Source organism: Bradyrhizobium sp. BR 1432 (assembly GCF_051547705.1).
Classification (GTDB): domain Bacteria; phylum Pseudomonadota; class Alphaproteobacteria; order Rhizobiales; family Xanthobacteraceae; genus Bradyrhizobium; species Bradyrhizobium zhanjiangense.
Map to the genome: position 1 here is coordinate 7,019,892 of NZ_JBPUGF010000003.1, position 225,812 is coordinate 7,245,703.

The 225,812-nt window shown below is 64.3% G+C and carries 191 protein-coding genes, 1 tRNA gene and 35 pseudogenes (2 of these 227 cut by a window edge); 90 read left to right on the forward strand and 137 right to left on the reverse strand.

The window, feature by feature from the left end; all coding sequences use genetic code 11:
• The 4 genes and pseudogenes from fabG to ACSKB8_RS34155 all read right to left on the reverse strand — a co-directional run.
• Positions 1–82: the 5' end (the start) of a 3-oxoacyl-[acyl-carrier-protein] reductase gene (gene fabG, locus ACSKB8_RS34140; RefSeq protein WP_438108856.1), read on the reverse strand. 656 nt of this gene lie to the left of the window's left edge; only the first 82 of its 738 coding nucleotides appear in the window; the start codon lies at positions 80–82; its stop codon lies beyond the left edge, outside the window.
• A gap of 11 nt (positions 83–93) precedes the next feature.
• On the reverse strand, positions 94–1,053 hold the full coding sequence (fabD, locus tag ACSKB8_RS34145; protein WP_091895063.1) for an ACP S-malonyltransferase: 960 nt from the start codon (positions 1,051–1,053) through the stop codon (positions 94–96).
• 173 nt (positions 1,054–1,226) lie between these two features.
• Positions 1,227–2,252, reverse strand: coding sequence for a fatty acid desaturase family protein (locus tag ACSKB8_RS34150; protein ID WP_438108858.1), 1,026 nt, complete (start codon positions 2,250–2,252; stop codon positions 1,227–1,229).
• Between the two features lie 3 nt (positions 2,253–2,255).
• Positions 2,256–2,964, reverse strand: a pseudogene (locus tag ACSKB8_RS34155) (TetR/AcrR family transcriptional regulator C-terminal domain-containing protein).
• Positions 2,965–3,299: 335 nt separating this feature from the next.
• Between ACSKB8_RS34155 and rpsF the strand changes: the two are divergent.
• The 4 genes from rpsF to rplI all read left to right on the forward strand — a co-directional run bounded on the left by rpsF (position 3,300) and on the right by rplI (position 5,778).
• The gene (gene rpsF, locus ACSKB8_RS34160) at positions 3,300–3,770 is read left to right on the forward strand and encodes a 30S ribosomal protein S6 (protein ID WP_438108860.1); all 471 of its coding nucleotides are present in this window, start codon (positions 3,300–3,302) and stop codon (positions 3,768–3,770) included.
• 5 nt (positions 3,771–3,775) lie between these two features.
• Positions 3,776–4,015, forward strand: coding sequence for a 30S ribosomal protein S18 (gene rpsR, locus ACSKB8_RS34165; RefSeq protein WP_007592020.1), 240 nt, complete (start codon positions 3,776–3,778; stop codon positions 4,013–4,015).
• A 135-nt stretch (positions 4,016–4,150) separates the two neighbouring features.
• Entirely contained in the window at positions 4,151–5,131 is a 981-nt protein-coding gene (locus ACSKB8_RS34170; RefSeq protein ID WP_438108864.1) for a hypothetical protein, read from the forward strand.
• A gap of 47 nt (positions 5,132–5,178) precedes the next feature.
• Positions 5,179–5,778 carry a 50S ribosomal protein L9 gene (gene rplI / locus ACSKB8_RS34175; protein WP_438108866.1) on the forward strand — a complete coding sequence of 200 codons (600 nt, stop codon included), beginning with the start codon at positions 5,179–5,181 and terminating at the stop codon, positions 5,776–5,778.
• Positions 5,779–5,902: 124 nt separating this feature from the next.
• Here the strand turns inward: rplI and ACSKB8_RS34180 are convergent, their stop codons facing one another.
• From ACSKB8_RS34180 to ACSKB8_RS34190, 3 genes are all read right to left on the reverse strand, one after another.
• Positions 5,903–6,370: a PaaI family thioesterase gene (locus tag ACSKB8_RS34180; RefSeq protein WP_438108868.1), complete on the reverse strand. Its 468-nt coding sequence runs from the start codon at positions 6,368–6,370 to the stop codon at positions 5,903–5,905.
• Positions 6,371–6,381: 11 nt separating this feature from the next.
• Positions 6,382–6,978: a TetR/AcrR family transcriptional regulator gene (locus ACSKB8_RS34185; protein WP_438108870.1), complete on the reverse strand. Its 597-nt coding sequence runs from the start codon at positions 6,976–6,978 to the stop codon at positions 6,382–6,384.
• A gap of 109 nt (positions 6,979–7,087) precedes the next feature.
• The gene (locus ACSKB8_RS34190) at positions 7,088–8,086 is read right to left on the reverse strand and encodes a hypothetical protein (protein ID WP_438108872.1); all 999 of its coding nucleotides are present in this window, start codon (positions 8,084–8,086) and stop codon (positions 7,088–7,090) included.
• Between the two features lie 280 nt (positions 8,087–8,366).
• Between ACSKB8_RS34190 and ACSKB8_RS34195 the strand changes: the two genes are divergently transcribed.
• Entirely contained in the window at positions 8,367–9,617 is a 1,251-nt protein-coding gene (locus ACSKB8_RS34195; protein WP_438108874.1) for a class I SAM-dependent methyltransferase, read from the forward strand.
• Between the two features lie 104 nt (positions 9,618–9,721).
• On the opposite strand, the gene ACSKB8_RS34200 is transcribed toward ACSKB8_RS34195, so the two are convergent.
• Positions 9,722–9,928 carry a transcriptional regulator gene (locus tag ACSKB8_RS34200; RefSeq protein WP_438108876.1) on the reverse strand — a complete coding sequence of 69 codons (207 nt, stop codon included), beginning with the start codon at positions 9,926–9,928 and terminating at the stop codon, positions 9,722–9,724.
• A gap of 539 nt (positions 9,929–10,467) precedes the next feature.
• On the opposite strand from ACSKB8_RS34200, the gene ACSKB8_RS34205 reads away from it, so the two are divergent.
• Positions 10,468–11,973, forward strand: coding sequence for a replicative DNA helicase (locus tag ACSKB8_RS34205; RefSeq protein ID WP_438108878.1), 1,506 nt, complete (start codon positions 10,468–10,470; stop codon positions 11,971–11,973).
• A 54-nt stretch (positions 11,974–12,027) separates the two neighbouring features.
• Positions 12,028–13,302, forward strand: coding sequence for an alanine racemase (gene alr / locus ACSKB8_RS34210; RefSeq protein WP_438110793.1), 1,275 nt, complete (start codon positions 12,028–12,030; stop codon positions 13,300–13,302).
• An 82-nt stretch (positions 13,303–13,384) separates the two neighbouring features.
• On the opposite strand, the gene ACSKB8_RS34215 is transcribed toward alr, so the two are convergent.
• The gene (locus tag ACSKB8_RS34215) at positions 13,385–13,603 is read right to left on the reverse strand and encodes a cysteine rich repeat-containing protein (RefSeq protein ID WP_091895024.1); all 219 of its coding nucleotides are present in this window, start codon (positions 13,601–13,603) and stop codon (positions 13,385–13,387) included.
• 39 nt (positions 13,604–13,642) lie between these two features.
• On the opposite strand from ACSKB8_RS34215, the gene ACSKB8_RS34220 reads away from it, so the two are divergent.
• The gene (locus ACSKB8_RS34220; RefSeq protein WP_438108880.1) at positions 13,643–14,413 is read left to right on the forward strand and encodes an exodeoxyribonuclease III; all 771 of its coding nucleotides are present in this window, start codon (positions 13,643–13,645) and stop codon (positions 14,411–14,413) included.
• Positions 14,414–14,536: 123 nt separating this feature from the next.
• Here the strand turns inward: ACSKB8_RS34220 and ACSKB8_RS34225 are convergent, their stop codons facing one another.
• Complete coding sequence (locus tag ACSKB8_RS34225; protein ID WP_438108882.1) at positions 14,537–14,905, reverse strand: GFA family protein; 369 nt, start codon at positions 14,903–14,905, stop codon at positions 14,537–14,539.
• Positions 14,906–15,432: 527 nt separating this feature from the next.
• On the opposite strand from ACSKB8_RS34225, the gene ACSKB8_RS34230 reads away from it, so the two are divergent.
• The 14 genes and pseudogenes from ACSKB8_RS34230 to ACSKB8_RS34295 all read left to right on the forward strand — a co-directional run bounded on the left by ACSKB8_RS34230 (position 15,433) and on the right by ACSKB8_RS34295 (position 28,549).
• Positions 15,433–16,173: a FadR/GntR family transcriptional regulator gene (locus tag ACSKB8_RS34230; RefSeq protein WP_370985446.1), complete on the forward strand. Its 741-nt coding sequence runs from the start codon at positions 15,433–15,435 to the stop codon at positions 16,171–16,173.
• 53 nt (positions 16,174–16,226) lie between these two features.
• A pseudogene (locus tag ACSKB8_RS34235) lies at positions 16,227–17,125 on the forward strand (NAD(P)-dependent oxidoreductase).
• 10 nt (positions 17,126–17,135) lie between these two features.
• The gene (locus ACSKB8_RS34240) at positions 17,136–17,819 is read left to right on the forward strand and encodes an amino acid ABC transporter permease (RefSeq protein ID WP_438108883.1); all 684 of its coding nucleotides are present in this window, start codon (positions 17,136–17,138) and stop codon (positions 17,817–17,819) included.
• Between the two features lie 7 nt (positions 17,820–17,826).
• Positions 17,827–18,495, forward strand: a complete 669-nt coding sequence (locus ACSKB8_RS34245) for an amino acid ABC transporter permease (protein WP_370985449.1) — start codon at positions 17,827–17,829, stop codon at positions 18,493–18,495.
• Position 18,496: 1 nt separating this feature from the next.
• The gene (locus ACSKB8_RS34250) at positions 18,497–19,255 is read left to right on the forward strand and encodes an amino acid ABC transporter ATP-binding protein (protein ID WP_438108884.1); all 759 of its coding nucleotides are present in this window, start codon (positions 18,497–18,499) and stop codon (positions 19,253–19,255) included.
• A gap of 19 nt (positions 19,256–19,274) precedes the next feature.
• A pseudogene (locus ACSKB8_RS34255) lies at positions 19,275–20,071 on the forward strand (transporter substrate-binding domain-containing protein).
• A 68-nt stretch (positions 20,072–20,139) separates the two neighbouring features.
• Positions 20,140–20,585, forward strand: a pseudogene (gene rpiB / locus ACSKB8_RS34260) (ribose 5-phosphate isomerase B).
• A 22-nt stretch (positions 20,586–20,607) separates the two neighbouring features.
• Positions 20,608–21,513: pseudogene (locus tag ACSKB8_RS34265) on the forward strand (ribokinase); the annotation flags it as partial.
• A gap of 57 nt (positions 21,514–21,570) precedes the next feature.
• Positions 21,571–22,298 (forward strand): annotated as a pseudogene (locus tag ACSKB8_RS34270) (sulfite exporter TauE/SafE family protein).
• Positions 22,299–22,317: 19 nt separating this feature from the next.
• Positions 22,318–23,761 (forward strand): annotated as a pseudogene (gene radA / locus ACSKB8_RS34275) (DNA repair protein RadA).
• Positions 23,762–23,928: 167 nt separating this feature from the next.
• Complete coding sequence (locus tag ACSKB8_RS34280) at positions 23,929–24,558, forward strand: CvpA family protein (RefSeq protein ID WP_091895012.1); 630 nt, start codon at positions 23,929–23,931, stop codon at positions 24,556–24,558.
• A 27-nt stretch (positions 24,559–24,585) separates the two neighbouring features.
• Positions 24,586–26,107: pseudogene (purF, locus tag ACSKB8_RS34285) on the forward strand (amidophosphoribosyltransferase).
• A 186-nt stretch (positions 26,108–26,293) separates the two neighbouring features.
• Entirely contained in the window at positions 26,294–27,034 is a 741-nt protein-coding gene (locus ACSKB8_RS34290) for an SDR family NAD(P)-dependent oxidoreductase (protein WP_438108886.1), read from the forward strand.
• A gap of 287 nt (positions 27,035–27,321) precedes the next feature.
• Positions 27,322–28,549: pseudogene (locus ACSKB8_RS34295) on the forward strand (ABC transporter substrate-binding protein).
• 96 nt (positions 28,550–28,645) lie between these two features.
• Here the strand turns inward: ACSKB8_RS34295 and ACSKB8_RS34300 are convergent.
• The 8 genes and pseudogenes from ACSKB8_RS34300 to ACSKB8_RS34335 form a co-directional block, all read right to left on the reverse strand.
• Positions 28,646–29,902, reverse strand: coding sequence for a TCR/Tet family MFS transporter (locus ACSKB8_RS34300; RefSeq protein WP_438108887.1), 1,257 nt, complete (start codon positions 29,900–29,902; stop codon positions 28,646–28,648).
• On the reverse strand, positions 29,899–31,281 hold the full coding sequence (gene der, locus ACSKB8_RS34305) for a ribosome biogenesis GTPase Der (protein WP_438108889.1): 1,383 nt from the start codon (positions 31,279–31,281) through the stop codon (positions 29,899–29,901). Before der ends, ACSKB8_RS34300 begins: the two co-directional genes overlap by 4 nt.
• A gap of 50 nt (positions 31,282–31,331) precedes the next feature.
• Positions 31,332–31,880: a hypothetical protein gene (locus tag ACSKB8_RS34310; protein ID WP_438108891.1), complete on the reverse strand. Its 549-nt coding sequence runs from the start codon at positions 31,878–31,880 to the stop codon at positions 31,332–31,334.
• Between the two features lie 31 nt (positions 31,881–31,911).
• Positions 31,912–32,566, reverse strand: a pseudogene (locus ACSKB8_RS34315) (tetratricopeptide repeat protein).
• A 164-nt stretch (positions 32,567–32,730) separates the two neighbouring features.
• Complete coding sequence (locus ACSKB8_RS34320) at positions 32,731–34,323, reverse strand: class I adenylate-forming enzyme family protein (protein WP_438108893.1); 1,593 nt, start codon at positions 34,321–34,323, stop codon at positions 32,731–32,733.
• Between the two features lie 72 nt (positions 34,324–34,395).
• Positions 34,396–34,980, reverse strand: a complete 585-nt coding sequence (locus ACSKB8_RS34325) for an NnrU family protein (RefSeq protein WP_438108895.1) — start codon at positions 34,978–34,980, stop codon at positions 34,396–34,398.
• A gap of 69 nt (positions 34,981–35,049) precedes the next feature.
• Positions 35,050–35,628 carry a hypothetical protein gene (locus tag ACSKB8_RS34330; RefSeq protein ID WP_438108897.1) on the reverse strand — a complete coding sequence of 193 codons (579 nt, stop codon included), beginning with the start codon at positions 35,626–35,628 and terminating at the stop codon, positions 35,050–35,052.
• Positions 35,629–35,950: 322 nt separating this feature from the next.
• Complete coding sequence (locus ACSKB8_RS34335; RefSeq protein ID WP_438108898.1) at positions 35,951–37,573, reverse strand: peptide chain release factor 3; 1,623 nt, start codon at positions 37,571–37,573, stop codon at positions 35,951–35,953.
• Between the two features lie 157 nt (positions 37,574–37,730).
• Between ACSKB8_RS34335 and sugE the strand changes: the two are divergent.
• Positions 37,731–38,046 (forward strand): annotated as a pseudogene (gene sugE / locus ACSKB8_RS34340) (quaternary ammonium compound efflux SMR transporter SugE).
• Here the strand turns inward: sugE and ACSKB8_RS34345 are convergent.
• The 7 genes and pseudogenes from ACSKB8_RS34345 to ACSKB8_RS34375 all read right to left on the reverse strand — a co-directional run bounded on the left by ACSKB8_RS34345 (position 38,039) and on the right by ACSKB8_RS34375 (position 44,586).
• Entirely contained in the window at positions 38,039–39,043 is a 1,005-nt protein-coding gene (locus ACSKB8_RS34345; RefSeq protein ID WP_370986882.1) for an inorganic phosphate transporter, read from the reverse strand. The pseudogene sugE and the gene ACSKB8_RS34345 overlap by 8 nt on opposite strands.
• 72 nt (positions 39,044–39,115) lie before the next feature.
• Positions 39,116–39,760 carry a DUF47 domain-containing protein gene (locus ACSKB8_RS34350; RefSeq protein ID WP_091894987.1) on the reverse strand — a complete coding sequence of 215 codons (645 nt, stop codon included), beginning with the start codon at positions 39,758–39,760 and terminating at the stop codon, positions 39,116–39,118.
• Positions 39,761–39,917: 157 nt separating this feature from the next.
• Entirely contained in the window at positions 39,918–40,886 is a 969-nt protein-coding gene (locus ACSKB8_RS34355) for a branched-chain amino acid ABC transporter permease (RefSeq protein WP_438108901.1), read from the reverse strand.
• 1 nt (position 40,887) lies between these two features.
• Positions 40,888–41,751 carry a branched-chain amino acid ABC transporter permease gene (locus ACSKB8_RS34360; RefSeq protein ID WP_370986880.1) on the reverse strand — a complete coding sequence of 288 codons (864 nt, stop codon included), beginning with the start codon at positions 41,749–41,751 and terminating at the stop codon, positions 40,888–40,890.
• A 64-nt stretch (positions 41,752–41,815) separates the two neighbouring features.
• Positions 41,816–43,040 (reverse strand): annotated as a pseudogene (locus ACSKB8_RS34365) (ABC transporter substrate-binding protein).
• Between the two features lie 50 nt (positions 43,041–43,090).
• Positions 43,091–43,838, reverse strand: a pseudogene (locus ACSKB8_RS34370) (ABC transporter ATP-binding protein).
• On the reverse strand, positions 43,831–44,586 hold the full coding sequence (locus ACSKB8_RS34375; RefSeq protein WP_008551999.1) for an ABC transporter ATP-binding protein: 756 nt from the start codon (positions 44,584–44,586) through the stop codon (positions 43,831–43,833). Before ACSKB8_RS34375 ends, ACSKB8_RS34370 begins: the two are co-directional and overlap by 8 nt.
• Positions 44,587–44,931: 345 nt before the next feature.
• On the opposite strand from ACSKB8_RS34375, the gene ACSKB8_RS34380 reads away from it, so the two are divergent.
• A complete protein-coding gene (locus tag ACSKB8_RS34380) occupies positions 44,932–45,579 on the forward strand; it encodes a hypothetical protein (protein WP_438108903.1) in 648 nt (215 codons plus the stop codon).
• On the opposite strand, the gene ACSKB8_RS34385 is transcribed toward ACSKB8_RS34380, so the two are convergent.
• Positions 45,576–45,950 carry an ArsC family reductase gene (locus ACSKB8_RS34385; RefSeq protein ID WP_438108905.1) on the reverse strand — a complete coding sequence of 125 codons (375 nt, stop codon included), beginning with the start codon at positions 45,948–45,950 and terminating at the stop codon, positions 45,576–45,578. The two genes, ACSKB8_RS34380 and ACSKB8_RS34385, sit on opposite strands and share 4 nt — an antisense overlap.
• Positions 45,951–46,052: 102 nt before the next feature.
• Here ACSKB8_RS34385 and ACSKB8_RS34390 point away from each other — a divergent pair, with 102 nt between their 5' ends.
• The 3 genes from ACSKB8_RS34390 to ACSKB8_RS34400 all read left to right on the forward strand — a co-directional run bounded on the left by ACSKB8_RS34390 (position 46,053) and on the right by ACSKB8_RS34400 (position 48,058).
• Positions 46,053–46,424, forward strand: coding sequence for a tRNA-binding protein (locus tag ACSKB8_RS34390; protein ID WP_438108906.1), 372 nt, complete (start codon positions 46,053–46,055; stop codon positions 46,422–46,424).
• 215 nt (positions 46,425–46,639) lie between these two features.
• A complete protein-coding gene (locus tag ACSKB8_RS34395) occupies positions 46,640–47,272 on the forward strand; it encodes a TetR/AcrR family transcriptional regulator (RefSeq protein ID WP_438108907.1) in 633 nt (210 codons plus the stop codon).
• Positions 47,273–47,275: 3 nt separating this feature from the next.
• Positions 47,276–48,058, forward strand: a complete 783-nt coding sequence (locus tag ACSKB8_RS34400; RefSeq protein WP_438108909.1) for a sulfite exporter TauE/SafE family protein — start codon at positions 47,276–47,278, stop codon at positions 48,056–48,058.
• 2 nt (positions 48,059–48,060) lie between these two features.
• On the opposite strand, the gene ACSKB8_RS34405 is transcribed toward ACSKB8_RS34400, so the two are convergent.
• The 4 genes from ACSKB8_RS34405 to ACSKB8_RS34420 all read right to left on the reverse strand — a co-directional run bounded on the left by ACSKB8_RS34405 (position 48,061) and on the right by ACSKB8_RS34420 (position 50,061).
• The gene (locus tag ACSKB8_RS34405; protein ID WP_438108911.1) at positions 48,061–48,765 is read right to left on the reverse strand and encodes a glutathione S-transferase family protein; all 705 of its coding nucleotides are present in this window, start codon (positions 48,763–48,765) and stop codon (positions 48,061–48,063) included.
• 100 nt (positions 48,766–48,865) lie between these two features.
• Entirely contained in the window at positions 48,866–49,012 is a 147-nt protein-coding gene (locus ACSKB8_RS34410; protein ID WP_176945957.1) for a hypothetical protein, read from the reverse strand.
• A 13-nt stretch (positions 49,013–49,025) separates the two neighbouring features.
• Positions 49,026–49,247 carry a hypothetical protein gene (locus ACSKB8_RS34415; RefSeq protein ID WP_438108913.1) on the reverse strand — a complete coding sequence of 74 codons (222 nt, stop codon included), beginning with the start codon at positions 49,245–49,247 and terminating at the stop codon, positions 49,026–49,028.
• 148 nt (positions 49,248–49,395) lie between these two features.
• The gene (locus ACSKB8_RS34420) at positions 49,396–50,061 is read right to left on the reverse strand and encodes a DUF429 domain-containing protein (protein WP_438108915.1); all 666 of its coding nucleotides are present in this window, start codon (positions 50,059–50,061) and stop codon (positions 49,396–49,398) included.
• A gap of 506 nt (positions 50,062–50,567) precedes the next feature.
• On the opposite strand from ACSKB8_RS34420, the gene ACSKB8_RS34425 reads away from it, so the two are divergent.
• Complete coding sequence (locus tag ACSKB8_RS34425; protein WP_438108916.1) at positions 50,568–51,908, forward strand: RtcB family protein; 1,341 nt, start codon at positions 50,568–50,570, stop codon at positions 51,906–51,908.
• Positions 51,909–51,987: 79 nt separating this feature from the next.
• Here the strand turns inward: ACSKB8_RS34425 and ACSKB8_RS34430 are convergent.
• From ACSKB8_RS34430 to ACSKB8_RS34455, 6 genes and pseudogenes are all read right to left on the reverse strand, one after another.
• Positions 51,988–52,508 (reverse strand): annotated as a pseudogene (locus tag ACSKB8_RS34430) (RNA polymerase sigma factor).
• Positions 52,505–52,714, reverse strand: coding sequence for a YgaP family membrane protein (locus ACSKB8_RS34435; protein WP_438108918.1), 210 nt, complete (start codon positions 52,712–52,714; stop codon positions 52,505–52,507). Before ACSKB8_RS34435 ends, ACSKB8_RS34430 begins: the two are co-directional and overlap by 4 nt.
• 95 nt (positions 52,715–52,809) lie before the next feature.
• Complete coding sequence (locus tag ACSKB8_RS34440; protein ID WP_438108920.1) at positions 52,810–53,994, reverse strand: serine hydrolase domain-containing protein; 1,185 nt, start codon at positions 53,992–53,994, stop codon at positions 52,810–52,812.
• Between the two features lie 70 nt (positions 53,995–54,064).
• Complete coding sequence (locus tag ACSKB8_RS34445; RefSeq protein WP_370986870.1) at positions 54,065–54,757, reverse strand: GNAT family N-acetyltransferase; 693 nt, start codon at positions 54,755–54,757, stop codon at positions 54,065–54,067.
• Between the two features lie 4 nt (positions 54,758–54,761).
• The gene (locus ACSKB8_RS34450; protein WP_370986869.1) at positions 54,762–55,109 is read right to left on the reverse strand and encodes a Lin0512 family protein; all 348 of its coding nucleotides are present in this window, start codon (positions 55,107–55,109) and stop codon (positions 54,762–54,764) included.
• 203 nt (positions 55,110–55,312) lie between these two features.
• On the reverse strand, positions 55,313–56,977 hold the full coding sequence (locus tag ACSKB8_RS34455) for an acetolactate synthase large subunit (protein ID WP_438108921.1): 1,665 nt from the start codon (positions 56,975–56,977) through the stop codon (positions 55,313–55,315).
• Between the two features lie 581 nt (positions 56,978–57,558).
• On the opposite strand from ACSKB8_RS34455, the gene ACSKB8_RS34460 reads away from it, so the two are divergent.
• The 6 genes from ACSKB8_RS34460 (at position 57,559) to ACSKB8_RS34485 (ending at position 63,378) form a co-directional block, all read left to right on the forward strand.
• The gene (locus ACSKB8_RS34460; protein ID WP_091894953.1) at positions 57,559–57,861 is read left to right on the forward strand and encodes a hypothetical protein; all 303 of its coding nucleotides are present in this window, start codon (positions 57,559–57,561) and stop codon (positions 57,859–57,861) included.
• 111 nt (positions 57,862–57,972) lie between these two features.
• Positions 57,973–59,715, forward strand: coding sequence for a type I secretion system permease/ATPase (locus ACSKB8_RS34465; RefSeq protein ID WP_438108923.1), 1,743 nt, complete (start codon positions 57,973–57,975; stop codon positions 59,713–59,715).
• On the forward strand, positions 59,712–61,037 hold the full coding sequence (locus tag ACSKB8_RS34470; RefSeq protein ID WP_438108925.1) for an HlyD family type I secretion periplasmic adaptor subunit: 1,326 nt from the start codon (positions 59,712–59,714) through the stop codon (positions 61,035–61,037). The genes ACSKB8_RS34465 and ACSKB8_RS34470 overlap by 4 nt, the downstream gene beginning before the upstream one ends.
• A 9-nt stretch (positions 61,038–61,046) precedes the next feature.
• Positions 61,047–61,991, forward strand: coding sequence for a hypothetical protein (locus ACSKB8_RS34475; protein WP_438108927.1), 945 nt, complete (start codon positions 61,047–61,049; stop codon positions 61,989–61,991).
• A gap of 70 nt (positions 61,992–62,061) precedes the next feature.
• Positions 62,062–62,934 (forward strand): bifunctional helix-turn-helix transcriptional regulator/GNAT family N-acetyltransferase, encoded by an 873-nt coding sequence (locus tag ACSKB8_RS34480; protein WP_091894945.1) that lies wholly within the window; start codon positions 62,062–62,064, stop codon positions 62,932–62,934.
• A 57-nt stretch (positions 62,935–62,991) separates the two neighbouring features.
• Positions 62,992–63,378 carry an ester cyclase gene (locus tag ACSKB8_RS34485; protein ID WP_438108929.1) on the forward strand — a complete coding sequence of 129 codons (387 nt, stop codon included), beginning with the start codon at positions 62,992–62,994 and terminating at the stop codon, positions 63,376–63,378.
• 21 nt (positions 63,379–63,399) lie between these two features.
• On the opposite strand, the gene ACSKB8_RS34490 is transcribed toward ACSKB8_RS34485, so the two are convergent.
• The gene (locus ACSKB8_RS34490; protein ID WP_438108931.1) at positions 63,400–64,620 is read right to left on the reverse strand and encodes an MFS transporter; all 1,221 of its coding nucleotides are present in this window, start codon (positions 64,618–64,620) and stop codon (positions 63,400–63,402) included.
• Positions 64,621–64,979: 359 nt separating this feature from the next.
• Between ACSKB8_RS34490 and ACSKB8_RS34495 the strand changes: the two genes are divergently transcribed.
• Positions 64,980–65,438, forward strand: coding sequence for a cupin domain-containing protein (locus tag ACSKB8_RS34495; RefSeq protein WP_438108933.1), 459 nt, complete (start codon positions 64,980–64,982; stop codon positions 65,436–65,438).
• A 76-nt stretch (positions 65,439–65,514) separates the two neighbouring features.
• Here ACSKB8_RS34495 and ACSKB8_RS34500 read toward each other — a convergent pair whose 3' ends face one another.
• The 4 genes from ACSKB8_RS34500 to ACSKB8_RS34515 form a co-directional block, all read right to left on the reverse strand.
• Complete coding sequence (locus ACSKB8_RS34500) at positions 65,515–66,549, reverse strand: D-alanine--D-alanine ligase family protein (protein WP_176945956.1); 1,035 nt, start codon at positions 66,547–66,549, stop codon at positions 65,515–65,517.
• Positions 66,546–67,574, reverse strand: coding sequence for a putative zinc-binding metallopeptidase (locus ACSKB8_RS34505; RefSeq protein ID WP_438108935.1), 1,029 nt, complete (start codon positions 67,572–67,574; stop codon positions 66,546–66,548). The genes ACSKB8_RS34500 and ACSKB8_RS34505 overlap by 4 nt, the downstream gene beginning before the upstream one ends.
• 191 nt (positions 67,575–67,765) lie before the next feature.
• Positions 67,766–68,167, reverse strand: coding sequence for an alpha/beta fold hydrolase (locus ACSKB8_RS34510; RefSeq protein ID WP_438108937.1), 402 nt, complete (start codon positions 68,165–68,167; stop codon positions 67,766–67,768).
• Positions 68,137–68,781 carry a hypothetical protein gene (locus ACSKB8_RS34515; protein ID WP_438108938.1) on the reverse strand — a complete coding sequence of 215 codons (645 nt, stop codon included), beginning with the start codon at positions 68,779–68,781 and terminating at the stop codon, positions 68,137–68,139. The genes ACSKB8_RS34510 and ACSKB8_RS34515 overlap by 31 nt, the downstream gene beginning before the upstream one ends.
• A gap of 134 nt (positions 68,782–68,915) precedes the next feature.
• Between ACSKB8_RS34515 and ACSKB8_RS34520 the strand changes: the two are divergent.
• Positions 68,916–69,037: pseudogene (locus ACSKB8_RS34520) on the forward strand (cupin domain-containing protein); the annotation flags it as partial.
• A 16-nt stretch (positions 69,038–69,053) separates the two neighbouring features.
• On the opposite strand, the gene ACSKB8_RS34525 reads toward ACSKB8_RS34520, so the two are convergent.
• Both ACSKB8_RS34525 and ACSKB8_RS34530 read right to left on the reverse strand, forming a co-directional pair.
• A complete protein-coding gene (locus ACSKB8_RS34525; RefSeq protein ID WP_438108940.1) occupies positions 69,054–69,632 on the reverse strand; it encodes a DUF308 domain-containing protein in 579 nt (192 codons plus the stop codon).
• A gap of 93 nt (positions 69,633–69,725) precedes the next feature.
• Entirely contained in the window at positions 69,726–70,310 is a 585-nt protein-coding gene (locus ACSKB8_RS34530) for a TetR/AcrR family transcriptional regulator (protein ID WP_438108942.1), read from the reverse strand.
• A gap of 76 nt (positions 70,311–70,386) precedes the next feature.
• Here ACSKB8_RS34530 and ACSKB8_RS34535 point away from each other — a divergent pair, with 76 nt between their 5' ends.
• On the forward strand, positions 70,387–70,884 hold the full coding sequence (locus ACSKB8_RS34535) for a peptide deformylase (protein ID WP_438108943.1): 498 nt from the start codon (positions 70,387–70,389) through the stop codon (positions 70,882–70,884).
• Positions 70,885–70,922: 38 nt separating this feature from the next.
• On the opposite strand, the gene ACSKB8_RS34540 is transcribed toward ACSKB8_RS34535, so the two are convergent.
• From ACSKB8_RS34540 to ACSKB8_RS34560, 5 genes and pseudogenes are all read right to left on the reverse strand, one after another.
• Entirely contained in the window at positions 70,923–71,285 is a 363-nt protein-coding gene (locus ACSKB8_RS34540) for an ArsR/SmtB family transcription factor (RefSeq protein ID WP_091894923.1), read from the reverse strand.
• Positions 71,285–71,947 (reverse strand): SRPBCC family protein, encoded by a 663-nt coding sequence (locus ACSKB8_RS34545; RefSeq protein WP_438108945.1) that lies wholly within the window; start codon positions 71,945–71,947, stop codon positions 71,285–71,287. The genes ACSKB8_RS34540 and ACSKB8_RS34545 overlap by 1 nt, the downstream gene beginning before the upstream one ends.
• Before the next feature lie 129 nt (positions 71,948–72,076).
• Positions 72,077–72,958 (reverse strand): AraC family transcriptional regulator, encoded by an 882-nt coding sequence (locus tag ACSKB8_RS34550; RefSeq protein ID WP_438108947.1) that lies wholly within the window; start codon positions 72,956–72,958, stop codon positions 72,077–72,079.
• A gap of 207 nt (positions 72,959–73,165) precedes the next feature.
• Positions 73,166–74,418 (reverse strand): annotated as a pseudogene (locus ACSKB8_RS34555) (serine hydrolase domain-containing protein).
• Between the two features lie 226 nt (positions 74,419–74,644).
• On the reverse strand, positions 74,645–75,283 hold the full coding sequence (locus tag ACSKB8_RS34560; protein ID WP_438108948.1) for a glutathione S-transferase family protein: 639 nt from the start codon (positions 75,281–75,283) through the stop codon (positions 74,645–74,647).
• Between ACSKB8_RS34560 and ACSKB8_RS34565 the strand changes: the two genes are divergently transcribed.
• Positions 75,282–75,788: a MarR family winged helix-turn-helix transcriptional regulator gene (locus tag ACSKB8_RS34565; protein WP_438108950.1), complete on the forward strand. Its 507-nt coding sequence runs from the start codon at positions 75,282–75,284 to the stop codon at positions 75,786–75,788. The two genes, ACSKB8_RS34560 and ACSKB8_RS34565, sit on opposite strands and share 2 nt — an antisense overlap.
• A gap of 74 nt (positions 75,789–75,862) precedes the next feature.
• On the forward strand, positions 75,863–76,261 hold the full coding sequence (locus ACSKB8_RS34570) for an MAPEG family protein (RefSeq protein WP_438108952.1): 399 nt from the start codon (positions 75,863–75,865) through the stop codon (positions 76,259–76,261).
• Positions 76,262–76,372: 111 nt separating this feature from the next.
• Here the strand turns inward: ACSKB8_RS34570 and ACSKB8_RS34575 are convergent, their stop codons facing one another.
• Positions 76,373–76,738, reverse strand: coding sequence for a VOC family protein (locus ACSKB8_RS34575; protein ID WP_438108953.1), 366 nt, complete (start codon positions 76,736–76,738; stop codon positions 76,373–76,375).
• A 305-nt stretch (positions 76,739–77,043) separates the two neighbouring features.
• Between ACSKB8_RS34575 and ACSKB8_RS34580 the strand changes: the two genes are divergently transcribed.
• Positions 77,044–77,724 carry a hypothetical protein gene (locus ACSKB8_RS34580; RefSeq protein WP_438108955.1) on the forward strand — a complete coding sequence of 227 codons (681 nt, stop codon included), beginning with the start codon at positions 77,044–77,046 and terminating at the stop codon, positions 77,722–77,724.
• Here ACSKB8_RS34580 and ACSKB8_RS34585 read toward each other — a convergent pair.
• Positions 77,723–77,995 (reverse strand): annotated as a pseudogene (locus ACSKB8_RS34585) (HNH endonuclease); the annotation flags it as partial. The gene ACSKB8_RS34580 and the pseudogene ACSKB8_RS34585 sit on opposite strands and share 2 nt — an antisense overlap.
• Before the next feature lie 206 nt (positions 77,996–78,201).
• Positions 78,202–79,800, reverse strand: a complete 1,599-nt coding sequence (guaA, locus tag ACSKB8_RS34590; RefSeq protein ID WP_438108957.1) for a glutamine-hydrolyzing GMP synthase — start codon at positions 79,798–79,800, stop codon at positions 78,202–78,204.
• A gap of 148 nt (positions 79,801–79,948) precedes the next feature.
• Between guaA and ACSKB8_RS34595 the strand changes: the two genes are divergently transcribed.
• Positions 79,949–80,320: a nuclear transport factor 2 family protein gene (locus ACSKB8_RS34595; protein WP_370986850.1), complete on the forward strand. Its 372-nt coding sequence runs from the start codon at positions 79,949–79,951 to the stop codon at positions 80,318–80,320.
• 54 nt (positions 80,321–80,374) lie between these two features.
• On the opposite strand, the gene ACSKB8_RS34600 is transcribed toward ACSKB8_RS34595, so the two are convergent.
• Positions 80,375–81,532, reverse strand: coding sequence for an IS4 family transposase (locus ACSKB8_RS34600; RefSeq protein WP_438103250.1), 1,158 nt, complete (start codon positions 81,530–81,532; stop codon positions 80,375–80,377).
• Positions 81,533–81,831: 299 nt separating this feature from the next.
• Here ACSKB8_RS34600 and ACSKB8_RS34605 point away from each other — a divergent pair, with 299 nt between their 5' ends.
• Together ACSKB8_RS34605 and ACSKB8_RS34610 are read left to right on the forward strand one after the other, a co-directional pair.
• A complete protein-coding gene (locus ACSKB8_RS34605; RefSeq protein WP_438108959.1) occupies positions 81,832–82,164 on the forward strand; it encodes a DHCW motif cupin fold protein in 333 nt (110 codons plus the stop codon).
• Positions 82,165–82,426: 262 nt separating this feature from the next.
• Positions 82,427–82,636 carry a cold-shock protein gene (locus tag ACSKB8_RS34610; RefSeq protein WP_008141931.1) on the forward strand — a complete coding sequence of 70 codons (210 nt, stop codon included), beginning with the start codon at positions 82,427–82,429 and terminating at the stop codon, positions 82,634–82,636.
• 233 nt (positions 82,637–82,869) lie between these two features.
• Here the strand turns inward: ACSKB8_RS34610 and ACSKB8_RS34615 are convergent, their stop codons facing one another.
• A complete protein-coding gene (locus ACSKB8_RS34615; RefSeq protein ID WP_438108962.1) occupies positions 82,870–84,168 on the reverse strand; it encodes an RsmB/NOP family class I SAM-dependent RNA methyltransferase in 1,299 nt (432 codons plus the stop codon).
• A gap of 35 nt (positions 84,169–84,203) precedes the next feature.
• Positions 84,204–84,626 carry an MAPEG family protein gene (locus tag ACSKB8_RS34620; protein ID WP_438108963.1) on the reverse strand — a complete coding sequence of 141 codons (423 nt, stop codon included), beginning with the start codon at positions 84,624–84,626 and terminating at the stop codon, positions 84,204–84,206.
• Positions 84,627–84,785: 159 nt separating this feature from the next.
• On the opposite strand from ACSKB8_RS34620, the gene ACSKB8_RS34625 reads away from it, so the two are divergent.
• Positions 84,786–85,421 (forward strand): acriflavin resistance protein, encoded by a 636-nt coding sequence (locus ACSKB8_RS34625; RefSeq protein WP_438108965.1) that lies wholly within the window; start codon positions 84,786–84,788, stop codon positions 85,419–85,421.
• A 69-nt stretch (positions 85,422–85,490) separates the two neighbouring features.
• The gene (locus tag ACSKB8_RS34630) at positions 85,491–86,333 is read left to right on the forward strand and encodes a metallophosphoesterase family protein (protein ID WP_438108967.1); all 843 of its coding nucleotides are present in this window, start codon (positions 85,491–85,493) and stop codon (positions 86,331–86,333) included.
• A 15-nt stretch (positions 86,334–86,348) separates the two neighbouring features.
• On the opposite strand, the gene ACSKB8_RS34635 is transcribed toward ACSKB8_RS34630, so the two are convergent.
• The 3 genes from ACSKB8_RS34635 to guaB all read right to left on the reverse strand — a co-directional run bounded on the left by ACSKB8_RS34635 (position 86,349) and on the right by guaB (position 89,580).
• Complete coding sequence (locus ACSKB8_RS34635) at positions 86,349–86,645, reverse strand: hypothetical protein (protein WP_438108969.1); 297 nt, start codon at positions 86,643–86,645, stop codon at positions 86,349–86,351.
• Between the two features lie 150 nt (positions 86,646–86,795).
• Positions 86,796–87,818, reverse strand: coding sequence for an NADP-dependent oxidoreductase (locus ACSKB8_RS34640; protein WP_438108970.1), 1,023 nt, complete (start codon positions 87,816–87,818; stop codon positions 86,796–86,798).
• Between the two features lie 268 nt (positions 87,819–88,086).
• A complete protein-coding gene (gene guaB, locus ACSKB8_RS34645; protein ID WP_128934348.1) occupies positions 88,087–89,580 on the reverse strand; it encodes an IMP dehydrogenase in 1,494 nt (497 codons plus the stop codon).
• A gap of 477 nt (positions 89,581–90,057) precedes the next feature.
• On the opposite strand from guaB, the gene ACSKB8_RS34650 reads away from it, so the two are divergent.
• The 3 genes from ACSKB8_RS34650 to ACSKB8_RS34660 all read left to right on the forward strand — a co-directional run bounded on the left by ACSKB8_RS34650 (position 90,058) and on the right by ACSKB8_RS34660 (position 94,618).
• Entirely contained in the window at positions 90,058–91,548 is a 1,491-nt protein-coding gene (locus tag ACSKB8_RS34650) for an MFS transporter (protein ID WP_438108971.1), read from the forward strand.
• A 391-nt stretch (positions 91,549–91,939) separates the two neighbouring features.
• Positions 91,940–92,347 carry a hypothetical protein gene (locus ACSKB8_RS34655; RefSeq protein WP_438108973.1) on the forward strand — a complete coding sequence of 136 codons (408 nt, stop codon included), beginning with the start codon at positions 91,940–91,942 and terminating at the stop codon, positions 92,345–92,347.
• A gap of 267 nt (positions 92,348–92,614) precedes the next feature.
• Entirely contained in the window at positions 92,615–94,618 is a 2,004-nt protein-coding gene (locus ACSKB8_RS34660; protein WP_438108975.1) for a peptidoglycan-binding protein, read from the forward strand.
• Here the strand turns inward: ACSKB8_RS34660 and ACSKB8_RS34665 are convergent.
• Together ACSKB8_RS34665 and ACSKB8_RS34670 are read right to left on the reverse strand one after the other, a co-directional pair.
• On the reverse strand, positions 94,539–95,225 hold the full coding sequence (locus ACSKB8_RS34665; RefSeq protein ID WP_438108977.1) for an RlmE family RNA methyltransferase: 687 nt from the start codon (positions 95,223–95,225) through the stop codon (positions 94,539–94,541). The genes ACSKB8_RS34660 and ACSKB8_RS34665 overlap by 80 nt on opposite strands.
• A 1-nt stretch (position 95,226) precedes the next feature.
• A complete protein-coding gene (locus ACSKB8_RS34670) occupies positions 95,227–96,297 on the reverse strand; it encodes a Ppx/GppA phosphatase family protein (RefSeq protein ID WP_438108979.1) in 1,071 nt (356 codons plus the stop codon).
• Between the two features lie 209 nt (positions 96,298–96,506).
• Between ACSKB8_RS34670 and ACSKB8_RS34675 the strand changes: the two genes are divergently transcribed.
• Entirely contained in the window at positions 96,507–98,879 is a 2,373-nt protein-coding gene (locus ACSKB8_RS34675; RefSeq protein ID WP_438108981.1) for a xanthine dehydrogenase family protein molybdopterin-binding subunit, read from the forward strand.
• A gap of 181 nt (positions 98,880–99,060) precedes the next feature.
• Here the strand turns inward: ACSKB8_RS34675 and ACSKB8_RS34680 are convergent, their stop codons facing one another.
• Entirely contained in the window at positions 99,061–99,861 is an 801-nt protein-coding gene (locus ACSKB8_RS34680; protein ID WP_438108982.1) for a hypothetical protein, read from the reverse strand.
• Positions 99,862–99,966: 105 nt separating this feature from the next.
• On the opposite strand from ACSKB8_RS34680, the gene ACSKB8_RS34685 reads away from it, so the two are divergent.
• The 3 genes and pseudogenes from ACSKB8_RS34685 to ACSKB8_RS34695 form a co-directional block, all read left to right on the forward strand.
• A complete protein-coding gene (locus ACSKB8_RS34685) occupies positions 99,967–100,458 on the forward strand; it encodes a YaiI/YqxD family protein (RefSeq protein ID WP_438108984.1) in 492 nt (163 codons plus the stop codon).
• Positions 100,459–100,460: 2 nt separating this feature from the next.
• A pseudogene (locus tag ACSKB8_RS34690) lies at positions 100,461–102,276 on the forward strand (ABC-F family ATP-binding cassette domain-containing protein).
• 3 nt (positions 102,277–102,279) lie between these two features.
• Positions 102,280–103,347, forward strand: a pseudogene (locus tag ACSKB8_RS34695) (D-TA family PLP-dependent enzyme); the annotation flags it as partial.
• Positions 103,348–103,447: 100 nt separating this feature from the next.
• Here the strand turns inward: ACSKB8_RS34695 and ACSKB8_RS34700 are convergent.
• From ACSKB8_RS34700 to ACSKB8_RS34735, 8 genes and pseudogenes are all read right to left on the reverse strand, one after another.
• Positions 103,448–104,686, reverse strand: a complete 1,239-nt coding sequence (locus ACSKB8_RS34700) for an NAD(P)/FAD-dependent oxidoreductase (protein ID WP_438110795.1) — start codon at positions 104,684–104,686, stop codon at positions 103,448–103,450.
• Positions 104,683–105,600: an SDR family NAD(P)-dependent oxidoreductase gene (locus ACSKB8_RS34705; protein ID WP_438108986.1), complete on the reverse strand. Its 918-nt coding sequence runs from the start codon at positions 105,598–105,600 to the stop codon at positions 104,683–104,685. The genes ACSKB8_RS34700 and ACSKB8_RS34705 overlap by 4 nt, the downstream gene beginning before the upstream one ends.
• Positions 105,601–105,828: 228 nt before the next feature.
• The gene (locus ACSKB8_RS34710) at positions 105,829–106,308 is read right to left on the reverse strand and encodes a MaoC family dehydratase (RefSeq protein ID WP_438108987.1); all 480 of its coding nucleotides are present in this window, start codon (positions 106,306–106,308) and stop codon (positions 105,829–105,831) included.
• Positions 106,309–108,027 (reverse strand): AMP-binding protein, encoded by a 1,719-nt coding sequence (locus tag ACSKB8_RS34715; RefSeq protein WP_438108989.1) that lies wholly within the window; start codon positions 108,025–108,027, stop codon positions 106,309–106,311. It lies immediately after the preceding gene.
• A gap of 132 nt (positions 108,028–108,159) precedes the next feature.
• Complete coding sequence (gene mmsB, locus ACSKB8_RS34720) at positions 108,160–109,047, reverse strand: 3-hydroxyisobutyrate dehydrogenase (RefSeq protein ID WP_438108990.1); 888 nt, start codon at positions 109,045–109,047, stop codon at positions 108,160–108,162.
• 258 nt (positions 109,048–109,305) lie between these two features.
• Positions 109,306–110,373, reverse strand: coding sequence for an enoyl-CoA hydratase/isomerase family protein (locus ACSKB8_RS34725; RefSeq protein ID WP_438108992.1), 1,068 nt, complete (start codon positions 110,371–110,373; stop codon positions 109,306–109,308).
• On the reverse strand, positions 110,370–111,515 hold the full coding sequence (locus ACSKB8_RS34730) for an isobutyryl-CoA dehydrogenase (protein WP_438108994.1): 1,146 nt from the start codon (positions 111,513–111,515) through the stop codon (positions 110,370–110,372). The genes ACSKB8_RS34725 and ACSKB8_RS34730 overlap by 4 nt, the downstream gene beginning before the upstream one ends.
• A 151-nt stretch (positions 111,516–111,666) precedes the next feature.
• Positions 111,667–113,161 (reverse strand): annotated as a pseudogene (locus ACSKB8_RS34735) (CoA-acylating methylmalonate-semialdehyde dehydrogenase).
• Between the two features lie 101 nt (positions 113,162–113,262).
• Here ACSKB8_RS34735 and ACSKB8_RS34740 point away from each other — a divergent pair.
• Positions 113,263–114,171, forward strand: coding sequence for a LysR family transcriptional regulator (locus tag ACSKB8_RS34740; protein ID WP_091895838.1), 909 nt, complete (start codon positions 113,263–113,265; stop codon positions 114,169–114,171).
• Positions 114,172–114,304: 133 nt separating this feature from the next.
• Here the strand turns inward: ACSKB8_RS34740 and ACSKB8_RS34745 are convergent, their stop codons facing one another.
• Both ACSKB8_RS34745 and ACSKB8_RS34750 read right to left on the reverse strand, forming a co-directional pair.
• The gene (locus ACSKB8_RS34745) at positions 114,305–114,922 is read right to left on the reverse strand and encodes a TetR/AcrR family transcriptional regulator (RefSeq protein WP_438108995.1); all 618 of its coding nucleotides are present in this window, start codon (positions 114,920–114,922) and stop codon (positions 114,305–114,307) included.
• 59 nt (positions 114,923–114,981) lie between these two features.
• Positions 114,982–115,521, reverse strand: a complete 540-nt coding sequence (locus ACSKB8_RS34750; RefSeq protein WP_438108997.1) for a PaaI family thioesterase — start codon at positions 115,519–115,521, stop codon at positions 114,982–114,984.
• Positions 115,522–115,670: 149 nt separating this feature from the next.
• On the opposite strand from ACSKB8_RS34750, the gene ACSKB8_RS34755 reads away from it, so the two are divergent.
• The 3 genes from ACSKB8_RS34755 (at position 115,671) to ACSKB8_RS34765 (ending at position 119,378) form a co-directional block, all read left to right on the forward strand.
• Positions 115,671–116,441: an enoyl-CoA hydratase gene (locus ACSKB8_RS34755; RefSeq protein WP_438108999.1), complete on the forward strand. Its 771-nt coding sequence runs from the start codon at positions 115,671–115,673 to the stop codon at positions 116,439–116,441.
• 341 nt (positions 116,442–116,782) lie between these two features.
• The gene (locus tag ACSKB8_RS34760) at positions 116,783–117,970 is read left to right on the forward strand and encodes an acetyl-CoA C-acyltransferase (protein ID WP_438109001.1); all 1,188 of its coding nucleotides are present in this window, start codon (positions 116,783–116,785) and stop codon (positions 117,968–117,970) included.
• Between the two features lie 112 nt (positions 117,971–118,082).
• Positions 118,083–119,378 carry an MFS transporter gene (locus ACSKB8_RS34765; RefSeq protein WP_438109002.1) on the forward strand — a complete coding sequence of 432 codons (1,296 nt, stop codon included), beginning with the start codon at positions 118,083–118,085 and terminating at the stop codon, positions 119,376–119,378.
• Here ACSKB8_RS34765 and ACSKB8_RS34770 read toward each other — a convergent pair.
• The 3 genes and pseudogenes from ACSKB8_RS34770 to ACSKB8_RS34780 form a co-directional block, all read right to left on the reverse strand.
• Positions 119,375–120,780, reverse strand: a pseudogene (locus tag ACSKB8_RS34770) (carbohydrate porin). The gene ACSKB8_RS34765 and the pseudogene ACSKB8_RS34770 sit on opposite strands and share 4 nt — an antisense overlap.
• Before the next feature lie 22 nt (positions 120,781–120,802).
• The gene (locus ACSKB8_RS34775; RefSeq protein ID WP_438109004.1) at positions 120,803–121,819 is read right to left on the reverse strand and encodes a transporter; all 1,017 of its coding nucleotides are present in this window, start codon (positions 121,817–121,819) and stop codon (positions 120,803–120,805) included.
• Between the two features lie 122 nt (positions 121,820–121,941).
• A pseudogene (locus ACSKB8_RS34780) lies at positions 121,942–122,725 on the reverse strand (acetoacetate decarboxylase).
• A 17-nt stretch (positions 122,726–122,742) separates the two neighbouring features.
• Between ACSKB8_RS34780 and ACSKB8_RS34785 the strand changes: the two are divergent.
• Positions 122,743–122,949: a hypothetical protein gene (locus ACSKB8_RS34785; RefSeq protein ID WP_438109006.1), complete on the forward strand. Its 207-nt coding sequence runs from the start codon at positions 122,743–122,745 to the stop codon at positions 122,947–122,949.
• Between the two features lie 58 nt (positions 122,950–123,007).
• The gene (locus tag ACSKB8_RS34790) at positions 123,008–124,183 is read left to right on the forward strand and encodes a patatin-like phospholipase family protein (RefSeq protein WP_438109007.1); all 1,176 of its coding nucleotides are present in this window, start codon (positions 123,008–123,010) and stop codon (positions 124,181–124,183) included.
• A 2,077-nt stretch (positions 124,184–126,260) separates the two neighbouring features.
• On the opposite strand, the gene ACSKB8_RS34795 is transcribed toward ACSKB8_RS34790, so the two are convergent.
• Complete coding sequence (locus tag ACSKB8_RS34795; RefSeq protein ID WP_438109009.1) at positions 126,261–126,755, reverse strand: hypothetical protein; 495 nt, start codon at positions 126,753–126,755, stop codon at positions 126,261–126,263.
• A 118-nt stretch (positions 126,756–126,873) separates the two neighbouring features.
• Complete coding sequence (locus tag ACSKB8_RS34800) at positions 126,874–127,644, reverse strand: IclR family transcriptional regulator (RefSeq protein ID WP_091895861.1); 771 nt, start codon at positions 127,642–127,644, stop codon at positions 126,874–126,876.
• A 236-nt stretch (positions 127,645–127,880) separates the two neighbouring features.
• Between ACSKB8_RS34800 and ACSKB8_RS34805 the strand changes: the two genes are divergently transcribed.
• The 6 genes and pseudogenes from ACSKB8_RS34805 (at position 127,881) to ACSKB8_RS34830 (ending at position 133,913) form a co-directional block, all read left to right on the forward strand.
• Positions 127,881–129,041, forward strand: coding sequence for an aminotransferase class V-fold PLP-dependent enzyme (locus tag ACSKB8_RS34805; protein WP_438109011.1), 1,161 nt, complete (start codon positions 127,881–127,883; stop codon positions 129,039–129,041).
• Positions 129,042–129,070: 29 nt separating this feature from the next.
• Complete coding sequence (locus ACSKB8_RS34810; protein ID WP_438109012.1) at positions 129,071–129,982, forward strand: amino acid ABC transporter substrate-binding protein; 912 nt, start codon at positions 129,071–129,073, stop codon at positions 129,980–129,982.
• 62 nt (positions 129,983–130,044) lie between these two features.
• A complete protein-coding gene (locus ACSKB8_RS34815; protein ID WP_438109014.1) occupies positions 130,045–130,839 on the forward strand; it encodes an amino acid ABC transporter permease in 795 nt (264 codons plus the stop codon).
• A pseudogene (locus ACSKB8_RS34820) lies at positions 130,836–131,527 on the forward strand (amino acid ABC transporter permease). Before ACSKB8_RS34815 ends, ACSKB8_RS34820 begins: the two are co-directional and overlap by 4 nt.
• A 26-nt stretch (positions 131,528–131,553) precedes the next feature.
• A pseudogene (locus ACSKB8_RS34825) lies at positions 131,554–132,322 on the forward strand (amino acid ABC transporter ATP-binding protein).
• Positions 132,323–132,436: 114 nt separating this feature from the next.
• A pseudogene (locus tag ACSKB8_RS34830) lies at positions 132,437–133,913 on the forward strand (FAD-binding oxidoreductase).
• Between the two features lie 7 nt (positions 133,914–133,920).
• Here the strand turns inward: ACSKB8_RS34830 and ACSKB8_RS34835 are convergent.
• The 7 genes from ACSKB8_RS34835 to ACSKB8_RS34865 all read right to left on the reverse strand — a co-directional run bounded on the left by ACSKB8_RS34835 (position 133,921) and on the right by ACSKB8_RS34865 (position 142,319).
• Complete coding sequence (locus ACSKB8_RS34835) at positions 133,921–134,574, reverse strand: TadE/TadG family type IV pilus assembly protein (protein WP_438109015.1); 654 nt, start codon at positions 134,572–134,574, stop codon at positions 133,921–133,923.
• On the reverse strand, positions 134,574–135,134 hold the full coding sequence (locus ACSKB8_RS34840) for a TadE/TadG family type IV pilus assembly protein (protein ID WP_438109017.1): 561 nt from the start codon (positions 135,132–135,134) through the stop codon (positions 134,574–134,576). The genes ACSKB8_RS34835 and ACSKB8_RS34840 overlap by 1 nt, the downstream gene beginning before the upstream one ends.
• 11 nt (positions 135,135–135,145) lie before the next feature.
• Entirely contained in the window at positions 135,146–136,570 is a 1,425-nt protein-coding gene (locus ACSKB8_RS34845; protein WP_438109019.1) for a TadE/TadG family type IV pilus assembly protein, read from the reverse strand.
• 436 nt (positions 136,571–137,006) lie between these two features.
• Positions 137,007–138,701: a GMC family oxidoreductase gene (locus ACSKB8_RS34850; protein WP_438109021.1), complete on the reverse strand. Its 1,695-nt coding sequence runs from the start codon at positions 138,699–138,701 to the stop codon at positions 137,007–137,009.
• A gap of 168 nt (positions 138,702–138,869) precedes the next feature.
• Complete coding sequence (locus ACSKB8_RS34855) at positions 138,870–139,403, reverse strand: hypothetical protein (RefSeq protein ID WP_438109023.1); 534 nt, start codon at positions 139,401–139,403, stop codon at positions 138,870–138,872.
• Positions 139,404–139,855: 452 nt separating this feature from the next.
• On the reverse strand, positions 139,856–141,415 hold the full coding sequence (locus tag ACSKB8_RS34860; protein WP_438109025.1) for an acyl-CoA carboxylase subunit beta: 1,560 nt from the start codon (positions 141,413–141,415) through the stop codon (positions 139,856–139,858).
• Complete coding sequence (locus tag ACSKB8_RS34865) at positions 141,345–142,319, reverse strand: IclR family transcriptional regulator (RefSeq protein ID WP_176946012.1); 975 nt, start codon at positions 142,317–142,319, stop codon at positions 141,345–141,347. Before ACSKB8_RS34865 ends, ACSKB8_RS34860 begins: the two co-directional genes overlap by 71 nt.
• 94 nt (positions 142,320–142,413) lie before the next feature.
• On the opposite strand from ACSKB8_RS34865, the gene ACSKB8_RS34870 reads away from it, so the two are divergent.
• The 4 genes and pseudogenes from ACSKB8_RS34870 to glsA all read left to right on the forward strand — a co-directional run bounded on the left by ACSKB8_RS34870 (position 142,414) and on the right by glsA (position 148,137).
• Complete coding sequence (locus ACSKB8_RS34870; protein ID WP_128934384.1) at positions 142,414–142,635, forward strand: biotin/lipoyl-containing protein; 222 nt, start codon at positions 142,414–142,416, stop codon at positions 142,633–142,635.
• Between the two features lie 144 nt (positions 142,636–142,779).
• Positions 142,780–143,945: pseudogene (locus ACSKB8_RS34875) on the forward strand (TAXI family TRAP transporter solute-binding subunit).
• Positions 143,946–144,192: 247 nt separating this feature from the next.
• Positions 144,193–146,268, forward strand: coding sequence for a TRAP transporter permease (locus ACSKB8_RS34880; protein ID WP_438109027.1), 2,076 nt, complete (start codon positions 144,193–144,195; stop codon positions 146,266–146,268).
• Between the two features lie 21 nt (positions 146,269–146,289).
• Entirely contained in the window at positions 146,290–148,137 is a 1,848-nt protein-coding gene (gene glsA / locus ACSKB8_RS34885) for a glutaminase A (protein ID WP_438109028.1), read from the forward strand.
• A gap of 342 nt (positions 148,138–148,479) precedes the next feature.
• Here the strand turns inward: glsA and ACSKB8_RS34890 are convergent, their stop codons facing one another.
• From ACSKB8_RS34890 to ACSKB8_RS34955, 14 genes are all read right to left on the reverse strand, one after another.
• Positions 148,480–148,782, reverse strand: coding sequence for a nucleoside triphosphate pyrophosphohydrolase family protein (locus ACSKB8_RS34890; protein ID WP_176945636.1), 303 nt, complete (start codon positions 148,780–148,782; stop codon positions 148,480–148,482).
• A gap of 27 nt (positions 148,783–148,809) precedes the next feature.
• Positions 148,810–149,337 carry a carboxymuconolactone decarboxylase family protein gene (locus tag ACSKB8_RS34895; protein WP_091888497.1) on the reverse strand — a complete coding sequence of 176 codons (528 nt, stop codon included), beginning with the start codon at positions 149,335–149,337 and terminating at the stop codon, positions 148,810–148,812.
• Between the two features lie 622 nt (positions 149,338–149,959).
• Complete coding sequence (locus ACSKB8_RS34900; protein WP_438109030.1) at positions 149,960–150,319, reverse strand: Zn-ribbon domain-containing OB-fold protein; 360 nt, start codon at positions 150,317–150,319, stop codon at positions 149,960–149,962.
• Positions 150,316–151,452, reverse strand: a complete 1,137-nt coding sequence (locus ACSKB8_RS34905) for a thiolase family protein (RefSeq protein WP_438109032.1) — start codon at positions 151,450–151,452, stop codon at positions 150,316–150,318. The genes ACSKB8_RS34900 and ACSKB8_RS34905 overlap by 4 nt, the downstream gene beginning before the upstream one ends.
• An 8-nt stretch (positions 151,453–151,460) precedes the next feature.
• Positions 151,461–152,660, reverse strand: a complete 1,200-nt coding sequence (locus ACSKB8_RS34910; RefSeq protein WP_438109034.1) for a CaiB/BaiF CoA transferase family protein — start codon at positions 152,658–152,660, stop codon at positions 151,461–151,463.
• A 124-nt stretch (positions 152,661–152,784) separates the two neighbouring features.
• On the reverse strand, positions 152,785–152,991 hold the full coding sequence (locus ACSKB8_RS34915) for a hypothetical protein (RefSeq protein ID WP_091888505.1): 207 nt from the start codon (positions 152,989–152,991) through the stop codon (positions 152,785–152,787).
• Between the two features lie 126 nt (positions 152,992–153,117).
• On the reverse strand, positions 153,118–154,287 hold the full coding sequence (locus tag ACSKB8_RS34920) for an acetyl-CoA acetyltransferase (RefSeq protein WP_091888507.1): 1,170 nt from the start codon (positions 154,285–154,287) through the stop codon (positions 153,118–153,120).
• Positions 154,288–154,346: 59 nt separating this feature from the next.
• Entirely contained in the window at positions 154,347–154,997 is a 651-nt protein-coding gene (gene eda, locus ACSKB8_RS34925; protein ID WP_438109036.1) for a bifunctional 4-hydroxy-2-oxoglutarate aldolase/2-dehydro-3-deoxy-phosphogluconate aldolase, read from the reverse strand.
• Positions 154,998–155,013: 16 nt separating this feature from the next.
• Entirely contained in the window at positions 155,014–156,000 is a 987-nt protein-coding gene (locus tag ACSKB8_RS34930; protein WP_438109037.1) for a sugar kinase, read from the reverse strand.
• A gap of 23 nt (positions 156,001–156,023) precedes the next feature.
• A complete protein-coding gene (gene denD, locus ACSKB8_RS34935) occupies positions 156,024–157,010 on the reverse strand; it encodes a D-erythronate dehydrogenase (protein ID WP_438109039.1) in 987 nt (328 codons plus the stop codon).
• Between the two features lie 65 nt (positions 157,011–157,075).
• The gene (locus ACSKB8_RS34940; protein WP_128934395.1) at positions 157,076–158,002 is read right to left on the reverse strand and encodes a carbohydrate ABC transporter permease; all 927 of its coding nucleotides are present in this window, start codon (positions 158,000–158,002) and stop codon (positions 157,076–157,078) included.
• Positions 157,995–158,912 carry a carbohydrate ABC transporter permease gene (locus tag ACSKB8_RS34945; RefSeq protein ID WP_206732736.1) on the reverse strand — a complete coding sequence of 306 codons (918 nt, stop codon included), beginning with the start codon at positions 158,910–158,912 and terminating at the stop codon, positions 157,995–157,997. Before ACSKB8_RS34945 ends, ACSKB8_RS34940 begins: the two co-directional genes overlap by 8 nt.
• Positions 158,913–159,012: 100 nt before the next feature.
• On the reverse strand, positions 159,013–160,332 hold the full coding sequence (locus ACSKB8_RS34950) for an ABC transporter substrate-binding protein (RefSeq protein WP_438109041.1): 1,320 nt from the start codon (positions 160,330–160,332) through the stop codon (positions 159,013–159,015).
• A 42-nt stretch (positions 160,333–160,374) separates the two neighbouring features.
• The gene (locus ACSKB8_RS34955) at positions 160,375–161,442 is read right to left on the reverse strand and encodes an ABC transporter ATP-binding protein (RefSeq protein WP_091888519.1); all 1,068 of its coding nucleotides are present in this window, start codon (positions 161,440–161,442) and stop codon (positions 160,375–160,377) included.
• Positions 161,443–161,643: 201 nt separating this feature from the next.
• On the opposite strand from ACSKB8_RS34955, the gene ACSKB8_RS34960 reads away from it, so the two are divergent.
• The 7 genes and pseudogenes from ACSKB8_RS34960 to ACSKB8_RS34990 all read left to right on the forward strand — a co-directional run bounded on the left by ACSKB8_RS34960 (position 161,644) and on the right by ACSKB8_RS34990 (position 168,043).
• Entirely contained in the window at positions 161,644–162,744 is a 1,101-nt protein-coding gene (locus ACSKB8_RS34960) for a LacI family DNA-binding transcriptional regulator (protein ID WP_438109043.1), read from the forward strand.
• A 122-nt stretch (positions 162,745–162,866) separates the two neighbouring features.
• Positions 162,867–164,693, forward strand: coding sequence for an IlvD/Edd family dehydratase (locus tag ACSKB8_RS34965; RefSeq protein ID WP_438109045.1), 1,827 nt, complete (start codon positions 162,867–162,869; stop codon positions 164,691–164,693).
• A 140-nt stretch (positions 164,694–164,833) separates the two neighbouring features.
• The gene (locus ACSKB8_RS34970; RefSeq protein ID WP_438109046.1) at positions 164,834–165,565 is read left to right on the forward strand and encodes an SDR family oxidoreductase; all 732 of its coding nucleotides are present in this window, start codon (positions 164,834–164,836) and stop codon (positions 165,563–165,565) included.
• A gap of 19 nt (positions 165,566–165,584) precedes the next feature.
• Positions 165,585–166,331, forward strand: coding sequence for an SDR family NAD(P)-dependent oxidoreductase (locus tag ACSKB8_RS34975; protein WP_438109048.1), 747 nt, complete (start codon positions 165,585–165,587; stop codon positions 166,329–166,331).
• Between the two features lie 7 nt (positions 166,332–166,338).
• Positions 166,339–166,728, forward strand: coding sequence for a GFA family protein (locus ACSKB8_RS34980; RefSeq protein ID WP_438109050.1), 390 nt, complete (start codon positions 166,339–166,341; stop codon positions 166,726–166,728).
• A 147-nt stretch (positions 166,729–166,875) separates the two neighbouring features.
• Positions 166,876–167,557, forward strand: a pseudogene (locus tag ACSKB8_RS34985) (site-2 protease family protein).
• 64 nt (positions 167,558–167,621) lie between these two features.
• Positions 167,622–168,043: pseudogene (locus tag ACSKB8_RS34990) on the forward strand (hypothetical protein).
• On the opposite strand, the gene ACSKB8_RS34995 reads toward ACSKB8_RS34990, so the two are convergent.
• The 6 genes and pseudogenes from ACSKB8_RS34995 to ACSKB8_RS35020 form a co-directional block, all read right to left on the reverse strand.
• Positions 168,031–168,846 (reverse strand): energy transducer TonB, encoded by an 816-nt coding sequence (locus ACSKB8_RS34995; RefSeq protein ID WP_438109052.1) that lies wholly within the window; start codon positions 168,844–168,846, stop codon positions 168,031–168,033. The pseudogene ACSKB8_RS34990 and the gene ACSKB8_RS34995 sit on opposite strands and share 13 nt — an antisense overlap.
• A 9-nt stretch (positions 168,847–168,855) precedes the next feature.
• Complete coding sequence (gene exbD / locus ACSKB8_RS35000; RefSeq protein ID WP_091888533.1) at positions 168,856–169,314, reverse strand: TonB system transport protein ExbD; 459 nt, start codon at positions 169,312–169,314, stop codon at positions 168,856–168,858.
• A 3-nt stretch (positions 169,315–169,317) separates the two neighbouring features.
• The gene (gene exbB / locus ACSKB8_RS35005) at positions 169,318–170,295 is read right to left on the reverse strand and encodes a tonB-system energizer ExbB (protein ID WP_438109054.1); all 978 of its coding nucleotides are present in this window, start codon (positions 170,293–170,295) and stop codon (positions 169,318–169,320) included.
• Positions 170,292–170,981 (reverse strand): Fe2+-dependent dioxygenase, encoded by a 690-nt coding sequence (locus tag ACSKB8_RS35010; RefSeq protein ID WP_091888537.1) that lies wholly within the window; start codon positions 170,979–170,981, stop codon positions 170,292–170,294. Before ACSKB8_RS35010 ends, exbB begins: the two co-directional genes overlap by 4 nt.
• A gap of 19 nt (positions 170,982–171,000) precedes the next feature.
• A pseudogene (locus ACSKB8_RS35015) lies at positions 171,001–173,549 on the reverse strand (TonB-dependent receptor).
• Positions 173,550–173,776: 227 nt separating this feature from the next.
• Positions 173,777–174,016 (reverse strand): hypothetical protein, encoded by a 240-nt coding sequence (locus ACSKB8_RS35020; RefSeq protein WP_025035676.1) that lies wholly within the window; start codon positions 174,014–174,016, stop codon positions 173,777–173,779.
• A 373-nt stretch (positions 174,017–174,389) separates the two neighbouring features.
• On the opposite strand from ACSKB8_RS35020, the gene ACSKB8_RS35025 reads away from it, so the two are divergent.
• The 3 genes from ACSKB8_RS35025 to ACSKB8_RS35035 all read left to right on the forward strand — a co-directional run bounded on the left by ACSKB8_RS35025 (position 174,390) and on the right by ACSKB8_RS35035 (position 179,337).
• The gene (locus ACSKB8_RS35025) at positions 174,390–175,562 is read left to right on the forward strand and encodes an efflux RND transporter periplasmic adaptor subunit (RefSeq protein WP_438109056.1); all 1,173 of its coding nucleotides are present in this window, start codon (positions 174,390–174,392) and stop codon (positions 175,560–175,562) included.
• A complete protein-coding gene (locus ACSKB8_RS35030) occupies positions 175,531–178,704 on the forward strand; it encodes a multidrug efflux RND transporter permease subunit (RefSeq protein WP_438110797.1) in 3,174 nt (1,057 codons plus the stop codon). The genes ACSKB8_RS35025 and ACSKB8_RS35030 overlap by 32 nt, the downstream gene beginning before the upstream one ends.
• 63 nt (positions 178,705–178,767) lie before the next feature.
• Entirely contained in the window at positions 178,768–179,337 is a 570-nt protein-coding gene (locus ACSKB8_RS35035; protein ID WP_438109058.1) for an invasion associated locus B family protein, read from the forward strand.
• A gap of 9 nt (positions 179,338–179,346) precedes the next feature.
• Here the strand turns inward: ACSKB8_RS35035 and ACSKB8_RS35040 are convergent, their stop codons facing one another.
• From ACSKB8_RS35040 to ACSKB8_RS35080, 9 genes and pseudogenes are all read right to left on the reverse strand, one after another.
• Complete coding sequence (locus ACSKB8_RS35040; protein ID WP_438109060.1) at positions 179,347–179,709, reverse strand: DUF1428 domain-containing protein; 363 nt, start codon at positions 179,707–179,709, stop codon at positions 179,347–179,349.
• Positions 179,710–179,879: 170 nt separating this feature from the next.
• Positions 179,880–179,953 (reverse strand) — tRNA-Gln (locus tag ACSKB8_RS35045).
• Positions 179,954–180,229: 276 nt separating this feature from the next.
• Positions 180,230–180,562, reverse strand: coding sequence for a tripartite tricarboxylate transporter substrate-binding protein (locus ACSKB8_RS35050; protein ID WP_438109061.1), 333 nt, complete (start codon positions 180,560–180,562; stop codon positions 180,230–180,232).
• 64 nt (positions 180,563–180,626) lie between these two features.
• Positions 180,627–181,202: pseudogene (locus tag ACSKB8_RS35055) on the reverse strand (Bug family tripartite tricarboxylate transporter substrate binding protein); the annotation flags it as partial.
• A gap of 142 nt (positions 181,203–181,344) precedes the next feature.
• Positions 181,345–182,475, reverse strand: a complete 1,131-nt coding sequence (locus ACSKB8_RS35060; RefSeq protein ID WP_438109063.1) for an iron-containing alcohol dehydrogenase — start codon at positions 182,473–182,475, stop codon at positions 181,345–181,347.
• Positions 182,476–182,488: 13 nt separating this feature from the next.
• Complete coding sequence (gene pdxA / locus ACSKB8_RS35065; RefSeq protein WP_438109065.1) at positions 182,489–183,526, reverse strand: 4-hydroxythreonine-4-phosphate dehydrogenase PdxA; 1,038 nt, start codon at positions 183,524–183,526, stop codon at positions 182,489–182,491.
• Positions 183,523–184,629, reverse strand: coding sequence for a four-carbon acid sugar kinase family protein (locus tag ACSKB8_RS35070; RefSeq protein ID WP_438109067.1), 1,107 nt, complete (start codon positions 184,627–184,629; stop codon positions 183,523–183,525). The genes pdxA and ACSKB8_RS35070 overlap by 4 nt, the downstream gene beginning before the upstream one ends.
• Entirely contained in the window at positions 184,626–186,071 is a 1,446-nt protein-coding gene (locus ACSKB8_RS35075) for an FAD-binding oxidoreductase (RefSeq protein WP_438109068.1), read from the reverse strand. The genes ACSKB8_RS35070 and ACSKB8_RS35075 overlap by 4 nt, the downstream gene beginning before the upstream one ends.
• A 27-nt stretch (positions 186,072–186,098) precedes the next feature.
• A complete protein-coding gene (locus tag ACSKB8_RS35080; RefSeq protein ID WP_438109069.1) occupies positions 186,099–187,019 on the reverse strand; it encodes a dihydrodipicolinate synthase family protein in 921 nt (306 codons plus the stop codon).
• A gap of 102 nt (positions 187,020–187,121) precedes the next feature.
• Here ACSKB8_RS35080 and ACSKB8_RS35085 point away from each other — a divergent pair, with 102 nt between their 5' ends.
• On the forward strand, positions 187,122–187,973 hold the full coding sequence (locus ACSKB8_RS35085; protein ID WP_244551149.1) for an IclR family transcriptional regulator: 852 nt from the start codon (positions 187,122–187,124) through the stop codon (positions 187,971–187,973).
• Between the two features lie 14 nt (positions 187,974–187,987).
• On the opposite strand, the gene rnz is transcribed toward ACSKB8_RS35085, so the two are convergent.
• Genes rnz through ACSKB8_RS35105 form a run of 4 tightly spaced genes read right to left on the reverse strand, consistent with a single transcriptional unit; the run spans position 187,988 to position 192,546 of the window.
• Positions 187,988–188,890, reverse strand: a complete 903-nt coding sequence (gene rnz, locus ACSKB8_RS35090) for a ribonuclease Z (protein WP_438109071.1) — start codon at positions 188,888–188,890, stop codon at positions 187,988–187,990.
• 29 nt (positions 188,891–188,919) lie between these two features.
• Positions 188,920–189,903, reverse strand: coding sequence for an antibiotic biosynthesis monooxygenase (locus tag ACSKB8_RS35095; protein ID WP_438109073.1), 984 nt, complete (start codon positions 189,901–189,903; stop codon positions 188,920–188,922).
• A gap of 15 nt (positions 189,904–189,918) precedes the next feature.
• A complete protein-coding gene (gene guaD / locus ACSKB8_RS35100) occupies positions 189,919–191,316 on the reverse strand; it encodes a guanine deaminase (RefSeq protein WP_438109074.1) in 1,398 nt (465 codons plus the stop codon).
• A 15-nt stretch (positions 191,317–191,331) separates the two neighbouring features.
• The gene (locus ACSKB8_RS35105; protein ID WP_438109075.1) at positions 191,332–192,546 is read right to left on the reverse strand and encodes a multidrug effflux MFS transporter; all 1,215 of its coding nucleotides are present in this window, start codon (positions 192,544–192,546) and stop codon (positions 191,332–191,334) included.
• Between the two features lie 521 nt (positions 192,547–193,067).
• Here ACSKB8_RS35105 and ACSKB8_RS35110 point away from each other — a divergent pair.
• Positions 193,068–194,577 (forward strand): annotated as a pseudogene (locus tag ACSKB8_RS35110) (amidase).
• Between the two features lie 9 nt (positions 194,578–194,586).
• Here ACSKB8_RS35110 and ACSKB8_RS35115 read toward each other — a convergent pair.
• Entirely contained in the window at positions 194,587–195,192 is a 606-nt protein-coding gene (locus ACSKB8_RS35115; protein ID WP_091888566.1) for a TetR/AcrR family transcriptional regulator, read from the reverse strand.
• A 201-nt stretch (positions 195,193–195,393) separates the two neighbouring features.
• On the opposite strand from ACSKB8_RS35115, the gene ACSKB8_RS35120 reads away from it, so the two are divergent.
• Positions 195,394–196,638, forward strand: coding sequence for an efflux RND transporter periplasmic adaptor subunit (locus ACSKB8_RS35120; RefSeq protein WP_438109077.1), 1,245 nt, complete (start codon positions 195,394–195,396; stop codon positions 196,636–196,638).
• A 177-nt stretch (positions 196,639–196,815) separates the two neighbouring features.
• Positions 196,816–200,004, forward strand: a complete 3,189-nt coding sequence (locus ACSKB8_RS35125; RefSeq protein ID WP_438109079.1) for an efflux RND transporter permease subunit — start codon at positions 196,816–196,818, stop codon at positions 200,002–200,004.
• 567 nt (positions 200,005–200,571) lie between these two features.
• Here ACSKB8_RS35125 and ACSKB8_RS35130 read toward each other — a convergent pair.
• From ACSKB8_RS35130 to ACSKB8_RS35145, 4 genes and pseudogenes are all read right to left on the reverse strand, one after another.
• Positions 200,572–200,994 carry a hypothetical protein gene (locus ACSKB8_RS35130; RefSeq protein WP_091888572.1) on the reverse strand — a complete coding sequence of 141 codons (423 nt, stop codon included), beginning with the start codon at positions 200,992–200,994 and terminating at the stop codon, positions 200,572–200,574.
• Positions 200,995–201,006: 12 nt separating this feature from the next.
• Entirely contained in the window at positions 201,007–201,228 is a 222-nt protein-coding gene (locus ACSKB8_RS35135) for a hypothetical protein (RefSeq protein ID WP_091888574.1), read from the reverse strand.
• A 110-nt stretch (positions 201,229–201,338) separates the two neighbouring features.
• Positions 201,339–202,156, reverse strand: a pseudogene (locus ACSKB8_RS35140) (lytic murein transglycosylase).
• Positions 202,157–202,194: 38 nt separating this feature from the next.
• Complete coding sequence (locus ACSKB8_RS35145; RefSeq protein WP_438109081.1) at positions 202,195–204,048, reverse strand: flavin-containing monooxygenase; 1,854 nt, start codon at positions 204,046–204,048, stop codon at positions 202,195–202,197.
• A 175-nt stretch (positions 204,049–204,223) separates the two neighbouring features.
• Here ACSKB8_RS35145 and ACSKB8_RS35150 point away from each other — a divergent pair, with 175 nt between their 5' ends.
• Both ACSKB8_RS35150 and ACSKB8_RS35155 read left to right on the forward strand, forming a co-directional pair.
• Complete coding sequence (locus tag ACSKB8_RS35150; RefSeq protein WP_438109082.1) at positions 204,224–205,849, forward strand: long-chain fatty acid--CoA ligase; 1,626 nt, start codon at positions 204,224–204,226, stop codon at positions 205,847–205,849.
• Positions 205,850–205,897: 48 nt separating this feature from the next.
• Complete coding sequence (locus ACSKB8_RS35155) at positions 205,898–207,109, forward strand: acyl-CoA dehydrogenase family protein (protein ID WP_438109084.1); 1,212 nt, start codon at positions 205,898–205,900, stop codon at positions 207,107–207,109.
• Between the two features lie 763 nt (positions 207,110–207,872).
• On the opposite strand, the pseudogene ACSKB8_RS35160 reads toward ACSKB8_RS35155, so the two are convergent.
• Together ACSKB8_RS35160 and ACSKB8_RS35165 are read right to left on the reverse strand one after the other, a co-directional pair.
• Positions 207,873–208,780 (reverse strand): annotated as a pseudogene (locus ACSKB8_RS35160) (amino acid ABC transporter substrate-binding protein).
• 178 nt (positions 208,781–208,958) lie between these two features.
• Positions 208,959–209,378, reverse strand: a complete 420-nt coding sequence (locus ACSKB8_RS35165; RefSeq protein ID WP_128946483.1) for a nuclear transport factor 2 family protein — start codon at positions 209,376–209,378, stop codon at positions 208,959–208,961.
• A gap of 146 nt (positions 209,379–209,524) precedes the next feature.
• On the opposite strand from ACSKB8_RS35165, the gene ACSKB8_RS35170 reads away from it, so the two are divergent.
• The gene (locus tag ACSKB8_RS35170) at positions 209,525–210,766 is read left to right on the forward strand and encodes an amidohydrolase family protein (RefSeq protein ID WP_438109086.1); all 1,242 of its coding nucleotides are present in this window, start codon (positions 209,525–209,527) and stop codon (positions 210,764–210,766) included.
• 226 nt (positions 210,767–210,992) lie between these two features.
• A complete protein-coding gene (locus ACSKB8_RS35175) occupies positions 210,993–211,313 on the forward strand; it encodes a hypothetical protein (RefSeq protein ID WP_438109088.1) in 321 nt (106 codons plus the stop codon).
• Here the strand turns inward: ACSKB8_RS35175 and ACSKB8_RS35180 are convergent.
• The 8 genes and pseudogenes from ACSKB8_RS35180 to ACSKB8_RS35215 form a co-directional block, all read right to left on the reverse strand.
• A pseudogene (locus ACSKB8_RS35180) lies at positions 211,314–212,233 on the reverse strand (DUF1932 domain-containing protein).
• Positions 212,233–213,102: a hypothetical protein gene (locus ACSKB8_RS35185; protein ID WP_438109089.1), complete on the reverse strand. Its 870-nt coding sequence runs from the start codon at positions 213,100–213,102 to the stop codon at positions 212,233–212,235. The pseudogene ACSKB8_RS35180 and the gene ACSKB8_RS35185 overlap by 1 nt, the downstream one beginning before the upstream one ends.
• Positions 213,103–213,123: 21 nt before the next feature.
• Positions 213,124–213,807, reverse strand: coding sequence for a 4-carboxy-4-hydroxy-2-oxoadipate aldolase/oxaloacetate decarboxylase (locus tag ACSKB8_RS35190; RefSeq protein ID WP_438109091.1), 684 nt, complete (start codon positions 213,805–213,807; stop codon positions 213,124–213,126).
• On the reverse strand, positions 213,804–214,517 hold the full coding sequence (locus ACSKB8_RS35195) for a PIG-L deacetylase family protein (RefSeq protein WP_438109092.1): 714 nt from the start codon (positions 214,515–214,517) through the stop codon (positions 213,804–213,806). Before ACSKB8_RS35195 ends, ACSKB8_RS35190 begins: the two co-directional genes overlap by 4 nt.
• A 64-nt stretch (positions 214,518–214,581) precedes the next feature.
• A pseudogene (dctA, locus tag ACSKB8_RS35200) lies at positions 214,582–215,885 on the reverse strand (C4-dicarboxylate transporter DctA).
• Positions 215,882–216,760: an amidohydrolase family protein gene (locus ACSKB8_RS35205; RefSeq protein ID WP_438109094.1), complete on the reverse strand. Its 879-nt coding sequence runs from the start codon at positions 216,758–216,760 to the stop codon at positions 215,882–215,884. Before ACSKB8_RS35205 ends, dctA begins: the two are co-directional and overlap by 4 nt.
• 4 nt (positions 216,761–216,764) lie before the next feature.
• The gene (locus tag ACSKB8_RS35210) at positions 216,765–217,724 is read right to left on the reverse strand and encodes an amidohydrolase family protein (RefSeq protein ID WP_438109095.1); all 960 of its coding nucleotides are present in this window, start codon (positions 217,722–217,724) and stop codon (positions 216,765–216,767) included.
• 71 nt (positions 217,725–217,795) lie between these two features.
• Positions 217,796–218,506, reverse strand: a complete 711-nt coding sequence (locus ACSKB8_RS35215) for a TetR/AcrR family transcriptional regulator (protein ID WP_438109096.1) — start codon at positions 218,504–218,506, stop codon at positions 217,796–217,798.
• A gap of 118 nt (positions 218,507–218,624) precedes the next feature.
• Between ACSKB8_RS35215 and ACSKB8_RS35220 the strand changes: the two genes are divergently transcribed.
• The 3 genes from ACSKB8_RS35220 (at position 218,625) to ACSKB8_RS35230 (ending at position 221,182) form a co-directional block, all read left to right on the forward strand.
• A complete protein-coding gene (locus ACSKB8_RS35220) occupies positions 218,625–219,605 on the forward strand; it encodes a tripartite tricarboxylate transporter substrate binding protein (protein WP_438109098.1) in 981 nt (326 codons plus the stop codon).
• 10 nt (positions 219,606–219,615) lie between these two features.
• The gene (locus ACSKB8_RS35225; protein ID WP_438109100.1) at positions 219,616–220,068 is read left to right on the forward strand and encodes a hypothetical protein; all 453 of its coding nucleotides are present in this window, start codon (positions 219,616–219,618) and stop codon (positions 220,066–220,068) included.
• Between the two features lie 190 nt (positions 220,069–220,258).
• The gene (locus ACSKB8_RS35230) at positions 220,259–221,182 is read left to right on the forward strand and encodes a PepSY domain-containing protein (RefSeq protein ID WP_438109102.1); all 924 of its coding nucleotides are present in this window, start codon (positions 220,259–220,261) and stop codon (positions 221,180–221,182) included.
• A gap of 6 nt (positions 221,183–221,188) precedes the next feature.
• Here ACSKB8_RS35230 and ACSKB8_RS35235 read toward each other — a convergent pair whose 3' ends face one another.
• Positions 221,189–222,331 carry a mechanosensitive ion channel family protein gene (locus tag ACSKB8_RS35235; protein WP_438109103.1) on the reverse strand — a complete coding sequence of 381 codons (1,143 nt, stop codon included), beginning with the start codon at positions 222,329–222,331 and terminating at the stop codon, positions 221,189–221,191.
• A gap of 127 nt (positions 222,332–222,458) precedes the next feature.
• Between ACSKB8_RS35235 and ACSKB8_RS35240 the strand changes: the two genes are divergently transcribed.
• Positions 222,459–223,721: a DUF763 domain-containing protein gene (locus ACSKB8_RS35240; protein WP_438109105.1), complete on the forward strand. Its 1,263-nt coding sequence runs from the start codon at positions 222,459–222,461 to the stop codon at positions 223,719–223,721.
• Positions 223,722–223,740: 19 nt separating this feature from the next.
• On the opposite strand, the gene ACSKB8_RS35245 is transcribed toward ACSKB8_RS35240, so the two are convergent.
• The 6 genes from ACSKB8_RS35245 to ACSKB8_RS35270 all read right to left on the reverse strand — a co-directional run.
• The gene (locus ACSKB8_RS35245; RefSeq protein ID WP_165405375.1) at positions 223,741–223,983 is read right to left on the reverse strand and encodes a hypothetical protein; all 243 of its coding nucleotides are present in this window, start codon (positions 223,981–223,983) and stop codon (positions 223,741–223,743) included.
• Between the two features lie 38 nt (positions 223,984–224,021).
• The gene (locus tag ACSKB8_RS35250) at positions 224,022–224,285 is read right to left on the reverse strand and encodes a hypothetical protein (protein ID WP_438109106.1); all 264 of its coding nucleotides are present in this window, start codon (positions 224,283–224,285) and stop codon (positions 224,022–224,024) included.
• Positions 224,286–224,300: 15 nt separating this feature from the next.
• Complete coding sequence (locus ACSKB8_RS35255) at positions 224,301–224,483, reverse strand: hypothetical protein (protein ID WP_245471220.1); 183 nt, start codon at positions 224,481–224,483, stop codon at positions 224,301–224,303.
• 48 nt (positions 224,484–224,531) lie between these two features.
• A complete protein-coding gene (locus ACSKB8_RS35260) occupies positions 224,532–224,732 on the reverse strand; it encodes a hypothetical protein (RefSeq protein ID WP_091888628.1) in 201 nt (66 codons plus the stop codon).
• 14 nt (positions 224,733–224,746) lie between these two features.
• Positions 224,747–224,932: a hypothetical protein gene (locus ACSKB8_RS35265; protein WP_438110799.1), complete on the reverse strand. Its 186-nt coding sequence runs from the start codon at positions 224,930–224,932 to the stop codon at positions 224,747–224,749.
• Positions 224,933–225,076: 144 nt separating this feature from the next.
• A protein-coding gene (locus tag ACSKB8_RS35270; protein WP_438109108.1) for a cytochrome P450 crosses the window boundary here: on the reverse strand, positions 225,077–225,812 show its 3' portion. The gene runs 533 nt beyond the window's last position; 736 of the gene's 1,269 nt are visible here — the last part of the coding sequence; its start codon lies beyond the right edge, outside the window — the gene reads right to left on this strand; it ends in the stop codon at positions 225,077–225,079.

The following is a 225,812-nucleotide window of genomic DNA, read 5'->3' on the forward strand; positions in this document are numbered from 1 at the left end:
CGTGCAGCGCCTGCGTGATCGCGCCGCCGATGCCGCCGGTCGCGCCGGTGACGAGCGCCTTCCTGCCAGTCAGATCGAACATCGATAACTCCCTCAACCCTGCTTCGCGGCGGCCAAGGCATCCTTGGCGGCGGCAATATCGTTGGGACCGCCGACAGCAACGCCGACGGCACCGTCCGCAATGCGCTTGACGAGACCGGTCAGCACCTTGCCGGCGCCGATCTCGAAGAAGCGGGTGACGCCCTGCCCTGCCATATAGGCAACCGACTCGCGCCAGCGCACCGTACCGGTGACCTGCTCGACCAAGCGGCGCCGGATCTCGTCGGGGTCGCTAATGGCGCTCGCCAGCACGTTCGACACCAGCGGCGCGGCCGGCGCCTTGATCGTGACTTTCGAGAGCGCCTCCGCCATGGCGTCGGCGGCCGGCTGCATCAGCTTGCAATGGAACGGCGCGGATACCGGCAGCAGCATCGCGCGCTTGGCGCCCTTGGATTTGGCGATCTCGACGGCGCGATCGACCGCTGCCTTGTCGCCGGAGACCACCACCTGCCCGCCGCCATTGTCGTTGGCGGCCTGGCAGACCTGACCCTGTGCCGCCTCATGGGCGACCTCCATGGCGGCCTCGTAGTCGAGGCCCAGCAGCGCGGCCATCGCACCGGCGCCGACCGGGACGGCTTTTTGCATTGCGAGACCGCGGGTGCGAAGCAGTCGTGCGGTATCGGAGATCGTCAGGCTGCCGGCCGCAGCCAGCGCCGAATATTCACCAAGCGAGTGGCCAGCGACGAAGGCCGCGTCCCGCCCGACGGAAAAACCGGCTTCGCTCTCCAGCACGCGCAGGGTGGCCACCGAGACCGCCATCAGCGCCGGCTGGGCGTTTTCGGTGAGCTGGAGGGTCTCGGCCGGACCATCCCATATGGTCGCCGTCAATTTCTCCCCGAGCGCGGCATCGACCTCGTCGAACACGGCGCGCGCCACCGGAAAAGCGTCGGCCAGGGCCTTGCCCATGCCAACGGCCTGGGACCCCTGCCCCGGAAATGTGAATGCTGCCGTCATCGGCGCTCCCTGCTTGTCGGGCTTGATCCTCACGAGAACCGGCAGCCGATTACGCGCGGCCTTGGGCCAAGGTTCCGGATCACGCTCCAAAGGGGGCCGTAGACACTGTCCGGGGTCGGACTGTCAAGCCAAGATGGGAACCCCGGCCGGCATTCAACCGGGGATGTGGCTTCCTAGAATCCGCCGGCCGTCTGGTTGGCGTCAACCTCTGCCCCCGCCCGCGCGCGGCGCGCGCTGTTGACCAATTGCCCTGGCCGATCGTCCCGGTTCGGCTTCGCGGTGGCGAGCCGCAGCACCGCGGCGTAGCCCGGCTGCACCTCCATGCGGCCGGCATGCCGGCTGGCGCTCAGCAGGCGATGCACCTTCGGCAAATTGTAGCAGGGCACGTAGAACAACAGGTGATGCTCGAGGTGATAGTTCACGTAGTACGGCGCGACGAACAGGCGCTCGAGAAAATTGGCATGGGTGGTGCGGGTGTTGCGCAAGGGGTCATTGCTGTCAGGGACGACGGCGTGCTCGGCGATATTGCGGATACGGGTGATGACCATCATCCAGGTCAGCAGCGGCACCAGCCATAGCAGCGGATAGGCCCACCACACGCCGGCCGCCGCGAGCGCAACGAACATTGCGGCATTGACGGCGCATTGCGGGCCGAGCTTGTCCCAGAAATGCGCCGCACGCTGCCGCCACGGCCAGTCCGTCGGCCCGAGCGCGTTGAGCAATTGTGCCTTGCGTTGCTGATAACCGGTCTGTCCGGTGATGTCGCGAATGAACTTGCGGCGATAGCTCAGCTTGGTGATTGGAAACGGCGCCGACAGCACCAGATCGGGATCGTCTTCCTGTTGGGTGCGCGCGTGATGCTGCAAGTGATAGCGCCGGTAGCTCCGCGTCTCTGCAAACAGCGGATAGGCACAGAACCATTGGCTCAGCGCCAGATTGGTTTTCTCGTCGGCGGACAGGCAGCCATGCGCGCCGTCATGCATGAGGATGGCGAGCCCAAGCTGGCGCGAGCCGATGATGGCGACGGCGAGAATGTATGTCAGCGGATTGGGCCACCACGCGACCAGAGCGATCGCGCCTACGATCAGCGCCCAGGCATGCACGATCAGTGCAACGCCTTTCCACGTCACGCGCTGGCGCACGTCGGCCAATTGTTCGTCAGTCAGGAAATCGCGGGCACGCATGCGAAGCGCGGTCATGGCCTAACTCTCCCCATCCGAAGTGGTCGATGCGTCGTGCTGCTCGACGAGACGCAGGCGCGCCGCCTCGCCCGTGGATTTCGCCTGCTCACCGAGCACGCGCAGCATCTCGGCGCAGAGCTGCTCGGGCGAACGGCCCATGGCGTAGCCTTCGAGGATGACGCCGATGGCGACGGCCCAGAACCGCCGCGAGCTTTCGTCGGGCGCGCGCAGGGAGCGCCAGCCATGCCGCGCGACCTGGCTCGCATAGGCCCGCGCGCCTTCGCTGTGCAGGCGCTCGATGGTGCGCTCGACCAGTGGCGCGAGATCCTGGCGCCGCCGCGTCAGTGTCAGGGCTTCGGCGAAGAAGGCGACCGAATCGCTCGCCGTGACCGTCTCGGCCAGCGCGTGCGTGTATTCCTGCGGCGTGCGCGTCTTCAGCGCCGCCTGCTCCGTCGCGCGCGCCAGATACAGCAGCTCGCGGCAGGCGCATTCGACGAACAGCGCCTCCTTGGTGCGGAAGTAATAGGTGATCTGGCTCGGGAACGCGTCCGCCGCGGCTGCGATGTCGGTGATCGCCGTGCCCGAAAGTCCCCGCTCCCGGAACAGCGGGCTCGCGGCATCCAGCGGCCAGCGACCGCATTTTGCGGCCGGCCGAGCGCGTGGCGCGCGCGGCATGCTTGGGGTCGCTGGCGCCCGGCTCGAACGGCGCATGGGCAGAATTGTCTGCCATTGGATCCTCCCGCTGCTTTCTTTGTATGCTATACAAACAAATAGATCAAGCCGGTAAGATTTGAGGGTGGTGACCACCGCCTACGGGCGGGCGAGGCCGAGACTTGGCTCCCAATCTTGCAAAGCCGGCCAAAATCCGTATAAGGCGCGCATCCGCAGACCCCGGCCGGGAGCTGAACGGACGGTCTCAGCAAATCATTCGTGATTTTGGTGTGGCAGGGCCAGTCGGCCCGTCGTCCCGTGTTTCCGCCTTCTGAGCTTGATCCCAGAGTCCTTTCCGAAGGTCTCTTAAGGGTTTGACGCCGGGCGATGCGCCAACATGAGGAAAGGACTTCCATGCCTCTTTACGAGCATGTTTTTCTCGCGCGTCAGGACGCGAGCCCGCAGCAGGTCGAAGAGCTGACTGCGCAGATGACCGGTATCGTCGAGGGTCTCGGCGGCAAGATCACCAAGACCGAGAATTGGGGCGTTCGCTCCCTCACCTACCGCATGAACAAGAACCGCAAGGCGCACTTCGTGCTGCTCAACATCGACGCGCCGTCCGCGGCGATCGCCGAGATCGAGCGCCAGGAGCGCATCAGCGAAGACGTGATCCGCTATCTCAGCGTCCGCGTCGAGGAGCTCGAGGAAGGCCCGTCCGCGATGATGCGCAAGGCCGATCGTGATCGCGAGCGTGACGACCGCGGCGGTGGCTTCCGCGGCGAGCGTGAAGGCGGCTTCCGTGGTGACCGCGAGGGCGGTTTCCGCGGTGACCGCGGCCCGCGCCGCCCGCGCGAAGAAGCTGAAACCACGACGGATGGGGAGTAAGATCAATGGCTGAAGCTGGTGCACGCCGTCCGTTTTTCCGTCGTCGCAAGAGCTGCCCGTTCACGGGCGCCAATGCTCCCAAGATCGACTACAAGGACTCCAAGCTCCTGATGCGTTACGTCTCCGAGCGCGGCAAGATCGTGCCGAGCCGCATCACCGCGGTGTCCGCGAAGAAGCAGCGTGAGCTCGCCCGCGCCATCAAGCGCGCGCGGTTCCTGGGCCTATTGCCCTACGTCATTCGCTGATACGACCAATTCGACCGGCGGCCATTGAGCCGCCGGTCGTAAACTGATCTGAACGCATAAGGCTTCCGGGTCGTCCGGTCGCCGATGGTTGGGGCAAACGATGCCTCTAACCGCTCGAAGGGAGCGGGACAGCTGATGATGGCCTTTGGACTGATAGCCCTGATCGCCGGCGCCGCGTCGGCCCTGATGTTCGCCTCGATCATTTCGGGCGCGCTGATCTCGCTCGTCCTATTCTATCTCGCACCGCTGCCGCTGATGGTCGCCGCGATCGGCTGGGGGCCGCTGTGCGCGAGCCTCGGCGGCATTGCCGCCGCAATCGGCCTCGGCGCCCTGTTCGGCCTGCCCTATTGCATCGCCTTCGCCGTCACCGTCGCATTGCCGGCCTGGTGGCTCGGCCACCTCGTCCTGCTCGGTCGGCAGGTCGGAAGCGTCGGGCCAGACGCCTCCGTCGCCGAGCCGCCGGCCGAACCCGAGATCGAGTGGTATCCGGTCGGCCGCATCCTGCTCTGGATCGCAGGTTTTGCCGCGCTGACCACGATCGCCGCCCTGCTCACGCTCGGCACCGACGCCGAGACCATCACCGGCACGCTGCGGCGCGGCCTGATGCGCCTTCTGCGCACCACCGACCCGCAAACCTCGGGCGAAGCCAGCCAGTTCGTCGACGCGCTGGTGCGCATCGCACCGGCCGCCGCCACCATCGTCGCGATGATGACGCTGACTCTCAACCTCTGGCTCAGCGCCAAGGTGACGGCGACGTCGGGCCGGCTGCGTCGTCCCTGGCCGGACATGAAGACGGCCGAGCTGCCGCCGATGACGCTCGTGGCGCTCTGCATCGCGCTCGCCTTCTGCTTCACCGGCGGGCTGCTCGCGATCGTCGCGCAGATCACCACGGCCGCGCTGATGATGGGCTATTCGCTGACCGGTTTCGCCGTGCTGCATACGCTGACGCTGACGCTGAAGAGCCGCACCTTCTGGCTCGGCTCGACCTACGCCGTCGTCGTCGTGTTCGGATGGCCCGTGATCGCGATGGTGATCCTCGGCCTTGCGGATGCCGTGTTCGGCTTCCGCGAGCGCTTCCTGCGCAGCCGGCAGCCGCCGCCACTGCCGACCCCTTAAGTCCAACCCGAAAACTGAAACTCAGACCACTTCAAAGGAGAACGAATATGGAAGTCATTTTGCTGGAACGCGTCAACAAGCTCGGCCAGATGGGCGAAGTCGTGAAGGTTCGCGACGGCTATGCCCGCAATTTCCTGCTCAAGCGCGGCAAGGCGCTGCGCGCCACCACCGACAACCGTGCCAAGTATGACGGCATGAAGGCCGAGCTCGAGGCTCGCAACCTCCAGGCCAAGGGCGAGGCGTCCAAGGTCGCCGAGAAGATCGAGGGCAAGAACATCATCGTGATCCGCCAGGCCTCCGAAGCCGGCCAGCTGTTCGGTTCGGTCACGGTGCGCGACCTCGTCGCCGCGTTCGAGACCGACGGCGTCCACCTCGACCGTCCGCAGGTGCAGCTCGACGCGCCGATCAAGACCATCGGCAAGCACACGGTCACCGTCGCCGTTCACCCCGAGGTCGAGGTCGAGATCACCGTGACGGTCGCGCGCAGCCAGGACGAAGCCGAGCGCATCAACCGCGGCGAGGACATCTCGACCCGCAACGAGGACCGCGACGCCGCCGCCGAGGCGATCGCCGCGGCCGGCGAGTTCTTCGATCCGGAAGCCCAGCACGAGGAGGTCGAGCCGGCGCCGGCTGCGGATGAGAAGTAAGCAGCACGTACAGCTCGTCATGCGCGGGCTTGACCCGCGCATCCATCAAGAGAGTTTGCTCAAGAAGATGGATTGCCGGGCCAGGCCCGGCAATGACAACAGAGAATGGATCAGCCCGGTCGCTTCAGGCGGCCGGGCTTTTCGTTTTGGCGGCGACGTCCTCGCTCAACATCGCGATCGAGGCGAGCGCGGTTGCCGTATGCTTCTCGATGCCATCGCTGACGCAGAACACGTCGGCCGCGACCACGGCAACCTGACGGCCCGGCTTGATCACTCTTGCCCGGCAGATCAGCTTCTCGCCGACCGCGGGCGATAACAAATTGAGCTTGTATTCCGCCGTTAGCGCCGGCTGGCCGCGCGAGGTGGCGGCAGCGATCGTCGTGGCGTTGTCGACCAGGAAGGCAGTCACGCCGCCATGGAAAAAGCCGTGCTGCTGAAGCAGTTCCGGCCGCCGCTCTACGGCGATGGTACAGGTGCCGCGCGACAATTCGGACAGCTCGGCGCCGACCAGATTCATAAAACCCTGCCGGCCGACATTGGCGTGGATGCGCTCGGCAACGGCTGCGAATTCGGGGTCCGCTTCGGCTCGCATGCTGTCTCTCCCTATTGTTTGTCGATGCGATCGAGTGGCCGTAGCGCACGGATGGCGCAGGCGATCAGCGTGTTGGCCTCAATGCGCGGATCGGCGCGCTCGCGTCCCGACAGAAAGGCGCGGCAGAAGATCTGGGCCGGGCCGATCAGCTGGCTGACGAACATCACCGGCGTCATCGGCAGCAGCTCGCCGCGCGCGACCAGCGGCGCGCGCCAGCGCTCGATGCCTTCGACAAGGCGCGCGTTCTGCGCGCGCTGGCCGTCGCGCACGTCCTCGCCCCATTCGCTGCGCGAGATCTCGAAGAGATAGCGCGCCTCGCGCCGGCTGGTGACGACCCAGTCGAGATGCGCCCGGATCAGGCGATCGATACCCTGCTCCGCATCGGGCACGGGATCGAGCGCGGCCAGCACCGCGGCGTGATAGTGTCGCAGCACTTCCAGGAACAACGCGCCGGCGAGCTCCTTCTTCGAGCCGAAGGCATGAAAGAAGCTGCCATTGGAGGCACGCGCCCGGGTACGGATCGCGGCCACCGTCGCAGCCTCGAAGCCGACGCGGTCGAACACGATTAGTCCCGCCTCCAACAGGTCATCACGCATGCTCGCCGTCATCGAGACCTCCTAGAGCGTTACTCTAGAGCAGCACTCTACAATCGGTCAAGACGGTGCGGAGGACGCGATGCGCGGCCTCCGCACCGTCGATTGGAAAATGTGGATTGGCTTAGCGCGAGATCGGCGGCGCCGGCAGGCCGGAGGACTCGGCTGGCGCTGCGGGCGGGGCTGCAGCGGTCGCGGGCGGCGCCGATTCCTGCGGTTTGACCGCGGGTGCCGGTTCGGAACTGGCGGCAGGCGCGGCTGGCTTGGGAGCGGCCTCTTCTGCCGGCTTCGGCGCGGCCGGCTCGGCCGGCTTCACGACGGCTGGTGCGGACGGCGTCACCTGCGGGACCGGATCGGGGCGCAGCGCTGGAGCTTCGCTGCCGCGCGGCTCGACCTTCGCGCTATCAGGCTTGGCCTCGGCGGGCTTCTCGGATGCCTTGCTGCTGTCGGGCTTGGCCTCGTCACGACCCGGCTCGACCTTGGCGCTGTCGGGCTTGGCCGTCTCAGGCTTTGACTCGACCTTCGGCTCGCTCTTCTTGTCTTCAGTGGCCGGCGCGGCGGCGTCGATCTTCGGTGCTTCCTCAGTCCCGGGCTTGCCTCGGCGCTTGGCCTTGCGTCCCTCCGGTGCTGCCTGGCCCTCGGACTTCGCGCCGTCCTCGGCCGGCCGCGCAGCACGCTTCTGGCGCGCGCCCTCGGCCGCCGGAGCGGCACCCTCGCCCTCCGGCTTGGCGGCCTCCTGCGACCGCTGGCGGCGGCCCTGATGTTCGGACTGGCCCGGAGCCGTATTGGCTTCCTTATCCTTGGCGCCGTCCTTCTTGTCCCTGCCGTCCTTGGCCTGGTAGCGGGTATCGGTGGCACCGTTGGAGACGAGGTAGGAGGCGAGGATGCCCGCCATGTCCGAGCTCGTGGTGTAGTGCTGGCGCAGGAAGCCCGGCAGCGAACCCGGCGCCACGGATTTCAGAAGCCCGCGGGGGCTCTTGTGGCAGGCATTGCAGGTCTGCGCGAAGAGCTGGGACGGAGACTTGCCGGCCTCGAGGTTCGTTGCCTGCGCAAGAACGGTATCGGTCGCGCCGAAGCCGATCAGAAGCAGTACCGTCGCGAGACTGAGCGCTCGGCTCGACATTTCCCATCATCTCCATTGAAATCCGAGAGGTGCAGCCGGCATCCCGCGCGGCGGCGGTCACCTTTTAGCCGATTGAGCCGCGAATGGAAGCGGGCCCGCGCGCAAGGATGTGATTAAGCGCTTTTCGAATATCGGCTTTGAACACAGCGCAATAGCGGAGCCGGACCCGCTCCCCTAGATTTAGATGCAAACGCATAGGAACCCGAGCGGGACCCTGAGCGTCAAATGTAAAGGCCGGGTTAGTCGCATCTCTTCGGGTCCGCTCGAGAGGAAGGTGTCGATGGACCGTTTGTTGCGTAGATTCCTGTCTCAATTCATCCGCCGCGGGTCGATGATGCTGACCAGCGCGAGCGGGGCGACGTTCACTGTCGGCGACGGCTCTGGCGAACCGGTCGCGGTGCGCTTCATGACCGCGGACGCGGAGCGCAAGATCCTCATCAATCCCGAGCTCGGGCTTGGCGAGGCCTATATGGACGGCGAGTTCGTGGTCGAACGCGGCACCATAGCTGATGCCCTCGCGATCCTGCTTGATCAACCCGACCTATTGCCGCAGTGGGCAAAACCGTGGTGGCACCTGCGCTATCTGACGCGCCACCTGAAGCAGTTCAATCCGCGCTCGCGCGCCCGCAGCAATGTGGCGCACCACTACGATCTCGACGCCCGGCTCTATTCACTCTTCCTCGATGCCGACAAGCAATATAGCTGCGCCTATTTCGAGACGCCGGAGACGACGCTCGACGATGCACAGCTCGCCAAAAAGCGGCACATCGCCGCGAAGCTGCTCGTCAGGAACGGCCAGCGCGTGCTCGACATCGGCTCGGGCTGGGGCGGGCTCGGGCTCTATCTCGCCGAGATCGCAGGCGCCGACGTCACCGGCATCACCCTGTCGACCGAGCAATTGCAGATCGCCAATGCGCGCGCCGCCGAAAAGGGCCTGGCGGGCTCGGCCAAATTCCTGCTGCAGGACTACCGCGACATCGACGGCCCATTCGACCGCATCGTCTCGGTCGGCATGTTCGAGCATGTCGGCGCCCGCTTCTACGACACCTACTTCCAGCGCTGCGCCGAGCTCCTGAGCGAGGACGGCGTCATGCTGCTGCACTCGATCGGCCGCTCGCAGGGGCCGGACTCGACCAATCCCTGGATCGCCAAATACATCTTCCCCGGCGGCTACATCCCCGCTCTGTCCGAGGTGCTGCCGGCGATCGAGCGGGCGGGCCTGCTGGTCTGCGATATCGAGATCCTGCGCCTGCATTACGCAGAGACGCTGAAAGCCTGGCGGGAGCGCTTCATGGCACGGCGCGAGGAGGCCGTGCAGCTCTACGACGAGCGCTTCGCGTTGATGTGGGAGTTCTACCTGGCGGCCTGCGAAATGACCTTCCGCAAGCAGGCGATGATGAACTTCCAGATCCAGCTCACCCGTCGCCAGGGCGTGGTGCCGATCACGCGCGACTACGTCACGCGCGAAGAAGCCCGGCTGCGGGCCCTCGAGGGCGGCGCCAAGCCCAGGCTGAAGCTGGCAGGTGAATAAGCCCTAAAGCGCGATGAGATTAGGATGAATCGTCATCGCGCTTTAGGTTATTGTTTGAGCATGATCTTTTCGGAAAACCGCTGCACACTTTTCCGGATCATGCTCTAGTGACGCAGGGTCGAAATCTGGGAGAGCCGGAAAGAGGCGTTTAACGCCAGTTGCGCCCGCAATTCGACGAGAAGTTCGGGTGCGACCGGCTGACGCCGCACGTCAGGCCGCTCGGCGTGCTCCATGGCCGCGATCAGTCCCGCGAGCCAGAGCCGGCTGCCTGCTTCGCTCCGCCATATCTGCTGCTGCCGTTCTGGCCGCATTGCTTGCCTCGTCTTCCCGCTGGCGCGTCGGGGACAACCCCCTGCCCGCCGGCCCGTTCCGGCTCTACCCCGAAAGAATCCGGGAAGATGTGATCTGTTTCACATAAGTCTGGTCGGACCTGACTTAGATCGTCGCCATGAGCAAAAAGACCCAAACCTCATTCGACGTGCAGGACGACCTCCGCACCGATTACGCCCTGATCGTCACCGGCGTCGGCGCGGCCCTGGTTGCGCTGGTCTACCTCCTGCTGGTCTGAAGCCGAGCGGAAAGCTCCCAGCGTGCGTCAATTCGCGCGTTCTTCGATGGGTCTATGTGCCAATCCATAAGGTTCACGAACTCGAGCATTTTTCCGTGGCGCGGTTGCGGCCGCTCCCGGTTCCGCGAAAATCCGTCAAGCACGCGGCGTGCTGCGGCTGCCAATCATCCACCATTTTCACTGAGCGGTTGATAGCGGTCAGCTTTTGCTTCCGCTTTGGGCCGAGGCGGCGCTTTATCGCGCCCCGCATCCGCCCAAGAAAATTGCTAAGCACGTCCGACCATGGCCCTGACTGATTCGAACGTTCTCAAACTCGCGCCCGACGCCGGGACTCCCGCCTATCGGAGCGCGCCGCATAATATCGAGGCGGAACAGAGCCTCCTGGGCGCGATCCTGGTCAACAACGACGCCTTCTACCGCGTCTCCGACTTTCTGGAGGCGAAGCATTTCTTCGAGCCGCTGCACCAGACGATCTTCGAGACCGCCGGCAGCCTGATCCGGATGGGCAAGATCGCGACGCCCGTCACGCTGAAGACGTTCCTCCCCGCCGATACCGACGTCGGCGGCATGACCATCGGGCAATATCTGGCGCGGCTCGCGGCCGAAGCGACCACCATCATCAATGCCCAGGACTACGGCCGCACCATCTATGACCTATCGTTGCGGCGCGACCTGATCGGCATCGGCGAGGACATGGTCAACGTCGCCTATGACGCACCGGTCGATTTCCAGCCGCGGGCGCAGATCGAGGACGCCGAGCGCCGCCTCTACGAACTCGCCGAGTCCGGCCGCTACGACGGCGGCTTCCAGAAATTCTCGCAGGCGCTGACAGTCGCCGTCGATCTTGCGGCGAAAGCATTCCAGCGCGACGGAAAGCTGTCGGGCATCTCGACGGGCCTGCGCGACCTCGACACCAAGATGGGCGGCTTGCAGCACTCCGACCTCATCATCGTGGCGGGACGTCCCGGCATGGGCAAGACCTCGCTTGCGACCAACATCGCCTACAACGTCGCACAAGCCTATGTTCCGGAACTCCAGGCCGACGGCACCATGAAGGCCGCCAACGGCGGCGTGATCGGCTTCTTCTCCTGCGAAATGTCGGCCGACCAGCTCGCCACGCGTATCGTGGCCGAGCGCACCGGCATCCCTTCCTCCCACATCCGCCGCGGCGGCATCTCGGAAGCCGATTTCGAAAAGATCCGGCAGGTCTCGATCGAGCTGCAATCGCTGCCGTTCTATGTCGACGCCACCGGTGGCCTGTCGATCGCGCAGCTGATGGCGCGCGCCCGGCGGCTCAAGCGCCAGAAGGGCCTCGACCTCCTGGTGATCGACTACATCCAACTGTTGTCCGGCTCGGGCAAGCGCGCCAGCGACAGCCGCGTGCAGGAAATCACGGAGATCACGACCAGCCTGAAGGCGCTGGCGAAGGAGCTCAACGTCCCCGTGATCGCGCTGTCGCAGCTGTCGCGTCAGGTGGAATTGCGTGACGACAAACGGCCGCAGCTCTCGGACCTGCGCGAATCCGGCTCGATCGAGCAGGACGCCGACGTCGTGCTGTTCGTGTTCCGCGAGGAATATTACCTCGCCATGAAGGAGCCTCGCCCCGGCACCGAGGAGCACGCCAAATGGCAGGCCGACATGGAACGCACGGTCGGCCGGGCCGAAGTCATCATCGGCAAGCAGCGCCACGGTCCGACCGGCACGGTCGAGCTGCACTTCGATGCCTCGGTCACCCGCTTCGGCGACCTCGCCCATGACGGCCAGTTGCCGGATCGCAGCGACTACTAGAGTGTTCCCCGGGTTGAACCACTCGGGTCTCTTGCGTAAAACGGCGTCATGACAATGGCGTCCGCTCCGAAAACGATCCCGCAACCCGGTCCTCTCTCCGCGGAGGCCAATCAGGCTGCCGCGCTCGCAGCCTATGGCGGCGTGCTCACCGTCGATCTCGACGCCATCATCGCCAACTGGCGCAAGCTCGAGAAGACGGCGGTGCCGGCCGAATGCGCGGCGGTGATCAAGGCCGACGCCTATGGCTGCGGCGCCCCCGAAGTCGCGCGTGCGCTGAGCAGGGCCGGCTGCAAGACCTTCTTCGTTGCCACCATCGAGGAAGCGCGCAAGGTGCGGGAGGCGGTGCCGGAGCCCACGATCTACGTGCTCGGCGGCTATTTCCAGAACACCGGCGAGCACTATGCGAAGATCAACTGCCGGCCGGTGATCGGCGATCTCAACGAGCTCGCCGAATGGGACGTGTTCTGCCGCCGCAGCGGCTGGACCGGAGGCGCCGCCGTTCACATCGACACCGGCATGAACCGGCTGGGCCTGACGCTTGCAGAAGCGCAGGCCATCATTCCCCGCATCAATGCCGGCGATCACGGCATTACGCTGGTGATGAGCCATCTGGTCTCGGGCGAGCAGCTCAACAGTCCGGTCAATGCAAGACAACTCGCAGCCTTCCGCAGCATCGCCAGCGAATTCTCAGGCGTGCCGGCCGCGCTCGCCAACTCGTCCGGCATCTTCCTCGGTGCCCCCTTCCAGTTCGACATGGTGCGACCGGGGGCTGCGCTCTACGGCGTCAACCCGACGCCGGAGGCCGACAATCCGATGCAGCAGGTGGTCGACCTCAAGGCGCGCATCGTGCAGATCCGCAGCATCGATCGCGGCGAGAGCGTCGGCTATGGCGGCACCTGGACCGCACGGCGGCCGACCAAGCTCGCGATCATCGCGGTCGGCTATGCCGACGGCTATTTCCGCGCCGCCAGCTCCAATGACGGCACCCGCGGCGCCGAGGTCATCGTGGCCGGAAAACGCTGCCCGGTCGCGGGCCGCATCTCGATGGACCTGATCGCGATCGACATCACCGACCTGCCGCCGAACGCGGCGCGGCGCGGCCACATGGTGACGCTGCTCGGAGAGGGCATCACCGTCGACGAGCTCGCGCATCATTTCGGCACGATCGGCTATGAGGTGCTGACCAGCCTCGGCCACCGCTACGCCCGCATCTACAAGGGCGGCAATGTCGTGGAGCCGCTGGCAAAGGCGGTTGCCGCGGCGGCCGAGCAACCGCCGTCACCGCCACCCATCGAGCAGCCGACAGCCCCGCCGCCGCTGCCGTCCTAGCGGATACACGCGTGCCCCGGATGCAGCGCAGCGCGCCTTCAGCTGTGCGCTTGCGCGCTACGGCTTGTCCGGGACACGAGACTTATTTCTTCTTCCTGCTATCCAGCGCCGCCTTGCAGGTCGCAGTGAGCTGGTCGCGCTTGCCGTTGAGGCATGCGACGATGCCGCCGCCCGGCGCGATGCCGGCGCAGAATTTGTCATAGTCCGCCTTGCACGCGCCGCGCGGATCGGACGATTGTGCCGATACGGCTCCGGAGAACGCGATGACGAGTGCGACGGCAACAAAGCTCAACTTGGACATTGTGTCTCCGGTATCGGAAGGCAGTAGCGTTAGCCCTACATGAAGATTGCGACATTCAACATCAACAACATCAATCGCCGCCTGCCCAATCTGTTGGCATGGCTGCGCGTGGCGAAGCCCGATGTCGTCGCGCTTCAGGAGTTGAAGGCAAGTGATGGCGAATTTCCGGCAGCGGCCATCGAAAAGGCCGGCTATGGCGCAGTCTGGCGTGGACAAAAGACCTGGAGCGGCGTCGCCCTCCTCGCTCGCAACGCCGAGCCGGTGCTCACCCGCGATCGCTTGCCGGGGAAGGCCGACGATCACGAAGCACGCTACATCGAGGCCGCCGTGCGCGGCATCATCGTCACCAGCATCTACCTGCCAAACGGCAATCCGCAGCCCGGGCCGAAATTCGACTACAAGCTCGACTGGTTCGCGCGGCTCAAGCGCCACGCCAAGAGCTTCATCAAGCAGGATCTGCCGGTGGTGCTCGCCGGCGACTACAACGTCGCCCCCACGGAGATCGACATCTATCCGACCCGATCATGGGACAAGGATGCACTGATCCAGCCGAAGAGCCGCGCGGCATTTGCCTCGCTGGTCGACCAAGGCTGGTGCGATGCGATCCGCGAACTGCATCCCGAACAGCGCGTCTACACGTTCTGGGACTACAAGCGAAACCGCTGGCCGCGCGATGCGGGCCTGCGGCTCGATCATCTCCTGCTCAGCCCTGCCCTCGCCCCGCGGCTGGTCAAAGCTGGCGTCGACAAGAAGATCCGCGGCGAGGATGGCGCCAGCGATCACGCGCCGGCGTGGGTGGAGTTGAAATAGGTCGACGATGCCGTAGCCGTAGGGTGGGCAAAGGCGCATAGCGCCGTGCCCACCATCTCTATCCTCACCGAGGTCGAAATGGTGGGCACGCTAACGCTTTGCCCACCCTACGAAACTGTGGGCTCACCACAAATTCCTGCCGTCGATCACGGTCACCGGCACGGCCTCCAGATCGAAATCGTCGAACAGGCGCGCATTCACAGCGACCTTGGGATTGTCGAAATCGGGTTTGCCGGTCGACCAGTCCGGCGACTCCGAATAGGTGCCGCAGCCGCAGCTCGCGCAGAAATGATGTTTGACGGTGCGGCTGCCCCAGAGATAGGTCGCAACGTTCTCCGCCGGCGACAGCCGGCGGAACTGCGCCGGCGTGTAATAGGCCCACAGCGCGCCGCGCTTGGCACATAGCGTGCAGGTGCAGCGCGTCACGCTCGAAGGCGCCTCCGTCACCTCGAACACCGTCTCACCGCAATGACAGCTTGCCTCGATCGGCATGATCCTCGCTCCGTTTTGTCAGGAGGTGGTCGTAGCCGGTCCCTGCTGCCAACATGCTGTCAGCAGCGGGACGCCTAAAACAAAAACCTGAAAAACAACCCCATGCACAGTAGCCGACCCCTGTGCGCTCAATGGCTTACGCAAAATCCGAAATCCCATTTGACTCGTCGGGCAAAACACTGGCAGAATGTCATCATCGAAGAATTCTCCCGACGCTGCCAACATGCGCTCGCGCGGTCCCTATCGCGTTTCAGCCGCCGTACTTCGCCAGCGAACCTCCTTGTCACCGCCAAATCAACGTATCGGTTCAACACCGCGTCGGCGCGGTACGCCAAAATCGGATGTAATTGTCGGGCCCGCGGAACAGAGCCCTGATCGCGGCCCACCAGCGGGGCATGAATGTTGGCTCCGAAGCCCGCCGCCTCAAAGCCGGTCGCCGATTTCCACCCTCGATTAGTTAAGGCCTCTTGACCTCCGCGCCTTGGTTATCATACTGGTCTGACCAAGATCAGACCAAGAGGACTGGGATGGAACTCAAGCGGGCCACCGAGGGCGAAAAGGGGTTCGAGAAGGTGTTCGCCTTCTTGCGCGAACGCCTGCTTGCGGGCTCGCTCAAGCCCGGCGACCGCCTGATCTCCGAGCGCGAGCTGGCGACCTTGCTCGGTGTCAGCCGGCCGATCGTCCGCGAGGCGCTGCGCGCCCTCACCGTGCTCGGCATCGTCGAGATCCGCGACCGCATCGGCACCGTGGTGACGCGGCCAGACGTCTCCGTGCTGAATGACTTCTTCACCTTCGCGCTCGCCCAACAGGCGGACATGCTCGACGATGTCATGCAGGCCCGCGTCGCGATCGAATGCCAGGCGATCAGGCTCGCCTGCGAACGTGCCAACATCGCCGATTTCGAACGCCTGCAGCGCGCGCTGGCAAAAATCGGAGAAACGATCGACGAAGCCGATGCCGGCGGCATGGCCGACTTCGAATTCCATCGCGCCATCGTCGTGGCCTCGCATTCGGAGACGCTGACGGTTTTGCACAGTTCGATGGCGGGCCTGTTGACGCATTCGCATCGCAGCCGCCGCGAGCTGGTGCAGGCCTTCCCGTCGATGAAGACCTATCTGATCGACGATCACCGGCGCATCTTCGAAGCGGTCATTGCACGTGACCCGGAGCGCGCGGATGCGACGCTGCGCAAGCATTTTGCCATCGGCGACGAATACCGGCGGCGCGCCGTCGTCGGCGACATCGACAAGACCAGCGCCTCGGGCTGATCACGGACGGCGAGCCAACCAAGAAGCAATCGATCAAGAAACGGACTGACAATATGGGACGGAACGACAAGGGCAATGTCGGCTTCATCGGCATCGGCACGATGGGACGGGAGATGGTGCGCAACCTCCTGGTGGCCGGCCACGCGGTCCGCGTCTTCGATTTGAACGAAGCCGCGCTGGCGGACAGCGTCAAGGAAGGCGCGACCCGCGCCAAGGGCCCTGCCGATGCCGCGCAAGGCGCCGATATCGTCATCACCATGCTGCCCGACACCCCCCATGTCGAGGCGACCATTTACGGCGAGCACGGCCTGCTGAAATCCCCTCCTCCCGGCAAGCTGATCGTCGACATGAGCACGATCTCGCCGGTTGCCGTCCGCCGCATCCATGCCGACCTGCAAAGGGCCGGTGTCAGCTTCATCGACGCGCCGGTCTCGGGTGGGCCCGTGGGTGCCAAGAACGCTGCGCTCTCGATCATGGCCGGCGGCGATCCGGCCGCCTTCGCTCAGGCCGAGCCGTTCTTCCGCGCGATGGGCACGACCATCACGCATGTCGGCGCGTCCGGCGCCGGCCAGACCGTCAAGCTCTGCAATCAGCTGATCTGCGGCATCAACATCCAGGCGATCTGCGAGGCGCTCGCGCTTGGGCGGGCCTCGGGGTCGACCTCGACCTGCTACGCCGGGTGCTGCTCGGAGGCTCTGCGGCGTCCTGGATGCTGGACAAGCTCGGTCCCTCCATGATCGCAGGCGACGACGGCGCCGGCTTTCGCATCGATCTGATGCTGAAGGACCTCCGCCTGGTGCAGGAGCACGCGCAGGCGCTGAGCGTGCCGCTGCCCGGCACCGCGCTCGTCACCAGCCAGTACGTCGATGCGCGCGCCCATGGCGAAGGCAGCAACGGCAACCAGGCGCTGTTCCGCGTCTATGACCGCATGACCAACCAGGTCACCGGCTGAACCGACGACGATGAGCCTCCGACTCGACTTTCCCGCAGTGCTGGAGCGTTGGCCGAGCTTCCTGGCCGGCGCCGCGCTCACGTTGGAGTTGGCATTCTTCGCGACCGTGCTCGGCGCCCTGCTCGGCACCCTCGCGGCGGTCGGACGCGGCACGCACAACGCGCTGATCGCGGGCGCCTGCAAGGTCTATGTCGAAACCATCCGGAATACGCCGCTGCTGGTGCAGATCTTCCTGGTCTATTTCGGCCTCGCCAGCCTTGGCCTGAAATACTCCGCCTTCACCGTGGCCGTGGCCGCGCTGACGATCAATGTCGGCGCCTATACCGCCGAGATCATGCGCGCCGGCTTCGAGGCGATCCCGCGCGGACAGATCGAGGCCGCCGAGGGGCTGGCGCTGTCGCGCCTGCAGATCTACTGGCACATCATCCTGCTGCCGGCGATCGAAAAGGTCTATCCGGCGCTGACCAGCCAGTTCGTGCTGCTGATGCTGGCCTCCTCGGTCTGTTCGCAGATCTCGGCCGAGGAGCTCACCGCGGTCGCGAATTACATCCAGTCGGACACGTATCGCGCGTTCGAGACCTACATCATCGTCGCCGTGCTCTACGTCATCCTCTCGCTGGTGATGCGCGCGGGCTTCTGGGGCCTCGGCCTCGTGCTGTTTCCGCGCCGGCGCCGGCTCGGCACGCCGTTGTGAGATGACCATGGGCGGACATCTCAACATCAATCATCTGATGTTCCTCGGCCAGGGCGCGCTGTGGACAATCGGGCTGTCCATGATCGCGCTGATCGGCGGCGGCATCGTCGGCTTCGTCATTGCGCTGGCGCGCATATCGCCGCTCAAATCGGTGCGGATCGCCAGCACCATCTACGTTCAGCTTGTCCAGGGCACGCCGCTGCTCGTCATCCTGTTCCTCGGCTATTTCGGCCTCGCCGCCATCGGCCTCAAGGTCTCGCCGCTCGCCGCCGCCGGCGCTTCTCTCACGCTCTACGTCGCCGCCTATCTCGGCGAGATCTGGCGCGGCTGCATCCAGTCCGTACCGAAGCCGCAATGGGAGGCCGCCGAGGGCCTGGCGCTGAGCCGGACCCAGCGCATGATGAAAGTGATCCTGCCGCAGGCGATCCGTATCGCGACGCCGCCGACCGTCGGCTTCATGGTGCAGATCATCAAGAATACCTCGCTCGCCTCCGTCGTCGGTTTCGTCGAGCTGATGCGCTCGGGCCAGATCGTCAACAACTCGCTGTTCGAGCCGTTCGCCATCTACGCCATCATCGCCGTCACCTACTTCGCCATGTGCTATCCCCTGTCGCTGTTCAGCCAGAGGCTGGAACGGCGGATGGGGCGTGGCAGGTCCAACCTCGCGACAGCCTGACATGCATCAGAACGCCCTCTCCTCCGAACCGATCGTGTCGCTCCGCGACGTGCAGAAGAGCTTTGGTCCGCTCCGGGTGCTCGATGGCGTCTCCTTTGCCGTCGCGCGCGGCGAGGTGCTGGCGCTGATCGGCCGCTCCGGCTCCGGCAAGAGCACGGCACTGCGCTGCATCGATCGCTTCGAGAAGGTCGACGGCGGCGAGATCGTCGTCTGCGGGCATCGCGTCGACCGGCCCGATATCGATCTACGCGCGCTGCGCCAGGACGTCGGCATCGTGTTCCAGAGCTACAATCTGTTTCCGCACCTCACGATCGAGCAGAACATCACGCTCGCGCCGTGCGCGGTGAAGGGCATGCCAAGTTCGCACGCCAAGGAGCTCGCGCGAAAAGTGCTCGCGCAGGTCGGGCTCGAGGAGAAGCTGCACGCCTATCCCGAGCAGCTCTCGGGCGGACAGCAGCAGCGCGCCGCGATCGCCCGCTCCCTCGCCATGCAGCCCAAGGTCATGCTGTTCGACGAGGTCACCTCCGCGCTCGATCCCGAACTCACCGCCGAAGTGCTGAAGGTGATCGAGCAGCTGGCGGCTGACGGCATGACCATGGTGATGGTCACCCACGAGATGGGCTTTGCCAAGGGCATCGCTGACCGGATCGTGTTCATGCATCGCGGCAAGGTCCACGAGACCGGCCCCGCCTCGATCCTGACATCGCCGACGACGCCCGAACTCACGCAATTCGTGGGCACTGGAAACCTGAAATCATAACAGGAGAGGAGAACTAGGGATGACCAACAAGACCTTGCTGGGCACGGCCGCCGCGCTGTGCTGCCTCGTCATGATATCCGCGACGCCGGCATCGGCCGATTTGCTGGACGACATCACGAAGGCGAAGAAAATCCGCATCTCGACGGACCTCGCCATCCCGCCCTCGGGGATGATCGGATTCCAGCATGAAGCCGACCGGCTCCGACGTCGAAGTGGCCCAGCTGCTCGCCAAGGATTGGGGGCTCGAGCTGGAGTTCATCCAGACCACCGGCGCGACCCGTATCCCCAACGTCCTGACCGGCAAGGCCGACATCATCATCTCGACCCTGTCGGTGACGCCGGACCGCGCCAAGGTGATCGACTTCACCAAGCGCTACGCGACGCTGCAATCCGATGTCGGCTGCCTGAAGTCATCGACCGTCAAGGACTGGCCCGACGTGAAGGACAAGTCGATTGGCGTCTCACGCGGCACCACCCAGGACACCACCCTGTCCAACATGAAGGACAAGGACCTCAAGATCGCCCGTTACGACGACGATGCCACCATGGTGACGGCGGCCGTCTCCGGCCAGGTCGACTGCGTCGCCTCGTCCGCGACGATCATCAACCAGATCGGGGTGAAGAATCCCTCGCGCGTGTTCGAATCCGAGGATTCCGCTGGCGACCTTCGATCTCGCCATCGGCCTGAAGAAGGGCGAGCAGCGCCTGATGGACAAGCTCAACGCCTGGATCACCGAGAACGTCAAGAACGGCAAGCTCAACGCGATCTACAAGAAGTTCCACGGGGTCGAGCTGCCGCCCGAGATGCGCAGCTGAACCAAAACGGAAACCGTGACAGCCGCACGCGGCTGTCACGGTCAATGCAAGATCAAGAAGGACATTACATGCGTCTCGTCATCGGATCCGACCACGCCGGCTGGCCGCTCAAGCAGACCGTCATCGATCACATCCGCAAGCTCGGCCACGACATCATCGACGTCGGCTCCCATGACGACAAGCCGGTGGACTTCCCCGACATCGCGCGCGCGGTGGCGCAGAAGGTGACGTCGGGCGAAGCCGCGCGCGGCATCATGGTGTGCGGCACTGGCGTCGGCGCCTCGATCGCGGCCAACAAGATGAAGGGCATCCGCGCCGCGGTCTGCCACGACGTCCATTCCGCCCATCAGGCGTCGAGCATGACGACGTCAACGTCATGTGCATCGGCGCGCAAATCGTCGGCGCCTGGCTCGCCGTGGATCTGGTCTCGTCCTATCTCTCCGCCGAATTCTCCACCGACGAGGATTTTCGCCGCCGCGTCGACAAGCTGCGCGTCATGGACGAGCAAGGCTGACGGGCTGTCCATGATCCTGGTGTTCGGATCGCTCAACATCGATCTCGTCGCGGAGGTGCCCGTCATTCCGGGTCCTGGCCGGACTGTGCTGGCGCCGTCCTACCGGACCCATTTCGGCGGCAAGGGAGCCAATCAGGCCGTCGCCGCCGCGCGGATCGCCGGACCGGGACGCGTGCGCATGGCGGGCCGCGTCGGCCGGGATGGGTTTGGCGACAGCGCGATCGAGAATCTCAGGGCCAATGGCGTCGACGCCGATCTCATCTCCAGGGCCCATGAACCGACCGGCTGTGCGTTCATCACGGTCGATCAGGCCGGCGAGAACGCGATCACGGTGGCAAGCGGCGCCAATATCACTGCGAGTGCCAGTGATATTCCTGCCGAACTGTTTAATTGCGACACGGTGCTGGTGCTTCAAATGGAGGTGCCCTTTGCACAAGCGCTGGAGGCTGCGCGCAAAACCAAATCGGCTCCCGGCACCGTGATCTGGAATCTCGCACCGGTCCCGGAGAAGATGACCGGTGAGATGGTGACAGAGCTTCTCGCTGTGACCGACTATCTGCTCGTCAACGAACACGAGGCAATGGATGCCGCAGCGGCCATCGGCCTTGCGGCGGCCAGCTACGAAACGGCTGCTATGCACCTCGCCAAGGCCGGCAACCTCACCTGCATCGTGACCGCAGGTGCGCAGGGCGCGCTGGCAATAACCACCGACGGCGCCCCGCTGCACGCCGCCACGCCGCGCATCACCCCGGTCGACACGACCGGCGCCGGCGACACCTTCGTCGGCACGTTCGCAGCGATGGTCAGCGAGGGCGTGCCGCTGCAACGCGCGCTCGAGGTGAGCTGCGAAGCGGCCGCGTTGAAGTGCCTCAAGGCCGGCGCACAGACCGGCATGCCGATGCGCAGCGCATTGGGTTCCCTCGCTTAGAACGGATCGCCCGCATCGCTGACCACGGCTAAACTCTCCCGATTCGCGGAGATCGTCTTGGCCTTTCTCTTCGTCCTCAGCGTCGGCCTCGTCGCCGGCACCATTTCCGGCATCGTCGGCACGGGCTCGTCGATCATGCTGATGCCGGTGCTGGTCTATGCCTATGGGCCGAAGGAAGCCGTGCCGATCATGGCGGTGGCCTCCGTGATGGCGAACTTTCGCGCATCCTGGCGTGGTGGCGCGAGGTCGACTGGCGGGCTTGCGCAGCCTATTCGGTGACGGGCATTCCGGCCGCAGCGCTCGGCGCGCGGACGCTGCTGGCGCTGCCCTCGCATGCCGTCGATCTCACCATCGGCATCTTCCTGATCGCGATGGTGCCGGTGCGGCATTGGCTAGCGCGGCACGACCTCAAGGCCAATCTCTCGGCACCTCGCCATCAGCGGCGCAATCATCGGCTATCTCACCGGCATCGTGGTTTCGACCGGCCCGCTCAGCGTGCCGCTGTTCCTGTTCTACGGGCTCAGCAAGGGCGCATTCCTCGCCACTGAAGCGGCCTCCTCGCTCGGGCTCTATTCGCGAAATCCGTGACGTTCGAGCGCTTCGGCGCGCTGACCGGCGAGGTCTTCGTCAAGGGCCTGATCGCGGGCGGCTCGCTGATGTCGGGCGCTTTCATCGCGAAGCGCTTCGTGCTGCACCTGAAGCCGGAGATGTTTCGCCTGCTGATGGACGCGATCATGGTCGCGGCCGGGCTCTCCATGCTATGGAACGCGACGCAATCTCCTTGAGCACGAACTCGCTATCCCCATGGCCAAATCCAGTCTTTCCTTCGTCTGCCAGAACTGCGGCGCGGCCTATAACCGCTGGCAGGGCAAGTGCGAGTCGTGCGGCGAGTGGAACACGCTGGCCGAGGAGGACACCAGCGGCAGCGTGCCGGTGTCGATCCGCTCCAAGCGCAAGGGGCGCACCTTGCGCTGGAGAGCCTCGCCGGGAAGAGCCCGGATGCGCCGCGCCTCTCGTCAGGGATGACCGAGTTCGACCGCGTCACCGGCGGCGGTTTTGTCCGCGGCTCGGTGCTGCTGGTCGGCGGCGATCCCGGCATCGGCAAATCGACGCTGCTGACGCAGGCGACCAGCCTGCTGGCGCGCGCCGGTCACCGCGTCGTCTACATCTCCGGCGAAGAGGCGGTCGCGCAGGTGCGCCTGCGCGCCGAGCGGCTCGGCCTGTCGGATGCGCCGGTGCAGCTCGCCGCCGAGACCTCGGTCGAGGACATCGTCTCGACGCTGTCGGAGGGCGCGGTGCCGCGGCTGATCGTGATCGACTCGATCCAGACCATGTGGACCGATACGGTGGAATCCGCACCCGGCACCGTGACCCAGGTCCGCGCCTCGGCACAGGCGCTGATCCGTTTCGCCAAGAAGACCGGCGCCGCCATCATCCTGGTCGGCCACGTCACCAAGGACGGCCAGATCGCCGGCCCCCGCGTGGTCGAGCACATGGTCGATGCCGTGATGTCGTTCGAGGGCGAAGGCTCGCAGCAATTCCGCATCCTGCGCGCCGTGAAGAACCGGTTCGGGCCGACCGACGAGATCGGCGTGTTCGAGATGACGGGCCTCGGCCTGCGCGAGGTCACCAACCCCTCCGAGCTGTTCCTGTCCGAGCGCGATCTCGGCACGCCCGGCACCGCCGTCTTCGCGGGGATCGAGGGCACAAGGCCTGTCCTGGTCGAATTGCAGGCGCTGGTGGCCCCGACCTCGCTCGGCACCCCGCGCCGGGCCGTGGTCGGCTGGGACCCGAGCCGGCTCTCGATGGTGCTGGCGGTGCTGGAAGCCCATTGCGGGGTCAAGCTGTCCGGGCACGACGTCTATCTGAACGTCGCGGGCGGCCTGCGCATCAACGAGCCGGCGGCGGATCTCGCCGCGGCCGCGGCGCTGGTATCATCCCTGGTTAATGCGCAGTTACCGACCGATGCCGTCTATTTCGGCGAGATCTCGCTCTCCGGCGTGGTCCGCCCGGTGGCGCAGACCCCGGCCCGGCTGAAGGAAGCGGCAAAACTCGGCTTCCAGCGCGCCGTGCTGCCGAATCGGCCCGCGGCGAGACCGGTGGAGACGCCGGACTGTCGCTGAACGCGGTCAACAGCCTGACGACACTGGTCGCCGAAATCGCCGCCCGCGGCTCGCGCCGGGGCGAATCGAACGGGCAGGCAGAGAAAAATGCCACACCAGCAAGATTCCGCCGCGGAGATGGTTAGCCGGAGGTGACGTCGGAGGCCCCCGCCGCTATACAGCCGTCACAAAAGCAGCACGGGATTGCGTGGTTGCGGCCTTGCCGGGAACGCCGTCTGCCCCTCTTCTAGGGCAGCGGCCGAACACCGATTCGCTGAGCACCTTTGAGAGTACGAGCGGACCAGACCAGCCGATGCCAGTTACACTCCTCGACCTGATCCTGCTCGGTGTGATGCTGATCTCGGGCCTGCTCGCGATGGTCCGCGGCTTCATGCGCGAAATCCTGTCGATCGCCGCCTGGGGCGCAGCCGCGATCGTGACGCTGTATTCCTTCTCGAAGCTGCTGCCGACCGCCAAGGCCTATTTCAACAACGACACGGTCGCGAGCGTGGTCGTGGTCGCCGGCGTGTTCGTGGGCACCCTGATCGTGGTCTCCGTGATCACGGTGCGGATCTCCGACATGATCCTGGATTCGCGCATCGGCGCGCTGGACCGCACCCTCGGCTTCCTGTTTGGCCTTGCTCGCGGGCTTTTGATCGTCGTGGTCGCCTTCCTGTTCTTCACCTGGCTGGTTCCGGACAAGCAGCGTCCAGACTGGGTCACCGGGGCGAAATCCCGCGTGGTGCTCCAGGGAACCGGGGATTGGCTGATGGCCCTCTTGCCCGACGACCCCGAGAACACCATCTTGAAGAGATTCAAGAAAAACAAACCAGATGATGATCAAGCTGAATCCGAGCAGCAGCCTTCGGGCAGTGGCGACGGATACAGTAAACCCGCTCGTGACAGCCTGAAAAAGCTGATCGAGAAACCTGCAGCGCGTTGATTGGCCCTAGAGAAAGGCGCGGACGAGATGCGACACCCTGACCAGGACGCCCAGCTTGATCTCGATCCAACGGCCGGTTTGGGCCCGGCCGCTCTGGAGGTCCAGGACGATCTGGAGGGGATACGCTCCGCGAGGAATGCGGCGTCTTCGGCATCTATGGCCATCCAGATGCCGCCGCCATCACCGCGCTCGGTCTCCACGCCCTTCAGCACCGCGGCCAGGAAGCCGCCGGCATCGTCTCCTACGACGGCAACCGCTTTCACTCAGAACGCCGCCTCGGCCTCGTCGGCGACACCTTCTCCCGCCACGAGGTGATCGACCGCCTGCCCGGCAACATGGCGGTCGGCCATGTCCGCTACTCCACCACTGGCGCCACCATCCTGCGCAACGTGCAGCCGCTGTTCGCCGAGCTGAATGCCGGCGGCCTCGCGGTCGCCCATAACGGCAACCTCACCAATGGCCTGACGTTGCGCCGCGAGCTGGTGAAGAGCGGTGCAATGATGCAGTCGACCACCGACACCGAGGTGATCCTGCACCTGGTCGCGCGCTCCAAGCGCAGCCGCTTCATCGAGCGCTATGTCGACGCGCTGCGTGAGATCGAGGGCGCCTATGCGCTGGTCTCGCTGACCAACAAGAAGCTGGTCGGCGCGCGCGATCCGCGCGGCATCCGTCCGCTCGTGCTCGGCGAGCTCGACGGCTGCCCGATCCTGACCTCGGAGACCTGCGCCCTCGACATCATCGGCGCGCGCTTCGTGCGCGACATCGAGCCGGGCGAAGTCATCGTGTTCGACGAGAACGGCCAGGACATCCACAAGCCGTTCCCGCCGATGGCGCCGCGCCCCTGCATCTTCGAATACATCTACTTCTCCCGTCCGGATTCCGTCGTCCACGGCCGCTCGGTCTACGAGGTGCGCAAGAATTTCGGCGCGCAGCTCGCGCGCGAGAGCCACGTGCCGGTCGACGTCGTGGTGCCGGTGCCGGACTCCGGCGTGCCCGCCGCGGTCGGCTACAGCCAGTTCTCCGGCGTGCCGTTCGAGCTCGGCATCATCCGCAACCACTATGTCGGCCGCACCTTCATCCAGCCGACGCAGGCGATCCGCGAATCCGGCGTGCGCATGAAGCACTCGGCCAACCGCGCCGCGATCGAAGGCAAGCGCATCATCCTGATCGACAACTCGCTGGTGCGCGGCACCACCTCGAAGAAGATCGTGCGCATGATGCGCGATGCGGGTGCAACCGAAGTGCACTTCCGCCTCGCCTCGCCCCGATCCTCTATCCCGACTATTACGGCATCGACCTGCCCGACCGCGGCGGCCTGCTCGCCGCGACGCATTCGCTGGAGGAGATGCGCGAGATCATCGGCGCCGACTCGCTCGCGTTCCTGTCGATCGACGGCATGTACCGCGCCATGGGCGAGCCCGGCCGCGATCCCGCCAATCCGAAATTCTCGGATCACTGCTTCACCGGGGCCTATCCGACCCACCTCACCGACCAGAGCCAGACCGAGCCGCAGCCGCGGCAATTGTCGCTGCTGGCGGAGGCGAGCTGATCCTGTCGTCCTGGCCTGGTGCGCAGTTGCGCATGGGAGCCAGGACCCATAACCACGGATCTGCGTTGTTCGAAGAGGATGGCCGTGGCCATCTTCATCCAATCATCGCCGTCACGGCGTATGGGTCCCGGCTCCCGTGCGCAATTGCGCGGCTAGGCCGCGACGACGCTGGATAGAGCTGCTTTAATGACAAAACCCCTGGCCAACCGCATCGCTCTCGTCACCGGCGCCTCGCGCGGCATCGGCTATGCCACGGCACGCGCGCTGGCCAAGGCCGGCGCGCATATCGTTGCGGTGGCGCGCACGCAGGGCGGGCTGGAAGAGCTCGACGACGAGATCCGGAAAGACGGCGGCAGCGCCACCCTGGTGCCGCTCAACCTCACCGATTCCGACGGCATCGCGCGGCTGGGCGCCGGCCTGCACGAGCGCTACGGCAAGCTCGACATTCTCATCGGCAATGCGGGCGTGCTCGGCCCGTCCTCGCCGATCGGCCATATCGAGCTGAAGGCCTTCAACGACGTGATGGCCTTGAACGTCTCCGCGAACTTCCAGCTGATCCGCTGCATGGAGCCACTGCTGAAGCAGTCCGATGCCGGCCGTGCCGTGTTCATCACTTCGGGTGCCGCCAACAAGGCCACCGCCTATGTCAGCCCCTACGCGGCGTCCAAGGCCGCGCTGGAAACGCTGGCCCGCGCCTGGGCGCAGGAGACCGCGAACACGAAGCTGCGCGTCAATCTGTTCAATCCCGGCCCGATCCGCACCCGGATGCGCGCCACCCTGATGCCGGGCGAGGATCCAGCGACGCTCGACACGCCCGAGCAGGTCGCCGAATTCATCGTGCCGATGTGCGCGCCCGAATGGACCGAGACCGGCAAGTTCTACGATTACAAGACGCGCAGCCTGATGAGCTTCCGCGCGCCGGCTTGATTGACTCGGACCGACAACGCAATCTTGACGTTCACGCAAAACGGCAAGTTCGTGGCCCGGATCGGCAAGATCGAAAGCGCATCCAGAAATTCAAGCTGACATCGGACGCGCTCAAATAGCGTCTCAACGCATTTTTCCCAAAAGTTAACCGATGGATGACGCTACGACGCATCGTCATCCGGCTTTAGGCGCATTGCCGCCGGCCGTGGGACAGGCTAGAGCCATCAGCCGGAAGCAAGGCTCCGCAAGAGAGCCGTCCGCATATTTGACAATGGAGGAAACCTTTTATGACCACGACATTCGCACGCCGCTCCGCGGCCCTTCTGGCCTGTGCCGCTTTCGGTTTTGCCACATCCGCCTACGCGCAGGACAAGACCGTCAAGATCGGCGTGCTCAACGACATGTCGAGCCTCTATGCCGACATCGGCGGCCCGAACTCGGTCGCCGCGGTGAAGATGGCAGTCGAGGATTCCGGATTGAAGGCCAAGGGCTGGACCATCGAGGTCCTCTCCGGTGACCACCAGAACAAGCCCGACATCGGCGTCAACATTGCCCGGCAATGGATCGACGCCGACAAGGTCGACGCCATCGCGGATACTCCGAGCTCAGGCGTGGCACTCGCAGTGAGCAACCTCGTCAGGGAAAAGAACTCGGTGCTGCTCAATTCGGGCGCTGCCACCGCCGATCTCACCGGCAAGGCCTGCACGCCCAACACCGTCTCCTTCACCTACGACACCTACATGCTCGCCAACGGCACCGGCAAGGCGCTGACCAAGGCGGGCGGCGACAGCTGGTTCTTCCTGACCGCGGACTATGCCTTCGGCCACGCGCTGGAGCGCGATACCAGCGCCGTGGTCACGGCCACCGGCGGCAAGGTGCTCGGTGGCGTCAAGCACCCGCTCAACACGGCCGACTTCTCCTCGTTCCTGCTCCAGGCGCAGTCCTCCAAGGCCAAGATCATCGGCCTTGCCAATGCCGGCGGTGACACCACGAACGCGATCAAGCAGGCCGCCGAGTTCGGCATCGTCTCCGGCGGCCAGAAGCTCGCGGCGCTGCTGCTGTTCATCAACGACGTGCACTCGCTCGGCCTGAAGACCGCGCAGGGCCTGACCTTCACCGAGTTCCTTCTATTGGGATCTCAACGACAAGACGCGCGAATGGTCGAAGCGCTTCCAGAAGGTCTCGCCGAAGGGATCGATGCCCTCGATGACGGTCGCGGGCCTCTATGCCGAGATCCTGCATTACCTGAAGGCGATGGACGCGCTCGGCGGCAATCCACATGACGGCGCCAAGGTCGTTGCCAAGATGAAGGAGCTGCCGACCGACGACCCGCTGTTCGGCAAGGGCCCACTGCGCGCCGATGGCCGCCGCCTCATCCCGGCCTATCTGTTCGAGGTGAAGAAGCCGGAAGAGTCGAAGGGACCGTGGGACTATCACAAGCTGGTCGCCACCATCGCACCGGAAGACGCGGCCAAGCCGCTCAAGGACAGCGATTGCCCGCTGGTGAAGAAGTAAGCGAGATCCCGTAGGGTGGGCAAAGGCGCCTAAGCGCCGTGCCCACCATCTCTCCGCGACATTGAGATGCGGTGGGCACGCTCCGCTTTGCCCACCCTACGAGACCATCTTCGCCGCCGCCAGCGACCGCATCGCGATCGCCACGCACACCACCATCAGCACCGCCGCAAGCAGGAACGGCGCGCCGGGCAGATGCAGCGGGGCGCTGGCGCCGATGAAATAGGAAAAGGTCAGCGTGAACAGGAACGGGCCGACGAGCTGCGACACGCTCTGCACGCTTGCGGTCGCGCCCTGCAACTGGCCCTGCTGATCGGGTGCGACCAGCCGCGTCATCAGCGATTGCGAGGCGGCACCGGAGATGCCCCATAGCGACAAAATGGGAATGCCGAGCCAGGATAGCGGACCGGTCGGCGCAGCGCCCAAGACCACGAAGCCGATCGCGCCACAGCACAAGCCCAGCAGCAGCGCGTTCCGCTCGCCGAGCGCGCGCACGATCGGGCCGATGGCGAGCCCTTGCACCACCATGGCGCAGATGCCGACCATGGCGAGGGTCAGGCCCACGGTCTTGGAATCCCAACCGTAGCGATAGGTCGCATAGAGCACGAAGGTCGATGGCAGCACGACATGCGCGACCTGCGCGATGAAATTGACCACCGACAAGGCGGCCAGCACCTCATTGGACCGCAGCAGGCGCAGCGCGCCGATCGGATTGGCACTTCTCCAGCGGAACGGCGCGCGCTTGTCGGGCGAAAGCGATTCCGGCAGGACGAAGAGCCCATAGAGCGCATTGGCCAAGCTTAGGGCGGCCGAGGCCCAGAACGGCAGGCGCGGATCGATGTCGCCGAGCAGGCCGCCCAGCGCCGGGCCCAGGATGAAGCCGGCACCGAAGGCCGCACCAATCCTGCCGAAGATTGCCGCACGCCGTTCCGGCGGCGTGACATCCGAGATATAGGCGAACGCGGTCGAGATGCTCGCCGAGGTGATGCCGGAGATCACGCGGCCGATGAACAGCCACACCAGCGACGGCGCCAGCGCCATCAGCACGTAGTCAGCCGCGAGCCCGAAATTCGACAGCAGCACCACCGGCCTGCGCCCGAAACGATCCGACAGCGCGCCGAGCAGCGGCGAGAACACGAACTGCATCAGCGCCCAGGCGGTGCCGAACAGGCCGAAGATGCGGGCCGCGTGCGCGGTGTCGTTATCGACGAAGCTCTCGATCAGCTTCGGCAGGATCGGCATGATCACGCCGAGCGCGAGCATGTCGAGCAGGATGGTGACGAAGATGAAGGCGACCGCGCCGCGCCGGACCGGCGCCGCGCCTTGCGCCATCGCCTCGCCGGCCCCGTCGCTCACGACGGCCGCTTGCGCTTGTGCGCGAAGGGATTGGCCTTTTCGCGCAAGGTGATGCGCACCGGCGTACCCGGCAGCTCGAAAGTCTCGCGCATGGAATTGGTCAGGTAGCGCAGATAGGACTGCGGCACCGCATCGGCACGCGAGCAGAACAGCACGAAGCTCGGCGGGCGCGCCTTGTTCTGGGTGATGTAGTTCAGCTTCAGCCTGCGGCCGGACACCGCGGGCGGCGGATTGGCCTGGATCGCCTGCTCGAACCAGCGATTGAGCGCCGACGTCGGCACGCGCCGGTTCCAGATCGCGTAGGCATCCTGGATCGCCTGCATCAGGCGGTCGATGCCCTCGCCCATCAGGCCGGAGACGGCGACGATTGGCACGCCCTTGAGCTGTGGCAGCCAATGGTCGGCATCGCGGCGCAGGCTCGAGATCGCGCCACCGCCCTTGGTCTCCATCAGGTCCCATTTATTGACGGCGAGCACGACAGCCCGGCCCTCACGCTCGATCAGATCGGCGATGCGCAGATCCTGCTCCTCGAAGCGGTTCTGCGTATCCATCATCAGCACGACGACTTCGGCAAAGCGCACCGCACGCAGCGCGTCGGCGACCGAGAGCTTTTCCAGCTTCTCCTCGATGCGGGAGCGCCGGCGCAGACCTGCGGTGTCGAACACCCGGAAATCGCGGCCCTTCCAATTGATCTCGACCGCGATGGAATCCCGCGTGGTGCCGGCTTCCGGGCTCGTCAGCAGGCGCTCCTCGCCGAGCAGGTGGTTGATCAACGTCGACTTGCCGGCATTGGGCCGACCGACGATGGCGACCCGGATCGGGCGCGTCGCCGCCTCTTCCTCCGAGAGCGGCGCGTCGTCCTCAGCCTCGTCCTCGTCGACGGGCTCCGGCATCAGCTGGCTGAGCGCATCGTAAAGCTCGCCCATGCCCTCGCCATGCTCGGCCGAGATCTGGATGGGATCGCCGAGGCCGAGCGCAAAGGCCTCCATCGCACCGGCATCGCCATGCTTGCCTTCGCTCTTGTTGGCGACCAGCAGCACCGGCTTGTTGGCCTTGCGGGCGAAATCGGCGAAGGCGCGATCGGTGGGCGTGAGGCCGATGCGGGCATCGATGACGAAGAACAGCGCGTCGGCCTGCGCAATCGCGGTCTCGGTCTGCTCCTGCATGCGCGCGGTCAGCGAGCCCTTGGCACCCTCGTCGAGGCCGGCGGTGTCGATGATGATGAACTGGAGGTCGCCGAGCTTGGCCTCACCCTCGCGGCGGTCGCGGGTGACACCCGGCAGGTCATCGACGAGCGCGAGCTTCTGTCCGACCAGGCGGTTGAACAGCGTCGATTTGCCGACATTGGGCCGGCCGATGATGGCGATCGTGAAGGACATCGGTCATTCGTGCGCTGCCGGGGCTGCGCCTGTCAATGCAATGAAGAATATCAGCGCGAGAAGCTGCCGCTCGGCAGCGGCGCCGGGAAAGCGCCTTGCGATTGCTGCTGCGTGGTCTGGGTCGGTTGCGCCTGCTGGACAGGCTGATCCGGCGGCGGCGCGGTGGTGCGCTTGCGGACAATCTTGTGCTTGGGCGGCGGAGCGGCCGTGGGTGGCGCAGCCTCCGGCTGGGCCTCGCCATCGACCTCGCCGGCTGCGGGCGCGGCCGCCGTGGCGGCTGGCTGTCGGGACTTCGTCGCCTTGGCCCCCTTCGCAGGCTTGGCCGGCTCGGGCGGTGGCTCTGCAGGCAGAGCCGCGACGGCAGGTGCGTTCGGGTCCGGCTGCTGCTGCGCGCCCTTGTACATCTCCTTCGGCACGCCCTGCTCGAGGCCCGGCACGCCCTCCGGGAACACCGGCTTGCGGTCACCCGGCAGCTTCTTCTTGGTGTCGAGGAAGTCGAGCATGTCGCTCGGATCGAATCCGCCGCTGGAGCAGCCGCCCAACAGGCCCGTGAAGGCGATCAGGACGGTGGCTGCGATCAAACGTGGCGTGCGGCGCATCTTGTGTCTCGTTTGCGTCAGAGGGCCGTCGTCAGCTTTTGGCGACGGGCGGCAGCAGAGCCTGCAGCGCCTCGGCGCGCGAGCGCAGGCTGGGCGGCGTTTCACCGTCTTCGGTAATCGCGTCGAGCCATTTGCGGGCCGCGGTCATGTCGTTGTTGCGCCATGCCGACAGCGCCAGCATCTCGCGGGCGCTGTGGCGGAACGTCGATTTCGGCGCGGCGGAGGCTTCCAGCCGCTGCTGCATGTCGGCATAGCTGGCGCTGTCGAGCAGCAAGCCGGCGGCCCGGATCTTGGCCAGATCCTGCCACTCGCCACCCACGCTGCGATCGGCGGCAATGTCGTCGTACATCTTCGCGGCGGCCTTGGGATCGCGGCTGGCGGCCTCGCCCGCAGCGCGCAACCGCGCCAGGGTGCGATAGCCGGACGGGGCCTTGGCGGCGAGCTCGGTGAAGGCCTTCTCGGCGTCCGCGTGCTTGTCCTGCTCGGACAGCTCGACGGCCTTCTCGAAGGCCGCGCCGGCCTCGGCGGCCTTCTTCGAACTCGAGATATTGGTAGCCGCGCCAGCCGCCGACGGCGGCCACGATCAGCACCATCAGGGCGATGAAGTAGATCGAATACTTGTCCCACAGCTTCTTGAGCTGTTCGCGACGTACTTCCTCGTCGACTTCGTCAAATAATTCAGACACTTAAGCTAATCCCATGCCCGTCCGGGTGCGCGCGCCAAAGCGTTCGCGTCAGGAATCCCGTCCCTCGTGGCGGCGAGGTACCCTAACGATATGGCGGTGGCAAGGCAAAGCGAGCCCGATCAAGGCGTTAACCACCCGGGAGAGCCCGGAGCCGCCTGCCCGGCTCAGCTTCCGAGCAGCTCCCGCAACTGCCGCTTCAGCACCTTGCCATTGGCGTTCCGCGGCAATGGCTCGGCGGTGATCGCCATGGTTTCGGGGACCTTGTAGTCGGACAGCCGCTCCGCGCACCAGGCCCGCAGGGCCTCGCTGGCGACCGGGCTGCGCGTCACCACCACGGCGTAGACGCGCTCGCCCAGGACCGGGCAGGCCTTGGCAATGATCGCGCTCTCGATCACGGCGGGATGGCCGGCCAGCACGGATTCGACCTCGGCCGAATAGATCTTCAGCCCGCCGCGATTGATCATGTCCTTCTGCCGGTCGAACACCCGGACAAATCCCTTGGCGTCGACCGAGCCGAGGTCGCCGGAGTGCCAGAAGCCGCCAGTGAAGCTCTCGGCCGTGGCCTTCGGGTTGTTCCAATAGCCCTTGATCACGGAAGCGCCTTGGATCCAGAGCTCGCCGATCTCGCCATGCGGCAGCTCGCGCCCATTCGTTCCCATCGCGACGATGCGCGCGCCCGGGCACGGCAGGCCGACGCTGTCGATATGGCTCTCCGTCAGCTCGCCCGGCATGATGGTCGAGGGCGACGTTGTCTCGGTCGCGCCATAGCAGTTCATCAGCTTCAGGCCGGGGATCTTCGCCTTGAGCTTCTCGATGGTCGCGACCGGCATCGGCGCGCCGCCAAAGCCGCCGATGCGCCAGCTCGACAGATCGTAGCCGTCGAAATCGGGCTGCAGCAGGCAGAGATTGTACATCGCCGGCACCATCACGGTGTAGGTGACGCGCTCGCGCGCGGCGAGCTTGAGATAATCGGCCGCCTTGAACTCCGGCATGATGATCAGCGCACCGGCGCAGCGGATCATGGTCGTGATGTTGGCGACGATGCCGGTGACATGGCCGAGCGGCACCGCGGCGATCGAGCGGTCTCTCTCCGTCAATTGCAGGCAGGACACGAACACCATCGAAGAATGGATGATGTTGCAATGGGCCAGCATTGCGCCCTTCGGCTTGCCCGTCGTGCCCGAGGTGTAGAGGATCATCGCGGTGTCCTCCTCATTGACCTCGACCGGCGCAGGCGCCGGCGTGTTGTCGGCGAGAGCGGAGAAGCGCGACCGGGCCGGATCGTCGTCGATGGCGATGCGGTGGATCACAGCGGGCACATCGCCCGGATCGGGCAGTCGCTCGGCGAGCGCGGCCTCATGGATCAGGATCTTGGCGCCGCAATCCGTGAGCACATAGGCGATCTCCGGCTTCTGCTGGCGCGTGCTGAGCAGCACTGTGACCAGCCCCTCATGTGCGGCGGCGAACAGCAGCAGCGGAAACTCGATGCGATTGCCAAGCAGGATGGCGATGCGGTCGCCGCGTTGCAGGCCGAGCTTGCGAAGACCGGTCGCAATCCGCGCGGCCTGCTCGATGGCTTCTCGCCAGCTGAGGCGGACGCCGCCGCAAATCAGCGCCTCACCATCGCCATTGCGCGCGCAGGCTTCCGCAATCATTGCCCATAGGCTCGACGGCCGATCGCAAAATGCCGGCACCACTCGATCGCCAAAGCGCGCCTCGAACCGCATCGGCGGGATCTGAGATTGCGACCAGTCCATCGAAGGGTCCTCGGCTTGTTGCTCTTGTTATCTTCCGCGCATGGACACCGGGTGTCGTCTTGTGCTGACCGGCTAGACGCCGATCACGGGAACACCGATCACGACGGGGTGGAACGCAAACGCCAGCGCCAGGTAGGCGACGACGCCGACAGCGATCGCAATCAGATCGTTGGTGACGCCGCCCACCGGGATCGGCGGGCCACCGCTGTCGGTGCGATGCTTCAGCGTAATGCGATCATACACCGCCCAACCCAGGAACGAGCCGAACAGGATGATGGAGCCGAGGTCGCCATTGGCGAGCAGATGCGCCGCCGCCCACAGCTTGATGCCGGCCAGCATCGGATGCTTCAGCGTCGCATAGATGCGGCCGCGCAGGTACGAGGCGACCACCAGGATGACGGCGGGCAGCATCAAGGCGAGCGTGATGTGCTTCAGCGCCTTCGGCGGATACCAGACGTCGATCCAGCCGGAACTGCGGTAATGGGCAAAGCCCCAGATGATCAGCACGAGCCCCGCGAGCGAAACCAGCGAATAGAGGATCTTGTAGGTCCCCTCACCTAGTCGTGCGATCGCCTCTGCGCGTGCCTTTCGTTTCGTCGTGAAAATATGGGCGGCAAAAAACAGCACCAGCCCCAGGATCATGACCACAAGACCCACGACATCCTCCCCTAAAGCAGCCCCCGCCTCTGAGGTACCATCGATTGGCCGCCGTTCGCAACTTATGCGCTACTTACCGATCTGCCGATTGTCGACGTACCGGATCGCGATTGGCCGTCCGGCCAACGCGCCGCCGAGTCCGCCAGTGAATTTCAGCGGCAGACATGCCTGCAGCGATGCGTTGATGGCATTGAGATAGGTCGTGCGGGTGCCGGCCGGCACGCCCGCGGTCGCGTATGTGAGGCGCGGCGGGCCGATCAGGCCACCGGCCTTGTTGAAGCTGAAGCGCACCGACATCTGCATGCCGGCGCGCGCATTGTCCGAGGGCGGCGACCAGCAGCTGCGCAGCTCGGCAAAGAGATCGCCGATCGTGTCGAGATCGTGATCAGGCTTCCGGTATTTGGCGCGGTCCGGCTCGGACGGCACGCTCTCGATCGTGAGCTGGAGGTTCTGGCCGTAGGGGTAATCGATCTCGGGAATGCAGGGGCCGGGCTCGAGCGGGCTGCAATAGGATGGCGTGCATGGCCGGCCGTCCAGCACGCTGCACGGCTCGTGCGAAAACGGGATCGGGTTGATCTGGCGGGGCCGCGCGTCGGCGGCGCCCACGGCCAAGAAGGTCAGCAACAGAACCAAGATTGCGCGCAGCATTGAGAAGCACCGCGATGAGCGACCGCAATCATGTTGGGAGATCTTGGAGCGGCTTCAAGCCTACCTTGTGTTCACATGCGCGCGTTCGAACGCGGTGTCGTCGCCCGGCTTGCCGTCTTCGCTAAAGCTACGCCGGCCCAACACCGAAAGCCCGGCGAAGCCTTGGCGGAGCCGGGACCGGGCGACCCAGTACTCCGAGACGGATGTGATTAAATCGAGAGGCCGCGGCGTACTGGATGCCCCGGTCAAGCCGGGGCATGACAGTGGAGGGTGTGGCTGCGTAGCGGAGGGTGTGGCTGCGGCAGCCGGGCGCGCGGCCATCCTACCCCTTCTTCTTGACGTCCTTGACGTTGGTGAACTCGATGCCCTCGGCGCGTTCCCTGGTGTAGCCGAGATAGAACTCGTTTCGCGCCAGATACACGGGATCGCCGTCGACATCGTCGGCGATGCTCGAGGTGTTGGCGGCGATGAAGGTGTCGAGCTTCTTGCGATCCTCCGAGGAGACCCAGCGCGCGAGCTGGAACTCGCTCACCTCGAACTCGACCGGCAGCGAATATTCGGCCTCGAGCCGGGCCTTCAGCACGTCGAGCTGGAGCGCGCCGACGACGCCGACCAGCGCGGGCGCGCCGTCGCGCGGACGGAACACCTGGACCACGCCCTCCTCCGACATCTGCTGGAGCGCTTCCTTCAGCTTCTTCGCTTTCATCGCGTCGGTGAGACGGACGCGGCGGACGATTTCCGGCGCAAAGCTCGGCACGCCGACGAAGTTGAAATCCTCGCCCTCGGTCAGCGTGTCGCCGATGCGCAGCGTGCCGTGATTGGGAATGCCGACCACGTCGCCGGCAAAGGCCTCATCTGCGACCGAACGATCCTGCGCGAAGAAGAATTGCGGACTCGACAGCGGCATGCTCTTGCCGGTGCGCACCAGCTTCGCCTTCATGCCGCGGCTGAGCTTGCCCGAACAGAGCCGCGCAAACGCAATGCGGTCGCGATGGTTGGGATCCATGTTGGCCTGGATCTTGAACACGAAGGCGCTCATGCGCGGATCGGTGGCCTCGACCTTGCGCTGGTCGCTGTCCTGCGCGCGCGGCTCGGGCGCGAACTTGCCGAGGCCTTCCAGCAAGTCGCCGACGCCGAAATTGCGCAGCGCGCTGCCGAAATACACCGGCGTCAAATGACCCTCGCGGAATGCTTCGAGCTCGAACGGTTTTGACGCTTCGGTGACGAGCTCGAGCTCGTCCTTCACCGCCGACGCGTCGAGGTTCGCATTGAGCTTGGCGAGTTCTTCGATCTCGATCTGCTGCGCTGCGCCGGTCTTGGCGCCGCCGCCTTCGAGCAGGCGCACGCCGCCATTGACAACGTCATAGGTTCCGAGGAAGTCGCGGCCGCGGCCGACCGGCCAGGTCATCGGCGTGGTGTCGAGCGCCAGCGTCTTCTCGATCTCGTCGAGCAGCTCGAAGACGTCGCGGCTCTCGCGGTCCATCTTGTTGATGAAGGTGATGATCGGGATATCCCGAAGACGACACACCTCGAACAGCTTCCGGGTGCGCGCCTCGATGCCCTTGGCGGCGTCGATCACCATCACGGCGGAATCGACCGCCGTCAGCGTGCGATAGGTGTCTTCCGAAAAGTCCTCGTGGCCCGGCGTGTCCAGCAGGTTGAAGACGAGGCCTTCGAACTCGAAGGTCATCACCGAGGTCACGACCGAGATGCCGCGCTCGCGCTCGATCTTCATCCAGTCCGAGCGCGTGTTGCGCCGCTCGCCCTTGGCCTTGACCTGGCCGGCGAGGTTAATGGCGCCGCCGAACAGCAGCAGCTTCTCGGTCAGCGTGGTCTTGCCGGCGTCGGGGTGGGAGATGATCGCAAAGGTCCGCCGCCGCGACACTTCAGCGGCAAGCGGAGAACGGGCCGGCAATTCGGCTGCGGTGGTGGCGATGTCGGACATGGCGGGAGCGTTTGGCAGGGAAAATGGGCCTGATCAAGCCTCATTTGGTGATTGCGGAGCCCTCCGGCCAGCCCCATATCGGCCTTTGGGAGGGACGGCTCTCCCTTTCATAGGTCATTGCCTGCGGGGACGGCCCTGCCTTGCACGGAGGGTCGTCATGGCCTGGAGCATCTTGTTCGTCGCCGGTCTTCTCGAGATCACCTGGGCGATCGGCCTGAAATATACCGAGGGCTTTAGCAAGTTTGTTCCGTCGGTCGTCACGCTCGCGGCCATGGCCGGCAGCATCATCCTGCTCGGGGTTGCTCTCAAATCACTGCCCGTCGGAACCGCCTACGCAGTCTGGACCGGAATCGGCGCGGTCGGGCACCGCGACGCTGGGCATCATCCTGTTCGGTGAGCCCGCGACAGCTTTCCGGCTCGCCAGCATCGCCTTGATCATCGCCGGAATTATCGGATTGAAGCTCGTTACTTGACGATCTGGACCGCCCACCAGCTCAGCGCGGCCACGATTGCCGCGGCCGGGATCGTGATCACCCAGGCATAGACGATCGAGCTCGCGACATTCCAGCGCACCGCCGAGACACGGCGCGCCGCGCCGACGCCGACGATCGCGCCGGTGATGGTGTGGGTGGTCGAGACGGGAACGCCGAGGAAGGTCGCCATGAACAGGGTCGCAGCGCCGCCGGTCTCGGCGCAAAAGCCCTGCATCGGGGTCAATTTGGTGATGCGCAGGCCCATGGTGCGGACGATGCGCCAACCACCCATCAGCGTGCCCAGCGCCATCGCGGCCTGGCAGGACAGCACCACCCAGAACGGTACGGAGAATTCGCTGCCGAGATGGCCCTGCGAATAGAGCAGCACCGCGATGATGCCCATGGTCTTCTGGGCATCATTGCCGCCATGGCCGAGCGAATAGAGCGAGGCGGAGGCGAATTGCAGGATGCGGAAGGCGCGGTCGACCGCGAACGGTGTCGAGCGCACTGAGGCCCAGGACACGATCGCCACCAGCATCATCGCGAGCAGGAAGCCGACCAGCGGCGACAGCACGATCGCCAGCACCGTCTTGGACAACCCGCTCCACACCGCCGCCGAAATGCCCGCCTTGGCCATGCCGCCACCGACGAGGCCGCCGATCAGCGCATGCGACGACGAGGACGGGATGCCGAGCGCCCAGGTCACGATGTTCCAGACGATGGCCCCGACCAGGGCCGCGAAGATCACCTGGGCGTCGACGATCGAGGGATCGATGATGCCGGTGCCGATGGTCTGGGCGACGTGCAGCCCGAACACCATGAAGGCGACGAAATTGAAGAATGCGGCCCAGAACACCGCGAATTGGGGCCGCAGCACGCGGGTCGAGACGATGGTCGCGATCGAATTGGCGGCGTCATGCAGGCCGTTCAGGAAATCGAACAGCAGCGCGACGGCGATCAAGCCGACCAGGACGGGAAAACCCAACGCAGCATCCACGGCGCGGCCCCTGCCTTAAAGCTTACGCATGATTTGAGCGGAAAACCGCTGCACACTTTTCCGCATCATGCGCTACACTTGCTCGATGACGATGCTGTTGATCTCGTTGGCGACGTCATCAAAGCGGTCGGCAACCTTTTCGAGATGGTCGTAGATCTCGACACCGACGATGAAGTCCATCGCGTTGCCGTTGCGATGCTTGAGGAACAGCTCCTTCAGCCCGATGTCGTGGAGATCGTCGACACGGCCCTCCAGCTTGCCCAGCTCTTCCGTGATCGCGCTCAGCATGGCGACGTTCGGGCCGATCGACTGCATCAGCGGCAGCGCGCGTCCCACCAGATTGGCGCATTCGATCAGAAGCCCGCCGATCTCGCGCATCGGCGGCTCGAAGGCGCGGACCTCGAACAGCATCACGGCCTTCGCCGTCTGCTGCATCTGGTCGATGGCGTCATCCATCGAGGTGATCAGGTTCTTGATGTCACCGCGGTCGAACGGGGTGATGAAGGTACGGCGCACTGCCGTCAGCACCTCGCGGGTGATGTTGTCGGCGTCGTTCTCGAACTGATTGACGCGCTGGCAATAGACCGGCGTCTCCTCGCCCCCGTTGAGCATGCCCTGGAGCGCGATCGAGCCCTGGATCACAGTCTGGGCATGACGGTCGAACAGGTCGAAGAACCGTTCTTCCTTGGGCAGGAAAGCACGAAACCATCGCATCATGGGGACAGGCTACCGGTTGGAAATGGCCCGGCCCGGGAGGGGCCGTCATGAAACTGTCATAGACCATTTTCGATCCACGCGCGTGTCATCTCGCGCCCGCGGAGCCGGGTCATCCACCGCTTTCAAGCGACTGGTAAATCGATTTAAAATCAGCTACTTAGAGCGATCGCCGGAAGTAATGCGCGATTTCACCGATGACGCCGCGGCGGAAGGTGAGCACGCAGATCACGAAGATCCCACCCTGGATCACCGTCACCCACTGGCCGAAGCCCGCCAGATATTGCTGCATGGCGATGATCACGAAGGCGCCGATCACGGGACCGAAAATGGTTCCGAGACCGCCGACCAGCGTCATCAGCACGACTTCGCCCGACATCGACCAGTGCACGTCGGTGAGCGAGGCGTTCTGCGCCACGAATACTTTCAGCGCCCCGGCAAAGCCGGCCAGCGTGCCCGACAGGATGAAGGCCAGGAACTTGTACTGGTCGGTGCGGTAGCCGAGCGAGATCGCCCGCTGCTCGTTCTCACGGATCGACTTCAGGACCTCGCCGAATGGCGAGTTGATGATGCGGAAGATCAAGAGGAAGCCGGCGAGGAAGCCGATCAGCACGACGTAATAAAGCACCGTCGGCTTGGACAGATCGAACACGCCGAACATGTGACCTTGCGGGATGCCCTGGATGCCGTCCTCGCCGTGGGTGAACGGCGCCTGGAGGTAGATGAAGTAGAGGAGCTGCGACAGCGCCAGGGTGATCATCGAGAAATAGATGCCCTGGCGGCGGATCGAGATGTAGCCCGTGATGATCGACAGCACGAACGCCGCGGCGATGCCGACGAGAATGCCGAGCTCGGGCGGCAGCGCCCACACCTTCAGCGCATGCGCACTACAATAGCCCGCGGTTCCCAGGAACATGGCGTGGCCGAACGACAGCAGCCCGCCATAGCCGACCAGCAGATTGAAGGCGCAGGCGAGCAGCGCAAAGCACAGCGCCTGCATCACGAAGAACGGATAGACTCCCGTGAACGGCACCGCCGCCAACAGCAGGGCCATCACCACGAACACGATCATCTCGTCGCGCATGGCGCGAGGGGTTGTCGGCAGCGTGTCGTCCGTCAGGGTCGTCATGTCAGGCTGCCCTTCCCGTCAATCCCGTTGGCTTCACCAAGAGCACCAGCACCATCAGCACGAACACGACGGTGTTGGAGGCCTCGGGGTAGAAATACTTGGTCAGGCCCTCGATCACGCCGAGCGCAAAGCCGGTGATGATGGAGCCCATGATCGATCCCATGCCGCCGATCACGACCACCGCGAACACGACGATGATGAGGTCCGCGCCCATCAGCGGTCGCACCTGGTTGATCGGCGCCGACAGCACGCCCGCGAGCGCGGCAAGGCCGACACCGAGACCGTAAGTCAGCGTGATCATGCGCGGTACGTTGATGCCGAAGGCGCGCACCAGCGTCGGGTTTTCAGTGGCGGCGCGCAGGTATGCCCCGAGCTGGGTCTTCTCGATCAGGAACCAGGTCGCAAGGCACACCGCCAGCGAGAACACGACGACCCAGCCGCGATAGACGGGTAAGAACATGAAGCCGAGATTCATGCCGCCCCTGAGCTGGTCCGGAATGGCATAAGGCAGACCGGAGGAGCCGAAGTAGTTCTGGAACACGCCCTGCACGATCAGCGCAATGCCGAAGGTCAGGAGCAGGCCGTAGAGATGATCGAGCCCGGTCAGCCATTGCAGCATGGTCCGCTCAAGGATCATGCCGAAGATGCCGACGATGATGGGCGCGAGCAGCAACGCCCACCAATAGTTGATGCCGCCGAGGCTCAACAGGAAATAGGCGACGAACGCGCCCATCATGTAGAGCGCACCATGGGCGAAATTGATGATGTTGAGCATGCCGAAGATCACGGCAAGCCCGAGACTGAGCAGCGCGTAGAACGAGCCGTTGATCAGTCCCACCAGTAGCTGAGCGTATAGAGCCTGCATCGATCGATCTCGTACCCAGTCCCGTTTTGTTGACGACGGTGCCCGCCAGCGGACGCTGTCGGTACTACTTCTTCACCAGCGGACAGGCGCTTTCCGAAAGCGGCCTGAAAGCCTGGTCTGCCGCCGTCGTGCCGATCAGCTTGTAGTAGTCCCACGGCCCCTTCGGATTCCTCGGGCTTCTTGACCTCGAACAGATAGGCGGGATGGAGCTTGCGGCCGTCCGCGCGGATCGTGCCCTTGCCGAACAGTGGATCGTCCGTCGGAATTTCCTTCATCTTGGCGACGACCTTGGCGCCATCGTGCGGATTGCCACCCAACGCTTCCAGCGTCTTGAAATAATGGATCAGGCCCGAATAGACGCCGGCCTGCACCATCGAAGGCATCGCCTTGTTCTTCATCTTTTCGGAGAAACGCTTGGAGAAGGCCCGGGTGCCGTCGTTCAAATCCCAATAGAAGGTTTCGGTGAAGTTCAGCCCCTGCGCCACTTTCAATCCGAGCGCATGGACGTCGGTGATGAACAGCAGAAGCCCGGCGAGCTTCTGGCCGCCTGCAACGATGCCGAATTCCGCCGCCTGCTTGATCGTGTTGGTGGTGTCGCCACCGGCGTTCGCCATACCGATGATCTTCGCTTTCGACGCCTGCGCCTGCAGGAGGAACGAGGAGAAGTCCGCGGTATTGAGCGGATGCTTGACGCTCCCGATCACCTTGCCGCCTGATTTGACCACCACCGCAGCGGTGTCGCGCTCGAGCGCGTGACCAAAGGCGTAGTCGGCGGTCAGAAAGTACCAGGTGTCGCCGCCGGCCTTCACCAGCGCCTGTCCCGTGCTGTTGGCCAGCATGTAGGTGTCGTAGACCCAGTGGATCGTGTTCGGCGAACATTGCGCGTTTGTCAGATCGGACGTCGCCGCACCCGTGTCGATCAGAATCGAATTCTTTTCCCTGACGACATTGTTCACCGCCAGCGCCACGCCGGAGTTCAGCACGTCCATGAAGACGTCGACCTTCTCGACATCGATCCACTGCCGCGCGATCGCGGTGCCAATGTCGGGCTTGTTCTGATGGTCGGCGGAGATGAGATCGACCTTCCAACCCTTGGCTGCAAGCCCGGAATCCTCGATCGCCATCTGCGCGGCCAGCGTCGAGCCGGGACCTCCAAGGTCGGCGTAGAGCCCGGAGTTGTCGGTGAGCACGCCGATCTTGATGGTCTTGTCCTGCGCTATCGCGCCGCTTGTCGCGGCAAGTGCCAGCGCGGTGCCGAGCAAAAATGAAGCGATCGACCGGGTGTTCATGCGGCTTCCCTCTCTAAGTATTCTCGTTGGTTCTAACTTCTTTGGCAGTTCTAGACGCCGAGATAGGTGTGGAGCTTGTCCATGTTGGCGGCAAGCTCGGCGTTGGAAAAACCGTCAATGATCTTGCCGTGCTCGACCACGTAATAGCGGTCGGCGACGGTCGATGCGAAACGGAAGTTCTGCTCGACCAGGAGGATGGTGAAGCCCTCCTTCTTGAGCCGTGCAATGGTGTGGCCGATCTGCTGGATGATGACGGGCGCAAGGCCCTCGGTCGGCTCGTCCAGCATCAGGAAGCTCGCGCCGGTGCGCAGGATGCGCGCGATCGCGAGCATCTTGCTGCTCGCCGCCCGACAGCTTGGTGCCCTGGCTGTTGAGCCGCTCCTTCAGGTTCGGGAACAGGTCGAAGATCTGATCGAGCGGCAGCCCGCCTTCGCGGACCACCGGCGGCAGCATCAGATTCTCCCGCACGTCGAGGCTGGAGAACATGCCCCGCTCCTCGGGGCAGAACGCGATGCCCATGCGCGCGATCTTGTCGGAGGTCGCGCGGATGATGTCCTGGTTGTTGAACTTCACCGAGCCCGAGCGCTTGCCGATGATGCCCATGATCGACTTCAACGTGGTCGTCTTGCCGGCGCCGTTGCGCCCGAGCAGGGTGACGACCTCGCCCGCACTCACGTCGAAGTTGATCCCGTGCAGGATGTGAGACTCGCCGTACCAGGCTTCGAGGTTGCGGACTTGAAGGATGTTTCCGCCGGTCGCAGCCTTTGCCGGAGCCTCGGCGATCGCAGTGTCAGGCATGACCGGCTCCCAGATAGGCTTCCTTGACGCGCTCGTCCTTGGTGAGCTCGGAGTAATGGCCTTGCGCGAGCACCTGCCCGCGCGTCAGCACGGTGATGATGTCGGAGAGATTGGCCACGACGCTCAAATTATGCTCGACCATCAGAATGGTATATTTCGCGGAGATGCGCTTGATCAGCGCCGCGATCTTGTCGATGTCCTCGTGACCCATGCCGGCCATCGGCTCGTCCAGCAGCATCATCTCGGGGTCGAGCGCGAGCGTGGTTGCGATCTCTAGTGCGCGCTTGCGCCCGTAGGGCATCTCGACCGCGGGCGTATTGGCAAACTCGCTGAGGCCGACATCGTTCAACAGCTCGCGCGCGCGATCGTTGAAGCGGTTGAGCACGGACTTGGAACGCCAGAAGTCGAACGAAGAGCCGTGCTGGCGCTGAAGTGCGACGCGGACGTTTTCCAGCGCCGTGAGATGCGGAAACACGGCCGAAATCTGGAAGGAGCGAACCAGGCCCATACGGGCCACATCCGCCGGCGCCATCGCAGTGATGTCCTGCCCCTTGTACAGGATCTTTCCGGCAGACGGTTTAAGGAACTTGGTCAAAAGATTGAAGCACGTCGTCTTGCCGGCGCCGTTCGGCCCGATCAACGCATGAATGCTCCCACGGCGAACCTTGAGCGCAACGTCGCGGACGGCGAAGAAGCCCGCGAACTCCTTGGTCAAGCCTTCCGTTTCGAGAATGAACTCATCGGCCAAACAGATTTCCCCCTGCCCGCGCGTGCCGCGCGTGGCTGTCCTTGTTGACTTCGGCTTTCCGGAGGCCTTGGAGCCCATTCGGAACGCCGCCTCCCGGCGCGGAATATGCCGGAGGTGACGGGGGTTAGGCAAGGCGGAAAGCTGAGCAGATCAGGCCTCCGGCTGGGATACAAATGCTCCCTTAGTCGGAGATGCTTTGATGTCGTGCCTGCCCGGCCTCCCGGTTCGCGAAGCACCGGTCATCAAGCCGTCGTTAACGGTCTTTCGTCTCCCGCGCCAGCCTTCATAGAAAATTTTCCCGCGGCGAGGATCATGTGCGGGTTTTGACATGCCGGGAATATTGTTTTGGATTTCGCAAGCACCGCGCCCTCCGTCGTCAAGTCGATCAGGCAGCGTGATCTCCTGAACACGTGGCTGCGACTTTATGCGCGCCAGCAGGTCGCACCGGCGATCTGGGAGTACCAGCCTGCGCGACTCGAGGAAGAGCTGTCCGATCTCATCTATTACACGGTGGACAATTCGACGCCGACGCCGCACCTGACCATCCAGAGCGAAGGCACGCGCATCTCGCGCGCTTATGGAAATACCGGCAAGGGCACCCTGCTGCACGACTATGTCGGACCGCGGCTCGCGCCCTTCGTGATGCCGATCTATCACGAATGCGTCGCGCGCGCGCTTCCGATCTATAGCGTTGCCGACATCGATGACATCTACGGTCGCATCGTCGCCTATGAACGGCTGCTGCTGCCGTTCCTGACCGAGGACAAGGTCAGCCACGTCATCGCGTCGGTGAAGACCTTCTGCGAAGACGGCGGCTTCGAGATCAAGAATCTGATGCGCGGAAATGACGCGCCGCCGCGTCCGAGGCTGCGGGCCGTAATTGACCGCGACCTCTTTCATCGTGCGCCCGGCCGCATCGCAGCGGCCGATGTGGTCGAGCTCGCCGATCAGCCCGGGCCAAGCATCACCGCCGAGATCATCGAGCTAAGCTAGCGCGCCTTTGCTCCAACGTTCTTGGCCGCGATTTCCTTGGTATAAATGTCGGGCTTGAAGCCGACCAGCAGCTTGCCGCCGATTTCCAGCACCGGCCGCTTGATCATTGATGGTTGCGCTAGCATCAACGCCAGCGCCTTCTTCTCACCGAGGCCTTCCTTGTCGGAATCGGAGAGCTTCTTGAAGGTCGTGCCGGCGCGATTGAGCAACGTCTCCCAGCCGACCTTGTCACTCCACTGCTTGAGCTTGTCCTTCTCGACTCCCGCCGTCTTGTAGTCGTGAAACTCGTAAGGCACGCCATGGCTGTCGAGCCAGGTGCGCGCCTTTTTCATGGTGTCGCAGTTCTTGATACCGTAGATGATGTTGGGCAAGTCGTTCCTCGCGCATGCGTCGTATCGTGACCGCCGCGTTGTACGAAACTCCGGTTCGCGCGACAATATTGCGAACGACGCCACTTCCCGAACGGATAGATCATGCACGTCACCCACGATCCCGCGGCCGCCGCCTCGCCGACCATCGACTTCAACAGCTTTCTTGCGGTCGATATCCGCGTCGGCACCATCGTCGACGCCAAGCCGTTCCCGGAGGCGCGCAAACCGGCCTGGCGGCTATGGATCGACTTCGGTCCTGTGATCGGCGTCCGCAAGAGCTCGGCGCAGATCACCGAAAATCATCCGATCGAGTCGCTGGTCGGGCTGCAGGTCGCGGCCGTCGTCAATTTCCCGCCGCGCCAGATCGGCCCGGTCGTATCCGAGGTGCTGACACTCGGTTTCCCCGATGCTGCCGGCAAGGTCGTACTGGTGCAGCCAAGCAAGCCCGTGCCGAACGGCGGACGGCTGTTCTAGCGGCACACGATCAAGGACCGGGCCGCCGCCTCTGTCGGCGTCCCGCAACGACTCAATCCGCTTTTTCACGGCGTCGGGAGGTCCGGACTTGACCGAAACATCTTTTGGCAATAAAAATGACTGACTAGTCATTTTTTATTTGGATCGGCTTGTCTTGGCTTTCATTGGCCGATTACTAAAACGATCGATCGGTCAGCTATTTAAGGGACCACCAAATGCCCAAGATCAGCGACAAGCAACGCGAAGGCCGGCGCCAGCAGATCCTCGAAGCTGCCCTCGCCTGCTTCGCTGAAGACGGTTTTCACCAGACCGGCATGGCCGACATCGTCAAGCGATCCGGACTGAGCCATGGCGCGGTCTATCTCTACTTCCAGAGCAAGGACGATCTGATCGAAGCGCTCGCCGATGACCGGCACCGCCGCGAAGCCGTGCTCAACTCGGTCGCGCAAGGATCGGGCGATCCGATCGAAGGACTTCACGCGCTGGTCCGCGTCTATGCGCAATGGCTCACCGATCCCACCGGCGAAGCGCGGCGTCGCGTCGGCATCCATGGCTGGGCCGAGGCGCTGCGCAACCGCCGCGTCCGTACCAGCGTCGTCGAGGGCATCGACATGCCTCGCGCGCTGATCGTCGCACTCATCGAGCGTGGCCAGCATGCCGGCCTCATCAAGCGCGACCTCAGTGCGGACGCGATCGCGCGCGTGCTGATCGCGATCTTCCAGGGTTTTGTGCTGCAAAAGTGCTGGGGCGAGGATGTTGACGTCGAGGCCTGCATGGCAGCCGTGACCGGCGTGATCGAGGGCTTTCGCGCGACCAAGTCTGATATGAAGCGACGAACCAGGACGTGAGCGATGTCCTGGATTAACGACCTCCTCGCTGGCGCCGGTGTCGGCCTCGTCGGCGGGCTGACATCGGGCTTCATGGGCGTGAGCCCGGGTGGCGGCCTCGTGATCTTCTCCGTCCTGCTGCTCGGCGCCGAGCAGCACGTCGCGCAGGGCACGTCGCTGATCGCGCAGGTGCCTCCGACGGGCCTTGCGGGCGTGCGCCGCTACTGGCAGAGCGGCAAGCGCAGCCGGTTGCCATGGATCGGCTGGATCGGCCTCGGATTCCTGATCGGTGGCGCCGGCGGCGGTTACGCCGCGGCCGCGGTCTCCGACTCGGTCCTGCAATGGACTTATGTCGTGTACCTCGTCGCGCTGATCGCTCTGCTGATCCTGCGCCGCGAGCGGAAGGACGCGAGCAACGAGGCCGGCGACCGCAATGATCTGCCCTGGCTACCCCTGCTTCTGATCGGCATGCTTGCCGGATTTTCGTCCGGCTTCATGGGCATCGGCGGAGGCCTCGCGATCACCGTCGGCCTCGCCGCGGGTCTTCGCGTCCCGCAGCATCAGGCGCAACTCGTCAGCCTCATCTTCTCGGTGATCCCGACCAACATTCCGGCCGCCTGGATCTACTGGAGCAAGGGCTTGATGGTCGGCTGGCCCGCCATCATCGGCATTTTGGCCGGACTCTGGATCGGCACCGATCTCGGCGCACGCGCGGCCAATGGCGTCAGCAAATCGCTGCTGCGCCGGATGATGATCGGCTTCGTCGCATTGATGGCGCTCTACATGAGTTACAAGGCGCTGTTCTAGCCTCACGGCCGCTTCGGAATATTCAGCCCTCGCTGCACCGCCGGACGCGCAAGGCCCCGTTCGAGCCAGGCACCGACCGACTTGAACTGGCTGAATGCGACGAGATCGCCGGCGCCGTAGAAGCCGATGAGATTGCGCACCCAGCCGAGCATGGAGATGTCGGCGATCGTGAAGTCGTCATCCATGAACCATTGCCGACCGGCGAGATGCGTCTCCATCACGCCGAGCAGGCGCTTGGACTCGTCCACGTAGCGTTCGAGCGGCCGCTTGTCCTCGAACTCCTTGCCGGCGAATTTGTGGAAGAAGCCGACCTGGCCGAACATCGGCCCGATGCCGCCCATCTGGAAATGCACCCACTGGATGGTCTGGTAGCGGCGTGCGGCGTCTTCCGGCAGAAGCTTGCCGGTCTTCTCAGCGAGGTATTGCAGGATCGCGCCGGACTCGAACAGCGGCAGCGGCCTGCCGCCGGGGCCGTTGGGATCGAGAATCGCCGGGATCTTGCCGTTCGGATTGAGCGAGAGGAATTCGGTCGTCTTCTGGTCGTCCTTGCCGAAATCGACAAGATGGACTTCGTAGGGCAATCCGATCTCCTTCAGCATGATCGAGACCTTGACGCCGTTCGGCGTCGGCAGCGAATAGAGCTGAAGCAGTTCGGGATGTTTCGCCGGCCAACGTTTGGTGATGGGAAAAGCAGATAGAGCGGACATCGGGACCTTTGATGCATGGACTGAGGCGTGCTCAATCTAGGCAGGACGCCGTGCGGCGCAAGTCACTATTCGTCCCTGCGAGGTCCCTGCGAGCCCTCGCTTATGGCGGCAGCGTTGCCATCGCCACGACCGGAGTCATTGCGTCGTGTTGCAGTCGGTACTCGATGAACCGTTGACCCGTGATCAACAGCAGAGCCGTAAAGGCAATCGCCAGCATCGCGGTCGCCAATTGGCAGACGTCGTACATGGTGTTTTGTCCCTCAACAGTCATTGGCCAACGACCGTTCAAGGACCATGTTCCTCGCCCGCTTGAAAATATTGCCGCTTTTTCCCACTCCCCGAGACAAGGCCATCGCACTGTTCCAACCGCCCGCGCAGGGACCATTGAGGCTTCCAAGCGTTATCGCCGGATGAGCATCGAGAAGCGCGCCCTGCTCGACCATGCTGAGCGGTGTCGCCGTGTCGCCGGCGAACTCGCGCATAACGCCGCCGCGCGGCGGTTGCAGTCAATGGCCGAGGAGTACGAGGAGAGAGCAGCAAGACTGGACGACGATGGCGTTGATGTGAAGCAGAGCCATGCCCGTCGCTGCCACGCGGGAGACGGAAGCGATCGCGAGGGCCACGGAGGCCTCAATAGTTGATCTCCATTCTCAGCCCCCGCGGATCGATCTCGTCGTCGCCGACACGTTGCGTGCTATCGCGCGCCGCGACCGCGCAGGCGCAGGCATCGATGAGATCATCGCGGCCGATACCGGTGCGGTAGCGAAGCGTCAACCATTTCGGCAGGCGCGTGAATCCGCGCTGCTCCAGGAGCGCGATGCGCTGTTCGCGGCCTTGCGCCGATGTCTTCTTCGCAAGATGGACTCGTCCTGCCAGATTCCAGAAAATCAATTCCGGATGGGCTTCGCCGATGCTGGCTTGACGCGCCGGCGTCATGATCGCGTCGACGTCCCTAATCTTGTCTCTGATGTTCCAGAGCTGCGCGGACACGCCCCTGCCCTCGCCCTCATGCGCCCAATAATGGCGATTGGCCGCCGCCATATCCGGAAACGTCCAGAGGTCGCGGCGCGCGCCGAGAAATACGGCAGGCCCGATCAATTCGCGTGCACGCAGATCGCAAGCGCGATAGCCGCTCGGATTCAACCCGATCGGCATGTCGATCATCGCACGCGCATGCGGCATCGCGAGCAGGCGCGTCAGGCCCGGTGAATAATCGAAGCCGTGATCGCCGCGCTCATCGATCCAGGCCGCGACCCAACCGAAGCGAAATCCATCGAGACCGAGATAGGTTGGCACGTCGTGCGTCCGTCATTTCCAATTTCTCACGCGCGCCGCTTGACGCCCGCAAGTTGCGGGCGTATGTCCCGCGCCCTCGCGATCACTTCCGTTCGCGAAAACAGTGAACCCAGTGATGAAGCACAGCTACGAAAGATTTGCGCGACTGTCGAATGGCCTGCGGCCAATCGATTGCGCATGCCCGGCTCATGGGAGCGATCTTGCCTGACCGCAAGATCGACACTCCACTTCTCACGGACCCTCCCGAGCCTGCCGCTCCGGAGGGTTTTTTGTTGCCCGCCGCGCGGCCCATTCAGACATCCCGGCAATGGCCGGAACCGGAGACCCGGATCCCGGGGCTCGCGCAAACGATGCGCGTGCCAAACCGCCTGGACTTCGCGTCAGCGGCTTCTCTGAGGCGCCCCGGTTGCGTGGATCGCTGCGTCGGAGACGGCGTTTAATTGATGCGCAACGACAACGACCCCGGACGCGGGACTGCGCCCCGGGGCCAAGCAGGACTCAAGGCCATGCGACGACCCGATCCCTACACGGAACGCGCCCGCGAGCTCTGCCTCGCCGCCGGCATCGATCCCGACTCGCGCGTCGGCGAAGGACGCGGCCAGCCGGCCTGGTGCTCGTACCGGGACGCCGCGCGCAAGGAGCAGCTCGCCCGCGAGGCCAACACCGCCGCGAGCGAGATCGCGAACCTGCGTCCGCAGGAGGCGCGCTTCCAGAACGCGCCGCTGAAGATCTTCGGCCCGCATGAGGAGGCGACCGTGGCGCAGATGCGCAACTGCATGGCGGTCGGCAATGTCGTATCCGGCGTGATCTGCGCCGATGGCCATCTCGGCTACGCCCAGCCGGTCGGCGGGGTCATCGCCTACGAGAAGCAGATCAGCATCTCCGGCGTCGGCTTCGACATCGGCTGCGGCAACATGGCCGCAAAGCTCGACACGCGCTTCGACGACATCGCCAACATCGTGCCCACGATCATCCGCGACGTCGCCAAGACAATCTCGTTCGGTGTCGGCCGCGCCAATGCCGAGCGGGCCGAGCACGCGCTGTTCGACGACGGCGATGCCTGGCGCGAGAGCGACATGGAGGCCTACCGTCAGAAGGCGATGAGCCAGCTCGGCACGGTCGGATCGGGCAATCACTATGTCGACCTCATGCGTGACGAGGAAGGCTTTGTCTGGATCGGCGTCCACTTCGGAAGCCGCGGCCTCGGACACACCTCCGCGACGCGCTACCTCAAGGCCGCCGGCGGCAAGGATGGCATGAACGTCCCGCCCGCCGTGGTCGACGAGGAGTCCGAGCTCGGCCGCCGCTACATCGCGGCGATGCATCTCGCCGGGCGTTACGCCTATGCGGGTCGCGAGTGGGTCGTCGAGCGAGTCCGCCAGATCATCGGCGGCAGCGTGATCGAGAGCGTGCACAACCACCACAATTACGCCTGGCGTGAGACCCACGAGGGCAAGGATCTGTGGGTGGTGCGCAAGGGCGCGACGCCGGCGTTTCCCGGCCAGAAGGGATTCGTCGGCGGCTCGATGGGCGACGATGCCGTCATCCTCGAAGGCGTCGACAGTCCGGAGGCCAAGGCTTCGCTGTACTCGACCGTGCACGGCGCCGGCCGCCTGTTCGGACGACGAGAGGCGAAGCGGCGCTTCTCGCGCGCGGAAATGGACCGATGGCTGAGCGAGCGCGGCGTCACCCTTGTTGGTGCCGACCTCGATGAGAGCCCGATGGCCTATCGCCGCCTGCCGGACGTGCTGGCGCAGCACGCCGGCACCGTGCGGGTGCTGCACACGCTGCGGCCGTTCGCCGTCGCCATGGCCGGCGAAGGCGAGTTCGATCCGTGGAAGGACTGACGCAAACAGCGAGTGGGAGGTAAGCTTCCCCACTCGCAACACTTTCGTGTCTTTGCCCGGTGACGCGTTGCGCCGTGTCTCATCTCGTCAGATATTCGCGCGTCAGGGCGCGGGCGCGATGCAGGCGGGCCTTGACGGTCTGCCTGGAAGCTCCGAGCGCGGCGGCGATCTCGTCGATGGTCATTTCCTTGACGTCGCGCATCAGGGCGACATCGCGATAGTGCGGCGGCAGGCCTCGAAGGCGGCGGCCACATCGAGCCGCAGATCGGCTTCCGGGCGAGCCAGCAGCGCCGCCTCCGCCTCGCCGTCGTCGATCGCCGGCGCAAGGCCTGCCTTGCGCGCGAGCCGCAGGCATTCGCGGCGGACCGCGCTGAACAGCCAGGCCGAAAACGCCAGCAGCGAGCGGATCGTCCCGACATGGCGGAACAGGATCCACATCGCTTCCTGCGTCGCATCCTCGGCATCGGCCGAGCTGCGGCAGGTCGCCCGCGCATAGCGGCGGATGTCGGGCTGTGCCGTCTCCAGCAGACACGCGATCGCCTGGGGGTCGCCGAGCCGCGCGGCCTCGAACAGATTTGGCGAGATCGCAGCCGCGCTCACGATGTCCCTCCCTTGCCGATGCCGGCCATCGCGCACATCGGGCAATAGCCGACGAGGCCGGTCACTGCTAAGCGCGCGCCGCCGAGCGCGACCAGCCACGCCGCGGAGCCGGCGAGATAGACCAACGCTGCGACCGCGACCCCGATACCCAAGACGACCCGCACCGCCTGATGCGGGCCGCCGATGTTCTTCCTGTGAAATCCCATCACATCCTCCGATATGGGCCGAGACTGATCGTCTCGACCATCTAGAGGGCGCGATCCCCAAAAAGGATTCGCAGCGTCGGAAGATTTTTTCGGGATCAGCCTCCGGCCGCCTGATAAGCTAGGCGCTTGAACTCGAAGAAGAAGGGATTCCAGAATCCCATGTAGCGCTGGGCCATCAGCACGCCGGCGGTGTTGGCCTCAGGGCAGATCCACCAATGGGTGCCAGCAAGCCCGCCCCACTGGAATTCGCCAATCGAATTCGGCGGATCGAACGACGTCGGTGCGAAGGTGACGGCACCGCCGAGGCCAAAGCCCTTGCCGGGGATCGGCCCGAGATTGGCGAAGCGGATGGTCTGGCCGGCGGGCAGTTGGTTCGTCATCATCTGCCGCAGCGTCTCCGGCTTCAGCAGCGCATCAGAACCGGGCAGCAGCGCGCGCACCAGCGCCAGCATGTCGGCCAAGGTCGAGACCAGACCGCCGCCGCCGGACAACCGCGGCAACGGCCGCCGATAGGCCTGAGGATAAGGCAGATGATCGGCCCGCGTGAGGCCGGGCTTCATCGGATCAAGCACATCAGCGCCGTTATAGAGTGCGACCAGCCTGCCCTGCTGCGCTTCCGGCACGTGGAAGCCGGTATCGATCATGCCGAGCGGATCGAAGATGCGCGCCTTGAGGAAGGCGTCGAGCGGCTGGCCGGAGACGACCTCGACGACACGGCCGAGCACGTCGGTCGCCACCGAATATTCCCAGCCGGTGCCGGGATGATAGGACAACGGCAGATCGGCAAGCCGGTCGATCATGTCGGCGAGCGGCGTCAGCGGATTGAGCACGCGCGCCTCGTTGTAGCCTTTGAACAGCACCGTGCCGGGATCGAAGATGCCGTAGCTGAGCCCGGACGTGTGGGTCAGCAGCTGGCGGATCGTGATCGCGCTCCTCGCCGGCTCGACATCGCTAAGGCTCGCAGCACCCGGCTTCAACACCTTGCGATGGCCGAGCTGCGGCAGAAATTTCTCGACGGCATCATCGAGCCCGACGCGGCCTTCCTCGACCAGCAGCATGATGGCGCAGGTGATGAAGATCTTGGTGTTGGAGAAGGCGCGGAAGATGTGGTCGGGCCGCAGCGCAGTGCTGCTCTCGCGGTCGGCGAACCCGACGCATTGCTGGTCGACGACATCGCGGCCCCGCAGCACCGCCCAGGATGCACCCGGGATGATCTCCTGATCGACGTAACGCTGCATCGCCGTCCGTGCGGCGGAAAAATCTGGTGTCCTGGCGTCCATGTGTTTTCCCCAATGATCGTCGGGTCGGATATAGCGGGAATTCGCGGGAAATGAAGATCCCCCGCGAGCGCTATCCTCCCTTCATGAACGCAGTGACATGCAGGCGACGCCGAATCCGCATGCCCTGCCGCTCGTACAGCGCAATCGCAGACGTATTCTTGGTAAACACGTGCAGGAACGGAAATTCGCCGCGGGCCTCGATCTGCCGCGCGACCGTCGCGAGCAGCGCCTGCGCATAGCCGCGCCCGCGATGATCAGGGTGGACGCAGACGGCCGTCATCTCCGTGAAATTGCCTGGCTTCATCCGCTCGCCGGCCATCGCGATCAGTTCGCCGCCGGCACGGATGCCGAAGAACGTGCCGAGTTCGTGCGTGCGCAGCGCGAATGGACCGGGCTTGGTCAGCTCGGTCAGCGCCATCATGGCAGGCACGTCGGCGGGCCCCAGCGTGACGATCTCGGCATCGCGGAGCGGACTGTCGGCCGGCGATCCGATCATCTGCTCGCCGCTCTCGGCGAGCACGACCTTGAAGCCGGCGGGGACATCGACGGGCTCCGGCGTGAACAATGCAGCGACCTGCGAGCCCGACATGAGATCACCGAGCGCGGCGAAGCTCGCCGCCGACATGTCGACCATGTCGGCAAAGGGCGTCATGTCCACGGGATAGCGCAGCGCGCGCGGGCCGCCTTCGGCCAGATGTTTCTGGCTGGTTGTCAGCGCGCTCCAAATCGGACGATCCAGCAGCGCCACATCGCTGTCGGACACCGGCCTAGTCCTTGTCGAAGCTGACGATCACCGCCGCATTGGCGATGAGAATGGGGTCGTTGGCCACTTCCGTGGCCGAGGGAATCTCCAGCCCGCCCTTGACTGCGTTGACGGTCACCGTGCCGTAAGGCAGCTCCTTGGCGACCGCTTCCTTGTCGACGGCTTCCGGATTCGGCACGCCGATCGTGACGTCGACGTACATGTCGTTCGCGGTCTTGCCGATCATCCGGAAAAATCCGAGGCTCGAATGCCTGATCGCGTCCGACACCGCCCGCTTCGCCGCCTTGGTGGCGTCCCTGCCGTGGACGTCGACGCCCATGCCCATCTCGGTGACACAACGAACGCGAGTCATTTCCTGATTCCTGTCATTGGTTTGGTGATTGAGAGTGTCGGCGATCGGAGATCGCGACACAAGTGAGATCCTCACGTTGGTAGGAGGTCTCAGCCGAAAGCTCCGTCATTGCGAGCGCAGCGAAGCAATCCAGACTGTGGCCGCGGAAAGATTCTGGATTGCTTCGCTGCGCTCGCAATGACGAGTGTGGTGAGAGCATCGACTCACGCCTTCGATTTCTCATGCGCCCGCAGCTCGTCGACAAGCACGCGCACGTTCTCCGAATAATCGATTGGGATCGAGACCAGGTGCACGCCGCCCTCCTTGAAGGCCGCCTCCAGCGTCGGGCCGAAGCTGTCGATGCTCGCGATACGATGCCCCTTGGCGCCGTAGGCCTTCGCATAGACGACAAAGTCCGGATTTCCAAAGGTCATGCCGTAATCGGCAAAATGATCGACCGCCTGCTTCCAGCGGATCATGCCATAGGCGTTGTCCTCGAGCACCAGCACGACGAGATTGAGCTTGAGGCGAACGGCGGTCTCCATCTCCTGGCTGTTCATCATGAAGCCGCCGTCGCCGGCGACCGCGAGCACGCGGCGGTCCGGATGGAGCATCGCGGCCATCATCGCCGACGGCAGGCCGGCACCCATCGTCGCCAGCGCGTTGTCGAGCAGCAGCGTGTTGGCGACACGGGTGCGGTAATTCCGCGCGAACCAGATCTTGTACATGCCGTTGTCGAGCGCGACGATGCCGTTCTCCGGGATCACTTGGCGGATCTCGTGCACGATCCGCTGCGGCGTCGGCGGCCAGCGCGCCTCGGTGGCGCGATCGCCGATGTGACTGAGGATCTCTTCGCGCAACGGCAAGAGCGCCGCCGCCTGCGGCAGCTTGCCTTCGAGCCGGTCGGCGAGCAGCTCCAGGCTCGGGCCGACGTCGCCGACGACCTCGGCGTCGGGAAAATAGACCAGCTCGACGCTCGCCGGCGTGTAGCTCACGTGAATCACCTTCGGCCCCGCCGGCCCCATGATGAAAGGCGGCTTCTCGACGGGGTCGTGGCCGATCGCGACGATCAGGTCGGCGGCATCGATCGCGTCATGGACGTAGTCGCGTTCGGACAGCGCGGCAGTCCCCATATAGAGATTGGTGCCGCCGGGCACGGTGCCCTTGCCCATCTGCGTGGTGAAGAAGGGAATGCCGGTCCGCCGCACGAAGCTTGCGATGCCATGCGTCGACCGCGGACGGCTGGTCGCAGCGCCCATCATCACCAGCGGACGCTTTGCGGTCAGGATCATCTCGGCGGCCCGATCGAGCGCGGCGCGATGGGCGACCGGAATTTCGATCGGGTGAACCGGAATGACCGGCGCGGCGGGCACTTCATCGCCGGCGATATCCTCGGGCAATTCGAGATGCACCGGCCCTGGCCGCTCTTCCATCGCGACGCGAAAGGCATCGCGCACCACGGTCGGGATGCTGGAGGCGCTGACGATCTGCCGCGACAATTTCGTCAGCGGCTTCATGGTCGCGACCACGTCGACGATCTGGAATCGCGCCTGCCGGCTGCTCATGATCGGCTTCTGCCCGGTGATCAGGATCATCGGCATCGCGCCGAGATGTGCATAGGCCGCGCCGGTCGACAGATTGAGTGCGCCAGGCCCAAGCGTCGACAGACATACGCCGGGCTTGCCGGTCAACCGCCCATGCGTGGCGGCCATGAAGGCGGCGGCCTGCTCGTGGCGGGTCAAGACCAGCTCGATCCTGGAGGTGCGGAGCGATTCGACGAGATCGAGATTCTCCTCCCCGGGGACACCGAAGATGCGGTCGACGCCCTCGTTCTCCAGCGCTGCGACAAACAGGTCCGATCCTTTGACTTTGCGATCCTGTCCGCTCATGTTGTCCCCGCTTGCTGTGCTGACTCCTGCATGTCACAGGAAGGGCCTATGGTAGCGGCTCGCGCTGCGGACACAACTCACAAAGCGGCGCGCGACCGCTTTAACATCGTCATGCGAGCGCAGCGAAGCACTCCAGACTTTTTCGGCGGATAGATTTCTGGATTGCTTCGCTGCACTCGCAATGACGGAGTTGTCGAGTGGCGGCATACCTCCCTCTCGTGTCCCGGACGCGCTGCAACGCTCTTGGCGTTGCAGCGCGTCCGGGACCCAGCAGGCCGCGCACTCGCTGATGCATGGGCCCCGGCTCTGCAGCGCATCACTTCGTGCTGCGCAGCGTCCGGGGCACGAGACCGTTACGGCGCGCAGCGCAGTCCGAGGTTTTCTGATTTCCCTTCGCTCCATCCGCGTTGCGAATCTCTTCTGCGAGCTCAGGCGCGCTGCCCTTCCCGGCTCGAAGTTCCTCGCCCAACAAATCAGCACCAAATGGCCGCATATGAGTCCGCAACCTTTGGCGGCGTGGAGGATTCATGGTCAGCGACTCTTCTGTCGCGATCTCAACTGCCAACCTCAAAGGAGTTCACATGGCTCTTCTCGGAAACCTGCTCGGCACGGTCGATGGCCTGCTTGGAACAGCAACGGGTGCGCTGTCAGGCGTCGCCGATGCAGGTGGAAGTGCAACGGCCGGCGCCAGCGGCTCGGTCGATCTGTCCCACACGCTCGATGTGGGAGCGCTGATCGAGACCAACCCCAGCATCGACGTGTCCGCGCCCGGGCTTGCGGGAACCGGCGGCATCGACGCATCGATCTCCGCGCCGACCGCGGTCGGCCTTAGTGCGGACGTCGGCCATCTCGATGTCGGTGGCCTCCTCCACGGTCTGGTCTGAGTAGCAATTCCCCAATGACCGATAGTGACGTGGGGCCTCGGCCCCACGTCACGCCATGCGTAGCCGCCAGCGCCCCGGCGCAGGCTCTTTTGACACCTTAAGGACATTCAGATGGCGGCAGCGCTCTTGACGGTCGCGGACGAGGCGGCGGAGCAGCCCTATCGTCGCGGCGACGACGTGCGCGAGGCGCTGAAGAAGCTCTGGCCACACTTTCTCTGGGCCGGACTGTTCTCGAGCGCGATCAACCTGCTCTACCTCTCTTCACCGCTCTATCTGATGCAGGTCTATAACCGCGTCCTGCTCAATGAAAACATCTCCACGCTCGTTCTGCTCACCCTCATCCTCGCCATCGCGCTTCTGACCATGGCAGGCCTCGACGCCGTCCGCGCCTGGATCCTGATCCGCTGCGGCATACGGCTCGACATGGAGCTGTCGACGCGCGTGTTCGAAGCGCTGGTGGTACGATCGGCCGAGCGCGGCGCCTCGCGTGGCGCCCAGCAGCTGCGCGATCTCGACCAGCTCCGCACCTTCGTGACGGGCTCCGGCATTTATTTTGCGTTCGACTTGCCCTGGATTCCGATCTATCTGCTGCTGCTGTTCTTCATCCATCCCCTGCTCGGCCTCGTCGCCACCATCGGCGCGCTGTTGCTGCTGGGGCTCGCAGGCGTGAACGAGGTCCTGACCCGCAATCCCATGAAGCAGGCCGAGGCGTCCGGCAACCAGTCCTACGTCTTCACCGAGAATGTGCTGCGCCACGCCGACGTGATCCGCGCCATGGGCATGCAGCCGGCGGTCGAACGCAACTGGCAGAGCCAGCGCTCCGCGATGCTGGTGCAGCAGGCGGTCGCCAGCGACAAGAATGCGGTGATGACCTCGTCGATCCGGTTCTTCCGCCTGCTGCTGCAATCCCTCATGCTCGGCGCCGGCGCCTGGCTCGCCATCGACCATGCCATCACGCCCGCGACCATTTTTGCGGCCAGCATCGTCATGGGCCGTGCGCTGGTCCCGGTCGAGCAAGCGGTCGGCACCTGGAAGCAGTTCATCGGCGCGCGCGACGCCTACACGCAGGTGCGCGACCTGCTCGCCACCATCGACCTCTCTACCCCGCAGACGATCGTGCCGAAGCAGCGCAACACGGTCGAGGTGCGCGAGCTGGTCTGCGAATTGCCGTCACGGCCCGAACCGGTGCTGAAAGGCCTGTCCTTCGAGCTCGCGGGCGGGAAGGCGCTCGGCATCGTCGGGCCGAGCGGCTCGGGAAAGAGCACGCTGGCGCGCCTCCTGGTCGGCGCGATGGCACCCGCTGCCGGACGGCTGCGCTTCGGCGGGCTCGACTACAATCACTGGGATCCCGTCGAATTCGGCCGTCATGTCGGCTATTTGCCGCAGGATGTCGGCCTGTTCGCCGGCACCGTACGCGAAAACATCGCGCGGTTCGGCGATGCCTCGACCGACGAGATCATCGAAGCTGCCGTTCGCGCCGGCATTCACGACATGGTGCTCGACCTGCCCCGGCAGTACGACACGCGGCTCGGCGTCGGCGGCGTCGGTCTCTCCGGCGGCCAGCGGCAGCGGCTCGGCCTCGCGCGCGCCCTGCTCGGCCGCCCGCCGCTGCTGGTGCTGGATGAGCCCAACGCCAATCTCGATGGGCCCGGCGAAGAGGCGCTGAAGGCCGCGCTGCTCAGCGCCAAGGCCGACGGCGCAGCCGTCATCGTCATCACTCACCGCACCACGATCCTCGACATCGTCGACGTCATGATGGTGCTGCGAAGCGGCATGCTCGACATGCTCGGCCCGCCCGGCGAGGTCTATCAGGCCTTGCAGCAGCAGGCCGCCGCACGGGCGGCCGCATCATGAGCACGCTCGGTGCAACCTATATCGCCGACCGCGAGCGCGCCCATTACGCGCGGCCGGGACGGCCCGCCCTGGTCGGCGCGATCGTGGTCGGCGCATTCGCTTCGGCCATGACGTTGTGGGGCACACTCGCCCCGATCTCGGGCGCGGCCATCGCCAGCGGCAATCTCCAGGTCGAGGGACGACGCCAGAGCGTGCAGCATCCCTATGGCGGCGTGATCCGCCAGCTTCTGGTCCGCGACGGCGCTCACGTCGAAAAGGGGCAGCTACTGCTCGTGCTCGACGACAGTGATCCCCGCGCCAAGCTCGACGTGCTGGTCGCCGACCGCGACGCCTCGCGCGCGGCGCAAGCGCGGCTGATGGCCGAGCGCGACGGCCAGGCCGCGCCGGAGTTCGGCGTCGATCCGAAGGATGCAAGGCCCGCGCTGCGCCAGGCGATGGCGAACGAGATTGCGATGATGGCCGCGCGAAAGCACCAGTTCGAAGCGGAGACCGCCGTGCTCCGGCGCAAGATCGCCGAGCTGAACGCGCAGATCGACGGCACTCAGGCGCAGCTCACCGGCGCCGAGAAGCAACGCGAATTGCTCTCTGACGAGATGACCGGTGCGCAGCATCTGTATGAACAGGGCTACACGCCGAAGACGCGAATCCTGGCCTTGCAGCGCGAGGACGCCAAGCTCCAGGCCGACATCGGCGCGCAGCGTGCCAGTATCGCCGGCATGCAGCAGCAGATCGCGCAGAACGAGGCCGAGATCGCCAAGGCCGAGCGTGCCCGGATGAGCGAGATCACCGATCAGCTGCGCTCGACCGAAAACAAGCTGGCCGAGCTCGCCCCGAAGATCGACGCCGCGACCGACGTCGTCACCCGTACGCAAATCCGCGCGCCTGCGACCGGATCCGTGGTCGGGCTCGACGTGTTCACCGAAGGCGGCGTGATCCAGCCCGGCGCAAAGCTCATGGACATCGTGCCGTCGGACAATCCGCTGATCGCGGATGCGCAACTCAAGCTGTCCGACATCAACGACGTCACGGTCGGCCGCCGCGCCGAAATCCGGTTGACCGGCGTCAACTATGTCGAGCGGCCCCGCCTCTACGGCACCGTGCGAACGGTCTCTGCCGACCGCGTCACCAACGACAAGGCCGGCGGCCCCGGCTATTACGCCGTCGAAGTCTCGCTGGAGCCGGAGGACGTCAAGAAGTCGCGCATCGAATTGCAATCGGGCATGCCGGCCGAGGTGATCGTGCCGACGCGGCCGCGCACGCTGTTCGAATATCTGTTCGGGCCGCTGCGCGACGAGCTGACCCGCGCCTTCCGCGAACGCTGACGAGGAACAATGGCAGCATCCGAGCAGAACAACCGCCGCGCCGAAAAGGCCGAGATTGCCCGCAACATCACGACGGAAGAGACGGTCGCATTCATGACCGCTCTGGTCGCCTTCCTGAAGGAGGCCGAGGCCGCCGGACATCATGGCAGCAGCGATGCTCAACCGAGACCGGTGGATCTGCCGTCCGCCCCCGCGCACCTTGGCGATCCGACGCCGGCTGAGACGACGCCGGGCGACCGCCAACCGATCTCTGGCGATCAGCATGACGCGAGCGCACCTCCGACGGACGAAACGTCAACAGCGCTTCATGCCGACGTCGCGGCTGCCGCCGTGTCGCATGCCGATGGGGGCGTCGATGTCGCCGCCACCCGGGTCGTCCCGGTCAGCGCGACGGCTCCCGCCGACAGTCACGCCGCGACTCCCATTGCTCCCGTCGCGTCCGATCATCCTGGAGGAATCAGCACCAGCTCCACTCACGCCGAAGTCGCGACCTCCGTCTCCATCGATCCGGCGTCGTCCCTGCACGAGCTCGGCAGCACAATCACGAACCTTGTCGACACCTCGCTGGCGGCGGTGTCGCACACGCTGGACAGTCTGAGCACGACAGTGACCCAGTTGACGTCGGCCGTAACCGGAACGATTGGCCAGCTCACCGACAGTGTCACTGGCCTCGTCGGCGGCTTGCTGCATTCCGTCGGTGGCGACACACATGACGCGTCCACCCCCGACCTGTTCAACGCGCTGGTCACGGATATCGTGAGCACGCCGCCGGCCTCGCATCATGACGGCGCCGCGACGCACCATGCCGATATCAGCGGACTCGATACCGCCGGCGCGGTGCCGATGGCGGCGCTGCCACCGCTGACGATGCATCTCGGCTTTCTCGGGCAGCAGAGCGACAGCCATGATCTTCATGACGGCGCGTTCTCGGCGCTCGGCGTGCATCATTTCTAGGGGCATTCCAAATCGACGCCGAAGGCAGTTTGCGTTGACAGCGGGGCATATCTGACTAAAGTCAGACATTATGCTCGACCCCGTCTCCCGCGTCCGCCGCTTCAACCGCGCCGTCACCTCTGCCGTCGGTGCGCTCGATACCTCGTTCCTGGGGCGTGGCCGGCCGCTCGGGGCGGCGCGGGTGCTCAACGCGATCGGGCACGGACGCTCGGACGTGGCGGAGATCCGCGACTATCTCGGCCTCGACTCCGGGCTGATGAGCCGGCTGCTCCGCAGCCTCGAGGACGAAGGGCTGATCGAGACCAACGCGCGTGAGGACGATGCGCGCCGGCGGATGGCAAAACTCACACGCGCGGGCCGGCGCGAGTTCGCGGCCTATGAGGCGCTGTCGAACGCGCAGGCCGACGGCATCCTGGCGCAACACTCGCAAGCCGAGGCGCTGCTGGCGGCGATGGACCTGATCGCCTCCGCGCTGACGCGCGAGCGAGTCACGCTGGACGAGATGGACCCGCAAAGCGCGGAGGCCCGCCATTGCCTCGGCGAGTACTATGCCGAGCTCGGGCGCCGCTTCAAGCAGGGGTTTGATGTCTCGCGCTCGCGCGATCCCGATGCCAAGGACATGCGCCGGCCGCGCGGCACCTTCATCGTTGCGATCTCGGACACGCTGCCGATCGGCTGCGTCGGATTGAAGGGCACCGATCACGGCTATGCCGAGATCAAGCGTCTGTGGGTGGCGCCCGCCGCGCGCGGATTGCGGCTCGGCCGCCGCCTGATGGATGCGACCGAGGATGCTGCGCGCGAGCTCGGCATCACGCTGCTGCGGCTCGATACCAACAGCGCGCTGCCCGAGGCCGGCCAGCTCTACCGCAGCACCGGCTGGCGTGAGATCCCGCGCTTCAATGACGATCCCTACCCCGATCTGTTTTTCGAAAAGCAGCTGTGACGACGCGAGGCGAATTCGCCTCCTGCTGCGTTGTGCTTGCAGCATGGGAGCTTCCCGATGAACAGCGCCGATCTCGCCGAGACCTATCGCAGCTACATCGCCTGCCTGAACCGGCAGGACTGGCCGGCCCTCGGCCGGTTCGTGCATGACGATGTCGTCCACAACGGCCGGCCGCTCGGGCTGTCCGGCTATCGCGCGATGCTGGAGCAGGATTTCCGCGAGATTCCGGATCTGCGCTTCAACATCGCGCTGCTCACCTCAGATCCGCCCACCATCGCCTGCCGGCTGACATTCAACTGCACGCCGGCCGGAAAATTCCTGGGCCTCGACGTGAACGGCAAGCGCGTATCCTTTTGCGAGCACGTCTTCTATGCGTTCCACGATGGACGGATCCGGCAGGTCTGGTCGCTGATCGACAAGGCGGCGATCGAGGCGCAGCTCTGACGCTGCGCCTCGATCTCGAACTTACGCCGGCACCGGTGCCGCCTCGCCTTGCGGCTTTGCGAAGGGGCGGAACGTCATTGCCATCAGGAAGGCGCCGAGGCCCATCGCCCAGGAGGCGATATAGAGCCAGGCATAGCTCGAGAACGCGTCGTAGATCAGGCCGCCGGCGAGCGGGCCGGTCGCCATGCCGAGGCTGCCGGCCATCGCGGAGCCGCCGATCACCGTGCCCATCATCTTGAGCGGAAAGTTCTCGCGAATGAGAACGGCGTAGAGCGGCATGGTGCCGGCATAGATGAAGCCGAAGACGGCGCCGACCGCGTAGAACGTGGCGAGCTGATGCGCGAAGACATAGGCGAGCGCGCCGAACGCCTGGAGCAGGAGGCCCGACACCAGCACGCGCTTGGCGCCGAAGCGGTCGCCGAGCACGCCGAAGGCGATGCGGCCGCCCAGGCCGGCAAAACCCTCGATGCTGTAGATCGTCACCGCCGCGACCAGCGGAATGCCGCAGCTCACCGCATAGCTGACGGTGTGGATGATGGGACCGGAATGAGTGGCGCAGCAGAAGAAGTTGGTGGCGAGCAGGATCAAGAATTGCGGCGAGCGCAGCGCCTCGCCCATTGACAACTCGCCCTGCGCCGCGCCCTCGCCCTTTGGTGCAGCGGCAGCATGCGCCAGAGCCGGCGGACGGCGCACCAGGAACGAGACCGGGATCATGATGGCGCCGACCACCAGCGCGACGATCTGCATGGAGGTGCGCCAATCGTGGCCGGAGACGAGCCAGGCCGCGAACGGTGCCATCGTCATCGGCGCCATGCCCATGCCGGCCGAGACCAGCGACACGGCGAGGCTGCGTTGGGTCTCGAACCAGCCGGTCACGGTCGCCATCATCGGCGCGAAGATCGCCGCGCAGGCCGCCCCGACCAGGAGGCCGAATACGAACTGGAACACGACCAGCGAGGTCGCATGGCTCGCGGCGAACAGGCTCAGTGCCAGCACCGTCGATCCCGTCAGCACCACCGGCCGCGGCCCGAATCTATCCGTCAGCGTGCCCCAGACCATGCTGGTGAAGGCCATGGCCAGAAAGCCGATCGTCATCGCGCTGGAGATGCCGGTCACCGACCAGCCGGTGTCCTTCGCGATCGGCTGCAGGAACACCGGCAACGAAAACATGCCGCCGATCGCGACGCAGCCAAGCAGGCCGCCGGCGGCGACGATCACCCAGCGGTAGGGGGATTGAGTCATTTTGGTCTCCCGTCAGATCTGTCTGGGTGGAAGACGAACGGGAACAGCGCCGGCCGACAGCGCAACGTCATTTTTGCCGCACGCTTTTGTGACCTGCCAATAAAATGTGCGAAAACAACCCCATGCACAGTAGCCGGCCCCTGCCGGATCAATGACTTACGGCCTTGCGACTGCGGTTTGACGCGTCGGGCAAAACACCGACACAATGGCATCATTCGATAGATCCTGATCTCGTCCACGATTTCTGATCGTGACCATCGGTCCGTCCCTCTCCAGACGCGCGCCGCGCGGCCGCGGCACGCGGCTGTGTCCGACCATGCGCCTTGCCATCTGCTCCGTGAATTGCAGGAAATCCATCGATGCCAAAGATCGATCTCGCCACAGTGCCGGCTCGCAAGGGCTCCGGCTATCCCGCGCCCTTCAGCGCCCCATGCGCCGACCGCATCCGGCAGCGGCTCGGCAATGCCGGAGGCCTGTCAGATTTCGGCGTCAACCTGATGCGCCTGCCGCCGGGCGGCTGGTCGAGCCAGCGGCACTGGCATTCGCACGAGGACGAGTTCGTCTACATCCTTGAAGGCGAAGTGACGCTGATCGAGGACGACGGCGAAACCGTGTTGTGCGCAGGCGACTGCGCGGCTTTCCCAAAGGCAAGCGGCAACGGCCATCACATGATCAACAGGTCGAACACGACGGCCGTCTATCTCGAAGTCGGCTCGCGCTCGCAAGCCGACCTCATCACCTGCTCCGACATCGACATGATGAGCCCGGCATCCGACGGCCGTTTCCTGCACAAGGACGGCACGCCGTATCCGGACTAGGTGGATTCATGAGCCCGCGCAGCCTGCCATCCGGGTCGGGAGATGCAACGACATGCTGCCCGTCTCGCGTTGCCTCTCAGCCTACGGATACGCCCGCCTTTGCCCGGCTAATTCCGAGAGCCAGAATGCGATGCAGCAGGTCCGGGTAGTCAAGTCCGTCGTGCCGAGCCGCTGTAGCGAACTCTTGGCTCTTTGCGATCTCGGGATTGGGGTTCGCCTCGATGAAATACGGCGTGCCATCGGCCGTGAGGCGAAAATCGATGCGCGCGTATCCATCGAGCCCAAGCGCTCGGTAGATGCGCTTTGCGGCTCGCTGAATGCGAGCGGTGACTTCGGGTGCGAGGTCCGTCGCCGGTCCGTCGACTATCCCGACACGCTCCTGATAATCGGTATCGTGCTTGGCTTTTTCGGTGGCGATATGCCGTGACCTGCGCCCGCCCATGCTGCCGAACTTTAGCTCCCAAATGGGCAGAACTCGCAGCCGATTATTGCCGAGCACGCCGACATAAAGCTCCCGCCCCTCGATAAACTGCTCGGCGATGGCGGCGGTTTCGCTCCGGTCGTGGATGAACGCGACCCGCTCTGCGAGCTTCTCGTCCGTATCGACGATGGATGCCTGCGAGATGCCGAAGGATCCATCCAGGTTCAGGCTCTTGACGATCAGCGGCAGCGCGAGATGCGCAGGTCGCTTGACCTTGCGGCGCATCGGGAAGACAGCGAAGGCCGGGACCGCGATCCGGCGATGATGCACCAGCGTCTTAGACAGGTCCTTGCCGCGCGCCAGGATCAGGCCACGCGGGTTGCAGCCCGTATACGGGACCTTCATCAGCTCGAGATAGCTCGCGATGTGCTGGTCATAGGCAACGTTATAGTGGAACTCCTCCAGCAACGTGAAGGCCACGTGCGGCTTGAAGCTCTCGATCTCGTCGCGCACCGGCCTGATTTCCTCCTGCGCGCCGAGGGGGCGAACCTCATGGCCGGCCGCGCGCAAGGTGCTCACCACGTCATATTCTGTTTTCCATTCGTTGATCTGTTGCGCGGTGTATCCGTCGGTCGAGTCCGGTGGCATGAAGTCCGGATGCATGAGCACCAGAATGCGAAGTCGTCTCATAGTGCGATCCATTTGCGGCGCGATGGGCCGAACAGCGCGTGCATGGTCTTGGCGGTCACGAGGACGGTGAAGTCGAGGACGAGCTTCTGCTCCGGTCCGACGGCACGCAGATCGAGCTCGCGGCACCGAGAGATCATGTCGTCAAGCACCGCATCAAGCGTGAGCTGGTTCTCGCCCGTCCACCGCGCGACCAATTGCCTGATTTGGGCACGGTGTCGCCTGATCAAGACCGAAGCCGGTTTTCCACGTTTATGCCGTGAGTCGGCGGAAAAGAGCCTGGAGAGGTCGCGGTCGTAGGTCTTCGGCGGCGTGAAGGCGTAGAACGCCTGCTTCTTCTTGTAATGGTCTTCGAGTGTTTCGCTGAGCTGGCGCAGCGGGTCGACACGCTCTCGCGTGGTGATCAGCGGTCGCTTTCCCGCAATCTCGCCCATCAGCTCGTCGACATATTCGAGTTTCTTCAGCGCTGGCCAACCGGCATATCGCGTCCGCCAGTTCGAGCGCGGCCGCAGCCACACTGCAAAAGTTTCGGCGAAGTCTTCGTCGGGATGGCTCTGCGCGTACCAGAGGCGCAGATGCTGGACATAGCGCCGGCTGGCCGGATTGGGCCGGTAGTAGCGCGGGTAGTGTTTCGATGACGGGCCGAACAGCTGCTGCCAGCGCCGGCGGCGCTGCAATTGGTAGCCGTGCTGCATGGCATGGCCCGCCTCGTGACGGAGGATGGCCATGCACTCGCGCCAAGTTCCACCCTCGACATCGAACATCATCTTCTTCTCGAGCTTCATCAAGCGGGGATGGGCGAGATAAAATGGGATGGCAATGCCGGGAACGCCTGCCGGACTAAACCATTCGCTCGAGATCCATGTATGTGGCCGCAGCCGGATGCCCCGCTCTTCGAGCTCTTCGTGGAGAGTGCGGACACAATCCTCGAGCCAAGTGCCTTCGACCGCAACCCTCAGGCTGCTGAGCCGTTGCTTGAGCAACTGATCATCCGACAGCCGTTCCCAATGATATTTCCGGCGTGGCATAGCGGATCTGGAAGTCCTAACAACCCGGTAGTTAGATGATGTCATAGGATGCTGCTGGCAACAACTCGAGCCTTCGCAACGTGCCGTTGTTCAGCAGCCCGCATCGGCTTCGGGTCATCGGCCGCCATTAACGTCCAGGCGGGACGACTTCCGGTTTGGGCTCGGAAGCCCAACGCTTGTGAGTACATGCCCTAGTTGGCGAGGCCCTGCTTCCCGATCCAATCGTTGACCAGCCTGGCGATGTCGTCGGAGTTGCGGTCCATCATCATCATGTGGGTATTGCCCTTGATCCCCATCTTGGGCAGCTCGAACGTATCGACCTTGCCGCCGGCCGCCGCGATCGCCTGCCCCCATTTCGTCGGATTGACCACGAGCTTCGACCACACCGGGACCTTGTCCAGGAAATCGCCCCACACGATCAGATGCGGCACGCCCTTGAGTTTTGCGGCATCGGCTTTGGCGGGATCAGGCGCGCCTGACGGTTCGACGGCGATCAGCGCCTTGACTTTGTCGGGCGCATTGAGCGCGGCAGTAAAGCCGAAATTGCCGCCCTGGCTGTGCACTACGATGATGCAGGGGCACACCTTCTGCACCAGCGCGTCATAGGCTTTTTGCGTGGCAGCGTCGTTCGTGGCCCAGCGTGGAATGCCCTGCTTGGCGAACTGGTCGAACGCCTCGATCGGGAACTGCTCGCCCTCGAACGCCTCGCGCTTGCCGCCGACCTCGTAGCTCGGTCCGATCCGGAACAGCTCCCACGCTTCTTCTTGGGCCGGAAGAACGGCTCGCTCTTGAAGATTTCAGGATAGCGCGCCCAGGAGGCGCGGCCACGCTCGACCGCATCCGAGACGTAGACGTCATAACCGGCATTGAGGAAGAACTGCTGCCAGCCCGGCTTGCCGTCGGGCTTGGTCTCCCAGGTCACACCGGAGAGGCCGCCGCCGTGCCAGAGCAGCAGCGGCAGCTTCGACTTCGGCTGCGCGAGCTTGACGAACTGGACATACATCTGCTCGACCTCGAACTCGCCGTTCGGATCGACCTTGATCGGCGGCGCGCCGGGCGAGAACACGATCTCCTTCGAGGCAAGCCCGTTCAGCGTCTCGGTGCGACCACCGATGTGGAAGCTGCCGACCTCCTTGACGAGATAGTCGGCCGCGGCCGGCGTTGCTGTTGCGATGGCTGTTGCCAGGGCGATCAGGGTCCTGCGCATGAGGCGCTTCCTCCGTTCTCGATGTTTCTTGTTGGCAGCATTGTTATGCGAAGCGCCGATGCAGGGCAAATTCGGCCGCGCCAACAAAAATTCGAGAATCCCCATGTGCAGTAGCCGCCCCTGCGTTCTCAGTGATTTATCTCGAAGTCGGCTCGCGTTCGCAAGAGGACGGCATCACCTGCTCCGACATCGACATGATGAGCCCAGCATCCGACGGTCGCTTCTGCACAAGGACGGCACGCCGTATCCGGCGTGACGTCAGCAGCGCAGCTTCACATGGCAGCGCTGCGGCGCCACGTGCTGACGGTGAGCCAGACCGCCGAGACCAGGAAGTAGAGCGCGCCGACCGCAGCATAGCCAGCGACGTTCGCGATCGACGGCACTGCAGGCATCGAGGCCTGGAAGATGAAGAAGCCGCCCGCCAGAGCCGACTGGCCACCGCTGAGCACCATGGTCCACTGCGCGCCGAAACGCTTCCAGCGCCGCACGGCCGTGCCGAGCTGAAGCAATCCGGACAGGATCGCCCAGGCCCCGAAGATTCCGAGCACCCAGTTCATGCTCACCTGCAAGGCCAGGATGACCGCGATGGTGGTCGCCAGGCTGACCAGCACGTTGAGGACCTGCGTGCGGTTTTGGGTCACCCCGCCGCTGCAGAGCGCGTCGAGATAATTGGCCGCGGCGTCCCATGCCGGATAGGCGACGAGCAACGTCGCGGTGATCACCGCAGACGACGGCGCGATCGCAAAGGCCGCGATGACCCAGGCGACGGAAAACGCCGCACGCAGGAAATAATAGTGCTTTAGCCATTGTGCATCGTCGGCCGCGTCCAAGACCATCTCACGATCACTCATTGTCTGCTCCTTACCTACTAGTTGGTAGATTTACATGCGAAGCCGAATCACCGCGCCGCCGCGATGCTTTGCAGCCTGTATCGACCTTGTCCGTCAGTGCCTGGTGGAAAGCCGGTCCAGCAGTGGCCGGGTGATGGTCCCGAACATCTTGGGATCGCCATAGGCGCGCGCCGACAGCATCGCGCCGTGAACGGTCGCCATGAATCCTTCCGCCTCGACCCGCGCGGTGCTGGAGAGCTGGAGCCGCCCCTGCCGTTTGCCGCGCTCCATCACCGCTGTCAGCCATGAGGCCAGCGCGCGGAAATGAGCCCGGACCTCGACTGCCACGTCCTCGGGCAGGATCGGAAGCTCGCTGGCCAGGAGCGCACACACGCAGAAGGGCGCCGTCGCGTCCTTGATGCACGTTTCCCAGTACGCAACGTAGCTTTTGAGCTGCTCACCGGGGTCTGGAATGTTGCGTTCGAGTGCAGCCAATCCAGCCTGAGCTTCCTCGCGATAGCGCGACACGAGGGTGCGGACCAGATCGACCTTGCTGGCGAAATGGTGGTGGATGCTCGGCTTGCGGATGCCGACCACTTCAGCCACATCGGCGTAGCTGAAGCCGTTGTAGCCGCCTGCAATGATCAGCGTACGTGCGCAGGCCAGAATGTCGTCGGCCGTGGATGAAGTATTGCTCATGTCAAGCTATCTACCTTCCAGTTGGTAGACAATCAAGAAGGGGCGCTTCAACGATCCGTGAGTGGTAGGAGCCTGCATGACCATCCGCCCGATCATCCGCTATCCCGACCGCCGGCTCGCGAGCCCTGCCCGCCCCGTCACCGTCTTCGACGACGGCTTGCGCGAACTCGCGCAGGACCTGCTCGACACGATGCGCGCTGCGCCCGGCATCGGCATCACCGCGCCACATATCGGCGTGCCCCTGCGGGTCGTGGTGCTCGAGCTCGACTCGAAAGACGGCCCGCAGACCTATGTCAATCCGGAGATCACATGGGCCTCGCCCGAGATGATCCTGCACCGGGAGGGCAGCGTCTCGATGCCTGGAGTCAACGACGAGGTGCAGCGCCACGCCCGCGTGCGGATCGACTATCAGGATGTTGACGGCAATATGCAGTCCGAGGAATCGGATGGCTTGCGCGCGGTGTGCCACCAGCACGAGATCGACCAGCTCGACGGCATGTTCTGGATCCAGCGGCTGTCGCGGCTGAAACGGGAGCGGCTGGTGAAGCGGTTCGAGAAGATATCGCGAGAGTGACCGTGATGTGATGGCGGCTTCCGCCCATCGCCACGTCCTCAAGCCCTCTTCCCGCTCCGCTTGGTCATTGGCGCGTTACGACGCTCGCGTTTGCCGCGCGCGATCTCGGTTGCCAGCGCGTCCAGCTTCGGCTCCCAGAAATTCCTGAACTGGCCGATCCAGGCATCCACCGCGCGAAGCCCGGCAACGTCGACCGAATAGAGGCGTCTTTGCGCCTCCGCCCGAACGCTTGCAAAGCCGCTCTCGCGCAGCACCTTGAGGTGCTGCGAGACCGCCGCCTGCGTGATTCCGAATTCGGCCCCGATCACGTCGACGACCTCGCCGGACGCCATTTCCTGAAGCGCCAGCAGCTCGAGGATGCGACGGCGCACGGGATCGGCAAGGACTTCGAAGACGTGCATCAGCTTCCCGTGCCGGGATGCGCGATGTCGGGCGGCATCTCGCCGCGATAGAACGCAATGGTGCGGTCCGAGCGCTGCTTTGCCGAGGCAGGATCCACCCCGCTTGCGACATGCGCTGCGCGCCAAAGCTCGCCGCTTGTCGTCATGAATTCCTTGCCCTCAGGCGAGCCCATCCATGCCTCGGCCGTCTCGTGATCGACCGATGCCCCGGTCGCAACATATCGCTCAAGTCCCGCAAGAGCGAGATCCCAACCGATACCCACCGCACCCGGACCGAACTGATTCCAATGATCCTCGATGATCGCGGTATGCTCGAGCGTCAAACGCGCCTGACTACGTTCTGCTGCCAGCTTGACATCGATCCAACTCACCGCGCCTGCAAATTCCCACGTCGCGGCGAAATGGGTCGGAGGCGTGCACGCCGTGATGGTGCCGCCCGCATTGCCCCTAAGCTGGTACCTTCCTCCGAGCTGGAGATCGCCCTCGACCGGCAGGAACCAGCGTGGAATGCGCTCGCTGCTGGTCACGGCGTCCCAGAGATCGTCGACGCTCGTGTCGTAAAGACGCGTGAGAGTCACCGCGCTCGCCGGTTTTCCGTCCTTCTCGAAATTGCGCACTGAACGCGTGACAAGCCCCAAGACCCTGGCGACGTCGATCTCCATTGCGTTCCTCCCTATTGCTTTGCGCGACAAGGAATATCGATCCGCACTAATATAAGTCAAGCCTTATATTATCGCGTAGATTGCGGCCTGCCCGCTTCTTGCGATCGGACAGGCCGCCGCCAGCAGATCCTATTTCAGCGGCAGGAAGAGTTCCGCGACCGTCTCATGCTCCGGCACCTCCGGGAAGAAGCTCAGCCGCTGGCAATAGATCGGGAAGTCGCGGGCTTCCTCGCCGCTGGCCGGGAGCCAGTCGCGATAGAGATAGAGCGCGGCGGGCTCCAGATTGTCGGTGTAGCCGACGACGCGCAGCACGGCGCAGCGTCCACCAGGGATCTCGCCGGCTTTGATCTCCTCGCCATTGGCCGCGATCGGCCGGTCGGTGCCGACGCAAAGGTCGATGCTGTAACCGGCGGGCGAGGCAGGCCGGCGCTCGGAGCGCCAGACATTGAAGGTCGGATTCGTCTTGGGGTGCACGCCCGCTGCCTTGCGCCAGGCGATGAAGCGCTGGATGGTGGCAGGAAGCGTCGCCGGGTCGCCCCGGTGCTCCATGATCGCCACCTTGGTGGTGGGCACATCGCGGATCGTCACGTCGTCAGCGGTAAAGGTCGTCTGCATGAGCTTGCTCCTGGCGTTGTCGAGAGGCCCGAAGGCCGCAAGCCACGGCTCCCAGTCGGGAGATTTCCGGAACGACGACGGCGATTGTCCGAACCGTTGCCGAAAGGCGCGGGCGAAGGCATCCGGAGCGTCGTAGCCGGCATCCATCGCGATGTCAGTGACATCAAGGGCGTCGATGTAGGCGAGCTGATGCGAAGCACGCTTCATGCGGGCCAGCTGGACATAGCGATGCACGGATAGCCCGAAGGTCGCCGCGAACTGCCGGTGGAAATGAAATTTCGAGAAGGCCGCAACACCGCTTAGGGTTTCCAGGTCCAGATCGTCGTCGAGATGCCGGTCGATATGGTCCAGCACGCGTCGCATCCGGTCCCGATAGTTTTGCAGCGCCGCCTTCATCGTCCCTCCTCCGTGGCGGCTCCATCTCGTCGCTGACGGCCGAGGCGTGCTCGACCGATCTTGCGGTTTGGCAAAGATCCGTAGCCCGGATGGAGCGCAGCGCAATCCGGGATTCTTGCCACAGAGGCAGCCGCGCGATGCGGCTGGCCAGTCCCGGATTACGCTTTCGCTCCATCCGGGCTACGAGGACCGGCGTCCCGACGCGCCCTACCCGCCCGCCATCAGCGCCTTTGCCAGCGCCATGTAGGCCGGCAGCGTCACGGGATCGTTGGCGGCGTTGCCCGCCATGGGATGCGAGGCGTAGCGCGCGATCACCATCTCGGCCCTGGGATCGATATAAATGCCCTGGCCATAGACGCCGCGCGCCATGTAGGCGCCGTGCGCGTTGTGCGTGACCCACCATTGGTTGCGATAGGAGGCGCCCGGCAGCGTGGTGTAGCCGGCCGGCTTGAATTTTTCGGGATCGCCGCCGCGCGCGATGTCCTCGACCACGGACGAGGGCACGATCTGGCGGCCGTTGAAGCGGCCGTGATTGCGCATGGTCTCGCCGAAGCGGGCGAGATCGCGCAAGCTGGTGGAGAGACCGCCACCGCCACTCTCGGTGCCGATGCGGTCGACGTGATAATGCGCGTCCTCCTCCGCACCCATCGGCTGCCAGATGCGCTCGGAGAGGAGATCGGACAGCGTCATGCCGCTGGTGCGCCTGATGATCCAGGCCAGCACGTCCGTGTTGACGGTCTTGTAGGCAAAGGCCTTGCCGTGCTCGCCCTGCTTCTTCTGTGCGACGAGGAAATCGAAGATCGTGGTAGGGCCTTCATAACCGGGCGGGATCGGCGCCATGCCGTTGGCGCGCCGCAGCCCCCACACATCCGAATTCTTGTCGGTATAGACCTCGGTGTAGGCGAGCCCCGTGGTCATATCCATGACCTCGTGCACGCGCGCGTCCCCAAACGCGCTCGCTTTCAGCTCCGGCACATAATCCGTGACCGGCGCCTGCGGATCGATCCTGCCCTCGCTGACCAGCATGCCCGCGAGCACGCCGGTGAACGATTTCGTCACCGACATCGCGATATGCGGCTTGTGCGGCTTCAATGCGCCAAAGTAGCGCTCATAGATCAGCCTGCCCCGATGCAGCACCGCGATGCCGTCGGTGTACGTCTCCTCCAGCATCTTCGCGAACGTCATGGGCCGCCCGTCCATCGTGGTCGAGGCCACCGCGCCGATGTCATGATCCTCGCGCGGCAGGGGTGATGCGGGCCCCGCCCCGCGCCAGACGTTCACAGTGGGGACGAGCTGGCGGATGTTGCTCCAGGCCCAGCGCAGCTCGGGAAACTGCGGAATGAGCCGTCCTGGAAGGTGATGGTGCGCTCGGGCGCCGGCGGGAAGCCGCGCATCCAGCCAAAGGATTCGGGGTCAGTTTCGGCAACGGGCGGTTGATTGGGGGCGGCAATGACTGACATGAGGACGGGCTCCGGAAGCAGCGAGCTGGTGTCGTAGCATGGGACCGGGTGGCGGAGATCCTATGTTTGTGCCGAGGTGCTGCGCGGTGATCAGGATGACGGCAACTTGCTGAAGAGATCCCGTTTTGCCGCGCACGATCTCCGTTGCCAGCGCATCCAGTTTCGGCTCCCGATGGCTTCCCACGCTTATGTAAGTCAAATCTTACATCAACAAGAGCCGCATCGCTCAGCTCAACATCGGCGCCAGGTTCGGCTCTGCCTTGGCCATCGCCCGCTGATACGCGGGTCGGGCACCGACACGCTGCAGATAGGCCTGGATGGCGGGATAGCCGGAGATGTCACGGGGACTGAAGCGGCGCATCGTGGTGAGTGGAAACAGCATGAGGATGTCCGCGCCCGTCAGCTCCTCACCGGCAAAATATGGAACGTTCTTCAGGCGAGCCTCGACCATGTCGTACGCAAGGTCGAGCCTCGCGCTCAGCGACCGAGCGAGGGGATCGTCTCCGCCGCCAAGCCTCGCCACGAGCCCATTCGTCATCGCAGCCGGCATCATCGAGCCGTTGGCAAAGTGCCACCAGAACAAAAAGTCCGCGTAGTTTGGCGCGCCCGGACGGAGCGAGAACCGCCCTGCTCCGTGAGTGTGGATCACATATTCGACGATCGCGCCGGATTCGGTCAGTCGCAGGTCGCCGTCATCCAGCACCGGCGCGGTGCCGAACGCGTGGAGGGCCTTGTACGCGCTCGGCGCGAGCCTGGTGGCGGGGTCGCGCTCGTAACGCACGAGCCGATACGGCAGCGCCAGTTCCTCCAGCAGCCAAACGACACGTTCGGACTGGGAGTTGCCGAGGTGATGCACGATCAGCATGATCAATCTTCCAAAACAGTCAGCAGGGGGATATAAGGCTCATGATATTAAATATCAGGGTCCTTATATGTCAAGCCGCAATGGCAAGCAGCCCGGGCTGGCCTTCCTTCTGAAGCGGGCGCAGCACAGTTTTCGCACGCGTGTGGACGACAGGCTCCGGCCTCTGAAGCTAACTGCCCCGCAATTCGCGGTCCTCGCTGCGGTTCATGCCGATGCCGGCATTTCCAATGCGGCACTCGCGCGACTGGCCTTCGTCACGCCCCAGAGCATGCAAGGCATCCTGGCCGGCCTCGAGCGCGCAAGGCTGCTTACGCGCAGCCCGGACCCCCGGCACGGCCGTATTCTACGAAGCACGCTTACTGAGAAGGGGCGGAAACTATTCCAAGAGGCCCGCCTGCGCGTGGACGAGGTCGAGCGCCTGATCTACGACAGCGTCGGAGCGGAGAATGTCGCGCTGTTCGGCGATATGCTCGCCAGGTGCGCAGATGGGCTCGCGCCCAGATAGACGGATGCCGTTCTGATTGCACCGGGCTTGGGAAGCATGGTCGAAGGAAAGCGCGCCTTTCAAGAGGGACACAGATGAGCTTCGAGTTATCGATGCTGACAGCCGCAGTCGTTTGGGGCTTCATCCAGCTTGTCGCCGCGGCGCAAGCCACAAACGCGCAGTACGGCCTTAGATGGGCTGCGAGCCCGCGCGACGCCGAAATGCCGCCTCTCAAGCCCATCCCCGGCCGCATCAACCGGAATTTCCGCAATTATATGGAGACGTTTCCATTCTTTGCCGCTGCGATCCTCACCGCTCACGCAGCAGGTGCTCACAACGAGCTAACCCATTGGGGGGCGATCGCCTATGTCGGCGGGCGCATCGCTTACACCGCGCTTTATATCTCCGGGATACCGCTCATCCGCTCGCTGTTCTGGAACATCGCCGCCTTTGGCATGCTCGCCGTTCTGGCGGCCCCCTTCGTGCCTCACTAAAGCGAGCCAACCGGCCTATCCATTGCCAGCCGGGCAGCTCACTTGGCTGCATTCGGTCGGCATTGCGAACTGCATGAACATGAACGTCGTTGTCGACGATCTGCACGCCACTCATTTCTTTTTGAACTCAAACAATTCAACCAGATTGCCCGACGGATCTTCCAGAAGTCTTGCACGACCAGCTCCCGCCTCGCTGACTCCTCCTCTGAATTTGGCGCCAGCATCGTTCAACCGACCGACGAGGACATCTATGTCTTTCGTGACGATCATGAATCGGTTCCATCCGCCGGGCTCCGGTTTACCGCCGGCAGTTCCCCCACTGCCAGCCCCCGGAGCGCTAAGGTAAAGGGTGAGATCATCGCGAATGAGCGCGGCGAACTTGCCAGGGTTGTGCATGTCAACCTTGAACTCGAGTTTATCGCGATAAAATGCGACCGAACTGTCAATGTCTGTCACAATGTACCGGATGGATGCCATGGTCCGTTCTCCTTTCACCATAGAAAGTGAACTGGCTAATGCGAATGTGGTTGCCTTGACATTGGCAATCGCGGCCAATAGTCGGCCAGCCGACTGATGAGAACACGACCTGGCCTTTTACGGCCTGCGGAACCGCGTCGCTCGATTTCTATCGGCTGCTGTCGCCGGCCTACCCGGCGGCGACGCGCGCATCAATCTGCGCTTGAAGCGCCGTTCGCATACGGCTGAGTGTGCCGTCACCGTTGAGCCGCTGAGCGGCATCGAGGAACTGAGCCGCCCGCTCCGGCGTCTGACTGATTTCCCCGATGATGTATGCATGGAAGATGAGGCGTCTGCGAAAGGGTGACGAGCTCGATTTTCACCACCGGGCGGACCTTTTCTTCAATGCTGGCGTCGGACGCGAGAACTTTTACAACCGGCGGAAAAAGCTGCGCCGCGGCTTGCGCGAAGACGGCATCCGCGAGCTGCGCCTTCGATCCGAAGTAATAGTGCAGGCGTGCACGAGATGTGTGGGAGCCGTTACGATGAGCACACTTAATCGTCAGGGTCACCGCCTGATTCAGGCTGGTGTTGCTCTCTTCCTTTTCACCTCCTTCGAGGGCTTTGCGATCCCGTTTTTCGCCGCACCGCTCCTCGGAAGGTCGGTCCATACGCTGAGCGCCCTGTTGGGCCTCATTCTGCTGACGTTGGGGCTGGTGTGGCCAAGGCTCGTTCTCGGGGCGGCGACATCGCGGATTGCGTTCTGGTTCCTCCTCTACTCAGGTCTCGCCATTGTGGCTGCGTTCCTAATGGCGGCCCTCTGGGGAGCCGGCAACGCCAGCATGCCACTCGCGGCCGCCGCGCGCGGGACTCCTTTGGAGGAGACGTTGATCATGATCGTGGCTTACTCGTCCGCACCCACAGGGATCATCTCTTTCGCCCTCATTCTTTGGGGCCTGCGCATCGTGCCGCCTCAGCAGGGACTATCCTCGGACTCTGCACGATGAAGGCGACCGGATTGGCGAAATCGAGATAACTTCCGGGCTCGATCAGAGCGAGATACATCCCCGAAGTACCGGGGTCTGGAATAACCCGCCGAACGCGAGCAATCGCAAAGTAGCCGCGCGTCTCGGCGACCTTGCTCGGTTCGTAATAGATGATCCAATCGCCGATTCAGGCTTCGACGCGACGCAAATACTGACTAGGAAACTGGTATCGCTCAGCCGGGCTGTCATCGTAGATCGAGTCCGATCGATGGATGAAGACACCAAATCCCATGATTCAGTTCAGCCCGTTGGAAGAGACATCCATCAACTTGTCCGCAATCGCGATGGGCTTCGCCGCGCCCTACCCATCCTACGCGCTGTAACCACCGCAAGTGCTCTCACACCATAGAGAGGGCTTCGCTCAAGATGGTCTGGCGCTTCAATCGGTCCATCATCTTGAACGTCGAGACCGCCAGTACGTTGGACAGGATACCGCCCCTACTCCCACTCAATCGTCCCAGGCGGCTTGCTGGTGACGTCGTACACCACCCTGTTCACGCCCTTCACCTCGTTGATGATGCGCGTGGCGGTCTCGCCCAAAAACTTCATGTCGAACTGATAGAAGTCCGCGGTCATGCCGTCGGTGGAGGTCACGGCGCGGAGGCCCACGACGTAGTCATAGGTGCGGCCGTCGCCCATGACGCCGACGGTCTTGACGGGGAGCAGCACGGCAAAGGCCTGCCAGATCTCATCGTAGAGGCCTGCTTTCCGGATCTGGTCGATGTAGACGGCGTCGGCCTTGCGCAGGATGTCGAGCTTGTCGCGGGTGATCTCGCCGGGGCAACGGATGGCGAGGCCCGGGCCCGGGAACGGGTGGCGGCCGACGAAGATTTCGGGAAGGCCGAGCTCGCGGCCGAGCTTGCGCACCTCGTCCTTGAACAGCTCGCGCAGGGGCTCGACGAGCTTCATGTTCATGCGCTCGGGCAGCCCGCCGACATTGTGGTGCGACTTGATCGTCACCGAGGGGCCGCCGGTGAAGGAGACGCTCTCGATCACGTCGGGATAGAGCGTGCCTTGCGCCAGGAAGTCGGCGCCGCCGATCTTCTTCGCTTCAGCTTCGAACACCTCGATGAAGAGGCGGCCGATGGTCTTGCGCTTCACTTCCGGATCGGTGACGCCTTCGAGCTCGCCCAGGAATTGCTTGGAGGCATCCACGTGCACGAGCGGGATGTTGTAGTGGTGGCGGAACAGGTCGACTACGGTCTTGGCTTCGTCGAGGCGCAGCAGGCCATGATCGACGAAGACGCAGGTGAGCTGGTCGCCGATCGCCTCGTGAATCAGCACGGCCGCGACGGCGGAATCGACGCCGCCGGAAAGGCCGCAGATCACCTTGCGACTGCCGACCTGCTGGCGGATTTTTTGGATCTCCTCCTCGCGGAAGGCGCGCATGGTCCAGTCGCCGGTGAGGCCGGCGATCTTGCGCACGAAATTGCGGATCAGCTTGGCGCCGTCGGGCGTGTGCACCACTTCGGGGTGGAACATCAGGCCGTAATATTTGCGCGTCTCGTCCTGGATGACCGCGAAGGGCGCGTTCGGCGAGGTGCCGGCGACGGAGAAGCCCGGCGGCATCTTGGTGATGCGGTCGCCATGGCTCATCCAAACCTGGTGCTTGCCGCCTGATGACCAGACGCCCTCGAACAGCTGGCTCTTGGCCTTGACCTCGACATCGGCGCGGCCGAATTCGCGGTGATGGCCGCCCTCGACCTCGCCGCCGAGCTGCGCCGCCATGGTCATCTGGCCGTAGCAGATGCCCATCACGGGCACGCCGGAATCGAAGATCGATTGCGGGGCGCGGGGCGAGCCGGCCTCATGCACCGATTCCGGCCCGCCGGAGAGGATCACCGCCTTCGGCTTCATCTCGTCGAAGGCAGCTTCTGCCTTGTTGAACGGGACGATCTCGCAATAGACGCCGTCCTCGCGCACGCGACGCGCGATGAGCTGCGTCACCTGGCTGCCGAAGTCGACGATGAGAATCTTGTCGTGCGCCGAGGCCACCGAGGGCGTCGACGCGGAGCGGTCGTTTTGTGCTGCTGTCATGGCCAGCAGATACGCGACCGCGCGCCGGCCCGCAACCGCGCGGCCGCGCGCCCCACATTCTTCTTTGGGCATGGACAAATGGATATAGGTAAGTAATATTGACCTATTGTGCCCTCCGCTCAAACAAGGGCCGATCAGGGAGAATGCCATGTCACAGCATCACCAGCCATCATCGCTTGCCGCGCTCGGCCGGACCTGGGTCGAAGCCTGGAACGCACGCGACCTCGAACGCGTGCTCAGGCTCTATGACGAGGACGCGGTGATGACCTCGGACCGCATCCCGGTGATGGGGTTCGACGCCAGCGGAACCGTGCGCGGCAAGGACGCGCTTCGCGCCTATTGGGGCAAGGCGCTCGGGCTGCTGCCGGAGCTGCATTTCTCGCTGATCGATGTGTTCGTCAGCCCCGATAGTGTCGTGGTGTTCTACGCGAACGAGCGTGGGAAGAAGATCTGCGAATATCTGCGGGTGAATGCGGCGGGGCTGATCGTGCAGGGGTCGGCGAACCATTTGGTGCAGTGACGCCCCACCCACCGCCGTCATTCCCCGCGAAAGCGCAGGGCTGTCCGGGGAATTCTATGCATAACAGAAGCTGATCTGGTCGGGGGAGCTTCTGTCGCGGGCAGCGGATGGGTTCACCTTGGGAGGTCGGTCGATGTCGGCGATTGGTTTTCGTGCGAACAGCGACGCGGCGACAAGACCTGCGAAGCGGATAGCCGGCATGATTAGACGACTTTCGCGTGCGGCGATCCGCAGCAGCAGATAGGCGATCATGGCGGCGAGGATTTGCAGACGGACCGCGTTCTCGGAGCGGCCGAGAAATTTGCGAAGCTTGAGGTGCTGCTTGATCCAGCGGAACAACAGCTCGATCTGCCAGCGTGTTTTGTAAAGCGCAGCGATTTCGATGGCCGAACGCTTCAGATCGTTGGTGATGAGGGTCAGTTTTGTACCGTCATCGCGTTTGAGGCGTATGCGGCGCATCGGAACAGCAAGTTTGGAGCTGCTGAGGAGCTTTACCTCAGCATCGTCGATGATTTTAAAGCCCTTCCCCTTTTGTTTCCGCAGCTTCCGCCAGCGTGTAGCTCTGAAGCGCAGATTCTTCTTCTGGCGGGTGACGAAGCAGGCGCCCGCGTCGTGAAGCCGTGTCCACCAGGCATAACTGCAATAGGCCTTGTCGAACACATAGGTGGCGCCGGCCTCGATCGGGAATTGCTGGGCTGGTGTGACGTCATTGACCGTCGACGGCGTGATCGCCAGACGGCGCGGATGATCCGAGCCGGGATCGTAAACCACGTGAAGCTTGAGACCACGGGTACGTCCGTTCCAACCGGCCCAGGTGCTGAGTTGATCCAGCGGCACCGGCGTCGCATCGATCAGCCGCAGCATCTCGGCACCCTCCCGCTTCAGCGCTCGGTCGGCATGCCCAGACAATCGCTCAAAGACTTCTGCGAAGATACTGACCGGCCGTCGGGCATTGGCATCCGCAAGCGTCGAGCGCGCCAATTTGCCGACACCAAGATGGTAGTGATGATGCGAATTGGCGTTCCAGATCGCCTCAAGGGCACGCAAGCTGTCGACGCCACTGAGCTGGGAGAATATCAATGCGACAAGATGATCCCAGCTGTCGAACGTCTTGTCGTAGGCATCGCCATCCAAACGATCCACAGTCGTCTGAAACTGCCGCCGATTGATCGGTTCAAGCAGCCTTCCAAAAATGCTATCGCTAAACCGCATGCCCGGCCCCTTTCTGAGTTTCGACAACCAGAAAGTACCTGCTTCAAGCCGGGAAAACCCGGGCATGCTCCGCGACACAGTGAATCATTCCCCGGACAGCCCTGCGCGAAAGCGGGGAATCCAGTACGCCGCGGCTCATCGGTTTAATCACGACCGCTGGTGGAATACTGGATTGCCCGCCTTCGCGGGCAATGACACCGCGGACGAGGAACGTTCGTGGCCCAGGCTCGCAATGACGGAGACTGGGGCGACAGCGTGCGCTAACAGAAGCCCGGCCGGCTCAGAGACAGGACCTCCCCATGAAACTCCCCGCTTCCCCCTTCACCGTCACCGACTGGAGCCAGGTTGAGCCGACGACGCATCCCGGCGAGACCGGCCAGGCGCAGTGGCGCACGCTCAACATCGGCGATCTCCGGGTGCGGATGGTGGAGTATTCGCCGGGCTATCTCGCCGATCATTGGTGCGATCGCGGTCACGTGCTCTACGTGCTGAAGGGCGAGCTCGACACCGAGCTGCACGACGGGCGCAAATTCAAGCTGACGGCCGGGATGAGCTACCAGGTCTCGGATTTCGGCGACGCCGCGCATCGGTCCTCGACGGCGGTGGGCGCGACACTCTTCATCGTCGACTGAGACGCGCGAGTGCGGTGAACTTGCACCGCAAAATAGCAAACCCGCGCGGTATCCCGAAGCGCGGGTGGTGCCTTGAAGAAGCCCCAAATCCTCGCTATATTGTGATCATCGATACTTGGCCGAACGACTGGGCCGCTTCGCTTCGTTGCTGACGGGCGCGCACGCTTCAGATGAATTCTCCAAACATCGACTCATCAGGACTATGGGCGCAATGCTGCGTACCGGTCTGCGTGCGTATCCTCTCTAACTAAAGGAAATTCCCATGGCTATGGGCACCGTGAAGTGGTTCAACACCCAAAAGGGTTATGGTTTCATCCAGCCGGATGACGGCCAGAAGGACGTGTTCGTGCACATCAGCGCCGTCGAGCGCGCTGGCCTCTCCTCCCTCAACGAGGGCCAGAAGGTCTCGTTCGACATCGTCGCCGATCGTCGCAGCGGCAAGTCCTCGGCTGACAATCTCCGCGTCGGCTAAACGCCAGCGCACCAGCGCTTCTGACCACGGACGTACCGGCAGAAGCGCTACGAATACAGGCCCCGCGACCGGATTCGGTTCGCGGGGCTTTCGTTTTGGGGTGGAACTGTGCCGCGTCAGCCGCGGTGCGGTAGGGTGGACAAAGCGAAGCGTGCCCACCGTTGGCAGCGACAATTGCGGGAAAATGGTGGGCACGGCGCGCGAAGGGCGCGCCTTTGCCCACCCTACGAGAGCTACGCCTTCCGCAGCACCGACACGAAGAAACCGTCCGTTCCGGTCCGCCGCGGTGTCATCAGCCAGCCTTCATCTGACTGCAGCGCGGCCTCGCCAAAAGCCTCCGCCTTGTCCCAGAGCACGCTCGCGGTCTGCCCCGGCGGCACCACCGCAAACTCGGGATGGCGGGCGACGAACGCCCTCACCTGCTCGCCGTTCTCCTCCGACAGCACCGAACAGGTGATGTAGGCGATGCGGCCGCCCGGCTTCACCAGCGGAACCGCGCGCTCCAGCACTTCGGCCTGGTCCCGCAGGCGGATCTCCAGCGCGCCCGGCCGCATGCGCCATTTGGCGTCGGGGTTGCGGCGCCAGGTACCGGTTCCCGTGCAGGGCGCGTCGATCACGACCAGATCAGCCGAGGCGCGGATGTCGGCGAGCGGATCGGCCTCGCCCTTGGGCGTGCGGACATCGGCATTGTGGACGCCGGCGCGCGACAGCCGCTCGTGGATCGGGGCGAGCTGGCGCTTGTCGCGGTCGGTGGCGATCAGCCGGCCCTTGCCCTGCATCAGGGCGGCGAGCGCCAGCGTCTTGCCGCCGGCGCCGGCGCAGAGGTCGATCACCTGCTCGCCGGGTTTTGTCGCGGTGAATTGGGCTGCAAGCTGCGATCCCTCATCCTGCACTTCAATGGCGCCCTTGATGAAATCCTCCTCGGCCTGGATGCCGGGGTTGCGCGCATCGGCCGAAAGCTCGATGCGCAAGCCCGTTGCGGACCAAGGCGTCGGTTTCGCATGAAGATGAGCAAGATTGCGCAGCACCTTGTCGCGATTGGATTTTAGCGTGTTGACGCGCAGGTCGAGCGGCGCCCGGCTCGCCATCGCGGCGGCTTCCGCTGCGCGGTCCTCGCCGAACACTTTTGCCAGATGCGGATCGAGCCATTCCGGGTAGTCGCCGGCAACGGCCGCCGGGGCGTCCTTCAGGGAGCGCTGGCTGAGTGCCGCCTGCTCGGCTTCGGTCAGCGGCGCCGGCGCGAAGCGGCTGCCATCGAACAAAGCGGCCATGGTGGCCGTGTCCATGTCGCGTTCGAGGCGGAGCATGCCAATCAGCCTGGCACGCACGGTGTCTGCATCCATGAGCCAGGCGCTCGAGGCGTAGCGGCGCAGCACGTCCCAGACGAGGCCGGCGATGGCGGCGCGGTCGCCCGAGCCGGCGAAGCGGTGCGCGGTGCCCCACTCCTTCAGCGCCTTGGCCGCGGGCACGCGGTCCCTCTCGATGGTGTCGATCAGTTCGATGGCTGCGGACAGCCGGGCAGCGGGGGTCATTTCAAATCTTTCAGATTAGGTCCGACAGCTAAACGTCAGATCACCAACAGCATTCTCAGCGCGAAGTAGATCCACATCACCAGCAGCACCAGCACGCCGGCGAGCCAGATCGTGGAGCGGCGGCCGAGATCGTTGGAGGAGACGAACACGGCGGCATGGGCAAAGCGCGCCACCACGAACAGCCAGGACATCAGCACGATGAAGAGATCGGCATGGCGCAACGGCAGCGCCAGCGCTATCAGGGCGTAGAACAGCACCGGCAGCTCGAACTGGTTGCGGTAGCAATTGGCGATCTGAGTGGCGTCCTTGGGCCAGTTCGGCTCGCCGAGTGCAATGTCGCGGATCTTGGTCTCGCCGGAGACCAACGAGCGGCGGCGCGCGAAGACCATGCCGATCAGGAGTGCGAAGGTGAGACCGACCTGCACGAAGACAGGCAGCAGGACCATTTGGACGGACATCGGAACTTTCCCGTAAGGCGGAACGCCGCGGACCGTCATTAGCCGCGACTTCTGACGCTGACAATCAGCGAGTTGAACCGGTGTTCCCGCTCTTGCGACCAACCGCTGATTGTTAAAGCAATTTCGCCCCTTTTTCGGGGCGCAAGGCGAGAGCCCGCCATGAACACCCTCTCAAGCCAGATCGCCAGCCTGATCGGCTCGTCGGCCGAATCCGCTGACGGCCAGCTCGGCATCCTGATGTCGGCGCTGGCAGGCATCGCCACGGCGCTCGCGGTGGCGCTGGCAATGACGGTGTACTTCCGCCTCGGCTACCGAAGCAGGCGCGATGTCGTCAGGCACGGCCTCGCCACGCTCGCCGCCATCGCCCTGCTCGCCTTTGCCGCCTACGACATGCGTCACGCCGCCCTCGCCTATCTCGGCCTCAACCCGTCCAAGCCGGCGGTCGAGTTCGAGATCCGCATGCCCAGGGAGATGCTGGCGGCGGTCACCGACAGCCAGATCGAGCTGCACACCGACCGCAACCAGACGCTGGCGCTGGTCGACGGCGTGCGCGACCTCTCCGACGGGCGCGCGCTGCTGCGTGGCGCGGTGGCGCTCAACCACCGTACCGCCGACCGCGTGCTGGTGGTGAGCCTGCCAGGAAAGGGCACGTTCGAATTCCGCCTCCGCCTGCACGCCGAGCCGCATCGCTCCGAGCAGTTCGGCCCCTGGCACCTCGCCGACCGCATCGCCTCGCCGCTGGCCGGCCCCGTCGCCCCGCAGGACAGCTACACGATCCGCTATCGTGTGCTTTAAACTTTGTTCGTTGCGATGCATGCCCGTGCCGTCATCGTTCCGACGCGCGACAACGGGTATGATGGTCGCATGTCCGAATTTCGCCTCACGCAGATTTCCGACACCCATCTCGGCCGGCGCTTTCCCGGCCTGATCGCCAACTTCCAGCGCGTCAGCGAGCACATCGACGCCAACCGGCCCGATCTCATCGTCAATACCGGCGATGTCTCGTTCGACGGCCCGACCGGCCGCGACGATGTCGTATTCGCGAAAAGCCTGCACGACGCCCTGCCCGTCGCCTGCCGCTACCTGCCCGGCAATCACGACATCGGCGACAATCCGACCATGATCGGACCGGCGCCGAAGCCGCCGGTCAGCGAGGCACACCGCCGGCAATTTTGCGACATCATCGGCGAAGATCACTGGTCATTCGAGGCCGCGGGCTGGCGCTTCATCGGCCTCAATTCCCTTGTCATGAATTCAGGGCTCGCCTTCGAGACCGAGCAGTTCGACTGGCTGGCACGGGAGCTCGCGCGCACCGCCGGGAAGCCGGTCGCGCTGTTCCTGCACAAGCCGGTGTTTCTCAACCTGCCCGACGATGCCGAGATGGCGGAGACCGCGATCCGCTACGTGCCGCAGCCGGCCCGGGCGCGATTGATCGAGATGTTTGCGCATGTCGATCTGCGCCTCATCGCCAGCGGCCATGTGCATCAGCGGCGCGACTTCACCTATCGCCACACCCGCCATGTCTGGGCGCCGTCCACCGGCTTCGTCATCAACGACGCGCGCCAGGACCGGATTGCGATCAAGGAAGTCGGGCTCGTCGAGTACCGTTTCCAGCCTGACAGCCTCGAGGTTCACCACGTCAGGGCCGCGGGCCAGATCGATGTCGATATCGAGGAGATCCTCGCCCAGATGGGCGGCGAGCACTAGCGCGAACTTGGCGGTTCAGGCGACGCTCTTGAGGTCCTGCTGGATCGCGGCCAGCAGGGATTGCAGCGCCGCACTGTTTACCGGCTTGGTCTCGGCGATCGCGGGCTGGACCATGGTTGGCTGCGCAGCCTTGACCGGACGCTTCGGGAATGGCGGCGGTGGCGGCGGCATCGCGGGACGAACGACATCGCTCTCCTCGTCAACATGCACGAACTTGCCATGGATGACGTCGTCGCGCCGGCCCATGACGAACATCGCCACCCAATAGCTGGCCGCCAGCACGATGACGCAGAAAACACTGATCTCTAACATCGCAACACCTAAAATATGCGCGATGATTCAATGCCTTCGCCTTGGGGTCAATGAACCGGCGGTCACACCTGCGGGTTTTACGAACAGGTGTGGCCGATCGGTGACTCTTTCTTAACCATTTCCGCCCCCTCGGTGGCTCGAAGCGGCGGTTCAGGCCTTATCCGGCCCCACCCGCACCAGCTGCTTGCCGAAATTGGCCCCCTTCAGCAGCCCCATGAAGGCGCCGGGCGCGCTCTCCAGACCCTCGGTGACAAACTCCTTGTATTTCACCTTTCCGTCGCGGACCCAGGCCGACATGTCGCGCAGGAAGTCGCCGTGGCGGGCGGCGAAGTCGGAGACGATGAAGCCGCGGAAGGTCAGCCGCTTGGTCAGGGTCGCACGCATCATGCTGGCGGCCCATTTCGGCGGCTTGGCCTCGGTGTCGTTGTAATGCGCGATCAGGCCGCAGACCGGCACGCGGGCGAATGGATTGAGCAGCGGGAACACCGCCTCGAACACCGCGCCGCCGACATTCTCGAAATAGACGTCGATGCCCTTCGGGCAGGCGTCCTTCAGCTTGGCCGCGAGATCGGGGTTGCGGTGATCGATGCAGGCATCGAAGCCGAGTTCCTTGACGACGTAGTCGCACTTGTCCTTGCCGCCGGCGATGCCGACCGCGCGGGCGCCCTTGATCTTGGCGATCTGGCCGACGGCGGAGCCGACTGCACCGGAGGCGCCGGCGACGACGACGGTCTCGCCCGCTTGCGGTTTGCCGATGTCGAGCAGGCCCGTGTACGCCGTCATGCCGGGCATGCCGAGCACGCCGATCGAAGTCGAGATCGGACCGAGCTTGGGATCGACCTTGATCAATCCCTTGCCGTTCGAGATGGCGTGGGTCTGCCAGCCGGAGCGGATGCGCACGATGTCGCCTACCGCGAAATCAGGATTGTTGGAGGCCGCGACCTCGCTGACCGCCTCGCCTTCCATCACGCCGCCGATCGGCACCGGTGCGGCATAGGACGGCCCCTCACTCATGCGCCCGCGCATATAGGGATCGAGCGACAGCCAGATCGTGCGCAGCAGGACCTCGCCTGCCGCAGGCGTCGGAACAGCGAATTCCTCCAGGCGAAAATCGGACGGCTTGGGCTCGCCGACGGGACGCGCGGCGAGAACGATGCGTTTGCCTTGGGACATGGCTTCCTCCACTTTTCTGTCATTGCGAGCGAAGCGAAGCAATCCAGTTGCGTCAACACAAAAGCTCTGGATTGCTTCGCTTGCAATGACGAGCTTGCGGCAGGTGCGAACCACAAACACGCTGTCATCGCCCGCCCTGTGCGCAGTTGCGCACTGGGGCGGGCGATCCAGTACTCCGAGACGGTTGTGACTGAGTGGAAGGGCCGCGGCGTACTGGATGCCCCGCCTTCGCGGGGCATGACGCCGTCATTTTGGTACGAGCGAGCGACTAACCCCCGCCCGGATAGTTCGGGCTCTCGCGCGTGATGGTGACGTCGTGGACGTGACTTTCGCGCAGGCCTGCTCCGGTGATGCGGACGAACTGGGCCTTCTGGTGCAGATCCTTCATGTCACGCGCACCGACATAGCCCATCGCGGCGCGCAAGCCGCCGGCGAGCTGGTGCATAACGTTGCCGACCGGGCCCTTGTACGGCACCTGGCCCTCGATGCCCTCAGGCACGAGCTTGAGCGCGTCCTTGATGTCCTGCTGGAAGTAGCGGTCGGCCGATCCGCGCGCCATCGCGCCGACCGAGCCCATGCCGCGATAGGCCTTGTAGGAGCGGCCCTGCCACAGGAACACTTCGCCCGGCGTCTCGTCGGTGCCGGCCAGCAGCGAGCCGACCATGGCGATGTCGGCGCCGGCTGCGAGCGCCTTGGCGAGATCGCCGGAGAACTTGATGCCGCCGTCGGCGATGACGGGAATGTCGGACTTCTTCGCAGCTTCCACCGCATCCATGATCGCGGTGAGCTGCGGCACGCCGACGCCGGCGACGATGCGGGTGGTGCAGATCGAGCCCGGGCCGATGCCGACCTTGATGCAATCCGCACCCGCGTCGATCAGTGCCTGCGCGCCTTCGGTGGTGGCAACGTTGCCGGCAACGACCTGCACGGAATTGGAGAGACGCTTGATGCGGTTTACGGCGTGCAGCACGTGGCGGGAATGGCCGTGCGCGGTGTCGACGACGACGAGGTCGACGCCGGCATCGATCAGCCGCTCGGTGCGCTCGAAGCCGGTGTCGCCGACGGTGGTGGCGGCAGCGACGCGCAGGCGGCCCTGCGCGTCCTTGCAGGCGAGCGGATGGGCGACCGCCTTCTCCATGTCCTTCACGGTGATGAGGCCGACGCAGCGATATTGCTCGTCGACCACGAGCAGCTTCTCGATGCGATGCTGGTGCAGCATCCGCCGCGCCTCGTCCTGGCTGACGTTCTCGCGCACCGTGACGAGATTTTCGTGCGTCATCAGCTCGGAGATTTTCTGCTGCCGGTTCGTCGCAAACCGCACGTCACGGTTGGTGAGAATGCCGACCAGCTTGCCGGGCGTGGACTTGCCGGCGCCGGTGACGACGGGAATGCCGGAGATGCCGTGATCGCTCATCAGCTTCAGCGCGTCATCGAGCGTCGCCTCGGGGCTGATCGTGAGCGGGTTCACCACCATGCCCGATTCGTAGCGCTTGACCTGCCGCACCTGGGCGGCCTGCCCTTCGGGATCGAAATTGCGGTGGATGACGCCGAGGCCGCCGGCCTGCGCCATGGCGATCGCCATGCGCGCCTCGGTGACAGTGTCCATGGCGGAGGCCATGATCGGGATGTTGAGCGGAATGGCGCGGGTGACGCGGGACCGGATGTCGACCTCGCCCGGCATGACCTCGGACAGGCCCGGCTTCAGCAGCACGTCGTCGAACGTGAAGGCTTCGCGAATGCCTTGAAGTTGCACCGTGGCCATCTGCCAACTCCTTCCTGCGGCCCTGCCGCAAATGCTTATGGATGAGCGCCGCCCTCGGCGTACCTTGCGGCAACGCCGGAGAATCGGAGCCCATCGGTGGGGTTGACGCGGGTCGATAGCACGGCTGCGTGACGAATCAAAGCAATTCGGACCGCCGGCCAGCCATGCACAGGCTTTTTAGGCAAATTCGGCTGGGACAGCCCCGCGGCGCCCCCACCCATCGTCATTCCGGGGCGCGACGAAGTCGCGAGCCCGGAAGCCATTCCCCAGCGATTCCTACGGCCCAATGGATTCTCAGGTGCGCAATTGCGCACCATAGCCCGCGCCAAGCGGCGCACCCCGGAATGACGAGGGAGAGGGTCACACCGTTGTTACGCGGGACTTAGGTGCTATGCGTTGATCCGCAATGGTCCCCGGCAGGAGGCGGTGATAAGCCGCAAGTCCGCCCCTCCTTCCGATTTTCATTACCAATCCGTCATGGTCGACAAGCAACGCGTCATTCCGCTGATCGTGGCCACCGCGCTCTTCATGGAGAACATGGACTCGACGGTGATCGCGACCTCGCTGCCGGCGATCGCGGCCGACATCGGCACCAGCCCCCTGACGCTGAAGCTCGCGATCACCTCCTACCTGCTGTCGCTGGCGGTGTTCATCCCGGCGAGCGGCTGGACCGCCGACCGCTTCGGCGCGCGCATGGTGTTCGCGATCGCGGTCGGCGTGTTCATGGTCGGCTCGGTCGGCTGCGCGCTTTCGACCTCGGTCACCGACTTCGTGTTCGCGCGCATCCTGCAAGGCATGGGCGGGGCGATGATGACCCCGGTCGGGCGTCTCGTGCTGCTGCGCTCGGTCGACAAGAGCGCGCTGGTCAATGCGATGGCCTGGGTGACGGTCCCTGCCCTGATCGGCCCCGTGATCGGGCCGCCGCTCGGCGGCTTCATTACGACGTACGCCTCCTGGCACTGGATCTTCCTGATCAACATCCCGATCGGGCTGCTCGGCATCTTCATGGCGCTGCGCTTCATCGACCCCATCAAGAGTGAGACGCAGGAGCCGTTCGATCTCTACGGCATGGTGCTGGCGGGCATCGGGCTTGCCGGCATCGCGTTCGGTCTCTCCGTCGCCGGGCTCAACCTGCTGCCCTGGAGCACGGTTGCGGCCCTGGTCGTGGGCGGCGCGATCTCGATGACACTGTATGTCCTGCACGCGCGGCGGACGGGATCGCCGGTGCTGGACTTTTCGCTTCTGAAGCTGCCGACGCTGCGCGCGGCCATCTTCGGCGGCTTTCTGTTCCGTCTCGGCATCGGCGCGCTGCCGTTCCTGCTGCCGCTGTTGATGCAGATCGGCTTCGGCCTGTCGCCATTCCACTCGGGCCTGGTCACTTTTGCCTCCTCGCTCGGCGCCATGGGCATGAAGACGCTGGCGGCGCGCCTCATCCGCACCTTCGGCTTCCGCAACCTGATGACGGTGAACGCGGTCGTCAGCGCGTTCTTCCTCGGCGTCTGCGCCCTGTTCACGGTGACGACACCGCTGCTCATCATCATGGTGATCCTGGTGGTGGGTGGCTTCTTCCGTTCGCTGGAGTTCACCGCGATCAACACGGTCGCCTATGCCGACGTCGAGACCGCGCAGATGAGCCGCGCCACCACGCTGGTCAGCGTCAACCAGCAGCTCGCGGTCTCAGCCGGCGTCGCCGTCGGCGCGGCGTGCGTCGAGACGACGATGTGGTTCAGCCATGTCAGCGAGCTCAACGCCACCGTATTCGCGCCGGCCTTCGTCGTGGTGGCGCTGACCTCGGCAGCATCGAGCTGGTTCTTCTGGCAGATGCCCGTTGATGCCGGCTACGAGATCTCCGGCCGCAAGGCGGTGGAGATCGCGAGCCGCAAGGGTGCGGGCAAAGGCGCAGCCAAGGCTGCCGTCAAGGTGGCGACGGAGGACACGCAGGACGTGCGGGATCAGCGGCTGGGGTAACGGAAAGCAGGATGCCGGCTCTCCCCCGGACAAGAGTCCAAAACAGCCCCTGCACAGCAGCCGATCATTTACATCTTTCCGAAATTAGCTTTGACCTGACCCTCGTGGACCACGCGAAAAGGATAGTCCGAAGCGAGGTCGCCGAGTGGCTTCTTGCTCCCGCGCGTACCCCTGTGGCGCGAGGTCGAACGAACGCCCGCGGAACGGCGGGCATGTGGATCTCTCCAGCCAACGCGATCGCTCAGAGGCGCCCCATCAGCACGCGCGCGTTCACCGAGATGAACGCTCGTTTATGTTCGTGACTCTTGTTCCTCGCCGGCGCGCGCTTGCAACTTTTGCCCTTCGGCAATGTTGGCACGATGTCGAAACACCAACGTAAGGAGGGACGCGCATGAAAAAGACCGCACTTGTCCTGGCAACCGTCGGCGCGCTCGGCGTGAGCGCGCTGGCGGCACCGACGCCGGCGGAGGCTCGCTGGCACGGTGGTTTTGGGCCGGCGCTGGCAGGCGGATTGCTCGCAGGTGCCCTGATCGGCGGCCTCGCCTCGTCCGCTTACGCCTACGGTCCGGGCTACGGCTACTACGGGTATCCGGGCTATTATGACGACTACTACGCACCGGCGTATTACGGCGGTTACTATCCGTGGGGCGGCTACACCAGGACTTACTACAGCACCAGTTACGCCCCTGCCTACTACGGCTACCGCTATCACCGTGTCGTGCGGCCGGCCTTCGCCTATTACGGCGGACCGTTCCCGCGGCGGCACTTCTATCACCATCGCTGGCACCCTTACTGGTGAAGCGACGCGGCAAGAGAAGGGCTGGCGCGAGGCGCTGAGCCTGCAAAGTGGATTTTTGGTCGATGTCTTTATCGCTTCGATCAAGAGAGTCCCGCGCGCAGTATCACCGAAACGGAACCGCGCGACTCTCCCGCCTGATAGGAACGATGGCATCGGCGCATCGTTCACAGGCATCGGAAAACTCGAATGAGGGCTCGTTTGTCTCGAGCCCCAAGCTTCGAAGGTTCCCCATCAACGGATGCTGCAAAGCAAATGGAGGAGGTTCAGGTGAACACGAGAAAGAACAGGTTCCTATTGACCACAGCTGTGCTGCTCGCCGGCGTCAGCCTGGCATCGGCTCAAGGCATGCGTGAAGGCGCCGGTGGCGGGATGAGCGGAGGCGCGGCCGCTGGTGCGGAATCCGGCCGATCGGGCGGCGGAATGTCGCATGGTGCAGGTGGTGCCTCTCACGGCGAAGGAATGACCCAGGGCCGCGCAGGTGGTCGGGCCGAGGGCCCCGCTGCGGCGCCGTCGCGTTCTGAGCGTAGCGAGGGAATGCCTGCTAGTGGCAAGGCCGATAGGGGCGAACGTAAGGCCGTCGATCAGGGCCGCGGCGCCCGCGACAACGCGCGTCAGTCCCAATCTGAAGGCGAGAAGCGTGGCAAGGACCAAACCGTTGGTCAGAGCCGAGGCGGCCCCGACCAAGCGCGTCAGTCCAGGTCCGAGCGCGACAAGAGCGGAATGAAGGACCAAACCACCGGTCAGAGCCGCAGCGACCGCGACGCTACGCGTCAGTCGCAAGGCGCAGAACAGGGTAGGAGCGCGACCACAGGCGCTAACACCAAGGACAATGTCCAAGGCAAGAAGGCGCAGGGTCAGAGCACGACGACGACTGGCGCGAACACCAAGGACAATGCCCAAGGCAAGAACGTGCAGGGTCAGAGCACGACGACGACTGGCGCCAAGGGCAACGCCCAGGGCCAGAGCGCGCCAACGACTGGCGCGAACACCAACAACGCGCAAGCCCCGAGTGCCCAGCAGGGCACGACGACCGGCGCCAACACTCAAGGACAGGTCAACACCCAGGCGCAGGCCCAGGGTGGGACTACCCAGAGCTTGTCCGGCCGCGTGCAAGTGAGCGCACAGCAGCAGACAACGCTGCAGCAATCGGTGTTGAGCTCACGCAATGTGGATCGCGTGCGGGTCAACTTCAATTCCATCAACTTCCGGATCAATACTGGCGTGGTGGTGCCGCGGAACATCTCCGTGGTCGCCATCTCGACATTCCCGGTGCTGATCGACATCTATCCGGCCTATCGGGACGACAGCTTCTTCGTCGTGGATGATGAGATCATCGTCGTCGACCGAAGCCACAGGATCGTCGACGCCATTCCCGCCGGCCCAAGGACGCACTTCGCCCGGCGCGGCAGCGTGAGCGGTGGCGGCGGCAACATCGCCGCGCTGGATCTCAGCCCCGACGATATCCGCATTGTTCAACGGGTGCTGATTGAACGCGGCCTGATGTCTGGCCAAGCAGACGGCATCCTCGGGCCCGCTACGCGCGAAGCGCTGATCACCTTCCAGAGACGGGAAGGTTTCCAGACCACCGGCTCGATCGATACCCGGACGGTCGCTGCGCTAGGCGTCTCCAACCAGATCCGCGCCACGCAGGGCCAATCGACGACCACTGGTCAGGGGCGACTGGCCAGTCGACGCAGCAGAACACGACCGGGCAAAGCACCGATCAGACCAACGCGCCGGCGCAGCAGAACCAGACCAATGCGCCGGCACAGCAGAACCAGACCACCGGACAGGCTGGGCAGAACCAACCATCCACAACCGGACAGGCCCAGCAGAACCAACCGGCGCCGTCGGGCCAGGCAGGCACACAACCGCCTGCTGGTCAGACCACCGGACAGGCGCCGGCCCAAAGCAACAGTCAGTCTACCAACCAGCCCAGCAACACGCCGTCTGGGCAAACCAACCAAAATAATGCCCCGCCGCCTTCGACGTCGGGTCAGCCGGCTCAGAATCAACCCAACCGGTAAGATGCCCCCAAAGCCCCGCCTCTGGCGGGGCTCTTTACGGCCTGCACGGCGCCCCGGGGCGATGCGGAGCATCGAACGCGGAATCCACTTTGCCGCAGGAATACGCGGAGAAATGGATTCCGGGCTCGCCTCTGCGAGGCGCCCCGGAATGACAGAGCTTGTGGTTATGCCTTCGCCTCGCCCCGAAACCCCGTCGCCAGCACGTAGCGTTCCGAGGAATCCTGCCGGCTCGCGGCGGGCTTGACATGGCGCACGGTGGCAAAATCGCGCTTGAGCTGGGCGAGCAGGTCGGCGTCGGCGCCGCTCTGGAACGTCTTGGCGAGGAACGTGCCGCCGGGCTTGAGCACGTCGCAGGCGAACGCGGCCGCGGTCTCGACAAGGCCAACGATGCGGAGTTGGTCGGTCTTGCGGTGGCCGGTGGTGTTGGCGGCCATGTCGGACATTACGACGTCGGCGCCGCCACCCAGCATCGCGGTGAGCTTCTCGGGCGCGTCATTGTCCATGAAATCGAGCTGCGCGAAATCGACGCCGGGAATTTCGGGCATCTCCAGCAGGTCGATCGCGACGACCTTGCCCTTGCCTTCGGTAGAGCCGACGCGCTTGGCCGCGATCTGGCTCCAGCCGCCGGGCGCGGCGCCAAGATCGACCACGGCCATGCCGGGCTTCAGAAGACGAAACTTGTCGTCCATCTCCAGGAGCTTGAACGCCGCGCGCGAGCGATAGCCCGCCGCCTTGGCCTTGGCGACATAGGGATCGTTGAGCTGCCGCTCCAGCCACAGCTTGGACGAGAGCTTGCGCTTGCCGCCGGTCTTGACCTGGACGTGCAAGCGGCCGGTGGTGTCTTTCGCCATCTCACCAGCTCCTGAGCGCGCCGTCCTCGCGCATCATCTCGACCAGCATGCCCTCGCGCAGGCCGCGATCGGCGACGCGCAGGCGCGGTAGCGGGAAGGCGTGCCTGATCGCATCGAGGATGGCGCAGCCGGCCAGCACGAGGTCGGCGCGCTCGACGCTGATGCAATTGTTGCCGGCGCGCTCCTCGTAGCTCATGCCGAGCAGCTTGTTCGTGGTCGCGGTGATGTCGGCATCGTTCATCCAGATGCTGTCGATGCGGCGGCGATCATAGCGCGCGAGGTTGAGATGGATGCCGGCAAGCGTCGTCACCGTGCCGGAGGTGCCGAGCAGATGCATGTCGGTGAGATCGCGGCCGTGCTCTGCCGCGAACGGCGCGACGTGATTGGCGACCTCGCGCTCCATCGCGGCATAGATTTCCGGCGTGACGTCGCGGCCGCCGAACTGCTCGGCAAGCGTGACCACGCCGAACGGGATCGACATCCAGGCCCGGATCCGCGGCTCCGGATTTGTGGGATCGCGCTCGATCCGCACCAGTTCGGTCGAGCCGCCGCCGATGTCGAACAGGATCGCGCCGCGCCCCCTGGGATCGACCAGCGGCGAACAGCCGAGTACGGCGAGCGCCGCCTCGGTCTCGCGGTCGATCACCTCGAGCTCGATGCCGGTCTCGGCCGCGACGCGGCTGCGGAAACCTTCCGCATTCGAGGCCGCGCGACAGGCTTCGGTCGCGATCAGCCGCAGCCGCCGCGCCTTGCGCAGATTGATCTTGTCACGGCAGATGCTGAGCGCGGCGACGGCGCGCTCGATCGCGGCATCGCTGATGCAGCCCGTCGCCGAGACGCCCTCGCCGAGCCGGATGATGCGCGAGAAGGAATCGACCACGCGAAAGCCGTCGTGGGTCGGACAGGCGATCAGGAGCCGGCAATTGTTGGTGCCGAGGTCCAGCGCCGCATAGACGCCGGTTCCCGACTGTGCGGGGACGACCGGTCCAGTGGCCAATGCCACCGCCGCCATCGCCCCCTCCAGCTCACCGTGCAGCCCGTGGCCATCGCGGAGCCGCGTGTGGTCATTCATACAAACTGTCTTTCCGCGGCCCGTTGGGCCGATCTGGAATTGCTTTTTCGCCTGAAACATTAGCAGCGCGGCAGGTCTGCGCAACATCGCATCACATGGGACCATGTCCATTCGTGCGTTGTCGTGAACGGGGGCGTGGGTTATCTGAGGGGGGTCCGGTCCCCCGCTGCCGCGAAAATGCGCAAATACCGGCTTTTCAGGTCTTTCCCATGCAAGAACACACCAAATCGTCCACGCTCGAAAACGCTATTGCACTGCAAAAATATGGCGTCGGGCAGCCCGTCCGCCGCAAGGAGGACGACACACTGGTGCGCGGCAAGGGCCGCTACACCGACGATTTCAACCTACCCGGCCAGGCCTATGCCGTGATCGTCCGTTCCACTCACGCCCATGGCATCATCCGCGGCATCGGCATTGACACCGCCAAGGCGATGCCAGGCGTGCTGGGGGTGTGGACCGGCACGGATCTCGATGCGGCCGGCTACGGCCCCTTCACCTGCGGCCTGCCGCTGAAGAGCCGCGACGGCTCGCCCCTGCTCCAGACCAACCGTCAGCCGCTGGCGACCGACAAGGTCCGCTTCGTCGGTGATCCCGTCGCTTTCGTGGTGGCAGAGACGCTGGCGCAGGCGCGCGATGCGGCCGAAGCCGTCGAGGTCGACGTCGAGCCACTGCCGGCAGTGACCGACCCTGAGGAAGCGGCCAAGCCCGGCGCGCCGCAGCTCTATGACCATATCCCTGATAACGTCGCGCTCGACTACCACTATGGCGACATGGAGAAGGTGAACGCGGCGTTTGCCAGCGCCGCCCATGTCACCAAGATCGACATCGAGAACACCCGCGTCGCCGTGGTCTCGATGGAGCCGCGCGTGGGCCTTGCCTCCTACGACAAGACGACCGAGCGCTACACGCTTCAGGTGCCGACGCAGGGCGTCGCCGGCAACCGCGCCAACCTCGCCAAGAACCTGAAAGTGCCGAACGAGAAGGTGCGCATCCTCACCGCCAATGTCGGCGGCTCCTTCGGCATGAAGAACATCAACTATCCCGAATACATGTGCATCCTGTACGGGGCGAAGGCGCTGGGTCGGCCGGTGAAATGGCTGGACGAGCGCTCCACCAGCTTCCTCTCCGACAGCCACGGCCGTGCGCAAAAAATCCACGCCGAGCTCGCGCTCGATGCCGAGGGGCATTTCCTCGCGGCGAAGCTGTCCGGCTACGGCAATCTCGGCGCTTACATCACCGGCGTTGCGCCGGGGCCGCTCTCGCTGAACACCGGCAAGAACTTTTCCAGCGTCTATCGCACGCCGCTGATGGCGGTCGACATCAAGACAGTGCTGACCAACACCACGCTGATGGGCGCCTATCGCGGCGCCGGCCGGCCCGAGGCGAACTATTACATGGAGCGGCTGATCGACCGCGCCGCCGACGAGATGGGCATCAACCGGCTGACCTTGCGCAAGCGCAACTTCATCAAGCCGAACCAGATGCCGTTCCCGGCCTCCTCCGGCGTGACCTATGACAGCGGCGACTTCCAGGCCGTGTTCAACAAGGCGCTCGAGATCTCCGACCACGAGAATTTCTCCAAGCGCAAGAAGGAGAGCAAGAAGGCCGGCAAGCTGCGCGGCATCGCGGTCGGCTCCTATCTCGAGGTCACCGCACCGCCGAGCCCGGAGCTCGGCAAGATCGTGTTCGATGCTGACGGCAGCGTGCAGCTCATCACCGGCACGCTCGACTACGGCCAGGGCCATGCCACCCCGTTCGCGCAGGTGCTGTGCGATCAGCTCGGCGTTCCCTTCGAGCGCGTCAAGCTCGTCCAGGGCGACAGCGACATCGTCCACACCGGCAGCGGCACCGGCGGTTCGCGCTCAATCACCGCGAGCGGCATGGCGATCGTGGGCGCCGCCAAGCTTGTGATCGAGAAGGGCAAGCGCGCAGCCGCGCACATGCTGGAAGCATCCGAAGCCGACATCGAGTTCGCTGACGGCAGCTTCACCATCGCCGGCACCGACCGCAGCATCGACATCATGGAGCTCGCCAGGAAGCTGCATGACAGCAAGACGCCGGAGGGCGTGCCCGACAGCCTCGACGTCGACCACACCAGCGAGCCGGTACCCTCGGCGTTCCCGAACGGCTGCCACGTCGCCGAGGTCGAGATCGATCCGGAGACCGGCGTGGTGCAGATCGTGCGCTACAGCGCGGTCAACGATTTCGGCACGGTGATCAATCCGATGCTGGTCGCGGGCCAGCTCCATGGCGGCGTCGTCCAGGGCATCGGCCAGGCGCTGATGGAGCACGTCCGCTACGACGAGAGCGGCCAGCCGATCACGGGCTCGCTGATGGACTATGCCCTGCCGCGCGCAGAGGACGTGCCAAACATGACGGTCGGCGATCACCCGATGCCGGCGACGACCAATCCGCTCGGCAGCAAGGGCTGCGGCGAAGCCGGCTGCGCCGGCAGCCTGTCGACGGTAGTGAATGCGGTGCTCGATGCGCTCTCCGACTACGGCATCAAGCACATCGACATGCCGCTGACCCCGGAGCGGGTATGGCGCGCGATCCAGGAGGCGAAGGCCAAGGCGGCGTAAGGGCCTCTTTCGCAGACGATCACTCGCCGCCGCCACACGCACAACTGTCATCGCCCGACTTGATCGGGCGATCCAGTACTCCGAGGCAGCAGTTGCTCACGGATGGGTCGCGGCGTACTGGATGCCCCGGTCAAGCCGGGGCATGACACCGCGTTTTGTGGTGACAGGCTTGCCTTCTCCATTACGCCGCCGCCTGCTCACGTGGCTGGTAGATCGCGGTGTGCTGGCAGTGCGCGAGTGGCGTCGTGCCGTTGGCAACGACGAGCGCGTCGAGCTCGACGAAGCGGTGGCCTTTCTTCTCGTAGTTCTCGGTGACTTTTGCCCGCGCGGTGATCTCGTCACCGATGCGTGCGGCTGACAAGAGCTGCATGCGGCTGCCGACGTGGATCCACGGGCCGAGGATGGTGTTGTCAACCAGCACGCGGTTCATCACCCGCTGGATCAGGCCGGGATGGCCCAGGCCCTCGCGCGCGAAGATCGGATCGGTCTCCCTGATATCCGCGAGATAATCGGTCGCATCCTGTCCCGCCCAGCGGCGCGGCGTCGTGCCGAACCACTTGCCGATCTCGAACGTCGTCGGGCTGACCGGCTTGCGCTCGGCAACCGCGGGGACCGCGACATAGTCGCTCAACGACACCGCAGGCGGGGCCGCCGGCAGCGAGGCCGTTCCGGTCGCGCACAGCTCAGTGCGGCTGAATACTTCGATCGTGAGCAGGCCATTGTGCTCGGTGGCGTCGACATCGGCGCTCTCGCCGTCATAGACCGGTTTGATGAACCGCGCCTCGACCAGCCCGCGCGACAAGAAATCGCGACCCCAGCGCGCCAACGGCACGTGCATCATGTAGGCGAACACATCGACGCCCGGCACCAGCCCGCCCTCGAAGCCGAAACGGCGCGCCACCGTGTCGTCATGCATCTTGTTCTCGGACTGTTTTGCGGTGTTGTAGGCCTCGACGCGATAGGTTTCGAGCCGGTTCGGCATGGGTCGCCTTCCCTGTGTTCTCATTGTTTCAGAGCGATCGTAGGCCCCAGGGAACACCGGTCAATCCCCTCGCCTTTGCGGCCCGAATGGGGTACCACGCGGCCAATGACTGACACCCCCACCCGCATCTATGTCGACGCCGACGCCTGTCCGGTGAAGGACGAAATCTACCGCGTCGCGCTCCGCCATGGCGTGCCCGTGAGCGTCGTCGCCGGCAATTTCATCCGCGTGCCGCAGGACCCGCTGATCGAGCGTATCGCGGCCGGCACCGGCATGGATGCAGCCGACGACTGGATCGCGGAGCGCGCCCGGCCCGGCGACGTCGTCGTGACATCAGACATTCCGCTGGCCAGCCGCTGCGTGAAAGCAGGTGCCGACGTGATCGCGCCGAACGGAAAACCGTTCACGGAAGAGTTGATCGGGATGACGCTGGCGGTGCGCAACCTGATGACGGATCTGCGTTCGGCCGGCGAAGTCACCGGCGGCCCGCGCTCGTTCGCGCCGCGCGACCGTTCCGCATTCCTCTCGGCCCTCGACCAGACCCTGCGCCGGATCCAGCGCCGCCGCACTGACGCGGCCGCAACGAGCCAGAGCTGACCATGGCGCCGCCGCTGATCCAACTGAAAGACATCAGGCTGACCTTTGGCGGTACGCCGCTGCTGAGCGGTGTCGAACTCAATGTCGCACCAAGCGAGCGCGTCTGTCTGATCGGCCGCAACGGCTCGGGCAAATCGACGCTGCTGAAGATCGCAGCGGGCCTCATCGAGCCCGATGGCGGCACGCGCTTCGTGCAGCCCGGCGCCACGGTCCGTTATCTGCCGCAGGAGCCGGATTTCGGCGAACTCAAGACCACGCTCGCCTATGTCGAGGCGGGGCTTGCGCCCGGCGACGACCAGCACCAGGCGCGTTATCTCTTGGAGCAGCTTGGCCTCACCGGCGAGGAGAATCCGCATAATCTCTCCGGCGGCGAGGCCCGCCGCGCGGCGCTCGCCCGCGTGCTGGCGCCCTCGCCCGACATCCTGCTGCTGGACGAGCCGACCAACCATCTCGATCTCTCCACCATCGAGTGGCTGGAACAGGAGCTCGACAGCCGGCGCAGTGCGCTGGTGCTAATCAGCCACGACCGCCGCTTCCTCACCAATCTGTCGCGCTCCACCGCCTGGCTCGATCGCGGCAAGATCAAGCAGATCGACCGCGGCTTTGCCTCGTTCGAGAGCTGGCGCGACGAGGTGCTGGCGGAGGAAGAGCGCGACCAGCACAAGCTCGACCGCAAGATCGTCGACGAGGAGCATTGGCTGCGCCACGGCGTCTCCGGCCGGCGCAAGCGCAACGTCAAGCGCCTCGCCAATCTGCATGCCCTGCGCGACCAGCGCCGCAATTATCGCGGCACCGCCGGCAGCGCCAATCTCGCAGCGGCGGAAGCGGAGCAATCCGGCAAGCTGGTGATCGAGGCCAAGGGCATCACCAAGGCTTATGGCGAGCGCAACATCGTCGAGAATTTTTCAACCCGCATCCAGCGCGGCGACCGGCTCGGCGTCATCGGGCCGAACGGCGCCGGCAAGACCACGCTGGTCAATCTGCTGACCGGCGGCGCGCAGCCTGATACCGGCACCGTGCGGCTTGGGCCAATCTGGAAATGGCCACGCTCGACCAGCACCGCGAGAGCCTCGATCCCAAATCGACGCTAGCCGAAGCGCTCACCGGCGGCCGCGGCGACCAAATCATGGTCGGCGGCAAGCCGAAGCATGTCGTTGGCTACATGAAGGACTTCCTGTTCGCGCAGGAGCAGCGCGGCACGCCGCTGGAGGTGCTCTCCGGCGGTGAGCGCGGCCGACTGATGCTGGCCCGCGCGCTGGCAAAACCCTCGAATCTCTTGGTGCTGGACGAACCGACCAACGATCTCGACCTCGATACGCTCGACGTGCTCGAGGAGATGCTCGGCGATTACGAGGGCACGGTGATCCTGATCAGCCATGACCGCGACTTCCTCGATCGCGTCGTCACCTCCGTGATCGCGCCTGAGGGCAACGGCAAATGGATCGAATATGCCGGCGGTTACAGCGACATGCTGGCGCAACGCGGCGCGGACCTGAAGCGCGACACGGCGAAGGCGCAGGCGCAGACACCGGCGGAGAAAAAGAGGAGCGCGCTGTTGCTCCCGCTCCTGCATCAAAACGGCGCCTGAGCTTCAACGAGAAGCACGCGCTGGAAACGCTGCCGAAGAAGATCGAGACGTTGCAGGCCGACATTGCAAAACTGCAGCACGTGCTCGACGATCACAACCTCTACGCCAGGGATCGCAAGACGTTTGACGACACCTCAGCCGCTATCGCCAAGGCGCATGAAGAGCTGTCTGCCGCCGAAGAGCGCTGGCTCGAACTGGAAATGCTCCGCGAAGAGATTGAACAGGCTTAAATTATGACCACTCCCCTCGCTGCTAAAATCGCCCGCGAATACGGCACCCCCTGCGCCGTCATCGACATGGACAGGGTCGAGCGCAACATCGCGCGCATCCAGAAGGCGTGCGACGACGCCGGAATCGCCAACCGTCCCCACATCAAGACGCACAAAAATCCGACCATCGCGAAAATGCAGGTCGCGGCGGGGGCGAAAGGCATCACCTGCCAGAAGCTCGGCGAGGCCGAGATCATGGCCAATGCCGGCATCGACGACATCCTGATCAGCTACAATCTGCTCGGCGACGAGAAGATGGCGCGGCTCGGCGCGCTCCAGGCGAAGGCGAACATGACGGTCGCCGCTGATAATTCGACCGTCGTTGCAGGGCTGCCCAAGGCCGCCGCCGCATCAGGCCGCCCACTCTCGGTCGTGGTCGAATGCGACACCGGCCGCAAGCGCGCCGGCGTCGAGACGCCCGCCGAAGCGGTTGCGCTGGCGCGCGAGATCGCGGCATCCAAGGGGCTGCAATTCGCCGGCTTCATGCTCTACCCGACCGAAACGGGCTGGGCTGACGCACAGAAGTTTTACGACGAGGCGCTGGCCGGCGTGCGCGCGCATGGGCTCGAAGCGAAAATCGTCTCGACCGGCGGCACGCCGAACCTGAAGAACCTCGGCAAGCTCAAGGGCGGCACCGAACACCGCTTCGGCACCTATATCTACAACGACCGCATGCAGGTCGCCGCCGGCGTCGCCAGCTGGGACGATTGCGCTCTGCACATCTATTCGACGGTGGTGAGCCGCGCCGCGCCCGAGCGCGGCATCCTCGATGCCGGCTCGAAGACGCTGACCTCGGACACCGGCGGGCTCGACGGCCACGGCCTGATCCTGGAGCATCCCGAGGCGAAGATCGCGCGCTTTGCCGAGGAGCACGGCTTCCTCGACCTCTCCCGCAGCAACACGCGCCCCAATGTCGGCGACGTCGTCCGCATCGTGCCGAACCATGTCTGCGTCGTCGTCAACATGATGGACGAGGTCGTGATGGTGCGCGGCGAGGAGATCATCGGCACGCTGCCGGTCGCGGCACGGGGAAGCTGCGGTAGGGTGCGCTGCTCCCACAGCCGTCATTGCGAGGAGCTCTTGCGACGAAGCAATCCAGACTACCTCCGCGGATGAATTCTGGATTGCTTCGCTACGCTCGCAATGACGATGGTGAGCTAGCGAGCCATTTCAGCACGCCCCTGCCCGCGGCCCCGCCGGTCGCAAACGAGGCCTGCAGCAGATAGCCGCCGGTCGGCGCTTCCCAGTCCAGCATCTCGCCGGCGGCGAACACGCCGGGCAGCTTGCGGATCATGTAATCCGCGTCGAGTTCGTCGAAAGAGATGCCGCCAGCACTGGAGATCGCACGCGCGATTGCCGCCACGCCGGTGAGCTTGATCGGCACGGCGTTGATGAGCTCGGCCAATCGTTGGGGCGGCATTGCCGACAGCGATTGGCCGGCGCCAGCTGCGGCCTCCTGCAACAACCCAACGGCGATGGGCGAGAGCTGCGCAGCCTTGCGCAGGAAGTTGGAGAACGACTGTTTGCCGCGCGAGGCGGACAGGCGCTCGACGAGTTCGGCCTCACCGACATCCGGGCGCAAGGCGACGTGCAGCACCGCCTCGCCATTCGCCGCGATCGCCTCACGCAATTCGGCCGACAGCGCATAGATCGCCCCGCCTTCGATGCCGGCCCGCGTGATGATTGCCTCGCCGCGCAGGCTGTGCGGACCGAAGTTTAGCGCAATCCCTTTGAGCGGCTGCCCTTCGAAGCGGGACCGAAAGACATCGGACCAGGCGACGATGAAGCCGCAATTGGCAGGCCGTAGCGGCGATATCGCGATGCCTTTGTCCGCCAGAATTGTCGTCCAGCCGCCATCGGAGCCAAGCCGCGGCCAGCTTGCGCCGCCGAGCGCCAGCACTGTCGCTTTGGCAGCGATGACAGCCGTTCCATGGCGCGTTTGAAACCGGAGCCGCCCCTCGCCATCCCAACCGGTCCAGCGATGACGAAAGGCGAACCGCACCCCGGCAGCATCAAGGCGCCGAAGCCAAGCGCGCAGCAAGGGCGAGGCCTTGAACGCCTTCGGGAACACCCGCCCGCTGCTGCCGACGAAAGTCGGCTCGCCCAGCGCCTCGCTCCAGGTGCGCAGCGCGTCGGGCGGAAAGGCGTCGATGGCACCCTTCAGCTTCGGCGCCGCGGCGCGATAGTGCGCCATGAACTGCGGCAGCGGCTCGCTGTGGGTGAGATTGAGCCCGCCGCGGCCGGCCATCAGAAACTTGCGGCCGGCGGACGGCATCGCGTCATAGACGGTGACCCGGGCGCCGCCCTGCGCCAGCACCTCCGCCGCCATCAGCCCGGCGGGACCGGCGCCGATGACGGCGACGGCTGTCAGAGCTTTACCCCCGCCCGCGCCGCGGCCTGCGCCACGTACTTCTGCGTCTGCTCGAACGCCCCCGTCAGCGCCTTGGCCTTCGACATGTCGCTGATCTCGGCAAAATGCGCGGCGACCGCGTCCGGCGTCCATTCGGGCTCCGGCAGGTCGATGCCTTCGCTCTCCAAGATCTTGATCACCGCGAAGGAGCCGGCGCCGGCGCCCATGATGGTGCGGGTCGGCGCATCCTCGCTCAGCATGTACTCGACCGCGGGCGTGATCGCGTTCGGCTTCATCAGTTGCAGCGCCTGCGGCGGCAGCAGCTCTTCGGTCATGCGGGTCGCCGCCGTCGGCGAGATGATGTTGACGCGAATGTCGTTCTTGCGGCCTTCCTCGGCCAGCACGTTCATCAGGCCGACCATGCCTGATTTCGCCGCGCCGTAATTGGCCTGGCCGAAATTGCCGTAGAGGCCGGAGGATGACGTCGTCAGCACGATGCGGCCGTAATTGCGGTCGCGCATGCCGGCCCAGGCCGCCTTGCAGCAATAGAAGGTGCCGACGAGATGCACGTCGAGCACCTTCTGGAAATCGGCCGCTTCCATCTTGCCAAACGACTTGTCGCGCAGGATGCCGGCATTGGCGCACAAGAGATCGACGCTGCCCCACTCCTTGGTGGCGCGCTCGACCATGGCGGTGACCTGCTCGAAGTTGGAGACGTCGGCGCCGTCGGCCATCGCGGTGCCGCCGGCTTTGCGGATCTCCTCGACCACGGCCTCGGCCGGCGACAGCGAGCCGCCGGTGCCGTCACGCGCGCCGCCGAAATCGTTGACCACGACCTTGGCGCCGCGGCTGGCCAATCCCAACGCATGCGCGCGACCCAGACCATTGCCCGCGCCGGTGACGATGGCGACGCGTCCGTCGAACCTGATTGCCATGAGTAAGGGTCTCTATTCTTCTTCCCTTCTCCCCTTGTGGGAGAAGGTGGCGCGAAGCGCCGGATGAGGGGTCTCTCTACAGATGCGCTCGCGGAGAGAGACCCCTCACCCGCCTCGCGTTCCGCGAGGCACCCTCTCCCACAAGGGGAGAGGGTGAAACCCCGCTCTGGGTTTCCTTTTTGAGCAGCGATGGATGGCCGGGTCAAGCCCGGCCATGACGGCTTGGGCTTACTCGAAGTAGATCAACCCGAGCCAGTCCGCAACCAGCGCGGGCTTGTCCTCGCCTTCGATCTCCACCGTGACGTTGGTGCGGGACTGCAATTCGTTCGGCTTGCGCAGCTTGGCTTCCGCCAGCACGAAACGGCCGCGGACGCGCCTGCCGGAGCGCACCGGCGAAATGAAGCGCAGCTTGTCGAAGCCGTAGTTCACGCCCATCGTGGTGCCCGCGATCACCGGCATCACCTCATAGGACATGATCGACATCAGCGACATCGTGAGAAAACCGTGCGCGATGGTGGTGCCGAACGCGGTTTCCTTCCTCGCCCTTTCAGGGTCGACATGGATGAACTGGTGATCCTCGATCACGTCGGCATAGGTGTCGATGCGGGGCTGATCGATCAGGTGCCACGACGACACGCCGATCTCCTTGCCGACCATGGACTGATAGGCGTCGAGCGTAATCGGCGGCTTCTTCCAGACTTCGTTCACTTAGGTCTCACTCCGTGTTTTCGCCAGCTCCGGAAAATCCTCCTCGCGGAATTCCCGGCCGCGCAGCGGATCGGTGCGGTCGTCGTCGCGCTCCAGCCTGCGTAGCTGCACGCGGCGGATTTTTCCAGAGATCGTCTTCGGCAGCTCGGTGACGATTTCGAGGCGGCGGATGCGCTTGAATGGTGCGAGACGCGTGTGCAGGTGCTTGAAGATCGACAGCGCGGTCTCGGGCGAGCGCTCTGCGCCCGACGCCAGCAGTACGAAGGCCTTGGGGACCGCGAGCCGGATCGGATCCGGGCTCGGCACCACGGCGGCCTCGGCGACGAGCTCATGCTCGAGCAGCACGCTCTCCAGCTCGAACGGGCTGATTCGGTAGTCGGACGATTTGAACACGTCGTCGGAGCGGCCGACGAAGGTGAGATAGCCATCCTCATCCGCGAACACGACGTCGCCGCTGCGATAGAGCTCGCCTTCCGCACCGGAGAGCTTGCCGTCATCACTCTGATAGCCCTGCATCAATCCGGCGGGACGGTTCACGCCCAGCACCAGCGTCACCTCGCCCTCCTTCGCCGGGTTGCCGTCGGCATCGCTGATCTGCACGCGATAGCCCGGCAGCGGCCGGCCCATCGAGCCGATCTTGATAGGCTGGCCCGGCGAATTGCCGGCGAGTGCAGTCGTTTCAGTCTGGCCGTAGCCGTCGCGGATGGTCAGCCCCCAGGCGGCCTGTACCTGGTCGATCACTTCAGGATTGAGCGGCTCGCCGGCGCCGCAGACCTCGCGAAGCGACACCTTGAACGATGCGAGATTCTCCTGGATGAACAGCCGCCACACCGTCGGCGGCGCGCATAGCGTGGTGACGCCACTGCGGCCGATGGTGGCGAGCAGGCCCTTGGCGTCGAAACGCGGCTGGTTGACCACGAACACGGTCGCACCCGCATTCCACGGCGCGAAAAAACAGCTCCAGGCATGCTTGGCCCAGCCGGGCGACGAGATGTTGAGATGGACGTCGCCGGGCTTCAGCCCGATCCAGTACATGGTGGAGAGATGGCCGACCGGATAGCTGCGCTGACTGTGCCGCACCAGTTTTGGTTTTGCGGTCGTGCCCGAGGTGAAATAGAGCAGCATCGGGTCGTCGGCCTTGGTCGGACCGTCAGGCGCAAAGCTCTCCGAAGCGGTCGCCGCCTCGTCATAGGCCAGCCAGCCATCGGACGTCGTGCCGACCACGATGCGGACGATACTCTCGGTACCGAGGCTGGCGAATTTCGCGACCTGGTCCTCGGCGGCCACCACCGCCTTCGCCTTGCCGCGATCGAGCCGATCGCGCAGTTCTTCTGCGGTGAGCAGCGTGGTCGCGGGAATCACGACGACGCCGAGCTTCATCGCCGCCAGCATCGTCTCCCACAGCGGAACCACATTGCCGAGCAGCAGCAGGAGATGATCGCCGCGCTTCAAGCCCTGCGCGCGGAGGAAGTTTGCGACCTGGTTCGAGCGCTTCGAGAGAGTCGCGAAAGAGAGCTTGGTCTGCCGGTCCTGCGCGGCATCGACGATCCAGAGCGCAGGCCTGTCCCTGCTCTCCGCATTCGTCGCGAGGTCGGCATCGAACCAGTCGAGCGCCCAGTTGAAGGGAACCGGATCGGGCCAGCGGAAGCCCTTGACCGCTGTCTCGTAATCCGTGCGGTGCTTTAGCAAAAACGCGCGCGCTTCCTGAAATGTCGTCATGATCCGGGCCCGTCGAATTGACCTTCGACTGTAGCCCGGATGGAGCGAAGCACAATCGGGGGACGGTCGCGCCAATTGAAAGAGCTGTCCCGGATTGCGCTTCGCTCCATCCGGGCTACGAGCAAAGCCTCGCTATTTTCCAGCGAGGCTGCGAACGTGCTTGATAATTCCGGAAAAATCCACCCCGCCCTGCCCGGCTGCGTCGAAAGACTGATAGATCTCCTGCGCATGCTTGCCGAGCGGCGTCGCCGCACCCGCGGCTTTCGCGGCGTCCTGCGCCAGCGTCAGGTCCTTCACCATCAGCGCCGAGGCAAAGCCCGGCTTGTAATCGTTGTTGGCCGGCGAGGTCGGCACCGGGCCCGGCACCGGGCAATAGGTCGTCAGCGACCAGCACTGGCCCGACGAGGTCGAGGCGACGTCGAACAGCGCCTGATGCGAGAGCCCGAGCTTCTCAGCCAATGCAAACGCCTCGCTCACCGCGATCATGGAGATGCCGAGGATCATGTTGTTGCAGATCTTTGCGGCCTGCCCCGCGCCGGCGCCGCCGCAATGCACGATCTTCTTGCCCATCTTCTCCAGCACGGGCTTCGCCGCCGCGAAGGCACTCTCCTCGCCGCCGCACATGAAGGTGAGCGTCGCGCCCTTGGCGCCACCCGTGCCGCCGGAGACCGGCGCATCGACCGAGAGCACGCCGTACTTGGCGGCCAACGTATGCGCCTGCCGCGCGCTCTCGACGTCGATGGTGGAGCTGTCGATGATCAGCGCCCCCTTGGCCATGGCAGGAACGACCTCGTTCCAGACGGAGAGCACGTGCTTGCCGGCCGGCAGCATGGTGACGACGACGTCCGCGCCCTTCACAGCACCCGCAGCGCTGTCGGCAATGCTGGCGCCGTCGGCCTTGGCTTGCGCGCGCGAGGCCTCGACGAGGTCGAAGGCGACGACCTTGTGGCTGGCCTTGACCAGGTTGGCGGCCATCGGGCCGCCCATATTGCCGAGACCGATGAATGCGATCGTGGCCATTGTCGTTTCCTCCGCTTGAGATGTCTCGCTGATTATAGATCGAAGAAATTAGGCACAATTGGCGGCATTGGGGTCACCTCTCCCCAACGGGGAGAGGTCGGATTGCGCCTGGCGATGCGCAGCATCGTCCAGAGCAATCCGGGTGAGGGGCCGCCGCACCCAGTGACACTGTAGCCCCTCACCCGGATCGCATCTCTTGATGTGATCCGACCTCTCCCTACGGGAGAGGTGATCCGAGTCCTTGGCTGCATCCACATACTAGTTGAACTTCAGCTCGTCGGCGCCGATTTCGGCGAAATATGGCGCCAGCATCTGCGGCGTCACGTCCTCGATGCGCGGCGGCGACCACGACGGATTGCGATCCTTGTCGATCACGGCCGCGCGCACGCCCTCGCGGAAATCGTCGCTGCGGAAGACCTCCAGCGCGGCGCGATATTCGCGCACCAGGCACTCTTCAAGGCTCGATGATTTGCGCGCGAGCCGCAGCAGGTTCAGCGTCACCACCATGCCGCGCGGCGATTTTTCGTTGAGCGTCTTCAGCGTCGTCAGAGCGAATTCGGAGCCGTCGCGCTTGAGCGCTGTGAAGATGTCTTCCATGCGGTCGAAGCCAAACAATGCGTCGATAGTCGGCTCTTTTGCGGCGACCGGGCCTGCGGTTTCACCGGTCGCAAAACCGTTGATGAGCTTGCTAACGTCGGCGGCGGTCGGGCCCGAGTGCAGCTTCGTCAGGGCTTCGCGCAGCTCCGGCAGCCTCACGGCCGGCACGACCCAGTCGGCGAACTTCGCATGGATCGCATCCGGCCCGTTCATGGTCTGGCCGGTTAGCCCGAAATAGGTGCCGATCTCGCCCGGCGAATGCGACAACAAATAGGTGCCGCCGACATCCGGGAAGAAGCCGAGCCCAACCTCGGGCATCGCCAGCTTGGTGCGATCGGTGACGACGCGGTGGCTGGCATGGGCTGACAAACCGACGCCACCACCCATCACGATGCCGTCCATGAACGCCACATACGGCTTCGGGAATTTCTTGATCCGGGCGTTGAGGATGTACTCCTCGCGCCACAGGATCTTGCCGAGGTCGCCATTGACTTTGGAGCTTTCCCAGAGCGTGCGAATGTCGCCGCCGGCGCACAAGCCACGCTCGCCGGCACCTTCCAGCAGGATCACGGCGATGCCCGGATCGGCCTCGAAGCGGTCGAGCGCCTTGTCGATGTCGCGAAACATCTCCAGCGTCACGGCGTTGAGCGCCTTCGGACGGTTGAGGCGGATCACGCCGGCTGCGCCCTCGACACGGGCGATCAGGTCGCCCTCTTCCACGCCGCTCATCGCGCGCCCTCGATCAGTTTGCGCGCCACGATGAGCCGCATGATTTCATTGGTGCCTTCGAGGATCTGGTGCACGCGCAAATCGCGCACGATCTTCTCGATGCCGTATTCGCTGAGGTAGCCGTAGCCGCCGTGAAGCTGCAGCGCATGGTTGGCGACCTCGAAGCCGACGTCAGTGCCAAACCGCTTGGCCATGGCACACAGCATGGTGGCGTCGGGGTCCTTGCGGTCGAGCGCCGCGGCGGCGCGCCACAAAAACGTGCGCGCGGCCTCGAGCTCGATCGCCATGTCGGCAAGACGGAATTGCAGCGCCTGGAATTCGTCGAGGCGCTTTCCAAACGCCTTGCGCTCCTTCATGTAGGCGCGCGCCTTGTCGAGCGCTATTTGCGCACCACCGAGCGAGCACGCGGTGATATTGAGGCGGCCGCCATCGAGGCCGGCCATCGCGATCTTGAAGCCGGCGCCCTCCTCGCTGAGGCGGTTGGCGACCGGCACGCGGGCGTTCTCGAACATCACGGCGCGGGTCGGCTGCGCGTTCCAGCCCATCTTGCGCTCATTGGCACCGAACGAGACGCCCGGCGTCTTGCCGTCGACGACGAGGGTCGAAATGCCGCCGGGACCATCGCCACCGGTCCTGACCATCGCGACCAGGAGGTCGGTGCCGCCGGCGCCCGAGATGAACTGCTTCTGGCCGTTGAGCACATAATGGTCGCCATCGCGCACCGCGCGGGTGCGCAGCGCTGCCGCGTCCGAGCCGGCGCCCGGCTCCGTCAGGCAGTAGCTCGCGATCAGCTCCATGGTACAGAGCTTTGGCAGCCATGTGTGGCGCTGGGTATCGCTGCCGAAGGCATCGATCATCCAGGACGCCATGTTGTGGATGGAGATGAAGGCCGAGGTGGTCGGGCAGCCCGTCGCCAGCGCCTCGAAGATCAGCGCCGCGTCGAACCGCGTCATGGCGGAGCCGCCGACATCGTCGCGGATGTAGATGCCGCCCATGCCAAGCGTGGCGGCCTCGCGCATCACGTCGACCGGAAAATGCTTCTCCTCGTCCCAGCGTAACGCGTGCGGCGCGATCTTTTCCGCTGCAAACGCCAAAGCCATGTCGCGAATTGCGACCTGATCCTCGTTCAGAGCGAACTGCATGCTGCCGCCTAACCTTTCACTCCACCGTCATTGCGAGCGCAGCGAAGCAATCCAGCATCCCTCCGCGGAGACAGTCCGGATTGCTTCGTCGCACCCGCGCAAAATTGCTTCGCAATATTGTCGCGGGCTCCTCGCAATGACGTTCAGAAAATCACTTCATCAGCGGGATCGAGAACTCCGCACCTTCCTTGACGCCGGACGGCCAGCGCGAGGTCACCGTCTTGGTCTTGGTGTAGAAGCGAACCGAATCCGGACCGTGCTGGTTGAGATCGCCGAAACCCGACTTCTTCCAGCCGCCGAAGGTGTAATAGGCGATCGGCACCGGGATCGGCACGTTAATGCCGACCATGCCGACGTTCACCTTGGCCGCGAAGTCGCGTGCGGCGTCGCCGTCGCGGGTGAAGATGGCCACGCCGTTGCCGTAATCATGATCTGACGGCAACGCCAGCGCTTCCTTGTAGTCGTGCGCACGCACGACGGAGAGCACCGGGCCAAAGATCTCTTCCTTGTAGATCCGCATGTCCTTGGTGACGTTGTCGAACAGCGAACCGCCGAGATAGAAGCCGTTCTCGTAGCCCTGCATCTTGAAGCCGCGGCCGTCGACGGCGAGCGTCGCGCCTTCTTTGATGCCGATGTCGATGTAGCTCTTGACCTTCTCGACCGCCTCGCGCGTGACCAGCGGACCGTAGTCGGCCGACGGGTCGATCGAGGTGCCGATCTTGAGGCTCTCGACGCGCGGGATCAGCTTTTCCATCAGACGGTCGGCGGCGGTCTTGCCGACGGGAACGGCGACGGAAATAGCCATGCAGCGCTCGCCGGCGGAGCCGTAGCCGGCGCCGATCAGCGCATCGACCGTCTGATCCATGTCGGCGTCGGGCATCACGATGGCGTGGTTCTTGGCGCCGCCGAAGCACTGGCAGCGCTTGCCGGTCTGCGCTGCGCGCTCGTAGATGTACTGCGCAATCGGCGTGGAGCCGACGAAGCCGATCGCCTTGATATCGGGATCGTCGAGGATGGCGTCGACCGCTTCCTTGTCGCCGTTGACGACGTTGAGGATGCCGGCCGGCAGGCCCGCCTCCATCATCAGCTCGGCGAGCTTCATCGGCACGCCGGGATCGCGCTCCGACGGTTTGAGGATGAAGGCATTGCCGCAGGCAATCGCGGGCAAACTTCCACATCGGAATCATCGCCGGGAAATTGAACGGCGTGATGCCGGCGACGACACCGAGCGGCTGGCGCATGGAATAGATGTCGATGCCGGGGCCGGCGCCCTCGGTGTATTCGCCCTTCATCAGGTGCGGAATACCGCAGGCGAACTCGGCGACCTCCAGGCCGCGCTGGATGTCGCCCTTGGCGTCAGGAACGGTCTTGCCATGCTCGCGCGCGAGCAGCTCGGCGAGCTTGTCGTAGTCGCGTTGCACCAGCTCCAGAAACTTCATCATGACGCGGGCGCGTCGCTGCGGATTCGTCGCGGCCCACTCCGGCTGTGCGGCGCGGGCGTTCTCGACGGCTGCACGGACCTCCGCTTTCGATGCCAGCGCCACCTTGGCCTGGACGTCACCGGTCATCGGCTCGAAAACGTCGGCGGTGCGGCCTGAGGTGCCCTTGACCTCCTTGCCACCGATGAAATGTCCGATTGAACGCATGGAATGATCTCCTTCAGGCTCAGCTGATCGCTTTGACAAATCCTATCGACCTGCATTTTATAGGATTCAAGTCTGAGATAATGCACCATAGATGTGCGAAAATGCTGGATCAAGGCGCTATCGACTGGGACGACTTTCGCTTCGTGCTGGCCATCGTGCGGGGCGGCTCGGTCTCGGCTGCGGCAAAACAGCTCGGGGTCGACCATGCCACGGTGATCCGCCGTGTCGATCGGCTGGAGAAGCACCTCTCGGCCAAGCTGTTTGACCGGCGCAAGACCGGCTACCTCCTCACCGAGGCCGGCCAGCGCGTTGCCGACAGCGCGGAAGCCATGGAATCCACCATCGTCGCCAACCAGGAGCAAGTCGGTGGCTCCGTGGCACGGCTGACCGGCACGGTGCGGATCGGCGCACCCGACGGTTTCGGCACCGCCTTCCTGGCACCGCGCCTCGCCCCCTTTGCCGACCGCTATCCCGATCTCGACCTGCAACTTGTGGCCACCGCGCGGCTGTTCAGCCTCTCCAAGCGCGAGGCCGACATCGCCATCAGCCTGACCATGCCCAAGGAAGGCCGCATCGTCGGCCGCAAGCTGCTCGACTACCGCCTCGGGCTCTATGCCGCGCCTGCCTATCTCGACCGCTTCCCAGAGATCGCCTCGCGGCAGGACCTGCCGCAGCACCGCTTCGTCGGTTACATCGAGGAATTGCTGTTCACGCCGGAGCTCGACTATCTGCCTCAGGTGTCGCCGAAGATTTCCGCACGTTTCCGCAGTGCCAATCTGATCGCGCAGCTCAATGCCACGCTCTCGGGGTTCGGCATCGCGGTGCTGCCGCACTTCATGGCGACCGACTATCCGCAGCTCGTTCCGGTGCTGCCGGAGGAGATCTCGATTACGCGCACGTTCTGGATGCTGATGCACGCCGACAGCAAGGACCTCGCGCGGATCAGGGCCGTGGCGGATTACATCAGCGAGATCGTGGAGCGCGAGCGGGCGTTGTTTGCGGGACGGTGAGTTGATGATTTCGTAGGGTGGGCAAAGTGACGAGACGCGCAAATGCGCGGCTCGTGGCGTGCCCACCGTATCAGCCGCGAGCGTGGAGTGATGGTGGGCACGGCGCAAATGCGCCTTGCCCACCCTACGGCACTTAGTTCTTTGTCTTCTTCACCGCCGACACCTTCGGCTCGCGCTTCGCGCCGTCGAGCGCGCTTTCCCGGCCCGCCTTCAGCACCTCGTCCGACAGCTCGCTTGAGCCCGCGATGCGCGCCAGCAGCATGGCGCCGGCCATCGTGGCGAGTGTCGCAATCGCCTGTTTTCGTGCGGCCTTGCGCGGCATGTTCGGGATATAGTCGGTCATCATCTCGATCATCTCGTCGAGCTTGCCGGCAAAGGCCTTGCGCGTCTTTGGGCTCTCGCGGGCGATCTCGGCGCCGAGCGAGGGGATCGAGCAGCCATGACCTGGATTGTCGCGATGCAGCGCGGAGAGATAGCTCTCGGCGATCAGCGCCAACCGCTTTTCAGGAGCGGCCTCGCCGGTGAGCTTGCGCCAATGGTCCATCGAGCGATCCATGGCGTAGGCGAAGGCCTCGATCACCAGCGCCTCGCGGGAATCGAAATGCGCGTAGAAGCCGCCATGGGTCAGGCCCGCCTCCTTCATGAGGTCGGCGACGCCGATGCCGTGGGCGCCCTTTTCGCGCAGCCGCACGGAGGCCTTCTTCACGATGCGGTCGTGGGTTTCCTGCTTGTGTTCCCGGGAATAGCGCATGCGCATCTCATTGAATGTCGGAGATCATCTCATAACACGCAAATGCCGCGAACGGCGCATTAATTCGCAGTTAGATTGTTGCCGATCATAGAAAAGGTTGCAGTTGCATGCACCGCCAGCGCGCCCTTCCCGTCGCGAACGAAGCCTTCGGTATAGCTGGTCTGGCGCCCCAGCTTGATCACCTTGCCTTCGGCCGAGATCAGCCCCGAACGGACCGAGAGTGGACGCAGGAAGGTCAGCTTCAAATCGAGGGTCACGGAGCCCTGCCCGGCCTCCAGTCGGGTCGAGATCGCGCACCCCATGGCCGTATCCAGCAACCCCGCGGCGGTCGCGCCGTGCAGGAGGCCGATGGTATTTTCGAGATCTTCACGCGGCTCCAGTTCCATGACGATCCGGCCCGGCTCGACCACGGCCATCGTGAAGCCGATCAGTTTTGCGAAGGGCGGCGGCGGCAAGCGGCCGTCGCGAATGCCCATCATGGCGTCCATGCCCGACAGGCCCATCACCACTTTCGCAACCGGTGCAGGCGCCTGCCAATCCACCACGCGCTCGCGCCGCTGGTCGGGCGAAAACAGGTCTAGTTGATCGGCTTGGGTCATGACGGCCTCGTTATATGACATATATCATGCTATGCTACGGACTTCCCGCTGGCAACTCCGGTCCGCCCGCTTGACAAGCCGGGCGTTTCGGCCCGGAAGTGACTTCGACCCGGCGCCTTGCGCCTGCCACGAACCGTTCGGGATGCATAATGGAAATGCTCAATCACCACTGCGGCGTGACGCGTGACGCGCGCGGCGTTGTTCACGTCGCGATCTGCAACGCCGGCCCACTCAACATTCTCGGCTCGCCCGTGACCGATGCCGTGCGCGAAGGCTTGCAGCGGCTTGCCACCGACCGCAACATCCGCGTCGTGGTGCTGCGCGGCCAGAGCGAGAAGAGCATGATCGGCGGCGCCGACATCAAGGAGATGGCGAAGCTCGACCAGAAGTCGGCCGAAGCCTTCATCGGCCGCCTGCGCGATCTCTGTGAGGCCGTGCGCGCCTTCCCGGCTCCGGTGATCGCGCGCATGCCCGGCTGGTGCCTCGGCGGCGGGCTCGAGGTCGCCGCCGCCTGCGACTTCCGCATCGCCGCGCATGATGCGCATTTCGGCATGCCGGAGGTGCGCGTCGGCATCCCCTCGGTGATCCATGCCGCGCTCCTGCCGCGCCTGATTGGCTGGGCCCGCGCGCGCTGGCTGGTGATGACGGCGGAGAACATCGACGCAGCCACCGCGCTGGCCTGGGGCCTGATCGACAAGGTCGCGCCGGAAGGCGGGCTGGATGCGGAGATCGAGCACCTGGTGAACGCGTTGCTCGAATGCGGCCCCGAGGCGCTGAGGTCGCAGAAGGCGCTGCTGCGGCAATGGGAGGAGTTGCCGCTGACGGAGTTGGTGAATTTGAGCGTGAAGGTGTTCGGCGAGTCGTTCCTGACGGACGAGCCGACGCGGCTAATGCAGGCGTTCGTGAACAGGAAGCGGTAGGTCTGCCGCCACTGTGCTGAAGAAGCTCTCGCCAAGCTAAAGGCGTCATGCCCCGGCTTGACCGGGCATCCAGTACGCCGCGGCGCCAGTTGCAAGAGCGAGTTCGCCAACACGGGTCTCTGGAATACTGGATTGCCGGCTTTCGCGGGCAATGACAGCAGAGTGTGGGGCGGTCACCGCCTACAACCGCAACTCCGTCACAACCACATCCCTGCCTCACCCAATCGAACGACCAAATCTCATCCGAACCACGACATTTTCTCATCCCCGGCGCGGGTTGCATTTTTTGCATTGCATCATATGATGATCATAATCTTACTTGTCAGCACAGGGAGTTTGTCATGGCCGATCCCGTCGTCATCGTCTCCGCCGTTCGCACCCCGCTCGGCCGCTTCATGGGCGAATTGTCGCCCTTCCCCGCGCACAAGCTCGGATCGCATGTGATCGGCGCGGCGCTGGAGCGCGCAAAACTTGCGCCCGAGAAGGTCGACGAGGTCTTCATGGGCTGCGTGCTGCCGGCCGGTCAGGGCCAGGCACCGGCACGCCAGGCCGCACGCGCGGCCGGACTGCCCGATGCCACTGGCGCCACCACCGTGAACAAGGTCTGCGGCTCCGGCATGAAAGCGACCATGCTGGCGCACGACATCATCCGCGCCGGCTCTGCCGACATCGTCGTTTCCGGCGGCATGGAGAGCATGAGCAACGCGCCGTATCTTTTGGCCAAGGCGCGCGGCGGCTACCGCGCCGGCCATGACCGCATCATCGACCACATGATGATGGACGGGCTGGAGGACGCCTACGAGACCGGCCGCTCCATGGGTGATTTCGGCGAGGCCACCGCGGAAGCCTACCAGTTCACCCGCAAGGACCAGGACGCCTACGCGATGGAGACACTCAGCCGCGCGCGCAAGGCCGTCGAGGGTGGCGCGTTCAAGGCCGAGATCGCACCGATTACGCTCACCGAGAAAGCGGGTCCCCGCGTCATCACCAATGACGAGCATCCGCTGAAGGTCGATCCCGCAAAAATCCCCGGCTTGAAGCCGGCGTTCCGCGCCAACGGCACCATCACGCCGGCTGCCTCCTCCGCCAATGCCGACGGCGCTGCCGCGCTGGTGCTGACCAAGCGCTCGCTCGCCGATCGGAGCGGCTTGCCGGTTCTGGCCGAGATCAAGGGCCACGCCACCCACAGCCAGGAGCCGCAATGGTTCACCACGGCGCCGATCCCGGCGATCCGCAAGCTGCTCGACAAGGTCGGCTGGAGCGCCAGCGATGTCGATCTGTTCGAGATCAATGAGGCTTTCGCCGTGGTGGCGATGGCGGCGCAGCGCGATCTCGGCATTCCCCGCGACAAGCTCAACATCAACGGCGGCGCCTGCGCGCTCGGCCATCCCATCGGCGCGACCGGCGCGCGGCTGATCGTGACGCTGCTGCACGCGCTAGAGACGCAGAACCTCAAGCGCGGCGTCGCGGCGCTCTGCATCGGCGGCGGCGAAGCCACGGCGATTGCGGTGGAGCGGCTGGCGCACTGACGCGAGGACGTCCGAAAACGAGGGAACTCTGTCATTTTCGACAGACGCGTCCCGTGCCATCCTGCAAGCTGACGCAGGTCTGTTGCGACCTGCCCATCAACGTTGAGGCCCAATGATCTCGAACTGGCTCGCGGCAGCACTTTCCCGCCGCAACATCCACTACGGCTGGGTGATGGTCGGCGTGACCTTCCTCGCCGCGCTGATCAGCGCCGGCACGGTCGGCGCGCCCGGCGTGTTCATCGTTCCCCTGCAAAAGGAGTTCGGCTGGAGCACGGCGGAGATTTCCTCCGCGCTGTCGATCCGCTTCATCCTGTTCGGGCTGATGGCGCCGTTCGCGGCCGCCCTGCTCAACCGCTATGGCCTGCGCAACGTCACGCTCGCCGCGCAGCTGATCGTCGTGTCGGCGCTCGTGCTCTCGCTCGGCATGACCGAGGTCTGGCAACTCGTGGCGCTGTGGGGCGTGGTGATCGGGATCGGCACCGGCATGACCGCGCTGGTGCTGGGCGCGACCATCGCCACGCGCTGGTTCGCCGCAAGACGCGGCCTCGTCGTCGGCATCATGACGGCGAGCGTCGCCACGGGCCAGCTCGTGTTCCTGCCGCTGCTCGCAAGCCTGACCGAGCGCTTCGGCTGGCGTCTCGCGCTCGGCTTCGTCTGCATCATGCTCGGCGTCTCGGCCCTGGCAGTCCTGCTCGCGATGCGCGACCGGCCGAGCGATGTCGGCCTGCGCCCGTTCGGCGATGAAGGCACCGCGCCCCTGCCCGCTCCGCCCGTGAGCCATGGCTCGATCACGGGCGTTGCGCTCGGCACGCTGCGCGATGCCTCGAAGTCGACTGCGTTCTGGATCCTGTTTGCGACCTTCTTCGTTTGCGGCGCCTCAACCAATGGTCTCGTCCAGGTGCACCTGATCCCGATGTGCCTCGATTTCGGCATCCCGCAAGTGCAGGCGGCGAGCCTGTTAGCTGCGATGGGCATCTTCGATTTCTTCGGCACCATCATGTCGGGCTGGCTGTCGGACCGCTACGACAATCGCTGGCTCTTGTTCTGGTACTACGGCCTGCGCGGGCTCTCGCTGATCTTCCTGCCCTTCAGCGATTTCTCGTTCTACGGCCTGTCGGTGTTCGCGATGTTCTACGGACTCGACTGGATCGCCACGGTGCCGCCGACCGTGCGGCTCACAGCTCAAAAATTCGGACCCGAGCGCGCCAATCTGGTGTTCGGCTGGATCTTTGCCGGCCATCAGCTCGGTGCCGGTACTGCCGCCTTCGGTGCCGGTTTTTCGCGGACGGTCTATCAGAGCTATTTGCCCGCCTTCTTCATCGCCGGCGCGCTGTGCGTGTTCGCTTCGCTGATCGTGCTGGCGCTGTCGCGGCAACCCAAGCCGAATCCGCAAGCGGCCATGGCCTAGTACCTGATCGTGGTGGTGACGCCGAACACCGCGGCGTCACCGATCCACGAGATGCCGGTCGGATCGTTCGGGTTCGGGACGCCGCCAGAGGGGCGGAACACGTACTGAAAGTAAGGCGCGATCAGCCAGCCCGGCTTGACGTGCGCCTCGTAGATCATCTCGATCAGGGTCTCGTTGCTGCGCACCGGACTTCTGGATGCCCGTGAAGGCCTGCGTGTCGAGATCGAGATTGCGGGCGGTGTTCGAAATCCGCATGTAGGCCATCGCCACGCCGAATTGGTCGAGGGGACGGCCAGGCGTGAAGCCGACGAAGCCGATGCCGCCGTCCATATACAGGTCGATCAGATTGCGGTCCGGCGGGCTGTAGGCGATACGGCCGAACGCCGTGATGCCAGGGAGCGAGGCTGAGGTGCTGTTGTCCCTCACCTCGGGCGGACGATAAAGCACCTGTTCGATCACCGCGAAGATTCCGTAGTTGCCGCGAAGTTTTGCGGCAATGCCGCTGCCGCTGGGATCGGCGATCGAGACGCCCTCGGCGGTAAAACGCTGGCTGTCGAACGAGCCATAATGCTTCCAGGCGCCCGGTGTGAAATTGCCCGCGAGCGGACGGCCACCGACATCGATGTCGTAGGTGAAGCGGACCTGCCCGATCACCCAGGGCGGATCGTTGACACGAAACGCGAGGCCATGGTGGTCGCGCAATTGCGGATCGGCATCGCCCGGCCCTGAGGGATCACCATTGAAGACCGCGCCGTAGGCCGTGATCTTGTCCGTCAGCGCCGCCTTGATACGAATGCCGGGCACCGCGATCGGTGGCGCCGGGCCGCCGGCCGGAAGGTTGGATGCCTTGATCGCCGGCCAGCCGAAGGTGCCGTTGATGAAGAGGTCGTCGGTCTGGCTGTCGAAGAACTCGACGTCCGCGGCCTGCTGGCCGGCCCTGATGTTCAGGCGATCATTGAAGAAGCTCTGCTCGAAATACGCATTGTAGAGCCGCTGGTCCGGCAGCGCCTCGATCTCGCTGATGGTGGCGAGATTCATCACGTAGTTGCGCGACAGCCCGCGGCCGTAGATCACCAAGGCATTGGCGTAGAAGCGGCCGCCAGTCCAGCCGACCAGCTTGTTCGAGATCGGCATCGACCGACAGATCGAGACGGCCGAAATGGATGGCGCCGCGCTTCACGCCGCCGGAGACGTTGGCGATATTGTCGGCGATATAGGTCGCGCCGAAGTTCAGGCCCTTGTTGGCGAGGCCGTCATGCCATTCGTTGAACCATTTTGGAAACAGCCACTCGGCCGCGCTCTCGTCCTTGGCGCCAGCCAATGCACTTGTGCTTGCTGCCGTGCACGCCAGCGCGATTGCGGCCGCGCCTCGCAATGCAGATGTATGGGGACGCCAACTCACGATCGATACTGGCTGGCACACGCTATTTGAATATGCCCGTGCGCCGCATAAACAGGTAGGCCGCGCCGACCGAGGAGGCCATCAGCACCGCCGCCCAGAGAAACCCGCTCTCGACGTCGGTGAGCGGCAGGCCCTTGGTGTTCATACCGAAGATGCCGGTGACCAGCGTCGGCGGCAGCAGCAGCGAGGTCACGATGGAGAGCGTGTGGAGGTGGCGGTTGCTTTCCTCCTCGTTCTTGAAGCGCAGCTCCTCTTCGAGCAGGCGGCTGCGCTCGCGCAGCTCGACGATGTCGTGATCGAGCCCGTCCAGCCGCTGCGCCAGCTTGCCGGCGTGGATCCGCAAGGCCGGCGACAGATGGTCGGTGTTCTTCTGGTCGAGGCGGTGGAACAGTACGCGAAGGCCCGTGAGCTGACGATGCAGCCGCACGCAGGTCCGGCGTAGCCGGCCGAGATTGCGGCGCATCTCCGGCTTGCTATCGTCGGCGAGGATCCGCTCCTCGATGTCGTCGATCTCCTGCCCGAGCTTGTCGGCCATCCTGTCAAGCGTGTCGGCGACCTCGTCGACGATCTTTTCCAGGAGATGGGCGACATTGTCGATGCGATAGCCGCCTTCGAGCACGCGGCGCGTTGCGTCCGCCGAGCACAGCGCCTGATGGCGTCCGCTGACCAGGAGATGCTCGGTCATGGCGAAGCGCAGGAACGCGGTCTCTTCCGTCGCGCTGTCGATCTCGCGCACAAGGTCGGAGAACACGCCGTAGACGCAGTGATCGATGACGTGAAGCTGCTGGAACGTGTCGTTCGACAGCAGCAGCTCGCGCGCAAGCGGCGGCAGCGTTGATGCCGCAATCCACGGCCGTACGCGCGCATCGGTCAGGTTGAAATGCAGCCAGAGCCGGCCGTCATGACTGAACTCGATCGGCTGGTCGATCGGCAGCGCCTCAGTGCTGCCGTCGCTGTGCAGACGGAAGGCCCACACGAGACCGGCAATGGCGGGTTCGGCATTCGTTATCGCGCTGACTAGCTTTGCCGGCTCAGCCATGGCCAATCCCAACCGTCAACAATGCCCCGTATCCGGAAGATGGCTGACGGCATCTTCCGGACCCCGCGCGGCTACTCAATTACGGCTTTGTTACAGTTTGATGATGCAGAGCGACGGCCGCCCTACTCCGCGGCCAGCCCCGTCGTGGCCAATGCCGCGGCTTCCCTGACGTAGTCGTGCACGACGCGGCCGAACGGCAGCGTCAGGTCGGCGATGTAATGGTGCGCGCCGAGACAGCGGCGAACCGGGAAGTCGGCGACCGGCGCATTGACGTGCGGCACCAGATGCAAACGGCCGGGCCCCATCCAGGAGCCCTTCGGCACGATGTCGGTGAGGTTGATGGCGACGAGCTGGCAGACTTCGAGGCGACCGTCGACGCCCGGAATCATCTTCAGATTGATTTGCGTCTTCGACAGCGTGGCGCGGGTGAGATTGCCGTTGCCGGCCATGCTCTCATGCTTGTAGCCCATCGTGCCCATGGCAACGAGCTGGCCGGCATATTCCAGCGTGCCCGTCAGCGTGTCCTTGACGATCTCGAGCTTGGGATGGGCGTACTTCTTCGGAAAGCCCCAGATCTCGCGGCCGGCGGCGATCGGCGGATCGTCGTCCAGGTACATCTGCGAGACGAAATTGACCTCTTCGCCGTTGAGGCGCGCGGGAATGACGAGGCCGGAACTCGGTGTAGCTACCGAAGCCGGAGGAGTCAGGCATCTTGATCCATTCGTAATGCACGATCGGCTGGTCGATCGGCTCCAGCGGCTCGGGCAGGCCGGCGCGGATCAGGTCCGGATCGGTCTCGTAGCTGATGACGAGGAATTCGCGGTTGACGAAGCGATAGGGCCCGGCGGGATAGCTCGGCCCGGCCGCTGGCATGGACGGAAGTCTCAGCACGTCTTCCCTGCGCATCGCTGGTCTCCTGTGTGATGCCTTATGTGATGCCCGCCCGGCCGCGTCAGGCTCGATGCAAATTGCTAGCCGCCGTCATTGACTGCGATGTGAAGGAATTCCGTCAGGCGCACGACCTCGGGCCATTCGCGTTTCGGTTGATCTGCAGCCGATGCATCGGCGCCGAAATTGTCATCACGCCGTCACTGCCGGACGTAATCGTCTGGCTTGTCATTGAAGCATGATCCTTTCGGAAAACCGCTGCACACTTTTCCGGCGCATGCTCGGCAGGAGGCATCGGCCATGGACGCCCGCACGTCGCAACCGACCTATCAGACCCATCAGCCGCCCGCGCGGGGCTGGCGTCCAGAGCGCTGCGACCGCGTCGCGCTGGTGCTGCAAGGCGGCGGCGCGCTCGGCGCCTACCAGGCCGGCGTCTACCAGGCGCTGCACGAGGTGGGGATCGAGCCCGACTGGGTCTGCGGCGTCTCGATCGGTGCGATCAACTCCGCCATCATCGCCGGCAACAAACCGGAGAAGCGGCTGGAGGCGCTGCGCATCTTCTGGGAGCGCATCACCAACCGCAAGATCTGGCACTACACGCCCGATGGCGACGTCTTCCGCCAGTGGCGCAATCTCTGTAGCGCGTGGATGACGTCGGCGATGGGCCAGCCGGGCTTCTTCACCCCGCACCGGGTCAATCCCTGGTTCAGCCCGATCGGCGCACGCACCGCCACCAGCTATTACGACACGATGCCGCTCAAGGAGAGCCTGCTCGAGCTCGTCGACTTCGATCTCATCAACGAGAAGAGGGTCCGCTTCGCGGTCGGCGCGGTCAACGTGCTCTCCGGCAATTTCATCTATTTCGACAACGCCCATGACGAGATCGAGCCGGAGCATGTCATGGCCTCAGGCGCCCTGCCCCCGGCGCTGCCGATGGTGCGGATCGGCACTGATCATTCCTGGGACGGCGGCATCGTCTCCAACACACCGCTCCAGCATCTGCTCGACCAGGAGGACGCGCTCAACTCGCTGGTGTTCCAGGTCGACCTCTTCAGCGCACGCGGCGTGCTGCCGCGTTCGATCCAGGACGTCATGGCCCGCCACAAGGACATCATGTATTCCTCGCGCACGCGCCACAACACCGACGTCTATCGCCGCACGCACAACCTCAAGATCCTGCTCTACAAGGCGCTGGCGAAGCTGCCGGACGAGCAGCTCTCCGAGGAGGAGCGCAAGCTCAAGGCGAGCCTGCGCAACATGCCGGAGATCGCGATTCTGCATCTGATCTACCAGCAGAAGGCCTATGAGGGAGACGCCAAGGACCACGAGTTCTCGGGCACCTCGATGCGCGAGCATTGGACAAGCGGTTACGAGGACACCAAGCGCACCCTGAAGCGTCGCGACTGGATCAGGATGCCGGACGAAGGCATGGGGCTCGTGGTGCACGACGTGCACCGGGAGACGGAGAGCGCGTGAGGCGCCTTCCGGCGAGCGCTCAAACAAAAAGTGCGAAAACAACCCCATGCACAGTAGCCCGTGCGTGGCGGATCAATGGCTTAGCCTGGTGCGTCCGCAGCGCCGTTTGACACGTCGGGCAAAACAGGGCTATAATGCGATTATTCCGAATTGACACAGACAGTGGACTTGTGACGAAAATTTCTCACATCGCGCGTGAGGCAAAAGGCTGCCGCAATACAATCGGTGTCGTCCCGGCCGGGGCCAACTACCCCAGGCGATCATTGTGGCGCGGGAGAGGGGTCAACAGTCTACGCCAAACGTCTCCCTGTGATTATGGGTCCTGGATTTGCGCTTCTAGGCGAGTACAAGAAGGACGAGGCGCACACCAATTCGGTTGAATCGGTTTGGGCGCTCCTCAAGCGGCAGATTGTGGGAACCCATCATTGGGTCAGGCGAAGCACCTGCAACAGTATGTGCAGGAAATGACTTGGCGCCTGAATCGGCGTAGCATGAGCTCTACGGAGCGCATGAACGCCCCGTTTGACGGCGTCGTCGGTCCGCAGCCTGACAAAGTGCCGATCGCCGATGAGTAGGAAGATAAGAAGCACTCCGCCGGAGCCGCCCCTTGGCCTCAATATGCCCTTTGATGGGGCGCTAAAGCGTTTCATCGGCGCTGATCCGAGCGAGGTGGAGGCGAGCGTTACGCGGTCCAAAAGAAAATGCCGCCGGGCAGAAAGCTGAAGGCTCCGTCCGACGGCGATGTCAGTCAAGCGAACGTGGTGTCTCTACGCGACCGACGGATGCGGAAACGGAATTGCGGTCGCTGACGTGCGGCGACGCGGCAAGCGTCGCCAATGCCCGCAAACCTGCTGAATCCGCCCATCGCGAATGCGATTATAGGTATCGATCCAAATAGAGCCGTTCATGCGTGTAGTTCCTTTCATTCGGTTGATGGGACGCAAACGCGCACGCGCGACAGCGCGCTCGGTCGTGAGGGACTGAGCGCGCTGTCGCGGCCTCGAACTGATTTTGAGGACTTGGGGAGGGCGTCGAACCTGGTTACGACGCAGCTCCTACATCCGGGCATGAAAAAACCCGGCGCGAAGGCCGGGTTCGGACGCAGTTAGCGAGTTTGCGTTTCGAGAGTGGCGCAACTCTCCTAATAGGGAGGAAATCGTCGGCTGAGTTATCATAAGCAGCGAAGCCCGGCGCTGGCCGGGCTTCGCATCTCGGTTGCATGGAGGGCAACCCAAGCTACCGTTAGCAAAGCCAGCTTTGCAGACTGGCCTAGAAGTCGAAGCTGAGTTGGTTCGGCCAAGAGCGCCAGTGCTCGCACACATGCTCTAAACGACCGAGCCGCTTCCGTGTGTACGAATTCACGTGCACACGCTTCGACCCCGAAGTGGGGTGCATTCCCATTTCGGTTCTCCACGACTTTGGCGGGCTGAAGCCCGCCTGCTCCGGACTGCGGTATTGCAGCCGCGCGGCGTGGAGCCCGACTGTCGTCGGTTCTGGAGAAGCCGCTGACGGTAGCTTGGGTGTTCTATCTGATTTGGCCGAAACCCGATTCTCAGGGCAACTACGGACAATTCTTCTAACGAGAGAATGAATCGGCTTTCGATCCATTCACTTTAGTGAGCAAGCGAACTTGCCGTCGAAGAGACCAGAGGTAGGAATCCCGCAATAGCGGAGCGCTGGAACGTAATCTCTTCGATCTAGGCACGGGACGTTTGACCGTGGCGTGCTCTACACCTGTTTTGAACTCGATACGCAGTACACCGTTCGTGGACAGACCGTTTTCTGCCCTATCCGCCAAGCCCTCAGCATCCAGTGCCTCTGAAGGGTGACTTCGCGGGCCTGTCCCGCGCATCGGTTTAGTCAACGCAAAAACTCCGGGTGGCCGGAGGGGTGGCTACAAGGGTGGCTGCGGTAATACGTGCAAAGCTTCGCATTACGCGTGGCCCCCGCGTGATCTGGCCGTGACGACTAGTGTGGCTGCCACGGTCGAATCGACCTTTCGTAAATCTGTGCCGCAACTTAGTCCTATGTCAGCTCGTATATAGGTCCCCATTGTTGCGGATGAGCGAAATCGAGGTCACTTCGCTTCCTTGTTCAATTCGATCGCGACCTCCGACATCCAGGAGCCCGGTGCTTCCATCAGAAAGGATTGATGATTGCTCCTGGTCTGGATCGTCACCAGCGCAGCCACCGTGTTTCCCTCAATTCGCGCCTCGATCAGGCCGTCCTTGTTCGTGCCATAGACCTTGCCGCCCTGTCGGTATTCGCTCTCGAACCAGTTGCCGGAAAGCTCCGTCCCGCTCTGCTCGATGTTCGCGGACAGGACCATCTTGTACGCATCGCTTGCGCAGCGCAGATCAAGTGTCAGCGACCGTCCCGGCTTGGTAACGTTGTACGCCACTTTGCAGCGAACCTTCTCACGCGGACCGTCCGACGGCTTCATGGTGCCGATGCCCGACCATGCGCCGGCCAAACTGTCGAACACCGGCTCTGCGCACAATGGGCTGATGCCGATCAGCACGAGGCAGGCCGCGCCAATGCCCATGCGCGCTGCCGGAAACTTCAATAGCATTCTGCCAATCCTGATCCGTAAAGTCTGAGCGCGTCCTATGCCTGAACAGCCGCGGGATGTTGACGAAGATGTTTAGAAATGTTGCAAAGATTGCCTGAACGTTGCCGGGATCGGCGCATCAATCAACTTGCAGAATGGTCTCCGACAGCAGAGCGGCAGCCTTTTGGAGCGGCGGTATGAACCGGTCCAGTTCGACGAAGCTCACGCGCGCCACCGGCACAGAGACACCCAAGCAAGCTATCAATTCTCGATCCGGTGACAGAATGGGGACGGCACACCCCACAACTCCCTTCACATACTCTTCGTTGGTTTTGGCCCAGCCTCGTTGCCGCGTGTCCTCCAGGACCTTCATCAGCCCGTGGACGTCGACGATTGTCGTTTCCGTGAATTTGGTCAGAGGTAGTGCGCGGCACAACTTCGCCCGGGTCCGCTCGGGCAGTCTGCTCATGTAGATTTTTCCGGTCGACGTGCAGTGTAACGGCGCCGCCTCTCCCGGATTGAACTGAAGGCCTTGCGGCTCCGAAACGCGAACGCTGTCGACATAGGCAACGAAGTTGTCGCGTACGACGCCGATCTCGCATTGTTCGCCGATTTCTCCCGCAACCGCCTGAAGCACCGCATGCCGCCGCGCAGTGCGGAAGGCCGCGCCGATAACAGTGGCGGACAGTGTGACGAGCTGGTTTCCCACAACGTAACGCTTGGTCCCCAACGCCTTCTGAAGAAGTCCGCGGTCCTCGAGATTTCCGATCAACCTGTGCGCCGTTGGAAGAGGCAGCGAGAGAGCCTTTGCGATCTCTGCCGCTGAGACCGCTTTGCGTTGGTCGGCAACGTGCCGAACGATCGCGAAGACACGATCCAATGGCCCGTCCTTCTCGCTGCGTTTCGTCATTTTCCCTCCGGCCAAATCGGCAGCAAAATCAAGACTTACGCCACATATTATCATTTTTCGGAATAAAATATATTGAAAATCGACAAAGTTGTTTGTCGAAATTCTGAAAGCTCATATTCTTGGCGTTGCCGGTGATTGACCAGAAATTGTGCAACGCAGTCTCACCGTTCCCAGAATCTCGCTCCGCCGCTTGGCCGAGAGCCAAGTCCCGACGGCGCGCCCAACAGGAGATGCGTATGTCTCGTCACTACGACGTGGACGCCGTGAGGAAGGAATTCCCCGCCGTCGAACGGATGGTCTATCTGGACTCCGGGTTTCAAACGCCGCTTGCGCGCCCGGTGAAGGCCGCGATCGAGCTCTTCCTTCGCGAGGGCTTCGAGACGGCCGGCCCGAAAAGCGTATGGCTCGACCGGGTGGAGCAGACCCGCGCCAAGGTCGCTCGCTTTCTCGGCGTGGCCGCGGATGAAATCGCCTTCACGAAAAATACGTCGGAAAGCATGAACATCGCGGCAAACGCACTGCCGCTCCGGGCCGGCGACAATGTCCTGCTGATCCACGGCGATCATCCGAACAACGCCTACGCGTTCCTCCATCTGCAACGGAAGGACGTCGAGGTCCGCTTCATCCCGATGACCGATATCGTCGATGCCGACAGCTTTGCTCCTTTCATCGACGAAAACACGCGCGCGATTTCGATGTCACACGTCACGTTCCACGCTGGTCACCGCTTTGACATCGAGAGCGTCGGCGCGATGTGCGCCAGGAAGAAACTCTACTTCGTCGTGGACGTGATGCAGTCGATCGGCGTCGTGCCTGTCAACGCGAAGGCGATTGGCGCGAGCTTCGTCGGCTCCGGAAGTCACAAGGGATTGCTGGTTCCGCAAGGGCTCGGGCTTCTGTATTGGGACAAGGCGCTCAAAGAGCTGGAGCCGGCCTATCTGGCTGCCGCGAGCCTCGCCGAGATCCCTGATGATCTCATCGCGCGCCCGGACAAGATGGCGCCCTCGCCCACCGCTAGGCGATTCGAGCTGGGCAACTTCAATCTGCCCGCGGTCCATGCACTGGGTGCTTCCCTCGACATGATCGAGCAGATCGGGGGGCAGAACATCCAGAACCACTGCTTTGATCTCGGCGATCACCTCATCGCGCGCCTGGACGAGCTGGACATCCGCCTCGTTGGCCCGCGCGATCGAAAGCATCGCGCGCCGCACATCTACGTCATCGCCCTGCCCCCATCGGACTGGCTCGGCCATTTCGAGGAGAACGATGTGCGCGTATCGCCCGAACGAGATGGCATTCGCGTCTCGCTCGGCATGTTCAACACCGCCAACGACATCGATCGCCTGATCGACGTCATCCGTCGGCGAGGGCTCGGACGCCCTTCCGCCGCAGCTTGAATTCGACAAACGAGGGAAAGGCAAAGACCATGAAGAAGCTTGTTCAGGCGCTCGGACTTCTCCCAGGACTCCTGGTTTCAGGACTCCTGGCCGTCAGCCCAAGCCCCTCGGCAGCAGCCGACAGCCCGACGCTTGATAAGATCAAATCCAGCGGCGCAATCACGATCGGCCACCGTGAGGCTTCGATACCGTTCTCGTATCTCGGGCCCGATCAGAAGCCCATCGGCTTCTCGCTCGATCTCTGCGCGGCGATCGTCGATCGCATCAAGGAGGAGCTGAAGTTGCCCAACCTCAAGGTCAACTACACGCCGGTGAATTCCTCGAACCGGATTCCGCTGATCCAGAGCGGGACGGTCGACATTGAATGCGGCGGCACTGCGAACGACAAGAAGCGGCAAGAACAGGTCTCGTTTTCCGTCGCGACGTTCGTCAGTCAGCCGCGATGGCTCGTCAAGGCCGCCAGTGGCGTGAAGACCGCCGGCGAGCTGAAAGGCAAGACGATTGTCGTCACGCAAGGCTCCAACGCGGTGGGTTTCGCGCAGAGCGTCAACGCCATGGAGCACCTCGGCCTCAACATCGTCCAGGCCAAGGACCACGCTGAATCCTTCCTGATGTTGAACACCGGCCGTGCGGCCGCCTTCATGGAAGACGATATCCTCCTCGCCGGGCTCAAGGCTGCGGCGCCGAATCCGGATGCGCTCTTGTTCCTTCCCGAGGGTTACGCAAAGATCTATTATGGACTGATGTTCGCGAAGGGTGATGCCGGCTTCAAGGGCCTCGTCGACGACGTTCTCTCCAAACAAATGGCATCCGGCCAATTCGAGAAGACCTACGCGAAATGGTTCACCAAGCCGATCCCGCCCAAGGGTGAGAACCTCGCATTCCCGCTCACGGACGAATTGATGGCGCGGATCGCGCATCCCAGCGATGCCGTTGACTGATTGACGGAGCTGACCGCCTCGCAAGGAAATCCTCGTTCGCACTTGAAACCTGAGGGCTCGCGATGTTCGGAGTGCTTTTTGAACAGACGGCGGACGGCCAGCGCTATATCGACTGGCTTGTGTCGGGTCTCGGTTGGACGCTGGCTCTTGCCTTCTTCGGCTGGTGGATCGCCTTCGGCATCGGTGTGGTCGTCGGCGTGGGCCGCACAGTCCAGAATCGCTTCTTTTCGATCCTGGCCCGGCTTTATGTCGAGATATTCAGAAACATCCCGGTCCTGGTGCAGATGTTCCTCTGGTACTTCGTCTTCCCGGAGGTCGTGCCCACCGCGCTGGGCGATGCCATCAAGCAAATTCCTCCGCCCTGGGCATCTTTCTTCCCGGCACTCCTTTGCCTTGGACTCTACACGGCTTCCCGAATAGCCGAGCAGGTCCGGGCGGGTATCGAAGCGCTCCCAAAGGGACAGATCGAGGCGGCCAATGCTCTCGGCCTCAGTGGTTACCTCACCTATCGATATGTTGTCGTGCCGCAAGCTCTGCGCCTCATCGTGCCGAGCCTCACCAGCGAGGTGATGGGCATATACAAGAACACCTCGGTCGCACTCACGATCGGCTTGATGGAGCTCACCGCGCAGGCTCGCCAGATCAGCGAGGCCACGTTCCAGACATTCTCGGCATTTGGCGCGGCGACGATTATCTACCTTTGTCTGGCGCTCGTTGCGTATCAGGCCATGACGTTCATCGACAAAGCAGTCCGCATTCCGGGGAGCGCTCCCGTCAAGCTCACTGCTGGCCAGGATCTGGCCGACGAGATGCAGCAAAGCGGCGCTCTGCCCGGTGCCATGGAGGTCGTGAAATGAACACCCTCGATTTCTCGAATTCTCAGCGCAATCCTGGCCCTATCTCTGGTCGGGCCTGCTCTTCTCGCTTGCGCTCACGGCCGCCGCATTCGCCATCGGCATGGTTCTCGGAACCTGCCTTGCGCTCGTCCAGCATTTCGAGATTCCGGTGTTCGCCCAGATCATCCGCGGCTACGTTGCGGTCATCCGGTCGATCCCGCTGATCCTCGTGCTGTTCTGGTTTTTCTTCCTGGTGCCAATCGTGCTTGGGCATCTCAGCGGCAACGGCCGCCCGATCCCGATCGGCGCAACCTATACCGCCTTTATCACCTTCGGCTTGTTTGAGGCGGCCTACTACTCCGAGATCATCCGTGTCGGGCTGCGGGCCGTGAACAAGGGCCAGTTCGAGGCCTGCCAGGCACTCGCATTGTCCACCTATGATACCTACCGCCATGTCGTCCTCCCGCAGGTCGTGCGCGTGGCCAGTCCGATCATCCTGAGCCAGACCATCATCCTGTTTCAGGACACTTCTCTGGTTTACGTGCTTTCGCTGACGGATCTTCTGGGCGCCGCTTCCAAGCTTGCGCAGCTCAACGGCCGCCTCGTCGAAATGTACCTCGTCGTAGCAGTGGCCTACCTCGCCATCAGTTCTGCAGCTTCCCAGTGTGTCGCTGCCCTTCGCAAACGATACGCACTCGCCACATCGTGATAACGCCTCGAATTTGGGAGAGAAACATGCCTCGGGAGAACTTGAGCGATGCCACGCAGCCCGGCGCAATCGTCGTCGTCGAGAATGTCGTGAAGCGGTTCGGCGCGTTCACTGCGCTGAACGACGTCAATCTCGAGGTCGGCAGGGGCGAGAAAATCGTTCTGTGCGGACCTTCCGGCTCCGGCAAGTCAACGCTCATCCGGTGTATCAACCATATCGAGAAGCACGACGAAGGCCGGATCATCGTCGACGGCGTCGAGTTGAGCAATCGCGTCGCCGACATCAACAGTGTGCGCTGCGAAGTCGGCATGGTGTTTCAGAGCTTCAACCTCTTCCCGCATCTCACGGTGGCCGAGAACTGCATGCTGGCTCCGATGAAGGTTCGCGGCCTGTCGGAAGCAGAAGCGCGCGATCGCGCACTCGGCTTGTTGCGGAAAGTCCGCATTCAGGATCAGGCAGAGCAAGTATCCCGCACAATTGTCGGGTGGTCAGCAGCAACGCGTCGCGATCGCGCGGGCGCTGTGCATGCAGCCCAAGATCATGCTGTTCGACGAACCGACATCCGCTCTCGACCCTGAGATGGTCAAGGAAGTGCTGGACACCATGGTCGAGCTGGCGCGAGAGGGCATGACGATGGTGTGCGTGACGCACGAGATGGGATTCGCCCGCGAGGTCGCCGACCGGGTGGTCTTCATGGATCGTGGAAGCATCGTTGAGGAGGCAAATCCGGAAACGTTCTTTCGGGCTCCGCGCACGGACCGGGCGAAGGGCTTCCTGAACCAGATCATCCACTAGGCCCTGCCCGGCTGACATCAGGGTACGTCGCTGAGACTCCTCGGCGCAAACGTGGACAATGTCCCGACGCACGTCACGTGCGCAGTGCACACCAAGATGCGCCAGAGGAAACAAATGCCGGCTGCCTTCCCGTCGTCCCTACCCGCTATCCCGACCGCTCCCTTGACCACCGAGATCAGCGATGCGTTGCGCGCGATCGTGGGCGAGAAGGGTTTTATCGAGGACGAGCACGGCAAGCAGCCGTTCGTGACGGATTGGCGCGGATTGCTGGTCGGGGGTGCTGGCGCCGTCGTTCGTCCAGGTAGCACCGAGGAAGTGTCCAAAGTGGTCCGGCTTTGCCATGAGCACGGCGTCGCGATCGTGCCGCAGGGCGGCAACACCGGCCTGATGGGTGGGGCAACGCCCTGGCCAGCGCACACCGGCATCGTGTTGTCGCTTGGCCGCATGAACCGCATTCTGGAGGTCGATCCCGTCGGCTATTCGATGACGGTCGAGGCCGGCTGCGTGCTGCAGACGCTGCAGGAGACCGCGGCCAGTCACGACAGGTTCCTGCCCCTCAGTCTTGGCGCCCAGGGCTCGTGCATGATCGGCGGCAATCTGTCGACGAACGCCGGCGGCGTGCAGGTGCTGCGCTATGGCAATGCCCGCAATCTCGTCTTGGGGCTCGAAGTCGTGTTGGCCAATGGCGATGTCTGGGACGGACTGCGTGCGCTCAAGAAGGACAACACCGGCTACGACCTCAAGCACCTGTTCATGGGCGCCGAAGGCACGCTGGGCATCATCACCAAGGCCGTGCTCAAGCTATGGCCCGCTCCGAAGGACGTCAGCACCGCGTGGCTGGCGATCCGCGATCCGCGCGCATCCCTGGAGATCCTGTCCGAAGCGCACGCAGCGTCCGAGGATAATGTCGGCTCTTGCGAGCTGATGAGCCGCGCCGCCATCGACATGGTGCTGCGTCACATTCCCGGCACCCAGGATCCGCTGAAGGCGGATACGCCATGGTACCTTCTGCTCGAATGGTCGTCCGCGCGCCCACGCCGGGACGGGACTGAGGGCATGTCCGAGAAGATGGAGCAGTTTCTGGCCGATCAGCTCGAGGCCGGCCGCGTGCTCGATGCGGCGATCGCGCACACGGTCAGTCAGTTCGCGCAACATGTGGCGCATCCGCGAGGGTGTTGCCGAGGCCTCACGGGCCGAGGGACCTGGGCTCAGCTACGACGTCTCAGTGGCGATTTCCAGGATTCCGGAGTTCATCGACCAGGGGCTCAAGGCCGTGCTCGGTATTCTCCCGACTATCAGGCCCTACCCGCTGGGGCACATTGGCGACGGCAATCTGCATTTTTCGTTCATGGGGCCCAAGGGCATGGATCAGCAGACGCTGACCCACTACAAGGGCGCCATCACGCGGGCCGTGAACGATCTGATCACCTCCATGGGCGGCTCGATCTCGGCGGAGCACGGCATCGGCATCGACAAGCTCGACGAGCTCAGCCACTACCGGTCGAAGACCGAGCTCGACATCATGCGCACGATCAAGCGCGCGCTCGATCCGCAAAACATCATGAATCCCGGCAAGGTGCTGCGGCTGTAACTGATGATCAACAGGTCTTCTGCTGCAAATGCTGGACGCAGGTGCAGGTCGACGTCGCCGGATATTTCACGTCGTAATAGGGAAAGCTCGAGGTGGCCGGGCTGTTGGTCGAACAACGCGGGAACAGATAGTAGCTGTCGGACAGCTTCACGGTGCCGGCGATGGTGAAGCCGAGGTTGGGCGCGTAATCGTAGGACACCTCGCTCAGAATGAGCGAGATATTGGCGTTGCTGGTACCGCTCGGCGCGGTAAAGGATGACAAGGTCAGCTGCTGACCGACGGCTCTCGCTCCCGAGGAGCTCGTCGACTTGCTCCACTGCACCGTCGCCTTCCCCGCGCTGTCGGTCGAGACTTCCGAGACTGTGATCGTCATCAAGGAGGTCGAGCCGTTCTTGGTCGGATATGGGGCCATGATGGCGGTCGCCGCCGCGAGAATGCCGTCCATTTGAGACGAGGTAACTGCCGTGTTCTGCGTGATCATGTCGGCGACACTGTGCGCGGTCGCGCTGACCTTTACGTTCATGGCGAGGCCGTTGCCGAGCTCGACACCGCCGACATAGAGCACCAGCATGAACGGCGCCACCATGGCGAACTCCGTCGCTGCAACGGCGCGGACATCGATCAACAGGTGCCGAGCGCGAGACGACAGGGCGGAGATCATCAGGAAGCTCCTGGCTCGTTCTGGAACGCGGCGGACGACATGATCAGCCGGTTGCCGTTGCTGAGGTTCGAGAGATTGAAACCGAGCGGCCCGAGCACGACCGGCCACACATACATGACGCGGAGAACGACGATGTCGCCGGCGTCGCCCGGGTCGTACTGCCAGGTGTTCTGGACTGTTCCCGATGCGTCGAAGGTCAAGGTCGGCATCCCCGTGTTCGCGGACGTCCACGAGGTCGCCACCTGCATGTCCACCATCAGGCCGCTGCAATTGAACAGGATCACGATCTGATCGCAGACCTTCTGCTTGAAGGCATCCTTCGTCATCTGTGCGGACTGAACCTGTCCGGTCATGACGAGGCGCGCCGACTGATGCACGACGGATTCGAGCATCTGCTGGGCGAAGAAGACCAGAAACGTCTGGATCAGTGCGATGATAAGGGCGAGGAACGGCACGGCCACGAGCGCGAATTCGACGGCCGTGGCGCCCCTGCTGTCCCGCGCGAAAACGGCGCAGCGATTGCGGCGTCTTTTCGTTGTTGCAACATCCGGTCCGGTCATGGCGCGTTTCTCTACTGCACGAGGCTGGCCGTGCTCGACGCGACCTTGAGGAAAAGGTTCGTCAGCGCCGCGGAAATGTCGCCACCATTCTGAACACTCGCGTACAGACCGGGCGAGGCGCATGATTGCAGCCGTTTCGCGATCGTGCCCGTGGACGAGGACGGATTGTTGAATTGCGAGATGCGAGTTGTGTACCAGCTGTCGCTCAGCTGCAGATATTCGGTGTAGAGGATCGCGATGCGAATGTTCCGCTTCTTGATGGTATCGCATACCGTCGTGTTGAGCGGTTGCTGGCATCGCAAAGTCGTCGAGTTGGCTGTCGGAAGCGCATAGGTGGCATTGGGGTCGCAGCTGCCCCCCGTCTTCGGGATGAGCTTGTCCTCGACGCCGTCGGTGACGAGGAAGACCACTTCCTGCGGCGTATCGCCCGACTGATTGGTGCCGGTGCCGGGATCGGGCATGGCGGCGTTGAGGTTCGTCAGCCCCTTCGAGATATCGGTGCCGTAGTCGGTGGTGTAGATGCAGTTGCCCTTGCTGTCGAGAACGGGGCAGTTCTGGTGGTCGACCGTCAGGAGCTGAATGTTGGCGATCTTCGTGCCGGCGGTGGTCGGGGTGGTCAGCGTCTGGATCGTGTTCAGGGCGTAGTCGAAGGTGTAGATGGCGGCCTTGTAGGTCGTGTTGTTGAGCGCCGACATGCACTGCATGACGCCGCCCGACACACCTGACTGCGGGCACGACCAGGGTCCGACCATCAATTGCTTGACGGCATTGGTCACGAGATCGATGCGCAGCGTGACGTTGTTCGCACGCGCGACCGTGAGATTGTCCTTGTTCGTCGAGCTGGGGTTTGCGTTGTTGGGATGCGCCTCATGGCAGGCGAATGCGCAATTCTTCGCGTAGGTGGGTTGGTTTTTCGTGGCGAGAATCATGTTGTCGATGTCGGTCTGGGTCGCCGCCAGCGCCATCGACGGGGAGTCATCCAGCAACAGGTAGAAGTTCATGTTGGGCGCACTGGACGCCCGCGCCGTCGCGGATCCGGCGACCTGCCAGGTCTGCTTGCCGAGAACGCCGGGGAAATTATTGATGGACTCCGCGGTGTAGGAGACCGTGATGGTCCGCGCGAGACCGGAATCGGTGACCGTGACCGTCGGCGTCGGCACCGCCGACAGGCCGGGAAGATTCGCCTTCGCTGCGAAGACGGCTTCCGCGGTCGACTTGACGACGGCCGTGTCGGTCTGCGTCAGCATCGCCGGCCTCACGGCCGCGATCGCGGCGGCGTCGGCGGCTGCGTTCAATTGCTCGCGCTTGCGCAAGGCGAGCGTGTAGTCGAGCGTCATGCCCAGGAGAAAGACGGTCGGAACCATCATGAGCGCGAAGATAATGGCGACGTTGGCCTTCCGATCTCTGGCGAAACGGAGCACTACCCGGCGGAGCATGACCTTCATCCTGATTGCCGTCGTGACGGCAAGAATACTTCCCTGAAATCTCACGATGCAGGAGGCCGCAGCATTCCTGCCGCCGACCACCTGCGCATCGCAGGCCGGAATATGGATTTGGCCTCTTAATCAACACTTACGTGCAATCCACAAACATGGACTGCGACAAATTGAGATGTCTCATATTGAGAAAGCATCATTAACGCCGGATAAACGCGATCATAGAGATCGCAGGCAGGAGCATCCGGACGGTCGGATGGTAGCTTCCAGGCCGGCGCCAGGCTGCGTCAATCCTGTCGATTGAGGTGGATCGCAATCGGCCGCAGGCCAGGATGACGGCATCCTGTCCTGGCTCGGCGCATCTGCCCTGAGACACGGAGGGCCCGCGGCTGCTCCGGCAAGCCGGCCGCTGATAATCCCGGAGAGCGCTTGCAGTTCACTGGATCGCGGCAGCGATCTTTTCCGCCGACATCAGGACCGGGAAGTTGGTGTTGGCGCATGGCACCACCGGGAAGATCGAGGCGTCGACGACCCGCAGGCCCTGCACACCCTTGACGCGGCCCTGGTTGTCGACCACCGCCATCGGATCGTCGTCCCGACCCATGCGGCATGAGCACGAGGCATGCCACACGCCGATGGTCGCCTTGCGCACGAAGGCTTCCAGCGCCTCATCGTCATTCATGACCTGATCGAAGGTGAAGCCTTCGACCACGAAATTGTCGATCATGTAGTGGCGCAGCGCCGACGGCCCGTCCATCAGGGCCGCGGCGATCGTGGTGAGGATTTTGTTCTTGGTGTTGACCACGCCGATCTTGCGGACGCGGTCGGTATAGGCGGCCGGGAACGGCTTGTCCGTCACCTTCCTGACGACTTCGCTCATCTGCACCGCCGCCATCTTGCGGAAGCCGCTCATCAGGCGATCGAGGTCGCGCCGGTCGGACAACAAATTGAACTCGACGATCGGCTCCGCGGAGGGATCGCGCGAGGCAAGCTTGACCTGTCCGGTCTCGGAATAGGTCTTGTTGACGAACGTCAGCAGCGAGCCGATCTGCTCCCCGACCGCATGCCAGGCCGACTTGCTGAGCAGGACGACGAACATGTCGCCCTTCGGCACGCCCGGCAGCCCAGAGGAATAACGCAGGCCAAGCTGCATGTGGCGCCGGGTGTGCTCGTTCATGCGCGCGCCGCGGCGGACGAAGGACGACAGCGAGATCGAGGGATGATCCATCAGGCGCTGGCCGACGCCCGGCAAGCCCATCAGCACGGGAATGCCTAGATCCTTGAGGTGACCGACCGGACCGATGCCGGCGCGCAACAGATGCGCCGGCGAATGAATGGCGCCGCTGGAGAGAATGATCTCGCGTCCGCGGAATTCCTGCTCCCGCCCGTCGACCATAGCTTTCACGCCGACGCATTGCGTGCCCTCGAACAACAGCTCGCGAACCTGCGTGTTGGTGGAGATCGTGAGGTTGGCGCGCTTGCGGGTGTCGCGGTCGAGATAGCCCATGGCGGCCGAGACGCGTTGCTCGGCCTGGTTGGAATGCGTCACCGGGAAGTAGCCGTCGACGAACTCGCCGTTCTGGTCGGGCACGAACTGATGGCCGGCCTGCTGGAAGGCCGCGGCGAAGGCCTGTGAATGCCGCGTCCAGTGCTCCCGCGGGATGCGGCGGACCGGGATCCTGCCGTCCTTGCCGTGGTACGGCCCGTCGAAATCGAGGTCGCGCTCGACCTTCTTGAAGAAGGGCAGCACGTCGTTCCAGCTCCAGCCCTCGGCGCCCCGCGCCTGCCATTCGTCGTAGTCGGTCGGCGCGCCGCGATTGGCCATCTGGCCGTTGATCGACGAGCCGCCGCCGAGCACCCGCGCCTGCTCGTATTTGCGCAAAGGCGGACGCCCCTCGTTCGGATTGTTGTGGCTGACAACTTGCGTCGTGACCTTGAGCTCGGTCCAGTGGAAGCGCGGATCGAAATAGGCCGTGCCCGGATAGCTGTCCCTGATCTCGGCCGGCTCGTTGCCCGGTGGCGTGTCCTGTCCGGCTTCGCACAGCAGGACCTTGTTGGCGCTCTTTGCGGAGAGCCGGTGGGCCAGCACGGACCCTGCCGAGCCGCCGCCCACGATAATGAAGTCATACACGATTGGCGCTTCCTCTTGTTCTTGCCGGAGGAGCGTAGCGCGTTATTGTTGTGAGGTCACGCCGCATGGATTCATCGCGCGCGTTCGTGGGAACGCGCGCTCAATCCGCAAACGAATTTCGGCAAGGTGTGACGGCTCTAGTTGAAGCCGGGCAATCCCGCCATTTTCTCAGCCGCGCGGGTTGACGACCGTGTAGCCCCGCAGCGAGCGCGCATGCATTCGCGTTGTGTGACCGCCCGAATTGGCGTCGTACGCCATCCACATGTCGCCTCCGAGGTGCTGCTCCAGGACGAAGACATGCCCGCGCCGGGCCGCGACCATTCCCGGTGCCGGTGACGTGCGCGGAAAGCGCAGCCAGTTCGCGGCGAGATTCAATTCCGGCACCACACGACCGAACACGCGCAGAGCTGCGCCGCAGCCGCAGAAGGATGAGGGGCAACCAGCCGGCCGCCCTCCAATGATGCGCGTGCCGGAGACACTCGTCGCCGCGGCGCCGCCTGCGTCGGTCACTGTCAGTTGCGTTGAGCGATAGGCTTGCAGTGAGGATCTGGGCGTCCGCTCAGGGCGCGTTTGCGAATACGAGAAGTCGCAGGGCATCGTGACGTTGCATTCAGGTACTTGATGAATGCGATAGGGCCGGGCTTCGGAGGCAACGGAGCTAAAGGCAACGAAAAGGCACGCAGAAAGAACTGACTTGAACATTGCAGGCTCCAAATTGTGAGATCCCTGCCCCACAGCGAGCAACCAATAACAGTTTGGCTGAAATCGGCCTAAAGAGCGGCTGAAAGTGGTTGCATTTGCGGGCTGGCCTCCGCAATCGTTGTAAACCAGACGTTGCGGCCGGAATGATTAACTCGCAGAGAACGAACGGCGTGTCATCGAAACTGAGACTTGACCACATGTGCATCAGCCACGGCTATGTCGCTGCAAACCGCGGTCAAGCGTCCCCAGCTAGCGCGCAGGCGCGTGGGGAATTTCCCATCGCTCGAGACGATCGATTGACGCTTGCCGTTCGTGCTGGCCCAGCCAAATCGTGAGGAGGACCAGCGCGCCGGCGAGAGCGCCGATGCCGAAATACAAGCTCCTCATGCGCGACGAATGCGGCACGCCAGGAAAGGTTCCTCGCGTTGCCGGCTGCAATCACGGCTTGAGCGCTACGGCCTGATCGAAAAATTCTCCGGCGGCCCGGGCTTGCGCAGCGGCTCGGCCAGCCGGGCGAACTCGCACAGCAATGATCGCGTCCTTCTGGGATCGATGATCTCCTCGACCCAGAACTTTTCGGCCGACCGGAACGGCGAGCGCAGCTTGTTGAGGCGCGCTTCGATCTCCTTCAGCTTCGCGGCCTTGTCCTCGGCCGCGTCGATATCGGCGCGGTAGGCGGCTTCGATGCCGCCTTCGAGCGGCAGCGAACCCCAATAGGCGGACGGCCAGGCGTAGCGGATCGAGAAGCGGTCGGCGGGCTGATGCACGACCCCGGCGACGCCGAAGGCGTTGCGCAGAATCACCGTGCACCAGGGCACGGTGGTCTGGTTCACCGCGGCCATGGCGCGGACGCCGTGGCGGATGGTGGCGGCCTTCTCGGCGTCGAGGCCGATCATGAAGCCGGGGCAGTCCATGAGATAGACGATCGGCAGGTGGAAGGTCTCGGCGAAGTCGACCCAGCGCACCACCTTCTGGCAGGCATCTGCGGTCCAGGAGCCGCCATAATGAAAACTGTCGCTGGCGAGCAGCAGCACCGCCCTGCCCTCGAGCCGCGCGAGACCGACGATGATTGGCTTGCCGAAATTCTTGGCGACCTCGAAGAACGAGCCCTTGTCGACGACGGCGTCGATGATCGGCCGCATCTTATAGACCTGCTTGCGGTTGCGCGGCACCGCGCTCAGCAGCGCTTCCTCGGTGCGCTCCGGATTGTCGGTGCAGGGCAAGGTCGCCGGCAGCTCGTACACCGAGGACGGCAAATACGACAGGAAGCGCCGCGCGCAGGCAAACGCCTCCTCCTCGGTCTCGACCGCATGATCGATCGCGCCGGCGCGGGTCTGGATGTCGGCGCCGCCGAGCTCCTCCTTCGAGAGGTCCTGCCCCAGCGCCTTCACCACCGGCGGGCCCGCCACGAACATCGCGGACTTCCGGGTCATGATGGAATAGTGGCTTGCGGCAAGACGCGCGGCACCTAAGCCCGCGACGGAGCCGAGGCCGAGCGCGACGACCGGCACGCGCGACAGGTTCTCCGTCGTGAAGCGATACCAGCGCGTGCCGCCGATGCCGCCCGGCAGATTGGCCGCGCCCTTGGTCTCGATGGTCTTGACCGAGCCGCCGCCGCCGGAGCCCTCGACGATGCGGACGATGGGCAGGCGGAAGTCGCGCGCCATCTCCTCCGCCATCAGCGGCTTGGCCGAGATCGACGCGTCCGCCGAGCCACCGCGCACCGTGAAATCGTCGCCGACCACGACCACGGTACGGCCTTCGATGCGCGCACGACCGAACACGCAGTTCGCCGGCGTCACTTTCTGCAGCTCGCCGCTGGAATCGTACTCACCGATGCCGGAGACGGCACCGATCTCGTGAAAGCTGCCTTTGTCGATCAGTCCGTCGATGCGCTCCCGAACACTCAGCCGGCCCTGGTCATGCTGTCGCTTGACCTTGTCAACGCCGCCCATCTCCCGCGCGAAGGCTTCGCGCCGGGCGAGCTCGTCGAGTTCCGGCTTCCAGTTCATTCACTCCCTCCGAGTTGATCGGCTTGTTATTGTTGCGCACGGCCATTGCGACCGGCTTACGCGAGAGACGGTTGTTGAAGGCATCGCCCTCCGCGCCTTCCATCAGGCTGCCGAGCGAGCGGCCGAGCGTGAGCATCAACGGGGCGACTTCGTCATGCAGCCGCTGCTCGTCATACATCGCAGCCAGCAGGCCGATCGTGATGACGACGAAGGTCTGATACTGCGGCGACCAGATCGGCACGGCGAGGCCGTTGATGTGCGGACTCCACAGGCCGCAGGCCACGACATAACCGCGCTCGCGCAGCGACTGCCGGTTGGCCTCGATGCGGGGCCTCAAGATTTTTGCAGCCTCGGGCGCTTCCCGCTCCATGTCCGCAATGAAGGCGTCGCCGACCTCGGGCGACAGCGCAGCGGTGTAGGCCGCGCCTGCCGCGGTCGAAGCCATCGAGATGCGGCTGCCGGTGCCCTCGTGCAGGCCGAGCGCGCTCGCCGAGCGCGCGAACTGGAGATAGACGAGATGGAAGCGATCGGGAACGACGAAGCCGACCGTGCCCGGAAGCTGCTCGGCGACTTCCTGAAGCCGCTGGCGGATCATGCTGCGCAGCTGCGCGCCCTTCATCATCGAAGCGCTCATCGCCACCGCGCTCGGGCCGATGCGATATTTCTGATCGCGCGGCAGGTAGACGAGCTGGCCCATCCGCGTCAGCGTGTGCGTGAGCCGCGACACCGTCGAGCGCGGCAGGCCGCAGCGATTCGATATCTCGAGATTGCCGAGCCTGCTATCGTGGCCCTCGAAGCATCGCAACACGTCGAACGCGCGCGACACCACCTGGATGACATCACCCTCACCGGCATCGCCAGCGAGCACACCTTGCCTACTCAACCGCTCCGATCGTCGTCCCATGTTCCCTACCAGCTTGTTTCGCTCTGCGGAATTAAATTCCACTTGCAGACGACGCTACCTCAGGCATCTTGCGACGACAACAAAAAGGGATGGCATGCCAGAAATTAAGATCGTCACGGAGGTCGCGGGGCGCATCTGCGCAACTCCCGTGCAAGTTGGAGGAACCGTCGCAGATGGCGATGACGTTGTGGTCGTCGAAGCCATGAAGATGGAGATACCCGTGCAGTCGCCCGCGAGCGGCACGATCACGTCGCTTCTGGTGAAGCTCGACGACGTCGTTGCCGAGGGACAAGCGATCGCGATCGTCGCGAACTGACTGCATAATCCCTGGATTCCGCGACATTCTGTCAGCCTGGTTTCTGCATTCGCGCTCCGGCGTTGCCATCGCGGATGCCCGGTGACATGATCCGATTCAAGCAAGAAGGTCTTCGCGCTTAAGCGAAGATGATGGAGGGAAAACATGCTTCGTGGGCTGCTCATGCTTGCGCCTGCCTTGGTGGCAGGCATTTCTTTTGCGTCTACACGCTATGCGTTCGCCGAGGATATCAAGCTGCCGGCGACATTGACGTTCACCGCCTATGACACCGGCACCGCCGGCTTCAACATCGCGGTCGGCGTCGGCAAGATGATGAAGGACAAATATGGCACCGACGTGCGCGTGCTCCCCGCAGGCAACGACGTCGCCCGCCTCGCGCCGCTGCGCGCCAAGCGCGCGGCCTCCTCGGCGATGGGCTCGGGACCTATTTCGCGCAGGAGGGCGTGTTCGAGTTCGGATCGAAGGAATGGGGGCCGCAGCCGCTCCAGATCCTGCTCTCGACGGTCGACTGCAATTGCGGCTCGCTCGGCGTCGCTGCCGACACCGGCGTGAAGGAGCTGAAGGACCTCAGAGGCAAGCGCGTCGGCTTCGTCGTCGGCTCGCCGGCGCTGAACCAGAACTCGCTCGCGGTGCTCGCCTTCGCAGGGCTGACGCAGAAGGACGTCAAGGCCGTCGAGTTCGCAAGCTACGGCGCGATGTGGAAGGGCCTGATCAACAACGACGTCGATGCCGCGTTCGGCACTACCATCACCGGCCCCGCCAAGGAGGCCGAGACCTCGCCGCGCGGCCTGATCTGGCCGCCGCTCCCCGCCAAGGACAAGGAAGGCTGGGCGCGGATGCAAAAGGTCGGCTCGTTCTTCTTCCCGCAGCTTGCGACCTGCGGCGCCGGCATCTCGCCGGACAAGCCGGTCGAGCTCGGTAACTATCCCTACCCGATCTTCGTCGCCTACGCCTCGCAGCCGGCCGATCAGGTCTATGCGATCACCAAGGCGATGATCGTGAACTACGACGCCTACAAGGATTCCGCGCCCGGTGCCGGCGGTCTTGCCGCCGACCGGCAGACCAAGAACTGGGTGGTGCCGGTACATCCCGGTGCGGTGCAGGCGCTCAAGGAGGCCGGGCAATGGAGCGATGCGCAGGAGGCGCACAACAACAAGCTGATCAAGCGGCAAGAGGTGCTTGGCGCGGCGTGGGCGGCGTACGGTAAGTCAAATCCGCCATCGGATGACAGGGCATTCCTCGACGGCTGGATGAAGGCCCGCGCGGCAGCGCTTGCCAAGGCCGACATGCCGAACGGATTTGAGGAATAGAACGCGATGCTGTTGGGTTTGATCGTTGCCGCGCGGGAAGTGCGCTCCCTCTCCCGCTTGCGGGAGAGGGTTGGGGAGAGGGTGTCTCCACGGCGGGATTCCCCCAGAGCAGGAAACCCTCACCCGGCGCTGGCGCGCCGACCTCTCCCGCAAGCGGGAGAGGTTGAGCGAGCCCGCGACGCGATCGATGCAAAACAACACCCATTCGCATTAGCCAGCGTTCAATAGCCCACGCGCGGGATCGATGATGCCTTCTGCTTCCACCTCCACCGGCTCGCAGGACGAGGCCAAGCGGATCGTGTTCGACGATCCGCACGGCGCCGCCGCCAACATGCAGGAGGCGGAGGTCACGCGCGTGCGTACGCTGCGCGGCGCCTGGCGCTGGACGCTGGTGGTTGCGACCGCGGCCACCATCCTGCTCTGCATCAACCAGCAATTCTCGCTGCGCTTCTTCGTCGGCTACACCCAGCTCAACACGGAGTATTTCTATCTCCTGATCGCGTTGATGCTGCCGTTCACCTTCCTGATCTTCCCAGGGACTGAACGCGCCCCGCTCGACCGCATCCCCTGGTACGACCTCGTCTTGTTCGTCGCGACCTTCGCGGCGGCGCTGATGCTGATGTCCAACGTACGCAAGGCGGCGGAGGCCGGCTGGGAGTTCGGCGGCGCGCCCAACAGTGTGATCGCAGCCGGCCTCGTGATGTGGGTGATGCTGATGGAAGCGCTGCGCCGCACCGGTGGCTGGAGCCTGCTGCTGAGCGTCTTGCCTTTCACCGTCTATCCGCTGTTCGCCGAATCCAGCTGGCTCGGGCCGTTCCGCGGCACACAATCGACACTCGAGCAGGCAACGGCCTATCACGTGCTCTCCGGCGAGAGCCTGCTCGGCATTCCGATCCAGGCCTTCGCCGACACCGTGATCGGCTTCCTGGTGTTCGGCACTGCGCTGATGATGACGGGCGCCGGGAAATTCTTCATCAACCTCGCCTTTGCACTGTGCGGTACCTTCCGCGGCGGTGCGGCGAAGGTCTGCATCTTTGCCAGCGGCCTGCTCGGCATGATGTCGGGCTCGATCATCTCCAACGTGCTCACCGCCGGTACCATGACCATTCCCGTCATGAAGAAGAGCGGTTTTCGCGCATCCTATGCCGGTGCGATCGAGGCCTGCGCCTCGACCGGCGCGGTGTTGGCGCCGCCGGTGATGGGCGCGACTGCTTTCGTGATCGCGCAATTCCTCAATGTCAGTTACGCCGATGTCGCACTCGCCGCGATCATTCCGGCGGCCCTCTATTACGTCGGCCTGTTCATGCAGGTCGATGCCTATGCCGCGCGCCACGGGCTGAAGGGGATTCCGCGCGCCGAGCTGCCCCGCATCATGGATACGATCAAGGACGGCTGGTACTACGTCTTCGTGATCGCGCTCCTGATCGTGATGCTGCTCTACTTCAAGCGCGAGAGCCACGCGCCGTTCTACGCCACCGCGCTGCTGCTCGTTCTGAACCAGTTCTTCTCCAAGGACACGCGCTGGACCTTTGCGACCATCGGCAAGTTCCTGGAGGTCAACGGCCGCACCTTCGTCGAGCTGGTCGGCATCCTCGCCGGCTGCGGCCTGCTGATCGGCGCATTCTCGATGACTGGCGTGGTGTCGAGCCTTGCCAACGACCTCCTGCACATTGCCGGCGACAACGCCTTCCTGCTGCTCGGCATGTGCGCGCTCACCAGCCTGATCCTCGGACTCGGCCTGACGACCACGGCCTGCTACATCTTCCTCGCCATCCTGGTCGCGCCCGCGCTGGAGAAGCTCGGGCTCAATCGCATGGCTGTGCACATGTTCATCTTCTATCGGGGCATGCCGTCCTCGATCACGCCGCCGGTTGCCATCGCCTCGTTCGCCGCCGCCGGCATTGCCGGCTCGCCGGCGATGAAGACCGGGTGGGAATCGATGTGGGTGGGCAGCATCATCTATTTCATCCCATTCTTCTTCGTGCTCAATCCGGCGCTGGTGCTGCAGGGGCCGAGCCCCTACCTCGCCGGGCTCGGCCTTATGGGGCTCGCCGCGTTCGGCACGCTGTTCATCTGCGGCGGCATCCAGGGCTACCAGCCCTTCGTCGGTAACTTGCGCGGCGCTGGCGCGCTGGAATGGCCGATCCGTGTGCTGCTGGTGATCGGCGGCTTCGTGGTCGCGACGCCCGGCGGCGGGATCATGCCGCTGTCGCAGATGCAGGTGACGCTGCTTGGCCTCGCGATCCTCGTGCCCACGGCTTTGCTCGCCCTTGTCCTGGTCCGCCGGCAGACCATCGTGCCGGACGGGTTGCGCGCGCCCTGATTGCGTTGCACAAGTGAGGCGATGAAGCCGCTATCGCCCGCCGCCTCCGCCTGGACCCGCTCGAAACCGCCCTTGCTGCGGTTTCTGGACAATTGCCTCAACGAATTCTCGGCCGAGACCTCAGGCAGCGTTGCTGACTACATCCCCGAGCTGGGCAAGGCCGACCCTGCCCATTTCGGCATCAGCCTCGCGACGCTGGACGGGCATGTCTACGAAGTCGGCGACAGCCGGGTGCCCTTCACCATCCAGTCGATGTCCAAGCCGTTCGTGTTCGCGCTGGCGCTGGACCTTTTGGGAGCCGGCAAAGTCGAGAGCGCGATTGGCGTCGAACCTTCCGGAGATCCCTTCAACTCGATCCGGCTCAATTCCGAAAACCATCCGTTCAACCCGATGGTCAATGCCGGCGCGATCGCCTGCACCGGGCTGATCTACGACAGCAAGGGCGCGGACGCTTTCGAGCAGATCCGCCTTGCGCTCGGCCGTTTCGCCGGACGCGAACTCGCTGTCGATGAATCGGTCTACGCTTCGGAGAGCCAGACCGGCGACCGCAACCGTGCCATCGGCTATCTCCTCAAGACCAACGCCGTGATCTCCGACAACGTCGCGGCCGTGCTCGACGTCTATTTCCGGCAATGCGCCGTGCTGGTCACGGCGCGCGACATCGCGGTGATGGCGGCGACGCTCGCCAATCGCGGCATCAATCCGCTGACGGGCGAGCAGGTGCTGACGCCGTACGCGATCTCGCGCACGCTCTCGGTGATGACATCGTCGGGTATGTACGATTATGCCGGCGAATGGGTCTACCGGATCGGCATCCCCGCCAAGAGTGGCGTCGGCGGCGGCATCCTCGCCGCACTCCCTGCCCGGCTCGGGCTCGGCAGCTATTCGCCCAAGCTCGACAAGCACGGCAACAGCGTGCGCGGCATCAAGGTCTGCGAGGCGCTGTCCTCGCATTACGATCTGCACATGCTCAACCGCAGCGACGACGCGCGCAATGCCGTCATTGCCGACTATGACATCGGCAAGAGCCCGTCGCGGCGCGTGCGCCGCCCCCAGGAGCGCGAGATTCTGGCGGCGCACGAGCAGGAGGTGCGGGTCATCGAGCTGGTCGGTACGCTGTCGCTGTCGGCGGTCGACTACGTCTCGCGCCGGCTCGCGGGACGGCCGCGGCCGCAATTCGTGATCTTCGATCTGCACCGCGTCACCTCCACCACGCGCGCCGGTGCGCGCCTCGTCGCCGAAGCCTTCGAAGAGCTCGCCGCACTCAACGTCACGGTGGTGCTGTCGGGAGTCAGGCGCGCCTCCAAGGAATGGGACAGCTTGCGGGAATGGACGGCGGAGCTGAAGAACGTCCGCGACTTCTACCTGCTCGACACCGCGATCGAATGGGCCGAAGACCAGATCGTCTACCGCTATGGCGGCTCGATCGACTTCCACGAGACCACCGAGCTTGCCGAGCAGCCGCTGCTCGCAGGGCTGAGCGAGAACGAGCTGTCCGACCTCGCCGCAATCTGCACCGTCAGGAGTTATCCGTCCGGCGCAAAGATCGTCACGACCGGCGACCTTGCCGATGCCGTGTTCTTCCTGCGCAGCGGCGCGGTCCACGTCACGCTGCCCGATGGCGTCAGGCTGGCAACACTCACTGCCGGCATGGCCTTTGGCGAGATGGCGCTGCTGGAGGCAACGCGCTCCGCCGACGTATTCGCCGACATGGCCGCAACCGTGTTCGAAGCGCCTTTGAAGGATTTCGAGCGCTTCCGCGAGCAGCATCCCCGCGCCAGCGAGCGCATCATGCGCAATCTGGCCCAGCTATTGGCCGACCGCCTGATCGTCGCCAACGCCAAGGTGGATATTCTGACGTCGACGTAGCGGCGGCCGAGCTCTTCACCTCTCCCCGGCGGGTAGGGCTATCGCATATGCATTTCGCGGGGACCACCCGCGAGTTCGCTCCGCCTCTCCCGCTTGCGGGAGAGGCCGACGCGTCCCGGGCGATGCGAAGCATCGTCCCGAGCGCGGCGGGTGAGGGCTCTCACCGCACTGGGATCGCCTCCGCAATTCTCGACAATCCCCACGCGGAGGCACCCCCACCCCAGCCCTCCCCCGCAAGCGGGAGAGGGAGCCCACTGCCGATGCCGAAGCATTATTCACGCCATATGCGATAGCCCTACCCCGGCGGGGAGAGGTGACCGGGGCCTTCAGCTCACGCTTGCGTCAGCGGCTCGCGGCCTCGCTCAGCCGCCGGTTGATCCTGGCTGCGCTGGTCTTGAGCACTTCGGACGGCTGCTGGCCGGTGGCCGCGCACAGGCACGCCCAGTAGTAGACGACGTCGCCGAGCTCATTGACGAGACCCGCCTGATCCAGCCAGCCGTCGCGGAGCAGCTTCTTGATGTGATCGGCGACCTCGCCGGCTTCGCCGGCAAGGCCGAGACCGAGATAGGACAGCCGCTCGTTGGACGGATGCTCTTCGACTTTCGCAATGGTCGCGGCCCAGGCCGCATATTCATCGATCGTCATCGGCATTCCTCGCCGCTTCTAATCTGATCAGCCCACCACTTCCGTCACCGGCTGCAGGTCGATCTCGAACGTCTCCAAGAATTTCGAGGTCATAACGTAGAAGCCGACCGAGAGCTGGAGCTCGACCAGCGCGGCCGGCGTCAGCTTCGATGCGATCGCTTTGAAGGTCGCATCCGTCGGCTTGTTCAGTTTCACGATCTCGTCGGTGAAGGCCAGAGCGGCGCGCTGCACCTCGTTGAAGCAGCTCGCCGCCTGCCAGTTTGCGATCGCCTCGTTCTGCTCGTCGGTGACACCGACATTCTTGCCGATGCGCTTGTGCGCGACGATCTCGTAAGGTGCCTCACATAGGATGCCGGTGCGCGTGATCGCAAGCTCGCGTACCACCGGATCGAGCTCGCCCTTGTGGCGGATGGCGCCGCCAAGGCGGCAGTACTGCTCGAAATAGCTCGGCGAGTGCGCCATCATGCGAAAAATATTGGCGTTGCGGTTCTTGTCGAGGATTTCGCGGGTGCGGTCGGAGGCCTTGGACGGGTCGCTGTACTGAATGCGGGCCATGATTTTCCTGAAGTTTTCCCTGAAGTTTGTCTCTAAAGTTTTCTTGGGCTTTTGATGCTTTTTGTCGTTGCCGGTGAGAGTTCCCCAAAACTCTATTCTTGCGCCGACGCAGGAGCAACATCATCGAGTCAAATTGCCGCCGCATTGCTGATCGACCCTGACACAGTCGATATTCGCCGCGTGGGGACAAATTGCGGTGGGTACTCGTGAGTGGGGTGTTCCGAGTAAAACAATTGGCCGTCTTTGCGCTCACCACGCAACGATGAGTCACGCCCAAGTCTAGGGAGAACAAGGCATGAAGGAAGCCACCAAGGGGGCGGCCTCGGGAGCGCTCGCGCATATGCTGGCGGTGACAGCGATGCTCGTCATCGCCAGCATCTTGTTCTACGGGCGTTAGAGCATGATCCGGAAAAGCGCGTAACGGTTTTCCGAAAAGATCATGCTGAAACAATAACCTAAAGCGCGATGACGATTCATCCTAATCTCGTCGCGCTTGAGTTGGAGTTTTAGAGTTTTCGTCATTCCGGGGTGGCCCTCGCACAGGCCAGGCCCAGAATCCCGTTCCAGGCTCGGTCCTTTGGACCGCCCCCGAATGACGAATCCCTCTATTCGCCCTTAGCTGCTATTTCTCTTTGGTGAAGAACGGCACGAGCTTGCCGGCAAAAGGTTTGAAGCTCGCGGTGACCGAATCGCCGATGACAAGCCCGTTCTCGCCATGCGCCATCATGCGAAAACCCTCGGCGCAATCGACCAGCAGGATGTTGTAGGGCACGTGGGCGCGCGTCTCGGGCGTCGCGGCGCGGCAGACCAGCGAGGTCGCATACACCCTGCCCTTGCCGCTGGCGCGCGTTTCGTGCGGATCGGGCACGCCGCAGGCGGCGCAGAAGGCGCGGTGGAAATACTGCACATGGCCGCAGGCGGCGCAGGCTTGGTAGGTGATGGCCTGCTCGCCCTTGGTCCAGTCGGCCAGACGCTCGCTCATCGCACCCGCTCCAGGAACATGCTGACATGGGACGACAGCACGCCGCCATCGCCGTGCAGGAGCGCGACCGAGGCATCGCGCACCTGCCGATTCGCCGCCCGTCCCGTCATCTGCAAATGCGCCTCGACCAGATGCGCCATGGCGCCGCCGACGCCGCAATGGCCGTAGCTGAGCAGGCCGCCATGGGTGTTCAGCGGCATCGCGCCGTCACGGTTGAAATGGCCTGATCGTATGCGGGCTGCCGCCTCGCCGCGGCCGGCGAGGCCGAGGTCCTCCAGCAGCATCGCGAGCGTGATCGTGAAACTGTCGTAGATGGCAGCATAGCGCACGTCGGAGATCGCAAGGCCCGCGGCCGCCTTGGCGCGCGCGATCGAGATTTCGGCGCCGAGTTCGCTGAGGCCGGGTGCGGCCGTGACATGCTGATGGGTATGGGCCTGCGCGCAGCCACGAATACGCACGCCCGCCTCCCCGGTCCGCTCGCGACTGACGATGAACGCAGCACCGCCGTCGGACACTGGGCAGCAATCCAGCAGCTTCAGCGGCATCGCCACCGGCTTGGAGGCCATGACGTCGGCAACCGTGATGGGATCGTGGAATTGCGCGCCGGGATGAGTGCAGGCGTGCTTGCGCATCAGCACCGCGAACTCGGCAAGGTCCTCTTCGGTCACGCCGTATTCATGCATGTAGCGGGTGGCGACGAGGCCGTAATAGGCGGGAATGGTCGGGCCGAGCGGAACCTCGTAGTCGGGATGTCCGACCTGCGCCAGCGCCTGGATCGAGGCATCGCGGCTCTGGCCCGTAAGCCGGTTCTCGCCGGCGACCACGAGCACGTGGCGCGCGACGCCTGCCTCGACGAGATGATGTGCGAGCATCGTCATCGCGAGGCCCGTGGCGCCGCCGACCTGGACGGCGTGGGCGTAAGCAGGGCGGATGCCAAAGTGCTCGGTGAAGACGGTCGCCAGCATGATGTGCGGCGAGACGGTGGAGTAGCCGCAGAGGATGCCGTCGATTTCAGTGCGCTTCAGCCCGGCATCGTCGAGCGCGGCTTGCGCGGCCTTGCTCATCAGGTCGAGCGAGGATGAGCCTTCGTGCTTGCCGTAAGGCGTGAGGCCGACGCCGGTGATGAAGCTCATAATGCCCCCTACTCCGGCGCGGGTCGCGTCACGCCATCGCGGATCATGGTTGCGATCTCGTCGGCGGAATAGCCGATCTCGCCCAGGATCTCCGCGCCATGCTCGTTGAGCCGCGGCGCGAGCCGATCCGGCTCGGCTTCCGTCTCCGACCAGGTCGCCGTCACTTTCATGCTGCGGATCGGGCCTTCCGTCGGATGCTCCACGACGGGGAAGAAATTCGTCGCCTCCAGATGCGGATCGTGCAGGATCGAGGCGAGGTCGTGCATCGGCATGACCGGCACGTCGGCCTTGGTCAAAAGCTCGATCCACTCGGCGGTGGTACGCGTCTCGAAAATGCGCGCGAGCTCGGCATAGACGACGTCGATATTGGCGGCGCGGCCGGCGAAAGTTGCGAATTTGGGATCGGCGCGCAGATCGTCGCGCCCCGTCGCCTCAAAGAAATTCTCCCATTGCTTGTCGTTGTAGACGATGACGCTGAGATGGCCGTCCGAGGTCTTGTAGGGCCTGCGGTCGCGCGAGAGGTGGCGGGCGTAACCGCCTTTGTCGAGCGGCGGCTCATAGGTGAGCCCGCCCATGTGATCGCCCATGACGAAGCCGGCCATGGTCTCGAACATCGGGATGTCGACGCGCTGGCCGCGCCCGGTGCGGTCGCGATGCACGAGGCTGGCGCAGATCGCGCCGACCGCGGTGAGACCGACGATGCGGTCGACCAGCGCGTTCGGCACATAGCGCGGCACACCATCGCCGGTCTGCGCCATCAGCGCCGGCAGCGCGGTCGCCCCTTGGATCAGATCGTCATAGGCGGGTTTTGCGGCATAGGGCCCGTCCTGGCCGAAGCCGAACACGCCGGCATAGACCAGACGTGGATTGATCGCGGAAACGACGTCGTAGCCGAGCTGAAGCCGCGCCATCGCCTGAGGGCGGACGTTGTAGACGAGAACATCCGCATTCTTCAGCAATCGCAGCACGGCATCGCGACCGGCAGGCTTCTTCAGGTCGAGACAGATCGAGCGCTTGCTACGGTTGGTGTTGAGGAATACCGGGCCCATGCCGGCGTGCCGCGTCGGGCCAATCAGGCGGGTGACGTCGCCGTCGAGCGATTCCACCTTGATGACGTCGGCGCCGTAATCGCCGAGCATCTGGGTCGCATAAGGCCCCATCAGCACGGTGGTCATGTCGATGACCTTGATGCCCTTCAGCGGCCCCATCGTTCGCTCCCGATTGCGCAGGGCTCAAGCGCCCTCGCGATTTCGGTCCAGCTAACGGCAGTGCCGCCGGTCGCGCAAGGGCGACCGGCGTATGGCGGCATGCATCGCGCGGCGATATCGCCCGCTATTTCTTCTGGCGGGATTCGCGGATCTTGATGAGACGGTCGAGCTCGTCGTTCTGCTGATTGATGCGGTCGGCGATCCGCGACTCGTTCTGCTCACCCGAGGCGGCAGCGGCCTGCTCGATGAGCTGGCGGATGTTATCCTCGAGGATCGCGATGCGATCGTTGAGGGCATCCATCGACAGTGAAGTTTCGTAGTCCTTGCTCATGATGCTTTTCCCGCAAACCAATCAGGAGCCCTAGGGTGGGCAAAGCGAAGCGTGCTCACCATGATCTAGCGCAAGAAGAAGGTGGGCACAGCGCATGGCGCCTTTGCCCACCCTACAGGACCGAGCTTACTTCAACGGCTCCAGCACGGAAACGTAATTGGCGACCGCCGCACCGCCCATGTTGAAGATGCCGCCGAGTTTTGCGTTCTTGAGCTGCATGCCCTCGGGCGCCTGTCCGGCGAGCTGCATCGCGGTCATCACATGCATGGAGACGCCGGTGGCGCCGATCGGATGGCCCTTGGCCTTGAGGCCGCCGGACGGATTGACCGGCAGCTTGCCGTCCTTGAGCGTCCAGCCTTCCTTGATGGCGCGGGCACCCTGCCCCCTCGGCGTCAGGCCCATGGCTTCGTACTCGATCAGCTCGGCGACGGTGAAGCAGTCATGGGTCTCGACGAAGGAGAGATCCGAGAGCGTCACGCCCGCCTGCTCCAGCGCGCGCTGCCAGGCGACGGTGCAGCCCTCGAACTGGAGGATGTCGCGCTTGCTCATCGGCAGGAAGTCCTGGGCGTGGGCGGTGGCGCGGAAGCCGATCGACTTGCTCATGCCCTTGGCGGTCTCGGCGTCGGCCAGCACCAGCGCCGCGGCACCGTCGGAGACCAGCGAGCAGTCGGTCCGCTTCAAGGGACCGGCGACATACGGGTTCTTCTCGCTCTCGGCCCGGCAGAAGTCGAAGCCAAAATCCTTGCGCATCTGAGCGAAGGGATTGGCGACGCCGTTCTTGTGGTTCTTGGCCGCGATCAGCGCCAGCGCATCGGACTGGTCGCCGTATTTCTGGAAATACGAGCTGGCGATCTTGCCGAACACGCCGGCGAAGCCGCCGACCGTGTCGCCGTCCTCGGGCAGGTAAGACGCCTTGAGCAGGTTCTTGCCGATCTCCGGCCCCGGCGTCCGGGTCATCTGCTCGACGCCGACGACCAGCACGATCTTGGCCGCACCTGCGGCAATCGCGCGCAGGCCCTGATGCACGGCCGCCGAGCCGGTGGCGCAGGCGTTCTCGACCCGGGTCGCCGGCTTGAAGCGCAGCTTCGGGTCGGCCTGGAGCACCAGCGAGGCGGTAAAATCCTGCGGCGAGAAGCCGGCGTTGAAATGGCCGAGCACGATCTCGTCGACATCACTGGCCGAAATGCCGGCATCCGCCATCGCCTCGTTGGCCACGCGGGTGACGAGGCTTTCGACGGTTTCGGTGTCGAACTTGCCGAACGGCGTATGCGCCCATCCGACGATGCTGGCGGTCATGGTCATTTCTCCCTGGGGTCTCTTCCTGAGTTAAGTCTTAGCCCAGGGATGGCAAGACTTCACGCGGCTTTCAGGGCCTTGAGGGTGCGCTGGCAGATGGCAGTTATGCCGGCCCAGTTCCCGGCCCTGATCTCGGCCGTCGGGCACAGCCAGGAACCGCCGACCGCGACCACATTGGGCTCGGCGAGCCAGGTCGCCGCATTGGCCTCGCCGACCCCGCCGGTTGGGCAGAACCGCACGTTCGGGAACGGCCCGCCGAGGGCGCGCAGGCCCTTGATGCCGCCGGCCTGCTCCGCCGGGAAGAATTTGGCGACGTCGAACCCCTGCGCCAGCGCCATCATCAGCTCGGAGGCGGTGGCGATGCCCGGCGCGAACGGCAAGGCGCTGTCGGCAGCGGCCTTGAGGAGATCGGGGGTCAGGCCCGGGCTGATGCCGAACTTGACGCCGAGCTTCTCGACGCGGCTGAAGTCGGCCGGATTGAGAATCGTGCCGATGCCGACGACCGCCTCGGGCACTTCGGCCATCATTGCCCTCGCCGCCTCGATCGCAACGGGGGTGCGCAGGGTCACCTCCAGCGTGCGGACGCCGCCGGCGACCAGCGCACGTGCCAGCGGCACCGCATCCTGGATACGCTCGATGGTGAGGACGGGAATGACGGTCGCCGCCTTGAACAGCGCGACGAGATGATTCTGTTGGGCACTCGTGGTCATCGTTGTTGTCGCTTCTTCACTTGGTCACCTGGCGTGAGGCCGCCGGCCGATGCCGCTTCTTCGGCGGCATGGAATAGCTTGGAATGATGGCGCCGGGATAGCAGATCACGAGGCTGGCGAGACGATGCCCGGCCTGGGCGGCCTCGACCGGCTCGGAGCCGGCGAGCCGGGCCGCAATATAGGCTGCCGCGAAGCTATCGCCGGCGGCTGTGGTGTCCACCACCGGCTTGGTCATGGGGTCGGCGCGGACCTCGTGGGTAGCCCCCGGAACGCGCAACAGGCTCACCGGCTCGGCGAGCCGGAACACCAGCTCCGGAGACGGGATGCGGGCCATCAGCTGCTCGTGGCTCTCGCCGGGATAGAGTGCAAGCAGGTCCTCGGTCGAGGTCAGCACGATGTCGGCGGCCGCGAAGGCGGCAGCAAACACCTCGCGCGCGACCTCGCGGTCCGGCCAGCCGCGCGCGCGAAAATTGGTGTCGAACACAAAGCGGGTGCCGAGCAGGCGCGCGCGCTTGATCGCCGCGAACAGACGCTCGCGCCCGGGCGCGTCGTAAATCGAGAGCGTGATCGCGGAGAGATAGACGATATCGTAGCTCATCAGCGAGTTGAGGAGCTCGTCCGTCTCCGGCAGGCTCATCAGCTGGCGCGCCGCCGCGCTGTCCCGCCAGTGGAAGAACTGGCGCTCGCCCTTTGCATCGAGCTGGATCATGTAGAGGCCGGGCAGCTTGCCCGGCAGCCGCACGACGCGCCTCGTGCCAACGCCCTCGGCATTCCAGGCCGCGATCATCTCATCACTCAGGGCGTCATCACCCAGCGCGGTGAGATAGTCGACCTTGACCTCGAGCCGCGCCAGGTACACCGCCGTGTTGAGCGTGTCGCCGCCGAAGCCGCGCGAGTACAGGCCGCCGCCCTGCCCTTGCGCCGCGGACGATCCGGTGGAATGTCCGCCCTGGGCCTGCCGGAGCTCGACCATGCATTCGCCCATGCAAGCAACGCTCGCCATCATGTGACCCGCTCAGTGCGCGATCAGGCGACGAAATTGCCGCCGAGCTCGTCTTCGATGTGAATGCGGATGATGTCGTCGAAGTTCTTCTCGGCGGTGGTGAAGCCGAGCTCGCGCGACCGCTTCGCGTCGAAATTGCGCGGCCAGCCGCCGACGATGCCGACGATGAAGGGATCCGGCTCGCGCTTGATGCGCGCGGCGACCTTCTCGCCCGCAACGCGCTTCAAGGCCGCAATCTGCTCGCCCACGGTTGCGGACAGGCCGGGCATGGTGAGGTTGCGGCGCGGACCGACGGTCGCAAGGTCCATGGTGCCGGCGTGGAGCAGGAAGCCGACCGCGGAGCGCGGCGTCGCGTGCCAGTGGCGGACATCCTCGGACACCGGGAGGATCGCTTCCTTGCCGGCCAGTGGCTCGCGCAGGATGTTGGAGAAGAAGCCCGATGCCGCCTTGTTCGGCAGGCCCGGGCGGATGCAGATAGTCGGCAGGCGGATGCCGATGCCGTCGAGGAAACCGCGGCGCGAATAGTCGGCGAGCAGGAGTTCGCCGATTGCCTTCTGGGCGCCGTAGCTGAGCAGCGGGGTGTGGAAGAACTCGTCGCCGATCGCATCGGGGAACGGCGCGCCGAACACCGCGATCGACGAGGTGAAGACCACGCGCGGCTTGTAGCCACCGCCGACGAGCCTGATCGCATCAAGCAGCATCCGCGTGCCGTCGAGATTGATGCGGTAGCCCTTGTCGAAATCGAGCTCGGCTTCGCCAGAGACGATCGCGGCAAGATGGAAGATCACATCGGGGCGGCCGGCGATCAGCTTTTCGGCCGCGCCGGGCACGGCGAAATCGCCCGAAACGGTCTCGACGGGGAAGCCGGCCTTTTCCGGCTTCTTGGGCTCGACCACGTCATGCATGGTCAATTTCGTGATGTCGCTCTTGCCGAGCCGACCGTCGCGCAGCAGCCGTTCACAGAGTTTGCGGCCGACCATGCCGGCGGCGCCCAGAACCAGAATGTGCAAGAGCCTACTCCTTCTTATTCGGCCGGAGCGCGCCGCTCCTGACGCGCCCTCGGCAAGCCCCGCGATCACTCCTTCACGGCGCCGGTCATCGCCGACACATAATGCTCCACGAAGAAGGCGTAAAGGATGACGAGCGGCAGCGAGCCGGCCAGCGCTCCCGCCATCAGCGAACCCCAACGATAGATGTCACCATCCACGAACTCGTTGACGATCGCGACCGGCACCGTCTTGTTGCTGGTCGACTGCAGGAAGGTCAGGGCGTAGATGAACTCATTCCAGCACAGCGTGAAACAGAAGATGAAGGCCGAGATCAGGCCGGGGATTGCAAGCGGCACGACGATCTTGATCAGGATCTGCCAGCGGCTCGCCCCGTCGATCAGCGCGCATTCCTCGAGCTCGAACGGGATGGTCTTGAAATAGCCCATCAACAGCCAGGTCGAGAACGGGATCAGGATCGTCGGATAGGTCAGAATCAGGGCCAGCGGTGAATCGAACAGGCCGTACTGATACACGACGGTGGCGAGCGGAATGAACAGGATCGACGGCGGCACGAGATAGGCGAGGAAGATCAGGCCCCCGACGAGATTGGCGCCCTTGTAACGCAACCGCACGATAGCGTAGGCCGCGAACACCGATGCAACGATCGAGAGTACCGTGGCGCAGATCGCCACGTACATCGTGTTCCAGAGCCAGTGCGGATAGTAGCTCTCGAACAGCAGCTTGTGGAAGTGCTTGAAGGTCGGATTCCAGGTCCAGAACGGATTGTACTTGTCGAGATCGAGCAGTTGCTCGTCGGGCTTCACCGAGGTCAGCGCCATCCAATAGAACGGGAACAGCAGGATGAAGACGATGATCGCCAGCGGCAGATAGAGCGTCACGATCCTGCGCGGCACCGACTGCAGATAGCTCATGCCCTCGCTGTGATCGGCCGTAGGCGCCGAGCCCGACAGCACGTTCTTGAGATCGATGGATCTGGTGGGCAGGTCAGTCATTGCTCTCTCCCTGCTGCCATTTCCGGCGCTGCAGGCCGAACCAGGAAACCATGATCGCAGCGAGCAGGAATGGAATCATGGCGCTGGAGATCGCGGCCCCCTCGCCCAGCTGCCCGGCGATGATCGCGCGCTGGTAGGACAGGGTTGCCATCAGGTGGGTGGCATTGACCGGGCCGCCACGGGTCATCGCCCAGATCAGCTGGAAGTCGGTGAAGGTGAAGAGCACGGAGAAGGTCATCACGACAGCGATGATCGGCGTCAGCAGCGGATAGGTGATGTACCGGAAATTCTGCCAACGCGTGGCGCCGTCGAGCGTTGCTGCTTCATAGAGCGACGGCGAAACGGTCTGCAGGCCCGCGAGCAGCGTGATCGCCACGAACGGTACGCCGCGCCAGATATTGGCGAAGATCACGCAAATGCGCGCCCAGGTCGTGTCGCCGAGGAAGTTGATGTTCTGGCTGATCAGGCCGAGATGCCTCAGCGACCAGGAGATGATCGAGAATTGCGAGTCGAAGATCCACCAGAAGGCGAGTGCCGAGAGCACGGTCGGAACGATGAAGGGGACGAGCACCATCGCGCGCAGCATCGCCTTGAAGGGCATGTGCTCGTTGAGCAGCAGCGCGAGATAGAGCCCGATCGCGAATTTGAGAGCGCTGGCGACAAAGGTGTAGAGCAGCGTATTGAACACCGACAGCCAGAAGATGGAGTCGTCCCAGAGCCACTCGTAGTTCTCGGTGGCGATGAAGTGCCCGACCCTGCCGATGCGCGTGTCCGTGAAGGACAGCCAGATGCCGAGCCCGAGCGGATAGGCCAGGAAGAAGATCAGGAACGCCATGGCCGGCACCATGAACCAGAAGCCGAGCCAGTTACGATTGTGTTTGAGCTGGGTCCAGGCGCTCGCCTCGCTCATCTGAGGCTTGGCCCGGGGAATTGCGACATCAGCCATGCCCGATATCCCTGATCGAAATGTTGACGAGCGGGCGGCCGGACGGCCGCCCGCCCCGTGACCGTCAGCGATAGATGCGCTTCAGCTGGCGCTCGGCTTCCGCCATCGCGCCCTTCGCATCCTTGGCGCCGGTGCAGTAGTTGGCGAACATGTCGACGACGATGAAATCGGCGATTGCAGTTGCCGCCTTTTCGCCGACCGTGCCGATACCGGATGCCGGCAGAGTGCGCTTGGAGGCCTGCGAGAACACGGCATTCTTGGGATCAGCCGTCCAGATCGGTGCCAACTCATAGGCATTCAACGTTTGCGTCAGATAGCCTTGCGCGCCATCCAGCCACTTCTCGTAGTTCTCCTTCTCCAGCATGAAGGCGACGAAGGCCTTCGCCGCGTTCGGATATTTGGTGAAGTTGAAGGCGAGGATCGGCAGCGCAAGCTGCAGCTCGGTCGGCTTGCCGACCGGACCAACCGGCCAGAGCGCGTGATAGGTGTCCGCGGTAAGCTCCTTCTTGGACGGATCGGTCTTGGCGGCCACGTAGATCGAGATGCCGTTCGCCGTGCAATAGAGCTCGCCGGCGAGGAACGCCTTGTTGTTGGAGGAATCGTTCCAGGACGCGGTGCCCGGGATGAAGCTCTCGTACAGCGCCTTGCAATATTCCAGCGCCTTCGCCGTCTCCGGCGAATTGATGATGATCTTGTCGTTCTGATCGACCGTGTAGGCGCCGTGCCCCCACAGCACCCAGTGCAGCCACGAATTGCCGTCGCCCGACGCATGCCCGAGAGCGAAGCCGGCCGGCGTGTTGTTCGCCTTCAGGGCCTTGCACATCTCGAGGAAGCCGGGGAAGTCCTTCGGAAACTCCTTGAAACCCGCCTTGTCGAGCGCCGACTTGCGGTAGGTCATGTAACCGCCGTTGGTCGCCACGGGGATGCCCAGCCAGTCGTTGCCGAGCTTGCAGGTCTTGGCGGCCGCATCTGTCCAACCGCCATATTTCTTGCCGAGATAATCGGCGACGTCGTTCATCTTCAGCACTTTGGTCGGAAACAGCTGCGGCAGCGTATGCAAGCCCCAGGCGAGATCGAGGCCGGAGCCGGTATTGGCCGCGACCGATGCCTTCGGCTGCACGTCCTCGAAGGATTCGCTGAACACGTTCATCTCCGTGCCGGTCGCGGCCTTGAACGCCGCAACCATCGCGTTGAACGCATCGTCCTCCGCCGGCACGAACCGCTTCCACCGCATCACAGTCAGCTTGGCGCCGGGCTCGGCCTTCCAGGGCGCGCTCTGCGCCCAGGCCTTCGCAAACTCGAACAGTGCCGGCCCGGTCAGCATGCCGGTTGCAGCCAGAGCCGTTCCGCCCTGAAGCAGAGTCCGGCGGGTAAAGTCTTGCATATCGTCCTCCCTGTGATGCTTTTTCTTGTCTTACGTCTTGCGCTAGGCGTTGAGGCGTTTGCCTGTCGCCTCGTCGAACAAATGCACCAGCGACGGGTCGGGCTTCAGCCGCACCTTGTCGCCGGGATTGAACTGGTGGCGCTCGCGGAACACCGCGACGACCTGCTCGCCGCCGACATTGGCGAACACCTGCGTCTCCGAGCCCGTCGGCTCGACCACGATGATCTCGGCCTCGGCGCCGTCATCGGCGATGGTGAAATGCTCAGGCCGCACGCCGTAGACGGCAGGACGGCCGTCGGACGCCGTCGGCGCATTCTTGAGCGGCAGCTTGACGCCGTTCGGTCCCTCGAAGGTGGCAACGCCGTTGGCGCGCACATGGCCCTTCAGGAAGTTCATGGCGGGCGAGCCGATGAAGCCGGCGACGAACTGGTTGTCGGGCTTGTCGTAGAGCTCGAGCGGCGTGCCCATCTGCTCGACGATGCCGTCATGCATGACCACGATCTTGTCGGCCATGGTCATGGCTTCGATCTGGTCGTGGGTGACGTAGACGGTCGTCGTCTTCAGCCGCTGGTGCAGCTCCTTGATCTCGGTGCGCATGGCGACGCGCAGCTTGGCGTCGAGATTCGACAAGGGTTCGTCGAACAGGAAGACCTGCGGATCGCGCACGATGGCGCGGCCCATGGCGACGCGCTGGCGCTGGCCGCCCGAGAGCTGGCGCGGATAGCGATCGAGCAGCGGCGACAGCGCCAGGATCTCGGCGGCGCGCTTGACGCGCTTGTTGATCTCGTCGGAACCGGCATTCCGCAGCTTCAGCGAGAAGCCCATGTTGTCGGCCACCGTCATGTGCGGATAGAGCGCGTAATTCTGGAACACCATCGCAATGTCCCGCTCCTTGGGCTGGACATTGTTGACGACGCGGTCGCCGATCGAGATCGTGCCGGAGGTGATGTTCTCGAGACCGGCGAGCATGCGCAGAAGCGTCGACTTGCCGCAGCCGGAGGGGCCGACCAGAACGACGAACTGGCCGTCCTCGATCGGAATCGTCACGCCGTGCAGGACTTCAAAGTTGCCGAACGATTTCCGCACATCGCGGATTTGCACAGACGACATCTAGCTCCCTCCTCGTAGTCCACGGCGCCTCTCGGGCCGCGACCGTCTTGTTTTTCAGACTTCACCGAACGAAGCCCGACCAATAGCGGGCGACATTGTCGGCAGTTTGTGCGGTTTTGGCAATTTGTCTTTGGTTAGTCGTTGCTGGTAGCGCTGTCAACGTTCCTTTGTTTGCGACCGTGACTGTGTTAAGAGCAACAAATGGGTCGAAAACGCACCAAGTCAGGCAAAATCCGGCTGGCGGAAGTCGCCGAGCTTGCCGGCGTCAGCCCGATCACGGCGTCCCGCTTCTTCCGCAATCCGGAAGCGCTGTCGGTTGCCAAGCGGACGCGGGTCGAGAGCGCCGCCAAGGAGCTTGGCTATGTGCCGAACCTTGCGGCCCGCGCGCTGGCCTCGCAACGCACCGAGGTGATCGGTGTATTGATCCCATCGCTCACTAATAACGTGTTCTCGGACGTGCTGCGCGGCATCTATGACGCCTCCGAAGGCGGCCGTTACTCGATCCAGCTGTCCAACACACGCTACAGCATCCTGCAGGAGGAGAAGCTGCTGCGCCTCTTTCTGGCGCAGAAGCCGGCCGGGCTGATCGTCACCGGCATCGACCAGACCGCGGAATCGCGAGCGATGCTGGAGGCCGCCGACTGCCCGATCGTGCAGATCATGGAGATCGGCCCCCATCCGGTCGATATGATGATCGGCTTTTCGCACTATGATGCAGCACGCGCGGCGGTTGCCCACCTGTTCGCGCAGGGTCACCGCAAGATCGGCTTCGTCGGCGCACGGATGGACCCGCGGGTGCAGCGGCGGCTGGACGGATATGTCTCGGCCATGAAGGACGCCGCGCTGTTCGAGCCGCGCCTCGTGGTCACGACGGCGACGCCGACATCGGTGACGCTCGGCGGCGCCCTGTTCACCGACCTCCTCGCGCGGGATCCCGACCTCGATGCGGTGTTCTGCGCCAATGACGACCTCGCGCTCGGCGTGCTGTTCGAATGCCGGCGCCGGGAGATCGCGGTCCCCGAGCAGATCGCGATCGTCGGATTCAACGACCTCGAATTCATGGCCTCCGCGGTCCCCACCCTCACCAGCGTGCGCACCAACCGCTACGAGATGGGGAAAACCGCCGCGACCATGCTGATCGATGCGATCGACGGACGGCGGCCAGAGCAGCCCGTGCTCGATCTCGGCTTCAAGGTGATCGAGCGGCAAAGCTCGTCGTCGCGGCGTTCGGACAATAGGTCGGCCGCTTCCGGCGCCGGCGCCGCGAACAAAATGGTAGCGTTACCAAGTAGCCATGACTAGTATCGCACTTGTGAGGAAATGACCCGCCAGCCGGCCGGCAGACCATCGCTCGCGCCGCTGGGCATCGCACCAGCCGACACTTCGAGACGGACGCCAGTGCGTTTGCATTGCAGGAGAGACCAATGACAAAAAAGCCAACCAATGGGCACGCTGCCGGCAACGGCGCTCGCCGCCACCTTCGCTCGCAGGACTGGTTCAACAACCCGCATAATCCGGGCATGACCGCTCTCTATATGGAGCGCTATCTGAACTACGGCCTCACCCGCGCCGAGCTTCAATCCGGCAAGCCGATCATCGGCATCGCGCAAACCGGCAACGACCTCTCCCCCTGCAACCGCCACCATATCGAACTCGCGCACCGCGTCCGCGAAGGCATCCGCGAAGCCGGCGGCATCGCGATGGAATTCCCGACCCATCCGATCCAGGAGACCGGCAAGCGCCCGACCGCGGCGCTCGACCGCAACCTCGCCTATCTCGGCCTGGTCGAGATCCTCTACGGCTATCCGCTCGACGGCGTTGTGTTGACCACCGGCTGCGACAAGACCACGCCGGCCTGCATGATGGCCGCGGCGACCGTGAACCTGCCCGCGATCGTGCTGTCGGGCGGCCCGATGCTGAACGGCTGGCATGCCGGCGAGCGCACCGGCTCCGGCACCATCGTCTGGAAGTCGCGCGAGCGGCTGGCCGCCGGCGAGATCGACTATGAAGAGTTCATGGAGATCGTGGCCTCCTCGGCGCCCTCGGTCGGCCATTGCAACACCATGGGCACTGCCTCGACCATGAACGGGCTCGCCGAAGCGCTCGGCTTCTCGCTGCCGGGCTGCGCGGCGATCCCCGCCCCCTACCGCGAGCGCGGCCAGATCGCCTATGAGACCGGCAAGCGCATCGTCGAAATGGTGTGGGAGGACCTCAAGCCCTCGGACATCCTGACTCGCAAGGCGTTCGAGAACTGCATCGTGATCAATTCGGCGATCGGCGGCTCGACCAACGCGCCGATCCACATCAACGCCCTCGCCCGCCATATCGGCGTCGAGCTCTCGATCGACGACTGGCAGAAATTCGGCCACGACGTGCCGCTGCTGGTCAACATGCAGCCGGCCGGCTTCTATCTCGGCGAGGAATTCCACCGCGCCGGCGGCGTGCCGGCCGTGGTGCGCGAGTTGATGAAGCACAAGCGCATCCATGAGGACGCGGTGACGGTCAACGGCCGCGGCATCGGCGAGAACTGCAAGAATGCGCCCGCGCCCGACAATGACGTGATCTGGGCCTACGACAAGCCGCTGGTGAAGGACGCCGGCTTCCTAGTGCTGAAGGGCAATCTGTTCGATTCCGCGATCATGAAGACCAGCGTGATCTCCAAGGAATTCCGCGACCGCTATCTCAGCAACCCAAAGGACCTCAACGCCTTCGAGGGCCGCGCCGTCGTGTTCGAGGGCCCCGAGGATTATCACGAGCGGATCGACGATCCCTCGCTCGACATCGACGAGCGCTGCGTGCTGTTCATCCGCGGCACCGGGCCGATCGGCTACCCCGGCGGCGCCGAGGTCGTGAACATGCAGCCGCCGGCAGCCCTGATCAAACGCGGCATCCTGTCCCTGCCCTGCATCGGCGACGGCCGCCAGTCCGGCACCTCGGGCTCGCCCTCGATCCTGAACGCCTCGCCGGAAGCTGCCGCCAATGGCGGTCTTGCGATCCTCAAGACCGGCGACAAGGTGCGCATCGACCTCAACAAGGGCAGCGCCAACATCCTGATCTCGGACGAGGAGCTGAAGAAGCGCCATGCCGAGCTCAAGGCCAATGGCGGCTTCAAGCATCCGCCGAACCAGACGCCGTGGCAGGAGATCTACCGCAACACCGTCGGCCAGCAGTCGACCGGCGCCTGCATGGAGCTCGCCACGCGCTACCAGAACGTCGCCGGCGCCTTTGGCGTGGCGCGGGATAATCACTGAGTAGGCACTGTCATTCCGGGGCGCGACGTCGTCGCGAGCCCGGAATCCATCTGGCCATAGAACTCGTCGCATAATCGGATTCCGGGCTCGCGCCAAGAGGCGCGCCCCGGAATGACGAACTCACAAAGGAGAACAAGAAAATGGCAGACCGCCTCAAGGGAAAGCGCGCCGTCGTCACGGCTGCTGCGGCAGGCATCGGGCGCGCATGCGCCGTCGCATTCGCGCGTGAGGGCGCAACCGTCATCGCCACCGACATCAACGAGAGCGGGATTGCGAGCCTCGCCAAGGAAGGCATTGCCGAAGTCGCAAAACTCGACGTCCGCAATACCGCCGACGTCAACGCCTTCGCCAAGCGCGTCGGCAAGATCGACATCCTGCTCAACGCGGCGGGCTTCGTGCATCACGGCACCATCCTGGAGTGCTCGGAAGAGGATTTCGACTTCTCGTTCGACCTCAACGTCAAGTCCATGCACCGGACCATCAGGGCCTTCCTGCCTGAGATGCTGGCAGGCGGCGGCGGCAGCATCGTCAACATCTCCTCATGCGCGGCGCTGCGGCCGCCGGCCAACCGTTACGTCTACAGCGCGTCGAAGGCGGCGGTATCGCTGCTGACGCGCGCGGTGGCGCTCGACTTCATCACCAAGGGCATCCGCTGTAACAGCATCTGCCCCGGCACCGTCGAGACGCCCTCGATGCTCGACCGCGCCGCCGCGCAGGGGCCGCAAGGCAAGGAGATGTTCATCTCCCGCCAGAAGATGGGCCGGCTCGGCACCGCCGACGAGATCGCGGCGATGGCGGTCTATCTCGGCAGTGACGAAAGCGCCTTCACCACCGGCGTCGACCTCGTCGTCGACGGCGGCTACATGCTCTGACGTCCGGGGATCAGGTCTCATGAACAAGATCGATCTCAACGGCCGCGTCGCCGTCGTCACCGGCGGCGCGCAGGGCTTTGGCCGCGCGATCACCGAGCGCTTCGTCGCCTCCGGCGCGAAGGTCGCGATTTGGGATTTCGATGCCGTGCTGGCCGAGAAGACGGCGAAGGAGATCGGCGACAGCGTCCGCGTCTTCAAGGTCGACGTCACCGATACCGCGGCCGTCGAGCAGGCCCGCGATGCCACGCTCGGCGCCTTTGGCAAGATCGACATCCTCGTCAACAATGCCGGCATCGCCGGCGTCAACAAGCCGGTCTGGGAGACCGATCTCGAGGAATGGCGCAAGGTGCTGCGCATCAATCTCGACGGTCCCTTCATCTGCTGCAAGGCGATCGTGCCCGCCATGCTCAAGCAGAAATACGGGCGGATCGTGAACATCGCCTCCATCGCCGGCAAGGAAGGCAACCCGAACGCCTCGCATTATTCGGCCTCCAAGGCCGGCCTGATCGCGCTGACGAAATCGCTCGGCAAGGAGCTCGCCGCACATGACATCCTCGTCAACGCGGTGACGCCGGCCGCCGCGAAGACCGCGATCTTCGACCAGATGACGCAGCAGCATATCGACTTCATGCTGTCGAAGATCCCGAAGGGGCGCTTCGTGCTGGTCGAAGAGCTCGCCGCGATGGTGAGCTGGCTCGCGTCCGAGGATTGCGCGTTCTCCACCGGCGCCGTCTTCGACATCTCGGGCGGACGCGCAACCTATTGAGGACATCATGATCCGGGAAGGTGGATGCCTGTGCGGCGCGGTGCGGTTCAAGGCGGAGGGCGAGCCGCTCAATGTCCGCATCTGCCATTGCCGCCTCTGCCAGAAGGCGATGGGCTCGCCCTTCTTCGCCCGCGCGCAGTTCGATCAGCGCGCATTGACGGTCGAGGGCGACACGGAGCGATACGCGTCCTCCGAGAATATCGACCGCGTGTTCTGCAAGCGCTGCGGCACGCGCCTGTTCGCCTGGCGCCGCAACGGTACGCTCGCCGGCGTCGCGCTGGCCACCTTCGATGATCGCAACGCCTTCGCGCCGACCGAGCACATCTGGGTCTCGGAAAAGCTCGCCTGGGTGAAGCTCGACGACGGCTTGACGCAGTATCAGACGACGATTCCATAAATTGCGCGATGGCACGGCGGCGTGCCGCTGGCGGACCATTTGCAGCGTGGCATTTCGGAACCGGTCCCCCTATGTTGAGCTGAAGCGTTGCTGCACCACCGCTCTGGCTGGGATGGCTGCAAGGCCGCAAATCGGGACGGACGAGCCGTGAACATTTCGCTTTATGACTTATCGGTGTGGGTGCTCCCCCTCGTGCTTGCCATCACCTTCCATGAGGCAGCGCACGCCTTCGTCGCGGACCGGCTCGGGGACAACACGGCCGCGCAGCTCGGTCGCGTCAGCTTCAATCCTATCAGGCACATCGACCCGTTCGGGACCCTGATCCTGCCGGCGATGCTGCTGTTCGCGCATTCGCCGTTCCTGTTCGGCTACGCCAAGCCGGTGCCGGTGAACTTCCGCAAGCTCGAATAATCCCCGGCTCGACATGGTCTGGGTGGCGCTGGCCGGGCCCGTCACCAACATCCTGCTGGCGCTCGCCGCCGCCCTCGCCTTCCGTGCCCTGCCCCTGGTGCCCGCGAGCTCGGCGAAATGGGTTGCGGACAACCTCAAGAATGCCCTCGTGATCAACGCGATCCTGGCGGTGTTCAACATGATGCCGATCCCGCCGCTCGATGGCGGGCGGGTCGCGGTCGGGCTGTTGCCGCGGGCGCTCGCCGTGCCTTTGGCCCGGCTCGAGCCGGTCGGAATGCTGATCCTGATCGGCCTCCTGATCCTGCTACCGCTGGCGGGTTCGCAGTTCGGTCTAAATCTTGATGTTATTTCAGCAATACTGCGAACGTTGACCGGTTATGTGATTCAGGCTGTTCTGTTCCTGACCGGCAATGTGTAGTTGAACAGCGACATCCGAACGTAGGCCTGAAGGGCCAGAGGCCGACTTGGTCAAAGCTGCCGATATGCTGATCGCGCGACGCGCCGACACCCGCGCCCGCGCCGATTTTGCCACCTGGAAGATGATGGCGAAGCTCAACGGGGCGTCCGCGCTGCCTCCGGAGGCCCAGGAGTTCCTCGCGAGCTACAAGAACCTGCTAGCGCAGATGAGCGAGGGCGAGGCCACCGAGGCCACCATCGGCGCGATCTACAAGGCCTATTATACCGAGATGGGCGGCGCGGGAACCCCGCCGGACGTCCGCACCCGTCCGCCTGAAACGGCGGCGGACAATGTTACCGCCTTCCGTCGCCCCGCCCCCAAGCCGAAGAAGTCCGCTTCCTTCGGGCGGCGGCATTCGCCGGAACCCAGAAGCGGCCGCTGCCGGTGGCGCTGATCTTCGCCTGCTTGGTCGTGGTCTATGTCGGGATCCGGCTCTACTGGCGCTGAGCCGTCTTCTTCTTTTTCTTCGCGTCCGGCGGCGTGAAGATGATGTCGACGGTGCGCTCGAACCGGTCGTCAGTCAGCCCGGCCGGCGGCTGCGGAATGGGATCGGACTTGCGGACAATCGAGACCGCGGCCGCATCGTAAGCCGCATCCCCCGACGACTCCACGACGTCGACCGACAGCACGTTTCCCTTGCGGTTGATCGCAAAGCTCACTTTGACCTTCTGGTTATTGGGCTCTTTGCCCTCCGGATTGACCTTGTGGGCCGTCAGATGCGCGCTGATCTTGCGGTTCCAGTCCGCCGTAATCTTCAGGATGTCCTTGCCAAGCCCAAGCACCGGCGCCAGGGCCTTCTCGGCCTCTCGCGCGTCTTCATCGAGTGTCTGCCGTGCCGTCGCAACCGACTTCGGCGATGCCTCGGCAGCGGGAGTTTCGACCGCCGCGATCTTCGGATCCTCGTCCTGCGGCTTCTTCGAGATGTTCTCGGTGACAACCCGATCGGGATCGTCGACCTGCTGCGACTGATCCTTTGGCAGCTCGGTTTCCTTGGTCTCGGCCTTTTGCTCGGGAAGCGCCTGCTGCTCCTGCATCGCTTCACTGTCAGGCCCCGGCGGAAGGTCGGTATCGGGCGCCTTTGGCGAGGCCATCTCGACCGCAAACTCGGCACCCGCCGCACCCAGACCATCGTCGCCGTCATCGGCTTGCAGGTGTGCCAGCGCGAGCGCGGCGCCACCCAGATGAAGCGCGAGCGCCGCCACTGCCGCCAAGATCCAAAGCTTCCTGGATGGTCTGGGTTCGTTCGACATCGCGCGTCTCTAAGGCTGAGCGGCGCCCGCCGCAGGCGCCCCCGGAGCGCCTTCCAGCGCGACCAGCTTGACCCGCGTATAGCCGCCTGAGCGCAACAGCTCCATGACCCCCATCAACTCGCCATACGGCACCGAGCGATCGGCGCGCAGGAAGACATACTTATCCTTGCTCATGTCGGACAGGCCGTCGAGGGTGCCGATCAATTCGGCCCGGTGGACCGGGTTCTCTCCGATCGCGAGCGTCAGATCGGGCTTGATGCTGAGATAGGTCGGCTTGTCCGGCTTCTTCTGCGGCGTCGCGCTCGACGTCGGCAGATCGATCGGCAGGTCGACGGTCGAGAGCGGCGCTGCGACCATGAAGATGATCAGCAGCACCAGGATGACGTCGATGAACGGCGTGACGTTGATGTCATGCGTTTCCGAGAAATCGTCGTCTTCGCCGTCGTTGTCTGCGAGCGAAACGCCCATGGTTCACTCCGCTGCGCGCGAATGTACGCTGCCGTGGCTGCGATCGAGATCGCGCGAGAGCAGCCGCCCCGCCGCGCCCGAGGCGCGGCTGACGAGCTCGAGATAGCCTTTCGTCACGCGCGCGAAATGGTTGTAGATGATGACGGCGGGGATGGCGGCGACGAGACCGATTGCGGTGGCGAGCAGCGCCTCGGCGATGCCGGGCGCGACCACGGCGAGGTTCGTGGTCTGCGACTTCGAGATGCCGATGAAGCTGTTCATGATGCCCCAGACCGTGCCGAACAGGCCGACGAAGGGCGAGGTGGAGCCGATGGTCGCGAGCACGCCCATGCCGATGCGGATGCGGCGCTGTTCCGCGCGCACGATCTCGGCAAAGCTCGAGGCCGCGCGCTCCTTGATGCCGGCATCGCTGGACAGGCCGGCCGACATCCGCGCCTCACGCAGCGCCGCCACGAGGAAGGACGGCAGGATCCCTTCCTTGGCTCCGAGCGCCATCTGGGCTTCCGCGAGCGAACGTGCCTCTGCGGTCTTCTTCAACGCCGAACGCAGCTTGGTGGAAGCGACCGACAGTTCGATCGACTTGGCGATGAAGACGGTCCAGGTCACCAGCGAGGCAAAGGCGAGCCCGATCATCACCGCCTTCACGATGACGTCCGCCGACATGAACATCACCCAGGGCGACAATTCCTTCATGGCCGGCGCGACAGCGGTCGCCACATCGGCCTTGGGGGTGGTCGGACCGGCGGCCGCGGGGGGCGCCGCCGGAGCAGCGGGCGCGGTTGCCGTCGAGGCCGAAGGCGCCGGGGCGCTAGGTGCGGTGGCCGCTGGCGCCGCGGGAGCCGGACTGGCCGGGACCGGCTGAGCCACCGATTGCGCCGGGGCCGGCGGGGTTTGTGTCTGGGCGGAAACTGGAGATGCGAGCCAGGCGGCCGCCAGCATGGCGGCGGCGGCAAGGCTGGCTTGGAAGGTCATGCTCTTCATACTTCGGCCCAGTAGCGAATGAGGTTGTGATAGATACCCGTCAATTTGACCGTTTCGGGATCGTCACGCCCGAGCCGTTCCACCAGCGCCTGAATCGCGGTGTCGAGGTCAAAGATCATGCTTCGGGCTTGATCGTCCCGTATCATGCTCTGAAGCCAGAAGAAAGACGCAACCCGCGTTCCCCTCGTCACCGGCGTGACCAGATGGAGGCTGGTCGAGGGATAGAGCACGCAGTCGCCGGCTGGCAACTTGACTTCGTGCGAACCGTAGCTGTCCTCGATCACAAGTTCGCCACCGTCGTACTCGTCCGGCTCGGCGAGGAACAGCGTGACCGACAGGTCTGTGCGGATGCGAAGGCCGGTCAGGCGATCGCCGCGGATCGCATTGTCGACGTGCAGGCCGAAATGGTGGCCGCTGCTCGCCGCATAGCGGTTGAACAGCGGCGGGAAGATCTGGAGCGGGATCGCCGCCGCGATGAAGCGCGGGTTCGACGTCAGCGCCGAGATGATGCGGTTGCCGAGCTTGCGCGCGACCTCGCTGTCAGGCGGCAATTGCTCGTTGCGCTTGACCATGGCCGACTGCGCGCCGGCGGTGGAGCGGCCGTCCTCCCAGTCGCTGGCGTCCATGATGCGGCGGAAATCCGCCACATCATCCTTGCTGAGAACGTTTTCTATGCATGTCAGCATGAAACTCGTTGTTACTCCATCAGTAGCGCGCGGAGAGCACCACATAGGCGGCACGGCCCGGTGCCTCCAGCACGAACGGTGCTGCGCTTTGGTACAGCGCGTCGTAGTAGCGCTTGTCGAAGATGTTGTTCACGAACAGCTTGAGCTTCCAGTGCTCGTCGAGCTTCGCCTCGGCGAACGCGTCAAAGCGCCAGTAGCTCGGCAGCGACGTGCCCTGATTGGCCGCGAGCAAAGTGCCGCCATAGATCTTGGAGCGGTATACCGCCTGCCCGCCCAGTTCCCAGGTGTCGTTGAGCTGATATTTCGACAGCAGGCTGAACGACTCGTGCGCGATATTGGCGAGGGGACGCCCAACGTTGGTCGGATACAATGTCTTGTTGGCCGACGGTGCCAGCGACTGCGTCACTTCCGACTGCATCAGCACGAGACCGCCGAACACACTCCACTTGTCTGTGATCTTGCCACCGACGCCGAGATCGATACCGCGGATGCGGTAGGCGGCCCCGGCCGTGATGCAAGACACCGTGCCGGTTGTCGCTGGAACGGTCACTGGATAGGGACAGGTCGCAGTTGCCGTCGCCGCAGTGATATTCTGCGACTCGCGTGCGTTCTCCTTTTCGGTCTGGAACAACGCCGCCGTCAGCAACAGGTGACGGTCGAACAACTCCCATTTCGTGCCGATCTCGATCGCCTTGTTCTTCTCCGGCCCGAAAATCTGGTTCGAGTTGCCGTTGAGGACCGGTGTGAGACCGCCATAGGCCGTGCTGGTCCCATCGAACTCGGCACCGACGGGATTGGCCGAGGTCGCATACGCCACGTAGACGCTGCCGTTCGGCAGCGGCTTGAGCGTGAGACCGAGATTGAAATTCGGAATCAGGAACTCGGCGGATTGCTGGCCGAACCGGCTCACCCCACCGATCGTTCCGTATCCCGACGTGTTGATCTTGTAGTTGTCGTAACGGAAACCGCCGTTGAGGATCAGCAGGTCATTGTAGTTCGCGCTATCCATGACATAGCCGCTGACGGTATCGATGCCGACCTTTGTCGGCAGTCCCGAAAGCGACGGGATTCCGAACGGCAGATACGTGTTCTGAGGAAAGAAGACGCTGGTGTTGGTCGGCGAGCCCGATGGGCTCGAAGGAATGCCGGTGGCCTCCGAGGTCAGCCCAAGATACCTGTCGATCGACGATCGCTCACGATCGACCTCAATACCCGCAAGCGCAGTGTGCTTGAACCCTGCCCCGTCCAGGAACTTGTAGGTCGCCTCCGTCTGGTTGGCGAGCACGTCGGTGATCTGAAAACGGCTCTGCGGATTGGACGTCAGCGTCGAAGCTGAGAGCGGGTCCTTCAGCGAGGGCGATTCCGGCAGCGTTCCGATGTAATTTTGGGTCGAACGCGACGCGCGGAACTTGTTGCTGATCATGAGATCGGGAGTGATCTGCACTTCCGCGTTGATCGTGCCGATGTCCTGGCCGGTGCGGAAGAAATCGCGATTGACGAAACCGTACCAGTTCTTGCGGCTCGCTCCGAAATCCGGGAACGGACCGCCAGCGGTGGACGCGGTGCTCGGCCGATAATAGGGCACGCCGAAGTCCGGAAGACCGGTCAGTTCGGTGTGGATGTAGTTGCCGGTGACCTTGATCGTGTCGGTCGGCTTCCAGGTCGTGGCGACGAAGGCGCCGTTCCGGTTGTCGGTGACGTAGTCGCGGCCAGCGACATTGGCATCCTGAAACAGGCCGCCGACACGAACGGCGAGTGTCGGGTCGATCACCTGATTGACGTCGAGGGTGACACGCTTGGTCTGGTCGGTGCCAAACGTGGTGTCCATGTTGTAGAAGCTCTTTCCGTCGCCGCCTGTTTGGTGACGATGTTGATCGCGCCACCGGCGACACCACGTCCGGAAAAAGTCGAGCCGGGACCGCGCAGGATCTCGACCTGCTCGGTGAAGAAGTTTTCACGCACGCTGACACCGGAGTCACGAACACCGTCGATGAAGATGTCATTGCGGGCATCGAAGCCGCGGATGAAGAAGCGATCACCGAACGCGTTGCCGCCCTCGCCCGAGCCGAGCGTCACGCCGGCCGTGCTGAGGATCGCCTGCTTCAGCGTCGTGGCGTTCTTGTCCTCGAGGACTTCCTTGCTGAGAACCGTGATCGACTTGGGAGTGTCGACCAGCTTCTCCGGGAATTTGCCGCCGGCCTGCACGTGATCGACCTTGTAGGGCGCAGCCGGATCGGCATAGGGATTTGCGTCGGCGGGACCTGACGGCGTGACGGGAGCCGTCTGCTGGGCCTGCTGCCGCTGTGCGGCGCGGCGAAGCGCGTTGCGGGCGCGGACCTGCTCCGGCGAAGGCTTCGAGGCCACCGGACGCGGACGCTGCACCGGAGCATCAACCGTCACCGGCGGCAGGTTCGACTGCTGCGCCTCTGCGCCGCTCGAGACCGACGCCACGGCGATCAAGCTCGCGACGGCCGAGACCTTCTTGCCGGAAATCCCCGAAGACTTTTCATCCACCGGATCGAATACTGCGACCGAACGCAACGACTTCGGTGCGACCACCTGCCCCATCACAACACGCCCCATCTTCCTGTTCGCTCACTCACTTCGACGAGCGATTGGGCTGTTGGTATCGGCGGCAAAATAGTGGGTCAATGCGGGCAAGCCGCGAGAGCCTTTGAATAAGTCCAGATCAAAACGATTCTAAGTTGAAGTTTGAAACGGTTCTAAAGATAGATTGGACTCGTTCTAAAGCGTGCGCGAAAAATGCCGCCAGAATGGCGGTGATGCTCGCACCATCAGTCGCTGCTCGGCGGCTTCATCAGCGAGAACAATTCGTCGACGGTTTTCTGCGCGACCGCGCGCACACGATCGGTGTTGTCCATCCCGGCGATGTTGACGCCGTTGACGACGGCTTTGATTTCGTCGCGGAAGTCGGTGAGGAAGCGCAAGGGATCGCGCTGCTCGTTGGCGACGCGTGCGATCAGCCCCGTGATCAGAATCTGACACGCGATCAGCTTGCCGTTCAGTTCGTCCATCCCTGCGCTCCCGTTGTGGCGGCGCCGATATGACCGATGCTGATTTTCCTGACAACCGAAACGGCCGGTGCGCGATTTAGAACCGTTCTCGTGACGCGCCGGCGTGGTGGTTGTCCGCCGCGCCCTCAGCGCGGGACACGGTCTGCGGGCATTGTCCAAGGTTCGCACGCGGATCGTTCGGGCTCCGGAAAATGCAGCCTTGCCCACCGCCGCGCCAGCCTGCTCCACGCGGTGCAAAGCTTTCCAATTGTTTAGGATTCTCGACCGATAGTGCTGTTTACACTGGAACTTGGCGTGTATTATACAAGCGCGCTGGAACCCTATGATTGCCCCATAATTCGTAGCTTGGGGGCACGAGCGCCGCCGAGCCGATATGAAAAAAACACGGCCGATCCTCTGGATTCTGATCATCGCGGCCGTGGCCTCCGCGGGTTATTATGGCTGGCAAAAATACGGCTCGCCCGGGGCCGGAAAAACCCAGACGACACAAAAAGCAGCGCCTCGCCCGCAGGCCGTTCCCGTCAGCGTTGCGCCGGTTCAGAAGACCGACTTCCCAGTGTATCTGACCGGTCTCGGCACGGTGCAGGGCTTCAACACCGTCCAAGTCCGCAGCCGAGTGGATGGTCAGATCGACAAGCTCGCCTTCCGCGAAGGCCAGATCGTCCAGCAGGGCGACCTTCTGGTCTCGATCGATCCCCGCCCCTATCAAGCCGCGCTCGATCAGGCCAAAGCCAAGAAGGCGCAGGACGAGGCGAACCTCGCCAACGCCAATCTCGAACTGCAGCGCGCCATGAGGCTCGGCGAATTCGCGACCGCTCAGCGGGTCGATACCCAGCGCTCCACTGTCGCTCAGCTCACCGCCCAGATCGCGGCCGACGAAGCGGCGATCGCCAACGCCCAGACCCAACTCGACTACACGCAGATCAAGGCGCCGATCACGGGCGTCGCAGGGCTGCGCCAAGTCGACATCGGCAACATCGTCAACGCCTCGACGCAGACCGGCATCGTCACGATCTCTCAGGTCGAACCGATCGCCGTGATCTTCACGGCACCGGAAGACCAGCTCCCCTACATCACCGAAGGCCAGCAGGCCGGCGCGCTCAAGGTGATCGCCTTCACCACCGACGGCAAGAAGACGCTGGCCGAAGGCAAGCTCGCGGTCATCAACAACCAGGTCGACACGACCAGCGGGACTATTCGGCTCAAGGCTGTGTTCGACAACAAAGACCACACACTGTGGCCGGGCCAGTCGGTTTCGACGCGTCTTCTGGTGCGGACGCTGAAAGATGCGACCGTGGTTCCCGATGATGCGGTCCAGCATTCGACCAACGGCCTGTACGCCTATACCGTCAATCAGGACAACAAGGCCGAAGTGCACAAGATCAAGGTCAGCTATGGCATCGATGGACGTTCGGTCATCGATGAAGGCCTCACGCCCGGGCAGCAGGTCATCACCGGCGGTCAGTTCAAGGTGCAGCCTGGAAGCCTCGTCTCGACAGCGGTGGCGAGCTCGGATCCGGCCCAGAACAAGGTTCGACACGAATGATCGCGGGCGGGATTCGGCACCCTTCATCCGTTATCCCATCGGCACCTCGCTGCTGATGGCCGGCATCCTCTTCGTCGGCCTCGTCGCCTACCCCCTGCTGCCGGTCGCGCCGCTGCCGCAGGTGGACTTCCCGACCATCCAGATCACCGCCAACCTGCCGGGCGGCAGCCCCGAGACGATGGCCTCGTCGGTGGCGCAGCCGCTCGAGCGGCAATTCGCCCAGATCCCCGGTATCGCCCAGATGACCTCGACGAGCTATCTGGGCACGGCGTCGATCACCATCCAATTCGACCTCAATCGCAGCATCGACGGCGCGGCCAACGACGTTCAGGGTGCCATCAACGCCGCCAGCGGTCAGCTGCCGAAGAACCTGCCCTCGCCGCCGACCTACCGCAAGGTCGACCCGGCGGACGCCCCGATCCTGCTGCTGTCGGCAACCTCCGAGACACTGCCGCTGACCAGCGTTAGCGACGCCGTCGACGCCCAGCTCGCCCAGCAGATCAGCCAGCTCTCCGGCGTCGCGCAGGTCTTCATCGGCGGCCAGCAGAAGCCGTCCATCCGCGTTCAGATCGACCCGGCGAAACTCGTCGCCAAGGGCCTGTCGATGGAGGACGTCCGCAGCCAGATCGCCATCACCACGGTCGACAGCCCCAAAGGCAATATCGACGGGCCCAAGCGCGCCTACACGATCTACGCCAACGACCAGCTCACCCACGCCAAGGACTGGAACGACGTCATCATCGCCTATCGCAATGGCGGCCCCTTGCGAATCCGCGACATCGGCCAGGCCGTCAGCGGCGCTGAAGACGCCAAGCAGGCGGCCTGGGCCAACGGCAAGCGCGGCGTGTTCCTGGTGATCTTCAAGCAACCCGGTGCCAACGTCATCGAGACTGTCGACCGGATCAAGGCCACCCTGCCCCGGCTGGTGGCCGCTATTCCGCCCGCAATCAAGATCGAGCTGATCAGTGACCGCACCACGACAATCCGTGCCGCGGTCGAGGACGTCCAGTTCACGCTGCTGCTGACCATCGCGCTCGTGGTCATGGTCATCTTCATCTTCCTGCGCAGCTTCTGGGCGACGGTCATCCCCACGGTCACGGTGCCATTGGCGCTATTGGGCGCTTGCGCCTTGATGTGGGTGGCTGGCTATTCGCTCGACAATCTGTCGCTGATGGCACTCACCATTGCGGTCGGCTTCGTGGTCGATGACGCCATCGTGATGCTCGAGAACATCACCCGCTACATCGAGGAAGGCGAATCCCCGCTCGCGGCCGCCTTCAAGGGCTCCAAGGAAATCGGTTTCACCATCGTCTCGATCAGCATCTCGCTGGTCGCGGTGCTGATCCCCCTGCTGCTGATGGGGGGCATCATCGGACGCCTGTTCCGCGAGTTCGCCGTGGTGCTGGCGATGACGATCTTCGTCTCGATGTTCGTGTCGCTGACGCTGACGCCGATGATGGCCTCGCGCTTCCTGCGCGCGCATGGCGAAGTGACCCACGGCAAGTTCTACCAATGGAGCGAGCGCGCCTTCGACGGGATGCTGCGCGGCTACGAATATGTGCTCGACCACGCCCTGGCGTGGCGCCGCACCACGCTCGCAATCTTCTTCGCCACGCTCGGACTGTCGATCTACCTGTTCGTCCTGATCCCGAAGGGCTTCTTCCCGCAACAGGACGTCGGCCTGATCACGGCCACGTCCGAAGCCTCGCAGGACATTTCGTTCGCCGAAATGCAGCGGCGCCAGGTCGAGCTTGGCAAGATCGTGATGGAGGATCCCGGCGTCGCCACGATCGCGATGAACATCGGCGGCAGCGGCCGTGCCGGCAACAACGGCAACATGTTCATCACGCTGAAGCCGCGCAACGAGCGCGAGGCCTCGGCGCAGCAGATCATCGCGCGGCTGCGTCCCAAGCTCGAGAAGGTGTCCGGCGCCCGCCTCTACATGCAGGCGGCCCAGGACGTCCGGCTCGGCGGCCGGCCGACCCGTACGCAGTTCGAGTTCACCTTGCAGGACGCCGATCTCGCCGAGCTCAATGACTGGGCGCCAAAAATCCTCGCCAAAATGCAGACGCTGCCGGAGCTGCGCGACGTCGCGACCGACCAGCAGACGCAGGGCACAACGGTGCAGCTCAAGATCAACCGTGACACCGCCTCGCGCTACGGCATCCAGCCGCAGATGATCGACGATACGCTGTATGACGCCTTCGGCCAGCGGCAGGTCACGCAGTATTTCACCCAGCTCAACACCTACAAGGTGATCCTCGAGATCCTGCCGGAGATGCAGGGCGATCTCGAGAGCCTGAACAAGCTCTATCTGAAGTCGCCGCTGACCGGCGAACAGGTGCCGCTGTCGACCTTCGCGACCTGGACCACCGACCCGGTCCGCCCGCTCTCGATCAGCCATCAGGGTCAGTTCCCCGCGATCACGATCAGCTTCAACCTCGCGCAAGGCGTCGCGCTCGGCCAGGCCACTGAGGCCGTGCAGCGGGCGATGGCCGAGCTCGGCGCGCCGCCGACGCTGAATTCGAGTTTCCAGGGCACCGCGCAGGCGTTCCAGCAATCGCTCGGCACCGTGCCGCTGTTGATCCTCGCCGCGCTCGTCGTGGTCTACCTGATCCTCGGCATCCTCTACGAGAGCTACATCCATCCGATCACGATCCTGTCGACCCTGCCCTCGGCCGGCGTCGGCGCGCTCGCGATCCTGATGGCGGCCGGCTTCGACTTCAGCCTGATCGCGCTGATCGGCATCATCCTCCTGATCGGCATCGTGAAGAAGAACGGCATCATGATGGTCGACTTCGCGATCGCCGCCGAGCGCGACGAACACAAGACGCCGGCGGAATCGATCCGCCAGGCCGCGCTGCTGCGCTTCCGCCCGATCATGATGACGACGATGGCCGCGCTGCTGGGCGGCGTGCCGCTGATGCTCGGCCACGGCACCGGCGCAGAGATCCGCCAACCGCTCGGCTACGCCATGGTCGGCGGCCTGATCGTCAGCCAGGCGCTGACGCTGTTCACCACGCCGGTGGTTTATCTCTATCTCGACGAGCTCAACAACTGGTTCTCGGGTTGGGGCCGTTCGGGTGACGGCGAAGGCGACGAGGCGGCCGAGCGCCGCAGCGTCAAGCAAGCCGCCGAGTAAGCTTGCGCCGCACCTTCCGCGACGCTACAGCGAGACCTCGGTTCACGCCAACGCGGTTTCGTCATGCTCATGCAATCCAGACTTGTCGCCCTCGCCGCCGCTGTCCTGTTGTCGACCAGCACCGCACATGCCCAGCAGGGCGCCAAGAAGAACGCCGTTTCTCCTACCCCGGCCACGCAGCCCGCGCCTGCTCCGACGCAAGCACAGGCGGACGGCGCTCCGGGACAGCCCGGCTGGATCGTGCGCTGCACCAGCGCAAGCCGCGAGGCGCCGCTCGAATGCGCGATGGAGCAGAACGCGGTGCTGACCAAGACCGGCCAGACCGTCATCCTGATCAACATCCGCATCGCGCCCGACACCCGCACACCGATTGCGCTGCTGCAATTGCCGCTCGGCCTCAACCTGCCCGTCGGCGCCAAGCTCCAGGTCGACGAAGGCAAGGCGTTCGATCTCCAGATCCAGACCTGCGAGAACCGCGGCTGCTACGCCTCGACGCCGGTCGCGCCGGACCTGCTCACGGCCTTGCGGTCGGGCAAGCAGTTGAAGGTCTCCTTCCAGAACATGGCCAAGGAGACGATCGCGATCCCGATGCCGCTCAACGATTTCGCCGCGGCCTACGACAAGATCAAGTAACGGACGCCGTCAGGTCGCGATGTCGCCTGCCCGAAGCAGCGTCGTGAAGCCGCCATAGATCATGCGCTTGCCGTCGAACGGCATGCCGTCCATTTTCAGCCGCGGGTCCGCCATCACCTTCTTGTTGACGGCATCGCGGGTCTCCCGGTCGCGGTAGACGATCCAGGAGAAAACCACGATCTCGTCCTCCTTTGCCATGACCGCGCGCGGAAACGAGGTGAGCTCGCCATAGGGAACGTCGTCACCGATGCATTCGACATAGTCGAGCGCGCCATGCTCCAGCCAGAGCGCGCAGGCGGTCGTTGCCAGCGTCTTGTAGGCCTCGATCTTCTCCTTCGGCACGGCCAGCGCGAAACCATCGACATAGGACATCACGGATTCTCCTTGGGTTGTGTAACTCAAGGACGATGGAGTGCGCGGAGATCCGACCCGGAAACGCGATTTTTCAGATGAGGCAAACGGTCGCGAGCGGCGGTACCGCCAACGAACCGTCGCTGCCGCGCAGATGCCGAAGGTTTAGGTCTGGGAAAGAGCGCCGGAACTGGCTGGGGAACCTGGATTCGAACCAAGACAAACAGAGTCAGAGTTTGTTGTGCTACCGTTACACCATTCCCCAACGGAATAGTCGAACAAATTCAAGGTCTTGCCGATTTGCTCGACTGTGGCCGGAAGCGCGTTTGGCGCAAATCACGGCTCAGGCGTGGCAGCGTTCTACCCGCTCGAACTTGGGCTGGCAAGCGCTGCGGTGGATGGGTTGTGTCTCAACGGGGGATAGGACGAGAGGTCGGAAGTCCGCGGCGACAAAGCACGGGCCGCGCCCGACCGCATGAAGCGGTCGGGTCACGCTGCGGCCCGCGGACGTCTCGATATCGCCAAGCAGCGCCTTCGGCGCCTAGTCCAGCTTGATGTTCGCCGCCTCGATCACCTTCTTCCACCGCGCCGTCTCAGCGGTGATGTAGGCCGCAAACGGCTCGGAATCCACCGCGACCGCGGTGGCGCCGAGCTCGGCCAATTTCTGTACCGTGTCCGGCTGCTGCATGAAGGCGCGGATCTCGGCCGAGAGCTTTTCGACGATCGGTTTCGGCGTCCCGGCCGGGACAAAGAAGCCGTGCCAGGCTACGGCCTCGAAGCCCGGCAGGAATTCGGCGACGGCGGGAGCTTCGGGATCGAAGGCGGCCCGCTTCGGCGTCGCTGTCGCCAGCAGCGCGAGCTGGCCGGTCTTCACCTGCGGCAGCAGCCAGCGGCACGTTGTCGAAGGCGAGATCGATCTGACCGCTCAACAGGTCCGTCAGCATCTGGCTGGAGCCCTTGTAGGGTACGTGCACCATCTTGGTGCCGGTCATCTGCTGAAACAGCTCGGCGGCCAGATGCTGCGAGGTGCCGACGCCGGCCGAGCCGAACGAGACCTTGTCCGGATTCGCCTTCAGATAAGCGATCAGCTCCGGCACGGTGCGCGCCTTGATCTTGTTGGGGTTCACGACAAGCACGTTGGGCACGACGCTGATCTGGGCAACCGGCGCAAGATCCTTGTCCGGCTGGTAGCTGAGCTTCGGACCATAGAGCGAGGGGTTGATCGCGAGCGCGGACGTGCTCGCAAGCCCGAGCGTGATGCCATCAGGCGCCGACTTCGCCAACCGCGTCACGCCAAGGATCGAGCCGGCGCCGCCGACATTCTCGACCACGAACGGCTTGCCGAGCTTCGCTTGCAAATGGTTGGAGACCATGCGGGCGAAGATATCGGCGGTACCGCCGGCGGCGAAGGGAACGATCACCGTCACCTGCTTGGACGGATAACCGTCCTGCGCCTTTGCCGGCGATGCCGCCAGCAGCATGAGTGAGGCAAGAACAAGCCACGTCGATCTCATCGAAGTTTCCTCTTTTCAGTGTTGTTGATTGGCTGCCGCGAACGAGCGGCGGAGATGGCTAAAGCGCGATGCATCGCGCCTTAGCTTATTGTTTGAGCATGATCTCTTCGGAAAACCGCTACACACTTTTCCGGATCATGCTCTAGAACGCGACCTCGTACATGTTCAGGATCGCATCCCGGCTAAGGTCGCGCGGACTGTTGTCGAGCAGGCGGCGAATGGCGTGCGCCTCGTCGGCCATCACGCCGAGATCGTCCTTGGGCACGCCGAGCGCCGACAGCCGCATCTCGATACCGAGATCGGCGCAGAACTTGTAGGTTGCGTCGAACGCCAGCTTTGCATCGGCCGGCTCCCGCAATCCAAGCGCCTGGAGCACCGCGACGGTCTTCGCCTCCACGGCCGGCATGTTGAAGGCCAGCGTGTGCGGGAAGATCACCGCGCAGGCGAGCCCATGCGCCACATGGTGACGCGTGCCGAGCGGATACGCGACCGCATGACCGGCGGTCGTGTTCACCGGTCCGAGGCAATAGCCGCCATAGAGCGAGGCCAGCGCCAGGCCCGCACGCGCCTCGCGATCGCTGCCATCGACCACCGCCCGCTTGAGATACTGCCCGACCAGCCGCGCGCCTTCGAGCGCATAGAGATCGATCGTCGGATGCGCCTTGCGGCTGGTATAGGCCTCGACGCAATGTGCCAGCGCGTCGACGCCGGTCGCTGCGGTGACCTCTTTCGGCACCGTCATCGTCAGATCCGGATCGACGATGGCGATGTCAGCCAGCATGAAGCGGCTCTGCACCGCCTGCTTGTTCTGGCTCAAGGGGTCGGTGACGAGCGCGCGGGTGCCGGCTTCGCTGCCGGTGCCCGAGGTGGTGGGAATCTGCATCAGCGCCACGCTGCGGCCGGCCACTTTCTCCGGCCCAACGATGTCGGCGAAGGCCACGTCGTTCGTGCACATCACCGCCACCAGCTTGGCCAGATCCATCGCGCTGCCGCCGCCGAACCCGACGACGAGATCGGGCTTGGCGTCGCGCGCCATCGCGACCGCCTTCTCGAGATTGGGCAGGTCCGGCTCGGGCTTCACATCGCCGAACAGCTTGACTGCACCCGGCAGCCCCAGCGTGTCGACGCGGCGCGCGTTGAATGGATCCGAGATCACCAGCGGCCGTTTGGCGCCAATCCGTTCGGCGAAACGCGCCGCAGCGGCGATCGTGCCGCAACCGAACTCCAGGATAGTGGGGCGAAGAATTTCGATGGGCGTGAAGGCGTTGGTCATCGTGCGTTCGATCTCATGACTTGGATGCGGAGGCGCCGGCGGCCAGCCGCTCGGCATAGTCGATGGCCTCGATCAGGCTGTGCTCGTTGGCAATGCCCTTGCCGGCGATGTCGAAGGCGGTGCCGTGATCGACGGACGTGCGGATGATCGGCAGGCCCAGCGTGATGTTGACGCCCGAGAGCTCCTGCCAGCGGCCGGTCGCGGGATCGACCTGGAAGCCGAGCAGCTTGACAGGGATGTGGCCCTGGTCGTGATACATCGCGACCGCAGCATCGTACTGTCCGGCGCGCAGCTTGACGAAGATGGTGTCACCCGGCACGGGGCCGACAATGTCGAGACCGTCAGCGACTGCCTTGGCGATCGTCGGCGCCGAGACATCGATGTCCTGCCGGCCGAACAGGCCGCCCTCGCCGGCATGCGGATTGAGCGCGGCGATCGCGATCTTCGGCTTTTCGATGCCGAGCCGACGCAGCGCGTCGTTGGTGAGGTCGATCACCATGCGCAGGCGCTCCGGCGTCAGACGCTTCGGCACGTCCTCCAGCGCCACATGCGTCGAGACGTGGCTAACGCGCATGTTGCCATGGGCAAGCAGCATCACCGAGCCGCGCACGCCGGTGAGATGCGCGAGCATCTCGGTATGTCCGGGGAAATGATAGCCGGCCTTGTTGAGGGCTTCCTTGTTGAGCGGTGCCGTGACGATGGCCGCGGTGCGGCCCGCCTGCGTCAGGCGCACGCCCTGCTCGATCGCCTTGTAGGCAAAACGGCCGCCATCAGCGCTGAGCACGCCGGGCCTGATGGGATCGCCCTCGGCGTCGGCCTGGAGGAAGCACAGATTAGGCCAATCGCGATCCTCGTCGCTCACCTCGGGGATGGCAATGTCAGCGCCGAGCGCGGCCTTTGCGCCATCAAGCGCCGCGCCGCTGCCGATGATCAGCAGGCGCAGATCGCCCTTCGTGATTCGGTCCTTCAATCCGACGCAAGCCTTGACGATGATCTCCGGTCCGATCCCGGCGGGATCACCCATGGTGATGGCAAGATGACGAGAGGTCATGTCGGACTCCTCATGTTGAGCAAATGATTGTCCCGAAGCAGATCGCGCCAGAGTTCGCTGGGTCCGAATGCACCGGACTTCGAGATGACATCGACGCCGGCCCACTGGCCGCCCTGCAAGATCGAGCGCGGCAACCCCGGCACGATACGTCCCGTCACCTGGAGCGCATGCGCGCCAAGGGCAACGCACGCGGCCTTCAGGGTCTCGCCGCCAGCAACAATCAGCGTGCCCGGTGGTTCGAGCGCCGCGATCAGTGCCGTCATTTCGCGCGCGATCCGCTGCGCCGCCTCGGCGCGCGTCAGGCCGTCGGCGAGCGAGAATTTAACCAGTGCCACGGCGTCATCGGCCAGCTTGCGCCGCACAGGCGCCGCGCCCTCGCCTTCCGCAAGCGCGATGGTTGCCTCGCCGCACGCAGCCAGCTGAGACGCAGTCGCGGGCTGATCCGAGCCGAACAGCCCCAGCACCGGCAGCTTCAATTGGGTCGGCGCAGCGGCGTCATGGCTGCGGGCGAGCGCGCCGGCGAGCCCACCGCTGCCGCACCATAGCACGGGTCCCGGCATGCGCTGCCCCATCTCGACGATACGATCGAGGTCGATGTCGCTTTCGGCGTCGAAGACCTGAACGCCGCCCTGCGACAGCGTGTCGGCCCCGCCCTGCCGCGCCTCGATGCCGTCCTGCTGCAGCTGGGCCAGGAGATTGTCGCCGACGCGGAGCCACTCGCCTTGCACCGTGCGCGCAAATTGCTGGCCACCCGCGGTGCGGCGCCCCTGATAGTCGAAGGCGGGCGCGACCACGCAGGACGCCCAATCGCCGCTGCGCAGGCAGGCGTCAAGCTCGGCCGCCCACGCGCCGCGAAGGAGGCTATCGACCTTCTTGTAGGCGATCGTCGCCCCGCGGAGCTGCGCTGCCAGTCGTCCGACGATCTCGATGCTCTCGGCTTTGGAGCGTTCGCGTGTGCCGCTGTCGATCGCCAGGCTTTCAGAGTCCTGCCCCGCAAACGCCTCTGGCCACGTGACGTCGAACGGCCCGCACAGACCGACGAACTCCGCCGCGGTGTCGAGCGCACCGGTAAGGTCGTCGGCAAGAAGACGGACGCTCGTCATCGTCGCGCGCCTCCGGCATTAAAGATCTTGCCCGGGTTCATCAGGCCATTCGGATCGAGCAGTTGCTTGATGTCACGCATCAGCTCGATGTCGAGAGGATCGGTGACGCGCGCAAGCCGGCCGCGATTCGTAATGCCAATGCCGTGCTCGGCACTGATGGCTCCGCCTTGCGCTGCGGTCTCGTCATCGACGATCTCGTTGATCTCGGCCACCAGCGCGGCCGTTGCAGCGGGGTCCTGACAAAGCGCGCGGTCGATCAGCGCGATCACGTGGATATTGCCGTCGCCGATATGGCCATGCATCACGACGCGCGCATGCGGCACGGCAGCCTTGATCCGGGCCTCGACATTGGCGACGAAGGCCGCCTGACGCTCCAACGGCACCACGCTGTCATGCGACACGACATAGCCGCTGCGCTTGTTGCCTTCGGACACGCTGTGCCTGACCGCCCAGATCGCCTTGGCCTGCGCCAGGTTCGACGCCAGGATGACGTCGTCAGTGAGCCCGGCCTCCATCGCCTCCGCGAGCACCGTGGCGAGCGGCTCGTTGAGGTCAACGCCTGCGAGCGTGTCGGTCAGCTCGACGATCAGATACCACGGCGTCGTCAACTCGAATGGGATCGTGACATGCGGCACGGTCTCCGCAATCGCCTCGATTTGCGAGCGCGACATGATCTCAAGGCTGCCGAGCCGGTCGCCGACCGCGCCGCGCAGACGCTGCATGATCTCGAGCGCCTGCTCGACGCCCTGCAATTTCAGCAGCGCCAGCGCGGAGCTGCGCGGCGGTGCAAACAGTTTCAGGACCGCCGCCGTGACGATGCCGAGCGTGCCCTCTGCGCCGATGAAGAGCTGCTTGAGCGCGTAACCGGTGTTGTCCTTGCGCAGCGCGCGCAGGCCGTTGAAGACACGCCCGTCGGGCAGCACGACCTCCAACCCGAGCACGAGGTCGCGTGTCGGTCCGTAGCGAAGCACTGCCGTGCCGCCGGCATTGGTGGAAATGTTGCCGCCGATCTGGCAAGAACCCTCGGCACCCAGGCTCAAGGGAAAATAGCGATCGACGCTCCGAGCTGCGTTCTGCACCTCGGCGAGGATGCAGCCGCCTTCCACCGTGATCGTATTAGCGAGCGGGCTGACGTCGCGCACGGCCCGCATGCGGTCGAGCCGGATCACGACATTGCCCGCACGATCGTCCGGCGTCGCGGCCCCGCACATGCCGGTGTTGCCGCCCTGCGGCACGATCGCAAGCTGCCTTTCCGCGCAGTATTTGACGACGGCGGCGACCTCAGCGGTCGAGCCAGGTTTCACCACCGCGACCGCGCGACCGTGATAGCGGCCTCGCCAGTCCACCACATAGGCCTCCTGGTCGGCTCTGGAGGCGATGACGTGCTTGTCGCCGACGATGGCGGCGAGCCCCGACAGCGCATCCTGGAAAGAGTCGGACATCGGATCGCCTCGTCGCCGGCCTCGCGGCTAAATGGCGGCTGCGAATGCAGTGGCATCCGCAAGCAGCTCTTTCACGTGAGCCGATGGCAAGGATTCCAGCGGCGGACGCAGCCGCTGCCAGCCGGCATGGCCGGTGCGCTCGGCCACCAGCGCTTTGAGCGAGGCCATCTGCGGGAAGCGCGAGACCAATTCGCGTGCCCTGACGATGCGCGCCTGCGCCGCCTTGAGCGCTGCGTCGTCGTCGCTGTCGCGAAAATGCTTGTAGACATAGGCAAGGTCACGCGCCACGAGATTGGACGTTGCAGTGATGCAGCCGGCGCCGCCCTTGCGGAGCAGCGGCAGCAGCAAAGGATCGGCGCCGACCAGGACCGAAAAGCCGGGAAAGCGTTCGACCATCGCGGTCATGTTGGCGAAATCACCGGAGGAATCCTTGATGCCGGTGAACGTCGCTGGATAAGCCGCGCGCAGCCGCTCGATCAGCGCATGCGAGATTGGCTGCGCCGACATCTGCGGGATGTGATAGAGCACGACCTTGAGCTTGGCATCGCCGATGCGCTGCACGACCTCGCTGTAGGACGCGAAAATGCCGTCGTCGCTAACGCCCTTGTAGTAGAACGGCGGCAGCATCACCACGGTGTCGACGCCGACCGAGAGCGCATGACGCGTCAGGGCGATGGTCTCGCTGAGCGCGGTGACACCAGTGCCCGGCAGAAGCCGCTGCGGCGCGATGCCGGCGGCGACCACCGCTTCGAGCAGCGCGGTGCGCTCAGTGGCCGAGAACGAGTTCGCCTCGCCGGTCGTGCCGAGCAGCGCGATGCCGTCGCAGCCTTCGTCGAGCAGATAGCGGCAATGCGCGACGAAGCGCGCATGATCGGGGGCGAGCTCGGCATCGAGCGGTGTCAGCGCGGCGGAGAACACACCATGAGGGTGCAGCGATGATGTCGACAAACTTCCTCCGATCGTCAAATCGATGTTGTTCGGAATGCGAACATTTGTTATTGGATTGTCCCGTCGTAAAATCAGCTTGCCGCCACGTCAAGGGGACATGTCATGGCGAGACATTCGAGCATGGCCAAGGTCGAAAAGAAGGCCACGAAACGCGTATCGGACACTGACGCGAAAAATCCAAAGAATTACGTCGCTTCCGTCGGCAAGGCCTTTGCCGTGCTCAAGAGCTTCACCAGCGAGGCCTTCGAGCTGACCCTGAGTGAGATTGCCGCACGGGCCGACCTCGATCGCGGGACGGCGTTCCGCCTGATCCAGACCTTGATCGAACTCGGCTACCTCCAGGCCGTTCCGCAGAGCCGCCGGTTCCGCCTCGGCGTTGCCTGTCTCGATCTCGGCTACACCGTGCTGTCGCACGGATCGCTGAGGCCGATCGTCGAGCCGCTGCTGCGCGACCTCGTGCCTGACGTCGGCGATGCGGCTTCGCTCGGCATCCTCGACGGCGGCGACGTGGTTTATCTCGCACGGGTCGGTGCGGGCCTCGACCGCCACAAGATGGATCGTCGGCCGGGCACGCGGATTCCCGCCTATAGCGCGGCGCTCGGCCACGTCATGCTGGCGCATCTGGCGCGGGACGAGCAGATCGCACGGCTGGAGTCGCGACCGCGCGTCAAACTGTCGGAGCGAACGCTCACCGATCTCGACGCCCTGCTCGCCCGGCTCGATCAGGTGAAGAAGAAAGGGCACGCTGTCTCCGACGGCGAGAACGCCTATGGCCTGCGCACGCTGGCAGCGCCGATCTTCGACGCCCAGGGTCTCGTGATCGCCGGATTGAGCGTCACCATCGATGCGGTGCGCATGGACATGCCGGCCTTTCGCGACCAGGCGCTGCCGCGCCTGATGCAGGTGACGCGCCAGGTGCAGGACCTCGCCATCAAGTCCGGATTGACGAGCTGAACGGCTTCTCGAGGCTAGATGGCAATGCGATCGAAGTCGGCAGCGATCCGGGTGTTCGGAAAAATCCTGGCTGCCTCTGCAAGGACCTCATCGTCCTCATAGCGGCCCGACTGATGCGTGAGCACGAGCTGGCCGACGTTGGTCGCGGCCGCAAACGCAGCCGCATCGCGCGCAGTGAGGTGCCCATAGTCCCGCGCGGTCGATGCGTCGCGATCGAGGAACGTTGCCTCGATCACCAGCAGATCGGCACCAGAAACGTATTTGGAGAGGTCTTCGGTGGTCTCGGTGTCGCCGATCACGACGAGCTTCCTGCCGCCGCTCGGCGGTCCCAGGACGTCTTCCGGATCGATCGTTCGATCGGCGATCACGACTGGTCGTCCCGCGGCCAACTCTCCGCGCATCGGCCCGTCTGGAACACCAAGCTCGGCAAGGCGCTCCGGCCGAAGATGGCGGCGTGCGGGGCTCTTGAAGGAAAAACCAAAACTGTCGGTGTCGCGATGGCGAACCGGAAAGCAGTCGATGGTGAAGTCGCCGGCGACCATGACCTGCCCTTCGGTCAGGGCTGAGAACTCCACCGCGATCGGCGCCCTGCCAGCACCCCACAGGCCCGCAAGCATCCGGATCACGAGATCGAGCGTGCCCTGCCCGCCATGAATGGTCATCACGTCGGCGCTCTGCCGTAAGCCCAGCGTCGAAAAGAGACCGGGGATGCCGAGCACGTGATCGAGATGGGCATGCGTCAGCAGGATGCGGTCGAGCCGCCGAAAGCCGGCACCACTGCGCAGCAACTGGCGCTGCGTGCCCTCGCCGCAATCGACCAGAATGCGCTTACCCGCCGCCTCCACCAGGAGCGCCGGATGGTTGCGCTCCACCGACGGAACGCTGGCCGAGGTTCCGAGAAACGTCAGGGCGAACATGGTCGTCACGTGTCCAGTTGTGGACGGTCTCACCGTCCCCAATGCCACGCGATCAGTAGCGCGTACAGGCCCATCGACGCGGCATAGAGCGCGGCAAGGAGTGCATATCCTGCGATCTGGCGTCCGATCTTCGCCTTCGGCGAGATCCACCAAACGAGCGCCCTAAAAGCGGCAGGCACTAGCCACCAGCCGAGCAGCTGGGTGCTGACGAGATTGCCGACGAAGAGCGACAGCCAGACCGGCACGCCGTGACTGTCGATCAAGGGCGCGCTGATGAAGTAGCCCCAGAGGTAGACCACGGGATAGAGCACCAGAAGGACGATGAGGTTGCTCTTCCAGATCAGGCCAGGCCCTTGCTCCGGAGCCTGCGCCTTTCCGGCCGGGAACCAGAAATTGAAGCCGTAGCTCGCCCGCTTCACATTCATGCCGGCGTTGAAGCGCTCGCCTTCCCGCAGCAGCGACTGCCGCAACGGCGAGTCCAGCCATGCATTGAGGTTGGCATCACTGTCGAACGACAGGATGATGATCCATTCGTCGTGCAGGCCTGGAATCGGCCGCTCGATCTTGTGGCGCAAAAATCCCTTGAACTCGGCTTCTGCGGCCTGGATGCGCTGCTGCCATTTGAGGAAAGCGTCTTCGAGTTCGTCCGGGACCTTGAAGGAGATCACGGCGGAGACTGCGCTGTCGCGCTGCACGCCGGTGTCGGGCAGGATGTGGACGTCCTCCGAACCGACGAAGAAGCGCTGCACCTCTGCGATGAGCCGCGCCCGCACATCGCTCTGAAGCCAGGCGCGGGCCGCGGCCGGGCTCGCAAAGCGCAGGATCGTCACCCAGTCGACATGGGCCGGCGGCTGGGGCGGCACCACCTCCTGGCTGAGGAAGCCGGGCCAGGCCTTGAGCGCCTCGCCGACCTCGCCGTTCCACCGCGCGAACGCGGCAAAGCCATCGTCGGCGATGCGGCGCTGGATCACGAGGGCGACCGGCTGGCCGGCCGTGTCAGAAGATGCGCTCATTGGCAGCGGTCCGCCTCAGTCCTTCTTGTAGAGACGCTTGCCCATCACCCAGGTCTCGTCGACGCAGCGATCATCGCCGACCATCATGACGGCGAACAGCATGCTCGCGGCCTCGTCGATCGTACGCGGCCCGGCACCGTCGGCGATCAGCGACTGGTGCCACGCTTGCGCGACTTGCCCGCCGTTCGGATCGAGCGCGACGAAATCGGCCTCCTTGCCGGGCTCGAAATTGCCGAGCTTGTCGTCGATGTAGAGACCCTCGGCACCGCCGAGGGTGATCGACCAGAAGCCGCGATACGGCGAGAGCTTGTTACGCTCGGCCTCGGCGAGATCCTTGCGCGTCGGATCGATGCTGCCGTCGAGCAGCGTGTTGTTGCACATGCCGACCTTGTAGGCGTCGTCGAGCACGGAGATCATCGAGAAGCGGTTGCCGCCGCCGACGTCGGTGCCGAACGACATCTTCACGCGATGCTCCGGATCGGTGGCGCGGCCGAGGCGGAACAGGCCGCTGCCGAGGAACAGGTTCGAGCACGGGCAGAACACTACCGCCGCGCCCTTCTTCGACATGCGGCCGAACTCGTTGTTGGAGAGATAGACGCCGTGGCCGCCGGAGAATTTCGGGCCGACGAGGTCGAACTTCTCGTAGACGCCGAGATAGTCCTGGCAATCCGGGTGCTCGACGAGCACGCCACTGCATTCGGCCGGGTTCTCGGAGATGTGGGTGTTGACCCAGCAATCCGGATGCTCGTGCTTGAGGCGCTGACACGCCCTCAGCAGGTCCGGCGAGGCGCCGAAGGCGAAGCGCGGCGTGATGGCGTAGAGGTTGCGGCCCTTGTTGTGGTACTGCGCGATCAGCCGCTTGCTATCGCGATAGAAATTCTCCGGGGTATCGATGAAATCGGCCGGCGCGTTGCGATCGATGCCGGTGAGGCCCGCGATGACGCGCATGTTGCGGCGGGCCGCTTCCTCGAACAGTTCCTCGGTTGAAACAGGCGACGAGCTTGTGAAGGCCTGGCAGGTGGTGGTGCCGGACGCCAGCAGCGCGTCGAGGAAACGCTTCACGCCCTCGCGTGCATAGTTGCGATCCCGGTATTTAAGCTCTTCCGGATAGACCCACTTCTGGAGCCACGGCAGCAGTTGCTCGCCATAGGCCCCGAGCACGCGGGTCTGCGGCAGATGGATGTGGCCGTCGATGAAGCCCGGGACGATGATGCGGTCCTTGATATGGGTGATCTCAACGCCCGGATGCGCGGCGGCGACCTTGTCATAAGGGCCGAACGCCTTGATGATGCCGTCGGTGACAACCATGAGGCCGTCCTGGTGAAAGCGCGCGGCGGCCTGCTCGTTGCCGATGTGCTTCCAGGGATCGTCGACGAAGTCGAAGAACGTGCCGCGAATACCGATGGTGGTCATGATTTGGTTCCTTCCTCAATTCTGTGTGGCGTGGCGCGCCGAGGGCAGCGAGATCGCAAGCAGCGTGCCCGCGATGGCGCAGAGGCCAAGGTAGAGCCCTCCGATCGGTGCCTGGGTCGCCTCGGGCAACACCGCCGCGATTGCCATGGCACCACTCACGGCGAGGTAGCAGAGCGAGCTGATGAGGCCGCCGATCAGGCCGTGGTCGCGCTCGAACAGGCCGAGCGCCATGCCGTACATCATCGGGCACAGCACGCCGCAGCCGCCGAGCACCAGCGCGCCGCCGATCGTGATCGACGCAAGATCGAGACCAAGGACCATGCCGGTTGCGGTCAGGAGCGCGGCGCCGGCGAGAAACAGCGCGAAGGCGCCGAAGCCCAGCACGCGGGCCGGCATGAAGCGCACGAAATGCGCGCAGCCGAGCTCGCCGGCGAGATTAACCCCGCCAAGTCCCAGTGCGACGAGGCCATAGATGGCCGCCGAATAACCAAGGCCGGTCTGGTAGAAGAACGGCGCGACGACGCCGAACGCCAACTGCGCGCTGGCTGTGGCAGCAAACACCAGCACGAAGGCGAGGAAGCCCGGGCGAACGAGAGCCTCGCGCAGAATGCCGGCGGTGCGGCGCGGATCGAACGGCGCTCGCCGCTCCGCCGGCAATGTTTCCGGCAGCAGTAGCATGACGATCGCGGCGACGATTGCCGCGGCGATGGCAATGACGACGAAAACTCCGCGCCACGACGTCAGCTCGACGATGAAGCCGCCGGCTGCAGGCGCCAGCACGGGCGCGAGACCCCAGGCAGCGCCAAGCAGACCGGAGATCGCCGTGAGCTCGCGGCCACGAAAACAGTCGGCTCCGACCGCATAGGCAACGACGAGACAGGTGCAGCCGCCGATGCCTTGCAGGAAACGCAGCGCAAGCAGCAGCGATGCGCTGGTGGCCAGCGCGCAGGCAACGCTCATCGCGATGAGCACCGACAGCCCTGCGAGCAGGACGTTGCGACGGCCAAGCGTATCGGAAGCGATGCCCACCGGCACCAGTGCGAGAGACATGCCGAGCATGTAGGCGGTGACGGTGTTCTGCATCGAAGCCGCGTCAGTGGCGAGGTCCACGACCATCTGCGGCAGGCCCGGCGTATAGGCATCGAGCGGAATCTGGCTGAACGGCACGACGCACAGCAGGATCGGCACGATCCCCTTCGCGCGACCGGCGTCCGACGCAACTGCAGTCATGGCTTACGCCCCCTCGATGGCCGCGGGCCTGTCTTTTCGTGCGCGCAATGAGATGCGACGATGCAGGCTGCGGTCTTGACGCGTGGAGCGTGCCAGAACTGTGTATAAAAACTCTTAGGCGTTCCCGTATCGGTACCGATTTTGACTGGCCGACGTTGCGATCTTTGCTGCCAGCCGGGCGCTTAAACAAAAAACGCGAAAACAACCCCATGCACAGTACAAATCATTGAAGAATTTCGCACCACGCCGCGCGAGCCCTGCGCGGGGAACGTTTGACACGTCGGGCAAAGCAGGCGCAGAATTACATGATCGCCGATTGTGAATTCGCAAGTCGAGCCGGCGCCGTTAACCGCTCAGAAGGCATCGCGGATCGCGACCGCCTCCGCCCCGACCGGCGGGCAGATCTGGTTCCCACAACGGCCGCCTTCTCATCCCATTCCCGAGATTGCATGTTCGATCCCCCGGACCAGTTCGCGGCCGGAAGAGCCTCGACACGACGATGAGAGACCATGGAGACCGTGATGCAACGAGCGCCGGCTGCAGATGCCGCTGACTTGGACTACGGCTCGATCAGCGCACTGCTGAGCGCCCTGCACGCGCGCAAGATCTCCGCGTCAGAGCTGCTCGCGCATACGATTGCGCGCATCGAGGCGCTGGACGGGCAGATCAATGCCATCATCGTCCGCGATTTCGATCGCGCGCGAGACGCCGCACGCGCCGCCGATGCCACGCTTGGCCGCGGCGAGCGGCGGCCGCTCCTCGGCATTCCCGTGACCATGAAAGAGCCGTTCAACGTCGCCGGCCTGCGGACGACATGGGGCTTTCCGCATTTCAGGGATTTCCAGCCAGCGGAGGACGCCCTGGTCGTCTCGCGATTGAAGGCGGCGGGCGCCGTCATCATCGGCAAGACCAACATCCCGATCGGCTTACGGGATTTTCAGAGCTACAACGATATCCATGGGACGACGAACAATCCGTCGGGACCTCGGCCGGTCGCCCGGCGGCTCCTCAGGCGGATCGGGCGCGGCACTGGCCGCAGGGTTCGGTCCGCTCTCGATCGGCTCGGATATCGGCGGCTCGATCCGGGTGCCTGCGCATTTCTGTGGTGTATTCGGACATAAGCCGAGTCTCGGCCTGGTCCCGCTGCGCGGATACAGCCTGCCGCCGGCACCGCCCGTCCCTAGCCAGGGGGACCTGGCTGTCATTGGGCCGATGACGCGGACTGCCGCGGACCTGGCGCTGGCGCTCGACGTGATTGCCGGCCCCGACGAGACGCGCGACGGGATCGGCTATCGCCTGACGCTTCCTGCTCCGCGACATGACCAGCTCAGGGATTTCAGAATCCTCGTGATCGATACCCATCCGCTGATGCCGACGGGCGAGGCCGTGCGTTCAGCCATTGGACGTTTGACCGAGCGGATCGAACGGTCGGGCGCACGAGTCGCGCGTTCAAGTGCGTCGCTACCCGATCTCGCCGAGTCCGCGCGGCTCTACATGAAGCTGCTGAACGCAGCGCGAAGTCCACGCCTGACACCGGCCGCCCTCGCAGAGGCGCAAGGCCTTGCCGCCGCGTTGACGCCCGACGACCGCAGCCTGGCGGCCGAACGCGCACGCGGCTGGGCCATCATCCATCGTGAATGGCTGGCGACCGACGCGGCCCGTCTGCAGCTGCAACAACGGTGGCATGAGCTCTTCCGCGAATTCGACGCGGTGATCTACCCGGCCGCTGCCGTGCCGGCCTTTCCACACGACCAGTCCGAGCCGTTCGATGCGCGGCAACTCGACATCGATGGAAAGCTCTATCCTTACGTCGATGCGTGCTTCATCTGGGCAGACCCCGCTTCGACCTGCGGACTGCCGGCAACCGCCGTTCCGATCGAGCGCACACCTGCGGGCTTGCCGATTGGCGTGCAGATCATCGGCCCCTATCTCGAGGACCGCACGACGATTGCGCTGGCTGGCCTGCTCGAGCGCGAGTTCGGCGGCTTTGTGCCGCCACCGTCACTGCCCTCAACGCAATTCGCGAAATAGCAAAGGCCGTTACGTTTTGTCGGCCGACTGCGCCTCGACCGCCTCTACGGCGACGCTCGCGACCTGCCGCAGCGCTTCGCGGTCCGCGCCTGAGGACGCCATCACGCCCATGCCGACCGCGACGGCCGAAACATAGCGCGCGAGCGCGGCGGGATCGGCGCCTTCCCTGAGATCGCCTTCGGCCTTGGCGCGAACAAAGCGGTCGCGGAGCTGGTCCTCGTTCTGGGCGCGGCGGGCGGCGAGCTCGAAGGGGACGTTCTCGGAGCCGGTGCCGCAGGCGATGCCGCCCTGCACGAGCAGGCAGCCGGGCGGGTTGGCGGGATCGGTCTGCTTGTCGGCGATACCCATCAGCATCCGCTCGGCGACGGCGCGGGCAGTCGGTGCTGCCACCACCTCGTCCATCCAGACGCCCCGCAGCTTGGTGTAGCGGTCGAGCGCAGCCTTCAGCAGGCCTTCCTTGTTGCCGAAGCAGGCGTAGAGACTGGGGGGATTGATGCCCATGGCCTCGGTGAGCTGGGCAATGGTGGCGCCCTCATAGCCGTGGCGCCAAAACACTTCCATCGCCTGGTCCAACGCCACCTCGGCGTCGAATTCGCGGGGGCGTCCCATGCCCATCTGCCTCTCTCCTCCGAATTCGCGTTCTGCTGGAAGCTTAACGCCAAATCCTATCTATTTGTTCTAGCTTTATTTTCTCTGCCGTCTTCCAATTCTTGCGGTATGCAGCTACAATTTTCTTAGCGAACGGTACATAAGTATCTTGCGCTGCGATTTCCAGCTCCACATCTGTAGTGAACACTACATATCTGGAGCGCGCAAATGCCCCCCTCCCAAAATACCGCCCGCACCGGCCGTTTTCGCCGCCTTCTCGGTGGCGTCGCCATCGTGGGCGCCCTCGCCGTGGCCGGTTCGATCGCGACCGGTCACTATTTTCGTACGGCCCAGGCGACCGCACCGGCTGCCGCGGCCGAACAAGCCGTTTCCGTCACCGTCGCGATGATTGAGCCACGGCAGACCGTGCTGTGGGACGATTTCTCCGGCCGGCTCGAGGCGATCAACCGTGTCGAGCTGCGCCCGCGCGTGGCTGGTGCGATCCTGTCGACCAACTTCACCGAAGGCGCGCTGGTGAAGGCCGGCGACGTGCTGTTCAAGATTGATCCCGCGCCGTACGCGGCCGAGGTCGACAAGGCCGCCGCCCAGCTCGAGGCCGCCAAAGCGCGCGTCGTCTTCACCCAGAGCGAGCTCGAGCGCGGCGCGCAGCTAGTCGGCAACGCCGTGGTGACGCGGCGCGATTTCGACCAGCGCGAGAATGCCAATCGTGAAGCGATCGCCAACGTGAAGGCGGCCGAGGCAACGCTCCAAACCGCAAAGCTCAATCTCGACTACACCGAGGTGCGCGCGCCCGTGGACGGTCGCGTCGGCAAGATCGAGGTCACCGTCGGCAATCTCGTCGCCGCCGGCACCGCCTCCCCGGTGCTGACCTCGCTGGTCTCGATCAATCCGATCTACGCCTCGTTCGATGCGGACGAAGAGGTCGTGCTGCGCGCGCTGAATTCCATTGCAGATGGCTCCGGCCGGCGCGGCAAGCTCGACCAGATCCCCGTGGAGATGACGACCTCCGGCGGCCTCTCGGCCAAGGGCCACATCCAGCTGATCGACAATCAGGTCAACGGCCAGAGCGGCACCATCCGCGTCCGCGCGGTATTCCAGAACGACGACGGCCGCCTCATCCCCGGCCAGTTCGCCCGCGTGCGCATGGGGCAACCGAAGCAGCAGACGCTGGTGATGATCGACGAACGCGCGATCGGCACCGACCAGGACAAGAAGTTCGTGATGGCGGTCGGTGACGACAGCCGCGCCGTCTACCGGCCAGTCACGCTCGGCGGTGCCGTCGATGGGCTGCGCATCGTCACCGCGGGCCTGAAGTCCGGCGACCGCATCGTGGTCAATGGTTTGCAGCGCGTGCGTCCCGGCGCCCTCCTCAAGACGGAGGTGGCGGCGATGGGAGCGCGAGGGCCGCAGCAGGCATCCAACCACAGCAATCAGGACGTGGTGCAACGCTAGTTACGTCGTTCCGGTTCGCGCGGCTTGTCGAGCCGAAGCTCGAAGAGCGAAGACGGAGCCGCGCGCCCGGAATGACGAAGTCATAACGACCAAGACATCGCATCTCGATTCCGGGTTCATGGGCGACACCTGCGTCCCGGACAACGGGAGAGTTGTCTCTCGCGCAGGGGCAAAGCCATGAATCTCTCAAAATTCTTCATCGATCGTCCGATTTTTGCCGGCGTGCTGTCGGTCCTGATCTTCCTCGCCGGCCTGATCTCGCTGTTCGCAATGCCGATCTCGGAATATCCCGATGTCGTGCCGCCGTCCGTCGTGGTGCGCGCGACCTATCCCGGCGCCAATCCCAAGGTTATCGCGGAGACGGTGGCGACGCCGATCGAGGAGCAGATCAACGGCGTCGAGAACATGCTCTACATGTCGAGCCAGGCGACCACCGACGGCGCGATGACGCTGACGGTGACGTTCCGCCTCGGCACCGACCCCGACAAGGCGACGCAGCTGGTGCAGAACCGCGTGCAGCAGGCCGAGCCGCGCCTGCCCGCCGTGGTGCGGCAGCTCGGCATCATCACCAAGAAATCATCGCCCGACCTCACCATGGTCGTGCACCTCTTGTCGCCGAACGGCCGCTACGACATGACGTATTCGCGCAACTACGCCGTGCTCAACGTCAAGGACCGGCTGGCGCGGATCGACGGCGTCGGCGACGTGCAGCTTTATGGTGCGGGCGACTATTCGATGCGGGTCTGGGTCGATCCGCAGAAGGCCGCCGAGCACGGCCTGACCGCGAGCGACATCGTCAAAGCGATCCAGGCGCAGAACGTCGAGGCCGCCGCCGGCGTGGTCGGCTCCTCCCCGAACGTCAGGGGTATCGACCTGCAACTGTCCGTCAATGCCGAAGGGCGGCTCGCGAATGAGGAGCAGTTCGGCGACATCGTGGTCAAGACCGGCGCGCGCGGTGAAGTGGTGCGGTTGCGCGACGTCGCGCGCATCGAGCTTGGCGCCTCCGAATACGGCCTGCGCTCGCTGCTCGACAACAAGCAGGCGGTGGCCATTCCGATCTTCCAGGCGCCGGGCTCCAACGCGCTGCAGATCTCCGACAACGTCCGCGCCACCATGGCCGAGATCAAGAAGAACATGCCGGAGGGCGTGTCCTACCAGATCGTCTACGATCCCACCCAGTTCGTGCGCTCCTCGATCGAGGCTGTCATCCACACGCTGCTGGAAGCGATCGCGCTGGTGGTGCTGGTCGTGATCCTGTTCCTCCAGACCTGGCGCGCCTCGATCATTCCGCTGCTGGCCGTTCCGGTGTCGATCGTCGGCACCTTCGCAGTGATGCACGTGTTCGGCTTCTCCATCAACGCGCTCAGCCTGTTCGGTCTCGTGCTCGCGATCGGCATCGTCGTCGACGACGCCATCGTCGTTGTCGAGAACGTCGAGCGCAACATCGAGGCCGGGCTGTCGCCGCGCGATGCCACGTATCAGGCGATGCGTGAGGTTTCCGGTCCGATCATCGCGATCGCGCTGGTGCTGATCGCGGTGTTCGTGCCGCTCGCCTTCATCTCCGGCCTCACCGGACAGTTCTACAAGCAGTTCGCGCTGACGATCGCGATCTCGACCGTGATCTCCGCTGTCAACTCGCTGACGCTGTCCCCGGCGCTGTCGGCGCTGCTGCTGAAAGGCCATAACGAGCCGAAGGACCGGCTGACGCTCATCATGGAAAAGAGCCTTGGCTGGTTCTTCCGTGGCTTCAACAAGGCCTTCACACGCTCCTCGGAGAACTACAGCGGCAGCGTCACCAGGGTGATCTCGGGCAAGGCCGCGGTGATGGGCCTCTACGCGGTGCTGGTCGGCCTCACCGCCCTCTTGTTCCAGCAGGTGCCGAGCGGCTTCGTGCCGGGCCAGGACAAGCAATATCTGGTCGGCTTCGCCCGCCTGCCCGATGGCGCGACGCTCGATCGCACCGAAGAGGTGATCCGCAAGATGAGCGACATCGCGCTGACCCAGCCTGGTGTCGAGAGCTCGGTCGCCTTCCCGGGCCTGTCGATTTCCGGCTTCACCAACTCGTCCAACGCCGGCATCGTGTTCTCGACGCTCAAACCGTTCGACGAGCGCAAGGATCCCTCGCTCAGCGGGCCCGCGATCGCGGCCGAACTGAACAAGAAATATGCCGGGATCCAGGAAGCCTTCATAGCCATGTTCCCGCCGCCGCCGGTCAACGGTCTCGGCACCATCGGCGGCTTCAAGCTCCAGATCGAGGATCGTGCCGGTCTCGGCTATGAGGCGCTGAACGAGGCGACCAAGGCGTTCATGGCGGCGATGCAGAAGGCACCGGAGATCGCCGGCGTGTTCTCGAGCTTCCAGGTCAACGTGCCCCAGCTGTTCGCCGACATCGACCGCACCAAGGCGCTCCAGCTCGGCGTGCCCGTGACGGAGGTGTTCAACACGCTCCAGATTTACCTCGGCTCCTACTACGTCAACGACTTCAACAAGTTCGGCCGCACCTATTCCGTCCGTGTGCAGGCTGATGCGCCGTTCCGCGCTCGCGCCGACGACATCAGGCAGCTCAAGGTGCGCTCGTCCTCGGGCGACATGGTGCCATTGTCGGCGCTGCTCAAGATTCGCCAGAGCGCGGGGCCGGAGCGCGCGATCCGCTACAACGGCTTCCTGTCCTCCGACATCAACGCGGCGGCTGCGCCCGGTTTTTCGTCGGGCCAGGCGCAGGAGGCGGCAACGCGGATCGCGGCGGAAGTGCTGCCGCCGGGCTTTGCCTTCGAATGGACCGACCTGACCTATCAGGAGTTCATCGCCGGCAATTCCGGCATCTGGGTGTTCCCGCTGGCCATCCTGCTGGTGTTCCTGGTGCTGGCCGCGCTCTATGAGAGCCTGACCTTGCCGCTCTCGATCATCATGATCGTGCCGATGGGCCTCTTGGCAGCGATGTTCGGCGTCTGGATCTCCAAGGGCGACAACAACGTCTTCACCCAGATCGGCTTGATCGTGCTCGTCGGCCTGTCGGCCAAGAACGCGATCCTGATCGTCGAATTCGCGCGCGAGCTCGAATTCGCAGGCCGCACGCCGATCCGCGCCGCGATCGAGGCGAGCCGGCTGCGGCTGCGCCCGATCCTGATGACGTCGATGGCGTTCATCATGGGCGTGCTGCCGCTGGTGCTCTCGACCGGCGCGGGCTCGGAGATGCGGCGCGCCATGGGTGTTGCCGTGTTCTCCGGCATGATCGGCGTCACCGTGTTCGGCCTGTTCCTGACGCCGGTGTTCTACGTGCTGCTGCGGACCGTCACCGGCATGAAGCCGCTGACGCATCACGGCAGCGACACCAGCGCGGCGCCGGTCCAGACTGTGGGTCACTAGATCAGGGAAATCCTCAAGAGCAGCAACACACGAGCACGGTCTTGCGAAAGACCGTCTCGTTGACGTGATGAAAGGCGATCACGCCGGCCGCGGAGCCGGCGACCGGCGCCATGATTTTGCTTCGCAACATGATGCGACGTCCGCCGGAGGCGCATGGCGAAAGAGGATGGAGAAGGACCAGATGTAGCGGGTCCGCGGAGCACAAAACAGGCCCGGGGGTTCCCGGCGAAACCCCTTTCCCGATGGGACGAAACACGCCTGAAACAGATGGCCGGTTAAGTGGTTGTCAAAATAAATACAGGGACGGCCACCATGCAATTCTTCCTCGACCTGATCTACGAATATTCATGCTGCCAGAATCTCGTCGCCCACCCGCTGCGGGAGGACGTGCTATGATCGAACTGATCTCTGCCCTGCTCGCCCTTTGCAGCATCGGCGTCTTCGCGGCGCATGCGCTGGACGCCTACCGCACCACACACTTCTGACAGACATCGTTGCCGAGTTCGCTCCACCTCTCCCGAGGGAGAGGTGGAGCCTCGTAGCCGGCTCGAATCCATCCTCCCGGCGCTAGAATGGGCGCCGGTAAAAGTGCTCGGAATGCGTTGCAGCAGGAAACCGATTGGCGAGCGCAAGCGCGCCCCTTTCGTCGGTCTCGAGCGCAATCTTCTGCGCCAGCATCACGTCGCCGGGCACGAGGAAGCCTGACGGGACGAAGCACCATCCCATCGTCGCTCGGCCTTCATCGTCGACTTCGTGGACGTTGGCTGCGGTGCCGTAGTGAATGCGATAGGTCTTGCCGGTGTCGCAGCCGACGACGTCGAAATACCGGTGCTGTTCGAATTGCGCGCGTTGAGCGGACGAGAGCCATTCGGCGAGCAGCCGGCGGCCCCGGGCATCCGGCGTGTTCTCGCCGAAGAAGCGCCGATAGAGTTCGCGCAGCGCATGCAGGCGCGCACGCGCCGGGCCGCGGAGCCAAACTGCCGCGATCATGATCAGCTCAGATCAACCGCCGACCAGGCGCGGATAGAACAGCGTTTCCTCCGCGGTCGGATCGAACGATCTGATACGAGTGACCTCGCCGGGTCCGGTTCGAAGCGCGGCGGTGAAGCCGGCTCCGGTCAGCTCCCGAAAGCGCCGTTCGGCTCGCGCCAGCGCTTCGGCATTGCCAGGATCAAACTCGTGGCGTGTATCGCCGGTCTGGTCCATCACAATCTGGGTTGCCATGTTGAGTCTCCTCATGCCCACCCCTGAACCTGATCAAAGCAAACGTCGTGCCGTCAGTTCCCGATGGCAACAACTTTCTCGCGCCGGCGCATCACGCCTTGCTGAACGACTTAGCGCGAGGCTGCCGCCCCTCCTCCTTCGTCGATCTGTCGACCCATCAGCGCAATCGCCTTCTGATAGACCCCGGCCGCATTCCAAGCCTCGATAGCGGCGAAATTCGGCTCGCCCGGCTGGTAACCGGCTCCTGCGCGCCAACCATGGGCTTTGAGGAAATTCGCCGTCGAATTCAGCGCGTTGGCAGCCACATCGAGATTGCCGGTGCCATAGGCCAGGATGTTCTTGGGCATGAACTGGGTCTGGCCGACCTCGCCATGCATGGAGCCGCGGGTCGATCCCGACAGCGTGCCGCGGTCGATCAGCTTCAAGGCGGCATAGAGCTGGTCGGTAAAGAATTCGGGACGGCGGCAGTCATAGGCAAGGGTCGCGATCGACGACAGCATGTTCTGGTTGCCGCGCTGGCTGCCGAATCCGGTCTCCATGCCCCAGATCGCGATCAGCGGCCCCGGCGGCACCCCGTAACGCTGCTGGATCGAGGCGAACAAGGCGGCCTGCGACTGCTTGAGCTGCCGTCCCTTGGCGACGATGGTGGTGGCGCCGCGCTTGGCAAGGAACTGGTCGAGTGTCAGCGAAAAGCTGCGCTGGCCGCGATCGGCTGCGATGGTTGCACTGGCATAATTGGCCTGCATCAGGGCCGACAGCGCGGTCGGGCCGATGCCCTTGCCCTGCGCCTCCGCACCGAATTCGCGCTTCCAGGCCTCGAACCCGGCGGGCGAGCTGCCGCATTGCGCGGCCTCGGCGGTGGGCGCCAGGCAACCAAGCAGCGCCATCGCGCCAAAAACCGCCCCGCAACGGCCCTGCCCCTGATCATACCCACTGTCTCCCGTCCTGACCAATCCGGGCGCGATCTTACCCGCTCGAAAGCGCCGACTCCATGGCGCGATCATAGGACAATTCGAGGCCTTCCAGATTGCCCTCCTTCCGCCATGTATCGAGCAGCCGCAGGAACGCCACAGGCCCGCGCCAATATTGGCTGTTTCTTGCCGCGATCGGATCGAGCACGCCTTCATTGTTGTAATAGCCGGGCGTGCATTCGGCGAGATAGGTCTGGCGGCCGAGCGCGGCCTTGACGACCTCGTCGACCCAGGCCCTTTCGGCCGCGAGCGTCGGCTCCAGCGTTCGCGCTTTGCGCTTGCGCGCTTCCGCGATGACATAGGCAATGTGCTGCGACTGCTCGTCGATGATGTGCGGAAAATTGGCGCTCTGGCCGGCCTGCACCGTGACGATCAGGAAGCAGTTCGGGAAACCGCGGCTGTAGAAACCGTGCAGCGTCTTGACGCCGTCGCGCCAGCGCTCGGACAGGCTGATGCCATCGCGGCCATAGACCTCAAAGCCCATGCGGCGGGCGTAATCAGTGCCGACCTCGAAGCCGCTGGCATAGATCAGGCAATCGAGCTCATAGGCCTTGCCGTCGACCACGACCGCATTCTCGGTGATGCGCTCGACCCCCTGCCCTTTGCTGTCGACGAGGTGCACGTTGGGACGATTGAACGTGTCGAGATATTCGTCGTGGAAGCACGGCCGCTTGCAGAACGCTTTGTACCAGGGTTTGAGCGCCGCAGCTGCCGCCTCGTCCTTAACGATCGCATCGACGCGGGCGCGGATCTCCTCCATCTTGCGGTAGTCGGCCTGCTCGATCACCCTGAGCGCCTCTTCCAGCGAGGTCACCGGCTGCGGCTGGCGACGCGGCGCCAGCAGGATCTCGCCGAGCAGACCGGTCCAGCCGTCCTGCACCAGATCCCGTTCGAACGGCTCGCCCGAGATCACGGCGGTGAAATTGTCCATGCGCTCGCGCTGCCAGCCCGGCCTGAGGCTTTGCGCCCAGGCTTGATCCGTCGGTCGGTCGTCGCGCACGCCGATCGCGGACGGTGTGCGCTGGAAGACGTAAAGCGCCTTTGCCGAACGGCCGAGATGCGGCACGCATTGCACGGCTGTCGCACCGGTGCCGATGATGCCGACGCGCCTGTCGGCAAGGCCGGTGAGACCGCCCTCCGCAGTGCCGCCGGTGTAGTCATAGTCCCAGCGGCTGGTGTGAAAGCTGTGGCCTTTGAACGTCTCGATGCCGGGAATGCCCGGCAGCTTCGGCCGGCTCAGCGGGCCGCCGGCGAGAATGACGAAGCGCGCGCGGATGCGATCGCCGCGATCAGTCTCGACCAGCCAGCGCGCCTCCTGCTCCTGCCATTCCATCCGTGAGATGATGGTCTGAAACAGCGCACGCGCGTAGAGATCGAAATGACGGCCGATGCGGCGGGAGTGCTCGTAGATTTCCGGAGCCCGCGCGTATTTGCGCACCGGCATGTAGCCGGTCTCTTCCAACAGCGGCAGGTAGATGTAGCTCTCGGTGTCGCAGGCAGCTCCAGGGTAACGATTCCAGTACCAGGTGCCGCCGAAATCGGCCGCCTTTTCCACGATCCGGAAATCGTCGATGCCGGCCGCGCGCAGGCGCGCACCGCACAAGAGGCCACCGAAGCCGCCACCGACGATGAGCACTTCGGTCTCTTCACTGACAGGTGCGCGCGTGAAGCCGGGATCGGCCCAGGGATCGTCGAGATAGCGAGCGAAGTCGCCTGATACCTCGACATACTGTGCCTTGCCTTCGCTGCGCAAACGGCGGTCGCGCTCGTCGCGATAGCGCGCACGAAGGGCGGAGATATCAACCGTAGATTCGCCCGCTGCGCGGGTCTTGTGTTTTTCCGCTGACATTCGTCTCCTCCACGGCACACACCGCTGCGCCGACCGTTCGCATGAAGTTAGCCCTGAAAAAGTGCGGCATGCAATCACGCGGCTTCTTTTTTGCGTGAACGTCGCGGGGCGTTCCGTTAACCTCGCGCGTAATCACAAGCGTGCGCATGCAACGACGTGGCGTCTGGAGGAGACCATGCAGGGATTGATGATGGACATGCCGCTCCTGATCAGCGGCCTGATCCAATATGCCGCCGACTATCACGGCGAGGCTGAGATCGTCGCGCGCGAGATCGAGGGCGATATCCATCGCTACACCTATGCTGACGCCCATCCGCGCATCAAGCGCATGGCGCTCGCCTTGAAGCGGCTCGGCATGAGATCCGGCGATCGCGTCGGCACGCTGGCCTGGAATACCCACCGCCATTTCGAGATGTTCTATGCCGCGCCGGGCATGGGCTATGTGCTACACACCGTCAACCCGCGGCTGTTTCCCGAGCAGCTCGTCTACATCATCAACCACGCGGAAGACCGGCTGCTGTTCATCGACCGGGCCACGCTGCCGATCGTCGAGGCGATCGCGCCGCAACTATCGAGGATCGAGGGCTACGTCGTGATGTCCTCGCGCGAGCGAATGCCGGAGACGAAGCTGGCGAACGTGCATTGCTACGAGGAGCTTCTGGACAGCGAGAACGAGGCCGGTTTCGCCTGGCCCGAGTTCGACGAAAAGTCCGCCTCCACCATCTGCTACACGTCGGGCACGACGGGCAATCCCAAGGGCGTGATCTATTCGCACCGCGCCGCGATCTTGCAGACCATGACCTGCTGCAGTTTCGACTTCCTGCCGGGCCATGTCGAAGGCGTGCGCGAGGTGATGATGCCGATGGCGCCGCTGTTTCACGGCAACGGCTGGAACATGCCGTTCACTGCGCCCTATACCGGCTCCAAGCTGGTGCTGCCCGGCCGCAACTATGAGCCGGACAAGCTCTATGAGTTGCTCGAAGGCGAGAAGGTGACGCTGTCGGCGGGCGTGCCGAGCTTCTGGCTGATCCTGCTCGACTGGCTCGGGCGCACCGGCAACAAATTCTCGACGCTGCGCGCAACGCTGTCGTCGGGCTCGGCCCCGCCGCGCGCGATGGTCGAGAAGCTCAAGCGCGACTACAATATCGACTACATCCAGGCCTGGGGCATGACCGAAGCCTTGGGCTGCTCGATGCCGGGCTTGCGGCCCGGCTCGGAGCACCTCAGCGAGAACGAAAAATTCGACCGGCGCCAGGTGTCCGGCCGCGCCTGTTTCGGCACGGCCTTGCGCATCGTCGATGACGCCGGCAATGAATTGCCGCGTGACGGCAAGACCGTCGGCCATCTGCGCGCTCGCGGCCCGTGGGTCGCCTCCGGCTACATGAAGCTAGAGGAAGGCCTCGACCGCGACGGCTGGCTGATCACCGGCGACATGGCCGTGATCGACAGCCAAGGCCACGTCACGCTGACCGATCGCTCCAAGGACGTGATCAAGTCCGGCGGCGAATGGATCTCCTCGATCCAGCTCGAGGACGTCGCCTTGTCCCATCCCGATGTGCTTCAGGCCGCCGTGGTCGCGATATCGCACGACAAATGGCAGGAGCGCCCCCTGCTCCTCGTCGTCCGCAAGAAGGGCGCGACCGTCGACGGCAAGGGTCTGCTCGACCACATGCGCCCGAAGATTGCGAGCTGGTGGCTGCCGGACGCTGTCGAATTCCTGGACGAATTTCCGATGACCGGCACCGGCAAGGTGCTCAAATCCGCGCTGCGCGAGAAGTTCAGGGAATACCGCGTCGCGTGAGCCGCCGCGCTCGGAACAAATGCCGTCCACCGATCAATGAGACGAAAAATGCTCTACCCGATGTCGCCAAAAGTCGTCGAGCTCAAGCGCAAGCTCGAGAGCTTCATGGACCGTCACGTCTATCCGAACGAGGACCGCTTCTATCGCGAGGCGGAAGAGCTCGGACCGTGGAAGATCTATCCCGTCGTCGAGGAGCTGAAGCCGCTGGCACGCGCCGAGGGGCTCTGGAATCTGTTCCTGCCGGAGTCGAGCCGCGGTGCGGGTCTCACCAATCTCGAATATGCCCCGCTCTGCGAAGTGATGGGCCGCTCGCACCTTGCGCCCGAAGTATTCAACTGCTCGGCGCCCGACACCGGCAACATGGAGGTGCTGGAGCGCTACGGCACCGAGAAGGACAAGGAGCGCTGGCTGAAGCCGCTACTCGCGGGCGAAATCCGCTCCTGCTTCGCCATGACCGAGCCGGCGGTCGCATCATCCGATGCGACCAACATCGAAAGCTCGATCGTGCGCGACGGCGACCATTACGTCATCAACGGGCGCAAATGGTATACGACCAACGCGACCGACCCGCGCTGCAAGATCTGCATCTTCATGGGCAAGACCGATCCTGACAATCCGGACCGGCACAAGCAGCAATCCATGATCCTGGTGCCGATGGACACACCGGGCATCGAGGTGAAACGTCCCCTCCCCGTGTTCGGCTTCTACGGCGTGCCCGACCGCGCCTCCGAGGTGGTCTTCACCAACGTCCGCGTCCCGAAGGAAAACATGCTGCTCGGCGAAGGCCGCGGCTTCGAGATCGCGCAGGGCCGTCTCGGCCCCGGCCGCATCCATCACTGCATGCGGCTGATTGGGCTATCCGAACGCACGCTGGAAAAGATGTGCCGCCGCGTGCGCAGCCGCGTCGCCTTCGGCAAGCCGGTCTCGGAGCAGACCGTGACGCAGGAGCGCATCGCCGAAGCGCGCATCATGATCGAGCAGGCCCGGCTGCTGACGTTGAACGCGGCTTACGCGATGGACACTGTCGGCAACAAGGTGGCGAAGGCCGAGATCGCGATGATCAAGGTCGCCGTGCCCAACATGGCCTGCCAGATCATCGACTGGGCGATTCAGGCCCATGGCGGCGGCGGGACCTCGAACGATTTTGGACTGACACAAGCGTACGCCACCGCACGGTTGCTGCGGCTCGCGGACGGGCCGGACGAGGTGCACAGGAACCAGATCGCGCGGTTCGAGCTGAAGAAATACTCGAACGCCTAAGGAGGCGTTGGCTCATGGTGCTGGAGAATACGCATTGGGGATCGCAGTCTAATCGACGCTTGGCGGCTCCTGGGTGGATCCAGACACACGCTGCTTCGAAATTCCTTCGAGTATCGCTCCGAAGATTATGATCGGCAGATAGAATGCAAGCATGATCGTATTCCTCCTGCTGTGACCTGCAGGTCAAGTTCCTCAAATTGAAATTCGCCCGCCTCGGAACATTGTCGTCACTTGCATAGACTAGCGACCCGAACCGCTGCGAATATCAAGAACGCATCGCGTCAATCGCATGAGCGATCAGAACGACTGCGCTCGCGGCAATGAGAAACGCAAACAACCAACTCACGTCCGCCTCCAATCCCGGAAGTGAACGCGCTCATCCATGCACAGTCAAAAGCCATCGGCCTGGAACCGCTATTCAGCGGCTCGCTGATGCTTCGCAGCAACAAGTGCATCCGCTGTCGGCCCTATCGGCAGAATGCCAAAAGGAGCAACGTGCCAACGACGCAGGTTGCTAGGACTAAAAACCAAACGCCCATACAGCTTCCCCGACTCACATACGCCAGTCAGGATTAGCCCTACGATTTGGCATTGAAACGCTTGTTGCCGGTTTTTCCCCAAGCCAAGCGTGATCCATCTGCTCGCTGCGTTAGTCCAATACCTCTATCGTCGCCGAACGTCGCGAATGGCGAGCGGCGCGCTGATCCTCAGCCCGGCGCACTGTCTTCACCTCTCCTTACGGGAGGTGAAAGCCGCCCTCGCCTCAGTTCACCACATAGACATCAGGATCGGCGCTCGAGCTCGGCTTCTTGAAGGCGTTGCGCAAAGCCGGCGACATCGGGACGTTGTAGTTGAGGCCGTTCGGCGGCGTCGGCGATTGCAACCATTTCTTGTAGAGCACCTCGATCTCGGGGCTTGCATAGAGCTCCGCGGTCGCGCGATCGGCGAGCGCCTTGAACGGCGCATCCTCCCGCCGCAGCATGATCCCGTAAGGCTCCGGCTTCGAGAACGCCTCCTCGCTGATCATGTAGAGCTGCGGCTCCTTCGATCGCGCGATCGCGACCGCAAGCTGGACATCGTCGAGCGCATAGGCCTGGGCGCGGTCGGTCTCCAGCAACAGGAAGGCCTCGGCCTGATCCTGGCCGGCATCACATTGATGCCGAGATTGCGTTCGGTGTTGACCTTGGCGAGTTGCGTCAGGTTGACCGAGCCGGCCACCGCCGTGACGGCCTTGCCCTTGAGATCGTCGATGGTGTTGATCTTGGCCGCCTTCTTCGCCGCGAATCGCGTCGCGCTGAGGAAGTGCGTGTTGGTGAAGGCGACCTGCTTCTGGCGATCGGCGTTGTTGGTGGTCGCCGAGCAATGCAGATCGAGCGTGCCGTTGACCATCAGCGGAATCCGGTTCGACGACGTCACCGCGAGCGTGTCGATGGCGATGTCGGGCATGCCGAGCTGCTTCTTCACGGCGTCGACGATTCTGAGACAGATATCCATGGCAAAGCCGACCGGCTTCTGGTTGCCGTCGAGATAGCTGAACGGGACCGAGGCCTCCTGATAGCCGAGCGTGATCTTCTTCGTCTCCTTGATCTTCTGGAGCGTGCCCGACAGGTCTTCGGCTGACGCTGCGCCCGCAAGACATGTCAGGGCCAGGATAATTGTGGGTAGACGCATCGGGTGCTCCTCAAGGCGCTTGCGCCTCCATGCCGGGCGCAATCACGAGCGTTGATAGCGCAGGCACGCGCCAGCCGCCAGACGGGCTTGCGACTAGCAGCTATCGCGGCTTTCGATATGATGCGCGGCAGTTCGTCTCCGCAGAAAGCGAGCTTCGCCTCTCGGCCCCGAGAAGGGCTTACGCGTCGATGCCGCGCTGGACCAGGATGCGCTCGGCGCTGTCGTTCCAGACATCCATCTTCGTGATCTTGCCGTTCCGCACCACGAAGCGGTCGACGTAGCGGTTGCCTTCGAAGGCAGTCCCGTCCTTCCATTCGCCATACAGCGTTCCGACGCTGTACACGATGGTCTCGCCATGACCCGGACAGACGTCGAACCGGTCCATCTTCTTCTTGACCCAGCGGTAGCGTTTGGCGTTGAAGGCGGTAGGCCCCCGGGGATGGTCGAACTCGCGGCCACCCGTGAACGTGATGATCGTGCCCGGCGCGACATAGGCTGCCGCGGCATCGGGATCAGGAATCATCGATGCCGTGAGATAGGCCTTCACGATCTCGGCGTCCGACAACGATCCGGTCTCGGCTTCGGCGGTTACGGACATGGCGCATTCTCCTTACTTTGGCGGATACTATCGCCGACCTCTCGGAATGCATGCATATATTTTGAACATCTGCCCTGCTGCTCTGGGGCCCTCCGACCCCGTGTCGCGATTGACTGCGGCATTCTCCCGCCGCAAAAGTCGCTGCCATGAGCACGCAGACTGCCTTCGACCTGATCCTTCGCCGCGCGTTGTTGCGATCATCCGCCGCACCCGTCGATATCGGCGTGAAGGATGGCCGCATCGCCGCGATCGAACCGCGGCTCGTCTGCGACGCGGTCGAGGTTGATCTCGGCGGCCATCTCGCTTTGCCCGGCTTCGTCGATACCCACATCCATCTGGACAAGGCCTGCCTGCTCGGCCGCTGTGGGCATGACCACGGCAGCGTTTCGGACGCCATCCGCGCCGTTGCCGGGATGAAGCGCGAATTCACGGTCGAGGACATCTATGCCCGCGGCGCCCGGGTGCTCGAACGTGCGATCGTGCACGGCACGACGCGCATGCGCACCCATGTCGAGATCGATCCGCGCATCGCCTTGCGCGGCTTCGCGGCGGTCAAGGCGCTGAAGCGCGATTATGCCTGGGCGATCGATCTGTCGCTCTGCGTCTTCCCACAGGAGGGCCTGACCAACGACCCCGGAGCTGAGGAGTTGCTGATCCAGGCGCTTCGCGACGGCGGCGAGGTGATCGGCGGCTGTCCCTATACGGACACCGACCCGATCGCCCATCTCGAACGCATTTTCGATCTCGCGCAGGAATTCGATATCGATGTCGACCTCCATCTCGATTTCGATCTCGATCCCTCCTGGTGGCACCTCGATGAGGTCTGCCGCCAGACCGAGCGGCGCAATTATGGGGGACGCGTGGCGATCGGTCACGCCACGAAGCTCTCGGCGTTGCCACCCGAGCGGATGAAGGCTGCCACCGCGCAGCTGGCGACATCAGGCGTTGCCGTCACCGTGCTGCCCGCGACCGACCTCTATCTGATGGGGCGCGAGGCCACCCACAATGCGCCGCGCGGACTGACGCTCGCCCACAAGCTCGCAGGCGACGGCGTGTTGTGCTCGGTTGCCACCAACAATGTGCTCAATCCCTTCACGCCGTTCGGCGACGCCTCGCTGCTGCGGATGGCGAACTTCTACGCCAATGTCGCGCACGCCTCCGTGGGCGATTTCGACACCTGCCTCGATCTCGTGACCGAACTGCCGGCCCGGCTGATGAACCTTGGCGATTACGGCATCAAGGTCGGCAACCCCGCCGATCTCGTCGTGCTCGATACGCGAGACAGCCGCTTCGCCATCGCGGAGCTGCCTGACGTCGTGATAGGCTTCAAGGCGGGCCGACAGACATTTGAGCGCCAGCGGCCGAATCTGTTCCGCCCCCAGAGCTGACGTCGCAGGGTCGCACCATTCACAGGCGAGGCCGGCCCGCCGCTTCCAGCGGTAAGATTGTCGGGATGCGTACCTGGCTGTTGACGAATTCCGTTCGACTATACCGCCGATCCAGCCAAAGTCCGGTAGAATCCGGACCGTAGCCCTACGCGTTGCAAGGCCCACCGCGCTCACCATAACTAGGACTTTGCACTGATCATTTGCGTGCGATCGGGAAAGTATGGATATGTTCAGCGCATTCAGCAGCATCGACTATCATTCCATCCAGGCCAGAACGCCCACCGATCGCGCGGTGAAGCGGCTCGACGGCATCGGCCTTGTTCTGTCGGATCTCGATATCTCGGGAATCCAGACGCAGGACGACGTCAACCGTACGCTCTGGACGCTCGACGCTGCCAACAAATGCGTTCGCGCGGTGCTGGCCGAATTCCGCACGCAACCGGCCACGGAACAGCTCGCCCGCAAAGCACGAAATCTCACCAACTTGATCGAACGCGCCCGCGACCAAGTCGTGAGCTTCCAGGCCGGCGATGCGGTCGTAGGCTGATTATTTTGCGCGATTGATCTTCGCGAGGATCCGGTCCGCCTCGGTGCGCCAATCGGCGCTGCGGGCGAATTCCTTGGTGCCCCTGGCGCCGAACAGCCCTTCATCGGCGAGATCGGCCACCCAGGCCTGCCGCTCAGCCGTGCCCTGCGCGGACCACGGCGTCAGTCCCGCCTCGCGCACGGTCTCGGCGACCTCACGCACTTCTTCAGCGCGACGGCGGCCGTGCTCGATCACGCGCTGAAAGAAATAGGCACCCTGCTTCTCCCAATTGATGCCGGAAAGGTTTCCGCGAGCGACGCCAGCACGGCATCCTCCACGCCATAGGCACGCGCCGTGGTGAAGCTCTCAATGACCATGGCTTCCAGGCCCTTGATCATGATGCTGCGGCACATTTTCACCGCCGAGGATACACCGAGCTTGTCGCTGGCAACCTTCGCCGCAAAGCCGATCGCATTCAGAAGCGGCTCGAGCTCCTTCGCGCCGGGGCCGCCGAGCAGCAGCGGCACCTTGATGCGGTACGGCGGCACCGAGGTCATCACCGCGCCCTCGACATAGCGACCGGCAGCGCCATCGATCAGCGCAGCAGCGCGCTGCTTGGCGCCCGGTGAAGCCGAATTGAAATCCAGGAACCAGGTGCCCTGGTTAATCGCGGCCGCACAGGCTTTCGCCACCGGAACAGCCTGGCTTGCCGTGACTGCCGAGACGATGAAATCGGATTTCGCGGTCAGCTCGGCATGAGAGGCTGCAAGCACCACACCGAATTTCGCCGCATGCTCCTGCAGCGAAGCGCCCTGCTCGCCTCCAAGCTTGATGTCATAGGCGGCGACCTTGATGTCCTGCTGGCGCAAATCCTCGGCCAAGATCCTGCCGACCTCGCCATAGCCGACCAGCCCGATCTGCCATCGCCTCGGATCCGCCATCAGTTCAATCCCCGTGTCGTTTCATCGAAGAGCTCCTCGACCGCGTAGCGGCGCGGGATCAGCGCCTGCTGGAACGCGTAGTCGACGATCAGCTCCAACGGTTTCCTGTTCGCTTCGATGCCAAACGGAACAAGGTCCGGCATAGCCGCGGCTCCCACCTGTTCCTTGTTTCGCTTGAGCAGATCATAGACGCCTGCGACCACGTCGGGGCGTGATCTGGCGAGCTGCTCGGTCACGACCACGAAATGATTGACCGGCACGACGCCGCGCCGGGCGCACCATTTGGCGGCTTCCGCGGCGGGATCAGGGAATAGCGGCTTCAGCTTGGGATCATCAGAGGTCTCACCGAGGACGGCGTCGAGCTCGCCGTCGAGCAGCATCTGGAGGATCTTCTTGTCCTTCGGGGCGCGCTCGGTGGTGTCGACATATTCGGCGACGTGCGGATCCTCGAACGTCACCCAGCGGATGTTGTCGAGATTGACGCCGTAGTCGTTGGCGAGGATGCCCCTGATCCAGGCGCCGGTCGTGGTCGTAAACGAGCGGATGCCGACGCGCTTGCCCTCGAGGTCGGACGGGCCGAGCGTTCCTCTCGCGGGATTGTAGAGCGCGTAGGCATGCTGGAAGCGGCCGAGCATGGTGGCCGGCAGCAGCACCAACGGCTTGCCGTGCGCCTTCGCCATCAGATAGGTCACGATTGCCATCTCGCAGACGTCGAACGCCTGCTCGCGCACCATCGGCTTGAATGCCGTGTTGGTCGGCACATACTCGACGAAGTCGAGGTCGAAAAGGTCGGAGCGGAGCTCGCCGCTCTTCACCGCCTGGACATGGAGGTGATTGCCGAGCACGGCCTTCAGCTTGAGACGATCCATCCGCCCGCTCCCGCCGTTGCCTCAGACGTCCTCGGGATTGTCGACATAGACGAGCCCGGCTTTCGCCAGCGCCTCGCGCATGCTGTACATGTCGAGGCCGAGCTCGCCTGAGGCGAGACGCGTGCGCTTTCCGCCTTCATCCGCATTGCGCTTCTTCGCCTTCTCGGCGACTTCGGCCGCGTAGCGCTTGGGCACCACGACGACGCCGTCGTCATCGGCGACAACGATGTCACCGGGATCGACATTGACGCCGGCGCAGACCACGGGGACATTGACCGAGCCGAGCGTGGCCTTCACCGTGCCCTTGGCCGAGACCGCGCGCGACCACACCGGAAACTTCATCTCGTGCAGCGCTTTGACGTCGCGGCAGCCGGCATCGATGACCAATCCCTGCACGCCGCGGGCCTGGAGCGAGGTCGCCAGCAGCTCGCCGAACATGCCGTCGGTATTGTCGGTGGTGCAGCCGACGACGAGGATGTCGCCCTTTTTGCACTGCTCGACGGCAACATGGATCATCCAGTTGTCGCCAGGCTGCGCCAGTACGGTGACGGCGGGGCCGGCAATCGACGCCCCCGCCCAGACGGGACGCAAGTAAGGCTTCATCAGGCCGAGGCGACCATAGGCTTCATGTACGGTCGAAACGCCGTATTCCGCGATTCCGGCGGGATCGGCACGCTTGATGTTGCGAACGACGACCGGCTTCATGCGAGTTCCTCCGCGACGGTCGGAAACAGACGTTGATAGGCCTCGCCATAGGTCATGGGCACGCCGGTGTTGCGGCTGCCCTGGATGCCGCGGTTGAGCGCGACGCGCTCGTAATAGCCCCACAGATGCTTCTGCGCGGCCAGGATCTGGAACGCCTCGTACTTTTCCTTCCAGACCTCGTCGATCTTGAGGAGAAGGTCCGGCTTGTAATTGCATTGCTCCGGCTGGTGCGGCTCGAACAGGAACACCGGCGGTGCCGAATATTTGTACTGCGCGCCGGGCTCATGGCCCATCGCCTGCGCGACCACGCGGGTCTCCTGCGCGAAATGCGCCGCGTTCGGATGGTCGAAATTGTAGGGGTCTTCCAGTGCGTGCGTCAGCACGAAGCTCGGATTGAGCTCGCGGTAAATGTCGACCATGCGGTCGAAATGCGCCTCGGTGAGTTTCAACGGATAGTCGCCGCAATCGAAGAACTCGATCTCGGCACCTAACAGCTTTGCGGCCCGCTCTGCCTCGTCCTTGCGACCGGCCTTGACCGATTCCAGCGTCGCCCCCTTCTCCTTCCAGGCGAACTGGCTCTCGCCGCGTTCGCCGAAGGACATGCACACGATCTTCATGCGATAGCCTTTCTTCGCATGCAGCGCGATGGCGCCGCCGGCGCGCCAGACGAAATCGCCGGGATGGGCGGTGATCACGAGACCGGTTTTCATGGGACAAACTCCCCTCTTTCGTTCGTAAGCATCATAGGCCGTCTGCCTCAGGCAGAAAGCCGGTTCATCGAGCCGCGGCGGCCGCTTGTTCCTCGCCGTCGAGCACACGCCGGAGGCGCTCGCCGTCGAGCGCGCCTTCCCATTTGGCAATTGCGATCGTCGCAACCGCATTCCCGATCAGATTGGTCGGCGTCAACCCCTGCGACATCAGACGATGAATGCCGAGCACCAGCGCAACGCTCGTCACCGGAATGGTGCCGGTGGCCGACAGCGTCGCCGCCAGCACGACGAAGGCCGCGCCGGCAATTCCGCCGCGCCCTTGGAGGTCACGAGCAGGATCAGGAGCAGCTCGATCTGCTCGGCAAGGCCGAACGGCGTGTTGGTTGCCTGCGCCAGGAAAACCGAGGCCGCGGCGAGGTAGAGACAGGTACCGTCGAGATTGAAGGAATAGCCGGTCGGGATCACGAGCCCCACGACGCTCTTCTCGCAGCCGGCCCTTTCCAGCTTCGTCAGCATCCGCGGCAACACCGTCTCGGACGATGTGGTGGCGATGCAGATCAGTAGCTCTTCCCAGATGTAGCGGATCAGCTTGAGCAGCGAGAAGCCGCAGAGACGCGCGACGGGGCCGAGCGCGACAATGATGAAGACTACGCAGGTGAGATAGAAGCCACCCAGCAGCTTGCCGAGCGAGGCCAGCGAGCCGACGCCGAACTTGCCGACCGTAAAGGCGATGGCGCCGAACGCGCCGATCGGCGCCGCCCACATCACGAACCCGACCACGGCGAACACCATCTTGGCAGCGATGTCGATCAGATGCACCAGGGGCGCGGCCCGCTCGCCGAGCTGCACCAGCGCAAAGCCGCACAGCACGGAGATGAACAGTACCTGGAGAATGTTGCCCTCGGCAAAGGCGCCAATGAACGTTGCGGGCACGATGTTCATCAGGAACGGCACGAAGCCGATCGCACCGGTCTGCTTGACGTAAGGCTCGATCGCGCTGGCATTGATGCTGGCGGGATCGATGTTCATGCCGACGCCGGGCTTGAGCAGGTTCACCGCGACGAGGCCGATGATCAGCGCGATCGTGGTCATGACCTCGAAATAGACGATCGCCTTTACTGCGACACGTCCGACGCGCGCCATGTCGGCCATATGCGCGATGCCATGCACGACGGTGCAGAAGATGATCGGCGCGATCAGCATCCGGATCGCCTTGATGAAGGCATCGCCCAGCGGCTGCATCTTGGCGCCCGCCTCGGGGCTGGCGATCCCAAGCGCGATGCCGGCTGCCATGGCGATGAGCACCTGGATCCAGAGCTCCTTCCACCAGGCGCGGCCGCGCGGTTTGTCGATCGCGAGCGCCGTCATTGGTCGAACCCGAACAGGCGCGCGGGATTGTCGACCAGGATCCTCTGCTGGAACTCCAGCTCGGGCGCGAACAGCGGGATCAGATCGACGAGGTCGCCGTCATTCGGCATCGCCTTGACGTTGGGATGCGGCCAGTCGGTGCCCCAGATGACGCGGTCGGGCGCGGTCTCGACGATTTTGCGCGCGAACGGCACCGCATCCGCGAACGGCGGACCGGCCGAGGACACACGCTCCGAGCCACAGATCTTGACCCAGCATTTCTCGTCGCGCTGCATCAGCTCGATCAAAATCCTGAACGGAAGCTGATCGAGCCCATCGGAGGCCTTCACCCGTCCCATGTGGTCGATGGTGTAGCTCAGCGGCAGCCTTGTCAGCATGTCGGCATATTCAGGCAGATCGATTGCATCGAAATGCAGATCGATATGCCAGCCGAGCGGTGCGACCATGGCGATGATGCGGTCGAACACGCCCTTATCTGGGACGCCGCCGAGGTGGCGGACGAAATTGAAACGGCAGCCGCGGAAGCCGCCGTCATGCAGATCGCGCAGGCCCCGCTCGGTGATGGTGTCGTCGATGTTTGCGACGGCCCGGTAGGCGCCGTTGCTCTGCGCGATGGCATCGAGCGCCACCGTGTTGTCGGTGCCGTGCACGCTGGCATTGACGATGACGGCGCGCTCGACGCCGAGCTTGGCATGCAGCGCGCGGAAATCCTCCAGCGGCGCATCCGGCGGCGTGTAGGAACGGTCAGGCGCGTACGGATATTTCGCGCCGGGACCGAAGATGTGGCAATGCGCGTCACACGAAAGCTTCGGCAGCTTGAATTTCGGCGTGCGCGTGTTCGGGTCGGGCGGCGGAATGGTCGGCTTGTACATCATCGTCTCAGGTGAACTTGAACAGGCGCGCGGGATTGTCGACCAGCAGCTTCTGTTGCACCTTTGCGTCGGGCGCGTAGCGCGGGATCAGGTCGACGATCTCGCCGTCATTCGGCATGACCTTGACATTGGGATGCGGCCAATCGGTGCCCCACAGCACGCGATCGGGCGCATTGTCGATCAGCGCCTTGGCGAATGGCACGGCGTCGTGGAACGGCTTGCCGGCCGACGACGCACGTTCGAGGCCGGTGATCTTGACCCAGCACTTCTCGTCCTTCCTCTGGAGATCGAGCAAGGCCGTGAAGCCGGGATCGTCGAGGCCCTTCCCCGCCTGCACCGTGCCCATGTGATCAATCACATAGGGCGTCGGCAGCGCGGAGAGGATGGGCGCGAATTCGGCGATCGTACCCGGCTCGAAATAGACGTCGATATGCCAGCCGAGCTCGGCGACGCGATGCACGATGCGCTGGAATTTTCCCATGTCGCCGACGCCGCCGAGGCGCCTGAGGAAGGCGAAGCGGCAACCGCAGATGCCGGCCTGATCGAGCGCCGCCAGCTCCTTCTCGGTCATCTCGTCATTGACGTTGGCGATGCCCCTATAAGCGCCCTCGCTCTGGGCGATGGCGTCGGTGACGACGCGATTGTCAGTGCCGTGAACGGTGGCATTGACGATGACGCAGCGTTCGACGCCGATCTTCTCGTGCACGCTGCGGAATGCCTCCAGCGGCGCATCGGCCGTGTTGTAGGGGCGCTTCTCGGAGAACGGATAGCGGGACGCCGGGCCGAAAATGTGGGTATGGCTGTCACAGGATTTTGCCGGCAGCTTGAACGACGGCGTTTTCGGACTTGGGTCCGGCGGTTCAATGGTCGGAATCGATCTCTGCTCGCCGCCTTGCGCGCGGGCTTCGCTCGCGAGCGCTGCGCCGGCCAGTCCAGTCAAGAGATGCAAGCACTCCCGCCTGTTCATATCCTCAACACCCCATCACGTGGTCCACTTGCGAGCGGAAGCGCGAGGCGCCTCCGCTCGGGCGGCTTCTTTCAAGTCTTGCTGCTGACGACCGGCCGCCGCCGCGCCGGCGCGGCTTGATCCAGCGCGGGAGCCTGGAACGCGGCAACGGTGGCCTGCACCAATTGTTCGATGGCATTGGCGGCGTCGCCGCCGTCGGCCTCACCGCGCGACAGGCGCGAGACGCGCTCGGGCGTCACCAGCGAATAATAGAGTGCGCCGAGCAGGAAATGGCTGCGCCAGACGATGTCGGTGCGCGGGATATGCGGCAGGCTCTCGTGGATCGCGTCGATGAAGGCGTGGCTGGTGTCATCGAAGGTCTGCGCGATGATCTTTCGCGCGACCTCGTTGCCTTCCGCCGACATCACGGCGCGCAACCGCGTGAAGCGCGCCCCGCCGCCGGCGAGATCGCTGCCCGAGGTGAAGGCCGGCACCACATAAGCGCGCACGATCGCCTCCAGCCGGTCCTGGAGATCGCGCACGCGCTTGGCGGCCGCGAGCAGCTCCGATCGGCGCAAATTCATCGGCCCGCAATGGCGCCGGTAGATCTCCAGCAGCAGGCCGTCCTTGGTCTTGAAATGATAGGTCACGCTGCCGGGATTGGCCCCGGCGGCCTGCGCGATGTCGCGTACCGAGACGGCATTGAAGCCGTTGGTGGCGAACAGCTCCTCGGCCGCGGCGAGGATCGCCTCGCGCATGTTCGGCTTGCGGACCGTTTCCTTGCTGGTGGGCTTGCGTACCATGTGATTTGTACTATCGTACAAAAGATCAGGTCTCGTCAACAAAAACCACGGGTGGCCTCCGGGAACGGCATGGAGACCGCCGGCAGGCGCGCGAATGCCTTTTAAGGAGTGCTGGGAAATGCTGCGTTTGAACAAGAAGATCGGCGGGTTGATGCTGGGTGCCGGTCTGCTGCTGGCGGGCGGCGCCGCGCAGGCCGCCGAAAGTTACCCGAACAAGCCGGTCCACATTCTGGTCCCCTACGCCGCCGGCGGCGCGGTCGACGTGCTCGCGCGCACGCTGGGCCAGGCACTGGCGAAGACCTGGGGCCAGCAGCCGGTGATCGACAACCGTCCGGGCGCCGGCGGCATCGTCGCCTCGCAAGCGCTGACGCAGGCCGCACCCGACGGCTACACGCTGATCCTGGTGGCGAGTGGTCATCCGCTCAACCAATTCATCTATCCGAGCGTGCCCTACGACACCTTCAAGGATTTCACTGGGATCACCGAGGTCGCCTCCTCGCCGCTCGCGATCGTCGTGGCCAAGGATAGCCCGTACGAGACGCTTGGCGATCTCCTGGCTGCGGCGAAGAAGGAGCCGGACAAGCTCTCCTACGGCATGTCCGGCAACGGCACCTCGGCGCATCTGGCCGGCGAGCTGCTCAAATACATGTCGGGCAGCAAGATCGTGGCGATCCCCTACAAGGGCGGCGCTCCGGCGCTCACGGCGGTGATCGCCGGCGAGATTCCGCTCAGCATCAATCCGCTCGCGGAAGCGATCGGCCAGCTCGAAGGCGGCCCGGTGCGCGCACTCGCGGTGACCTCGGCCCAGCGCTCCAAGGCGTTGCCGGATGTTCCGACCGTCGCGGAAGCCGGCGTGCCCGGCTACGACGTCTCGGTCTGGTGGGGTGTGCTCGGCCCGGCGAAGATGCCGCCGGAGATCGTCGCCAAGCTCGAAACCGACCTCAAGGCGGCATTGCAGGATCCAAGCGTCCTGTCGACGCTCAGCAAGATCGGCGCCACCCCAGTCGGCTCCTCCGCCAAGGACTTCGACGCCTATATGCATGCCGAGGCGACGAAATGGGAGCCGGTGCTGAAGGCCGCCAACATCCGCGCCCAGTGAGGCTCGCCTCATGAGCCAACCGGTGCTGGCGATCGAGCTCGGCTTTCTCGTCCCGGCCAATTCGCCGATCGGCAAGGTGGAGGACATCGACAAGCCCGGCGTGAAGATCGGCGTCACCAAGGGTTCGACCTCCGAGCGCACGCTGCCGGCCAAGCTCAAAAACGCGACCATCGTTCCCACCGAAAGCGTCAAGATGGCCGTCGGCATGTTCGGCCGTGGCGAGATCGATCTCTACGCGACCAACAAGCCGACGCTGTTCGAGATCTCCGACCAGATGCCGGGCGCAAGGATTCTCGACGGCAATTGGGGCGTCGAGCATATGGCGATCGCAATTCCGAAAGGACGCGAAGACGCGCTCCCGCTGCTCAACCGCTTCGTGGCGGACGAGCAGTCATCCGGCGCGCTCGACACGATCCAGCGGCAGGCCGGCTTGCGCGGCGCGACTGGGGCGACGCGCGAGTAGGTGTTGCCGATCTCGAACGCACGACGCGGCTGCTGCAGCCTGTCGAAAACATGCGAACGATTGGCGATCGCAGCATCGCCGATAGCCTCGGCTCCATTTGCTGCAGATCAACGCTGCAACATGGACAAAGCGTCATTTGTCTTCGGGCCTGCGTTAGGCGACCAAAACCTGGCATCGCCGGAGACAGAGAATGAGCAAGCCTTTATTGTTGACACTCCATCGCTGGATCACGCTGGTCTTTGCGCTTCCCCTGTTCGCGATCATCGCCACCGGCCTGATCCTGTCCTTCGAGCCCGTGGTGCAAGTCAGTGGCATCGGCGGTCCGGAGATCGATCCCGGACGCGTCGTCGAGCTGGTGAAGAGGTACGATCCGGACAGCAAGGCGCGCGGGCTTTCGATCAATGCGGCCGGTCAACGGATGACGTTGCAGGGCACCGGCATGCCGGCAATCGACCTCGTGACCGGCGCGCCTGCCGCCGCCAGCTCCGGCCTCAGCGATCTCTTCCTGTGGGCGCGGATCACGCATGAGCGACTGCTCGGCCAGGCGTGGCTGGTGACGAGTTCGACCATAGCCATGATGGCCCTGATGGTGCTCGGCATCCTCATGGGGCTGCCGCGGCTGCGCAACACGCTGTCCGGATGGCACAAGGGCACGGCCTGGTTCGCGCTACCGCTCGTCCTCTTGAGCCCGCTGACCGGCCTGTGCATGGCCTTCGGCCTCACCTTTCAGAGCGCGACCGCGCCGGCCGGCGCCGGCCGTCCTCTTCTCCTGCCCGACGCGATTCGGATGGTCGCGGCCTCCCATGACATGTCGCATGTGATCTCGATCGGCACACGCGGAGGCCGCGTCATGGCGCGCATCTATGACGGCGGAGAACTGCGCGCCTATGCCGTGAGCTCGTCCGACGTCACACCGCTGCCGCGCAACTGGCCGCGCCTGATCCATGAGGGAAACTGGTCGGCGCTGATCGCCTCGCCGCTCAACGTCGTCACGTCGATCGCACTGCTCACGCTGCTCTCGACCGGCCTCCTGATCTGGGCGCGGCGGAAATTGCGTAAGCGGCGACCGCGCTCCGAGCGGCAAACCGACGCGGCCGTGGTTGGTGCCGGCTGATCGGCTTCAGTCGCGTGCACTCGCCCGCATCTTCTCCGGTGGCGCGACGCGCTGGAGAAGATCGCCGTCATCGTCGGCCGACGGGATCAGGATCGCGCGATCGCGCGGCAGCGCCTCCGGCATCTCGTCGCGGATGAACGCCACCAGCTTTTCCCTGATCTCGCAGCGCAGGTCCCAGGATTGCGGCGCATTGCGCGCGCTGACCAGCGCGCGAAGCTCGATGGTGCGCGAATCCGCGTCGATCACCTGGAGATTGACCACCGCGCCATCCCAGAGCTTGGAGTGCTTCACCGCCTCCTCCAGCCAGCCACGGATGCGCGCCACATCGGCACGGTAATCGACGTGGAGCGCGATGATGCCGATCAGGGAGGCGGTGTCGCGGGTCCAGTTCTGGAACGGCTTTTCGATGAAATAGGACAGCGGCACCACCATGCGGCGCCAGTCCCATAGCCGGATCACGACATAGGTCGCGGCGATGTCCTCGACCCATCCCCACTCGTTCTCGATGATCACGGCATCCTCGATGCGGATCGGCTGGGTGATGGCGATCTGCAAGCCCGCGATCAGATTGCTCAGCAGCGGCCGCGCGGCAAGACCGACGATGATACCGGCGGCACCGGCGGAGGCGAACAGGCTGACGCCATATTGCTTCACCGAATCGAACGTCATCAACGCGGCGGACACCGTGATGATGACGATGATGGTGTCGGTGACGCGCTTGAACACGCGCACCTGCGTGACGTGCTTGCGCGCGATGAAGTTCTCGGTGACGTCGCGAAAGTTCTGGAGATAGCGCGCCGCACTCATGTCGACGATCCGGATCGAGATCCAGCCGATCAGCGCGATGACGGCGACGACGAACAGCCGCATCAGCGGCGTTCGGATCATATCGTCGAGTGGCGCAAGCGGCAGCACCAGCGCGACGGCAGCGAGGCAAAGGGCGAGTTGGGCCGGACCGGCGGTCCGGTCGATGAACACGCTCAGAAGCGGCAGACGAGTTCCGAAGGCGCGCTTGAGCAGCCAGGCCGCGAACCGATAGAGAGAAAGGGCAAGCAGGATCGCGCCGGCAACCAGGCCGAGGCCGACAAACCAAGACGGTATCCAGCCGAACATCCCGTCGATGTCGGCCATGAGGGCCTGCCAACTCATTGCTGTCCCCAACATTGCATTCGCATAGCCCGCTCAACGCCTGCCGGTCAGCTTGGCTCCCCCATCCGTTGCAACGCATCATTCCGCTGATGCAACCGTTGCCGAATTGCGCTAACTTGAGATGCTCATGACTCGACGTACCGGCAGCGCCGATCTTCCTCTCCACACCGGGCGGGTTCCGGCGTGGCTTGCGAGCCGCATGGCTTCCCTTGGCGCGATCGTCACTGAGGCGATCGTTCATCATTACGGCCGTGATGCGTTTCTTCAGCGGCTGTCGCATCCGTTCTGGTTTCAATCATTTGGCGCCGTGATGGGGATGGACTGGCACTCCTCGGGCATCACGACCTCCGTGATCGGCGCGCTGAAGCGTGGACTCGGACCGCTCCAGGACGAACTCGGCATCTATGTCTGTGGCGGCCGCGGCCAGCATTCGCGCAAGACGCCGGGCGAGCTGTTGCAGCTCGGCGAGCGCGTCGGCTTCGACGGCGCCAAGCTGACGCGTGCCAGCCGCCTGGTGGCGAAAGTCGACAGCGCGGCGGTGCAAGACGGCTTCGACCTCTATCTCCACGGATTCTTCGTCACCGCGGACGGCAAATGGACCGTGGTGCAGCAGGGCATGAACGGCGACAAGCGGCAGGCCCGCCGCTATCACTGGCATTCCGAGGCGCTGAAGAGTTTTGTCGATACGCCGCACAGTGCGATCGACGGTCCGCAGCAAGGCGAGATCGTCAATCTCACCGACCATCGCGCCGACGTCTCGCGCACCGCGCAGCTCGAGCTGTTGAGCGGCCTCGGCCCGGATCGCATCGTCTCCGAGTTCGAACGGCTCACCGGCCTCGAGCCGGCGCAAGCCATGCTGCCGCACCTGATCATGCCCGCGCATCACGACGTCCGCCCCAAGGACGTGTTCGCACGCCGCCTGCACGGCACCCTCGCTGCCGCGGCCGAGCGCGGCCCGGTCGATTTCCCGGAGCTGTTGCTGACGCCCGGCGTCGGTGCGCGCACGGTGCGCTCACTTGCGATGGTCGCCGAGGTCGTGCACGGCGCGCCCTATCGTTTCAAAGATCCCGCGCGCTTTTCGCTCGCCCATGGCGGCAAGGACCGGCATCCCTACCCCGTTCCGATCAAAGTCTATGACGAGACTATCCGCGTGCTGAAGGGCGCGATCCAGACCGCCAAGCTCGGGCGCGAAGAAGAGATGCAGGCGATCAAGCGCCTCGACGACCAGGCGCGGCGGCTGGAGCGGACCGCACGAGGTCCCTCGGTCGAAGCCTACATCGCCGGCGAGCGCGCCGCCTCGCCCGATCTCGACGGCCGCTCGGTGTTCGGCTGGGAGCGCGATCTCGCGCCGACAAAAAGCGGACCGGCTGAACACCGGTCCGCGAGTTGATCGGGAGGAACGCCCCCTATCAGGTCTCGTCAGTCCCTGGCTCCTCGTCGAGCCGGTTGGCTGCGTGATCCTGATACTGCTCGGTCTGGATGAATTTGCCATCCATGCCACGAATGTCCGAATGTTGCGTCTTGTCGCGATTGGACAGCACCATGTTGTCGCCGATCTTGTCCTTGGGAATATCGGCCATGGCGCCAGTGCCATCGCCCTTGCCATGCATGCCCGATCTGAAGTGCGTCTTACTGCCGTTCCCAGCTGGCATCGGTTTCTCCTCTTGCAGTGATCGCCCCCTTTGAAGGCTCACTGTTTCTGTTGTGCCGGCATTGGCTTCGGCGGCTTGTGGCCGCTCTGGCCGGGATCGTTGTGCTTGTTGTGGTCGCTCTCCTGATTGAGGCCGCCGCGACTTACCGCGTATTCGCTGTGCCTGACGTCCGGACGCGCGTGATGGATGGCAGCGTCCCGGGACTTGCGACCGATCGCCTGATCGAGCTCGCGCGCGTTCGGAACATCGGGCTTGCGCTCGAGGATGCGAACCTGCTGCTCGTGGGTCTTTTTGCCTTGCATGCTCGTTCTCCGAAGCTACCGACCTCTTCGGTGCGCGCCGCCATGTGCGACGTCCTTGTCGATGCCGCCGCCGATGCCGACATCGTTCTCGCGATCGCCTTCGATCGTGTTCTCGCCGAGAGCATCTTCGAGATCGTCGGGTGACACGCCCGCCATGGTGGCCCCCTTCGATCCTCCGATCAGAGGATTGTCACGCATGTCCTTTTCGCTCGGCCTGTACAATTTGGGTTGCTTGCTGCTCATGAACTACCTGCCTCCGCCCTTTCCGGCTTCATCGTGACTGTGATGAGAATCGCGCTCGCCGCCTCCGCCGGAGATCCGGCTATGGCTGCGCTGCAAATCGTCCGCCGGCGGCTTCTTCACCTCCAACGGGGCCTTCGCATTCTCATGCGAAGCGCCAGGTCCGCCCTGACGAATGCTGTTCGGTGTCTTGGTGGATGTCGACATGAACGTCACCCTCCTCAGCGATCTTGCTGATAGCCTTGATTGGTCGTGTTCTGCTTGATGTTGCCCTGCTGTCCCTGCTGATCGGGATTTTCCACGCGCTGTTGACCGCGCGGGGTCTGATTGGGCGACTCTTGCTTGGTATCGCCGGTTCCCTTCGGGCTCTGATTATCCGGCGGAACAGGTGGCATCTTGCTGGCCATGATCTTGTCTCCCGTTAAGACGTCGATCTGCGACATGCGGCCAAGGAACTCCCGTCGTCTCCGACGTCCTAATGACAACAGGACCAACGGCACACCGTTCCTGGCTGATAACGCTCGACCAAGATTTTCCGAAGGGAGCCGATCTCAGCCCGCCGCGGTGAGGGAACGATCAATCATCGCTTCCGCGCGCGCCGCCGGTGTTCCGCGACCCTCAGTCGAGACGGGAAGATTTGCAATCGCGCGCAAACCCGGCCGCCTGCGCCAGCGGACCGCGGCGGGATCGACGGCCAAGCCAAGCTTCGGCCATCGCACGAACAGCGCTTCCAACGCGCACGCCGCCTCGATGCGCGCGAGCTGGTGGCCAAGGCAGAAATGGATTCCTGTTCCGAACGAGAGGTGGCGGTTAGGTTTGCGTTCGAGATCGAGCTTCTCGGGACGATCGTGCACCGTGGGATCCATGTTCGCCGCGGCGAGCATCACCATGACGCGATCGCCCTTCTTCAGGCGCACGCCGTCGACCTCGACATCCCGCCGCCCATAGCGCGGCTTGGAGAATTGCACTGGCGAGACGAAGCGCAGGAACTCCTCGACGGCGAGGCCGACGCGGCTCCAGTCTCCTTCGAGCCAATCGCGCAACCCAGGATTCCTGAGCAGTTCGTAAGCCGAACCGCTGATGAGATGCGTGGTGGTCTCCGAGCCGGCCGCAAGCAGCAGAAACACCATCGAGACCATTTCATCCGGCGTGATCTGGCCACCCTCGCGCTCGACCTGGACCAGCTCCGCGATCAGGCCTTCGCCGCCCTTTAGACGCGCGATCTGCAACTGCCGTTCGAGGTAGGCGCGCATCTTGCGGAACGCGAACAGCAGGCGGAAGAAGCTG

What these genes read in the sequence shown, in the direction of transcription:
- ACSKB8_RS34335 (WP_438108898.1), bottom strand. Translation starts at nt 37,573, where the DNA reads ATGTCCGACATCGCCACCACCGCAGCCGAATTGCCGGCCCGTTCTCCG.
- ACSKB8_RS35135 (WP_091888574.1), bottom strand. Translation starts at nt 201,228, where the DNA reads ATGGCAACCCAGATTGTGATGGACCAGACCGGCGATACACGCCACGAG.
- ACSKB8_RS34955 (WP_091888519.1), bottom strand. Translation starts at nt 161,442, where the DNA reads ATGTCGTCTGTGCAAATCCGCGATGTGCGGAAATCGTTCGGCAACTTT.
- ACSKB8_RS34440 (WP_438108920.1), bottom strand. Translation starts at nt 53,994, where the DNA reads ATGGACGCCAGGACACCAGATTTTTCCGCCGCACGGACGGCGATGCAG.
- ACSKB8_RS34960 (WP_438109043.1), top strand. Translation starts at nt 161,644, where the DNA reads ATGGGTCGAAAACGCACCAAGTCAGGCAAAATCCGGCTGGCGGAAGTC.
- ACSKB8_RS34605 (WP_438108959.1), top strand. Translation starts at nt 81,832, where the DNA reads ATGAAACTCCCCGCTTCCCCCTTCACCGTCACCGACTGGAGCCAGGTT.
- guaB (WP_128934348.1), bottom strand. Translation starts at nt 89,580, where the DNA reads ATGGCCACGGTGCAACTTCAAGGCATTCGCGAAGCCTTCACGTTCGAC.
- rplI (WP_438108866.1), top strand. Translation starts at nt 5,179, where the DNA reads ATGGAAGTCATTTTGCTGGAACGCGTCAACAAGCTCGGCCAGATGGGC.
- pdxA (WP_438109065.1), bottom strand. Translation starts at nt 183,526, where the DNA reads ATGACCTCTCGTCATCTTGCCATCACCATGGGTGATCCCGCCGGGATC.
- ACSKB8_RS34580 (WP_438108955.1), top strand. Translation starts at nt 77,044, where the DNA reads ATGATGTATGCATGGAAGATGAGGCGTCTGCGAAAGGGTGACGAGCTC.
- ACSKB8_RS34970 (WP_438109046.1), top strand. Translation starts at nt 164,834, where the DNA reads ATGGCAGACCGCCTCAAGGGAAAGCGCGCCGTCGTCACGGCTGCTGCG.
- ACSKB8_RS34550 (WP_438108947.1), bottom strand. Translation starts at nt 72,958, where the DNA reads ATGAAGGCGGCGCTGCAAAACTATCGGGACCGGATGCGACGCGTGCTG.
- ACSKB8_RS34865 (WP_176946012.1), bottom strand. Translation starts at nt 142,319, where the DNA reads ATGGGACGACGATCGGAGCGGTTGAGTAGGCAAGGTGTGCTCGCTGGC.
- ACSKB8_RS34200 (WP_438108876.1), bottom strand. Translation starts at nt 9,928, where the DNA reads ATGCGGCCAGAACGGCAGCAGCAGATATGGCGGAGCGAAGCAGGCAGC.
- ACSKB8_RS35105 (WP_438109075.1), bottom strand. Translation starts at nt 192,546, where the DNA reads ATGACTGCAGTTGCGTCGGACGCCGGTCGCGCGAAGGGGATCGTGCCG.
- der (WP_438108889.1), bottom strand. Translation starts at nt 31,281, where the DNA reads ATGTCCTTCACGATCGCCATCATCGGCCGGCCCAATGTCGGCAAATCG.
- ACSKB8_RS34570 (WP_438108952.1), top strand. Translation starts at nt 75,863, where the DNA reads ATGAGCTTCGAGTTATCGATGCTGACAGCCGCAGTCGTTTGGGGCTTC.
- ACSKB8_RS34600 (WP_438103250.1), bottom strand. Translation starts at nt 81,532, where the DNA reads ATGCGGTTTAGCGATAGCATTTTTGGAAGGCTGCTTGAACCGATCAAT.
- ACSKB8_RS34185 (WP_438108870.1), bottom strand. Translation starts at nt 6,978, where the DNA reads ATGACGGCGAGCATGCGTGATGACCTGTTGGAGGCGGGACTAATCGTG.
- ACSKB8_RS35170 (WP_438109086.1), top strand. Translation starts at nt 209,525, where the DNA reads ATGAGCACGCAGACTGCCTTCGACCTGATCCTTCGCCGCGCGTTGTTG.
- rpsR (WP_007592020.1), top strand. Translation starts at nt 3,776, where the DNA reads ATGGCTGAAGCTGGTGCACGCCGTCCGTTTTTCCGTCGTCGCAAGAGC.
- ACSKB8_RS35260 (WP_091888628.1), bottom strand. Translation starts at nt 224,732, where the DNA reads ATGTCGACATCCACCAAGACACCGAACAGCATTCGTCAGGGCGGACCT.
- ACSKB8_RS34670 (WP_438108979.1), bottom strand. Translation starts at nt 96,297, where the DNA reads ATGAATGACCACACGCGGCTCCGCGATGGCCACGGGCTGCACGGTGAG.
- ACSKB8_RS34355 (WP_438108901.1), bottom strand. Translation starts at nt 40,886, where the DNA reads ATGACGACCCTGACGGACGACACGCTGCCGACAACCCCTCGCGCCATG.
- ACSKB8_RS35020 (WP_025035676.1), bottom strand. Translation starts at nt 174,016, where the DNA reads ATGGACGAACTGAACGGCAAGCTGATCGCGTGTCAGATTCTGATCACG.
- ACSKB8_RS34635 (WP_438108969.1), bottom strand. Translation starts at nt 86,645, where the DNA reads ATGTTAGAGATCAGTGTTTTCTGCGTCATCGTGCTGGCGGCCAGCTAT.
- ACSKB8_RS34180 (WP_438108868.1), bottom strand. Translation starts at nt 6,370, where the DNA reads ATGCGAGCCGAAGCGGACCCCGAATTCGCAGCCGTTGCCGAGCGCATC.
- guaA (WP_438108957.1), bottom strand. Translation starts at nt 79,800, where the DNA reads ATGACAGCAGCACAAAACGACCGCTCCGCGTCGACGCCCTCGGTGGCC.
- ACSKB8_RS34280 (WP_091895012.1), top strand. Translation starts at nt 23,929, where the DNA reads ATGCCAGTTACACTCCTCGACCTGATCCTGCTCGGTGTGATGCTGATC.
- ACSKB8_RS34435 (WP_438108918.1), bottom strand. Translation starts at nt 52,714, where the DNA reads ATGGGATTTCACAGGAAGAACATCGGCGGCCCGCATCAGGCGGTGCGG.
- fabD (WP_091895063.1), bottom strand. Translation starts at nt 1,053, where the DNA reads ATGACGGCAGCATTCACATTTCCGGGGCAGGGGTCCCAGGCCGTTGGC.
- ACSKB8_RS34760 (WP_438109001.1), top strand. Translation starts at nt 116,783, where the DNA reads ATGGCCGATCCCGTCGTCATCGTCTCCGCCGTTCGCACCCCGCTCGGC.
- ACSKB8_RS35130 (WP_091888572.1), bottom strand. Translation starts at nt 200,994, where the DNA reads ATGATCGCGGCAGTTTGGCTCCGCGGCCCGGCGCGTGCGCGCCTGCAT.
- ACSKB8_RS34230 (WP_370985446.1), top strand. Translation starts at nt 15,433, where the DNA reads ATGGAACTCAAGCGGGCCACCGAGGGCGAAAAGGGGTTCGAGAAGGTG.
- ACSKB8_RS34545 (WP_438108945.1), bottom strand. Translation starts at nt 71,947, where the DNA reads ATGGAGATCGACGTCGCCAGGGTCTTGGGGCTTGTCACGCGTTCAGTG.
- ACSKB8_RS34595 (WP_370986850.1), top strand. Translation starts at nt 79,949, where the DNA reads ATGTCACAGCATCACCAGCCATCATCGCTTGCCGCGCTCGGCCGGACC.
- ACSKB8_RS34815 (WP_438109014.1), top strand. Translation starts at nt 130,045, where the DNA reads ATGTTCGGAGTGCTTTTTGAACAGACGGCGGACGGCCAGCGCTATATC.
- ACSKB8_RS34450 (WP_370986869.1), bottom strand. Translation starts at nt 55,109, where the DNA reads ATGACTCGCGTTCGTTGTGTCACCGAGATGGGCATGGGCGTCGACGTC.
- ACSKB8_RS34730 (WP_438108994.1), bottom strand. Translation starts at nt 111,515, where the DNA reads ATGCAGTTCGCTCTGAACGAGGATCAGGTCGCAATTCGCGACATGGCT.
- ACSKB8_RS34565 (WP_438108950.1), top strand. Translation starts at nt 75,282, where the DNA reads ATGATCAATCTTCCAAAACAGTCAGCAGGGGGATATAAGGCTCATGAT.
- ACSKB8_RS34215 (WP_091895024.1), bottom strand. Translation starts at nt 13,603, where the DNA reads ATGTCCAAGTTGAGCTTTGTTGCCGTCGCACTCGTCATCGCGTTCTCC.
- ACSKB8_RS35215 (WP_438109096.1), bottom strand. Translation starts at nt 218,506, where the DNA reads ATGGTACGCAAGCCCACCAGCAAGGAAACGGTCCGCAAGCCGAACATG.
- ACSKB8_RS34755 (WP_438108999.1), top strand. Translation starts at nt 115,671, where the DNA reads ATGGAAATGCTCAATCACCACTGCGGCGTGACGCGTGACGCGCGCGGC.
- ACSKB8_RS34575 (WP_438108953.1), bottom strand. Translation starts at nt 76,738, where the DNA reads ATGGCATCCATCCGGTACATTGTGACAGACATTGACAGTTCGGTCGCA.
- ACSKB8_RS34620 (WP_438108963.1), bottom strand. Translation starts at nt 84,626, where the DNA reads ATGTCCGTCCAAATGGTCCTGCTGCCTGTCTTCGTGCAGGTCGGTCTC.
- ACSKB8_RS34805 (WP_438109011.1), top strand. Translation starts at nt 127,881, where the DNA reads ATGTCTCGTCACTACGACGTGGACGCCGTGAGGAAGGAATTCCCCGCC.
- ACSKB8_RS34625 (WP_438108965.1), top strand. Translation starts at nt 84,786, where the DNA reads ATGAACACCCTCTCAAGCCAGATCGCCAGCCTGATCGGCTCGTCGGCC.
- ACSKB8_RS35190 (WP_438109091.1), bottom strand. Translation starts at nt 213,807, where the DNA reads ATGAAGCCGGTCGTCGTTCGCAACATCAAGCGTGCCGATCCCGCCGGA.
- ACSKB8_RS34835 (WP_438109015.1), bottom strand. Translation starts at nt 134,574, where the DNA reads ATGATCTCCGCCCTGTCGTCTCGCGCTCGGCACCTGTTGATCGATGTC.
- ACSKB8_RS34890 (WP_176945636.1), bottom strand. Translation starts at nt 148,782, where the DNA reads ATGACGATCGATGAATATGCGGCCTGGGCCGCGACCATTGCGAAAGTC.
- ACSKB8_RS34775 (WP_438109004.1), bottom strand. Translation starts at nt 121,819, where the DNA reads ATGGCTGAGCCGGCAAAGCTAGTCAGCGCGATAACGAATGCCGAACCC.
- ACSKB8_RS34640 (WP_438108970.1), bottom strand. Translation starts at nt 87,818, where the DNA reads ATGTCCCAAGGCAAACGCATCGTTCTCGCCGCGCGTCCCGTCGGCGAG.
- ACSKB8_RS34880 (WP_438109027.1), top strand. Translation starts at nt 144,193, where the DNA reads ATGCCTTCTGCTTCCACCTCCACCGGCTCGCAGGACGAGGCCAAGCGG.
- ACSKB8_RS34915 (WP_091888505.1), bottom strand. Translation starts at nt 152,991, where the DNA reads ATGAGCAAGGACTACGAAACTTCACTGTCGATGGATGCCCTCAACGAT.
- ACSKB8_RS34485 (WP_438108929.1), top strand. Translation starts at nt 62,992, where the DNA reads ATGAACAGCGCCGATCTCGCCGAGACCTATCGCAGCTACATCGCCTGC.
- ACSKB8_RS35010 (WP_091888537.1), bottom strand. Translation starts at nt 170,981, where the DNA reads ATGCTGACATGCATAGAAAACGTTCTCAGCAAGGATGATGTGGCGGAT.
- ACSKB8_RS34390 (WP_438108906.1), top strand. Translation starts at nt 46,053, where the DNA reads ATGCACGTCACCCACGATCCCGCGGCCGCCGCCTCGCCGACCATCGAC.
- ACSKB8_RS34610 (WP_008141931.1), top strand. Translation starts at nt 82,427, where the DNA reads ATGGCTATGGGCACCGTGAAGTGGTTCAACACCCAAAAGGGTTATGGT.
- ACSKB8_RS34650 (WP_438108971.1), top strand. Translation starts at nt 90,058, where the DNA reads ATGGTCGACAAGCAACGCGTCATTCCGCTGATCGTGGCCACCGCGCTC.
- ACSKB8_RS34995 (WP_438109052.1), bottom strand. Translation starts at nt 168,846, where the DNA reads ATGTCGAACGAACCCAGACCATCCAGGAAGCTTTGGATCTTGGCGGCA.
- ACSKB8_RS34310 (WP_438108891.1), bottom strand. Translation starts at nt 31,880, where the DNA reads ATGCGCCGCACGCCACGTTTGATCGCAGCCACCGTCCTGATCGCCTTC.
- ACSKB8_RS34150 (WP_438108858.1), bottom strand. Translation starts at nt 2,252, where the DNA reads ATGACCGCGCTTCGCATGCGTGCCCGCGATTTCCTGACTGACGAACAA.
- ACSKB8_RS34465 (WP_438108923.1), top strand. Translation starts at nt 57,973, where the DNA reads ATGGCGGCAGCGCTCTTGACGGTCGCGGACGAGGCGGCGGAGCAGCCC.
- ACSKB8_RS34950 (WP_438109041.1), bottom strand. Translation starts at nt 160,332, where the DNA reads ATGCAAGACTTTACCCGCCGGACTCTGCTTCAGGGCGGAACGGCTCTG.
- glsA (WP_438109028.1), top strand. Translation starts at nt 146,290, where the DNA reads ATGAAGCCGCTATCGCCCGCCGCCTCCGCCTGGACCCGCTCGAAACCG.
- ACSKB8_RS34240 (WP_438108883.1), top strand. Translation starts at nt 17,136, where the DNA reads ATGAGCCTCCGACTCGACTTTCCCGCAGTGCTGGAGCGTTGGCCGAGC.
- ACSKB8_RS35040 (WP_438109060.1), bottom strand. Translation starts at nt 179,709, where the DNA reads ATGTCCTATGTCGATGGTTTCGCGCTGGCCGTGCCGAAGGAGAAGATC.
- ACSKB8_RS34945 (WP_206732736.1), bottom strand. Translation starts at nt 158,912, where the DNA reads ATGAGCGAGGCGAGCGCCTGGACCCAGCTCAAACACAATCGTAACTGG.
- ACSKB8_RS35245 (WP_165405375.1), bottom strand. Translation starts at nt 223,983, where the DNA reads ATGCCAGCTGGGAACGGCAGTAAGACGCACTTCAGATCGGGCATGCAT.
- alr (WP_438110793.1), top strand. Translation starts at nt 12,028, where the DNA reads ATGGCGTCCGCTCCGAAAACGATCCCGCAACCCGGTCCTCTCTCCGCG.
- ACSKB8_RS34350 (WP_091894987.1), bottom strand. Translation starts at nt 39,760, where the DNA reads ATGATGCGATGGTTTCGTGCTTTCCTGCCCAAGGAAGAACGGTTCTTC.
- ACSKB8_RS35150 (WP_438109082.1), top strand. Translation starts at nt 204,224, where the DNA reads ATGCAGGGATTGATGATGGACATGCCGCTCCTGATCAGCGGCCTGATC.
- ACSKB8_RS34170 (WP_438108864.1), top strand. Translation starts at nt 4,151, where the DNA reads ATGATGGCCTTTGGACTGATAGCCCTGATCGCCGGCGCCGCGTCGGCC.
- ACSKB8_RS35115 (WP_091888566.1), bottom strand. Translation starts at nt 195,192, where the DNA reads ATGGGCATGGGACGCCCCCGCGAATTCGACGCCGAGGTGGCGTTGGAC.
- ACSKB8_RS34535 (WP_438108943.1), top strand. Translation starts at nt 70,387, where the DNA reads ATGACCATCCGCCCGATCATCCGCTATCCCGACCGCCGGCTCGCGAGC.
- ACSKB8_RS34975 (WP_438109048.1), top strand. Translation starts at nt 165,585, where the DNA reads ATGAACAAGATCGATCTCAACGGCCGCGTCGCCGTCGTCACCGGCGGC.
- ACSKB8_RS34395 (WP_438108907.1), top strand. Translation starts at nt 46,640, where the DNA reads ATGCCCAAGATCAGCGACAAGCAACGCGAAGGCCGGCGCCAGCAGATC.
- ACSKB8_RS34410 (WP_176945957.1), bottom strand. Translation starts at nt 49,012, where the DNA reads ATGTACGACGTCTGCCAATTGGCGACCGCGATGCTGGCGATTGCCTTT.
- ACSKB8_RS35250 (WP_438109106.1), bottom strand. Translation starts at nt 224,285, where the DNA reads ATGCAAGGCAAAAAGACCCACGAGCAGCAGGTTCGCATCCTCGAGCGC.
- ACSKB8_RS35155 (WP_438109084.1), top strand. Translation starts at nt 205,898, where the DNA reads ATGCTCTACCCGATGTCGCCAAAAGTCGTCGAGCTCAAGCGCAAGCTC.
- ACSKB8_RS35060 (WP_438109063.1), bottom strand. Translation starts at nt 182,475, where the DNA reads ATGACCAACGCCTTCACGCCCATCGAAATTCTTCGCCCCACTATCCTG.
- exbB (WP_438109054.1), bottom strand. Translation starts at nt 170,295, where the DNA reads ATGAAGAGCATGACCTTCCAAGCCAGCCTTGCCGCCGCCGCCATGCTG.
- ACSKB8_RS34560 (WP_438108948.1), bottom strand. Translation starts at nt 75,283, where the DNA reads ATGCTGATCGTGCATCACCTCGGCAACTCCCAGTCCGAACGTGTCGTT.
- ACSKB8_RS34205 (WP_438108878.1), top strand. Translation starts at nt 10,468, where the DNA reads ATGGCCCTGACTGATTCGAACGTTCTCAAACTCGCGCCCGACGCCGGG.
- mmsB (WP_438108990.1), bottom strand. Translation starts at nt 109,047, where the DNA reads ATGGCCACGATCGCATTCATCGGTCTCGGCAATATGGGCGGCCCGATG.
- ACSKB8_RS34845 (WP_438109019.1), bottom strand. Translation starts at nt 136,570, where the DNA reads ATGCTCCGCCGGGTAGTGCTCCGTTTCGCCAGAGATCGGAAGGCCAAC.
- ACSKB8_RS34905 (WP_438109032.1), bottom strand. Translation starts at nt 151,452, where the DNA reads ATGAGCTTCATCACCGGCGTCGGCCTCACGCCTTACGGCAAGCACGAA.
- ACSKB8_RS35125 (WP_438109079.1), top strand. Translation starts at nt 196,816, where the DNA reads ATGAATCTCTCAAAATTCTTCATCGATCGTCCGATTTTTGCCGGCGTG.
- ACSKB8_RS34525 (WP_438108940.1), bottom strand. Translation starts at nt 69,632, where the DNA reads ATGAGTGATCGTGAGATGGTCTTGGACGCGGCCGACGATGCACAATGG.
- ACSKB8_RS34500 (WP_176945956.1), bottom strand. Translation starts at nt 66,549, where the DNA reads ATGAGACGACTTCGCATTCTGGTGCTCATGCATCCGGACTTCATGCCA.
- ACSKB8_RS34725 (WP_438108992.1), bottom strand. Translation starts at nt 110,373, where the DNA reads ATGAGCGGCGTGGAAGAGGGCGACCTGATCGCCCGTGTCGAGGGCGCA.
- ACSKB8_RS35035 (WP_438109058.1), top strand. Translation starts at nt 178,768, where the DNA reads ATGCTCATGCAATCCAGACTTGTCGCCCTCGCCGCCGCTGTCCTGTTG.
- ACSKB8_RS34810 (WP_438109012.1), top strand. Translation starts at nt 129,071, where the DNA reads ATGAAGAAGCTTGTTCAGGCGCTCGGACTTCTCCCAGGACTCCTGGTT.
- ACSKB8_RS35070 (WP_438109067.1), bottom strand. Translation starts at nt 184,629, where the DNA reads ATGACGAGCGTCCGTCTTCTTGCCGACGACCTTACCGGTGCGCTCGAC.
- ACSKB8_RS35145 (WP_438109081.1), bottom strand. Translation starts at nt 204,048, where the DNA reads ATGTCAGCGGAAAAACACAAGACCCGCGCAGCGGGCGAATCTACGGTT.
- ACSKB8_RS34225 (WP_438108882.1), bottom strand. Translation starts at nt 14,905, where the DNA reads ATGCCGATCGAGGCAAGCTGTCATTGCGGTGAGACGGTGTTCGAGGTG.
- ACSKB8_RS35205 (WP_438109094.1), bottom strand. Translation starts at nt 216,760, where the DNA reads ATGATGTACAAGCCGACCATTCCGCCGCCCGACCCGAACACGCGCACG.
- ACSKB8_RS34475 (WP_438108927.1), top strand. Translation starts at nt 61,047, where the DNA reads ATGGCAGCATCCGAGCAGAACAACCGCCGCGCCGAAAAGGCCGAGATT.
- ACSKB8_RS34320 (WP_438108893.1), bottom strand. Translation starts at nt 34,323, where the DNA reads ATGGACTGGTCGCAATCTCAGATCCCGCCGATGCGGTTCGAGGCGCGC.
- ACSKB8_RS34455 (WP_438108921.1), bottom strand. Translation starts at nt 56,977, where the DNA reads ATGAGCGGACAGGATCGCAAAGTCAAAGGATCGGACCTGTTTGTCGCA.
- ACSKB8_RS34895 (WP_091888497.1), bottom strand. Translation starts at nt 149,337, where the DNA reads ATGGCCCGCATTCAGTACAGCGACCCGTCCAAGGCCTCCGACCGCACC.
- ACSKB8_RS34190 (WP_438108872.1), bottom strand. Translation starts at nt 8,086, where the DNA reads ATGTCGAGCCGAGCGCTCAGTCTCGCGACGGTACTGCTTCTGATCGGC.
- ACSKB8_RS34965 (WP_438109045.1), top strand. Translation starts at nt 162,867, where the DNA reads ATGACAAAAAAGCCAACCAATGGGCACGCTGCCGGCAACGGCGCTCGC.
- ACSKB8_RS34495 (WP_438108933.1), top strand. Translation starts at nt 64,980, where the DNA reads ATGCCAAAGATCGATCTCGCCACAGTGCCGGCTCGCAAGGGCTCCGGC.
- ACSKB8_RS34685 (WP_438108984.1), top strand. Translation starts at nt 99,967, where the DNA reads ATGACTGACACCCCCACCCGCATCTATGTCGACGCCGACGCCTGTCCG.
- ACSKB8_RS34980 (WP_438109050.1), top strand. Translation starts at nt 166,339, where the DNA reads ATGATCCGGGAAGGTGGATGCCTGTGCGGCGCGGTGCGGTTCAAGGCG.
- ACSKB8_RS34715 (WP_438108989.1), bottom strand. Translation starts at nt 108,027, where the DNA reads ATGACGACATTTCAGGAAGCGCGCGCGTTTTTGCTAAAGCACCGCACG.
- rnz (WP_438109071.1), bottom strand. Translation starts at nt 188,890, where the DNA reads ATGTTCGCCCTGACGTTTCTCGGAACCTCGGCCAGCGTTCCGTCGGTG.
- ACSKB8_RS34665 (WP_438108977.1), bottom strand. Translation starts at nt 95,225, where the DNA reads ATGGCGAAAGACACCACCGGCCGCTTGCACGTCCAGGTCAAGACCGGC.
- ACSKB8_RS35265 (WP_438110799.1), bottom strand. Translation starts at nt 224,932, where the DNA reads ATGGCCAGCAAGATGCCACCTGTTCCGCCGGATAATCAGAGCCCGAAG.
- ACSKB8_RS34900 (WP_438109030.1), bottom strand. Translation starts at nt 150,319, where the DNA reads ATGAGCGAGCGTCTGGCCGACTGGACCAAGGGCGAGCAGGCCATCACC.
- ACSKB8_RS35210 (WP_438109095.1), bottom strand. Translation starts at nt 217,724, where the DNA reads ATGAACAGGCGGGAGTGCTTGCATCTCTTGACTGGACTGGCCGGCGCA.
- eda (WP_438109036.1), bottom strand. Translation starts at nt 154,997, where the DNA reads ATGACCACGAGTGCCCAACAGAATCATCTCGTCGCGCTGTTCAAGGCG.
- ACSKB8_RS34940 (WP_128934395.1), bottom strand. Translation starts at nt 158,002, where the DNA reads ATGACTGACCTGCCCACCAGATCCATCGATCTCAAGAACGTGCTGTCG.
- ACSKB8_RS34530 (WP_438108942.1), bottom strand. Translation starts at nt 70,310, where the DNA reads ATGAGCAATACTTCATCCACGGCCGACGACATTCTGGCCTGCGCACGT.
- ACSKB8_RS34785 (WP_438109006.1), top strand. Translation starts at nt 122,743, where the DNA reads ATGCCTTATGTGATGCCCGCCCGGCCGCGTCAGGCTCGATGCAAATTG.
- ACSKB8_RS34360 (WP_370986880.1), bottom strand. Translation starts at nt 41,751, where the DNA reads ATGCAGGCTCTATACGCTCAGCTACTGGTGGGACTGATCAACGGCTCG.
- ACSKB8_RS34470 (WP_438108925.1), top strand. Translation starts at nt 59,712, where the DNA reads ATGAGCACGCTCGGTGCAACCTATATCGCCGACCGCGAGCGCGCCCAT.
- ACSKB8_RS34330 (WP_438108897.1), bottom strand. Translation starts at nt 35,628, where the DNA reads ATGCTGCGCGCAATCTTGGTTCTGTTGCTGACCTTCTTGGCCGTGGGC.
- ACSKB8_RS34460 (WP_091894953.1), top strand. Translation starts at nt 57,559, where the DNA reads ATGGCTCTTCTCGGAAACCTGCTCGGCACGGTCGATGGCCTGCTTGGA.
- ACSKB8_RS34245 (WP_370985449.1), top strand. Translation starts at nt 17,827, where the DNA reads ATGGGCGGACATCTCAACATCAATCATCTGATGTTCCTCGGCCAGGGC.
- ACSKB8_RS34480 (WP_091894945.1), top strand. Translation starts at nt 62,062, where the DNA reads ATGCTCGACCCCGTCTCCCGCGTCCGCCGCTTCAACCGCGCCGTCACC.
- ACSKB8_RS35185 (WP_438109089.1), bottom strand. Translation starts at nt 213,102, where the DNA reads ATGGATCGTCTCAAGCTGAAGGCCGTGCTCGGCAATCACCTCCATGTC.
- ACSKB8_RS34615 (WP_438108962.1), bottom strand. Translation starts at nt 84,168, where the DNA reads ATGACCCCCGCTGCCCGGCTGTCCGCAGCCATCGAACTGATCGACACC.
- ACSKB8_RS35120 (WP_438109077.1), top strand. Translation starts at nt 195,394, where the DNA reads ATGCCCCCCTCCCAAAATACCGCCCGCACCGGCCGTTTTCGCCGCCTT.
- ACSKB8_RS35240 (WP_438109105.1), top strand. Translation starts at nt 222,459, where the DNA reads ATGACTCGACGTACCGGCAGCGCCGATCTTCCTCTCCACACCGGGCGG.
- ACSKB8_RS34400 (WP_438108909.1), top strand. Translation starts at nt 47,276, where the DNA reads ATGTCCTGGATTAACGACCTCCTCGCTGGCGCCGGTGTCGGCCTCGTC.
- ACSKB8_RS35225 (WP_438109100.1), top strand. Translation starts at nt 219,616, where the DNA reads ATGAGCCAACCGGTGCTGGCGATCGAGCTCGGCTTTCTCGTCCCGGCC.
- ACSKB8_RS34860 (WP_438109025.1), bottom strand. Translation starts at nt 141,415, where the DNA reads ATGAACTGGAAGCCGGAACTCGACGAGCTCGCCCGGCGCGAAGCCTTC.
- ACSKB8_RS35075 (WP_438109068.1), bottom strand. Translation starts at nt 186,071, where the DNA reads ATGTCCGACTCTTTCCAGGATGCGCTGTCGGGGCTCGCCGCCATCGTC.
- ACSKB8_RS34195 (WP_438108874.1), top strand. Translation starts at nt 8,367, where the DNA reads ATGGACCGTTTGTTGCGTAGATTCCTGTCTCAATTCATCCGCCGCGGG.
- ACSKB8_RS35230 (WP_438109102.1), top strand. Translation starts at nt 220,259, where the DNA reads ATGAGCAAGCCTTTATTGTTGACACTCCATCGCTGGATCACGCTGGTC.
- ACSKB8_RS34675 (WP_438108981.1), top strand. Translation starts at nt 96,507, where the DNA reads ATGCAAGAACACACCAAATCGTCCACGCTCGAAAACGCTATTGCACTG.
- ACSKB8_RS34515 (WP_438108938.1), bottom strand. Translation starts at nt 68,781, where the DNA reads ATGCGCAGGACCCTGATCGCCCTGGCAACAGCCATCGCAACAGCAACG.
- ACSKB8_RS34705 (WP_438108986.1), bottom strand. Translation starts at nt 105,600, where the DNA reads ATGGCAATCAGGTTCGACGGACGCGTCGCCATCGTCACCGGCGCGGGC.
- ACSKB8_RS34840 (WP_438109017.1), bottom strand. Translation starts at nt 135,134, where the DNA reads ATGACCGGACCGGATGTTGCAACAACGAAAAGACGCCGCAATCGCTGC.
- ACSKB8_RS34425 (WP_438108916.1), top strand. Translation starts at nt 50,568, where the DNA reads ATGCGACGACCCGATCCCTACACGGAACGCGCCCGCGAGCTCTGCCTC.
- ACSKB8_RS34750 (WP_438108997.1), bottom strand. Translation starts at nt 115,521, where the DNA reads ATGACCCAAGCCGATCAACTAGACCTGTTTTCGCCCGACCAGCGGCGC.
- ACSKB8_RS34505 (WP_438108935.1), bottom strand. Translation starts at nt 67,574, where the DNA reads ATGCCACGCCGGAAATATCATTGGGAACGGCTGTCGGATGATCAGTTG.
- ACSKB8_RS34745 (WP_438108995.1), bottom strand. Translation starts at nt 114,922, where the DNA reads ATGCGCTATTCCCGGGAACACAAGCAGGAAACCCACGACCGCATCGTG.
- ACSKB8_RS34405 (WP_438108911.1), bottom strand. Translation starts at nt 48,765, where the DNA reads ATGTCCGCTCTATCTGCTTTTCCCATCACCAAACGTTGGCCGGCGAAA.
- ACSKB8_RS35095 (WP_438109073.1), bottom strand. Translation starts at nt 189,903, where the DNA reads ATGAGCGCATCTTCTGACACGGCCGGCCAGCCGGTCGCCCTCGTGATC.
- ACSKB8_RS35025 (WP_438109056.1), top strand. Translation starts at nt 174,390, where the DNA reads ATGAAAAAAACACGGCCGATCCTCTGGATTCTGATCATCGCGGCCGTG.
- ACSKB8_RS34655 (WP_438108973.1), top strand. Translation starts at nt 91,940, where the DNA reads ATGAAAAAGACCGCACTTGTCCTGGCAACCGTCGGCGCGCTCGGCGTG.
- ACSKB8_RS34870 (WP_128934384.1), top strand. Translation starts at nt 142,414, where the DNA reads ATGCCAGAAATTAAGATCGTCACGGAGGTCGCGGGGCGCATCTGCGCA.
- ACSKB8_RS34415 (WP_438108913.1), bottom strand. Translation starts at nt 49,247, where the DNA reads ATGCGCGAGTTCGCCGGCGACACGGCGACACCGCTCAGCATGGTCGAG.
- rpsF (WP_438108860.1), top strand. Translation starts at nt 3,300, where the DNA reads ATGCCTCTTTACGAGCATGTTTTTCTCGCGCGTCAGGACGCGAGCCCG.
- ACSKB8_RS34910 (WP_438109034.1), bottom strand. Translation starts at nt 152,660, where the DNA reads ATGGGGCCGCTGAAGGGCATCAAGGTCATCGACATGACCACCGTGCTG.
- ACSKB8_RS34220 (WP_438108880.1), top strand. Translation starts at nt 13,643, where the DNA reads ATGAAGATTGCGACATTCAACATCAACAACATCAATCGCCGCCTGCCC.
- exbD (WP_091888533.1), bottom strand. Translation starts at nt 169,314, where the DNA reads ATGGGCGTTTCGCTCGCAGACAACGACGGCGAAGACGACGATTTCTCG.
- ACSKB8_RS35235 (WP_438109103.1), bottom strand. Translation starts at nt 222,331, where the DNA reads ATGAGTTGGCAGGCCCTCATGGCCGACATCGACGGGATGTTCGGCTGG.
- ACSKB8_RS34855 (WP_438109023.1), bottom strand. Translation starts at nt 139,403, where the DNA reads ATGTTCAAGTCAGTTCTTTCTGCGTGCCTTTTCGTTGCCTTTAGCTCC.
- ACSKB8_RS34290 (WP_438108886.1), top strand. Translation starts at nt 26,294, where the DNA reads ATGACAAAACCCCTGGCCAACCGCATCGCTCTCGTCACCGGCGCCTCG.
- ACSKB8_RS34795 (WP_438109009.1), bottom strand. Translation starts at nt 126,755, where the DNA reads ATGCTATTGAAGTTTCCGGCAGCGCGCATGGGCATTGGCGCGGCCTGC.
- ACSKB8_RS34920 (WP_091888507.1), bottom strand. Translation starts at nt 154,287, where the DNA reads ATGACCGCCAGCATCGTCGGATGGGCGCATACGCCGTTCGGCAAGTTC.
- ACSKB8_RS34250 (WP_438108884.1), top strand. Translation starts at nt 18,497, where the DNA reads ATGCATCAGAACGCCCTCTCCTCCGAACCGATCGTGTCGCTCCGCGAC.
- ACSKB8_RS34630 (WP_438108967.1), top strand. Translation starts at nt 85,491, where the DNA reads ATGTCCGAATTTCGCCTCACGCAGATTTCCGACACCCATCTCGGCCGG.
- ACSKB8_RS34800 (WP_091895861.1), bottom strand. Translation starts at nt 127,644, where the DNA reads ATGACGAAACGCAGCGAGAAGGACGGGCCATTGGATCGTGTCTTCGCG.
- ACSKB8_RS34490 (WP_438108931.1), bottom strand. Translation starts at nt 64,620, where the DNA reads ATGACTCAATCCCCCTACCGCTGGGTGATCGTCGCCGCCGGCGGCCTG.
- guaD (WP_438109074.1), bottom strand. Translation starts at nt 191,316, where the DNA reads ATGACCACCATCGGTATTCGCGGCACGTTCTTCGACTTCGTCGACGAT.
- ACSKB8_RS34680 (WP_438108982.1), bottom strand. Translation starts at nt 99,861, where the DNA reads ATGCCGAACCGGCTCGAAACCTATCGCGTCGAGGCCTACAACACCGCA.
- ACSKB8_RS35165 (WP_128946483.1), bottom strand. Translation starts at nt 209,378, where the DNA reads ATGTCCGTAACCGCCGAAGCCGAGACCGGATCGTTGTCGGACGCCGAG.
- ACSKB8_RS35085 (WP_244551149.1), top strand. Translation starts at nt 187,122, where the DNA reads ATGGCGAGACATTCGAGCATGGCCAAGGTCGAAAAGAAGGCCACGAAA.
- ACSKB8_RS34740 (WP_091895838.1), top strand. Translation starts at nt 113,263, where the DNA reads ATGCTGGATCAAGGCGCTATCGACTGGGACGACTTTCGCTTCGTGCTG.
- ACSKB8_RS35220 (WP_438109098.1), top strand. Translation starts at nt 218,625, where the DNA reads ATGCTGCGTTTGAACAAGAAGATCGGCGGGTTGATGCTGGGTGCCGGT.
- ACSKB8_RS35175 (WP_438109088.1), top strand. Translation starts at nt 210,993, where the DNA reads ATGTTCAGCGCATTCAGCAGCATCGACTATCATTCCATCCAGGCCAGA.
- ACSKB8_RS34790 (WP_438109007.1), top strand. Translation starts at nt 123,008, where the DNA reads ATGGACGCCCGCACGTCGCAACCGACCTATCAGACCCATCAGCCGCCC.
- ACSKB8_RS35255 (WP_245471220.1), bottom strand. Translation starts at nt 224,483, where the DNA reads ATGCGTGACAATCCTCTGATCGGAGGATCGAAGGGGGCCACCATGGCG.
- ACSKB8_RS34540 (WP_091894923.1), bottom strand. Translation starts at nt 71,285, where the DNA reads ATGCACGTCTTCGAAGTCCTTGCCGATCCCGTGCGCCGTCGCATCCTC.
- ACSKB8_RS35195 (WP_438109092.1), bottom strand. Translation starts at nt 214,517, where the DNA reads ATGAAAACCGGTCTCGTGATCACCGCCCATCCCGGCGATTTCGTCTGG.
- ACSKB8_RS34930 (WP_438109037.1), bottom strand. Translation starts at nt 156,000, where the DNA reads ATGGCGAGCGTTGCTTGCATGGGCGAATGCATGGTCGAGCTCCGGCAG.
- ACSKB8_RS34765 (WP_438109002.1), top strand. Translation starts at nt 118,083, where the DNA reads ATGATCTCGAACTGGCTCGCGGCAGCACTTTCCCGCCGCAACATCCAC.